The 230,686-nt window shown below is 45.4% G+C and carries 192 protein-coding genes, 1 tRNA gene, 1 rRNA gene, 1 other RNA gene and 2 other annotated features (1 of these 197 cut by a window edge); of the genes, 119 read left to right on the top strand and 76 right to left on the bottom strand.

Features of this window, described 5'->3' with window-relative positions; all coding sequences use genetic code 11:
• The 4 genes from cgtA to folA all read left to right on the top strand — a co-directional run.
• Positions 1–493, top strand: the end of a protein-coding gene (cgtA, locus tag ATB76_RS08345; RefSeq protein WP_038866120.1) for an Obg family GTPase CgtA. 683 nt of this gene lie to the left of the window's left edge; only the last 493 of its 1,176 coding nucleotides appear in the window; its start codon lies off the left edge, out of view; the stop codon is at positions 491–493.
• Between the two features lie 193 nt (positions 494–686).
• The gene (locus ATB76_RS08340; protein WP_061035040.1) at positions 687–1,490 is read left to right on the top strand and encodes a threonine/serine exporter ThrE family protein; all 804 of its coding nucleotides are present in this window, start codon (positions 687–689) and stop codon (positions 1,488–1,490) included.
• Positions 1,490–1,963, top strand: coding sequence for a threonine/serine exporter family protein (locus tag ATB76_RS08335; protein ID WP_038866121.1), 474 nt, complete (start codon positions 1,490–1,492; stop codon positions 1,961–1,963). Before ATB76_RS08340 ends, ATB76_RS08335 begins: the two co-directional genes overlap by 1 nt.
• Before the next feature lie 9 nt (positions 1,964–1,972).
• Positions 1,973–2,452: a type 3 dihydrofolate reductase gene (folA, locus tag ATB76_RS08330; RefSeq protein WP_061035039.1), complete on the top strand. Its 480-nt coding sequence runs from the start codon at positions 1,973–1,975 to the stop codon at positions 2,450–2,452.
• A 67-nt stretch (positions 2,453–2,519) separates the two neighbouring features.
• Here folA and apaH read toward each other — a convergent pair whose 3' ends face one another.
• The 6 genes from apaH to lptD form a co-directional block, all read right to left on the bottom strand.
• Entirely contained in the window at positions 2,520–3,326 is an 807-nt protein-coding gene (apaH, locus tag ATB76_RS08325; protein WP_061035038.1) for a bis(5'-nucleosyl)-tetraphosphatase (symmetrical) ApaH, read from the bottom strand.
• Between the two features lie 12 nt (positions 3,327–3,338).
• A complete protein-coding gene (apaG, locus tag ATB76_RS08320; protein WP_038866126.1) occupies positions 3,339–3,719 on the bottom strand; it encodes a Co2+/Mg2+ efflux protein ApaG in 381 nt (126 codons plus the stop codon).
• A 73-nt stretch (positions 3,720–3,792) separates the two neighbouring features.
• Positions 3,793–4,605, bottom strand: a complete 813-nt coding sequence (gene rsmA, locus ATB76_RS08315; protein WP_038866127.1) for a 16S rRNA (adenine(1518)-N(6)/adenine(1519)-N(6))-dimethyltransferase RsmA — start codon at positions 4,603–4,605, stop codon at positions 3,793–3,795.
• Positions 4,602–5,600 carry a 4-hydroxythreonine-4-phosphate dehydrogenase PdxA gene (gene pdxA / locus ATB76_RS08310; protein ID WP_061035037.1) on the bottom strand — a complete coding sequence of 333 codons (999 nt, stop codon included), beginning with the start codon at positions 5,598–5,600 and terminating at the stop codon, positions 4,602–4,604. Before pdxA ends, rsmA begins: the two co-directional genes overlap by 4 nt.
• Complete coding sequence (gene surA / locus ATB76_RS08305) at positions 5,590–6,873, bottom strand: peptidylprolyl isomerase SurA (protein ID WP_038866129.1); 1,284 nt, start codon at positions 6,871–6,873, stop codon at positions 5,590–5,592. The genes pdxA and surA overlap by 11 nt, the downstream gene beginning before the upstream one ends.
• Before the next feature lie 62 nt (positions 6,874–6,935).
• Entirely contained in the window at positions 6,936–9,281 is a 2,346-nt protein-coding gene (gene lptD / locus ATB76_RS08300) for an LPS assembly protein LptD (protein WP_061035036.1), read from the bottom strand.
• 269 nt (positions 9,282–9,550) lie between these two features.
• On the opposite strand from lptD, the gene djlA reads away from it, so the two are divergent.
• On the top strand, positions 9,551–10,405 hold the full coding sequence (gene djlA / locus ATB76_RS08295) for a co-chaperone DjlA (RefSeq protein WP_038866131.1): 855 nt from the start codon (positions 9,551–9,553) through the stop codon (positions 10,403–10,405).
• A gap of 144 nt (positions 10,406–10,549) precedes the next feature.
• On the opposite strand, the gene ATB76_RS08290 is transcribed toward djlA, so the two are convergent.
• The 5 genes from ATB76_RS08290 to leuA form a co-directional block, all read right to left on the bottom strand.
• Positions 10,550–11,332, bottom strand: coding sequence for a DUF547 domain-containing protein (locus ATB76_RS08290; protein ID WP_038878310.1), 783 nt, complete (start codon positions 11,330–11,332; stop codon positions 10,550–10,552).
• A 135-nt stretch (positions 11,333–11,467) separates the two neighbouring features.
• Entirely contained in the window at positions 11,468–12,070 is a 603-nt protein-coding gene (gene leuD / locus ATB76_RS08285; protein WP_042599780.1) for a 3-isopropylmalate dehydratase small subunit, read from the bottom strand.
• 16 nt (positions 12,071–12,086) lie between these two features.
• Entirely contained in the window at positions 12,087–13,487 is a 1,401-nt protein-coding gene (leuC, locus tag ATB76_RS08280; protein WP_061035035.1) for a 3-isopropylmalate dehydratase large subunit, read from the bottom strand.
• A 185-nt stretch (positions 13,488–13,672) separates the two neighbouring features.
• On the bottom strand, positions 13,673–14,764 hold the full coding sequence (leuB, locus tag ATB76_RS08275; protein WP_005430431.1) for a 3-isopropylmalate dehydrogenase: 1,092 nt from the start codon (positions 14,762–14,764) through the stop codon (positions 13,673–13,675).
• A 94-nt stretch (positions 14,765–14,858) separates the two neighbouring features.
• The gene (gene leuA / locus ATB76_RS08270) at positions 14,859–16,406 is read right to left on the bottom strand and encodes a 2-isopropylmalate synthase (RefSeq protein ID WP_010445640.1); all 1,548 of its coding nucleotides are present in this window, start codon (positions 16,404–16,406) and stop codon (positions 14,859–14,861) included.
• A 580-nt stretch (positions 16,407–16,986) separates the two neighbouring features.
• Here leuA and ATB76_RS08265 point away from each other — a divergent pair.
• The 9 genes from ATB76_RS08265 to ATB76_RS08225 all read left to right on the top strand — a co-directional run bounded on the left by ATB76_RS08265 (position 16,987) and on the right by ATB76_RS08225 (position 31,152).
• Complete coding sequence (locus tag ATB76_RS08265; protein WP_061035034.1) at positions 16,987–20,055, top strand: thrombospondin type 3 repeat-containing protein; 3,069 nt, start codon at positions 16,987–16,989, stop codon at positions 20,053–20,055.
• Positions 20,056–20,291: 236 nt separating this feature from the next.
• Positions 20,292–21,083, top strand: a complete 792-nt coding sequence (locus tag ATB76_RS08260; protein WP_061035033.1) for an SH3 domain-containing protein — start codon at positions 20,292–20,294, stop codon at positions 21,081–21,083.
• Between the two features lie 191 nt (positions 21,084–21,274).
• On the top strand, positions 21,275–21,823 hold the full coding sequence (locus ATB76_RS08255; RefSeq protein WP_038866139.1) for a phosphatase PAP2 family protein: 549 nt from the start codon (positions 21,275–21,277) through the stop codon (positions 21,821–21,823).
• Between the two features lie 3 nt (positions 21,824–21,826).
• Entirely contained in the window at positions 21,827–22,873 is a 1,047-nt protein-coding gene (locus ATB76_RS08250; protein ID WP_061035032.1) for an MJ1255/VC2487 family glycosyltransferase, read from the top strand.
• A 530-nt stretch (positions 22,874–23,403) separates the two neighbouring features.
• Positions 23,404–24,369, top strand: a complete 966-nt coding sequence (gene calR / locus ATB76_RS08245; RefSeq protein ID WP_038866143.1) for a LysR family transcriptional regulator CalR — start codon at positions 23,404–23,406, stop codon at positions 24,367–24,369.
• A 293-nt stretch (positions 24,370–24,662) separates the two neighbouring features.
• The gene (locus ATB76_RS08240; RefSeq protein ID WP_061035031.1) at positions 24,663–26,471 is read left to right on the top strand and encodes a long-chain fatty acid--CoA ligase; all 1,809 of its coding nucleotides are present in this window, start codon (positions 24,663–24,665) and stop codon (positions 26,469–26,471) included.
• Between the two features lie 448 nt (positions 26,472–26,919).
• Positions 26,920–28,644, top strand: coding sequence for an acetolactate synthase 3 large subunit (locus ATB76_RS08235; RefSeq protein WP_038866146.1), 1,725 nt, complete (start codon positions 26,920–26,922; stop codon positions 28,642–28,644).
• Position 28,645: 1 nt separating this feature from the next.
• Complete coding sequence (gene ilvN / locus ATB76_RS08230) at positions 28,646–29,140, top strand: acetolactate synthase small subunit (protein ID WP_009843336.1); 495 nt, start codon at positions 28,646–28,648, stop codon at positions 29,138–29,140.
• A gap of 131 nt (positions 29,141–29,271) precedes the next feature.
• Complete coding sequence (locus tag ATB76_RS08225; RefSeq protein WP_038866148.1) at positions 29,272–31,152, top strand: diguanylate cyclase; 1,881 nt, start codon at positions 29,272–29,274, stop codon at positions 31,150–31,152.
• A 74-nt stretch (positions 31,153–31,226) separates the two neighbouring features.
• Here the strand turns inward: ATB76_RS08225 and ATB76_RS08220 are convergent, their stop codons facing one another.
• Together ATB76_RS08220 and pykF are read right to left on the bottom strand one after the other, a co-directional pair.
• Positions 31,227–31,898: a GntR family transcriptional regulator gene (locus ATB76_RS08220; protein ID WP_081094899.1), complete on the bottom strand. Its 672-nt coding sequence runs from the start codon at positions 31,896–31,898 to the stop codon at positions 31,227–31,229.
• A 152-nt stretch (positions 31,899–32,050) separates the two neighbouring features.
• On the bottom strand, positions 32,051–33,463 hold the full coding sequence (gene pykF, locus ATB76_RS08215) for a pyruvate kinase PykF (protein WP_038866152.1): 1,413 nt from the start codon (positions 33,461–33,463) through the stop codon (positions 32,051–32,053).
• A gap of 432 nt (positions 33,464–33,895) precedes the next feature.
• Between pykF and ATB76_RS08210 the strand changes: the two genes are divergently transcribed.
• From ATB76_RS08210 to ATB76_RS08185, 6 genes are all read left to right on the top strand, one after another.
• On the top strand, positions 33,896–34,657 hold the full coding sequence (locus ATB76_RS08210; RefSeq protein ID WP_038866154.1) for a DeoR family transcriptional regulator: 762 nt from the start codon (positions 33,896–33,898) through the stop codon (positions 34,655–34,657).
• A gap of 115 nt (positions 34,658–34,772) precedes the next feature.
• The gene (glmS, locus tag ATB76_RS08205; protein ID WP_038866157.1) at positions 34,773–36,605 is read left to right on the top strand and encodes a glutamine--fructose-6-phosphate transaminase (isomerizing); all 1,833 of its coding nucleotides are present in this window, start codon (positions 34,773–34,775) and stop codon (positions 36,603–36,605) included.
• A 221-nt stretch (positions 36,606–36,826) separates the two neighbouring features.
• Positions 36,827–37,942, top strand: a complete 1,116-nt coding sequence (locus ATB76_RS08200; protein ID WP_061035030.1) for a DUF481 domain-containing protein — start codon at positions 36,827–36,829, stop codon at positions 37,940–37,942.
• Positions 37,943–38,073: 131 nt separating this feature from the next.
• Positions 38,074–38,451 carry a DUF3316 domain-containing protein gene (locus tag ATB76_RS08195; RefSeq protein ID WP_038866161.1) on the top strand — a complete coding sequence of 126 codons (378 nt, stop codon included), beginning with the start codon at positions 38,074–38,076 and terminating at the stop codon, positions 38,449–38,451.
• A 94-nt stretch (positions 38,452–38,545) separates the two neighbouring features.
• Positions 38,546–39,235, top strand: coding sequence for a heavy metal response regulator transcription factor (locus tag ATB76_RS08190; protein WP_038866163.1), 690 nt, complete (start codon positions 38,546–38,548; stop codon positions 39,233–39,235).
• Positions 39,228–40,622, top strand: a complete 1,395-nt coding sequence (locus ATB76_RS08185) for a heavy metal sensor histidine kinase (RefSeq protein WP_038866165.1) — start codon at positions 39,228–39,230, stop codon at positions 40,620–40,622. The genes ATB76_RS08190 and ATB76_RS08185 overlap by 8 nt, the downstream gene beginning before the upstream one ends.
• On the opposite strand, the gene ATB76_RS08180 is transcribed toward ATB76_RS08185, so the two are convergent.
• The 6 genes from ATB76_RS08180 to ATB76_RS08155 all read right to left on the bottom strand — a co-directional run bounded on the left by ATB76_RS08180 (position 40,576) and on the right by ATB76_RS08155 (position 47,950).
• Positions 40,576–41,220: an HAD family phosphatase gene (locus ATB76_RS08180; protein ID WP_038866167.1), complete on the bottom strand. Its 645-nt coding sequence runs from the start codon at positions 41,218–41,220 to the stop codon at positions 40,576–40,578. The two genes, ATB76_RS08185 and ATB76_RS08180, sit on opposite strands and share 47 nt — an antisense overlap.
• A gap of 108 nt (positions 41,221–41,328) precedes the next feature.
• Positions 41,329–41,859, bottom strand: a complete 531-nt coding sequence (locus ATB76_RS08175) for an MltR family transcriptional regulator (RefSeq protein ID WP_005437418.1) — start codon at positions 41,857–41,859, stop codon at positions 41,329–41,331.
• Between the two features lie 85 nt (positions 41,860–41,944).
• On the bottom strand, positions 41,945–43,093 hold the full coding sequence (locus tag ATB76_RS08170; RefSeq protein WP_038866168.1) for a mannitol-1-phosphate 5-dehydrogenase: 1,149 nt from the start codon (positions 43,091–43,093) through the stop codon (positions 41,945–41,947).
• 114 nt (positions 43,094–43,207) lie between these two features.
• Positions 43,208–45,160 (bottom strand): PTS mannitol transporter subunit IICBA, encoded by a 1,953-nt coding sequence (locus ATB76_RS08165; RefSeq protein WP_038866170.1) that lies wholly within the window; start codon positions 45,158–45,160, stop codon positions 43,208–43,210.
• A gap of 593 nt (positions 45,161–45,753) precedes the next feature.
• A complete protein-coding gene (locus ATB76_RS08160; RefSeq protein ID WP_061035029.1) occupies positions 45,754–47,517 on the bottom strand; it encodes a GNAT family N-acyltransferase in 1,764 nt (587 codons plus the stop codon).
• Positions 47,518–47,659: 142 nt separating this feature from the next.
• The gene (locus tag ATB76_RS08155; RefSeq protein WP_038866171.1) at positions 47,660–47,950 is read right to left on the bottom strand and encodes a hypothetical protein; all 291 of its coding nucleotides are present in this window, start codon (positions 47,948–47,950) and stop codon (positions 47,660–47,662) included.
• 163 nt (positions 47,951–48,113) lie between these two features.
• Between ATB76_RS08155 and ATB76_RS08150 the strand changes: the two genes are divergently transcribed.
• Positions 48,114–48,833 (top strand): SIMPL domain-containing protein, encoded by a 720-nt coding sequence (locus ATB76_RS08150; RefSeq protein ID WP_038866172.1) that lies wholly within the window; start codon positions 48,114–48,116, stop codon positions 48,831–48,833.
• A 232-nt stretch (positions 48,834–49,065) separates the two neighbouring features.
• On the top strand, positions 49,066–49,338 hold the full coding sequence (locus ATB76_RS08145) for a hypothetical protein (protein WP_038866173.1): 273 nt from the start codon (positions 49,066–49,068) through the stop codon (positions 49,336–49,338).
• 84 nt (positions 49,339–49,422) lie between these two features.
• Here the strand turns inward: ATB76_RS08145 and ATB76_RS08140 are convergent.
• The 5 genes from ATB76_RS08140 to rpsU form a co-directional block, all read right to left on the bottom strand.
• Positions 49,423–49,498 (bottom strand) — tRNA-Ile (locus ATB76_RS08140).
• A gap of 144 nt (positions 49,499–49,642) precedes the next feature.
• Positions 49,643–51,505, bottom strand: coding sequence for an RNA polymerase sigma factor RpoD (rpoD, locus tag ATB76_RS08135; protein WP_038866174.1), 1,863 nt, complete (start codon positions 51,503–51,505; stop codon positions 49,643–49,645).
• Positions 51,506–51,604: 99 nt separating this feature from the next.
• Entirely contained in the window at positions 51,605–53,365 is a 1,761-nt protein-coding gene (gene dnaG, locus ATB76_RS08130; RefSeq protein WP_038866175.1) for a DNA primase, read from the bottom strand.
• Positions 53,366–53,513: 148 nt separating this feature from the next.
• A complete protein-coding gene (locus tag ATB76_RS08125; RefSeq protein WP_038866176.1) occupies positions 53,514–53,957 on the bottom strand; it encodes a GatB/YqeY domain-containing protein in 444 nt (147 codons plus the stop codon).
• A 28-nt stretch (positions 53,958–53,985) separates the two neighbouring features.
• Positions 53,986–54,201 (bottom strand): 30S ribosomal protein S21, encoded by a 216-nt coding sequence (gene rpsU, locus ATB76_RS08120; protein WP_001145625.1) that lies wholly within the window; start codon positions 54,199–54,201, stop codon positions 53,986–53,988.
• Positions 54,202–54,431: 230 nt separating this feature from the next.
• On the opposite strand from rpsU, the gene tsaD reads away from it, so the two are divergent.
• A complete protein-coding gene (tsaD, locus tag ATB76_RS08115; RefSeq protein WP_038866177.1) occupies positions 54,432–55,448 on the top strand; it encodes a tRNA (adenosine(37)-N6)-threonylcarbamoyltransferase complex transferase subunit TsaD in 1,017 nt (338 codons plus the stop codon).
• A 186-nt stretch (positions 55,449–55,634) separates the two neighbouring features.
• Positions 55,635–56,450, top strand: coding sequence for an alpha/beta fold hydrolase (locus tag ATB76_RS08110; protein WP_038866179.1), 816 nt, complete (start codon positions 55,635–55,637; stop codon positions 56,448–56,450).
• A 36-nt stretch (positions 56,451–56,486) separates the two neighbouring features.
• Here the strand turns inward: ATB76_RS08110 and plsY are convergent, their stop codons facing one another.
• On the bottom strand, positions 56,487–57,098 hold the full coding sequence (plsY, locus tag ATB76_RS08105) for a glycerol-3-phosphate 1-O-acyltransferase PlsY (protein WP_038866181.1): 612 nt from the start codon (positions 57,096–57,098) through the stop codon (positions 56,487–56,489).
• A gap of 265 nt (positions 57,099–57,363) precedes the next feature.
• Between plsY and folB the strand changes: the two genes are divergently transcribed.
• From folB to ATB76_RS08090, 3 genes are read left to right on the top strand one after another with little or no spacing between them, the layout of a single operon-like run.
• The gene (folB, locus tag ATB76_RS08100) at positions 57,364–57,723 is read left to right on the top strand and encodes a bifunctional dihydroneopterin aldolase/7,8-dihydroneopterin epimerase (protein ID WP_038866183.1); all 360 of its coding nucleotides are present in this window, start codon (positions 57,364–57,366) and stop codon (positions 57,721–57,723) included.
• Positions 57,720–58,202 carry a 2-amino-4-hydroxy-6-hydroxymethyldihydropteridine diphosphokinase gene (folK, locus tag ATB76_RS08095; protein WP_038866185.1) on the top strand — a complete coding sequence of 161 codons (483 nt, stop codon included), beginning with the start codon at positions 57,720–57,722 and terminating at the stop codon, positions 58,200–58,202. The genes folB and folK overlap by 4 nt, the downstream gene beginning before the upstream one ends.
• Before the next feature lie 15 nt (positions 58,203–58,217).
• Positions 58,218–59,021: an undecaprenyl-diphosphate phosphatase gene (locus tag ATB76_RS08090; RefSeq protein ID WP_038866187.1), complete on the top strand. Its 804-nt coding sequence runs from the start codon at positions 58,218–58,220 to the stop codon at positions 59,019–59,021.
• A 70-nt stretch (positions 59,022–59,091) separates the two neighbouring features.
• Here the strand turns inward: ATB76_RS08090 and ATB76_RS08085 are convergent, their stop codons facing one another.
• On the bottom strand, positions 59,092–60,312 hold the full coding sequence (locus tag ATB76_RS08085; RefSeq protein WP_061035028.1) for a multifunctional CCA addition/repair protein: 1,221 nt from the start codon (positions 60,310–60,312) through the stop codon (positions 59,092–59,094).
• A 148-nt stretch (positions 60,313–60,460) separates the two neighbouring features.
• Here ATB76_RS08085 and ATB76_RS08080 point away from each other — a divergent pair, with 148 nt between their 5' ends.
• The 3 genes from ATB76_RS08080 to ggt all read left to right on the top strand — a co-directional run bounded on the left by ATB76_RS08080 (position 60,461) and on the right by ggt (position 64,830).
• Positions 60,461–62,089 (top strand): ExeA family protein, encoded by a 1,629-nt coding sequence (locus ATB76_RS08080; protein WP_061035027.1) that lies wholly within the window; start codon positions 60,461–60,463, stop codon positions 62,087–62,089.
• Positions 62,089–62,820, top strand: a complete 732-nt coding sequence (locus tag ATB76_RS08075) for a general secretion pathway protein GspB (RefSeq protein ID WP_061035026.1) — start codon at positions 62,089–62,091, stop codon at positions 62,818–62,820. Before ATB76_RS08080 ends, ATB76_RS08075 begins: the two co-directional genes overlap by 1 nt.
• A 279-nt stretch (positions 62,821–63,099) precedes the next feature.
• On the top strand, positions 63,100–64,830 hold the full coding sequence (ggt, locus tag ATB76_RS08070; protein ID WP_061035025.1) for a gamma-glutamyltransferase: 1,731 nt from the start codon (positions 63,100–63,102) through the stop codon (positions 64,828–64,830).
• 81 nt (positions 64,831–64,911) lie between these two features.
• On the opposite strand, the gene ATB76_RS08065 is transcribed toward ggt, so the two are convergent.
• The 3 genes from ATB76_RS08065 to ATB76_RS08055 form a co-directional block, all read right to left on the bottom strand.
• Positions 64,912–65,523, bottom strand: coding sequence for a TIGR04211 family SH3 domain-containing protein (locus ATB76_RS08065; protein ID WP_038866196.1), 612 nt, complete (start codon positions 65,521–65,523; stop codon positions 64,912–64,914).
• A gap of 178 nt (positions 65,524–65,701) precedes the next feature.
• Entirely contained in the window at positions 65,702–66,961 is a 1,260-nt protein-coding gene (locus ATB76_RS08060) for an inorganic phosphate transporter (RefSeq protein WP_038866198.1), read from the bottom strand.
• Between the two features lie 130 nt (positions 66,962–67,091).
• Positions 67,092–67,772: a TIGR00153 family protein gene (locus ATB76_RS08055; protein ID WP_038866436.1), complete on the bottom strand. Its 681-nt coding sequence runs from the start codon at positions 67,770–67,772 to the stop codon at positions 67,092–67,094.
• A 205-nt stretch (positions 67,773–67,977) separates the two neighbouring features.
• On the opposite strand from ATB76_RS08055, the gene ATB76_RS08050 reads away from it, so the two are divergent.
• Positions 67,978–69,510, top strand: a complete 1,533-nt coding sequence (locus ATB76_RS08050; RefSeq protein ID WP_045422070.1) for an inorganic triphosphatase — start codon at positions 67,978–67,980, stop codon at positions 69,508–69,510.
• A 32-nt stretch (positions 69,511–69,542) separates the two neighbouring features.
• Here the strand turns inward: ATB76_RS08050 and ATB76_RS08045 are convergent, their stop codons facing one another.
• Positions 69,543–70,361, bottom strand: coding sequence for a potassium channel family protein (locus ATB76_RS08045; RefSeq protein ID WP_039974721.1), 819 nt, complete (start codon positions 70,359–70,361; stop codon positions 69,543–69,545).
• A 42-nt stretch (positions 70,362–70,403) separates the two neighbouring features.
• Here ATB76_RS08045 and ATB76_RS08040 point away from each other — a divergent pair, with 42 nt between their 5' ends.
• From ATB76_RS08040 to hldE, 3 genes are all read left to right on the top strand, one after another.
• Entirely contained in the window at positions 70,404–71,660 is a 1,257-nt protein-coding gene (locus ATB76_RS08040; RefSeq protein WP_038866204.1) for a methyl-accepting chemotaxis protein, read from the top strand.
• Positions 71,661–71,778: 118 nt separating this feature from the next.
• Positions 71,779–74,622, top strand: a complete 2,844-nt coding sequence (glnE, locus tag ATB76_RS08035) for a bifunctional [glutamate--ammonia ligase]-adenylyl-L-tyrosine phosphorylase/[glutamate--ammonia-ligase] adenylyltransferase (RefSeq protein ID WP_061035024.1) — start codon at positions 71,779–71,781, stop codon at positions 74,620–74,622.
• 77 nt (positions 74,623–74,699) lie between these two features.
• Positions 74,700–76,130, top strand: a complete 1,431-nt coding sequence (hldE, locus tag ATB76_RS08030; RefSeq protein WP_061035023.1) for a bifunctional D-glycero-beta-D-manno-heptose-7-phosphate kinase/D-glycero-beta-D-manno-heptose 1-phosphate adenylyltransferase HldE — start codon at positions 74,700–74,702, stop codon at positions 76,128–76,130.
• A 310-nt stretch (positions 76,131–76,440) separates the two neighbouring features.
• Here hldE and tolC read toward each other — a convergent pair whose 3' ends face one another.
• The gene (gene tolC / locus ATB76_RS08025; RefSeq protein ID WP_038866209.1) at positions 76,441–77,763 is read right to left on the bottom strand and encodes an outer membrane channel protein TolC; all 1,323 of its coding nucleotides are present in this window, start codon (positions 77,761–77,763) and stop codon (positions 76,441–76,443) included.
• A 229-nt stretch (positions 77,764–77,992) separates the two neighbouring features.
• Here tolC and nudF point away from each other — a divergent pair, with 229 nt between their 5' ends.
• From nudF to parC, 6 genes are all read left to right on the top strand, one after another.
• Positions 77,993–78,640 carry an ADP-ribose diphosphatase gene (nudF, locus tag ATB76_RS08020; protein WP_038866210.1) on the top strand — a complete coding sequence of 216 codons (648 nt, stop codon included), beginning with the start codon at positions 77,993–77,995 and terminating at the stop codon, positions 78,638–78,640.
• A 3-nt stretch (positions 78,641–78,643) separates the two neighbouring features.
• Positions 78,644–79,087, top strand: a complete 444-nt coding sequence (locus tag ATB76_RS08015) for a DUF1249 family protein (protein WP_038866212.1) — start codon at positions 78,644–78,646, stop codon at positions 79,085–79,087.
• A 61-nt stretch (positions 79,088–79,148) separates the two neighbouring features.
• A complete protein-coding gene (gene cpdA / locus ATB76_RS08010) occupies positions 79,149–79,955 on the top strand; it encodes a 3',5'-cyclic-AMP phosphodiesterase (RefSeq protein WP_038866216.1) in 807 nt (268 codons plus the stop codon).
• A gap of 57 nt (positions 79,956–80,012) precedes the next feature.
• On the top strand, positions 80,013–80,597 hold the full coding sequence (gene yqiA, locus ATB76_RS08005; RefSeq protein ID WP_038866218.1) for an esterase YqiA: 585 nt from the start codon (positions 80,013–80,015) through the stop codon (positions 80,595–80,597).
• 247 nt (positions 80,598–80,844) lie between these two features.
• A complete protein-coding gene (parE, locus tag ATB76_RS08000; RefSeq protein ID WP_038866219.1) occupies positions 80,845–82,725 on the top strand; it encodes a DNA topoisomerase IV subunit B in 1,881 nt (626 codons plus the stop codon).
• Between the two features lie 3 nt (positions 82,726–82,728).
• Entirely contained in the window at positions 82,729–85,017 is a 2,289-nt protein-coding gene (gene parC / locus ATB76_RS07995; RefSeq protein ID WP_038866220.1) for a DNA topoisomerase IV subunit A, read from the top strand.
• Between the two features lie 38 nt (positions 85,018–85,055).
• Here the strand turns inward: parC and degS are convergent, their stop codons facing one another.
• From degS to zapG, 3 genes are all read right to left on the bottom strand, one after another.
• A complete protein-coding gene (gene degS, locus ATB76_RS07990; RefSeq protein ID WP_038866223.1) occupies positions 85,056–86,123 on the bottom strand; it encodes an outer membrane-stress sensor serine endopeptidase DegS in 1,068 nt (355 codons plus the stop codon).
• Between the two features lie 180 nt (positions 86,124–86,303).
• Positions 86,304–87,671, bottom strand: coding sequence for a Do family serine endopeptidase (locus ATB76_RS07985; RefSeq protein ID WP_038866225.1), 1,368 nt, complete (start codon positions 87,669–87,671; stop codon positions 86,304–86,306).
• Positions 87,672–87,870: 199 nt separating this feature from the next.
• Positions 87,871–88,314: a Z-ring associated protein ZapG gene (gene zapG / locus ATB76_RS07980; RefSeq protein ID WP_038866227.1), complete on the bottom strand. Its 444-nt coding sequence runs from the start codon at positions 88,312–88,314 to the stop codon at positions 87,871–87,873.
• Positions 88,315–88,511: 197 nt separating this feature from the next.
• Here zapG and zapE point away from each other — a divergent pair, with 197 nt between their 5' ends.
• The 8 genes from zapE to sspB all read left to right on the top strand — a co-directional run bounded on the left by zapE (position 88,512) and on the right by sspB (position 95,098).
• Complete coding sequence (gene zapE / locus ATB76_RS07975; RefSeq protein WP_038866229.1) at positions 88,512–89,615, top strand: cell division protein ZapE; 1,104 nt, start codon at positions 88,512–88,514, stop codon at positions 89,613–89,615.
• A gap of 254 nt (positions 89,616–89,869) precedes the next feature.
• Entirely contained in the window at positions 89,870–90,298 is a 429-nt protein-coding gene (gene rplM, locus ATB76_RS07970; protein WP_005436093.1) for a 50S ribosomal protein L13, read from the top strand.
• Positions 90,299–90,313: 15 nt separating this feature from the next.
• Entirely contained in the window at positions 90,314–90,706 is a 393-nt protein-coding gene (gene rpsI, locus ATB76_RS07965; protein WP_038866232.1) for a 30S ribosomal protein S9, read from the top strand.
• Between the two features lie 564 nt (positions 90,707–91,270).
• Positions 91,271–91,861, top strand: a complete 591-nt coding sequence (gene petA / locus ATB76_RS07960) for a ubiquinol-cytochrome c reductase iron-sulfur subunit (protein ID WP_038866234.1) — start codon at positions 91,271–91,273, stop codon at positions 91,859–91,861.
• Positions 91,861–93,126 carry a cytochrome bc complex cytochrome b subunit gene (locus tag ATB76_RS07955; protein WP_061035022.1) on the top strand — a complete coding sequence of 422 codons (1,266 nt, stop codon included), beginning with the start codon at positions 91,861–91,863 and terminating at the stop codon, positions 93,124–93,126. The genes petA and ATB76_RS07955 overlap by 1 nt, the downstream gene beginning before the upstream one ends.
• On the top strand, positions 93,123–93,860 hold the full coding sequence (locus ATB76_RS07950; protein WP_042599749.1) for a cytochrome c1: 738 nt from the start codon (positions 93,123–93,125) through the stop codon (positions 93,858–93,860). The genes ATB76_RS07955 and ATB76_RS07950 overlap by 4 nt, the downstream gene beginning before the upstream one ends.
• Before the next feature lie 97 nt (positions 93,861–93,957).
• The gene (sspA, locus tag ATB76_RS07945) at positions 93,958–94,593 is read left to right on the top strand and encodes a stringent starvation protein SspA (RefSeq protein ID WP_005436105.1); all 636 of its coding nucleotides are present in this window, start codon (positions 93,958–93,960) and stop codon (positions 94,591–94,593) included.
• A 22-nt stretch (positions 94,594–94,615) separates the two neighbouring features.
• Positions 94,616–95,098 (top strand): ClpXP protease specificity-enhancing factor, encoded by a 483-nt coding sequence (gene sspB / locus ATB76_RS07940; protein ID WP_061035021.1) that lies wholly within the window; start codon positions 94,616–94,618, stop codon positions 95,096–95,098.
• A 52-nt stretch (positions 95,099–95,150) separates the two neighbouring features.
• Here the strand turns inward: sspB and ATB76_RS07935 are convergent, their stop codons facing one another.
• The 4 genes from ATB76_RS07935 to ATB76_RS07920 are packed head-to-tail and all read right to left on the bottom strand — an operon-like array spanning position 95,151 to position 98,608.
• A complete protein-coding gene (locus tag ATB76_RS07935; RefSeq protein WP_038866243.1) occupies positions 95,151–95,825 on the bottom strand; it encodes a BON domain-containing protein in 675 nt (224 codons plus the stop codon).
• Between the two features lie 22 nt (positions 95,826–95,847).
• The gene (locus ATB76_RS07930; RefSeq protein ID WP_038866245.1) at positions 95,848–96,438 is read right to left on the bottom strand and encodes a phosphoheptose isomerase; all 591 of its coding nucleotides are present in this window, start codon (positions 96,436–96,438) and stop codon (positions 95,848–95,850) included.
• 3 nt (positions 96,439–96,441) lie between these two features.
• Positions 96,442–96,810: a YraN family protein gene (locus ATB76_RS07925; protein WP_038878239.1), complete on the bottom strand. Its 369-nt coding sequence runs from the start codon at positions 96,808–96,810 to the stop codon at positions 96,442–96,444.
• The gene (locus ATB76_RS07920) at positions 96,797–98,608 is read right to left on the bottom strand and encodes a penicillin-binding protein activator (protein WP_039974726.1); all 1,812 of its coding nucleotides are present in this window, start codon (positions 98,606–98,608) and stop codon (positions 96,797–96,799) included. The genes ATB76_RS07925 and ATB76_RS07920 overlap by 14 nt, the downstream gene beginning before the upstream one ends.
• A 68-nt stretch (positions 98,609–98,676) precedes the next feature.
• Between ATB76_RS07920 and rsmI the strand changes: the two genes are divergently transcribed.
• From rsmI to lpxC, 16 genes are all read left to right on the top strand, one after another.
• On the top strand, positions 98,677–99,540 hold the full coding sequence (rsmI, locus tag ATB76_RS07915; RefSeq protein ID WP_038866251.1) for a 16S rRNA (cytidine(1402)-2'-O)-methyltransferase: 864 nt from the start codon (positions 98,677–98,679) through the stop codon (positions 99,538–99,540).
• Between the two features lie 382 nt (positions 99,541–99,922).
• Positions 99,923–100,351, top strand: an RNA gene (gene rnpB / locus ATB76_RS07910) — RNase P RNA component class A.
• Between the two features lie 176 nt (positions 100,352–100,527).
• Positions 100,528–101,478 (top strand): 16S rRNA (cytosine(1402)-N(4))-methyltransferase RsmH, encoded by a 951-nt coding sequence (gene rsmH, locus ATB76_RS07905; protein WP_061035020.1) that lies wholly within the window; start codon positions 100,528–100,530, stop codon positions 101,476–101,478.
• A 5-nt stretch (positions 101,479–101,483) separates the two neighbouring features.
• Positions 101,484–101,801, top strand: a complete 318-nt coding sequence (gene ftsL, locus ATB76_RS07900) for a cell division protein FtsL (protein ID WP_038866253.1) — start codon at positions 101,484–101,486, stop codon at positions 101,799–101,801.
• Positions 101,798–103,609 (top strand): penicillin-binding transpeptidase domain-containing protein, encoded by a 1,812-nt coding sequence (locus tag ATB76_RS07895; protein WP_096030829.1) that lies wholly within the window; start codon positions 101,798–101,800, stop codon positions 103,607–103,609. Before ftsL ends, ATB76_RS07895 begins: the two co-directional genes overlap by 4 nt.
• Positions 103,610–103,669: 60 nt before the next feature.
• Complete coding sequence (murE, locus tag ATB76_RS07890) at positions 103,670–105,151, top strand: UDP-N-acetylmuramoyl-L-alanyl-D-glutamate--2,6-diaminopimelate ligase (protein ID WP_061035019.1); 1,482 nt, start codon at positions 103,670–103,672, stop codon at positions 105,149–105,151.
• Positions 105,148–106,512, top strand: coding sequence for a UDP-N-acetylmuramoyl-tripeptide--D-alanyl-D-alanine ligase (gene murF, locus ATB76_RS07885; protein ID WP_042605359.1), 1,365 nt, complete (start codon positions 105,148–105,150; stop codon positions 106,510–106,512). Before murE ends, murF begins: the two co-directional genes overlap by 4 nt.
• On the top strand, positions 106,512–107,594 hold the full coding sequence (gene mraY, locus ATB76_RS07880; RefSeq protein ID WP_038866256.1) for a phospho-N-acetylmuramoyl-pentapeptide-transferase: 1,083 nt from the start codon (positions 106,512–106,514) through the stop codon (positions 107,592–107,594). Before murF ends, mraY begins: the two co-directional genes overlap by 1 nt.
• Positions 107,595–107,633: 39 nt before the next feature.
• Positions 107,634–108,947, top strand: coding sequence for a UDP-N-acetylmuramoyl-L-alanine--D-glutamate ligase (murD, locus tag ATB76_RS07875; RefSeq protein WP_061035018.1), 1,314 nt, complete (start codon positions 107,634–107,636; stop codon positions 108,945–108,947).
• An 18-nt stretch (positions 108,948–108,965) separates the two neighbouring features.
• Positions 108,966–110,162 (top strand): cell division protein FtsW, encoded by a 1,197-nt coding sequence (ftsW, locus tag ATB76_RS07870; protein ID WP_038866261.1) that lies wholly within the window; start codon positions 108,966–108,968, stop codon positions 110,160–110,162.
• Entirely contained in the window at positions 110,149–111,216 is a 1,068-nt protein-coding gene (gene murG / locus ATB76_RS07865) for an undecaprenyldiphospho-muramoylpentapeptide beta-N-acetylglucosaminyltransferase (protein ID WP_061035017.1), read from the top strand. Before ftsW ends, murG begins: the two co-directional genes overlap by 14 nt.
• 22 nt (positions 111,217–111,238) lie before the next feature.
• A complete protein-coding gene (murC, locus tag ATB76_RS07860; protein WP_038866265.1) occupies positions 111,239–112,696 on the top strand; it encodes a UDP-N-acetylmuramate--L-alanine ligase in 1,458 nt (485 codons plus the stop codon).
• Between the two features lie 191 nt (positions 112,697–112,887).
• Positions 112,888–113,673 carry a cell division protein FtsQ/DivIB gene (locus ATB76_RS07855; protein ID WP_038866267.1) on the top strand — a complete coding sequence of 262 codons (786 nt, stop codon included), beginning with the start codon at positions 112,888–112,890 and terminating at the stop codon, positions 113,671–113,673.
• Positions 113,666–114,928: a cell division protein FtsA gene (gene ftsA / locus ATB76_RS07850; RefSeq protein ID WP_038866269.1), complete on the top strand. Its 1,263-nt coding sequence runs from the start codon at positions 113,666–113,668 to the stop codon at positions 114,926–114,928. The genes ATB76_RS07855 and ftsA overlap by 8 nt, the downstream gene beginning before the upstream one ends.
• Positions 114,929–114,958: 30 nt before the next feature.
• Positions 114,959–116,206, top strand: coding sequence for a cell division protein FtsZ (gene ftsZ, locus ATB76_RS07845; RefSeq protein ID WP_038866270.1), 1,248 nt, complete (start codon positions 114,959–114,961; stop codon positions 116,204–116,206).
• Between the two features lie 101 nt (positions 116,207–116,307).
• Entirely contained in the window at positions 116,308–117,225 is a 918-nt protein-coding gene (lpxC, locus tag ATB76_RS07840; RefSeq protein ID WP_061035016.1) for a UDP-3-O-acyl-N-acetylglucosamine deacetylase, read from the top strand.
• A gap of 102 nt (positions 117,226–117,327) precedes the next feature.
• Here the strand turns inward: lpxC and ATB76_RS07835 are convergent, their stop codons facing one another.
• The gene (locus ATB76_RS07835; RefSeq protein ID WP_038866275.1) at positions 117,328–117,786 is read right to left on the bottom strand and encodes a DciA family protein; all 459 of its coding nucleotides are present in this window, start codon (positions 117,784–117,786) and stop codon (positions 117,328–117,330) included.
• Positions 117,787–118,206: 420 nt separating this feature from the next.
• Between ATB76_RS07835 and secA the strand changes: the two genes are divergently transcribed.
• The 5 genes from secA (at position 118,207) to carB (ending at position 127,202) form a co-directional block, all read left to right on the top strand.
• Positions 118,207–120,936 (top strand): preprotein translocase subunit SecA, encoded by a 2,730-nt coding sequence (secA, locus tag ATB76_RS07830; protein ID WP_038866278.1) that lies wholly within the window; start codon positions 118,207–118,209, stop codon positions 120,934–120,936.
• Positions 120,937–121,009: 73 nt separating this feature from the next.
• Positions 121,010–121,408, top strand: a complete 399-nt coding sequence (gene mutT / locus ATB76_RS07825; protein WP_038878221.1) for an 8-oxo-dGTP diphosphatase MutT — start codon at positions 121,010–121,012, stop codon at positions 121,406–121,408.
• 113 nt (positions 121,409–121,521) lie between these two features.
• Positions 121,522–122,331 (top strand): 4-hydroxy-tetrahydrodipicolinate reductase, encoded by an 810-nt coding sequence (gene dapB / locus ATB76_RS07820; protein ID WP_061035015.1) that lies wholly within the window; start codon positions 121,522–121,524, stop codon positions 122,329–122,331.
• 481 nt (positions 122,332–122,812) lie between these two features.
• Positions 122,813–123,952 (top strand): glutamine-hydrolyzing carbamoyl-phosphate synthase small subunit, encoded by a 1,140-nt coding sequence (gene carA, locus ATB76_RS07815; protein ID WP_038866284.1) that lies wholly within the window; start codon positions 122,813–122,815, stop codon positions 123,950–123,952.
• A gap of 16 nt (positions 123,953–123,968) precedes the next feature.
• Entirely contained in the window at positions 123,969–127,202 is a 3,234-nt protein-coding gene (gene carB / locus ATB76_RS07810) for a carbamoyl-phosphate synthase large subunit (RefSeq protein WP_061035014.1), read from the top strand.
• Positions 127,203–127,299: 97 nt separating this feature from the next.
• Here the strand turns inward: carB and ATB76_RS07805 are convergent, their stop codons facing one another.
• The 3 genes from ATB76_RS07805 to ATB76_RS07795 form a co-directional block, all read right to left on the bottom strand.
• Complete coding sequence (locus ATB76_RS07805) at positions 127,300–127,764, bottom strand: hypothetical protein (RefSeq protein WP_061035013.1); 465 nt, start codon at positions 127,762–127,764, stop codon at positions 127,300–127,302.
• A gap of 123 nt (positions 127,765–127,887) precedes the next feature.
• Entirely contained in the window at positions 127,888–128,322 is a 435-nt protein-coding gene (locus tag ATB76_RS07800; protein WP_061035012.1) for a hypothetical protein, read from the bottom strand.
• The gene (locus ATB76_RS07795; RefSeq protein ID WP_061035011.1) at positions 128,315–129,226 is read right to left on the bottom strand and encodes a hypothetical protein; all 912 of its coding nucleotides are present in this window, start codon (positions 129,224–129,226) and stop codon (positions 128,315–128,317) included. The genes ATB76_RS07800 and ATB76_RS07795 overlap by 8 nt, the downstream gene beginning before the upstream one ends.
• Positions 129,227–129,475: 249 nt before the next feature.
• Between ATB76_RS07795 and ATB76_RS07790 the strand changes: the two genes are divergently transcribed.
• Positions 129,476–130,255: a TSUP family transporter gene (locus tag ATB76_RS07790; RefSeq protein WP_038878208.1), complete on the top strand. Its 780-nt coding sequence runs from the start codon at positions 129,476–129,478 to the stop codon at positions 130,253–130,255.
• On the opposite strand, the gene ATB76_RS07785 is transcribed toward ATB76_RS07790, so the two are convergent.
• The 10 genes from ATB76_RS07785 to gltB (ATB76_RS07740) form a co-directional block, all read right to left on the bottom strand.
• A complete protein-coding gene (locus tag ATB76_RS07785; RefSeq protein ID WP_061035010.1) occupies positions 130,191–131,051 on the bottom strand; it encodes a LysR family transcriptional regulator in 861 nt (286 codons plus the stop codon). The genes ATB76_RS07790 and ATB76_RS07785 overlap by 65 nt on opposite strands.
• 130 nt (positions 131,052–131,181) lie before the next feature.
• Positions 131,182–131,802: a TRIC cation channel family protein gene (locus tag ATB76_RS07780; protein ID WP_038866298.1), complete on the bottom strand. Its 621-nt coding sequence runs from the start codon at positions 131,800–131,802 to the stop codon at positions 131,182–131,184.
• Between the two features lie 77 nt (positions 131,803–131,879).
• Positions 131,880–132,704 (bottom strand): vitamin B12 ABC transporter substrate-binding protein BtuF, encoded by an 825-nt coding sequence (gene btuF / locus ATB76_RS07775; protein ID WP_038866300.1) that lies wholly within the window; start codon positions 132,702–132,704, stop codon positions 131,880–131,882.
• On the bottom strand, positions 132,704–133,657 hold the full coding sequence (locus ATB76_RS07770) for a cobalamin biosynthesis family protein (RefSeq protein WP_061035009.1): 954 nt from the start codon (positions 133,655–133,657) through the stop codon (positions 132,704–132,706). Before ATB76_RS07770 ends, btuF begins: the two co-directional genes overlap by 1 nt.
• A gap of 14 nt (positions 133,658–133,671) precedes the next feature.
• The gene (gene mtnN / locus ATB76_RS07765) at positions 133,672–134,367 is read right to left on the bottom strand and encodes a 5'-methylthioadenosine/S-adenosylhomocysteine nucleosidase (RefSeq protein ID WP_038866304.1); all 696 of its coding nucleotides are present in this window, start codon (positions 134,365–134,367) and stop codon (positions 133,672–133,674) included.
• Positions 134,368–134,432: 65 nt separating this feature from the next.
• Positions 134,433–134,861 (bottom strand): DUF1499 domain-containing protein, encoded by a 429-nt coding sequence (locus ATB76_RS07760; protein WP_038866307.1) that lies wholly within the window; start codon positions 134,859–134,861, stop codon positions 134,433–134,435.
• Positions 134,862–134,952: 91 nt separating this feature from the next.
• Positions 134,953–136,365, bottom strand: coding sequence for an FAD-dependent oxidoreductase (locus ATB76_RS07755; RefSeq protein WP_061035008.1), 1,413 nt, complete (start codon positions 136,363–136,365; stop codon positions 134,953–134,955).
• Between the two features lie 20 nt (positions 136,366–136,385).
• Positions 136,386–140,849, bottom strand: coding sequence for a glutamate synthase large subunit (gltB, locus tag ATB76_RS07750; protein ID WP_045422051.1), 4,464 nt, complete (start codon positions 140,847–140,849; stop codon positions 136,386–136,388).
• A gap of 451 nt (positions 140,850–141,300) precedes the next feature.
• On the bottom strand, positions 141,301–142,770 hold the full coding sequence (locus tag ATB76_RS07745) for a glutamate synthase subunit beta (protein WP_061035007.1): 1,470 nt from the start codon (positions 142,768–142,770) through the stop codon (positions 141,301–141,303).
• Positions 142,770–147,320: a glutamate synthase large subunit gene (gene gltB / locus ATB76_RS07740; RefSeq protein WP_005425388.1), complete on the bottom strand. Its 4,551-nt coding sequence runs from the start codon at positions 147,318–147,320 to the stop codon at positions 142,770–142,772. The genes ATB76_RS07745 and gltB (ATB76_RS07740) overlap by 1 nt, the downstream gene beginning before the upstream one ends.
• 554 nt (positions 147,321–147,874) lie before the next feature.
• Here gltB (ATB76_RS07740) and ATB76_RS07735 point away from each other — a divergent pair.
• The 4 genes from ATB76_RS07735 to ATB76_RS07720 all read left to right on the top strand — a co-directional run bounded on the left by ATB76_RS07735 (position 147,875) and on the right by ATB76_RS07720 (position 153,647).
• A complete protein-coding gene (locus ATB76_RS07735; RefSeq protein ID WP_038878188.1) occupies positions 147,875–148,819 on the top strand; it encodes a TIGR01212 family radical SAM protein in 945 nt (314 codons plus the stop codon).
• 50 nt (positions 148,820–148,869) lie between these two features.
• Entirely contained in the window at positions 148,870–150,615 is a 1,746-nt protein-coding gene (locus ATB76_RS07730; protein WP_061035006.1) for a diguanylate cyclase, read from the top strand.
• Between the two features lie 220 nt (positions 150,616–150,835).
• On the top strand, positions 150,836–153,196 hold the full coding sequence (arcB, locus tag ATB76_RS07725; protein ID WP_042605375.1) for an aerobic respiration two-component sensor histidine kinase ArcB: 2,361 nt from the start codon (positions 150,836–150,838) through the stop codon (positions 153,194–153,196).
• Between the two features lies 1 nt (position 153,197).
• Positions 153,198–153,647 (top strand): hypothetical protein, encoded by a 450-nt coding sequence (locus tag ATB76_RS07720; protein WP_038866326.1) that lies wholly within the window; start codon positions 153,198–153,200, stop codon positions 153,645–153,647.
• A 69-nt stretch (positions 153,648–153,716) separates the two neighbouring features.
• Here ATB76_RS07720 and arcA read toward each other — a convergent pair whose 3' ends face one another.
• A complete protein-coding gene (gene arcA / locus ATB76_RS07715; protein WP_038866329.1) occupies positions 153,717–154,433 on the bottom strand; it encodes a two-component system response regulator ArcA in 717 nt (238 codons plus the stop codon).
• A gap of 361 nt (positions 154,434–154,794) precedes the next feature.
• Between arcA and ATB76_RS07710 the strand changes: the two genes are divergently transcribed.
• Together ATB76_RS07710 and ATB76_RS07705 are read left to right on the top strand one after the other, a co-directional pair.
• Positions 154,795–155,202 (top strand): DUF3293 domain-containing protein, encoded by a 408-nt coding sequence (locus ATB76_RS07710; RefSeq protein ID WP_038866331.1) that lies wholly within the window; start codon positions 154,795–154,797, stop codon positions 155,200–155,202.
• A 53-nt stretch (positions 155,203–155,255) separates the two neighbouring features.
• Positions 155,256–155,738, top strand: a complete 483-nt coding sequence (locus tag ATB76_RS07705) for a putative 4-hydroxy-4-methyl-2-oxoglutarate aldolase (RefSeq protein ID WP_038866333.1) — start codon at positions 155,256–155,258, stop codon at positions 155,736–155,738.
• On the opposite strand, the gene ATB76_RS07700 is transcribed toward ATB76_RS07705, so the two are convergent.
• On the bottom strand, positions 155,735–156,205 hold the full coding sequence (locus tag ATB76_RS07700) for a hypothetical protein (protein ID WP_038866336.1): 471 nt from the start codon (positions 156,203–156,205) through the stop codon (positions 155,735–155,737). The genes ATB76_RS07705 and ATB76_RS07700 overlap by 4 nt on opposite strands.
• A gap of 440 nt (positions 156,206–156,645) precedes the next feature.
• Positions 156,646–156,765 (top strand) — a sequence feature (Thr leader region).
• A gap of 53 nt (positions 156,766–156,818) precedes the next feature.
• Between ATB76_RS07700 and thrA the strand changes: the two genes are divergently transcribed.
• The 4 genes from thrA to ATB76_RS07680 all read left to right on the top strand — a co-directional run bounded on the left by thrA (position 156,819) and on the right by ATB76_RS07680 (position 162,331).
• On the top strand, positions 156,819–159,278 hold the full coding sequence (gene thrA / locus ATB76_RS07695) for a bifunctional aspartate kinase/homoserine dehydrogenase I (protein WP_061035005.1): 2,460 nt from the start codon (positions 156,819–156,821) through the stop codon (positions 159,276–159,278).
• 20 nt (positions 159,279–159,298) lie between these two features.
• Complete coding sequence (thrB, locus tag ATB76_RS07690) at positions 159,299–160,255, top strand: homoserine kinase (RefSeq protein ID WP_061035004.1); 957 nt, start codon at positions 159,299–159,301, stop codon at positions 160,253–160,255.
• Positions 160,252–161,532 carry a threonine synthase gene (gene thrC, locus ATB76_RS07685; protein WP_061035003.1) on the top strand — a complete coding sequence of 427 codons (1,281 nt, stop codon included), beginning with the start codon at positions 160,252–160,254 and terminating at the stop codon, positions 161,530–161,532. The genes thrB and thrC overlap by 4 nt, the downstream gene beginning before the upstream one ends.
• Before the next feature lie 139 nt (positions 161,533–161,671).
• A complete protein-coding gene (locus ATB76_RS07680; RefSeq protein WP_061035002.1) occupies positions 161,672–162,331 on the top strand; it encodes an NAD(P)H-dependent oxidoreductase in 660 nt (219 codons plus the stop codon).
• A 111-nt stretch (positions 162,332–162,442) separates the two neighbouring features.
• On the opposite strand, the gene grcA is transcribed toward ATB76_RS07680, so the two are convergent.
• Complete coding sequence (gene grcA / locus ATB76_RS07675) at positions 162,443–162,820, bottom strand: autonomous glycyl radical cofactor GrcA (RefSeq protein ID WP_005434930.1); 378 nt, start codon at positions 162,818–162,820, stop codon at positions 162,443–162,445.
• 326 nt (positions 162,821–163,146) lie between these two features.
• Here grcA and nfo point away from each other — a divergent pair, with 326 nt between their 5' ends.
• The 3 genes from nfo to ATB76_RS07660 all read left to right on the top strand — a co-directional run bounded on the left by nfo (position 163,147) and on the right by ATB76_RS07660 (position 165,764).
• The gene (gene nfo / locus ATB76_RS07670) at positions 163,147–164,034 is read left to right on the top strand and encodes a deoxyribonuclease IV (RefSeq protein WP_038866346.1); all 888 of its coding nucleotides are present in this window, start codon (positions 163,147–163,149) and stop codon (positions 164,032–164,034) included.
• A gap of 354 nt (positions 164,035–164,388) precedes the next feature.
• Positions 164,389–165,069 (top strand): uracil-DNA glycosylase, encoded by a 681-nt coding sequence (gene ung / locus ATB76_RS07665; protein ID WP_038866348.1) that lies wholly within the window; start codon positions 164,389–164,391, stop codon positions 165,067–165,069.
• A 143-nt stretch (positions 165,070–165,212) separates the two neighbouring features.
• The gene (locus ATB76_RS07660; protein WP_042599726.1) at positions 165,213–165,764 is read left to right on the top strand and encodes a hemerythrin domain-containing protein; all 552 of its coding nucleotides are present in this window, start codon (positions 165,213–165,215) and stop codon (positions 165,762–165,764) included.
• 228 nt (positions 165,765–165,992) lie between these two features.
• Here the strand turns inward: ATB76_RS07660 and ATB76_RS07655 are convergent, their stop codons facing one another.
• Positions 165,993–166,178 carry a DUF3545 family protein gene (locus ATB76_RS07655; RefSeq protein WP_039977404.1) on the bottom strand — a complete coding sequence of 62 codons (186 nt, stop codon included), beginning with the start codon at positions 166,176–166,178 and terminating at the stop codon, positions 165,993–165,995.
• A 722-nt stretch (positions 166,179–166,900) separates the two neighbouring features.
• On the opposite strand from ATB76_RS07655, the gene ATB76_RS07650 reads away from it, so the two are divergent.
• From ATB76_RS07650 to ATB76_RS07640, 3 genes are all read left to right on the top strand, one after another.
• Positions 166,901–168,337 carry a sodium:alanine symporter family protein gene (locus ATB76_RS07650; protein WP_038876224.1) on the top strand — a complete coding sequence of 479 codons (1,437 nt, stop codon included), beginning with the start codon at positions 166,901–166,903 and terminating at the stop codon, positions 168,335–168,337.
• A 108-nt stretch (positions 168,338–168,445) separates the two neighbouring features.
• Positions 168,446–169,222 (top strand): peroxide stress protein YaaA, encoded by a 777-nt coding sequence (yaaA, locus tag ATB76_RS07645; RefSeq protein ID WP_061035001.1) that lies wholly within the window; start codon positions 168,446–168,448, stop codon positions 169,220–169,222.
• Positions 169,223–169,425: 203 nt separating this feature from the next.
• A complete protein-coding gene (locus tag ATB76_RS07640; protein ID WP_005434918.1) occupies positions 169,426–170,061 on the top strand; it encodes an alternative oxidase in 636 nt (211 codons plus the stop codon).
• Positions 170,062–170,121: 60 nt separating this feature from the next.
• On the opposite strand, the gene srmB is transcribed toward ATB76_RS07640, so the two are convergent.
• On the bottom strand, positions 170,122–171,345 hold the full coding sequence (gene srmB / locus ATB76_RS07635) for an ATP-dependent RNA helicase SrmB (RefSeq protein WP_039977403.1): 1,224 nt from the start codon (positions 171,343–171,345) through the stop codon (positions 170,122–170,124).
• 107 nt (positions 171,346–171,452) lie between these two features.
• Complete coding sequence (locus tag ATB76_RS07630; protein WP_042599723.1) at positions 171,453–172,172, bottom strand: tRNA1(Val) (adenine(37)-N6)-methyltransferase; 720 nt, start codon at positions 172,170–172,172, stop codon at positions 171,453–171,455.
• A 329-nt stretch (positions 172,173–172,501) separates the two neighbouring features.
• Between ATB76_RS07630 and brnQ the strand changes: the two genes are divergently transcribed.
• Positions 172,502–173,815: a branched-chain amino acid transport system II carrier protein gene (gene brnQ / locus ATB76_RS07625; protein WP_038866441.1), complete on the top strand. Its 1,314-nt coding sequence runs from the start codon at positions 172,502–172,504 to the stop codon at positions 173,813–173,815.
• Positions 173,816–173,902: 87 nt separating this feature from the next.
• On the opposite strand, the gene fldB is transcribed toward brnQ, so the two are convergent.
• Entirely contained in the window at positions 173,903–174,421 is a 519-nt protein-coding gene (gene fldB, locus ATB76_RS07620) for a flavodoxin FldB (protein WP_061035000.1), read from the bottom strand.
• Positions 174,422–174,579: 158 nt separating this feature from the next.
• On the opposite strand from fldB, the gene xerD reads away from it, so the two are divergent.
• The 7 genes from xerD (at position 174,580) to ATB76_RS07585 (ending at position 183,313) form a co-directional block, all read left to right on the top strand.
• A complete protein-coding gene (gene xerD, locus ATB76_RS07615; protein ID WP_038876233.1) occupies positions 174,580–175,497 on the top strand; it encodes a site-specific tyrosine recombinase XerD in 918 nt (305 codons plus the stop codon).
• A 61-nt stretch (positions 175,498–175,558) separates the two neighbouring features.
• A complete protein-coding gene (dsbC, locus tag ATB76_RS07610; protein ID WP_038876235.1) occupies positions 175,559–176,347 on the top strand; it encodes a bifunctional protein-disulfide isomerase/oxidoreductase DsbC in 789 nt (262 codons plus the stop codon).
• Positions 176,348–176,393: 46 nt separating this feature from the next.
• Positions 176,394–178,133 (top strand): single-stranded-DNA-specific exonuclease RecJ, encoded by a 1,740-nt coding sequence (gene recJ, locus ATB76_RS07605; protein WP_038876237.1) that lies wholly within the window; start codon positions 176,394–176,396, stop codon positions 178,131–178,133.
• A gap of 173 nt (positions 178,134–178,306) precedes the next feature.
• Positions 178,307–179,405 (top strand): peptide chain release factor 2 gene (prfB, locus tag ATB76_RS07600; protein WP_096030938.1). Its coding sequence is split into 2 segments (ribosomal slippage): positions 178,307–178,381 and positions 178,383–179,405, totalling 1,098 coding nucleotides; the frame shifts between segments, so codons are not numbered across the junction.
• A gap of 35 nt (positions 179,406–179,440) precedes the next feature.
• A complete protein-coding gene (gene lysS, locus ATB76_RS07595; protein ID WP_038866372.1) occupies positions 179,441–180,973 on the top strand; it encodes a lysine--tRNA ligase in 1,533 nt (510 codons plus the stop codon).
• 245 nt (positions 180,974–181,218) lie between these two features.
• Complete coding sequence (gene vpsR / locus ATB76_RS07590) at positions 181,219–182,553, top strand: cyclic-di-GMP-binding transcriptional regulator VpsR (RefSeq protein WP_038866373.1); 1,335 nt, start codon at positions 181,219–181,221, stop codon at positions 182,551–182,553.
• Positions 182,554–183,061: 508 nt separating this feature from the next.
• Complete coding sequence (locus ATB76_RS07585; RefSeq protein WP_038866374.1) at positions 183,062–183,313, top strand: hypothetical protein; 252 nt, start codon at positions 183,062–183,064, stop codon at positions 183,311–183,313.
• A 124-nt stretch (positions 183,314–183,437) separates the two neighbouring features.
• Here the strand turns inward: ATB76_RS07585 and ATB76_RS07580 are convergent, their stop codons facing one another.
• Positions 183,438–184,472 (bottom strand): NADP(H)-dependent aldo-keto reductase, encoded by a 1,035-nt coding sequence (locus tag ATB76_RS07580; RefSeq protein WP_061034999.1) that lies wholly within the window; start codon positions 184,470–184,472, stop codon positions 183,438–183,440.
• Between the two features lie 154 nt (positions 184,473–184,626).
• Between ATB76_RS07580 and ATB76_RS07575 the strand changes: the two genes are divergently transcribed.
• The gene (locus ATB76_RS07575) at positions 184,627–184,938 is read left to right on the top strand and encodes a DUF6482 family protein (protein WP_038866376.1); all 312 of its coding nucleotides are present in this window, start codon (positions 184,627–184,629) and stop codon (positions 184,936–184,938) included.
• On the opposite strand, the gene mutH is transcribed toward ATB76_RS07575, so the two are convergent.
• Positions 184,939–185,619: a DNA mismatch repair endonuclease MutH gene (gene mutH / locus ATB76_RS07570; protein WP_038876241.1), complete on the bottom strand. Its 681-nt coding sequence runs from the start codon at positions 185,617–185,619 to the stop codon at positions 184,939–184,941.
• Between the two features lie 617 nt (positions 185,620–186,236).
• On the opposite strand from mutH, the gene rppH reads away from it, so the two are divergent.
• Genes rppH through ATB76_RS07545 form a run of 5 tightly spaced genes read left to right on the top strand, consistent with a single transcriptional unit; the run spans position 186,237 to position 191,531 of the window.
• Complete coding sequence (gene rppH, locus ATB76_RS07565) at positions 186,237–186,755, top strand: RNA pyrophosphohydrolase (RefSeq protein ID WP_005434895.1); 519 nt, start codon at positions 186,237–186,239, stop codon at positions 186,753–186,755.
• 9 nt (positions 186,756–186,764) lie between these two features.
• Positions 186,765–189,011 (top strand): phosphoenolpyruvate--protein phosphotransferase, encoded by a 2,247-nt coding sequence (ptsP, locus tag ATB76_RS07560; protein ID WP_038866380.1) that lies wholly within the window; start codon positions 186,765–186,767, stop codon positions 189,009–189,011.
• Between the two features lie 6 nt (positions 189,012–189,017).
• Entirely contained in the window at positions 189,018–189,809 is a 792-nt protein-coding gene (locus ATB76_RS07555; protein ID WP_038866383.1) for a sulfite exporter TauE/SafE family protein, read from the top strand.
• A 39-nt stretch (positions 189,810–189,848) separates the two neighbouring features.
• Complete coding sequence (lgt, locus tag ATB76_RS07550; protein WP_038866385.1) at positions 189,849–190,670, top strand: prolipoprotein diacylglyceryl transferase; 822 nt, start codon at positions 189,849–189,851, stop codon at positions 190,668–190,670.
• Between the two features lie 9 nt (positions 190,671–190,679).
• Entirely contained in the window at positions 190,680–191,531 is an 852-nt protein-coding gene (locus ATB76_RS07545) for a thymidylate synthase (RefSeq protein WP_061034998.1), read from the top strand.
• Between the two features lie 420 nt (positions 191,532–191,951).
• On the opposite strand, the gene ATB76_RS07540 is transcribed toward ATB76_RS07545, so the two are convergent.
• Positions 191,952–193,100, bottom strand: coding sequence for a Na/Pi symporter (locus tag ATB76_RS07540; protein ID WP_005440565.1), 1,149 nt, complete (start codon positions 193,098–193,100; stop codon positions 191,952–191,954).
• Between the two features lie 383 nt (positions 193,101–193,483).
• On the opposite strand from ATB76_RS07540, the gene nhaR reads away from it, so the two are divergent.
• Entirely contained in the window at positions 193,484–194,374 is an 891-nt protein-coding gene (gene nhaR, locus ATB76_RS07535; RefSeq protein ID WP_038866387.1) for a transcriptional activator NhaR, read from the top strand.
• A gap of 126 nt (positions 194,375–194,500) precedes the next feature.
• A complete protein-coding gene (locus ATB76_RS07530; RefSeq protein WP_038866389.1) occupies positions 194,501–194,803 on the top strand; it encodes a metalloregulator ArsR/SmtB family transcription factor in 303 nt (100 codons plus the stop codon).
• Positions 194,804–194,936: 133 nt separating this feature from the next.
• On the opposite strand, the gene rpsT is transcribed toward ATB76_RS07530, so the two are convergent.
• Complete coding sequence (rpsT, locus tag ATB76_RS07525) at positions 194,937–195,197, bottom strand: 30S ribosomal protein S20 (protein ID WP_005440571.1); 261 nt, start codon at positions 195,195–195,197, stop codon at positions 194,937–194,939.
• A gap of 294 nt (positions 195,198–195,491) precedes the next feature.
• Here rpsT and murJ point away from each other — a divergent pair, with 294 nt between their 5' ends.
• The 6 genes from murJ to ispH all read left to right on the top strand — a co-directional run bounded on the left by murJ (position 195,492) and on the right by ispH (position 203,115).
• Complete coding sequence (gene murJ / locus ATB76_RS07520; RefSeq protein WP_045498982.1) at positions 195,492–197,054, top strand: murein biosynthesis integral membrane protein MurJ; 1,563 nt, start codon at positions 195,492–195,494, stop codon at positions 197,052–197,054.
• A 70-nt stretch (positions 197,055–197,124) separates the two neighbouring features.
• Positions 197,125–198,060, top strand: coding sequence for a bifunctional riboflavin kinase/FAD synthetase (gene ribF / locus ATB76_RS07515; protein WP_038866392.1), 936 nt, complete (start codon positions 197,125–197,127; stop codon positions 198,058–198,060).
• A gap of 64 nt (positions 198,061–198,124) precedes the next feature.
• Positions 198,125–200,953 carry an isoleucine--tRNA ligase gene (gene ileS / locus ATB76_RS07510; RefSeq protein WP_061034997.1) on the top strand — a complete coding sequence of 943 codons (2,829 nt, stop codon included), beginning with the start codon at positions 198,125–198,127 and terminating at the stop codon, positions 200,951–200,953.
• Between the two features lie 73 nt (positions 200,954–201,026).
• Positions 201,027–201,533, top strand: a complete 507-nt coding sequence (gene lspA, locus ATB76_RS07505) for a signal peptidase II (protein WP_005440576.1) — start codon at positions 201,027–201,029, stop codon at positions 201,531–201,533.
• Between the two features lie 160 nt (positions 201,534–201,693).
• Positions 201,694–202,125 carry an FKBP-type peptidyl-prolyl cis-trans isomerase gene (gene fkpB, locus ATB76_RS07500; protein WP_038876251.1) on the top strand — a complete coding sequence of 144 codons (432 nt, stop codon included), beginning with the start codon at positions 201,694–201,696 and terminating at the stop codon, positions 202,123–202,125.
• Between the two features lie 24 nt (positions 202,126–202,149).
• On the top strand, positions 202,150–203,115 hold the full coding sequence (gene ispH, locus ATB76_RS07495; RefSeq protein ID WP_005440578.1) for a 4-hydroxy-3-methylbut-2-enyl diphosphate reductase: 966 nt from the start codon (positions 202,150–202,152) through the stop codon (positions 203,113–203,115).
• An 82-nt stretch (positions 203,116–203,197) separates the two neighbouring features.
• Here ispH and btsR read toward each other — a convergent pair whose 3' ends face one another.
• The 3 genes from btsR to ATB76_RS07480 all read right to left on the bottom strand — a co-directional run bounded on the left by btsR (position 203,198) and on the right by ATB76_RS07480 (position 207,254).
• Positions 203,198–203,926 carry a two-component system response regulator BtsR gene (gene btsR / locus ATB76_RS07490; protein ID WP_042599715.1) on the bottom strand — a complete coding sequence of 243 codons (729 nt, stop codon included), beginning with the start codon at positions 203,924–203,926 and terminating at the stop codon, positions 203,198–203,200.
• A 33-nt stretch (positions 203,927–203,959) separates the two neighbouring features.
• On the bottom strand, positions 203,960–205,630 hold the full coding sequence (locus ATB76_RS07485; protein ID WP_038866399.1) for a sensor histidine kinase: 1,671 nt from the start codon (positions 205,628–205,630) through the stop codon (positions 203,960–203,962).
• A gap of 139 nt (positions 205,631–205,769) precedes the next feature.
• Positions 205,770–207,254 (bottom strand): carbon starvation protein A, encoded by a 1,485-nt coding sequence (locus tag ATB76_RS07480; protein ID WP_061034996.1) that lies wholly within the window; start codon positions 207,252–207,254, stop codon positions 205,770–205,772.
• Positions 207,255–207,570: 316 nt separating this feature from the next.
• Between ATB76_RS07480 and ATB76_RS07475 the strand changes: the two genes are divergently transcribed.
• Together ATB76_RS07475 and ATB76_RS07470 are read left to right on the top strand one after the other, a co-directional pair.
• Entirely contained in the window at positions 207,571–207,912 is a 342-nt protein-coding gene (locus tag ATB76_RS07475) for a DUF2799 domain-containing protein (RefSeq protein WP_009707688.1), read from the top strand.
• Positions 207,913–208,022: 110 nt separating this feature from the next.
• Entirely contained in the window at positions 208,023–208,352 is a 330-nt protein-coding gene (locus ATB76_RS07470) for a hypothetical protein (protein ID WP_005440588.1), read from the top strand.
• An 88-nt stretch (positions 208,353–208,440) separates the two neighbouring features.
• On the opposite strand, the gene murQ is transcribed toward ATB76_RS07470, so the two are convergent.
• Positions 208,441–209,367 carry an N-acetylmuramic acid 6-phosphate etherase gene (gene murQ / locus ATB76_RS07465; protein WP_005440589.1) on the bottom strand — a complete coding sequence of 309 codons (927 nt, stop codon included), beginning with the start codon at positions 209,365–209,367 and terminating at the stop codon, positions 208,441–208,443.
• Positions 209,368–209,431: 64 nt separating this feature from the next.
• The gene (locus ATB76_RS07460; RefSeq protein WP_038866407.1) at positions 209,432–210,544 is read right to left on the bottom strand and encodes an anhydro-N-acetylmuramic acid kinase; all 1,113 of its coding nucleotides are present in this window, start codon (positions 210,542–210,544) and stop codon (positions 209,432–209,434) included.
• A gap of 100 nt (positions 210,545–210,644) precedes the next feature.
• Between ATB76_RS07460 and nagZ the strand changes: the two genes are divergently transcribed.
• From nagZ to tyrA, 3 genes are all read left to right on the top strand, one after another.
• Positions 210,645–211,628 (top strand): beta-N-acetylhexosaminidase, encoded by a 984-nt coding sequence (nagZ, locus tag ATB76_RS07455; protein WP_061034995.1) that lies wholly within the window; start codon positions 210,645–210,647, stop codon positions 211,626–211,628.
• Between the two features lie 239 nt (positions 211,629–211,867).
• A complete protein-coding gene (locus ATB76_RS07450) occupies positions 211,868–212,941 on the top strand; it encodes a 3-deoxy-7-phosphoheptulonate synthase (protein ID WP_038866412.1) in 1,074 nt (357 codons plus the stop codon).
• A 25-nt stretch (positions 212,942–212,966) separates the two neighbouring features.
• Positions 212,967–214,094 carry a bifunctional chorismate mutase/prephenate dehydrogenase gene (gene tyrA / locus ATB76_RS07445; RefSeq protein WP_038866413.1) on the top strand — a complete coding sequence of 376 codons (1,128 nt, stop codon included), beginning with the start codon at positions 212,967–212,969 and terminating at the stop codon, positions 214,092–214,094.
• Between the two features lie 60 nt (positions 214,095–214,154).
• Here the strand turns inward: tyrA and ATB76_RS07440 are convergent, their stop codons facing one another.
• The 3 genes from ATB76_RS07440 to ettA form a co-directional block, all read right to left on the bottom strand.
• Positions 214,155–215,156: a M23 family metallopeptidase gene (locus tag ATB76_RS07440; protein ID WP_038876270.1), complete on the bottom strand. Its 1,002-nt coding sequence runs from the start codon at positions 215,154–215,156 to the stop codon at positions 214,155–214,157.
• 29 nt (positions 215,157–215,185) lie between these two features.
• Positions 215,186–215,554, bottom strand: coding sequence for a PilZ domain-containing protein (locus ATB76_RS07435; protein ID WP_061034994.1), 369 nt, complete (start codon positions 215,552–215,554; stop codon positions 215,186–215,188).
• 257 nt (positions 215,555–215,811) lie between these two features.
• Positions 215,812–217,479 carry an energy-dependent translational throttle protein EttA gene (gene ettA / locus ATB76_RS07430; protein ID WP_038866420.1) on the bottom strand — a complete coding sequence of 556 codons (1,668 nt, stop codon included), beginning with the start codon at positions 217,477–217,479 and terminating at the stop codon, positions 215,812–215,814.
• Positions 217,480–217,852: 373 nt separating this feature from the next.
• On the opposite strand from ettA, the gene ATB76_RS07425 reads away from it, so the two are divergent.
• Positions 217,853–219,799: a transglycosylase SLT domain-containing protein gene (locus ATB76_RS07425; protein WP_061034993.1), complete on the top strand. Its 1,947-nt coding sequence runs from the start codon at positions 217,853–217,855 to the stop codon at positions 219,797–219,799.
• A gap of 13 nt (positions 219,800–219,812) precedes the next feature.
• Positions 219,813–220,115 (top strand): trp operon repressor, encoded by a 303-nt coding sequence (gene trpR / locus ATB76_RS07420; protein WP_038866424.1) that lies wholly within the window; start codon positions 219,813–219,815, stop codon positions 220,113–220,115.
• A 99-nt stretch (positions 220,116–220,214) separates the two neighbouring features.
• On the opposite strand, the gene yjjX is transcribed toward trpR, so the two are convergent.
• The 5 genes from yjjX to ATB76_RS07395 all read right to left on the bottom strand — a co-directional run bounded on the left by yjjX (position 220,215) and on the right by ATB76_RS07395 (position 225,231).
• Positions 220,215–220,748 (bottom strand): inosine/xanthosine triphosphatase, encoded by a 534-nt coding sequence (gene yjjX / locus ATB76_RS07415; RefSeq protein WP_039973770.1) that lies wholly within the window; start codon positions 220,746–220,748, stop codon positions 220,215–220,217.
• Between the two features lie 24 nt (positions 220,749–220,772).
• Positions 220,773–221,951, bottom strand: a complete 1,179-nt coding sequence (gene pheA / locus ATB76_RS07410; protein ID WP_061034992.1) for a prephenate dehydratase — start codon at positions 221,949–221,951, stop codon at positions 220,773–220,775.
• Positions 221,952–221,964: 13 nt separating this feature from the next.
• Positions 221,965–222,086 (bottom strand) — a sequence feature (Phe leader region).
• Between the two features lie 108 nt (positions 222,087–222,194).
• Positions 222,195–222,521, bottom strand: a complete 327-nt coding sequence (gene raiA / locus ATB76_RS07405) for a ribosome-associated translation inhibitor RaiA (RefSeq protein ID WP_038868798.1) — start codon at positions 222,519–222,521, stop codon at positions 222,195–222,197.
• Positions 222,522–222,890: 369 nt separating this feature from the next.
• A complete protein-coding gene (locus ATB76_RS07400; protein WP_038868800.1) occupies positions 222,891–224,348 on the bottom strand; it encodes a lytic transglycosylase F in 1,458 nt (485 codons plus the stop codon).
• 154 nt (positions 224,349–224,502) lie between these two features.
• Entirely contained in the window at positions 224,503–225,231 is a 729-nt protein-coding gene (locus ATB76_RS07395) for an outer membrane protein assembly factor BamD (RefSeq protein WP_038874006.1), read from the bottom strand.
• Between the two features lie 136 nt (positions 225,232–225,367).
• Here ATB76_RS07395 and rluD point away from each other — a divergent pair, with 136 nt between their 5' ends.
• The 4 genes from rluD to ATB76_RS07375 all read left to right on the top strand — a co-directional run.
• On the top strand, positions 225,368–226,345 hold the full coding sequence (gene rluD, locus ATB76_RS07390) for a 23S rRNA pseudouridine(1911/1915/1917) synthase RluD (protein ID WP_038874005.1): 978 nt from the start codon (positions 225,368–225,370) through the stop codon (positions 226,343–226,345).
• Position 226,346: 1 nt separating this feature from the next.
• Positions 226,347–227,075, top strand: coding sequence for a peptidoglycan editing factor PgeF (gene pgeF / locus ATB76_RS07385; protein WP_038882442.1), 729 nt, complete (start codon positions 226,347–226,349; stop codon positions 227,073–227,075).
• 148 nt (positions 227,076–227,223) lie between these two features.
• The gene (gene clpB, locus ATB76_RS07380; protein ID WP_061034991.1) at positions 227,224–229,797 is read left to right on the top strand and encodes an ATP-dependent chaperone ClpB; all 2,574 of its coding nucleotides are present in this window, start codon (positions 227,224–227,226) and stop codon (positions 229,795–229,797) included.
• 571 nt (positions 229,798–230,368) lie between these two features.
• Positions 230,369–230,686: ribosomal RNA gene (locus tag ATB76_RS07375) — 16S ribosomal RNA — on the top strand; the annotation flags it as partial.

Raw genomic sequence — 230,686 nt, 5'->3', positions numbered from 1 at the left:
TATTCGCTTCCTTAAGCACCTAGAGCGTTGTCGCGTATTACTGCACATGATTGATATCATGCCGATTGATCAGTCAGACCCAATTCAAAATGCCCTAACCATCATTGATGAGCTAGAGCAGTACAGTGAAAAACTTGCTGGTAAACCTCGTTGGTTAGTCTTCAACAAGACTGATCTTATGCCGGAAGAAGAAGCGAATGAAAAGATCCAAGAGATCTTAGATGCGCTTGGTTGGGAAGATGAGTTCTTTAAGATCTCTGCAATCAACCGTAACGGCACTAAAGAGCTTTGCTACAAGCTAGCTGACTTTATGGAAAACCTACCTCGTGAAGAGGAAGAAGTTGCTGAAGAAGATAAAGTGAACTTCATGTGGGATGATTACCATAAAGATGCCATCGCTGGTAAAGACGTGATCACTGAAGAAGATGACGACGATTGGGATGACTGGGACGATGAAGAAGACGACGGTCACGTTGTTTACGTCCGTGACTAATCGCTAGTTATTTCATTAAGCCGCAATGTATATTGCGGCTTTTTTTGTATCTAAATCATGTTTAGACGATGTGTTTTACGGCACAATAATAAAATATACCCAAGTGACTTCAAGATGTAGGATTCAGAGCGGGGTCAATGACACCCTCCCAAGGGGGAGGTTACTTGGGTATAAATGGACTTAGGAAGTATTTATGACATCGGAAGCTATGCCGCCTGAAGAAGCTATGGCGGCGTCCAATCAAAGAGCCATTTCTCGGCTCGTGGCTCAAGCCGGGCAAATGTTATTAGCACACGGTGCAGAAAGTACGCTGGTGAGCGATATTATGCAGCGCATTGGGTTGGCGAGTGGCGTTAGCGATGTTGCTGTTGCACTGTCTGCCAATGCCTTGGTGGTCACAACGGTGATGGACGATCATTGCATTACTACCACAAGAAGCTGTGCCGATCGTGGAATTAACATGCGTGTCATTACGCAAATTCAGCGTATCTGTATCATGATGGAGCGCGGTTTACTCGATGTGAAAATGGCTCAGAAGAAACTCAATACCATCAGCCCAGAGCGCTATAACCGCTGGTTAGTCGTGTTTATGATTGGTCTTTCTTGTGCTGCCTTTAGTCATCTAGCTGGAGGAGATTGGGGAGTCTTCGGCATGACGTTCCTCGCTTCTGCTGGTGGTATGATCGTCAGACAAGAGATTGGGCATCGACATTTTAATCCTCTACTTAATTTCGCCGCCACAGCATTCGTCACAACGCTGATTTCCGCTCAAGCCGTGATCTTTGAAATTGGTAATTTACCTACGGTAGCAATGGCATCTTCGGTCCTGATGTTAGTACCGGGCTTCCCTCTGATTAACTCCGTTGCAGACATGCTTAAAGGCCACATCAATATGGGCATCGCGAGATTTACCATGGCAAGTCTACTGACATTAGCAACTTCACTTGGCATCGTAGCAGCGATGGAAGTCACCGGTATTTGGGGGTGGATGAGCTAATGAGTGTATTTGAACTCGCACTTGGCCTGCTGAATGATATGTTTTTTGCGGCGATTCCTGCAGTGGGTTTTGCCATGGTGTTTAACGTGCCACAGCGCGCTTTAGTTTATTGTGCCGTAGGTGGGGCAATTGGTCATGGCAGTCGCTATTTGATGATGCACTTTGGCTTGCCGATTGAGTGGGCGAGCTTTTTTGCTGCGACCCTTGTTGGCTTAATCGGCGTACATTGGTCGCATCGTTTTCTTGCTCATCCCAAAGTTTTTACTGTTGCAGCTTTGATCCCAATGGTGCCCGGTGTATTTGCCTTTAAAGCCATGATTGCCATGGTGGAGATAAACCACTTGGGTTATTCGCCAGAGTTAATTGCGACATGTATGGAGAACTTTCTTAAGGCGATGTTTATTATTGCAGGCTTAGCGGTTGGCTTGGCGGTTCCGGGGCTGTTATTCTATCGCCGCAGACCCATAGTATAAGGACCCAATATGATCATCAGCATGATTGCCGCGATGGCAGACAACCGTATCATCGGTAAAGACAACCAGATGCCTTGGCATCTTCCGGCAGACTTTGCATGGTTTAAGCGTTGTACAATGGGTAAGCCTGTTGTGATGGGACGTAAAACTTATGAATCAATCGGACGTCCTTTACCTGGCCGTTTGAATATTGTCATCAGCCGTGATACTTCACTTTCCATTGAAGGTGTCACGACCGTTACGTCGATTGAGCAGGCGCTTGAGGTTGCTGGTGACAGTGAAGAAGTGATGATCATTGGTGGTGGCGCGATTTACGCTGCATGCTTGGCAATAGCAAATAAGCTATATGTCACTCGTATTGAAGCTGAAATCGAGGGTGATACTCAGTTCCCAGATTGGGGGAATGAGTTTAAAGAAACATACTCTGAAGCGTATCAAGCGGATGAAAAAAATGCGTATAACATGCGTTTCACCGTTCTAGAAAAATAACCAGCTAGAATAAGAGAAGCACCGTCAATACGGTGCTTTTTGTTTTCTAGTCCGCTAATTCTAATTGTTAACTGAGTGCTTCTTGGGTGAAAACTTGCTTATCTTCCCAGCGAATCATAGTTAATGAGCCACCCCAAACGCAGCCCGTATCAAGGCCAATAACGCTCTCTTCAATGTAGCCTTGCAGTGCTGCCCAGTGACCAAATAAGACCGCTTTTTCTAAAGGCACACGTTGTGGCAGTTTAAACCAAGGAACAAGCTCATCTTCTGAAACTTCTTGTGGTGGAAGTTTACAATCCATATCCAAGCGGCCATCGGGAAAGCAAAAGCGCATACGGGTAAATGCATTGATGGTATAGCGATAGCGATCTAAGCCTGATAGAGATTCCTCCCAAAGATCAGGTTGGTTGCTGTACATATTTTCCAGTAACCAATGCAGTTGCTCACTCTGAATTATCGCCTCGACCTCACGTGCACATGCTCGAGCCGTCTGTAGATCCCATAAAGGTGAGATGCCCGCATGACACATAACGAACTCATCGTGTTCCGTCATGAGTGGTTGCTGTGCTAACCAAGTGAGTAGAGCATCTTTATCTGGTGCGGAAAAGATAGGTGCGGTTTTATCTTTGTCCTTCACCCTCTTTAAGCCTTTAGAAACCGCCATTAGGTGCAGATCGTGATTGCCGAGGACAACTTTAGCGCTGTCGCCAAGGGATTTAACAAAGCGCAGTGTTTCTAATGACTTCGGCCCTCTTGCCACCAGATCACCAGCAAGCCAAAGTTGATCGTGTTGAGTTGAGAAATTAACGTGTTCTAGTAGCTGTTGCAGTTCATCGAAACAGCCTTGAATGTCACCAACGATGTAGGTAGCCACTGACTCTCCTGATTAATTTAGGACATTGGGAACAGCAAGTCGGAAAGGGTCTATTTCGGTGAGAAACTCTTGTCCCTTCTCATCCAACATCATGTAGTGTCCTTGCATGACACCTACTGGAGTTTCTAATGCAGTACCGCTACTGTAGGTGTATTCATCATTGCTAGGAATAAAGGGCTGTTGTCCGACAACACCTTCGCCTTCTACCGTCATTTGTTTGCCATTTGAATCCGTAATTAACCAGCGACGACTGAGTAATTGTACGGTTTGTTGGCTGAGGTTTTTGATGGTGATGACGTAGGCGAAAATAAAACGTTGCAGTTCTGGGTTGGACTGTTCTTCAATGTATTTGGTGTGAACTTGAATCTTGATGCAAGGTTGAATGACGTCCATGTGCACTCCTCGAAAAACGGATTATCTCAATAATAATAAGCCAAACCGCGAAGGGTTTGGCTCATCGTTTGAGTTATTGGTGCTGCGGGTTATCCGCAAGCCAGTTCGCCATGGCGACAAACTGTTGTAGCGTTAGGTTTTCTGGACGCATACTTGGGTTTACGCCCAACTCTTCCAATACTTCTGTACTCAATAGCGACTTGTAGCAGTTACGAACGGTCTTACGACGCTGGTTAAAGCCTTCGCGACATACGCGCTCCAACAAACGCAAATCTTTCGCAGGGTGCGGAAGGACTTCGTAAGGCACTAAGCGTACGACTGCTGAATCAACTTTCGGTGGCGGTACAAACGCTGTTGGTGGTACTTCTAGAACAGGTACAACTTTACAGTAGTACTGAGCCATTACCGTTAGGCGGCCGTAAGCCTTGCTGCCTGGGCCTGCGGCTAAACGGTTTACCACTTCTTTTTGAAGCATAAAGTGCATGTCTTGAATGTCTTTATGGAATTCAAATAGGTGGAACATCAATGGTGTCGAGATGTTGTATGGCAAGTTACCGAAGATACGTAGCTTGTTGTTTGGCTTCACTAACTGCGTGAAGTCAAAGCGCATAGCATCGCCTTCATGAATAGTCAGTTTGTCAGCTAATTCTGGATGGTTGCGTAGACGTTCTGCTAGATCTCGGTCGAGTTCAATAACCGTGAACTTGTCGACTTCGCGACCCACAGGTTCTGTAATTGCACCAAGGCCTGGACCGATCTCAACAAGGTTTTGGCCAGGTCTTGGGTTAATTGATGATACGATACCGTCAATAATGTATGGATCGTTCAGGAAGTTTTGACCAAAACGTTTACGCGCTTTGTGTCCTAAATGGACATCATTTCTCATTGTTTCTTCTCTACCAATTCTATCGCATGCGTGAGCGCTGTTCGGAAGCTCCCTGTATCCGCTTGACCTGTCCCTGCCAGTTCTAATGCAGTACCGTGATCCACCGAGGTTCTTATAAATGGTAGACCAAGTGTAATGTTTACTGAACGACCAAAGCCTTTGTATTTTAATACAGGCAACACTTGATCGTGGTACATACCTAAAACAGCATCAGCATCGTTTAAATACTTTTCATTGAAAATGGTATCTGCCGGCAAAGGGCCAATCAGATTGATTCCTTTTTCTTGTCGAATCTTTTCCAATGTCGGAGTGATGGTTTCGATCTCTTCGCGACCTAAACAGCCATCTTCTCCCGCATGTGGATTTAGCCCGCAAACATAGATGTTTGGTTGCGAGATGGCAAATTTTTCTACAAGATCTTTATGAAGAATATCGATGATTTTTTCTAATCGCTCTTCCGTAACGGCTTTTGATACGTAAGCCAGAGGAATATGCGTGGTGACGAGTGCCACTCGCAGTCCTTCAGTCGCTAACATCATCACGACCAATGGTGTATTGGACTTTTCAGCAAAGAATTCAGTGTGACCACTGAATGCAACACCTGAGCGATTTATCACCCCCTTATGTACAGGGCCGGTGACAATAGCATCAAATTCATCATTCATACAGCCAAAAGCGGCTCTTTCTAACGTTTTTAATACGTAGTGGCCGTTGGCTTCATTAAGTTGACCTGCAACCGCGGTTTCAGCGATTTCAATGTGGTCTACGATTAATGTGCCAGCTTGTTGCGCTTTTGGTGCTTCTTCTGGATTGTAATCAAACAGTTGAACGTCTATGCCGAGCTGTTTAGCTCTTTCTGCTAAGACATTCTTGTCTGCACAAACGACGATTTGGTGCGCCCAGTCTTCCTTTGATAAGGCCAGCACCAAATCAGGGCCGATCCCCGCAGGTTCCCCTGCGGTTACGACGATTCTTCGAATCGAATTAGTTGCCATCATTGTTATCCACGATTTCAACAAACGCGCTTGCTCGTAGTTCTTGCATCCATGCGCCTGCTTCTTCGTTAAACTTACGGTTGAAAAGAATGCGGTAGGCTTTGTTTTTCATTGCTGAGTCAGTGCGGTCAACTTGACGACGGTCTAAAACTTCAACAATGTGCCAGCCGTGTACAGTTTTGAATGGTTCACTGATTGAACCTACAGGCAATGTTTCAACTTGGTGTTTAAATTCTGGTACGTATAGGTCTGGTGTTTGGTAGCCCAGTTCACCGTCTTGTGCTGCAGAACCTGGATCTTGGCTGTATTGTGTTGCCAATTGAGCAAAGGTTGCTTCACCCGCTTTAATGCGACGAATGAATTCATTTAGCTGCTTCTTCGCACCATCATCGCTTAGGATAACGGTCGGTTTGATCAGAATATGTCGAGCATTGACTTCTGTGACCGCGACTGTTTCTAGGCCTTTTACATCTTCTACTTTTAGGATGTGGAAGCCAATACCGCTGCGGAATGGACCAATGATGCTGCCTTTGTTTTGCATTTTGATTTGGTCTGCGAAGATAGTTGGCATTTCTTCTTTACGCATCCAACCCCAGTCACCACCTTGCAAGGCTTTTGGACCTTTTGAGTAGGTGTAGGCCATTTGCGAGAAATCCGCACCATCTTTCAATTTTTTCACTAATGCATTCGCTTCTGCTTCGACTTCTGACTTGTCTTTATCGTCAGAGAAACGCAATTGGATATGACCGATTTTGTATTGAACGGTTGCGTTGGTTTCTGTTGCAAGTTGTTCTGCTAGGCTATCGACTTCCGCTGGGAGAATGTTGATACGACGACGTACAAGCGCATTACGAGCTTCAGACGCGGCGATCTCTTTACGAATTTGTTCGCGGAATTCAGAGTAGCTTAACCCTTCAGCTTGGACAGAGGCGGCAAGTTGCTCAACGCTTTGGTTGTTGTTACGAGCGATTTCTGCAATCGCTTGATTCAAGCGGTTGTCATCAATTCGTACGCCGATACGTTCAGCCTCTTGACCTTGAAGCGTATCAATGATCAGTTTCTCAACCACTTGGTCTTTCAACACGCTTGCTGAAGGTAAGCTCTTACCGCTCTGACGAGCATTAGCTTGAAGTGTTTTCATTGCAGTGTTGATGTCGCTTTGTAAAATCACACCGTCGTTGACGATAACAGCAACCTGATCAAGCTCTACAGGTGCAGCATTAACACCTAAAGAGAATAGGGTTGTGAAGATGATTGATTTCCAAATTTTCATTTAAAATTCCGTCAGTATTATAGAGTTGAGCGTCTTACTAGTAGTTAAGACGCTCAATTCGATTAATTGTTCAAATAGAATGGACGACCGTATTTGATCGCGTTGTCCGAACCATCAAGTTCTTTTTCTGCGGTAATCGCACGTTGATTGGTGGCAAAGCCTTGAATACCGAAGTTAACGCTGATGTTGTTTTCGTATTCTGGAGAAGCACCGTCGCTTCCGATTGCTTTGTCATCCCAGCCCAATAATTGGTTTGAGTAAGTTAGACCGAAGTACCAACAATCTGATTGGTAGCGGAGGCTGGCAAGCCATTCCATATCGATGTTTTCGTTTAAGTCGTAGTAGTACTGGCCGCTTGCCGACCAACTCGGGTTGAATTCATACGCGGCTACGATACCTGCTTGTGAAATACCTTTACGAGTGATTGTGTCGAGGTTTTCGAGAATGATCGTATCTTCAATGTATTCACGAGTAACGTAACGGTAGTTACCTTGAATGAAGCCACCGTTAAATTGGTATTCCAGAGTGCTGTTCGCCAACTGCATCGAGCTCAGGTCGATGTCATACTGGATACCACCGTGATAGAACAAGTAATCGTTGTAGTTGAAATCAGTTTCAACCGCCCATGATGAGTAGTTTGAGGTCTCATCCGGTAGGCTCGGATTATTGCTGATCTTGGTTTTCTTATCGAAGTAGTAGATCTGACCAAACGAAACGTTAAGACGTTCTTTGTAATCATCATCAAAGAAACGCGTACTTGCACCGTAGCTTAACTGGTTTGCTGACGCGATTTTATCGATACCACTGTATTTACGACTGCGGAATAGACCGTAGTAGTCAGTTTGCAGTAACGTCGTATCGTAGTTGTAGATGTTAGTTTGGTCTTCATCTGGTACATACAAATACTGAAGCTGTGGTTCCAATGTTTGTGTGTAGCCTTCTATCCAGCTGGTATCACGCTCCAAGTACATCTGAGCATGTGTGCGGAATTCTGGAATAACACGCGATACGGTCTCATCGAGTTGATTTCTTAGATCGGTGTCTGTTAAGCCACTCAGATCTTGGGAGTAGTAGGTCGATAATACGCGAGCTTCTGTGGTCCATGTCGCCCAAGAGTTTGATAGAGGAATCGTGAGGCCTGGCTCTACGTGCACACGAGTCGCGTCAGGCTTCGCTGTATCGTCAGTGTCAAAACGGCTGATCTGGCTCTTCACGTCAAAGTTGACGTAGTTACCCAAAAGTGGGGTGTAGTAGTTCAAGTCCAGCTGCGGCAATAGACGGTACGGTTGGTTTTCTTCTTTCAAAAGTATCTGGAAATCTCGGACAGACAAAGAGGCGTCCCAGAAGTCTGAACGGTACTGTACTTCGCCTTCTTGAAGCAATTGGCCGTCTTCTCGGTTACCAATGTCAGAATCCAGGTCACGGAAGTAGTCGATGTCACTCACTTTTGAGTAATCAACACTGACTACCCACTGTTTGTTGATGATGCCATCGTGTTTGAATTGGTAACCCCAACGAGATTCGTCCTCGTAGCGTTTGTCGCTGCTCATGTACTCGCCTTTGATTTCACCGTCACCCCAACCTTCGGTTAGGTAACGGAAATCAGAGTCAAGCTTGGTGCCACGTTTCTGCATGTAGAGCGGAGTAAGTGTCATGTCGTATTGCGGCGCGATATTCCAGTAGAAAGGAAGTTCAACTTCCATACCGTCGCTAGAGCCGTATGACATGGATGGGAATAGGAAGCCCGTTTTACGCGTGTCACCAATTGGCATCGTCATGTACGGCACGTAGAAAACAGGGACGTCCATGATCTCAAAACGTGGGTGATGTAACGTTGCCGTCTCTTCATCTTGATCAACATCGATGCCCGAAGCCACTAAGCGCCAAGAGTTGTCACCTTGAGGACAAGAGGTAATCGAACCATCTTCAAGTTCATACACTGACTGACCAGTACGGGCGATGTACGCAGCGGTACCGCGACCTTGTTGGCACAAGAACTGGTAGTTGGTGTTTTCAAGCGAAAACGTATCTTGATTGATGTCGTTGGTAACACGATCTGAACGTGCTTTAACCTGACCGTCATTGAAGGTTACATTGCCTTCTGCCACGACCACGTTATCTTGTTGATGAAGCGTTACGCTATCGGCGGTGATTTTCTTTGGACCTTGCGTAACTTCTACGTTGCCAGAGTACTGAGCCTTATCGCCATTGATGGCTTGTAGACTATCAGCTTGAACAACCACTGGGGAATTAAGCGCGTCCTCCTCACCACTTGTCTCGACCAAACATTGATCTGTGGTGGGCATTTCCTGCACACTATCATGGATATTCGCTTCAGCTTGAGTGGTGGGTACAAACAAGGCGGTGCTGATAGAGGCCGCTAAACATGTGCGGGAGAAATGTTGCATTGAATTGAACTTTCCTGTGTCACTACTACTCGATGGCTATAGGGCTTGTTGTACCCTCGCTATATAGCCAAATGAATCAACTATAGTTTGCAATTATCCCAGAGCATGGATTCGCTGTGGCATAATGCCAATATAAAATAGCTGCAAAGATAAGCAGGCGAAATAGCCTGACCGTAATAAAACTAATTCCATTATCATAAAGGAAATCGTTGCGTCCGGCACTATAAGACCGCCGTCGTCGATAAAAATTCATTGATAGAGAACACATAATGCATATTTTTGGCAAAATCTTGGGTGCCTTTTTTGGCTTGTTACTCGGTGGCCCATTCGGTTTATTGTTTGGTCTATTTATCGGTCATCAATTCGATAAAGCACGTCGTTTAAGCCAAGCGGGTTTTTCGACGGGGGGCTTTGGTAAAGGTCCTAGCCAGGCACAACGTCAGGAAGAATTTTTTAAAGCTGCATTCGCAGTTATGGGACATGTGGCTAAAGCCAAAGGTCAAGTCACCAAAGAAGAGATTCAACTAGCGTCTGCGATGATGGACCGTATGAGTTTACATGGCGAGCAACGTCGTGCGGCACAAGAAGCGTTCCGTGATGGTAAAGAGAGTGATTTTCCGCTTGAAGATGTATTGGTTCGCGTGAAAATCTCTTCAGCAGGGCGTTTTGATTTATTGCAATTTTTCTTGGAGCTTCAGATCTCTGCTGCGTTTGCTGATGGCTCGATTCATCCGAGTGAACGTAATGTCCTGCATAAAATTGCCCGCGGTTTAGGTTTCTCTTCAGAGCAATTAGAGCGTCGCCTGCACATGCAAGAAGCCGCGTTTCGTTTTCAAAGCCAAGGTGGTTTCCATGGCCAGCAGCAGGGACAATACCAATCAGCTGGTTGGCAACAAGCTTCACAAGCGGATCAGTTGGCTGATGCCTACAAGATTTTGGATGTTAACTCAGATGCGGACAGTAAAACGGTGAAGCGTGCTTACCGTAAGTTGATGAATGAGCATCACCCAGATAAGTTGATGGCGAAGGGCTTACCACCTGAGATGATGAACGTCGCAAAAGAAAAATCGCAAGAAATTCAAAATGCTTACGATCTGATAAAGAAAGTGAAAGGTTTTAAGTAGTCGGACGTTTTCTATCAAGCTTCAAAAACAAAAAGGGCACTCAGTGCCCTTTTCTCGTTCTTATACTCAGCGTTTGGTTTACTGGTGTCCTTTTGCTTTTCGGTTATGGGAAGCCCAAAGCGTATTAGCCTATCAGTAACTTCTTTAGTTAGCTTGATTTAAGGTCCAATCGTATTCGTATTTCACTTTGCCAGAGAAGTTTTTGTATTGCGGTGCGTACTTTGCAATGTGTTTGAAGATTTGTTTTTCTCCACCAAAGTCCGTTGCAAACCAATCATAAATAGAAGACAGCTGTGCCGTGTTACCTTGGATAGATACGCCTTTGCTGCTGTTGATAAATGTTTTAGCGGCACTATCCAGTAGAGCTTGTGTGTTTTCAGCGGTGAATGCATGAGGCTGCAGGTTAGGGCATCCTAAGCTGGCACAGTTAACCGCGTAATGGGTTCTTGGGTCATTCCAAATCGGGCGTAAAATACGATGCTCAATATCGTTTAAAGTCAGATCCTTCCCATTGACCACGACCACATCATCCCCCCAAGGGCCAAAGCTAAATAGCCCACCAAGTTTGGTAATCGACTCGACAGGATAGTTATCTAGGATTAAGTCGACAGTGATGGCGTTGTAAAGGTTTACCCAGTAGGCGTATTGCTCCGCTTGGTTGTACTGTAGAGGGTCGAGTTTTGCGAGCCTTTGGATGTACTGCTTTAACTTCGCTTTGTCGAAGGTCGTGACTTTGCTATAGCGAAACAAAGTATTCTCACCTTGCTTAACTAAATAACTATCAAGCAGTTGTTGCCACTCTTGATGAGAAATCTTGGTTTGGCTAGCTTGATTCGATTGTTTCCAATACGGCCACAAATCCGATTTAGGTGCGGAAAATGTTGAGAAAGAAACGAGAGCACACAAGAGCAATAACAGACGCTTCATAGAGATACCTTTGGGTTAAAACCTTATTGATATTGTAGACCTGCATAAGGCGAACTTTCTTTCTTGAGGCAATGAAAATAAAAGAAAAAAGGCTGGCATAAGCCAACCTTTTATTTGTTTAAATTGCGATTTTAATTAGCTTAAGAAGCTCGGGATCTTCGCTTCGTACTCGGCAATCTTATCTTCGTGTTGAAGGGTTAAACCAATGTTGTCCAAACCGTTTAGTAAGCAGTGACGACGGAACGAATCGATTTCAAAACCATATTCTTTGCCGTTGGCACGAACCACATTCGCTTCTAGGTCCACTTCCACTTCTGCGCCTTCGTTAGCCTCAACAAACTGGAAGATTTCATCCACTTCTTGCTCAGTCAAACGAACTGGCACCATTTGGTTGTTGATCGAGTTACCGTAAAAAATATCGGCAAAGCTTGGTGCGATCATCGCTTTGATGCCGTAATCCGCTAGTGCCCACGGTGCGTGTTCACGAGATGAACCACAGCCGAAGTTTTCACGCGCTAGCAGGATAGAAGCGCCTTTGTAGCGAGGAGCGTTCATCACGAACTCTGGGTTCGGTTGTTCGCCAGCATCATCTAGGAATCGCCAGTCATGGAATAGGTGCTTACCAAACCCTAGGCGAGAGACCTTTTGTAGGAACTGTTTTGGAATGATGGCATCAGTATCTACGTTCGCTGCATCTAGAGGAACAACTAAGCCTGTGTGTTGTTTAAAACCTGACATCTGTTCTCTCCTTAACCTAATCCAACTCACGAATATCAACAAAGTGACCAGCAATTGCCGCTGCCGCTGCCATCGCAGGGCTAACCAAGTGGGTACGGCCATCACGGCCTTGGCGACCTTCAAAGTTACGGTTTGAAGTAGACGCACAGCGCTCATGAGGCCCCAAACGGTCGTTGTTCATTGCTAGACACATCGAACAACCCGGTAGGCGCCACTCAAAGCCCGCTTCTTTAAAGATAACGTCCAAGCCTTCCGCTTCTGCTTGCGCTTTTACTTGCTCAGAGCCAGGAACGATTAGCGCTTGAACGTGAGACGCGACTTTGCGACCTTTCGCCACTTCTGCGGCTGCGCGCATGTCTTCAATGCGAGAGTTGGTGCAAGAGCCAACGAAGACTTTATCGACGTTGTAATCAGAAAGAGCTTTGCCTGCTTCTAGGCCCATGTATGCCAATGCTTTTTCAGCAGAAGCTTTCTCTACTGGGTCGGTAAAGCTTTCTGGTGCTGGGATCGGTTGATCTACCGCGATCACTTGGCCTGGGTTAGTTCCCCAAGTGACTTGTGGCTTAATGTCTGCTGCGTTTAGCGTCACAACTGCATCAAACTGGGCATCATCGTCCGTTTTCAATGTCTTCCAGTATTCTACTGCTGCATCAAAATCGGCACCTTGAGGTGAGAATTTGCGGCCTTTGATGTACTTGAATGTGGTTTCATCTGGCGCAATTAGACCGGCTTTAGCACCTAGCTCAATCGCCATGTTACACACGGTCATACGGCCTTCCATTGAAAGGTCTGTGATCGCTTCACCGCAGAATTCAACCACGTAGCCTGTTCCGCCAGCAGCTGTGGTTTCACCGATGATCGCAAGTACGATGTCTTTAGCGGTGATACCAGGAGTTACTTTGCCTCTCACTTCAATCTTCATCGTTTTAGCGCGGGCTTGTTTTAGCGTTTGAGTTGCTAATACGTGCTCAACTTCAGATGTACCAATACCAAAAGCGAGAGAGCCGAATGCACCGTGTGTAGCAGTGTGCGAGTCGCCACAAACAATGGTCATGCCCGGCAGGGTAATACCAAGCTCTGGGCCCATGACGTGCACAATGCCTTGGTATTTGTGGTTGATGTCGTAAAGCGTAACACCAAACTCTTCACAGTTTTTCGATAGCGTTTCCATCTGGATACGAGCCATCTCACCGGATGCGTTGATGTCTTTGGTGGTTGTCGAAACGTTGTGGTCCATGGTGGCAAAAGTTTTGCTGACCTGACGCACTTTTCGACCTTTTTCACGCAAGCCGTCAAATGCTTGCGGAGACGTCACTTCATGTACCAAGTGACGGTCGATGTACAAGATTGGGTTTTCCCCTTCTGCTGCGACGGCAACGTGTGCGTCGTAGACTTTTTCGTATAATGTTTTGCCCATTGTTTGCTTCCTTTCCTCGTTGCCTTTGCCGTAATAACTGCGTTGGCGACACCCATTTATCCAGTTATTTAGCGAACTAAACGCCTTAAGATAAATGGGCTTGCTGCCTTGCTATTGCACCAATGACTTAGAGGAAAGCCATTGGTTGACCGAGGATTTAGTATTTATTATGAATCTGTTTTGTATTAAGAGTTTAAGATGTACTCAGCGATTTTATCGCCCATCTCAGACGTCGAAAGTGCTGGGTTGTCACCAGCAAGGTCACCCGTTAGCTCACCCGCTGATAGTGCTTTTGAAACGGCCGTTTCGATGTCTTGTGCCGCCGTTTCTTCACCTAGGCTGTAACGCAGCATCAGTGCAGCAGATAGGATTTGTGCCACTGGGTTAGCGATGTTCTTACCTGCGATATCTGGTGCACTGCCGCCTGCTGGCTCGTACAGACCGAATTTGCTTTCGTTTAGGCTCGCTGAAGGCAACATACCCATAGAGCCAGTGATCATCGCGCACTCATCAGAAATGATGTCGCCGAAGATGTTTGAACATAGCATTACGTCGAACTGAGCAGGGTCTTTGATAAGCTGCATAGTCGCGTTATCAATGTACATGTGTGACAGCTCGACATCTGGGTAGTCTTTTGCGATTTCTTCGACCACTTCACGCCATAAGATAGAACTTTGTAGAACGTTCGCTTTGTCGATAGAGCACACTTTCTTGCGACGTAGACGAGCAGACTCAAAGGCAATTTTTGCAATACGTTCGATTTCGTAGCGGTGGTACACCTCAGTGTCGAACGCTTTCTCTGTTGGACCTTCACCTTCACGACCTTTCGGTTGGCCGAAGTAGATGCCGCCCGTCAGTTCACGAACAACAACGATATCAAAACCACGACCGGAGATGTCTGCACGCAGTGGTGAGAAAGCTTCAAGACCTGAGTGAATTTGCGCTGGGCGTAGGTTACAGAACAGTTGGAAGTGCTTGCGTAGTGGTAGTAGGGCACCGCGTTCAGGTTGGTCATTTGGTGGCAAGTGTTCCCACTTAGGACCGCCAACTGAGCCGAATAGGACTGCATCAGACTCTTCACACGCTTTTACTGTGCTTTCTGGAAGTGGGCAACCGTGATTATCGATCGCGATACCACCTACATCGTGCTCGTCACGCTCAAACGCAATGCCGTGCTTCTTTTCGATTGCATCCAACACTTTATGTGCTTGCGCCATTACTTCTGGGCCGATGCCGTCGCCTGGTAAAACGGCAATTTTGTATGATTTGTCTGTCATGCTAATCCTTTAAATTTTCTAAATTTTTTGAGCTTGTCTAAAACGAATTTGGTTGGAGCCTGCGTTGCGGGACTCAAGCTCCTTGAATTAATGATTAAACCGTCGCAATTCTCTTTTGCTTCATCTCTTCAATCTTATCGGCACGATGAATGCTGTTGATAACGTGTAATAGCGCTTGGCCAGATGCTTCTACAATGTCGGTAGAAACGCCAGTACCGTGGTACTTACGGCCTTTGTAGTTAGCGATAATGTCTGCTTGACCAAGACCGTCTTCACCTTCGCCTTTTGCCGTTAGGTCGAACTTGTCTAGGACGATCTCGTAACCTGTCACGCGGTAGATACATTGGTATAGCGCATCAACTGGGCCATTACCGACAGCAGCTTCACACATTTCTTCATCGCCACATTGCATTTTGACGCTGGTGGTTGCCATTACGCTGCCAGATTGCACGCTTAGGTAGTTCAACTTGTAGAAGTCGTCTTCTTCACGCAAGTTCGAGAAGTGCATTAGTGCTTCTAGATCGTAGTCGAACACCTGACCTTTGCGGTCAGCAAGCTTCAAGAAGTCTTCGTACAACGCATCTAGGTTGTACTCTTCTTCTTTGTAGCCCATTGCGTCCATGTGACTCTTAACCGCAGCACGGCCACTGCGACTGGTTAGGTTCAATGCTTGGTTCTTAAGACCAATCGACTCAGGCGTCATGATCTCGTAAGTGTTCTTGTTCTTCAGCATGCCATCTTGGTGAATACCTGAAGAGTGGCTAAATGCGTTGGCACCAACGATCGCCTTGTTGCTCTGGATTGGCATGTTACAAAGCTGGCTGACCAACTTGCTGGTGCGATGGATTTCGTCGTGTTTTAGGCCCGTGTGCACGCCCATGAATTCTTGGCGCGTTTTTAGGATCATCGCGATTTCTTCAAGAGAACAGTTACCCGCACGCTCACCGATGCCGTTGATAGTCCCTTCTACCTGACGAGCACCCGCTTGCACGGCAGCGATAGAGTTGGCAACAGACATGCCCAAGTCATCGTGGCAGTGAACAGAGATGATCGCTTTGTCGATGTTTGGTACGCGGTTGAATAGCGTCTCAATGATGCCGCCAAATTCACTTGGAACTGTGTAGCCAACGGTATCTGGGATATTGATGGTGCTTGCGCCAGCATCGATAGCCGCTTCAACCATGCGGCACAGGTTGTCGATTGGCGTACGACCTGCGTCTTCGCAAGAAAACTCAACGTCATCGGTGTAGTTACGCGCATGTTTTACGGCTTTTACGCCCATTTCTACAACATCGTCGTAGCTACGGCGTAGTTTGTCTTGAACGTGAACAGTCGAAGTTGAGATGAAAGTGTGGATTCGAAATGCGTCCGCGACTTTTAGCGCTTCAGCAGCAGCATCGATATCTTTCGCAACGGCACGCGAAAGGGCACAAACTCGGCTGTTTTTGATGTGTTTTGCAATGGTTTGTACGGATTCGAAATCACCTGGAGAAGAAACAGGAAAGCCCGCTTCGATAACATCAACGCCTAGCCTTTCCAGCGCATAGGCAATCTGCAGTTTTTCTTTAACCGTCAAGCTTGCTGACAACGCTTGTTCGCCATCACGCAATGTGGTGTCGAATATAATGACCTGATCGTTCATGTTTGCTTCCTTCATGATTTCTGCACTTTTCGTGCAATTTAATCGTTTACTTCCGGTATTTAGATATAAAAAAACCCGCATTTGCATGCGGGTTTCTTAGAAATTGGTGTGGTTATTTTTCTTCCACAGCCTACCCGCGCGAATTGGTCACGATCAGGAGGAGGCTAAGCAGGATAGAAAAACGTGCTGACATAGTTGTTAAGCATTCCACAAAATTAAGTTAACAAATTAGTACCGCACTCAATGGAACACGTCAACCCTAAAGTCGATTTTTTATTCATATCGGATGAGTGGATTTCTGTTAATGGCTTTTAGGAGGACTCAAGCGTTGGCGGCTATTCGCAGCGTGAATCGTTTTTATGTTGCTCAGAGGGTGCGACTTTTCAGTCTCATAATAGCTTTAAATGCAGGTGTTTATTGCGCTTTGATACTAAATGTAACCGTTTGTTTTACTGAGTTTTAGTTACGTAATATTTCTTAGTTCTTTTCGATCGAGTTCTTGTTATTAGTTTAGTGAATGTGTTACGACTGGCGGAGAGATATTTAAAATGGAGGGCAAATTAATCAAGGATGGTGAGTTATGTTTTATAAATCCCGAGTTGCGTTGGCGATCAGTAGTGCTTTGGTTCTCTCTGCTTGTGGTGGTGACGATTCCAATCAGCCAACGGTTACCGACAATGTGTTAACCGTTAAGGTGATAGATGGCTACATTCAAAATGCAAAAGTATGGTTAGAAAGAAAAGACAGCGTTAACTACATTTTGGAAGACGGAGAGGTAAGTGGTACCACTGATGAAACTGGTGCGGTTTCTCTGGATCTGACTCAAATCGATGACATTAACGACTACCAACTCATCACCTTTGCTGAAGCAGGTATCGCGATCGACGTAGATCATGGTAAACCCATTGCTGAAGATCTGTTGATGGTCGCTTATCAGGGCAAGGTTGTTACGCCATTAACGACATTGGTTGAAGCTAAAATGCGCATGGGCGTTACCAATGCTAGTGAAGCGGATGCTTATCAGCAGGCAGTAAGCGAGGTTGCACAAGCTCTTGGGGTAAGTGAAGCATCGGTGGTTTCTGACTATATTGCATCTCAAACAGAAGAGGCGAAGAAAGTACAAAAAAGTGCGGTCTCTTTAGTTGCTTCTGGTGCTATGCCTGCCTCCGTTCAAGAGCTTGAACAAGCCCAAAACATTATCGCAGATTCTGAGCAAGTGAACCTTTTGGTCGAGAATGCTGGTGATGATCATATCGTGATTAAAGATCCTGAAACGAATGAGCTGATGCTCGTTTCCACTCATGACAGCGATGGCGATCTTATTATTGATGCGCTTGATGCCTTTCCTAATGATGATACTGAATGGTACGACACCGACGGTGATAAGGTTGGGGATAATCAAGACGTTTTCCCTCTCGACCCAAGTGAGAGCAAAGATACAGACAAAGACGCTGTGGGCGATAATGCAGATGCTTTCCCTAACGATCCCTCAGAAACGAAAGACAGCGATAAAGATGGTGTCGGTGATAACAGCGATGCCTTCCCAAATGATGCCTCAGAGTCTAAAGACAGTGATACGGATGGTGTTGGTGACAATAACGATGCCTTTCCAAATGATCCATTAGAGTCTAAAGACAGTGACAAAGATGGCGTTGGTGACAATAGCGATGTTTTCCCAACTGATGCATCAGAATCTAAAGATAGCGATAAAGACGGTGTCGGCAACAATAGTGATGCTTTCCCAACTGACGCATCAGAATCTAAAGACAGCGATAAAGATGGCGTTGGTGACAATAGCGATGTGTTCCCAACTGATGCGACAGAATCTAAAGACAGTGACAAAGACGGAGTTGGCGACAACAGCGACGCTTTCCCAAATGATGCATCAGAATCTAAAGACAGCGATAAGGACGGTGTTGGTGACAACAATGATGCCTTCCCAAGTGATGCCTCAGAATCGAAAGACAGTGATAAAGATGGTGTAGGCGATAATGCTGATGCTTTGCCAAACGACCCGACGGAAACACTCGATACCGATGGGGATGGAATTGGTAACAATGCTGACAACGATGATGATGGTGATGGTTACTTAGATGCTGAAGATAACCAACCACTTGAAGCCCTCAACATACCGAATACGTTAGCGCAATGTGTTGCTTCTTTACCTGAGAATCAGTTCTCTACAGTGGGGATTGATGAAAGGCGAGACAGTAAGCTTTATTCCATTAAGCGAGAAATGAACAATGGTGACACCCAACAGTTTTCTCAAACCGAAATCTTACTTGGCCAGCAATCAGGCTTATCTAATGGATTACTGTCGGATCGAACTTTCCATGTTACCCAAGTGACACCGGATTTTGGTGGTGCTGTCAGTGAATGGGATCCGATTGCAGAGTTAGAGTATACCGACGCGGTAAGCGGTATGTATTACGGTTTACATGACACCTACTATCGTTGGTGGGGTTTTGTCCCTACGATTCAGCAAGAGCACGACGTGGTACTCAATACTCCACTAGTTGTTGATTACACTCGTATTCATAAATGGAACACCGATGTCGAGTCTCCAACTTTTAATCAAGACGCCACCACTTTGTTCTACAAAGGAAAAGACATTTTAAATGTGGATGGCACTCTCGTTGAAGTGTGTATTTCAGGGAATGAGGGCAACTATGCCTTTGTAGACAACGATGGCAGCAACGAGCCTGTGCCAGTATATATTTCAGAGACAACGACAAATTACACCGCTAGCCAAAATCTGGTGGTGAAAAGTGAACGTTCATACATGGAGTATGCTGACGAGGCAAAAGTGACGCCTGTTTGGGGATGGAGTAACTACGTCAAGCAATTGGAAGGCTTTACCATCAATCATCAAGCTTATGGTAAAGACCCGATACTCTCTAGAGTCCCAGAAGGTGAGTTCGCCACATTCGAGCAATGTTTGGCTTCTCTAGAAGAGGGTGAATATGTCGCTGAGGTTGGCGATATCAACACCTACCGAATGCAGCGCTCTCGCTTCAATGAGTTTGATGAGTATGTTGAGCAGGAGGCGAATTACGAGTGGCACCTGTTAGTGAATGAAAACTATCAGTGGAATGACATGAATGTTCGTCTGGAGCAACTGTTTGCGATTTTACTCGATAGTACCGCCTGGTTTAAAGAGCACTACCATCGTGGTCAAAACGGAGATTGGTTGGGCGTTGAAGGGTATGAGCCGAATAGTGATGTTGATATTAAATGGGGTTCTCGAACGACTAAGCAACTAGCGTGGAGCGAAAATGCTTATTATCGAATTCCTAATGTTACGTACAGTCAATTCTCAATCCATGATCCTTCAACCCAGTATGGCAGCGATAGTGATGACGACCAGCTCGTTGATTGGCGCACTGGTAACGTGATGTACAGCCAAACCTACGCGGGCAAGAAAACGATTAATTACGATGTGGACGGCCAGCAATATCAAGCCGAAGTATGTCAGCAGTTTAGCTACAGCACATCAGAGTATTTTGATGAAGCAGGGACAAAACTGGGTGAGATGACGGAATGGCAACGACAGGTTGATAGCTACGATAGCAAGGGAATCGTACAGCGAGAGCGAAGCAATAACACCTGGTCAACAGAAGTGTGGAACCGAACTTCAACCAACCATTAACGAGTCGAAAAGCGGTTACTTTGGTAGCCGCTTTTTTTTGCACACTTATTAGTGCGTGGAAAATTGTATTCGAGCAAGTCTTAATCATGAGAAGAGTAATAGAGAGAGAAGTTTTATACCGCACGCTTTGCGAGCTATCACACAAAGGGGTTAATTGATTAGCCTAATTCCATTAGAGCGTTTTATAGTAGAGCGGTTGCATGGATGGATTTTACAAGCAAATAGGTTGAGGATTGATGGATTTCGCGAAACAACTCGGACGTTCGACACTGGCGATAGCGGTACTTTCTCTGTCTGGCTGTCAGCTGCTTCAGTTTGGATTGGCTGAAGCAACGGCTTCTTCTGTGATGAGAAATGATCATGCCCAAAGTGTCATGGTGATTAATCATCAAATGGATCAGTATTTAAGTGAAGATGGACGCGAGTCCTTTTTAAATCAAATGCTGGTGGCATTGGAATCAGATAACCGCGATAAGTTTAAAGGTAAAGACCCGGACACTTACACATGGTGGAAGATTCGTGTTCAGCCAAATCAATGGAAAGAGGCTGAAGTCAGCCGTCCCGTCGTTGAGGGTGTGGACACATCAAAAACGTTAGAGTTTATGGATGTCTCTTATCGTTCGAAAACCACACTTAACTTGCGATCTAATCCTAGCTTAGATGGAGAGAAGTTGGGGGAGCTAACAAAAGGTGAAGTGTTTAACGCGATTGCCAAAGTGGAAGGAGAACCTTGGTTGTTGGTTGAACAAAAAGGCCTGATCAGAGGTTATGTCCATAAAGACTATGCTCGCAGCAATGTCGTGAATCGCGATATTCTTTCTATCAAACCTAACCCTCTGTTAAGTGACGAAACTTCATCGGTAGATAAGCCAAAAGATAATGAGTTGTTCGGTAGTTACACCTGTCGTGATCTCAGTTACGAACTGACCAAAAATGGCAATATCACCACAGGCTCGCTTCGAGCCTGTCGCAAGCAGAGAAAAATCTGGTATATCGATGCGCCAGCTGAGAGCTCGGATCGATCGTAATTCGCAACGCCTACCATTTTGAATCTTCAGTGATACCAATATTGTGTCACTGAAACCTATGCCTCTTCAGGCTTTTCCCCTCTCTCTCTGAAACATCATTTGTCATCAATTGTCCAAATTCTCGTCATGTAGCTGTCACTTTCAGCACCTACTTTTCATACAAAGGTATTGTCAAAGTAAAGGGAAGTAACATGCGAGCTTTAGAGACAATTTCACAGCCAATCGCCACTATCGCTAAGTTCGATTTGGCGTTTTCTAGTGTGTGCTTACAGCACCGTTTTAATCAACAGGTCGCCAACATCAGTAAAGGGGTCTCACACAGCGGAGATGGGCACCTTTATGTTGTGCTTGGCTTATTAGCCTGGTTTTTAGATCAACAGCAAGGGCAGTGGTTTTTACTCGCTGGTCTGATTGCATTTGCTATCGAGCTCCCGATTTATTGGACGTTAAAGAACAGCTTTAAACGACGTCGGCCCGAAGAACTGAGCGCAATGCTTCCTGCTTTTATTACCCCTTCAGATCGCTACAGCTTACCTTCTGGACACACGGCTGCTGGTTTTGTGATGGCGACCATCATCAATCATTTTTACCCAGAGCTTGGAACTTTCGCCTTTGTGTGGGCGAGCTTAATTGGCACGTCGCGCGTTTTGCTCGGGGTGCATTTTTTCACTGACATCATCATTGGCGCTTTGTTAGGCGGCCTTTGTGGTTCTATTGCTTTGGCCATAGTAGGAGGCTAATGAATGAAAATCCTGTACGGTGTTCAAGGAACGGGAAATGGTCACATTGCTCGAGCGAGAGCGATGAGTGAGGCATTTAAAGCGCATGAAGTTCAGGTTGATTTTCTATTTTCAGGTCGTGAGCCTGAGAAATATTTCTCGATGGAAGCGTTCGGTGATTATCAGACGTGTCGAGGTTTTACTTTTATCACAGAGAAAGGCTCGGTAAATTACGCCAAAACGGCATTGAGCAACAATCTGATTCAGTTTTTCAAAGAAGTTCAGCAACTGGATTTGTCTCGCTATGACTTGGTTATCAATGATTTTGAGCCCGTTTCAGCTTGGGCGGCTCGTAAGCAAAACAAACCATGCATTGGCATCAGTCACCAAAATGCGTTTCGTTATCCAGTACCACTGAAAGGCGCGAGTTGGTTCGATAAGTCTGTCATTGAGCATTTCGCTCCTTCGCAGCATCATTTAGGGTTGCATTGGTATCATTTCGACCAACCGATATTACCTCCGATTGTGCATACGTTAGAAAACACCATGGATAACGACGACTTTGTTTTAGTGTATTTGCCATTCGAATCGATAGAAGACATCAGTGATTTGCTGTTTCATTTTAACCAACAGACGTTTGTTTGCTATCACCCTAACGTGATTGAGTGTGAGCGGATTGAGAATATCGAGCTGAGACCGCTGTGCCACACCAACTTCCAGCATCACCTTCAACGTTGCAGTGGTGTGATTGCCAATGGTGGGTTTGAATTGCCATCGGAGGCGTTGTCATTGGGCAAAAAACTTTTGCTCAAGCCACTCGCTGGACAATTTGAACAGCAGAGCAATGTTGCAACGTTAGAAGATCTTGGGCTAGCTACATCGATGGAGAGTCTGGATATTTCAATTGTTCGTCAGTGGTTGAAAGAGCAGCAAGCTGAAAGCGTCAAATACCCAGATGTAGCGAAATCCATCGCATCATGGGTCTTGCAAGGTGCGTGGGACACACCAGAGAAGCTCTCTGAAGAGCTGTGGGAGCAAGTTGATTTTCCTAGCTACGTCTCCAATATATAACCCATTCATTTGTCTTTTCAATAACAGCAGTTTCTTTGCGAAGCTGCTGAATTTTTATGCCCTCAATATCATTTCTATTCACTGTGATTTTGCTGCCTCTTTAACTGATTTGTGCACTTTGTGAACCAAAGTATTGACGCTGGTTTTTGAAGTGAACTGCAAAGAATAAGCTGGGCAAATGAGTTGTGTGAGCCTTGTAGAATGTCATTAACGTGCTAAATAGGTTGTCAGAAATCTCTGATTTAGTCGTTTTATACTTTTTTATGTTTTTCTTAAGGTTATGATAATTAAAGGTTAAATACCTAATTGGCTAAAATTTAATGATTAAATATCAATCTAGTTGCGAAACCTTGATTGATTAGTTGATAGTACAGTTCAAGCCGGAAATATCCGGACGATAAATATAATACAAATTCGGTGTTCTATTCCTGAAAATGATCTGAATCCAGCCACGGTTGTTTGTGCGCACAGAGATTCTATTCGTTAAGAATTCATTGAACCAAATTGACGATTACAAAGAGGCGCACTCAATGTTAGATAAAAAAGACGCGATGAGCGCAATTGCTAGCTACCGTATGGAAAGCACATTGCGTGGTGTAGATTTAAACCTATTGACCGTATTTGATGCTGTGATGCAAGAGCAAAACATTACTCGTGCAGCGCACAACCTAGGCATGTCACAACCAGCAGTAAGTAATGCGGTTGCACGTCTAAAAGTGATGTTCAACGATGAGCTATTTATGCGTCAGGGTCGCGGTATTCAGCCGACTCAACGTGCTCGTCAACTGTTTGGTCCAATCCGCCAAGCACTACAACTTATCCGTAATGAACTACCAAGCTCAGTATTCCAGCCAGAGTCTTCAACTCGTCTATTTAAGCTAGCGATTTGTAGCCCATGTGACATGCGTTTTGCACCTCGCATTATGGCGAACGTCAACGAGCAAGCGCCAAGCGTACAGCTTCACCTAGATGCGGAATTTGATCGTCTTCTATCTGAACGCATGCGCTACCAAGAAATCGACTTCGTAATTGACTACGCACGTTTCGATGACCAAGGTTTCTCAAGCACTGAAATCTTCAAAGATGAGTTAGTTGTGATTGCATCTAAGACGCACCCTCGTATTCAAGGTGGCGTATCTGCTGAGCAACTGATCAACGAAAAACACGCGAAACTTTCACGTGTACATGGTCAACGTAGTTTCTCTGAGCAAGCGTACCGTGAGCTTGACTGCCAAGCTGCGTACGAAGGTTCAAGCCTAAGCAACCTGCTATACGTAGTAAGCCAATCTGAACTTGTTACGATTGCACCACGTTGGATGGCTGAAAACGCAGTAAACAGCGATCAACTACAAATCCTAGATTTCCCGTTTGAAAACAAAGAAATCAGCGGTTACCTAAGCTGGCATGAATCAAGCGAGAAAGACAAAGGCCACATCTGGCTACGCGACCAGCTAATGATCACTTGTGGTGAAGTGGTTGCGCTTAAACAAGCTTAATTTATCGTCTGACTAACTGGTCAGACTGGATTTGTAATCATCAATTTTTACAATTCCTTGGCCCCGAGAGTATTCTGTCTCTCGGGGTCTTTTTATTTCTGCTAATTAATAACCGAAACAGCGACTTAAGTTGATTAAACCTTCAACAGTTAAAGACCTGCTATGCTCTCATTAGTGATAGTGCTCTCTTAATAATGATAAGTTTGATAATGGTCAGTTGCGTTTTTAGGCGTCGAGGTTACACTTGTGCGCTCAAATAGCTTACGCCTGTAAGCCAAAAGGTAATGTAGAGAATGGCCAAGTTAGATTTTCATATCGTTAAACGTATTCGTGAACAAATTGCGAAAGGTGGTACTCGTGTTGCACTCAAACATAAAGTGGGTGATGCATGGCAGGGTATTACTTGGGAGCAGTTTGGGCAGCAAGTAGATGCTTTGTCACTTGCACTTTTGGCTCAAGGATTGGGCGTTCAAGATAAGATCGGTATCTTCTCGAACAATATGCCGCAATGGACCATCGCTGATTTTGCAGCGCTGCAATTGCGTGGCGTAACCGTACCTATCTACCCAACCAACACAGCTGCGCAGTCTGCTTACATCATCGACAATGCAGACGTAAAAGTACTGTTTGTCGGTGAGCAGCCTCAATTTGACGCAGCCGTCAGCATCTTTGGCGAATGTCAGCAGCTAGAACTGATTGTTGCGATGTCGAATGACATTGAACTTGGCGAACATACGTTTGCAATGACGTGGGATGATTTCATCGCTAAAGGTGACGATAGTCATCAGAGCGAATTAACTTCTCGTTTAGAGCAGGCGCAAGAAGAAGATCTTCTTACATTGATTTATACCTCTGGTACCACGGGACAGCCAAAAGGCGTAATGTTGGATTACGCTAACATTTCGGCTCAGCTTGAAGGCCACGATGAGCGTTTAAGTTTGACGGAAGATGATGTGTCTTTGTGTTTCCTTCCGCTATCACATGTATTTGAGCGAGCTTGGACGTTCTATGTGCTCTACAAAGGCGCGACTAACTGCTACCTACAAGACACCATGCAAGTGCGTGATGCACTAAGCGAAGTGCGCCCTACCGTTATGAGTGCGGTACCTCGTTTCTATGAGAAAATTTTCTCTGCTATCCATGAGAAAGTATCCCGTGCTCCAATCCACCGTAAAGTGATGTTCACGTGGGCAGTTAACATGGGCGCGAAGATGGCGGCATGTCATCAAGAAAATCGCAAGCCATCGTTGATGCTGCGTAAGTCCTACGCTCTGGCGGATAAACTGGTTCTGAGTAAGCTACGTGCATTGCTGGGTGGCCGCATCAACTTCATGCCATGTGGCGGTGCGAAGTTGGATGAGACGATTGGTCGCTTCTTTCACGCAATCGGTATCAACGTAAAGCTTGGCTACGGCATGACAGAAACAACAGCAACAGTTTCTTGTTGGGATGACCAATGCTTTAGTCCTGACTCTATCGGTATGGCAATGCCTGGCGCACAAGTTAAGATCGGTGAAAACAACGAGATCTTAGTGCGTGGTCCAATGGTGATGCGTGGTTACTACAAAATGCCAGAAGAAACCGAGAAGACTTTCGACGAACATGGTTTCTTGAAAACGGGCGATGCAGGTTACATTGATGAAAATGGCAACTTGTTCATTACTGACCGTATTAAAGAGCTGATGAAGACCTCAAATGGTAAGTACATTGCGCCTCAGGTTGTTGAAGGTGCGATCGGTAAAGACCACTTTATTGAGCAGATTGCTGTGATTGCCGATACACGTAAGTTTGTATCTGCGCTGATCGTACCGTGTTACGACTCGCTAGAAGAGTACGCAAAAGAACTGAACATCAAATATCACGACCGCGTTGAGTTGGTCAAACACCACCAAGTGGTAGAAATGTTAGAGAAGCGCGTAAACGACCTACAAAAAGAGCTAGCGAAGTTTGAGCAAGTTAAGAAATTCAAACTGTTACCAAAAGCTTTCTCGATGGATGAAGGTGAATTAACACCGACTCAGAAATTGCGTCGTAAAGTGATTAACGATAAATACCAAGATGAAATTGAAGAAATGTACAACGAAAAGTCAGATAAAAAGTAACTTAAGCTGACTTAGATTTCAGATTGATGAAAAAATCCCCAGCTGGCTTGATTATGCCGTTGGGGATTTTTTTGTGCCCGTATTTCACACTTATTAATCCCCTTCTTGAAGGAGAAATTGTTCTTTTTGGTGATTTTTGGTGAAATTATTCACTTTATTTCCGCCTTGAGCATGGTCTTGATTCCAATTTGTGTTTATTGGTTAGTGCCTAATCCTAGTTTTGTTCTGATTTATAGCATCTTGTTTAAATTTTGACTCAACTCTCATTAGACCCGTTGATAATAAAACGTTACATTTGTTGTGTTACCTTGCGTTTTGTTATGACAAGCGCAGGACATAGCTGAAAAAGTGGAAGTATTTCTATTAGGCTACGAATAAGACCTAGACTATGTAAAACCAGCCCAATCCGTTGGCCTTACGGAGAGGAAAACTGGTAAGGAGAGCAATTATGACAGCAATGTTGTCAGGCGCAGAGATGGTAGTGCAATCTCTGATCGAAGAGAGCGTAGAGCAAATCTTTGGTTACCCTGGTGGATCCGTTCTGGATATCTACGATGCACTGCACGCAAAAACCGACCAAATTAAACACGTATTAGTACGACACGAGCAAGCTGCGACTCACATGGCCGATGGTTATGCTCGCGCAACCGGTAAACCGGGCGTAGTGCTAGTATGTTCGGGGCCTGGTGCAACCAATACCATCACGGGTATTGCTACAGCGTACATGGACTCGATCCCAATGATCGTTATTTCAGGTAACGTGCCGAATAATCTTATCGGTAATGACGCCTTCCAAGAGTGTGACATTGTGGGTGTATCTCGCCCTGTCGTAAAACACAGCTTCTTGGTTAAAAAGGCAGAAGACATTCCTGAGACGATCAAAAAAGCGTTTTATATCTCGACAACTGGCCGACCTGGTCCGGTTGTGATTGATTTGCCGAAGGATATTTTGAATCCGCAAATCAAGCTTCCTTACGAGTATCCTGAAAACATCTCGATGCGTTCGTACAAACCAACGACCTCAGGCCATAAGGGCCAGATCAAAAAAGCGCTTAAAGCTCTAGTAGAGGCGAAGAAACCGGTTCTTTATATTGGTGGCGGTGCGGTGATTTCCGGTGCGCATGAGCACATTCAAACCTTATCCGATGAATTGAATCTGCCCGTTGTTAGCACCCTGATGGGTTTAGGTGCCTTCCCAGGGACGCATAAGAACTCGTTGGGAATGTTAGGTATGCACGGTACTTATGAAGCCAATATGGCGATGCATGAAGCCGACTTAATCTTTGGTATTGGTGTGCGCTTCGATGATCGTACGACGAATAACTTAGAAAAGTACTGTCCTAACGCGAAGATCATGCACATCGATATTGACCCGTCTTCGATTTCGAAAAACGTCAAAGTGGATCTGCCTATCGTAGGTTCTGCCGATAAGGTGCTCGCGACCATGGTTGGCTTGCTGAATGAGCAAAACAGCAGTAATGATACGCAAGCCATCGCTAAGTGGTGGGAAGACATCCAAGTATGGCGTGAGCGTGATTGCCTAGCATATGAGACCTCTCCGGAACGCATTAAACCGCAACAAGTGATTGAAACGCTGCACAAGCTCACCAATGGTGATGCTTACGTGGCATCGGATGTAGGTCAGCACCAAATGTTTGCCGCGTTGTACTACCCATTTAATAAGCCGCGTCGTTGGATAAACTCTGGCGGCCTTGGCACTATGGGCTTCGGCTTGCCTGCTGGTATGGGTGTGAAATTCGCGATGCCAGAAGAAGAAGTGGTGGTTGTCACTGGTGATGGCAGTATCCAGATGAACATTCAAGAATTGTCGACGGCAATGCAATACGACATTCCAGTGAAGATCATCAACCTAAATAACCGATTCTTAGGCATGGTAAAACAATGGCAAGACATTATTTACCAAGGTCGTCACTCTAACTCGTACATGAGTTCTGTTCCTGATTTTGCTGCAATTGCAGAAGCTTATGGCCACGTCGGTATCCGTATTGAAACGCCAGATCAGCTCGAAGCGGGTCTACAAAAAGCGTTGGATATGAAAGATCGTTTGGTGTTTGTCGACATCAACGTAGATGAAACCGAGCACGTATACCCAATGCAGATTAAAGGCGAGGGTATGGACAAAATGTGGCTAAGCAAAACGGAGAGAACGTAATATGAGACACATTATTTCTTTGTTAATGGAAAACCAACCTGGTGCATTGTCTCGCGTTGTCGGTCTGTTTTCTCAGCGTGGTTACAACATTGAATCGTTGAACGTATCTCCAACCGATGATGAAACCTTGTCGCGTTTGAACATCACGACCAACTCTGATGAGATGCAATTAGAGCAGATTCAGAAACAACTGCATAAGCTTATTGATGTGCTTAAAGTTCAAGAGGTGACAGAGTTTGAACACATTGAGCGTGAGCTGATGATGGTGAAAGTGAAAGCGAGCGGCTTTGCGAGAGCAGAAGTGAAACGCACGGCTGACATCTTCCGTGGGCAGATTGTTGATGTGACCGCTTCTCAATACACCGTTCAGTTGGCGGGAACCAGTGAGAAGTTGGATGCGTTCATTCAAGCTATTTCAGAAGTGACTGAAGTGGTAGAGGTAGCACGAAGTGGTGTGGTTGGGGTTGCTCGCGGAGAGCGCTGTCTTAAGCCGTAATAACTGAAACCTTCTATCCAAGTCATTGGGTATTTGTGATAAGCCATCGTGAAATCGATGGCTTTTTGTTTAGAAAATAACAACTGATGATATAATTGATGGTTTCGTAAACAAAATGGGTAGTAATACGCGTGAAAGTCAGAAGGTTAGTCGGCTCTTTGTTGGCGACAACGCTATTTTTTAGCGCGTTAATCTCTACCTATTATTATCAAAAATATCAAAGCTTGTTGGCTAATAATGTAGAAAATACGGCCAAGGAAGCACTTCACCAATTGGCCTATTCTGAACGTGAATACAATAACGTTCAGGACCAAATATCCTCCATTAGCGACCTGCTCGGTCACAGTCAAAGTCTTTATGACTATTTACGACACCCTAATCCCAAAAATTTAGCGATTCTAGAAGAGGTGTGGAGTTCAGTTGCGGTGAACCAAAAGTGGTACACGCAGATCCGCTTTTTAAACCTTGCTGGTCGAGAGAATGTTCGTATTAATTACGACTTCAAAACTCGTATTGCGGCTCCTGCTCGTAAGCTTCAAGACAAGTCCGAACGAGAATATTTTCTTTATGCGCAAAACCTTAAAGACGATCAAATTGGGTCTTGGGGTATTGAATTAGAAAAAGAAAATGGTGACTTGATTCATCCATATCGACCATCAGTTCGAATCATGATGCCTGTCGCGATGAATGGGGTACGAGAAGGGTACTTGGTATTAAATATCGACGTTCAATACCTCTCCTCCCGATTGAACTATTCACCGGTTCGAGATTTCAACATCGAACTGATTAACCAGCCCGGTTTTTATGTCGCGAGCTTACACAGTGATAAATTGTATGGCGACATCATTCCAGATCGTGAACGCTTTAATTTTGGCCTAATGCACCCAGACATTTGGCAAAATATGGGCTCAGAAAAAATGGGTTTTGGGTATGACGGTAAACACCTCATTGCGTTCAACACCATTGAGTTTGTCCCTGGTGAGCCATTGCATCTGATCATCGATCTTTCTCAAGAACAACTGCTTGAACGAGCAGAAAGAGATATTGATGACTTAGCCCAAGAAGCCTTATTTGTCCTCAGTTTGATGCTGGTGTTCGCTTTGCCGATTACCACGTTGGCACTCCATTACCGCCGGCATAGTATCGAATCCAAGTTGGCACGTGCCGCGTTGGATGGCATGACCGCTGTGATGATTTCAGACACCTCACATCGCATCATGATGGTGAACCAAGAGTTTGAGAACATGATGGGCTACTCATCAAATCGATTGCGAGGTTGGAACGCTCATAATCTGATTTTCTTGCCGGAAGACATTGAAAACATCCTTTCGATTTGGAGTAAGTTGGGTGTGGAACATGTTTGGGAGGGGGAAGTTCGTTGTCGAACGAAGCTCAACCATGTATTTACTGCCATCATGCGTATCCAAGCTATCATGGCCAAATCAGGAAAAGTCAGTTACTACATTACGTCGTTGGTGGATATTTCTGAACGAAAATTGTTGGAAGAAAAATTACGTAACTTGAGTGAAAAAGACGGTTTAACCAGTCTTTGGAACCGTAGGAAGTTTGAAGAACAATTGACGCAGCATGCCAATATGTTTGAGCGTTATCCTGATACCCCCACAACTTGTTTGGCGTTGTTTGATATCGACCACTTTAAGCGCATCAATGATGAACTCGGTCATGATGAGGGTGACAAAGTGATTCTTAGTGTCGCGGAGACGTTACAAGAAGGCGTTAGAAATACCGATTTTGTCGCCCGTGTTGGTGGTGAAGAGTTTGCGGTGATCATGCCTCATACTTCGACACAAGAGGCGGAAGTGGTATTGAACCGATTGCGAGTTGCGGTAGAACAGAATTCAGAACAGTCGGTGACGGTGAGTGTCGGCTACAGTGATTTAACCGCGGATCGCACTCGCACTTATAAGTGTGCTGATATTGCGTTGTATGAATCGAAAAGTGCAGGGCGTAATCGAGTCTCGATTTGCCACAGCTTTGATGACATAGCGTAACCTACGTCGCTTTGAAGGCGAATACAAAAAAATCGGGTACTTCCCGATTTTTTTATGGCTAGACTTTGTGCGATTTAAGCGGTTTCAATCGCCAATTCAATACGCTCCATTGAGCTTAGCAAGTGCTTATCAAGTAAGTCCATAGCTTCTTCGCTGTTCTTCGCCAGTACCAACTTCATGATCATCTCATGCTCATCAATGTTGAACAGTACATCCTTTTCTGAGCTTAATGTTTGCATTGCGAAGTAACGGTAACGCTTGATCTGATTGATCAGGTCACTGAAGAAGTCAAACATGTTCTTAGAGTCTGCTCCTTCCAATAGAGAAATATGGAATTGATGGTGGCGTTCTTCCCACTCTTTCCAGCAGAAAGTTTCATCGAAGTTCAGGCGAGACAATTTGTGGTATGACGTCAATACATCCAGTTCCCAGCTCTCATCACCCGCTAAAATCGCCTTCTTAAGCAGAACAGAAGAAACAACACGAAGGCTTTCGTAAAGGTCATTCAGCTCCTTTTTACAGACTGGGGCAACCCAACAGCCTTTTTGCGGTTCAAGCTTTACATACTTGCTCCAAGACAGTTGTACAAGTGCTTCGCGAATAGGTGATGCACCTACGTTGTACTTCACTTTCAGATCAGCAACTACAAGCTTTTGACTTGGTTTGAGTTCACCAGTCAGGATGTCCTGACAGATCATTTTTGCAACTTTATCGGTAAGGGTAGGACTGGACACAAGCAACCTCATGAAATTTTTATTATCGTAACGACAACTAAACAGTACGTAGTTCGGTTGTGATTGATAATACAGCGTACTGATTATGAGGGCAAGATTAAATATATAAAAAAAGAGGGCCGAAGCCCTCTTTTTTATTTAACTGATGATTGAATTCTTCAGTCTTATAGAACGTGTACAGAAGCTGTGTTCGTTGTGCCTGAAGCTACTAGAGCACCAGAAACCATAACAACGATGTCGCCTTTGCTGCCGAATTCAGCTTCAAGAGCGTATTCTTTACCCATTTTGTAGAAAGCATCTGTGCTGTCGATAGACTCAACAAGAACTGGACGAACACCTTTAGTAAGAACAAGCTGAGCAGCTGTCTTTTGGTTAGTTGTCAGTGCAATGATGTTTGCAGTTGGGAAGTATTTACGTACTGAACGTGCAGATTTACCGCCTTCAGTTGCAACGATGATTAGAGGAGCTGCTAGTTTTTCTGCTGTGTCTACTGCGCCTTTACATACTGCTTCAGTAATGCGAAGACGTGGGCTGTCTAGACGAGAACCTAGTTCAGCTTTAAGAGCAGAATCAGTACGGTTCGCGATTTGAGCCATGATAGTAACAGCTTCAACTGGGTACTTACCTTTAGCAGTTTCACCAGAAAGCATTACTGCGTCAGTACCGTCCATGATTGCGTTCGCAACGTCACCCGCTTCTGCACGAGTTGGACGTGGGTTGTTGATCATAGAATCAAGCATTTGAGTTGCAGTGATAACCATCTTACGTGCACGGTTACACTTCTCGATCATCATTTTCTGAGCGAAGATTACTTCTTCAGCTGGGATTTCAACACCTAGGTCACCACGAGCAACCATGATACCGTCAGAAAGCTCTAGGATTTCGTCGAAGTTATCTACACCTTCTTGGTTCTCGATCTTAGAGATGATGTGGATATCGTTGCCGCCGTTTGCGTCTAGGATCTCACGGATTTCTTTAACGTCAGATGCTTTACGGATGAAAGAAGCAGCTACGAAATCAACGCCTTGCTCACAACCAAATTTAAGGTCAGCTTTGTCTTTCTCAGAAAGAGCTGGAAGTTGAACAGAAACGCCAGGAAGGTTAACACCTTTGTTTTCGCCTAGTGCGCCGTTGTTAAGAACTTTACACTTAACTTCTGTTTCAGTCGTAGAGATAACTTCCATTTCAATTAGGCCGTCATCTACTAGGATTGTGTTACCAGCGTTTAGGTCTGCTGCGAAACCAGCGTAAGTTACCGCTACAGTCTCTTTGTTACCAACAACTGAAGTATCAGTTGTGAAAGTGAATTCTTGACCAGCTACTAGATCTACGTCGTTACCGCCTTCTAGCTTGATAGTGCGGATTTCTGGGCCTTTAGTATCAAGAAGGATAGCAAGTTGCTTACCTACTTTGTCCATTACTTCGCGGAAGTTCGCAATACGAGTGCCGTGCTCTGCGAAATCACCGTGAGAGAAGTTAAGACGCATAACGTTCATGCCTGCGTTTACTAGTTCAGTTAGCTTCTCTACAGATTCAGTTTTAGGGCCAATCGTACATACGATTTTGGTCTTTTTCATGGAAGATACTCTCCGGTAAGTATAGTTACAATTTGAAAGTCGGTTATTTAGTCTGAAGTTAGGCGCTTTTGATGGCATTTAGTGCCTGCCATTCACCGATTTTCCGCCTCATTATTAGAACTTCAGATTCTGAAAGTCTTTCACCAAGTTTAGTCATTTTATGACTAAAAGATCGGCGATTTTGGTTACCTTTTTGTGACTAATCCCACTTTATATGCAGAAAGTTGCAAAAAAATAACCGTCAATTCTGTAATTTTTTTTCTTTTCGGTGGCGAATTCTACCACCGAATGAATCCAATATCACTGTTTAAGAATTGTCTTAGGACAAGGTTTTAACGAGAAATATTAATTTTTTGGATCGAAATAAATGGACTTAAAAGTTTCGATTTGACTATAATAAGTTTCAAGTCGAAACTTAAAATCAAAGCTTAAATGTCGAAACGAAACACTCAATTAAGAAGACACGCCATTTCTAACCTAGTAAATGAGCTTGGGGAAGTCAGCGTTGATGAGCTGGCACAAAAATTTGAAACCTCAGAGGTCACGATTAGAAAGGACTTAGCTTCTTTAGAGAAAAACGGACAACTTTTGCGCCGTTACGGTGGCGCCATTGCGATTCCAACGGAAGTTATCCATGAAGAAATGAGTCCAAATGTTTCGAGTCGAAAGTTAAGTCTGGCAAAAGCAGCGGCATCACTGATCCGAGAACATAACCGAATTGTGATCGACAGTGGCAGTACAACGGCTGCGCTGATTCAGCAATTAAATGATAAACGAGGCTTGGTTGTTATGACCAACTCGTTGCATGTCGCCAATGCACTTAACGAATTAGAGAGCGAACCAACCTTGTTAATGACAGGCGGAACTTGGGATACGCACTCAGAATCCTTCCAAGGCAAAGTAGCCGAATCTGTATTACGTGCTTACGACTTCGACCAGTTATTTATTGGTGCTGATGGTATCGATTTAGAGCGCGGAACTACCACGTTTAATGAGTTAATTGGCTTAAGTAAAGTCATGGCAGAAGTGTCTCGTGAAGTCATTGTCATGATTGAGTCTGAGAAAGTGGGACGTAAGATCCCGAACTTAGAACTCGCTTGGGACCAAATTAATGTGTTGGTTACCGATGCAGAGTTACAACCAGAACACAAAGTACAGATTGAACAACATGGCGTTAAGGTTATTTGCGCCTAATCTTATAATGTAATCAGTTTCATATTTCACTTCCCTCTGGATAAAGGCCTTTGCTTGCTGCCTCTATTTGAAATCATGGCCAGGGAAGAACAAAACTACAAACGGAGATAAACACATGTGTGGAATCGTAGGTGCAGTAGCACAACGAGATGTTGCAGAAATTTTAGTTGAAGGCCTACGCCGCTTGGAATACCGCGGTTACGACTCTGCGGGCGTTGCGATTGTTGATGGTGAGACAAATTTAACGCGTATTCGTCGTCTAGGTAAGGTACAAGAGTTGGCCGACGCAGTAGACGAAGCGAAAGTGATCGGTGGTACTGGTATTGCGCACACTCGTTGGGCAACACACGGTGAACCTTCAGAAGTGAACGCACACCCACACATGTCTGGTGACATCGCAGTGGTACACAATGGCATCATCGAAAACCATGAAGAGCTACGTGAACTGCTTCAATCTCGTGGTTACGTATTTGAATCTCAAACGGATACTGAAGTTATCGCTCACATGGTTGAGTGGGAGCTTCGCACTTCAGAAACGCTACTAGAAGCGGTACAGAAGACAGCAAAACAATTGGATGGCGCATACGGAACGGTAGCGTTGGATCGTAAAGACCCTTCACGCATCGTAGTGGCACGTTCAGGCAGTCCAATCGTCATTGGTTTTGGTGTGGGTGAAAACTTCCTTGCTTCTGACCAACTTGCGCTCCTTAACGTAACACGCCGTTTCATGTACCTAGAAGAAGGTGACGTAGCTGAGATCACTCGTCGTGACGTGACTGTATTTGATGCAACAGGTGAGCGTGTAGAACGCGAAATCACAGAATCAAACGCGGAACACGATGCGGGTGATAAAGGTCAATACCGTCACTTCATGCAGAAAGAAATTTACGAGCAACCAACTGCGCTGATCAACACAATGGAAGGTCGTATCACGGCTGATTCTGTTGTTACTGAGGCAATTGGTGTAAACGCGGCAGAAATCCTAAGCAAAGTGGAACACGTACAAATCGTGGCATGTGGTACGTCTTACAACGCAGGTATGACCGCGCGTTACTGGTTCGAAGACATTGCAGGTGTAAGCTGTGACGTAGAAATCGCTTCTGAATTCCGTTACCGCAAGTTTGTAACGCGTCCAAACAGCCTATTGATCACGCTTTCTCAATCTGGTGAAACCGCTGATACGCTAGCAGCTCTTCGCCTAGCAAAAGAGAAAGGTTACATGGCGGCAATGACCATCTGTAACGTAGCGGGTTCTTCTTTGGTTCGTGAATCTGACTTTGCATTTATGACCCGTGCAGGCGTGGAAATTGGTGTGGCATCAACTAAAGCGTTTACAACTCAGCTTTCAGCGCTACTGATGCTGGTAACTGCTCTTGGTAAGCAACAAAACCGCATCAGCAAAGAGAAAGAAAAGGAGATCGTAGAAGCACTTCATGCCCTTCCAAAGCAAATCAATGCAGCGCTGTCTTTCGAAAAAGAAATCGAAGCACTAGCACCTGATTTCGCAGATAAACACCACACACTGTTCCTAGGTCGTGGTGAGTTCTACCCAATCGCGATGGAAGCGTCTCTAAAACTGAAAGAGATCTCTTACATTCACGCAGAAGCGTACGCAGCAGGTGAACTGAAACACGGCCCTCTAGCGCTAATTGATGCTGACATGCCAGTTGTGGTTGTTGCACCAAGTAACGATCTTCTAGAGAAACTGAAATCAAACGTTGAAGAAGTGCGTGCTCGCGGTGGTTTGCTTTACGTATTTGCAGATGAAGACGCTGGCTTTGAAGGCGATGAGACGATGAAAATTATCAAGATGCCACACGTAAGCGAAATCACAGCAGCAATCTACTACACGATTCCAATGCAGTTGCTTTCTTACTACGTTGCACTGATCAAAGGCACGGACGTAGACCAACCTCGTAACTTAGCGAAGGCGGTAACGGTAGAGTAACTACTACAAGGTGTGATTAAGATTACACTTGCTTATGTTGTGCTATGTAAGTAGCCAGAACCTAAAGCGAAGTCACATGACTTCGCTTTTTTTATGTCTGTAGACACGGTTATGATGCGCAATACGTTGACATTCACTTGTTTACTTTCTGACACGTTGAGCGGTCTGCATCACTATCGTAATCCCACTGATGCGGTTTCAATTGAACTGAAAAGGTCATTATGAAAATCAAACTCTTGGCTTTATGTATCGCGTCCTCGCTTTACCATCCATCAGTGATGGCAGAGGAAGAAACACAAACAGAAGAGCGCAAAAGCCAAACCGTATTCATCGATGAAAGCGATGACTGGTTACAACTCAAATCTGGCGAAGTGATCAAAGGGGAACTGACTGGCACGATCAAGGAAGAAACCAATTCGTTCGATCAAGAGGTTGAATTCGATAGTGATGATCTTGGCGATCAAGAGATCGAACTGGAAGACATTGCGGTATTAGAGACGGCAAGTTTCTTTACCATCCGGACTTCTAGTGGCGACATCTACGATGGCTATTTGTCGATTCGTGAAGATGAATTATATTTGATTAATGATGGAGAAGAATTGTCGTTCCCTGTTTCCGACGTGGTTTCGATCTATCGAGGAGCTGAGAAAGATTCTGATCATTGGACTACCGAGATCTTTTTAGGGTTGGACATCAGCAAAGGCAACACGGATGAGTTCTCACTCCTTGGTGAAGTAGAAGCGGAAAGGAATACTGTCGGTTCGCGGACTAAACTGAAAGCCAAACACGAAAACTCCAAGACGAATGATGAGACCACAGCCAATAACAGTTCGTTTGATGGTTCCTACGACATTTACCTAAGCAACCGTCTATTTTTTAGGCCGCTTAAGCTCTCGCTGCTTAGTGATGAGTTCCAAAATATTGATTACCAAGTCAACGCCTCGATGCAGATGGGTTATTTCATCATTGCCAATTCGCAGACAGAATGGGATGTCTCTATCGGTCCGGGTTACCAGTACACCGACTTTAAAACGGTAGAAGAAGGGGAGTCAGGCGATGCGACCAGTAACACTTTAACCTTCGAATCCAATTTTGAGTATGAACTGACAGACGACATCGATTTCAATCATACCTACAACCTCAATTGGGCGAGCAATGATGCGGGTGGTGCTCGTCATACCAACGAGCTTGGTTTTGATATCGATCTGGTTGATGATCTTGAACTCAGCATTAAAGCCATTTGGGACCATATCTCCGATACCAAAGCCGATGCTGAAGGCGTAGTGCCAGAGAAAGACGACTATAAGTTCCATTTCGGTCTGACTTACGAGATCTGAGTAAGCTGATTATCAGTAATCAATCACTATTTTGGTTTATGACAAAAATGTCATCTTCACGATAGATTGATGTCAGGTGCGTTGTTGAATAATGAAGCCATTGAAAACAAACACACTCAAAGGTCATCAACATGAAAGCACTGAAAACCGCTCTCCTTGTAACAACAATGGCAATCACTAGCGCATCAGCATTTGCTCAACCGACTTTCACTGGTGGAAAATACATTAGCCGTGAAGAAATGAAGACCATTTCTGTTGATCCAACGGCAACCTCGGATGCGGCTTATCAACAAGCGTTAGCTGAACTAAACTCCTTAAAAGACATGTCGTCTCATGAGCTCAATAAAGAGTTGAACATCGTGACTTTCGATGTCGCAAGAAACAGCACGCACCTTCAAGACGGTGGTTTTGTTACGGTACAAGAGCGCATGAATGAGCAGGGACAATTGGAATATCAAGGTACTGTGAACGTAAAAGTGAACTACGCGCAGCGCGACAGTAATCGATAAAAATATGGAATGAAAAGAGTATGATGCAATTTGTGTCGTACTCTTTTTGTGATCGCGAATGCCGAGCGCACCCCGTTGAGATAGAGGGCTGAAATTGAAACTACTGATTGTCGAAGATGAAGTAAAAGCAGGGGAATACTTACAAAAAGGGCTGGTGGAATCGGGCTACGTTGTTGATTGGGTTCGCGACGGTGTCGATGGTTTGTATCACGCAACCAGTGAACCTTATGATCTTATTCTTCTCGACATCATGCTGCCCAAGCTCGATGGTTGGCAAGTGCTCAACACGCTGCGCAGTAGCGACATTCATACCCCAGTTATTATGCTTACTGCCAAAGAGCAGATAGAAGATCGCGTGCGTGGCTTTGAGTTAGGAGCAAACGACTACGTGGTAAAACCTTATGCGTTTGCTGAGCTGCTGGCACGTATTCAGAATGTCTTTCGTCATCATACTTCCTCTCGTGTACAGACCTCTTCTCAGACACTGCAAATTGCCGATTTAAAGCTCGATATGATGAAGCGAGTGGCAACGCGAGGCGGGCAAAGTATTACTTTAACGGCAAAGGAGTACGCGCTGCTTGAGCTTTTGATGCGTAAAGAAGGTCAGGTGTTATCACGAACCACCATTGCGTCATTGGTGTGGGACATGAACTTTGATAGTGATACAAACGTGATTGATGTCGCCATCAAACGACTGCGCAATAAAGTCGACAAGCCATTTGAAACGCCTCTGATTCATACCATCAGAGGGATGGGGTATAAGCTGGAAGCGCCAGATGTTTAAACGCCCTGCCAACCTGTCTATGCAAAACAAACTCGTGCTGATGTTTGTCGGCACGACGCTGGTGGTGTACCTCGCTTTAGCCTTTATTCTCTATTACACCATTGAGCGCCATTTCTTTACTCAAGACTATAACGAAATGGTCAGCAAATATAATGCGATAGAGAAGACCATGATGGTTTCTCCTGAGTCGGCTTATCTGCTTATCGACAACAGCTCTGCTTACATGTGGGCGTTTGAGGAGGGAGAGCAGACCTACAAAAACTCAACGCTTTCTATTCCTAACAAACTGTCTATCACCTTGAGTTCACCGCAGATTTTGAATCAAAACAATGCGATTGAATGGCATGAAGACTCTTTGGATATTCGAGCCTTCGCCTTTAAAGCTAAAGATGTCACTGTGGTGATAGGCACCAGCATTAACCACCATATACTGTTCCTCAATAAACTGGGGTGGATTCTATTCTGGTCGTTGGGCTTCGCGTTTTTAGCTTCTGCTCTGTATAGCCGAACCATTGTAAATCGAGGTTTGAGGCCGATTCTTACCTTAAACAAACACATCCAGCATATTACCCCTGAACAGTTAGATATTCGTATTGACCCTGAGGCGTTGCCGATCGAGTTAAGAGAGTTAGCGATAAAGCACAATGCGATGTTGGATCGATTACAAACCGGTTTTCATCGTTTGAGTGAGTTCTCCTCTGATATTGCTCATGAGCTTAAAACGCCGCTAACTAACATCACTACTCAAAACCAAGTCATACTGGGTGCTGCCCGCAGTTCTGAAGAGTATCAAGAAGCGATTGCTTCTACTTTGGAAGAGCTTGAACGGATAACTAAAACCATCAATGACTTACTGTATATCGCCAAAGCAGAAAACAAACTGATCCATCGACACAACGAGCACTTCGCGGCTCATGAACAAGTGGCTCATTTGATCGAGTATTTCGAAATACTGGCGGAAGATTCAGCGTTGGCCATTACCGCTTCAGGAGAGGCGATGTTGTATATGGACCGAAACATGTTTGAACGCGCTATCAGTAACTTATTATCCAACGCGATTCGTCATGCGTATGACGAGACGACGATTTCGGTTGATATTGAGCAGGTTGATGAACTTGTGAAGATAACCGTCAGCAACGTTGGTGAGGCAATTCCCAAGCAAAACCTACCGTATCTGTTTGACCGTTTTTATCGGGTCGACAAGTCTCGCCAACATTCAGGTAGCGTGGGAGCCGGGCTGGGTTTGTCGATCACTCAATCGATTGTTCACGCCTACGATGGAAGCCTCAGCGTCACTTCAGAAGATGGCCAAACCCAGTTTTGCTTGATACTGCCAGCAGCTAAAACTGACTCAGAAGGGGAGTCACTTCCTCAAGAGAGGCTTTAATGATGACTCTGTCTTTGAGCTCTGGCAGAGGTGGAAGTAAATCCGGAATCATTACAGCTTGGCATTCTGCAGCGAGTGCGGCTTTGATGCCGTTGTTCGAATCTTCCAATACTAAGCACTGCTTGGCGTCCACCCCCAAGTGGCGATAAGCCATTTGATAGCAATCAGGGTTTGGTTTACCGCGCTCCACATCTTCGGCGGTAATCACCAAATCGAACTGCGCAAGGTACTCGCTGCCCGCGAAATTGTGTTTTACCTCTGGAAGGTGAGAAGAGGTGACAATCGCGGTTAATAAGCCATGTTGTTTGATGGCAGAAAACAGTGCGTCGAATCCGGGTTTGAGCGCAATGCCTTGATTTCTTAGATTATGGAAGTGTTCATCTCGCACGGCTTTATAGCGCGGCATATCGATGGCGTCTTGAAAATGCTCAGAGAGTATTCTTTCACATTCAGGGTCTTGGACACCGATAAACTGTTGGTAGAAATCATCGGTGATGGTTAAGCCTTGCTTGGTAGCGGCGTATTGCCAACTTTGCTTGTAGATGGATTCGGTATCGAAAATCAGTCCATCCATATCAAAAAGTACAGCTTTTAACATTGGGTAGGGCTCCTACGTTTTTGGGTGTAGAGCGGCTGACATTGTTATCTTGTTATACCTAAGCAATCTCGAATCCTTTTGAAGGTAGCTTGGGTATAAAATGTACCCTTAGAATGGGCTCTCTTTGCCGAGTTCATTGCAGATCTCGACAATCGCAAGCGAGAGCCCTGACTTAATGATTTGTTGCTGACGTTGCAGTTGTAGCTGATAAAACTCAAGGTCGATGTCGTCATCTGGTTCGTTGACTTCCAGTTGCACCATGCCCATCTTCTTCACCAAATGCAGCTTTTTGATTGGATCTAGAATATTAGGGTCCGTGAACTCGTAGTCAGAAGCGTCGCTATTGAGATGGTTTTTGAGCTTAATGATGTCTTCGATGTCGTGGTAAATATCATCGGGAAGCACACCCAAGCCAAACAATAACTTCAAACGAACAGACAGATCGCCCAGCGGTCCCGAGTCTTGTAACAGCGGACCGACAACCGATTGAACAGCGAAGTTATCTTTACGAAAAATTCTTTGCACTAACCCGTCGATCGAATCGTTAAAAACGTCGACTGCTGCAATGAAAAAGCCTCGTACCGATGGTGCGCTGTTTAATCGCTCAATGATCTCGGTTTCGTTGATGTTATCTGCCATATACTGAATACATTTCTAATTATTAGCTATTCCAACTCTTCAATGGAGATGGATATAGAAGGGGAGCCAAGCTCCCCTAGGTAAATCAAAGTTGGTTGTAAAGTGTCTCGATTTGAGTCACTTCAGCACTGTTTTCTGCAAGACCTGTGTATGTCGCTAGCGTCTTCTTCACGCCCACTTCTTTTAATGAGTTTTGTAGCTCTACGGCTTGTGGGTCAGTGTCGTTAGTGTACTTCAACGCAGCGGCAATGCCTTTCAAAAGTGTTTTATTTTCAGTGCCATACTCAATTGTACCGAGTAAAGGCTTCACTAATCTATCGTTTGCACCTAATTTACGAATTGGTTGACGACCTACGCGATCAACCTCATCCACTAGGTATGGGTTGGCAAAGCGTCCTAGAATCTTCTCGATGTAAGCATTGTGCATGTCACGGTCGAAGCCGTAACGTTTGATCAGCACCTCACCACTCTCTTGCATCGCCTGTTTTACTTCAGCATGAATGCTTGGGTCTTCAATCGCTTCACGAATGGTGCGATGGCCTTTCAAGCAACCTAGGTAAGCGGTAATGCAGTGACCTGTATTGAGAGTGAACAGCTTGCGTTCTACGAATGCCATTAGGTTATTGGTTCTTTCCATGCCCGCGATGTCAGGGATTTCGCCCTTGAATTGCTGCTCATCCACAATCCATTCGCTAAAGCTTTCTACCGTCACTTCTAGTGGGTCATCGTTTGCCGCTTCTGCTGGTGGCACGATACGGTCTACTGCGGAATCGACAAAGCCAACCAACTCGTCTGCTTTTGCGTGCAATGATTCATCCAAGTGTTTGTACACTTCACCTTTTAGATGTGTGGTGCCACGAACCATGTTTTCACATGCGATGATGTTCAATGGTTTATCGTTACCTGCTGTAAAGCGTTTAGCAATGCCGGTAGCGATGGTTTTTGCAATGATGTCCAGTACGTTAGGGCCCACTGCTGTTGTTACCAAATCGGTTTTTACAATGCGGTCGATGACATCTTCACTGGCTGAGTTAACCGCGGTGACGTGAGTTACTGTGTCGATTTGGCACTCAGTACCGACCACTTTTACTTTGTATTCTTGCTTGTGACTCAGTTGGTCGACGAGTGGAGCGTCAACGTCTGCGAACGTCACCTCGACTTCTGCGTCTGCTAATAGTTTACCGATGAAGCCACGACCAATGTTACCTGCGCCAAAATGAACTGCGTTTTTCATAATTCTTACCTACCAATGTCTAAAATGTTGACTAAAACGAATCTAGGGTGAGGCCAACCGCATAGGGGGTGACAGCTGACCTCGGTTTGCTCAGGAGCAAATTAAAGGGAGTGATTAAGCCGCTTGCTGGCCGCCAAGGATGTTCAGAATCTCTTCCACATCGTTGGTGCTAGTTAGCTTCTCAATTGCTTCCGGCTCATCGAGCGCGTTCGTAATGGTGGTGATTACTTGGATGTGTTCATCGTTCTTAGCGGCAATACCGATAACCAGTTTCGCTACATCGTCGTCATCTTCAGTAAATTGGATACCCGATGGGTATTGGCAGATTACAATGCCGGTTTTCTTCACGCGGTCTTTCGCTTCAACGGTGCCGTGAGGTACTGCGATAGATTCGCCTAAGTAGGTTGAAACCAGTGCTTCACGTTCAAACATTGCGTCTACGTACTCTGGTTCTGCGTAGCCTAGTTCAACCAGCTTGTTACCTGCAAAGCGAATCGCTTCTTCTTTGTTGGTTGCTTTCAAACCTAGGTGAATGTTTTCGCGCTGAATTTGGAATACCGATGGTTGCTGTTGTTCAAAGCTGTCATCGTTCGCAGCCATGACCGATACTTTTACCATTTGTTCGTCGTTTGCTGCGGATTGTTTTTGAGCGGCTAGCAATTTAGTTACTAGCTGGTTGTACATTTCGCTGTCTAGGAAGTTCGTCAATGAAATGTGGTGTGCGTTTGGAGCATGCTTACGTGCACGATCCGTTAAGTCTTTATGAGTAATCACGATATCTGCACTCTCTGGTAAGCTATTGATAGCAAGGTTGGTTACGTGGACGTTCAGACCCGCGTCTTGAACTTTTTTGCGTAGCATGCTCGCGCCCATTGCACTCGAGCCCATGCCCGCATCACAAGCGACAATGATGCTTTGTACTGTCGCTAGGTCTACGTCACCTTTGCTTTGGCTGTTTACCACCGCATCGTTTTTAGATGCAGATTTCATGTCTTTCATTTGTGATGTCGCTTTTTCTAGGGCTGCTTCATCACCGTCTTCTTCTGTTGACGTTTGAGTCTTCATTAGCAGTGCCGCTACGGCGAATGACACGCCTGTTGCTGCTGCGATAGAAGCTAGTACACCAACGATTGAGCCTTTCTGAGTCATCAACAAGATTGCAAAGATTGAACCTGGTGATGCTGGAGAAACAATACCTGCGTTAAAGATAGTGAGAACGAATACGCCAGTCATACCACCTGCGATAGCCGCAAGGATTAGGCGAGGGTTCATTAGGATGTATGGGAAGTAAATCTCGTGGATACCGCCGAAGAAGTGGATGATTGATGCACCACCTGCCGTTTGACGAGCCGTACCTTTACCAAACACCATGTAAGCTAGCAGGATACCTAGACCAGGACCTGGGTTTGCTTCGATTAGGAAGAAGATCGATTGACCTGTCTCAGACGCTTGTTGGATACCTAGTGGAGAGAAGATACCGTGGTTGATCGCGTTGTTTAGGAACAGGATCTTCGCAGGTTCAACGAAGATTGAAGTCAGTGGTAGTAGGTGAGCAGAAACTAGGAAGTTAACGCCTGCCGCCAAGCCACCAGAAAGAATTTTTACGAATGGACCGATAAAGATGAAAGCAAGGATCGCACATAGCATGCCGATGATGCCCGCAGAGAAGTTGTTAACCAACATCTCGAAGCCACTTTTTACTTTACCATCGATGTAGTTATCGAATTTCTTGATAGCCCAGCCGCCCATTGGGCCGACCATCATTGCACCCATAAACATTGGGATGTCTGTGCCGACAATCACACCCATTGTTGTGATTGCACCGACTACCGCACCACGATCGCCACCAACTAATTTACCACCGGTGTAACCGATAAGTAGTGGCAGCAAGTAGGTAATCATTGGGCCAACCATAGAGGCTAACGTTTCGTTTGGTAGCCATCCAGTTGGGATAAATAGAGCAGTGATAAAGCCCCACGCGATAAACGCGCCGATGTTTGGCATTACCATGTTTGACAGAAAACGACCAAAATTTTGTATCTTGATCTTGGCATCTGGTGATATCATAACAATTCCCCGTTCGATGTTCTGATGAATCTTGTTGTAGTAAACGGTTCGCCAAAACCGTTTGTTTGATTGCTTAGTACCCAATCAATTTACCACACATTTTCCAATTGGAACTGACAACGGGTTTTTCGTGATCTACGCCCGCATTTCTTAGGCTGAGAAACGGTTTTTAAGTGACCAAGTTCAACTTATTAACTTGTAACTTAATAACAAAAAGCCACTTTCAAATCTGTCAATAAAAATCTTAGTGATCAATTCGATCTTCTGACAAATTTAAAATCAAAATACTTTGTGACTTTGATCACTTTTGATTTCTTTTGGAATTCAAATTAAATACCAGTAACGATCAATATCACATTTTGTGTTGATTTGTTCTAGGCATGAAATGTGATCTGAGTCACTTTTGGTATTTTGTGAAAGTTTGCGACGGGATTGGTGTGATCAATGTCATTGCGACTCTTCGATAGAATGTATTTATAAGAGTCTTTTCGGCATACTTCACGAAGTGTTCTTATCTAATTGATAGAAAAGTAAAAAAAAGAGTCGCTACACTGCTTTTTATTGACTCACAACTCTCTTCTTACTCACTGCTCTTACTTATGGTTGCTATTAGCATGGTAGGTGAGGTACTCATGAGTTTGCTCGCGTCCCATATACCTTGCCAACGTCTTTTCTTGAACATCGCGCAAATCTACCGTAATCAAACCATCTAGCGCATTATTGAACGCAGGGTCGACATTGAAGCACACCAGTTTGCCATTGAGGCTTAAGTACTGACGCAGTAACACGGGGACACCTTTTCCTTCATCGATTCTGGCAATAACGCGTGATAATAGCTGTAAGTCCCCCAGAGCGGTAAGCATGCTGGTGTTCCAGTCACGGTGGTGCTCAGGAAGTGGGTTAGAAGGTGTGACGTACTCTGCGCAATTGTTGTCGTAGTGGTGCAGTGTCATTGATTGAGCCAGCAATTGGCGTGCAGTATCGCTATAGTCGTTGCTAATGCTTACCGGACCAAATAGGTGAGTGTAATCAGGGTTTTGATGCACGAAGGTTGCGATGCCTTTCCAGAGCAGCAGTAGTGCGCTCATGCTCTTTTGATATTGCTGCGCAATCACTGAGCGCCCCATCTCGATGGATTTACCCATTTGGTCGATAAAGCGTTGGTCATAGTTAAACAACGTTCGTGAATACAGGCCTGCTACGCCGTGCTTTTCAATCAGTTGATCAACTAGACCTAAACGATACGCGCCCACCAAGCATTGGTTTTCTCTGTCCCACACAAACAGATGCAGGTAATCATGATCGAAATGGTCAATGTCTATTGCTAGTCCCGTCCCTTCACCAACCTGTCGAAAATTGAGCTCACGTAGGCGACCAATTTCATGCAGTAGGGAAGGGATATTCTGCGACTCCGTGCAGTAGACATCGAACTCACCACTTGTTAGCAGCTTGGACTCTTTTGGTAAGCTGTTCAGCTCTTCAAGCAATTCGCCTATGGGTAACCCTGCCGCTATTGGAGAGAGCTGTTCTGATGAAGACGAGGGCTTTACTGATAGGGTTTCACGATTGAGCAAGTAAGTGTTGAGTCGTAAATAACTCACGACTTGATCATCGCTAAGTGTGTTGAGTTCTTTGAATTTGATTGCTTGGCCAAAGGATAAGTCGATGGTTTGCGCATGTTTGTTTAGCAGCTCTCTACCAAGCATTAGGGTGCGCAAAAGAGGATGGATTTTTCCCGCCATATAGAAATGTTTCGAGTTCTGACCGCTGATGAATACTGGAACTGTCGTTGCTTTGTTTTTACGGATCAGGCTGCTTACGCTTCGGCTCCACGCTTTGTCTTCCAAGCGTTGTTGTTTGGCATCGACTAACTGGGACACTTCTCCGGCAGGAAAGACAAGCAATAAGCCGCCACTGGCGAGGTGTTTATTGGCAGCTCTCAGGGCTTTCATATTCGATTTAACGGCGTCTTTGCCTTCAAACACATCAACACCAATAAAGAGCTGATCTAACTCCGGCACGGTTTTAAGGTATTGATTGGCTAGGATTTGGATATCTGCTCTGACCATCAAGAGCAGTTCAGCCAAGATCACGCCTTCCACACAACCAAGCGGGTGGTTCGCCACAATGACGGTAGCTCCTTGTTTAGGAACTGAATCGAGTGAACCATGAGCAATGCGATAGTCGATACCTAAGATATCCAGCGTGAAGCGAAGAAAAGTTTTGGTATCGGCATTAACAGGCCGTTGAGCGTAGAACTTATCCAGCTGGTTTAAACCGGTTGCCCATTCAGCAACGTTTTCACCAATACCAAAAGGCGTTTTACGGGGGAGACGAAAAGGGGTTGAACTATCCATATTTACCTCAGCGTATAAGTTGCTGATTGGATAGTAGAAATTACAGATGACAGTTCAGAGGCAAAAACATGAGCCTTTGGTGACAAAGTGGTGACGCTTTGTTGACCAAAGGCGAAGCATAATGAAGGTGGTATTGGGAAATTTAAGCTTTATCACCAGCAAACATGAGGATACTAAGAGAGTTGAGTGTTTCACCCAGGCTTTCTAGCGAGCTCAGCACCTGCTTAGTGGGTTCGTTTTCTAGCAGTATGCGTCCATCAAAACCTTTGCCCGTGCACGATTCTTCTGAACAAGCCTGTGCATTTTCTTCAATCGTGTTTTCATTAGTAACCTGCTCTTCAGCTAATGATTCTTCAGCTGCAAACTCGTTGGCACTGACACAAAAGCTGGAGATCAGCAGTCCACAGAGCAATATTAATTTTGTTTTCAACATACTGATAAACTCAAAAATAAAACACTGTTCGATTTTATGTTATCGAGCTCATCATTTCGAGCGATATGACACAAATTTAGCTTTCGGTCGCTATTTTATTGCCATAACTAGACTATCTTATCGACATAACAAATTGATTGATTGAGCGAAATTAGGAGTATGAATGGAGCGAATTACCAATAAGTCGTCAGTATGGCTGGGGTTAAGCCTGATCATTGGTCTTGGTGTCCTGGGCTTTTTTATCCAACAGACGGCGATTAAGTACAAAGCTTACGAACGTGTGGTTACCGTGAAAGGGCTATCTGAACGTGAGTACCCCGCGGATACGGTGATTTGGCCGATTCAGTTTACCGTAGCGAGTAATGACATGCCGACGATGTTTGATGAGATTGATCAACAGACGAAGCTAGTACTCGATTTTCTCGCAGCAAAGGGACTGGATGAATCCAACTTCTCGTTATCCTCTCCAGCCGTAACAGACCGCAAAGCACAGCAATATGGCAACGAACAGGACATTGAGTATCGTTACTTAGCCAATCGAACGGTGACGGTCTACAGCCAGAACATTGATGTCGTTAGAGCGGCTATCAATGAAATCGGTGAGCTAGGCAAACAGGGTGTGTTGCTTAACCAAGATCCTTATGCAAATCGCATTGAATACAGTTTTACTAAGCTTAATGACATCAAGCCAGACATGATTGAAGAAGCGACTAAGAACGCTCGTGAAGTGGCAGAGAAGTTCGCGAAAGATTCACAAAGCTCGCTTGGTAAAATCAAGCGTGCAACGCAAGGTCAGTTTTCCATTTACGATCGTGATAGCAACACGCCTTATATTAAAAAAGTACGCGTTGTTTCAACCGTTCAATATTACTTGTCCGATTAACTCTACGTCTTACTATCCACTGAATAAAAAAGTAAAAGCCAGTCATTTGATTGGCTTTTTTAATGCTCAATCAATTGCATTCTAGTTGCCGCTATTTTTCTTATTTGTGCAAGTGATCTTTTATAAAACTAAGTTCTTATTTGTTCGGCCGTGAAGTTGATAAAAGTCAATTCAGATAGGGGTTTAGAGGCGTAATTTTGACCGCACTTATTCGCTAGAAGGAATTGCTAGAATGGCTTACAAACATTACCTCAGAGAATTGCTTGGTTTAGCAATTGTGGTTTCTGTGGTGTTCGGTGCATTGAGTGTGTTGTTGGATTTATGTGCCTTGGTGGCGTTTTGTGAACATCAAGAAGATACGGCTCAATTGTTTTTCCATGAATCGTTTTATTTTGTCGCGTTCTTGATCCCCCCTTATTTTCTGTGGAGAGCGATCAATCGCCCAGACTTAGTCTCTGCAACACAAGAGTATCAAGCCTCAAGGTGCGAGCTAGAACGTTCGTAAAACTAATAAGCTTAGTGGCTTAAATGAAGCGCGTTTCCAAAAACAAAAAAAGCTCGTAGATTTCTCTACGAGCTTTTCGAAATTTGGTGGCCCCTCCCAGACTTGAACTGGGGACCAATCGATTATGAGTCGACTGCTCTAACCACTGAGCTAAGGGGCCTTAATAGGTCAACGATTATAGGGGAAGCGTTGCAAGGTGTCTAGCCACTAGGTAGGGCAATTGCGCTTAGTTTTTATTCACTTAGCTTCACCGATAATAAAAAAGGTGACACTCGGTCACCTTTTTTGCATTTAATCGCTTCGATTACTCGTCTAGGAAGCTGCGCAGAGTTTCTGAGCGGCTTGGGTGACGCAGTTTACGTAGTGCTTTCGCTTCGATCTGACGGATACGTTCACGAGTAACGTCGAACTGCTTACCAACCTCTTCTAGAGTGTGGTCAGTGTTCATGTCGATACCAAAGCGCATACGAAGAACTTTTGCTTCACGTGGCGTTAGGCCTGCAAGTACGTCTTTTGTTGCCATTTTCAGGCTTGTCGCAGTTGCTGAATCTAACGGCAGTTCTAGCGTTGTATCTTCGATGAAATCACCTAGATGCGAATCTTCGTCGTCACCGATTGGTGTCTCCATAGAGATTGGCTCTTTAGCGATTTTCAGTACTTTACGAATCTTGTCTTCTGGCATTTGCATGCGCTCTGCCAGTTCTTCCGGTAGCGGTTCACGACCCATCTCTTGCAGCATTTGGCGAGAGATACGGTTTAGCTTGTTGATCGTTTCGATCATGTGTACCGGAATACGAATCGTACGTGCTTGGTCCGCGATTGAACGAGTGATTGCCTGACGGATCCACCACGTTGCGTAAGTCGAGAACTTGTAACCACGACGGTATTCAAACTTATCTACCGCTTTCATCAGACCGATGTTACCTTCTTGGATTAGATCCAAGAACTGTAGACCACGGTTGGTGTATTTCTTCGCGATAGAAATTACCAGACGTAAGTTCGCTTCAACCATCTCTTTCTTCGCACGGCGAGCTTTTGCTTCACCGATAGACATACGACGGCTGATGTCTTTAATGTTTTGAACGTTTAGAGAAGTCTCTTCTTCAATCATTTTTAGCTTCATGATTGAACGACGGATTTCTTCTTCGCTACGTTTGATTTTTTCAGCGTAAGGCTTATCAGATGAAAGAATCTCATCTAGCCAAGCTTCGCTTGATTCATTGCCTGTAAATAGCGCGATGAACGATTTCTTCGGCATTTTGCCGTATTCAACCGCTGACTTCATGATCAAACGTTCTTGAGTACGAACGCGATCCATCGCAGTACGAAGCTCGTTCACGAGGTGATCGAACTGTTTTGGTGTTAGACGGAATTCTCTGAATACGTCTAGCATCAATTCGTTTGCAACGGTTGCTTTCGGGCTTTCGTAGCCGTGTTCGTTGATCGCAAGCTGAAGGTTTTGGTACGTGCTGCGTAGCTGGTTGAATTTCTCAAGCGCTAGCTCTGGGTCAATACCTACATCTTCTTCAGAATCATCTGAATCGTCATCACTTTCTTCATCTTCTTCTGCGTCTTCTTCGTCTTCTTCTTCTAGTTGAGATTCAGACAATTCAGAACCGATGTGCGTTGCTGTTGGAGCAGCAGTGTCATCTGCGTCAGGGTCAACAAATCCAGAGATAAGGTCAGTTAGACGAAGTTCTTCTGCTTGAACTTTGTCAAACTGCTCAAGAATGTATGGGATAGTGCCAGGGTATTCAGCAACAGACGATTGAACTTGGTTAATACCTTCTTCAATACGTTTTGCGATGTCGATTTCGCCTTCGCGAGTCAGTAGCTCTACAGTACCCATTTCACGCATGTACATGCGCACTGGGTCTGTTGTACGACCAATTTCACTTTCTACGCTAGAAAGTGCAGCGGCTGCGGCTTCGGCAGCATCTTCATCGGTAATGTTTGTGTCATCGTTCAGTGCTAGATCATCGGCATCAGGAGCAGTTTCAACTACTTTGATACCCATATCGTTGATCATCTGAATGATGTCTTCTACCTGTTCTGAATCTACGATTTCAGCAGGTAGGTGGTCATTTACTTCGGCGTAGGTCAGATAGCCTTGTTCCTTGCCTTTAATAACAAGTAACTTTAGCTGTGACTGCGGATTTTGATCCATAGACGGTATCCAACTTCGTAATCTGGTGAAGGAATCAGTATGCGAAATGCAAACCACTTACTATAGCAAATTTAATTGTTGCTGACTAATTAATCAGGGTTACGCTTTTAAATCTAGCATTAAAGCTAGCAGCTCCCTTTTCTCTTCGGCTGATAAACCGACACTTCTTGCTTTGGCCTGCAGGTTTTCAATTTGCTTTTCTACGCACTGGGCAATTATTTTGTCCAGTGAGTCTAAAAATATTTCTTCAAGGTTGTCTTCTACGAGCGGAATATCCCAGCTCGCCAGACGAGACAGAAGGGTCTCATTTTGGCTATTTCGCCAATGCTCTAATAATTGGCCTGTGTTGATATGGGGATGTACCTGACATTTATCAAGTACATCAACAAATAAACTTAGGCCTGGTATGGATAAATCTCTCACTGAGGAAAGATCCGGTACCATTTGAGCATAGCTCGGATTTTGAATAAGTAGAGCGATAACCTCGCGCATCGGAGTTCGTTTGATCTCTTTGTGCGGCTGAGGTCGAGTTTCATTGCTCTTCTTACGTGGTTGACGTAAGCGGTTATCAAAACCAGTGCGTTCATCAAGCAGCTTTTCGAGTAATTCCTGAAAGTAGGGATCAGGTATCTTGTCGATAAGTGCACTTGCGTAGGCACGCAGCGCCGACTTACCTTCATTATTGCCCAAGTTGATTTGGTGCAATTCAATCAGGTTATCAAACAGATAGCTCGAAAGCGGTGTCGCTTGTTCGATTTGTTGTTCGAAGGCTTGTTTGCCGTATTTACGAACGTAGCTGTCCGGGTCTTCGCCATCAGGTAAGAACAAGAACTTCAATGTGTTACCTGTTTTCAGGTATTGAAGTGCGTTTTCCAGCGCGCGCCAAGCGGCCTCTTTACCTGCGCGGTCGCCATCGTAACAACACACAACGGTGTTGGTCTGACGGAACAGCATTTGAATGTGGTCGCCAGTCGTTGACGTGCCCAATGAAGCGACAGAGTAATCTACGCCATATTGCGCTAACGCGACAACATCCATATACCCTTCAACCACCAAAATTCGTGGTGGTTCACGATATGCCTGTAAGACTTCATAAAGGCCGTATAGCTCTTTACCTTTATGGAAGATTGGCGTTTCCGGTGAGTTGAGGTATTTCGGGGTGCCGTCGCCCAATACACGACCACCAAAACCAATCACTCGGCCTCGTCGATCTCGAATTGGGAACATAATACGGCCACGGAAGCGGTCGTAACGGTTACCTTTTTCGTTTTCAATCAACATGCCGCCTGTAACTAGCATGTCTTGGTTATCTTTGTTCTGGCCGAAGTTCTTACGGACTAAGTCCCATTCATCGGCCACATAGCCGATGCCAAACTTCTGGACGATTTCGCCAGATAATCCACGATCTTTTAGGTATTCAATGGCAACTTTGCTTGCTGGTAGCTTGAGTTGATTACGATAAAACTGAGAAATACTGCCCATTAAATCGTAAAGGCTACGTTTTTCGCTGCTGCTGGCTTGTGGTCCTGATTGAAACTGACCGCCACCACCGCTGCGTTGTTCGCGAGGAACATCTAACCCGAGGTAAGACGCCAGTTCTTCAATAGCTTCGACAAACTCTAAGCGCTCGAACTCCATAATGAAGTCGATGGCATTGCCATGCACGCCACAACCAAAACAGTGATAGAACTGCTTTTCTTGGCTGACACTGAATGAAGGGGTCTTTTCGTTATGGAAAGGGCAGCAAGCGCCGTAATTTTTACCTTTTTTCTTAAGTTTCACGCGCGCGTCAATGATGTCGACAATATCAAGTCGAGCTAGGAGGTCATCAATAAAACTGCGTGGGATGTGTCCAGCCATAAAACCTAACAAAAAAGAAAAATCATGATTGGTGTGAATGAGTTATGGAGAAAAGCATGCATACGACCGTGCGTTATTCCATTCATTCAGATACAAACAAGCCGTGCGTTCCAAAGGATAGCACGGCTTGCTGCAATTGGGTGGGGTGTTAAGCCAATTTAGCGCGAACTAAACCGCTCACTTTACCCATATCTGCACGCCCTTGAATTTGCGGCTTCAGAACGCCCATTACTTTGCCCATGTCTTGCATGCCAGCTGCACCAGATTCAGTAATCGCGTTCTCGATAAGAGCTGCTACTTCTTCATCTGTCAGTGGTTGAGGCATAAAATCCTCAAGAACCGTAATTTCTGCTCGTTCAGCATCAGCAAGATCTTGACGATTTGCTGCTTCAAACTGCGTGACAGAGTCGCGACGTTGTTTAACCATTTTGGTCAACACAGCAAGAATGTCGTCGTCGTTCAGAGTGATCTGCTCGTCAACTTCACGTTGCTTGATTGCTGCTAAGGCTAAACGAATAGTACCAAGGCGCAATTTGTCCTTGGCTTTCATCGCTAATTTTTGCTCTTCTTTGAGTTGTTCAATCAGAGCCATAACTAAATTCCTTTCCGGATCTCAGTTATTAGTACAGGCGAACGCGACGAGCGTTTTCGCGAGCTAGCTTCTTAGCGTGACGCTTTTGAGCTGCTGCTTTAGCGCGTTTGCGAACTGTAGTTGGTTTTTCGTAGTGCTCACGACGACGCACTTCAGAAAGGATACCTGCTTTTTCGCAAGAGCGCTTGAAACGACGTAGAGCAACGTCGAACGGTTCGTTTTCACGTACTTTAACTACTGGCATATGCCTTTCACCTCAGGGGTTATTCGTTAACGCTGGATTTCAGTAAACCAAATCACAATTATTTGGTCTATTACCAGCTTGATCAAAAATGGTGCGGAATTTTAATCCGATCACATAAGCTTTGTAAAGCCTTTTATCGCTTATTGTCTGTACAAAATTTGTTTGAAGCACCAAGGCAAGGTAATATGACGCCCAAATTTCCTCTATACAGAAAGCCCACTGAGAAAACCATGCGCATTATCGGTATTGAAACCTCATGTGACGAGACTGGCATCGCGATTTATGACGATGAAAAAGGTCTGTTATCACACCAGCTTTACAGCCAAGTAAAACTTCACGCGGATTACGGTGGCGTGGTGCCTGAGTTGGCTTCACGTGACCATGTTAAGAAAACTATTCCTCTTATTAAAGAGGCGCTAAAGGAAGCAAACCTGACACCTAAAGACATTGATGGCGTTGCGTACACCGCTGGGCCAGGTCTTGTTGGTGCCTTGCTCGTTGGTGCAACGATTGGTCGTAGTATTGCTTACGCTTGGGGTGTTCCTGCGGTGCCTGTTCACCATATGGAAGGTCACCTACTGGCACCTATGCTAGAAGACAATCCACCACCATTTCCGTTTGTTGCGGTATTGGTATCGGGCGGTCACTCAATGATGGTGGAAGTGAAAGGCATCGGCGAGTACAAAATCCTAGGCGAGTCGATTGATGATGCAGCGGGTGAAGCGTTTGATAAAACCGCGAAGTTAATGGGCTTGGATTACCCTGGTGGTCCACTACTGTCTAAACTGGCAGAGAAAGGCACTCCGGGTCGCTTTAAATTCCCACGCCCAATGACCAACGTGCCAGGTTTGGACATGAGCTTTTCTGGTCTCAAGACTTTTACTGCTAATACCATTGCGGCAAACGGTGATGACGAGCAAACACGTGCAGATATCGCTTTAGCATTTGAAGAAGCTGTGTGTGCGACACTGGTAATCAAATGTAAGCGTGCTCTAGAACAAACTGGCATGAAGCGTATTGTGATTGCGGGTGGTGTAAGTGCTAACCGTCGTCTGCGTGCTGAACTTGAGAAGCTGGCGAAGAAAGTCGGTGGTGAAGTTTACTACCCACGTACGGAATTCTGTACCGACAACGGTGCGATGATCGCCTACGCTGGTATGCAGCGCCTGAAGAATGGCGAAGTGTCGGACATGGCTGTGGAAGCGCGCCCACGTTGGCCAATCGACCAACTGACGCCAATCGCGTAAGCAAACTTCTACTGAAGGTTTGAAATAGATTCACCACAATAAAGGTCTCTGCTCATAAGAGGCCTTTATTTTTACCTATTGGATTGAAAGGCTTTACGTAATTAATGTTAAAGCCTGACTGATGCGAGCAGTTCCATATCGTTTCAGTGATAGGATGATGTGCAAGAATAATAAATGGATATAACAATGAATAATTTTGAAATTGAAGGTCAGAAACTTGCTTACTTAGATAAAGGGGAAGGCCCTGTGTTGCTATTTGGACACAGTTATTTGTGGGATTGCCAAATGTGGGCTCCGCAGATTGAGGTGCTAAGCCAGTCATACCGTTGTATTGTGCCAGATCTTTGGGCACACGGTGAGTCAGATGCTGCACCAGCTTCAACCCGTTCTTTGGTGGATTACGCTCAGCACATGCTGGCATTGATGGATCATTTGGAGATCGAACAGTTCTCTATTGTTGGTTTGTCTGTTGGTGGCATGTGGGGTGCAGAGCTGACAGCTCAAGCTCCGCAGCGTGTGAAGTCATTGGTGTTGATGGATACCTTCATTGGGCTTGAACCTGAAGTGACGCACAAGAAGTACTTTGCGATGTTAGATACGATTAGCCAAGTGCAAGCTGTACCTGCGCCAATTATTGAGGCTGTCACTCCGCTGTTTTTTGCCAATAATGCCGAGCAAGTAAACCCTGAGCTAGTCGCTTCATTCAAACAAAGTCTTGAAGATCTACAAGGTGAGCGTGCAGTCGAAGTCGCTCGTATTGGGCGTATGGTGTTTGGCCGCCGTGATGTGATTGAAGATTCAGAAATGTTCGCTTTGCCAACTTTGATTGCCGTCGGCCGTGAAGATAAGCCTCGCCCGGTGTTTGAATCTTACTTGATGAACGACTGTATTACGGGTAGCCAATTGATTGAGATCCCAGAAGCAGGGCACATTAGCTCATTGGAGCAACCTGAGTTCGTTAACCAGATGCTGTTAGACTTCTTAAATAAAGTGCACGCTTAGATTTTCAAGCCATATTTAGATAAAGAAAACTCGGTTTTAGGCCGAGTTTTTTTCTATCAGTTTCTTCTCACCAATCTTTGGTTCTTCGCCAGAGAGTAATCGGCGGATGTTTTGATGGTGTTTAAAGACGATTAAACAGCACAACATTGCTACAGGTAAGGTGTATTGAGGTTTGAACATCCAAGTGTAAAACGGTGTCACTAAAACGGTGACTAAGGCAGCTAAAGAAGAGTAGCGGAACAAGACGGCGATCCCCAGCCATGTCAGCATAACAAGACCGGTTAAATCCAGACCGATAGGGGCGATTGCACCAAGTGCTGTTGCGACGCCTTTCCCCCCTTTAAAGTGGAAGAATATTGGGTACATATGGCCGAGACAGGCTGCAATCGCGATGACACCAAGAATGATCGGATCGATACCGAGGAAGTACCCTCCCCAAACTGGTATGGTGCCTTTGAGCATGTCACAGAGTAAAACGGCTACGGCAGCTCCTTTGCCGCCAATGCGTAACACATTGGTTGCACCAGGGTTATTAGAGCCAACTTTACGAGGGTCTGGCAGCCTTAACAAACGACAAATGAGTACCGCACTGGAGATCGATCCCAGCAAATAGGCGGCCATTGTCATTATCAGTGCCAGTGCGTCCATAGAAGTCCTTGATGGATTGGAATTTAATGCTCAGTTCCTGAGTAATTGCTATCATACCGCGATTCGGCTTTGAGCAAAAATACTCTCTGCGATAGAGCTTGCATTATGGGATTTCTTGTATATAAAGAGTCTTCGCAGTTTATACCCAAGTGACTTTTGCCACCAATTGACGTGGTTAAAGACCGCAGTAGGTTGCTTGGGTATAGAATAGTACGATCAAATTGCCCGTATCGGGTATCCGACCTCTGTAAAAGAAGGACATAAGATGGCTCTGGATAAAGTTTTTATTGAACAACTAGAAGTAATCACCACCATCGGCGTTTACGATTGGGAACAGCAAATTAAGCAAAAGCTGGTTCTGGATATCGAAATGGCGCACGACAATAAACCGGCGGGTAAAAGTGATGATGTTCAAGACGCATTGGACTACTCGCAGGTAAGTGAAGCGGTGCTTAATCACATCGAAAATGGTCGTTTCCTTCTAGTTGAACGAGTGGCAGAAGAAGTGGCTGACATCATCATGCAGCGCTTCTCTGTGCCTTGGGTAAAAATTCGTTTGGCAAAACCTGGTGCCGTTCCTCAAGCACGCGCGGTAGGCGTTGTGATTGAGCGAGGCCAGGCATGATAAAAGCTTATATCGGTGTCGGTACCAACATAGATAGGGAGCGGCATTCGTTGGCGGCTTTTCAAGAGTTGCAGCAACTTGGAACGGATCTCCACGTATCACCGATATATGAATGCGAGCCAATTGGCTTTAGCAGTCAGAACTTCTACAACTTCGTGATTAGTTTTTTTACGGAGTTGTCACTCGAAGAGTTGAGTCAGCATCTACGCGAGATTGAGTTTAAGTGGGGTCGTGAGGAAAATGCGCAAAAGTATCAGGATCGAACCTTAGATCTCGATATAGTCTTGTTCGGTGAGTGCATTTCGCAACAAAAACCTGAGTTACCTCGCAGTGATATCTACAAATATCCTTTTGTAACAAAGCCCCTGTATGATCTCGAACCTCATCTAGTGATCCCCGGCGATGGGCGTACTGTCGCTGATATTTGGCAGGCGATGCAGCCCGTTGATTCACTCAAACCCGTTTCTTTTTCACTTTAATTTTGAGTTGTTTACATGAGTTACTTTGAAGCCTTTATTTTGGCTCTGATTCAGGGTCTGACAGAGTTTTTACCAATTTCCAGCTCTGCTCATTTGATTTTACCTTCCGCTATATTTGGTTGGGAAGACCAAGGTTTAGCATTTGATGTTGCCGTTCACGTTGGTACGTTGATGGCTGTGGTGATTTATTTCCGCCAAGAAGTGATCACGCTATTCCAAGCGTTGTTTGCCTCGATCTTTAAAGGCGACCGCAGCAAAGAAGCCAAATTAGCTTGGATGATTGTACTGGCTACGATCCCGGCATGTGTCTTCGGTCTATTGATGAAAGACATCATTGAGATTTACCTACGCAGTGCTTATGTGATCGCGACGACGACGATCATCTTTGGTTTGTTGCTGTGGTGGGTGGATAAGAACGCAGAGCAAATCGCGGATGAATACCAAACGGGTTGGAAGAAAGCACTGTTTATTGGTATTGCTCAAGCACTTGCGATGATCCCTGGTACTTCACGCTCTGGTGCAACCATCACCGCGGCGCTTTACTTAGGCTTTACTCGTGAAGCGGCGGCTCGTTTCTCATTCTTAATGTCGATACCAATCATCACTTTGGCTGGTGGCTACTTAGGGATGAAGTTAGTAACCAGCGGCGAACCTGTGCATGTTGGCTTCTTACTTACGGGTATCGTGACTTCATTTATCAGTGCGTATATTTGTATCCACTTCTTCTTGAAGATGATTTCACGCATGGGCATGACACCATTCGTTATCTACCGTCTGATTCTAGGTTTTGGCTTGTTTGCTTTCTTGCTGACGGCTTAAACCCAATCCGAATGAAAACGCCCGCTTTCTATAGCGGGCGTTTTTGTTTGTTCGTTATGTACCTATCGGCTTATTTTCCTAGCGTAACTCTTACTGCTTCAACGCGACGCTTCTCTTGTTCATCGCGAATAGTTGGACCTTTGAAGCCGTCTTTAATGATAGCTTGTACATCGACAGATGCCGCAGCTTGGTAAGCTTGTATAAACAGCTCTGCTTGCGGGTAAGGTTGGCCTTCTAAGCCTTTTCGACCTGCATGATCGGCTTGGCAACAGATTAAAATATCTTGCAAACGTTCTGACTTACGCCACACATCAAACTTGTTGAGGATTTTTATGATGGTTTGTGGTTTAAGCTCGGCGGCTCGGTGGATGTTAGAGTGTTGCTCACAGACCATTAATGCCAAGTCACGAAATTCATTAGGAACGCGCACGCGAGCACACAGCTTTTTAATCAACTTTAAACCCGTGTGACAATGCATTTTGTGACTCGGCCATTCGCTTTCTGGTGTGACGCCTTTGCCTAAATCATGTACTTGTGCGGCAAATCGAACCGGCAATGAATCACTCAGCTTTGCTGCTTGCTCGGCCACCATAAGAGTGTGAATACCTGTATCGATTTCTGGATGCCACTTTTCTGGCTGAGGTACGCCAAACAGGACATCAATTTCTGGCAGGACGATGGCTAACGCACCGCACTCTCTTAAAACAGATAAGAATACGTCTGGGCGGGAAGTAGAAAGCGACTTATGCCATTCTTGCCAAACACGTTCTGGGGTAAGGGTGCTCAACTCGCCAGATTCTGCGATCTCGCGCATTAGTTGGATGGTTTCCTCTGCCACGCTAAAGTCCAAATGCGCCAACTTCGCCGCGAAACGAGCCACACGCAGAACACGTAGAGGGTCTTCAACAAAAGCTTCCGATACATGACGTAGCACTTTCGCCTGCAAATCTTGTTGACCACCATAAGGATCATATAGGTTGCCGTCATTATCCATCGCCATGGCGTTGATGGTGAGATCTCGTCGGATAAGGTCTTCTTCTAGCGTGACGCTTTGATCAAAGAAACATTCAAAGCCAGTGTAACCCGCGCCAGATTTTCTTTCGGTTCGTGCAAGGGCGTGCTCTTCTTTAGTCTTGGGATGAAGAAACACAGGAAAGTCTTTCCCGACAGCCGTGTAGCCTTGGCTTTGCATCATTTCTGGTGTCGAGCCGACAACCACCCAATCTTTGTCATAACTGTCGATTCCGAGCAAATGATCTCGAACTGCACCACCAACTAAATAAACTTGCACGGATTACCTCTTAATTTATGGATATGACGTTGGACATTGTAGCAAGCAATGGTACTTTTCTTCACATCTAAAAGAACTTAGCGCTTTGTTTAAGTCTAATAAGGAATATCCCGATTTGATTGCGGGAGGGTTTTAGCTGGAGATCCTAATGTATAAGGACTTTTTCGGGTTTGTTGAACTGCCATTTTCGATTGTTCCAAACTCGCGTTATCTGTATCTGAGCCAACGTCATAAAGAGGCGATCACGCATCTTCAGGCGGGGTTAGGCGATGGTGGTGGTTTTGCCATGCTGACAGGCGAAGTAGGGACAGGCAAAACCACCGTCGCGAAAGCCATGTTGGCGAATTTGGATGAGAACACCAAAGCAGGCTTGATTCTTAATCCAACCTTTTCTAGCCGAGACTTGCTTGAGGCTATTTGTGATGAGTTCAAAGTGACTTATCCGCAAGATGCGACGCTCAAGCAGCTTAACCAAGCGATTCATGAGTACTTGCTGCGTAACCATAAATTAGGTTGGACGACGTTATTAGTGATTGATGAGGCGCAGCACCTCGCCGCTGATGTTCTTGAGCAGTTGCGTCTACTTACCAACTTAGAAACGGACACCAGAAAGCTGCTTAAAGTGCTCTTGGTTGGCCAGCCAGAGCTACAACGCTTGCTGCAAACGACGCAGCTACGTCAGCTTGCACAGCGTATTACTGGTCGTTATCACTTATTGCCGTTGGATGAAAAGGAAACCGCTGACTACATTGCGTTTCGTTTGCATACCGCAGGTGGTGACCAGCAGTTGTTCGATCGCAGTTCGACTAAGCTGATTGCCAAGTATAGCCACGGCATTCCACGCCTTATCAACCTTGTGTGTGATAAGTCACTGAACATGAGTTACTACAAGGGCAATGTAGTCGTTGATCGACAGACAGTACATCAAGCGTGTGAAGAGGTGATGCAGTTCCAAGCCGAGATTTATCAGCAGGATAAGCCAATTCGCCGTAGCTTTGAATGGCCTGCGTGGGGCTCGGTTGCCATTGGTGTGTTTGCGGCATTAGGTGTTGGTTGGGCAGTGACGCACAATATGCCTATGGAGGTGCCAACAAATACTGCACCTACGGTTGCTGCTCAAACGCCAATACAACCAGCGGTTGTTGCCCCAATTGTGAATGAGCAATTGACCAATGAACAGCGTGAACAACTGTTAGCACAAACCCAATCAAATTTAGCCGTTAACGATCTTTACAAACTATGGGGCTACCGCGCTTCAGTTCGCGACAATCTTTGTTTATCTGAGCCACAATCAACAATGCGTTGTGAGCGAAAGATGGCAACATGGCCGTTATTGGTCCAGCAGAATCGTCCAGTGATATTAGAACTGAATTATCAAGGGGAAGTGGGTTACGTCATTTTGTATGCGATTGGTGACGGTAAAGTGGAAGTGCTCAATGGTAAGGAGCGCCTACGCCTACCTATATCGTGGCTAAAACCACTGTGGCAGGGCAATATCATCGAGTTATGGCAAGCGCCTCTAAAAGATACTCTGCGTCTTGATATGGAAGGGCCTGCAATTGAAGTGTTGGACAAGTTGCTGGCAGAAGCGGTAAATGAACAACCACTAGATACAGACATTTATGATGGTGCAATGAAAGAGCGTGTGGAACTCTTCCAGCGCTGGCAAGGCATTGGTGTGGATGGCATTGCAGGTCAACGTACATTAGAGCGCTTACAACAAAGCGCGCAACCTGATGCTCCAGCCTTAGCGCAAATCAATGAGGAGGAAGCATAATGCCGATGATGAAACACATTGGGCTTTTTCTACTGCCTGTAAGCCTAACCGCTGTTGGCGTCGCTTGGTATATGGACCTTTTGACGCCAGAAATGCAAGCCCCCAGGGTTGCCCAAGAGCCGATGACGGTTCAAGTGCCAGCTCAAGCTCCTGAGCCTGTTAAGTTAAGACCAAACTTTGAAACGCTTGACTACCCTGAGGTGACTCAGCTTGCTCAGTTGCAACGTGAGTGGCCAAGCGCAGAGTTATCGAGAAGTATGGGCACCTTTGTCGGGCAAGATTATGTGAGTAATGAATCAGTGCCGGGTGAGCAATCATTACTTTCTGTGCCAGAGAAAACAAAGCAGACTTCGCAAACGAAAGTTGGGCAGGATGATCTCGGACTGTCGTTAGATGATCTCGACTTGTCTTCGTTGTCCCCTGATTTAGCGATGAAAGTTGAAAATGCGATGGCGAACAATGATCTGCCTACGCGCTCAGAGGCTCAGATGAACGATCTTGAGCATGATGCACACCAATGGCATGGCCGCTTGCCGGCATTGAATTTACAAACGCACATGTATTCAAGCGATACTAAGCGACGTTGGGTGAAGATCAATAACGTTGAATACCACCAAGGTGATGTGGTGGATGGTCAAATCACGTTAAAAGAGATCCAACCACAAGCGGTGATCGTCGAGTTCCAAGGGGAACAGATCCGAATTCCTGCATTATATGAATGGAAAGGGTAACGATCTAACCCGAATCTAACAGAAGCCAGTGAAGTTATTCGCTGGCTTTTTTGTCTCTTCTACAAGCTTCTCCCTATTGGTTTGGTTAATGATTTCCAAACCGTCAAAGAAACAAAATATACCTTACACCAGTGCTTAAAAGGGCTTCGATATTGCTGATGGATTGATCATGCCTATCGGGTCAGGGTTGTGTAAAAAAACACCATATTGACGAACTTGGCAATAAGCATTTGGTCAACGTTAGACCTCTATAAAATTACAGGAGTCTATACGGAACGTATGCGTATTCTTACTTTTTCTTTGAGCTTGGTTGCCGCGGTGAGCTATGCCGCAAAGCCTGAACCTTTTCCGATTACGCCAGATAATACTGGTGAGCATTTTATGGTAAGCGCAACTAATCCTTATGTGAGCAGTGCTGGTTACACGATATTGAAGCAAGGCGGTAACGCGGTTGATGCCATGGTGGCGATGCAGATGGTGATGTCGGTCGTTGAACCGGATATGACAGGTATCGGTGGCGGTACATTTGCTTTGTTTTACCAGCACGATAAGCAACAGTTTCTTGCGCTTGATGGTCGAGATGAAGCGCCTTCTAGTGCGAACCCGAATATGTTTGTAGAAAACGGAGAAGTACTTAGCCGCAATGACATTCTTGGCCCTCGTTCTATTGCTGTTCCGGGAACCTTACGATTGCTCTATTCCACACATGAGCAATACGGCAAGCTTGCGTGGTCTGAATTGATGAAGCCTGCAATTGAATTGGCAAGCGAAGGTTATGCTATGAACAGCTACACCTACGATATTGTCGTACGCGAGCAAGCGCGGTTGAAACAAGACCCAGAGATAAAAGCACTGTATTGGCAAGGCGATGAGATTAAGCCGACAGGCACGTTGATGAAGAACCCTAAGATGGCCGAAACGCTAAAACAGATCGCTCGACAAGGTGATGAATACCTCTATGGCGGTGAGTTTGGTAAGCACATCGTTGAGACAGTCAACAGCCGTATTGGAGACCAACATGAGAAGCTGTCTTTGTCGGACTTCAAAAACTACCAAGTTAAGCAACGTGACATCATTGAGACCGAGTATCGAGGCAATAAGGTTATGTCATTTGGTTATCCGGCTTCTGGTGGAGTGATGGTCGCACAAAGCCTTAAGTTGCTTGAACCTTATGGTCTCTCTCAAATGGCGAAAACAGATGTTGAACCTTGGCGTTTGATGACGGAGGCAATGCGTGTTGCAAAAGCCGATCGCATCGCTTACGCCGGTGACCCTGATTATATAGAGACTCCGATTGAGCAACTGTTGGATAACGATTACCTCGATGAAAGACGAGAATTGATTCCAGATTATGGTGTGGCAAAAGATAGCCCGAAAGCTGGGCAGGTAACGCCAATGCAGTATGCGCAATACCAAGGCTTTGAGAGCAAAGATACCGGGCATATTTCCATCATTGATAAAGAGGGCAATGCCATTGCGATGACCAGTACCGTTGGGACTGGAATGGGAGCGGGTGTGATGGTCGATGGCGTGATTTTGAATGCGCAAATGGCAAACTTCTCTCCCATGCCAACAGTCGATGGTAAACCGACGCAAAATGCCATTGAGGCAGGTAAACGTCCGCGATCAGCCATCACGCCTTTAATGGTCATGGACAGCAGCAATGACTTACGTTTGGTTGTGGGCTCTCCTGGCAGTTCGCAAATCCCAGGTTATGTTTTAAAGACCCTTGTAGGGGTTCTCGACTGGAACTTGTCTGCGCAGGAGGCGATTGATCTACCGAATATTCAATACGGCACCAAGATTGACCGAACTAAGCCCTACGATCCGACTGGCTTGTTGGTGGAGAAGAAGACCTTTGCAGAAATGCTCGTTCCGGAGTTCATGGAATTAGGTTACCCAGTCCACGTAATACCTGTGGTGAGTGGGTTGAACGCGATTGAAGTTAAGGATGGCAAGATTTACGGTGCAACGGACAGACGACGAGCATCCAGTTCAATGGGTGAGTAACAAGGTATCTCGTTAAACGAAGCCAACAAAAAAGCCAGTCGAGTACGACTGGCTTTTCTTTATCCGTTTAGCTGAAAGCGATTATGCCCAGCCTGCTGGTGATTTCTTTCTGCGTGGCATGATATGCGGAAGAATCAAACCAAACAGCAAACCAAGACCTGCAACACCACCACCGTAAGTGAAGTACTTAAGTAGCATGTCGTCTTTTTGGGTGTCTAGCTTAGCGCGAAGCTCACGGTTCTCTGTTTCTACAGAAGTCAGTTGGTCACTGATCTCTGAGTATTTCTTCTCAAGGTCAGAGATTTGCTGGTTACGCGTTTCTAGTGACGTCACTAGGCCCGCTTTCTCTGTGTCTGAGTTTTGACGAGCGTTCGCAAGTTGAGACTTCACTTCTTTCAGTTCTTTCTCAATGCGAGGCATACGAATTGCCATGCTCTCTTGGTTTGTGACGAACTTGCTTTGCACCCAACCAGTGCGGCCGCGGTCGTCTCGAATCTGTGTGTAACCTGTGTCTTTATTTGCTTGCAGCAGTTGTACTTTAGAGCCTGCGTTAACACTACCCATAATGCGGTAAGTGTTGTTTGGACCAGAGTGCATAAAAGTGAATAGGTCATCAGAAATATAACGGTCTGCCGCTAGTGCCGCTGGCGCTGCTAGCAAAGTAAACAAAACCGTGATGAATAGTTTTTTCACAATAAATCCCTTAACGATTTTCTTGGATACAGCTTTGGCACCGAATGATTGGAGCCGGAAATAGACGAATATTATGCAGTTTCAAACTTCGGTGCAACAAAGAAGGGAGGCAAAGCCTCCCTTTCTGTGCGTTTGAGTCAATAATGACAAAGCGCTTACAATCTATTGACGGTCTGTCTTACGAGAACATCGCTTGGATGCCGTAGAAGAATACGACTGCCAATAGTGCGCCTGCTGGTAGGGTAACAATCCATGAAGCTACGATGTTACGTACTACGCCTAGGTTTAGTGCTGCGATACCGCGAGCGAAACCAACACCTAGAACCGCACCAACCAGTGTCTGAGTCGTTGAAATAGGTAAACCAGTACCTGACGCTAGAACAACCGTACATGCTGTAGCAAGCTGCGCTGCAAAACCACGGCTTGGTGTTAGTTCAGTGATGCCTGTACCAACGGTTGCCATTACTTTGTGACCAAGTGTCGCAAGACCAACGACGATACCAAAACCACCTAGAGGAAGAATCCACCATGCGATGGTGCTCTTACCTGTGATTTCACCCATGTGCTCAACCGTTGAAACAACCGCAGACAGTGGACCGATCGCGTTCGCTACGTCGTTAGAACCGTGTGCAAATGCCATCGCACACGCAGTGATAACCATCAGTACAGAGAAGATACCTTCAACACCTGCGAAGCCGTGGTCTTCTTCACGGTTAGCGAATTTCTTCTGAATGTAGAAGTAACCGCCAGCCATTACTGCTGCTGAGATTACCGCTGCCCACATCCATGCTTCACCGTTACTTAGGTGAAGGCCAACGTGTTTCAGGCCTTTTTTGATGGTTACAAGTGCAATCACCATTGTCGTGATGAACATGTAAACTGGAACGAAACGTTTTGCGTTGAATAGTGGGTTCTCAGTATCAAAAATCAGGCGTTGGGCACTGACAAAGATAACGTAAGCAAAGAAACCTGAGATAACCGGCGTAATAATCCAGCTGCCAACAATGCCTTGAACACTTGCCCAGTCAACCGCTTCAGTACCTACAGACACACATGCGAAACCGATGATTGCACCGATGATCGAGTGGGTCGTAGAAACAGGCCAGCCCATGTATGACGCAAGTAGTAGCCATGTACCAGCCGCTAGAAGCGCAGACATCATGCCAAATACAAGAACATCAGGTTGATGTGCGAATAGAGAGGTTTCGATAACACCTTTACGGATCGTATCGGTAACTTCACCACCTGCAAGGTATGCACCCGCAAATTCAAAGATCATTGCGATAATGATCGCTTGTTTAACGGTTAGTGCTTTCGAGCCGACTGAGGTGCCCATTGCGTTCGCAACGTCATTCGCACCAATACCAATAGCCATCAAGAAACCGAAAGCTGCTGCAACAATAATCAGGACAGTGCCGTAGTTAGCGAGGATATCCATCGTAATACCTAGTTGTTTTATAACAAGCGGAGCAAAATTTAGCGCGCATCAGCCCATAAGACGGTGAATCTCGTCATCGTCCATCTGACTTGCATTCGTAATGCTCTTCGTTATGTCGTTAACTTATGATTTAAGATCGAGATAGCATGACTTCCAAACGAGCACCTACGCGCTGCGCTTGGTCGGCAATACCACCTACCCATTCAAGAATCTTGTACAAGAACATGACGTCGATAGGGTTCATGTCAGGTTCAATCGCCATCAATTGTTGGCGTAATTCAATCTGCATGGCATCGGTGTCATCTTCGATAACATCTAGTTGATTAATCATTTCAGCAACTAGCGTTACTTCACGGCCTTTAAAGCCAGTTTCAAGAAGTTCATCAAGTTCATTGATCACTTTTTGCGCCTGGTCAGCCGCATCAAGACATCGTTGAACGTAAGCGAGGAAATTTGATTGGAGAGCCTCTGGAATGACAAGTTGACGGCCATATACACGGCCAGCAATGTCTTTTGCCAGGTTAGCAAGTTTGTCCTGTTGAGTCAGAAGCTCAAGCATGTCAGTACGATCGACTGGCATGAACAAACCGCGAGGCAGTTTTAGACGGATTTCACGTTTCAGAACGTCTGCTTCTTTCTCTAGGTGAGAAATTTGAGCGCGAATTTCTGCTGCTTTTTCCCAGTCACCCTTTGAAGACACTTCAAAGAACTTAACCAAGTGTGAACAACATTCGTTGACACAGACAACGTGGCGTTGCAAAGGCTTAATTGGGGACTTTGCAAATAACCCCATAATTGTATTTACTGGCATGGTCATTCAACCTAATAGCTATAACCTTAAAAAAACATACACCATTTCTTGGCGAAATGTTGAACGATGGCTATAAAGGCGCGCATGGTAACGCATTAAATCACTCTTTAAAACTGTTTTAGATCATCATTCCGGTGATATTTCTTTCTTGCCGTGTGAGAAATTAGGCAATATCCTGTTTCTATCTGCTTTGAAAGGTATAGCTATGGAAACCGAGATAGAACTGAAGTTTTTTGTTTCTCCTGAATTTTCAGAAACTTTAAGAGCAAAAATTTCTGAAACAAAAGTACTTCAGCACAGTTGTCGTGACTTGGGTAACACCTATTTTGATACCGCTGATAAATGGTTAAGACAGCACGACATTGGTTTAAGAATTCGCCGTTTTGATGACGTTTTTGTCCAAACTGTAAAAACAGCAGGACGCGTTGTAGCGGGCCTTCATCAAAGACCAGAATACAATGCTGAGCACACCAGTAATGAGCCAGAACTCACGCTTCACCCTTCTGACATTTGGCCAGTAGGTAAAGACGTTGCGACGCTGCAATCAGAATTGACCCCTCTATTCTCTACCAACTTCACTCGTGAGCAGTGGCTGATTGGTATGCCTGATGGCAGTCAAATCGAAGTGGCTTTTGACCAAGGTGCTGTAATTGCTGTTGATGCCGAAGGGGAAGAGAAACAAGATCCTATTTGCGAAGTTGAACTGGAACTGAAATCAGGTCAAACCGATGCACTGTTTACTCTTGCTCGTAGTCTATGTGAAGCCGGCGGTATGCGCTTGGGTAACCTGAGCAAAGCCGCAAAAGGTTACCGCTTGGCGAGTGGCTATGCAGGGGATGAAGTGAAGCCTTTGTCTTTAGTCGATAGTAGTAAGACAGATACCGTAGAGTACTGCTTTATTAACTCGTTAGAGCATGCGCTTTCTCATTGGCATTACCATGAGCAAATTTTTACTGAAAGAGACAGTGTTGAGGCTCTGCGCGAAATTGGTAATTCAATTCGTTTTATTCGTCAGACTCTGACTATCTTTGGTGGTATGGTGCCGCGTCGAGCCAGTGCGATTTTACGCCAAGAACTAAAATGGTTGGAAGAAGAGCTAGAGTGGCTAGACGAGCACGCGCATTTAGAAGAGCTTTTAGATGATAAAGGTAATGTGTTACGTAAACTGGATGCTCGTAAGTTCTTAGTTTCTGAGTTGACGCAGCAACTAGAAGAGCTACCTGGTCGTGAAGAGACCCTTCAACTCCTCAGTTCGGCACGTTACACCGGTCTGCTATTGGATTTGAGCCGTTGGATTCTCACTCGTGGTTGGCAACCTTTCTTAGACGACAAAGCTCGTGAAAAAATGTCTGCGAATATCCAGCCGTTTTCTGTCACGCAATTGGATCGCACTTGGGCGGAGCTGATGGAAGCGTTCCCAGCGGAGCGTCAGCTGTCAGGACAAGAATACGTTGATCAACGTTACCGCCTATTGCGAAATCTCTATACGGGTATTGGCTTTGCGAGTTTGTACGATTCGGAAGAACGTAATAGTTTCCGACTGCCATGGGCTGATTTAGTGCATGGTATTGATGACTTGTTGATGTTGAACCATCTACTGCCATTGGTTGGTATGTTGGAAGGGGAAGAGCAAGAGCAACTGGAACGTTGGTTACATCGTCAAGAGCGTTCTATTTTGCACGCGATGGATCAGACGCGAGCCATCAGCGTGGAAGTTGAGCCCTACTGGCAAGAGTAAGATCAAACAAGAAAAAATAGGACCTTAGGGTCCTATTTTTTTGTCTGCTGCTTTTGTTCTTGAAGCTCTTCTTCAATCACTTGTAGCCGGTTCAAAATCTGTTCTTGTCTGTCTAGCACCTGCTCTAACAGCTTTTCTTTATTTTTGGAGCGATGATCTTGCTGTCTGGTTGGCGCAGTCAGAATCGATGTAATCAAGCCAGAAATCATACCGAAGATACCGACACCACAGATGATGACCAGTACAGCCAGGAGTTTACCGCCTGTCGTCACCGGATAATGGTCACCATAACCAACTGTTGAGATGGTCACAAATGCCCACCACAATGCATCTGTTCCCGTTTGGATGTTTGCTTCAGGACTTTGTCCTTCAATAAACAACATGGCACTGGAACCAAGAGTTATCAGAACCACCATTAGCAATAAGATAGAGGCTAGAGTGGTTTCTCGGCGGTTTTGCTTGAGCTGTAAAAGAATGAACTTTGAAGAGCGTAAGACCAAAATGACACGCAAGATGTGAAACAGTCGAGCGAAGCGTAAAGGCTCAACCATTGGGATACTCGCCACAAAATCGATCCAGTGATGCTTAAGAAATGACCTGCGATCTGTGGCCCGGATCAAATCTATGGTGAGCTGTAATAGAAAAATACTACAGATTATAAAATCCAGACCGATAAGAACTTGACGGGTTTCGTTATCAAGCGGGAAAAACAACAGGCCAGAGATCACAAATAGTGCCATAAAGGACAATATTAGTGATAGCAGCCCCATCGGTTTGGTGCTGTCTTTGATATCATGGTTTTTCATACGAAGCTCGAAATAAATCGCGCAGGCAATGTTAAGTGCGCGCATAAGTATAAGTAAGACTATATAAGACTCGGTGGAGAACTGACAATGGAAAAGCTGGCATTTAAGCCGTGGGAAAGGGTGATATCCGACATCAAGCTCGTTCCGAAAATGGTCATGTTGATGGTATTTAGCACCATCCTAATTGTGGCGAAGCAACTGTGGGATGCGAGCACATTCTACGATTCATTACTAGCGGCAACTCAGAACGAACAAGTTGCCCAGCAGCATTATGAAGCGTATCTCACTCAAGTTGCTTGGCAAACAGCGATCTTAATTGTGGTGTTTGTGGTACTACTGCTGGCCGCTGCGCGCGTGATGTTGCGTCAGACGCAATACCTTAATGAAGCCATCAAATTAATGGCAAGTAAGAACCTTTCTGTTCCTTTTGGAATGGATTGTAAAGACGAATACGGCGATGTGGCTCGTGAACTTGAGACCACTCGTCGCCAACTGCATGATGTCATTCAAATGCAAATCAACTCTTCGGAAGAGCTTTCTACTCTCACAGAGGTGATGACATTGAGCATGTCCGAGACGAAAGAGTCAGCACAAGAAGAGTTTAATGAAATCGACCAGCTTGCGACGGCCATGAGCGAGATGTCTTCAACCGTACAAACTGTAGCTGAACATGCGCAAACAGCGTCAACTTTAACCGAGCAAGCTTCAACTCAAGCGGTGACTGGCCAGCAGTTCTTGCAAAAAACCGTGTCTAAAATGAGTGAACTCTCTTCTGATATCGCGTCTTCGGCAAGTGCCGTTAACCAAGTAGAAGAACGCGTAGAAGCGATTGGTAGTGTAGTAGGGACCATTCAAGGTATCTCAGAGCAAACTAACCTACTTGCGTTGAACGCAGCGATTGAAGCGGCACGTGCAGGTGAAGCAGGTCGAGGTTTTGCCGTGGTTGCGGATGAGGTTCGTAACCTTGCCCAGCGTACACAACAAGCGACCGTTGAAATTCAAGAAATGATCACACAGCTTCAATCGAGTGCTGAATCTGCCGTCGAATTGATGGAAAAGAGCGTGGTTGAAGCAGCTGAAGGAGTTGAGTTGGTGTCCAATGCAGGCTCTGAACTGGATGGCATCGTTGGTCAAGTGACACAAATCAACGACATGAACTTCCAGATTGCGACGGCTTCAGGTCAACAAAGTAGCGTCGCAGAAGAAATGAGCCAAAACCTCACTAACGTTCGTGAGTTGGTGGAAGCATCTGTTGTTGTTGTGACGGAGTTGCTTGAAACGTCTGAAATGATGCAAAGTAATGCCGAAGAGTTAGATGAGAAGATTAAATCCTTCCAAGTCTAAGTCTAACAAGCTTTGATAAAACGCCCACAAACCTTTTGTGGGCGTTTTTATTTGTGCTAACTCTGGTATAAATAAGTGATAACACCTAATCACAGTGCTTTTCACACAAGGAAGAAAAATGCAGCTGCCTTCGTCACTGATTTCTGTCGCGGATTCTGCGGTTCAAAACGCCGAGCAAGCGGGATACGTTCAACAATGGCCAACCGAGATTGCTGAGCAGTTTCGTTTTGTGTCTGGGTTAAGTAAGTTCATAACCGAAGCGATTCATCGTGATGAGACACTCGCACAAAACTTGCCAAGCATGCTGGCAGAAAGCAGTCGACAACAAGCTTATCGTACACGCCTCGCAGAGCTTCTGGTGGAATGCCAAGATGAAATGGCTGGACACCGTGTGCTGCGCCAATTTCGCAACCGTGAAATGGTCTACATTGCGTGGAAAGACTTCACCCACACTTGGACGCTAGAAGAGTCACTTAGTCACTTATCACAATTGGCAGAAGCGATGATCTTCGAGACCTACCAATGGCAATATAAGATTTGTTGCAATGAGTGGGGAACCCCAACCAATGCCGAAGGCGAAGCGCAACCTATGCTGATCATCGGTATGGGTAAGTTGGGTGGTGGCGAGCTGAACTTTTCTTCCGATATAGACTTGATCTTCACCTATCCAGAAAATGGTGAGACGCAAGGTGCGCGTCGTAGTATTGCCAATGCACAGTTCTTTACCCGTTTGGGTCAACGCATCATTAAAGCGCTCGACCAACAAACCTTTGATGGTTTCTGTTACCGCGTTGACATGCGTCTACGTCCGTTTGGTGAAAGTGGCCCCTTGGTCATGAGCTACGCAGCTCTCGAAGATTATTATCAAGAGCAAGGGCGCGATTGGGAACGTTACGCGATGATCAAAGCACGCGTCATGGGCAGCGAAATGTATCCGCAATACCAAGAATTGCGCCAGATGCTGCGCCCATTTGTGTTCCGCCGTTATATCGACTTCAGTGCGATTCAATCTCTGCGTCGAATGAAATCGATGATCAGCAGTGAAGTACGTCGCCGTGGTTTGAGTAACAACATTAAATTAGGCGCTGGTGGCATTCGTGAAATTGAGTTTATTGCTCAAGTATTCCAGTTAATTCGTGGTGGTCGAGAGCCTTCTTTGCGAGGTCGTGGTTTACTAGAAACCTTGAATGCCATTGGTGAATTAGGCCAGTTAACCCCATCAGAAGTCGAGAATTTAGAAACGGCCTATAAATACTTACGTAAGCTGGAAAACTTGCTGCAAGCGATGGCCGATAAACAAACCCAAACCTTGCCTGATTGCGATGATGAACGCCTAAAACTGGCCATTGCGATGCGATTTGATGCTTGGGATGATTTAATGGCTCAAACTCAACAGCATATGGCTAACGTACATAAGGTGTTTGAGAACTTAATTGGTGATGACGAAGAGGACGAGACGGAAACCATCGCACGTCATTTCCATGAACTTTGGGACATGGCGACCAAGCAAGATGTGCTTGAACACGTGTTGCAAGAAGACATCAAAACGGAGAACTCGGAAGCGCTTGCTAAAACCATCATGCAATTTAAGGCAGACTTAGCGAAAAAAACGCTTGGCCCACGTGGGCGTGAAGTCTTAACTAAGTTAATGCCGAAAGTCTTCGATGCGGTGTTCGCCCATCCTGATGCACAGTTTGGTCTGCCACGAGTTCTGCATTTGCTGCATAACATTTGCACGCGCACTACGTATTTAGAATTGCTGGATGAGCACCCAGCCGCATTGGTGCAATTGGTGCGTCTGTGTACTGCAAGTCCGATGATTTCCGAGCAGCTATCGCGTTACCCAATACTGCTTGATGAGCTGATCGACCCTCAGCACCTTTATAACCCAATCCCACTCGACAGCTACCGAACGGAGCTGCGCGACTTCCTTGCTCGTATTCCAGAGGATGATATGGAACAGCAAATGGAGGCGTTGCGTCAGTTCAAGCAGATTTGCATCCTCCGCATTGCTGCAGCAGACATTGCTGGAGTGTTACCAGTGATGAAAGTAAGTGACCACTTAACTTACTTAGCTGAAGCCATCGTAGAAGCCGTAGTGAACCAAGCTTGGCTACAAGTGTCGGAAAAGTATGGTGAACCAACACACGTAAAAGATCGTGAAGGTAAAGGTTTTGCTGTGATTGGTTATGGGAAAGTTGGTGGTTGGGAATTGGGCTACAACTCAGATCTCGACATTGTGTTTATGCACGATTGTCCGGTGAATGTGTATACCGATGGTAAGAAAGAAATCGACGGTCGTCAGTTTTACCTTCGTTTGGCACAGCGCATCATTCATATTTTCTCGACCCGCACTGCATCAGGCATTCTGTACGAAGTGGATACTCGCTTACGTCCTTCTGGTGCATCAGGATTACTGGTAAGCCCGACCGATGCATTTGACGATTATCAACATCAAGATGCGTGGACTTGGGAACATCAGGCGTTAGTACGTGCTCGCATGATTTATGGTGACGAACCATTAGCGATAGCTTTCCATAACACGCGCCATGATGTGCTGTGTAAATCGCGTGACCAAGATACGCTGAAGAAGCAGGTGGTCGATATGCGGGAAAAAATGCGTGATCACCTTGGCGGGAAAAAGTCTGAGCGCTTTATGCTTAAGCAGGATAAGGGCGGTATTACCGACGTTGAATTTCTCGCTCAATACCTTGTGCTCAACTACAGTCACAGTAAGCCTAAACTAATACGTTGGTGCGATAACGTAAGAATTTTTGAAACCTTGATTGCTCAGGGTGTTATGGAAGAAAATCAAGCGATGCAGTTAACTCGCGCATACACATCGATGCGTGATGAGATTCATCGCCGTAACTTACTTAATTTGGATGCTGATGTGGCGGAAGATAAGTTTGTTGCGGAGCGCGAGTGGGTGAAGCAAGCATGGAATCAATGGTTTGCCTAAGCAGAAGTCATGTGCAAGGTTCAGCCTAGAAAAAGGCTGTGTTAAACTCACCACGATTTAATTTTTGGAGACCAATAATGAAACCAATTCTACCTGATTACAACAGCGCTGGTGTGCTTATCATCGGCGATGTCATGCTAGATCGTTACTGGTATGGCCCGACTGGACGTATTTCTCCTGAAGCGCCAGTACCTGTTGTGAAAGTAGAAAACAATGAAGAGCGTCCAGGTGGTGCTGCGAACGTCGCAATGAATATTGCTTCACTTGGCGGTCACGCTCACATTGTTGGTCTAACGGGTATGGATGAGCCAGCGAAAGTGCTGACTGAAACCCTGAACTCGCTAAAAGTAAAATGCGACTTTGTGGCGCTTCCTGAATACCCAACGATTACCAAACTGCGAGTCATGAGCCGTGGTCAACAGTTGATTCGTTTGGATTTTGAAGACAAGTTCGAGAACACAGATGCAGAGCCTGTATTGTCTCGCATGGAAGCCGCGCTACCAAGCGTGAAAGCGGTCATCATGTCTGACTACGCAAAAGGTTCGCTTGAGCATGTACAGGCGTACATCCAAAAAGCACGCGCAGTAAACATTCCTGTATTTATTGACCCTAAAGGGGCGGATTTCGAACGCTACCGTGGCGCAACCCTTCTGACTCCAAACATGAAAGAGTTTGAAGACGTTGTAGGCAAAGTGAAATCTGACCAAGAGTTAGTAGAAAAAGCGCTAGCTTTAGTTGAAGAGTTCGAATTTGAAGCTCTGTTGGTGACACGCAGCGAAAACGGCATGACATTGATTCGCCGTGGTGCAGAGCCATTCCACCTACCGACACAAGCGAAAGAAGTGTATGACGTAACAGGTGCGGGTGATACGGTTATTTCTGTATTAGCAGCATCGGTAGCCGCTGGTAAATCGTTTGAAGAAGCTTGTGCACTAGCAAACGCAGCCGCAGGTGTTGTGGTTGGTAAATTAGGTACATCAACACTATCTGAGATTGAATTGGCTGAAGCTATTCACGGCAGTCAAGATACAGACTACGGCGTGATTTCAGAGCAAGCGCTGATTGAAGCCGTGAAGAAAGCACGTGCAAAAGGCGAGAAGGTGGTGATGACCAATGGTTGTTTCGATATTCTACACGCAGGTCATGTTTCTTACCTAAATCATGCTGCTGAGTTAGGTGACCGCCTAATCGTTGCAGTGAATACTGATGACTCAGTGAAACGCTTGAAAGGCCCAGGTCGTCCAGTGAACCCAACAGATCGTCGTATGGCAGTCTTGGCGGGTCTTGGCGCGGTTGATTGGGTTGTACCGTTCAGTGAAGACACACCACAGCGTTTGATCTCAGAAGTGCTGCCTAGCTTATTGGTGAAAGGTGGTGATTACAAACCAGAAGAGATCGCGGGTGGTAAAGAAGTGATCGCTGCAGGCGGTGAAGTTCGTGTACTGAACTTTGAAGATGGTTGTTCAACCAGCGAGATCATCAACGCTATCAAAGGTGGTAAGGGTTAATACCTTGCTCGCCAAACTGATTACTACAAATTGATTGTTAAAGGTCGCTTTCGAGCGGCCTTTGTTGTTTTTGGAGGAGTGCATCTAACCACAAACGTATTCCAGACCTCCCTCTTTTCAAGGGGGAGTTAGAGGGGGGGGGAATACTCGGTCTGATTGAAAACCAGTGTCGTCAATTAGATCGAGAAGCAATCCCTTCCTAATCCTCCCCTTAGAAGGGGAAGGGGCCTAGAGCGCACTTGGCTTGGTTACTTAGCCCAAAAAAAACGCCAGTTGAAATCAACTGGCGTTTTTTGTGTTACTTAGACGTTTATTTTGCTGGCTTAAGGCCCGCGTCTACATCTAGGATGTCTTGCTCACTTAGCGTACCAACTGCTTGGCGTAGCTGAAGACCTGCAAGAATGTAGTTGTAACGTGCATCTGAAAGGTTTTTGTTTGCATCGTAAAGACGACGAGTTGCGTCTAGCACGTCAACGATAGTACGAGTACCAACATCGAAACCAGCTTCTGTTGCTTCAAGTGCAGACTGTGCAGAAACCACAGATTGTTCGTACGCTTTTAGTGCGCCAATAGAGGCGTTAATGTTGTTGTTTTGTGCTCGCACTTCTTTCACAACACTACGGTATTCAGCTTCTAGGTTTTCACTAGCAGCAACGTAGCTGTATTCCGCTTGTTTCACTTCAGATGTTGTACGACCACCTGTGTAAAGTGGCACGGCTAGGTTTACACCAACATTGAAGCCATCAGCTGTATTATCGTTAATGCTTTCCGCAGTATCAGCGTAGTTGTAACCACCGTCCAGAGATAGCGTTGGTAGGTGACCAGAACTTGCTAGCGAAATATTGTCACGCGCAATGTCTTGTGAAATACGTGCTGATAAAAGGCTTAGGTTGGTTGTTTTTGCTTCTTCTACTAGTGTTTCAGCTGGTGTGCTTGGACGACTTGCAGAGAAACGAGCAGTATCAAGAACATTTAGGTTTTTGTGTTCTTGGCCTGTAATTTCGCGTAGTGACTCGTAGCTGTTGATAAGATCGTTTTCTGCTAGAACTTCATCAGCCAATACTGCATCAAATTGTGCTTGTGCATCATGTACGTCAGTAATTGCCGATAGGCCAACTTCAAAACGTTGTTTAGTTTGCTCTAGTTGGCGACCAACCGCGGCTTTCTCTGCACGGACAAACACTAGGTTGTCTTGTGCACGCAGTACTTCAAAGTAAGCTTGAGAAACGCGAAGGATCAAACCTTGTTGCGTTGCTGCATAAGTTGCATCTGATTGACGTGCCGTTTTCTCTGCAGTGTCTAGGGTAATCCAAGACGCGCGGTTGTACAGCTCTTGTGTAAAGCCAACGCCAGCAGATAAGACGTTTTGGTCCGTCGATACTTTACTACCTAAGTCTTGATCTCTGTCGCCACGTGTAATGTCATAACCCGCGGTTAAGTTGATTTGTGGTAGTAGGGCACTGCGGCTAGAGTTGATTGCTTCAAAAGCTTGATCACGCTGCGCTGCTACGCTGAGCAATTGTGGGTCATTTTGTTTTGCTAAGTCATAAATTTCAGCAAGGGAGTCTGCCCATGCTGCTGTGCTCATACTGCCTAGCGCTGCACTGATAAATAGTGGAAGCAGTTTTTTCATTTTCCATTCCCGCGGTCAATAGATTGGTTAATTCTCAGTAGTTTAACTCAATTTGGACGATATTTACTCTAAACTTTGCACTTTTTTACACGTAATTATCCACCTGTGCAATAAATTTTTGAGAAAGGCTTAAAATAATTTATAACTATTGTACAAAAAGTTGAGCCAAGTCCTTTGAGCAAGCGAATAACAATGAGTAAACTACAAGATTCACTCAGAGAGGTGTTGAATGCAACAGTGTGACAAGCAACAAAATGATTTTACTCCCCAAGATGTGGAAATAATCTCAAAGGAAACCGTGTTTAAAGGTTTCTTTAAAATGGTGAAATACCGTTTTAAGCATAGGTTATTTGCTGGTGGTTGGAGTGGGATTGTCGAACGAGAAATGTTCGAACGTGGTCATGCTGCGGCCATGCTCCCGTATGATCCTGTGACTGATCAAGTTGTGATCATTGAACAGATCCGAGTTGGGGCATTGGAACATTCATCTCCTTGGCAATTCGAAATTGTTGCAGGAATGATAGACCGTGATGAGTCCGCTGAAGAAGTGATTCGTCGAGAAGCAGAAGAGGAAGCAGGGATCCAAGTGGGACGCGTCACCTCGGTTACTTCTTATTACCCTTCTTCTGGTGGTTGCTCGGAAAAATTAGATGTGTTCATTGGAGAAGTGGATGCAACTAAAGCGCATGGCATTCATGGTTTAGACTATGAGAATGAAGATATTCGTGTTCATGTACTGAGCCGCGAAACGGCGTATCAATGGGTGAAGGATGGAAAATTCGAAAATGGTGCTTCTATCATTGCATTGCAATGGTTACAACTTAACCATCAAGAATTGAAATCACAATGGGGAGTTTCCCCAATCGGTGGAGAATAAGTAATGGCACAAGTAGCGGTAAAACAGCGATACCATGTTGACTTAGCGGGTCTGATGAGAACTTATGAGACCAACTACGCTAAGCTCAATGCTTTGCTGCCTGCTTCTGCCGAAGTTGGTGATATTCGTTGTTATCAAGCAGCGAGCATGGTTTACCAACTGACCGTGAATGAAATCACAAAATACACCACAGTTGTTGAGATATGTCAGAGTGATGAGATGCCGGTGTTTCCTTTACCGACGATGTCTGTCAGGCTTTATCACGATGCAAGAGTTGCTGAAGTATGCTCAAGCGGAGAGTTCTCTCGCATCAAAGCTAAATATGATTATCCCAACGACCAGTTGATGCAGAAAGATGAAAAACATCAACTTAATACGTTCCTTGGTGAATGGCTGACGTTCTGTTTACGAAGTGGCATTAGTCGATCGCCACTTGCCTTCAATTGATTGTCACGTCACTAAGGGAAAATAACAAAAAATTAAATAGTGGACGAATCAGGTTTTCATTTTGCAATCATCTAGTGACAGCATAAAGCTTATACAAATCACGGATACTCATCTGTTTGCCGCAGATGAGGGCAGTTTGCTGAGCGTAAGAACCGCCGACAGCTTTGAAGCCGTGGTGAAAGAAGTTCTTCATCGTCAAGTGCAGTTTGAATACATCTTGGCGACGGGTGATATTTCACAAGATCACAGTGCCGAGTCTTACCAGCGTTTTGCCGAGGGTATTGCGCCGCTGGAGAAAGCGTGTTTTTGGTTGCCTGGCAATCACGACTTCAAACCAAACATGGGGACGGTTCTACCATCACCTCAAATTCAATCTGTTGAGCACCTTTTGCTAGGTGAACATTGGCAGTTGATCTTGCTAGATTCACAAGTTGTGGGCGTGCCTCATGGGCGTTTAAGTGATCAGCAACTTTCCCTATTAGAAGAAAAGTTGTCTGACTACCCAGACCGACACACACTTGTGTTATTGCACCATCACCCGTTGTTAGTTGGTAGTGCTTGGCTTGACCAGCATACACTGAAGGATGCTGAGGCATTTTGGCAAGTTGTAGACCGTTTTGAGAACGTAAAGGGCATTTTATGTGGTCATGTGCACCAAGACATGAATGTTCTTTATAATGGTATTCGAGTGATGGCAACGCCTTCAACCTGTGTGCAGTTTAAGCCGAACTCCGATGACTTTGCGTTAGACACAGAGTGCCCAGGGTGGCGAGAATTAGAACTTCACCCAAGTGGTGACATTTCTACTGAGGTTAATCGCCTGACGGATGGGCAGTTTCAGCCAGACTTTACCTCAAACGGCTACTAACCAAATATCACGCCCGAACTTTATGTTCGGGCTTACTTTTTCTTCTGTGAGGCTTTTATGAGCAAACCGGCGCTACTACTGTATATCCATGGTTTTAACAGTTCGCCACTTTCAATGAAGGCGAATTTGATGAAAGAGTACTGTGAACAGCAGCGCCCAGACATTAAAGTTGTTGTGCCTCAATTGCCATGCTTTCCACAACTTGCCGCTCAATGTCTATTAGACATTGTTGAGCAATATAAAGGTGACTATAACATTGGTTTAGTGGGCAGCTCTCTGGGTGGCTACATGTCTACGTGGTTGAACGCGCAATTTGGTTTTCGTGCGGTCGTGGTTAACCCCGCGGTGAAGCCTTATGAGCTGTTGGTTGACTATTTGGGGGAGCAAACTAACCCATACACGCACGAAACCTATACACTTGAAGCTTGTCATATTGACGAGCTGAAAGCTCTTGATGTAAAAAGCATCGCGTCGCCTCAATCCTTCTGGCTGTTACAGCAAACAGAAGATGAGGTTCTGGATTATCGCCAAGCGGTAGAGAAATTTACCGATGCTAAGAAAACCGTAGAAGAAGGCGGTGATCACAGTTTTATTGGCTTTGAGCGTTATCCTGCTCAAATCATTAAATTCTTAAATTTGTGATTTCTAGAGCGATTGGAATAGGCTCATAGTTTTTATTGATATATCCAACCGTTTCTTGACATAGCGGGTATGCTTTCCGACTATGTTTTGCCGAAAAGATCTTAGGGGTGTAAAGCCCTGACTACTTTGTTATGCATGACCGATCAATGAGAAGGGTGCTGACGGGGTAGCTTTTTCGTTTCTCGAGTATCGCTCACCCATCGGTGAGGCTCGGGTTACAAGTAAACTTTGAGAACAATTCCGTATTATGACTGAACAATATAATGCTGGTGCCATTGAAGTACTGAATGGCTTAGAGCCAGTACGTCGCCGACCAGGGATGTATACGGATACAGCGCGCCCAAACCACTTGGGCCAAGAAGTTATCGATAACAGTGTCGATGAAGCGCTAGCCGGACATGCCTCAAAAGTACAAGTCATCCTACATGCTGACCAATCACTAGAAGTGATCGATGATGGTCGAGGCATGCCTGTTGATATCCACCCAGAAGAGAAGGTTTCAGGTGTTGAACTGATCCTATGTAAGCTTCACGCAGGTGGTAAATTCTCTAACAAGAACTATCAATTCTCTGGTGGTTTGCACGGTGTAGGTATCTCTGTTGTAAACGCGCTGTCTAAGCGTGTGGAAGTGACCGTACGTCGTGACGGTCAAGTGTATGAGATTGCTTTTGAACACGGTGATAAAGTTTCTGACCTGACGGTTGTCGGCACATGTGGTCGTCGTAACCGTGGTACCAGTGTGCACTTCTGGCCAGATGCTAAGTACTTTGATTCTGCAAACTTCTCAGTAACTCGTCTGGTGAATAACCTGCGTGCGAAAGCAGTACTTTGTCCTGGCCTAGAAATTACTTTCACAGATAAAGTAAACAACAAAGACTACAAATGGTTCTACGAAGATGGTTTGAAAGACTATCTAGCGGAAGGTGTGAAAGGTTATACCGTTCTGCCAGAAGAACCATTTACTGGTGAATTCTCAGCCGAAACAGAAGCAGCAAATTGGGCCGTGATCTGGCAGCCAGAAGGCGGCGAGATGATCACCGAGAGTTACGTGAACCTTATCCCGACGGCACAAGGTGGTACACACGTAAACGGCCTTCGCCAAGGTTTGCTTGATGCAATGCGTGAGTTCTGTGAATTCCGTAACTTGTTGCCTCGTGGCGTAAAACTAACTGGCGATGATGTCTTCGACCGTTGTTCATACGTCCTGTCGGTTAAGATTCAAGATCCACAGTTTGCCGGTCAGACTAAAGAGCGTTTGTCTTCTCGTCAAACCGCTGCGTTTGTATCCGGTGTAGTGAAAGATTCATTCAGCCTTTGGTTGAACGAAAAACCACAACTTGCAGAGCAACTTGCTGAAGTTTGTATCGCGAACGCGCATCGTCGTATGCGTGCGAGCAAAAAGGTTGTACGTAAGAAGGTAGCATCTGGTCCTGCACTGCCTGGTAAGCTAACGGATTGTTCAGTACAAGACTTAAACCGCACAGAAATCTTCTTTGTAGAGGGTGACTCGGCGGGCGGTTCTGCCAAACAAGCTCGTGATCGTGAGTTCCAAGCGGTGATGCCACTGCGTGGTAAGATCCTAAACACTTGGGAAGTCTCTGCAGACCAAGTTTTGGCTTCTCAAGAAGTTCATGACATCTCGGTAGCTTTGGGTATCGACCCAGACAGCGACAACCTAGACAGCCTTCGCTACGGTAAGATCTGTATCCTTGCCGATGCGGACTCGGATGGTCTTCACATTGCAACCCTTCTATGTGCTCTGTTTACTCGTCACTTCCGTGCTCTGGTTGAAGCTGGTCACATCTACGTTGCGATGCCGCCTCTGTATCGTATCGACTGCGGCAAAGAAGTTTTCTATGCCCTCGATGATGACGAAAAAGATGGCGTATTAGAGCGCTTGTCGAAGAAGAAAGCCAAAATCAACGTGCAACGATTCAAAGGTCTGGGTGAGATGAACCCACTTCAGTTGCGCGAAACAACCATGGATCCAAATACGCGACGTCTGGTTCAGTTAACCATCGATGATTCTGCGGCGACCATGGAAATGATGGACATGTTGCTTGGTAAAAAACGAGCAGATGACCGTCGCACTTGGCTACAAAGCAATGGCGATATGGCAGAGGTTTAACGGATGTCTACAGAAATTACTTATGATGGCGTTGAACAGTTGCCAATGCGCAAGTTCACTGAAGACGCTTATCTGAACTACTCGATGTACGTAATCATGGATCGCGCATTGCCATACATTGGCGATGGTCTAAAACCGGTTCAACGACGCATCATTTACGCAATGTCAGAGCTTGGTCTTTCGGCATCAGCGAAATACAAAAAATCAGCACGTACCGTTGGTGACGTACTGGGTAAATACCATCCGCACGGTGACTCTGCATGTTACGAAGCGATGGTACTCATGGCACAGCCGTTCTCTTACCGTTACCCATTGGTAGATGGTCAGGGTAACTGGGGTGCGCCAGATGACCCGAAATCATTCGCTGCAATGCGTTATACCGAAGCAAAACTGTCCAAGTTTGCTGAAGTTCTACTAGGCGAGTTAGGTCAAGGCACGGTTGAATGGCAACCAAACTTTGATGGCACGATGAAAGAGCCACAAATGTTGCCTGCGCGTCTGCCTCATATCCTGCTAAACGGTGTAACTGGTATCGCGGTTGGTATGGCGACGGATATTCCGCCTCACAATGTTCGTGAAGTAGCAGATGCAACCATCCACTTAATCGACAACCCGAAAGCTGAACTGCCTGATGTGATGCAGTTTGTGAAAGGTCCAGATTACCCAACGGAAGCAGAAATTACTTCACCACAAGCAGATATCGAGAAGATTTACCGTAACGGCCGCGGTAGTATCAAGATGCGTGCGGTATGGCACAAAGAAGGTTCTGATATCGTCATTACTTCTCTGCCACACCAAGTATCGGGTGCGAAGTTACTAGAACAAATCGCGAACCAAATGCGTGCGAAGAAGCTACCAATGGTAGATGACCTTCGTGACGAATCGGATCACGAGAACCCAACGCGAATCGTCGTTGTGCCTAAGTCAAACCGCGTTGACTGTGATTTGTTGATGAATCACTTATTCGCTTCAACGGATCTTGAGCGCAGCTTCCGCGTTAACTTGAACATGATCGGTCTCGATAACCGTCCTCAAGTGAAAGGTCTGGTACAAATTCTGTCTGAGTGGATTGAGTTCCGTCGTACTACTGTTCGTCGTCGTCTACAATATCGCCTAGACAAAGTGATGGCTCGTTTACACATCTTGGAAGGTTTGTTGGTTGCTTACCTAAATCTAGATGAAGTGATTGAGATCATTCGTACTGAAGACGACCCAAAAGCGGTCTTGATGGAACGCTTTGGTATTACTGATATCCAAGCGGATGCGATTCTAGATACTAAACTTCGTCATCTAGCAAAACTAGAAGAGATGAAGATTCGTGGTGAACAAGACGAGCTAGAAAAAGAACGCGAGAAGCTAGAACAGCTGCTTGGTTCTGAGCGTCGTCTGAACACACTACTGAAGAAAGAGATTAAAGCGGACGCAGAGAAATACGGTGATGACCGTCGCTCTCCATTGGTTGAGCGTGCAGAAGCAAAAGCGTTGACTGAGCGTGACCTAGTACCAAGTGAGCCAATCACAGTGGTGCTTTCAGAGAAAGGCTGGATTCGCCATGCGAAAGGCCACGATGTTGATGCAGAAGGCTTAAGCTATAAATCTGGTGATAACTACCTTGCGCATGCTCGCGGTAAGAGCAACCAACAAGCGGTGTTCTTCGGTAGCGATGGCCGAAGCTACTCATTAGAGTCACACTCACTACCATCAGCGCGAAGCCAAGGTGAGCCGATTACTGGCCGCCTGAACATCACGGCTGGTAGCAGTATTCGCCAAGTGATCATGGGTGAAGATGAGCAGCTATGGCTGGTGGGCTCTGACGCGGGTTACGGCTTTGTATGTAAAGGCTCTGAGCTACTGTCTAAGAACCGCAGTGGTAAGGCACTCGTGACACTTCCTGCTAACTCTGAAGTGATGACACCGAAGACGATTGCGGATCTGGATTCGGATGAGATCTTAGCAATCACCAACCAAGGTCGTATGCTGTTGTTCCCGATTAAAGACCTGCCGCAACTGGCGAAAGGTAAAGGCAACAAGATCATCAATATTCCAGCGGCGAAAGCTAAAGAGCGCGAAGAGGTTCTGTCTCACTTGATGGCATTGCCACAAGGTGCTTCTCTGACGTTGTATGCCGGTAAGCGCAAGTTGGGATTGAAACCAGCGGACTTAGAAAACTTCCGTGGTGAACGTGGCCGCCGAGGTAGCTTATTGCCGAGAGGCTTGCAGCGCGTAACGCGTATTGAAGTGGATATGGGGGGAGCCTCAGACACTTCAGAAGAGCCAAGTGATAGCGAGTAACACACAAACAAAAATCCCAGCCAATGGCTGGGATTTTTTTATGCTTCTTGTTTGTCTTCGGCGATGGTGACTTTTACGTTCATCTCTTTACCCTTGCGGATAATCCCAACGTCGACTGACGTTCCTGGTCGCAAGTCAGTGACAATGTCCATAACGCTTTGTCGCCCTTGAACTTTGGTGCCATTGATACTGATGATGATGTCTTGTTTCTCAAAGCCAGCAGCACTTGCAGGGCCATTTGGATCAATGCCAAGTACGACAATGCCACCAATGTGTTCATTGCCCAATAGACGAGCGGTCACGGCGTTAATATCTTGGCCATCAATACCGATATAGCCACGGATTACTCGGCCATCTGCGATGATCTTCTGCATGATCTTGTTGGCGAGCGGTGCCGGAATGGCAAACGAGATACCGTAGGTTTCAAGGTCTGTCGCTTGTTGGAATGACGCGGTATTGATACCGACCAGTTCACCTTGGGTGTTCACCAATGCACCTCCGGAGTTACCCTCGTTGATTGCTGCATCGGTCTGAATAAAGGCTTGTCGACCATCACTGATTGATGAACGACCTGTCGCAGAGATAATGCCGAATGTTGTGGTTTGTCCCAAGTTGTAAGGGTTACCAATAGCCAGTACAACATCGCCCACCTGAGGCTTATATTCAGAGTTCAGAGGGATAACCGGTAGGTTAGAGCCTTCGACACGCAAAATCGCGATATCTGTGCGTTTGTCAGTCCCCACCAACTGTGCGGCTGCCACTCGGCCATCTTGAAGTGCGACAACAATTTGGTCTGCTTGCGCCACTACATGATAGTTCGTGATGATGTAGCCTTTCTCACTTACGATCACGCCGGAACCCAAGCCTTGTGTAGAAAGCTTGCTGCGGTCATTTTCAACGTATTTGCGGCTGTAGATATTTACTACGGCAGGTGCGGCTTTTCTCACGGCTTGATTAAAAGACACTTCAAGTGAGGCGATATTACTCGGTTGTGTATCAACGAGGGCGTCAGGAATGACATTGCTACGCAAAGAAGGGACTGCGAGCAACACTATGACGGCAGTTGCTAAGCCTAAAAAGACAGAACGTAACAAAAAGCTAAGCATAACCTCTCCATGATTGGGCGCCCGATTGGGATAGAAAAGAGAAGGATAGCACTACATTGAAAAATAACAAAAGGGCAAGACGTGATCGCCTTGCCCTTTTAAAAAACCATGACATACAAGGTAAAGTATAGGAGTGTTCCCGAATAAAACGGAGAAGCACTCATCGCTCTTGTTGATGGATTATCGAATAACTAAGTAAACCGTGCGGTCTCCACGTTGAACATTGATTGCTAACACGCCTTTGTGCTTCTCAACGATGGCGCGTAGCTCCGCTAAGTTCTTCACGCGTTTGCGATTCACACCAATGATGATATCGTCTTGCTCAAGTTGGTACTGTGCTGCAGGTGAGTTCTCGACCACGCTGGTCACCTTGACCCCTTGAATCTTATCGTTTGGTGTCGTGTTACTTAACTCGGCACCTTTTAAGCCCTCATGCAACGTTTCAGCCTTCGCTTTGATATTGGTAGACTCGCCTAAAGTGACATCAAAACTCTTGCTCTTACCGTCACGAATCACACCAAGTTCAATTTTTTTGCCAGCACCTAGTGTTGCAACTTTGGCGCGAAGTTCAGAGAAGGTATCAATCGATTTACCATTGACGGAAACAATCACGTCTCCGGCTTTCAAGCCTGCTTTATCAGCGGCACTGTCTGGGACCACTTGACTAACAAAAGCGCCTTTGCTTGACTCGTAACCTAGTGCTTCTGCCAATTCTGAAGTGACTTCACCACCCTGAACGCCCAACATACCGCGTTTCACTTCACCAAACTCTAGAATTTGATCCGTTAGGTTTTGCATCATGTTGGATGGAATGGCAAAGCCGATACCAACATTACCGCCATTTGGGCCTAAGATTGCGGTATTAATACCAATCAGTTCGCCATTGAGGTTCACTAATGCGCCGCCAGAGTTACCGCTATTGATAGCCGCATCGGTTTGAATGAAGTTCTCAAAGTTCTCCACGTTTAAGCCGCTTCGGCCAAGTGCAGAAACAATACCAGAAGTGACCGTTTGTCCTAGACCAAATGGGTTACCAATTGCCACGGTAAAATCACCCACACGCAATGCGTCTGAATCTGCCACTTTAATTTGAGTTAGGTCTTTCGCCTTTTCTAATTTAAGCAAGGCAATGTCCGACATTTCGTCACCGCCAACCAATTCTGCGTCGTACTCTCTACCATCGTAAAGGCGAACTCTAATATCATCTGCGCCTTTGATTACGTGGTAGTTTGTTACTATCTGACCTTTCTTCGCGTCAATGATCACGCCTGAGCCCAACCCTCGGAATGGACGTTCTCGAGTTTGTTCTGTTGGAAATTCAGGGCCAAAGAAAAACTGAAACTGTTCTGGAATACGGCTGGTTTGCACCTGTTTGCCCTCTACCGCAATGCTGACGACCGCAGGGGTCACTTTTTCTAGCATAGGTGCAAGGCTTGGTAATTGCTCACCATCAACACTTAAAGGAAGTGCTGCCGTAGCTGAGATTGGGGTGATGATTGAACTTAAGCTTAAAGATAGAACGGTTAACGCAAGCAACGGTTTTTTCATCCAATAACTCCTCTTGAAACCAGTCTGCCAAAAAGAAATATCCTAACCATTATGTGTTTAAGTATTGGTCTGGATAATCGAAACGGGGTGGCAGGTCACTGCAAGTTAGAGATGAGTTGCTTAAGAAAAGTTCAAAAAGGGTCAACACAAATTGATAAGAAATGAATATGTATTGACCCAATAGGAAGAAGAGAGAAGGTTAAGAGGCTTTCGCTGTGACGGCTTCAGGTGCGTCGATGATCTCTTTTTCTTTATCTTTCAAAAGGCCGGTTGCGCCGTTGGCATAGTCTTTTGGTTGTTCATTGACTTCAGATGGTTGCTCTTCAATTTGCTCTGAAGACATCGCCGTTTTCTTGTCGAATGGGTTGTCTTGCTCAGGCAAGTTTGGCAAGAGTTCTGATGAAGTCTTTGCCATATGTTGGTACAGCTTAGTGTAATCTTTACCTAGCGTATCCAACATTTCTGCGGTTTGTGCAAAGTGATCGACCAGCTCTTGACGTTGTTGCTCTAGTTCAAATTTGGCTGCTTCTAGCTCTTTTTGCACAGACTTTTGTTTTTTGTATTCGGGGGTGGTTAGTCTACTAATGACTACGCCTACGATTGTACCGACCAGCAAACCCACAATGGCATAAATCCAAGGCATAACTGCTCCTTATAGTTGTTTTAACAAGTCTTTTACTACTTAGTTACACGCGGTGCTTGTCCATGTTACTATGGCTTGAACAGCCGATAAAGAAAAATAGCGGTATGTCTTCGGGGACTGATATCCACATCTCTCTATTCCTAATACTGACCCCGAGGTGACAAAATTTCTCTGTACCTCTGATACGACCCAGTGCCATGACACCATTAAAACGATACCAACAAGACATAGCCAAGCATGGATTCCAACGTGATGAAGCGCAATATAGCGCGGTCGTCGCTTTAGATGAACTTTACCATGCCATCGCCGACTTTCAGTCAGCACCTATTCCTCAGCTTAGCACTTGGCAAAAGTTACTAGGTAAAAAAGTCGAAATGCCAGAACCTCCTAAAGGACTGTACTTTTGGGGAGGTGTAGGGCGCGGTAAAACTTACCTTATGGATGCCTTTTTTGACGCCTTACCAACAGAAAGGAAAATGAGGGTGCATTTTCATCGCTTTATGTACCGAGTACATGATGAATTAAGGCGTTTAGGTGATGTAGAAAATCCGCTTTCTAAAGTGGCAGACTTGTTTAAGAAAGAATCAGATATTGTTTGTTTTGATGAGTTTTTCGTTTCAGACATTACCGATGCAATGATCTTAGCGACGTTGCTTCAAGAGATGTTTAAACGTCAAATGATTTTGGTCGCGACCTCGAATATTGAACCTCAAAATCTATATCGCAATGGTTTGCAACGCGCACGTTTCATGCCTGCAATTGCCATGATCTTAGAGCGTTGTGATGTGCTCAATGTCGATAGTGGTGTGGACTACCGTTTAAGAACCCTAGAGCAAGCTGAGATTTACCATTACCCACTTGATGAGCAAGCGTCCGTTAACCTTAATCAATACTACCAACAGCTGATTGGGGAAAGAAAAGCCGCAACGAATACGATTGAAGTGAATCATCGCGAGGTTGCAGTGATTGAGGCCAGTGATGGTGTGTTGCATGCTTCTTTTGCTCAGTTGTGCCAAACTCCGCGTAGCCAAAATGATTACATTGAGCTGTCTCGAATCTACCACACCGTATTGCTTGCGGACGTGATGCAGATGGACCGTAAAGTCGATGATGCAGCAAGGCGCTTTATTGCGTTAGTCGATGAGTTTTACGAGAGAAACGTGAAATTAATCATTTCCGCCGAAGTGGCGATGGAGGCGCTTTATAGCGATGGGCTACTGGAATTTGAGTTTAAGCGTTGTTTGTCTCGATTAACTGAGATGCAGAGTCGCGAATACCTAGCGAGAGAGCATCTGGCGTAAAAAACAGCAACTCATCTTAAAAAAGTGAAGAAAAAATTAGTGATTTGGCGCAAAAAAAGGTGATTTTTTCTTCGCTCTTCTCTATAATCCTGCGACCCACCGTTACTGCAGACCTGAATATCGAAGTTATTTCGGCATAGAAGGTCGAGAGAACCAACGACTCGAAGGGGTGATGACTGGGCTCTTAGACAGTGTGGGAACACAATACTGTGTTCCTTTAAAGTTTAAAATTTAATTAACGGGTTATTATTAGCATGAAAACTTTCGTTGCTAAACCAGAAACTGTAAAACGCGACTGGTATGTTGTAGACGCAGAGGGTAAAACTCTTGGCCGTCTAGCAAGTGAAATTGCATCTCGCCTACGTGGCAAACATAAAGCTGAGTACACTCCTCACGTTGACACTGGTGATTACATCATCGTTATCAACGCTGAGAAAGTTGCTGTAACTGGCAACAAAGCTAAAGGCAAAGTGTACTACCGTCACTCTGAATTCCCAGGTGGTCTAAAATCTATCACTTTTGAAAAGTTGATCGATCGTAAACCTGAGATGGTTCTTGAGCTAGCAGTTAAAGGCATGCTTCCACGTGGTCCTCTAGGCCGTGCTATGTACCGTAAGCTTAAAGTTTACGCGGGCGCTGAGCACAACCATGTTGCTCAACAACCACAAGTACTAGACATCTAATTGGGGATTTCGAAAATGGCAGAGAATCAATACTACGGCACTGGCCGTCGCAAAAGCTCAGCTGCGCGTGTTTTCATCAAACCAGGCAGCGGCAACATCGTAATCAACAAGCGTAGCCTTGATGAGTACTTCGGTCGTCCAACTTCTCGCATGGTTGTTAAACAACCTCTTGAGCTAGTTGAACTAACTGAGAAGCTAGACCTATACGTTACTGTTAAAGGTGGCGGTATTTCTGGTCAAGCTGGTGCTATCCGTCACGGTATCACTCGCGCTCTTATGGAGTACGATGAGTCTTTCCGTCCTGCTCTACGTGCAGCTGGTTACGTTACTCGTGACGCTCGTTGCGTTGAACGTAAGAAAGTTGGTCTACGTAAAGCACGTCGTCGTCCACAGTTCTCTAAGCGTTAATTTCCTCTTACTGGAAATTATGCTTTTCCAGAGTTTCTCTGGATACTGTGTACCAAAGCTCGGCTATATGCCGAGCTTTTTGTTTTTATAACCTTCTGTTTTTATAACCTCAGTTAAACGTCTGTTTTTTGTTTCCCGTCGCTTCAGCATCTCTCCTTAATATCCTGGCAACATTTGTTTGTCTTATGTACTGCTTTATGTAATTTATTCGTGCTACAAATCGCACATGATAAAAGTGGAGAGTACCTTCACATTCTTGAAATATCTTTCTGCTTAATCCGCTGAAAACAACCGAAATAAAAGGCGTTAGCTCTTGTTTTTAGTCGTTATTCGTTTCGCTTTCTTGTTACAAATCACATCTATTTTTTATAATTTTGCCGCTTTTGTGACGGCGTGGGCGATTTGCCTCACAAATGTTACAAAAAGGTAGCTTTATCTTGTCAAAAAGTAGGGTTTTCTTTATCATTTCCCCCCAATAAATAGAACTAAATTCATAATTTGTTAGCCATGCTCTTATAAGCGGAATAATAACGATCCAAAGGGAGCAAATGGGAGAATGTTTGGATGAGCAACGCGCCTTTAAATAACGGTCGCAGGCGTTTTCTAACCGCTACAACGGCAGTTGTTGGTGGCTTAGGGGCAGCTGCCGTCGCCGTTCCTTTTATCAAATCATGGAACCCGAGTGCCAAAGCGAAAGCTGCTGGCGCGCCGGTGGAAGTGGATATCAGTAAAATTGAACCAGGCCAAATGGTCCGTGTTGAGTGGCAGGGTAAGCCTGTATGGGTAGTACGCCGAACTCAAGAAGTGGTCGATAATCTTAAGAGTATTGATGGTCAGCTTCGTGACCCGCAATCAGAAATGGAACAACAACCAGTTTATGCTCAGAACGAGTACCGCTCGATCAAACCTGAGTATTTTGTGGCGGTTGGTTTCTGTACTCACTTGGGCTGTTCACCTACTTACCTACCAGATACGTTCTCAGAACAAGTACAAGGCGTTAAGTCGGGCTTCTTCTGTCCTTGTCATGGTTCTAAGTTTGATATGGCTGGTCGAGTGTTCCAGGGTGTTCCAGCGCCACTGAACTTAGTCGTTCCTAAGCACATGTACTTGAGCGACACCAAGCTCATGATCGGTGTTGATGAGGGAGATGCATAATGCAAGCGATATTAGACTGGGTAGAAAAACGTATTCCAGCGATGAATGCTTATAAAAAGCACTTGTCTGAATACCCAATGCCAAAGAACTTCAACTTTTGGTACCTTTTCGGTTCCTTGGCAATGTTGGTACTTGTTAACCAGATTCTTACCGGTATTTGGCTAACGATGAACTACGTTCCGTCTGGCGATGGCGCGTTTGCTTCTATTGAATACATCATGCGTGATGTTGAGTACGGTTGGCTATTGCGTTACATGCACTCAACTGGCGCTTCGGCGTTCTTTGTCGTTGTGTACCTACACATGTTCCGTGGTCTGATCTACGGTTCTTACCAAAAGCCTCGTGAGCTACTGTGGATCTTCGGTATGTTGATCTTCTTGGTTCTAATGGCAGAAGCGTTCATGGGTTATCTACTACCATGGGGTCAGATGTCATATTGGGGTGCCCAGGTAATCATTTCTCTATTTGGTGCGATTCCTGTTATTGGCGACGACCTAACGCTTTGGATCCGTGGTGACTACATCATCTCAGGTGCAACACTAAACCGTTTCTTCGCACTACACGTAATTGCACTGCCTATCGTTCTGCTTCTTCTTGTTGTGCTACACGTACTGGCCCTGCACGAAGTCGGCTCTAACAACCCTGATGGTATCGAAACGAAGCTACCAAAAGGCTCTATGGGTGACGATTACAATACGCAATTTAAGTTCCACGACTACTACACGAAGAAATACGACATCATCGACTCAATTCCTTTCCATCCATACGGTACGGTTAAGGATCTTGTTGGTGTTGCTGGCTTCTTGTTCTTCTTCTGTTATGTATTGTTCTTCAACCCAGAAATGGGTGGGTACTTCCTTGAGCCGCCTAACTTTGAGGCAGCAAACCCATTGAAGACACCTGAGCACATCGCTCCGGTATGGTACTTCACACCGTTTTACGCAATCTTGCGTGCGGTTCCAGACAAACTATTGGGTGTAATCCTAATGGGCGCGTCTATTGTGGTGCTGTTTGTTCTTCCTTGGCTGGATCGCTGTAAAGTACGTTCGTACCGTTACCGTAGTAAGATCCATCTATTTAATATTATTCAATTCACTATCGCCTTTATTGCTCTGGGTATTTTGGGTGCATTGCCGGCAACGCCGTTGTACACGATTCTGTCTCAGATCTTTAGCTTGTGTTACTTCATGTTCTTTGTATTGCTGTTCTTCTACAGCAAAAATGAAGCAACCAAACCATTACCAGAGAGGGTGACATTCAAATGAAGAAGTGGATTGTAATTCTATTTGCTATGCTGCCGTCTCTTGCTATGGCAGCAGGTGCCAACGTTCCGTTAGATAAGGCGAACGTGGACTTAACGGATAAGGCTTCGCTGCAAAATGGCGCGAAACTATTCATGAACTACTGTTTTGCTTGTCACTCAACGCAATACCAGCGTTACGAGCGTGTTGCGACAGACTTGGATATTCCGATTGATCTAATGAAAGAAAACCTGATCTTCGATCCAGAAGCAAAGGTTGGTGATCTAATGGTAAATGCAATGCCTGCGAAGCAAGCGGCTGACTGGTTTGGTGCTCCGCCACCAGACTTAACTTTGGTTGCTCGAGTTCGTGGTGCAGATTGGCTATACACTTACCTGCGTTCTTTCTATGTTGACCCATCTCGTCCATTTGGGGTGAACAACATTGTATTCCCAAGTGTTGGTATGCCGCATGTGCTTGAAGAGCTTCAAGGTATTCCTATGCCAGTTTACGGCACTAAAATCGTAGATGGTGAAGAAGTACAAGTCGTTGTTGGCACACAAACCAGCGGTACGGGTGAGCTAAGTTCTGGCGAATACGACAAAGCAGTCGGCGACCTCGTGAACTTCTTGGTGTACTCCGGTGACCCTGTTCAACTCGAACGTCATGCAATTGGCTGGTGGGTAATGGGCTTCCTAGTTCTATTAACTATCGTTGTCGTGTTGCTCAAGAAAGAGTATTGGCGTGATGTGCATTAATTGTGCTATCATACCGTGCTAATTCCCAATTTTAATTGACGAATAATGGAGGCTAGCGCCTCCATTATTTTTATTTGTAAGTGTACTGGAGGGCTCCATGGCTGTAGCTGCCAATAAACGTTCTGTGATGACTCTTTTCTCGAGTGCATCAGATTTGTATAGCCATCAGGTTCGCATCGTACTAGCTGAAAAAGGCGTAAGCGTTGAAGTTGAGCTTGTCGATGAAGCAAACCTTCCTGCTGAGCTTGTAGAGTTAAACCCATACAAATCAGTGCCAACTCTTGTTGACCGTGAGCTAGCTCTTTACGATTCAAAAATCATCATGGAGTACCTGGACGAGCGTTTCCCTCATCCACCTCTAATGCCTGTTTACCCAGTAGCTCGTGGTAACAGCCGCTTGATGATGTACCGTATCGAACGTAACTGGTACTCACTCGCTGAAAAAGTGGTTAAGGGTAACGCGGAAGAATCAGAAAAAGCGCGTACTAAACTACGTAATGATCTTCTGACTCTAGCGCCTATCTTTGCTGAGTACGAATACTTCATGAGTGAAGAGTTCAGCCTAATCGATTGTTACCTAGCACCACTATTGTGGCGTCTACCTCAACTAGGTATTGATCTTGTTGGCCCTGGCTCAAAAGAAATCAAGGTTTACATGAACCGCGTGTTTGAACGTGATTCATTCCTAGCTTCTCTAACAGAAGCTGAACGTGAAATGCGCCTAGTTCGCTAATTAACGGTTCAGTTTACTTGTTATGGATATTGCTAAAATGACTGCTCGCCGTCCGTATATGCTTCGTGCATTTTACGATTGGCTAGTAGACAACGACTTAACTCCGCACTTGGTTGTAGATGCAACTATGCCAGGTGTGCGTGTACCAGTTGAGTTTATTCAAGATGGTCAAATCATCTTGAATATTGCTCCACGTGCTGTTGGTCATCTAGAGTTGGGTAATGATGCGATTACCTTTCAAGCCCGCTTTAGTGGTCGCCCGCATTCCGTTATCGTGCCAGTGTATGCTGTTCAAGCTATCTATGCTCGCGAGAATGGCGCTGGGACTATGTTTGAGCCTGAAGAAGCTTACACTCACATCGAAGAAGAGGGGATTGTTGAGGAAGATGTATCTCCAACGTTCTCTACCGTAAGCGATGAGCCTTCTGAGGCTGCGGAAACCGAATCGGAAGAGGAAGAAACGCATCGCCCGAAAGGCAGACCAAGCTTAAGAGTTATCAAATAAAAAAAGCAGCGTTTACGCTGCTTTTTTCTTTTCATTTATCTACGCTGCAACACTAATTCACGTCAGTTTCTTCTATCGGCGTTGCTTTTGTTGTGGTATTCAAGTCACTGACTTCAGCTTCTTGGCTTTTTACCACTTCGGACTCTTCTACTTCGAGTGGTTTTTCATCGCCGTATTGGAACCCTTTAATGACTTGTTTTACTCCAGAAATGTTTCGTGCGATATCAGTTGCTTTCTGACTTTGCTCAGGTGTCACGTAACCAAATAAGAATACGTCGCTGTCTTCGGTAATGACTTTTACTTTCACACCGTTTAGATCGCTGTCAGTCAACAAGGCGGATTTTACTTTTGTGGTAATCCAACTGTCGTTGCTGATTTGAGTTACGCTCAGTGGCTCTTTCTGTTTAATTTGATTATGGATGTTCTCAACGCCATCAACTTCACGTGCTCGATTTTCAAACTCATTGATGAGCTCTTGAGTCGGTGCTTGTCCCATTAGAACAACCGTTCCGTTGTATGCGCTAGCGACGATACGAGCCTTGCCTTTGAAGGGGGCTTTGTTACCGATGGCCGCAACTTCGAATTCGATGTTGTTGTCTTGCCAAATCTCTTTGGTGGTTCGCGTATCAGTGACGATATTGGCAGTTGTCGCTGCCCCGGCAATAAATAAACCTGCACAACCACTCATACTGAGTGCTGCACATAAAATGACAAGACTACGTATCATAATTCTAAACTCTCAATCTGGATTATTCTTCGTGAGCTGGGAAAAGCACTTGGTCGATTAGATCGCACAGGCAGTGAAGTGTCACCATATGAACTTCATGAATGCGCGCTGTACGGTGGGATGGAATACGAATTTCAACGTCGTGCTCACCCAGTAGACCAGCCATCTCACCACCATCTTTACCCGTAAAAGCAATGATCGTCATGTCGCGAGTTACTGCGGCTTCCATTGCTTTAATGACGTTTTTGCTGTTGCCACTGGTTGAGATCGCCAACAAGATATCGCCCGGTTGACCAAATGCGCGTACTTGCTTAGAGAAGATCTCTTGGTAGTGGTAATCGTTCGCTACAGCAGTCAATGTTGTGTTGTCTGCTGTTAAAGCCATTGCTGGAAGGCTAGGGCGTTCAGTTTCGAATCGGTTCAAAAGGCAAGAGACAAACTGTTGCGAGTTCGAAGCACTGCCACCGTTGCCACAGCATAGGATTTTGTTGCCATTGAGCAGGCTCGACACCATTGCTTGAGCGGCGTGAGTGATGGCATCTGGCAGCGCTTCTGCTGCCGCAATTTGAATTTGAATACTTTCTGTAAAACTGTCTTTAATGCTGTCTAGCATCGTTTATCCTTCAGAGATTGCATTTTGTATCCAGTTAATGTCTCTACCACTGTCGTGAATGGCGACCACATCAAACCGATAATCTATATTTTGTGCCATACGTTTTTGCTGGCTTAGCCAAATTTGGGCTGTTTTGACTAGTTTACGCATTTTTGCGCGAGTGACCATCTCTGCTGCTGAGCCAAAGCGATCATTATTACGATATTTGACCTCAACAAAGACGATAGTTTCACCTTGTTGGAAGATTAAATCAATTTCGCCGACTTTGGTCAGAAAGTTTTGAGCTATAAAGCGTAAACCCTGACGCTGCAAATATTGCTTCGCCAGGGTTTCGTATTGATCACCGATTTGTCGCTTGCTAAAGAGCCCCACGCTCGGCCCAGTCTAGCTCGCGTTGCACAACACAGTTGTTGTCAATGCTAAGTACACCTGTTTGGCCGCTTACTGAGTAACCCGGCAGAAGCTTCATCTGTGGTAACTCACCAATGAGCTTATAGGCGTCCATACCAAGTGCTTCTAAACGTTTTTCCATGTTGGATTGATCTGACCATAACTCGTTCATTTCTGCCATAACGGTAGGGTCAGGGTTGATCAACATTGGAATGTCACTGTAAGCCACACCAGATAGATCTTCATACGTTGCACCACCACTGTTACTGCGTGAATTTGAGAACAGTTTTGGTGGCTTCGCATCTGGGTTAATCGCTACTTCAATAAAGGGCTTAATCAGTGTTAGCTCAGAGCTTCGTGCGACAATGTAAACCGCATCGACATCACGACGACTGCGTGGTGGGCTCTCTAAAGAAATACGCATGAGTGACTGCATTTGGGCTATACGCTGCTGGCTCTCTTGTAGACCGAATACATTGTTAATGTTCTTCTGTAACTGACGTTTATCGCCAAAGTAGCTCGAAGCCACTTTATTTGAGCTGTACTTGCGCCACTCTTCATTGAAGGCTTCAACCACACGCTGACCGTAGGCGCCATTCGGAGCCAAGATCATTGGGAATTGGTAGCCCTGATTGAAAAGGTACTTCGCCGCTTGTGCGACTTCTTGCTCTGGAGACAGTGCTAGGTAACACATGTCTGTTCCTGGTTGAACTTCCTCTGGGATGTTCAATGCCAGTGCTGGGATCTTCACACCAGTTTCTGAGCCATCTAGTGTTGCTTGCAGTTTCTCAACGTTTTCTTTCTGTAGTGGTCCCACAACAAAGTCGATATTCTCATTGATTAAGCGCTGTTTGATTTGGTCTGCACTGTACGCGTGAGTATCAATTACGGTTAACGTTGCACTTGGGTCGCGTACATCATCATTCATCATTGCGAAGATGAAACCATCACGGATCAACTGAGCTTGCGGTGCAAATTTACCGGTTAGTGGTAACAATAGCGCCGTATTGTTTGGTTTCACAATATCCAGCGACAAGATATTTTGGATTTCTGCTGGCGTATAAACCGCAGCTGGGTGTGATGGATTTTCGTCTAACCAGCGCTCTAAGGTGTTTTGTAATTGAGGTAAGTTACTTGAAAGTGTTTTGGCGTAGATAGCTAATTGCAGCCACCCGTCCAGCACATCTTCATTTGGCGCTGTTTGCAATGACGTTAATTCGTTTTCAGAATAGCTGCCAAAATTCATCCAAATTCGGCTAGAGATCTCACGTTGTTCTGCGGATGAAGCATATTGACCTTGAGCTACGAGCTGACGGTTTGCTTCGAACGGTTGGTTCAGACTTTGATAAGCGTCAGCACGCAATTGGTAGTAGTCTTTCCACTGCTCACTTGGCAGCTTCCACCATGATTGGAAGTTCAACGTTTGCAGCAATTGAGAGTAATTGCCTTGCTTTTGTTGTATGGTCGCTCGAGCCAGTTGCCATTCAGCTTGTTGAACTTCGGTCAATTGCTGGCGGCCAAGTCGCTTGATAAGCAACTCTGCTTGATCCAATTCGTTGGCTTGAATCGCCGCTTTTGCAGCCATGATCAACCAGTCGTTTTGTAGGCTACCTTCCGTGCTATCAGCTTGAATCATGTAGTTCTGAGCAGACTGTGTAGGCTCTAGTGTAATGTCTACGCTATCTGGTTGGCGCGGGCCTGAAGAACAGGCGGCGAGCGTAATTGCCAGTGCAACAGGAGTGAGTAAGCGTGGTACACTGAGTCTCTTATGGTTCATCATTGCCGTGAGTTCTCTATAATTTTGTACAAAATTGTCTCTATATTAATCGTTGAAGTGATCGTAAACAAATGACAGATAAAAATAAGTTGCCGAATGAGGGGCCAACTCTCTACATCGTACCGACTCCAATCGGAAATTTAGCGGATATCACTCAACGTGCTATCGAAGTTCTGTCGAATGTGGACATCATTGCCGCTGAGGATACTCGACATACGGGCAAATTACTGTCTCACTTCAATATCCAAACCAAAACTTTCGCGCTACACGATCATAACGAGCAGCAAAAAGCGCAAGTTTTGGTTGAAAAGCTACTATCAGGTCAGTCAATCGCTTTGGTGTCTGATGCTGGTACGCCGCTAATAAGCGATCCAGGATACCACTTGGTAACAAAATGTCGTCAAGCGGGCGTTAGAGTTGTGCCTCTTCCTGGTGCGTGTGCGGTCATCACTGCGTTAAGTGCGTCGGGCTTGCCATCGGATCGTTTTAGCTTTGAAGGCTTTCTACCACCGAAAAGCAAAGGCCGTAAAGACAAGTTCTTAGAAATTGCGTCAGTGGAACGCACTTGTATCTTTTATGAATCACCGCATCGCATTTTAGACTCTCTACAAGACATGTTAGACGTTCTTGGCCCAGAACGAGAAGTCGTGTTAGCTCGTGAGTTAACGAAAACCTTTGAAACTATTCAGGGAATGCCACTTGGCGAACTGATTGAATGGGTGAAAAGTGACGGAAACCAACAACGTGGTGAGATGGTACTCCTTATTCACGGTCACCGTGATTCAAGCGAAGAATCGCTACCAGACGAAGCGACCCGCACTTTGGCTATTCTGACAAAAGAACTGCCGTTAAAGAAAGCTGCAGCATTAGCCGCAGAAATCTACAGCCTGAAAAAGAACGCACTTTATAAGTGGGGCTTAGAGAATCTGAACTAGAAGTCCGTAGAGCGTTGGCGCTTCGGTAGTTTCCTTTAAGCGCCGTTAGTTTTCAGAGTTATCTAGATAAGATTAAGAAGGGGAGTCGTTAACGCGACTCTCCTTTTGTTGTTTATGAGTGGAGGAGTTTTTAATCTTACATAGACAGGGGTAAGAAGTGCGTTGTTAATGTAACTGTGCATTTATTTTCCCACTTTAACTTTCAAGGCCATCTTTCGGAGCATCATGATCTCGAGTTCCAAACCTTAGTGCTCCATTTTTCTTTCTCTCGGAGCGAAGCGTTTCCATTCGCTGCTGTCTTTTTGAGCACTTAACCCGCCGTTTTCAGCAATTCTGTTATCTCACTAGACTCTGAGTAGATAACTCTATACAATCCGCCCTCGGAGCTGACTGGGTAGTCGCTGCTTTGTTGATGTCCTTCGGGAGACTGACGTTGAGGTCCCTTTGGGAGACTGACGTTGACGTCCTTCGGGAGACTGACAAAGGGGAGGAAAGTCCGGGCTTCATAGAGCAAGGTGCCAGGTAACGCCTGGGGGGCGCAAGCCTACGACAAGTGCAGCAGAGAGAAGACCGCCGATGGCCTTAGGGCACAGGTAAGGGTGAAAGGGTGCGGTAAGAGCGCACCGGACGACTAGTAATAGTTCGTAGCAGGGTAAACTCCACCTGAAGCAAGACCAAATAGGCCTCCACATTGCGTTGCTCGCGTAAGGAGGCGGGTAGGTTGCTCGAGCCAGTGAGTGATTGCTGGCCTAGACGAATGGCTACCGCCGCGCAAGCGGAACAGAACCCGGCTTATGTGTCGGCTCCACCTATTCGAGACCCATCACTACTTCGGTAGTGATGGGTTTTTTGCATTTTATTGACGCAAACTATGTCATTACCAATAAACTTGGCGCTGAATCACGTCTAACTTTAGACTTGAGGTGGCGATGATGTGGGAAATCAGTACACTAAAGAATCGCTTCAAGATCATTCAACGAGAAAGCTATGACCGAAACATTTCAACATATCTCAGTGTTATTAAATGAATCCATTGATGGCTTGGCTATCAAACCCGATGGTATCTATATCGATGGAACATTTGGCCGTGGCGGTCACAGCCGAACTATCTTGTCGAAATTAGGCGAAAACGGCCGCTTGTACAGCATCGATCGCGACCCTCAAGCAATTGCTGAAGCAGGCAAAATTGACGATCCTCGTTTTACTATCATCCATGGCCCATTTTCAGGCATGGCACAGTATGCAGAAGAGTACGATCTTGTGAGTAAAGTCGATGGTGTATTACTAGACCTTGGCGTTTCTTCTCCACAGCTTGATGATGCTGAACGTGGCTTTAGCTTTATGAAAGATGGCCCGTTAGATATGCGTATGGACCCGACTTCTGGCGTTCCAGTTTCACAATGGTTGATGGAAGCTGATCTTGATGATATCACTTGGGTGATTCGTGAGTTTGGTGAAGACAAACATGCACGTCGCATTGCCAAAGCTATCGTGGCATACCGCGAAGACGAAGAAAACGAGCCGATGGTTCGCACTGGTCAGCTAGCGAAGTTGATTTCGGACGCCGCACCAAAGAGCTTCAAAGAGAAAAAACACCCAGCAACCCGTGCTTTTCAGGCTTTTCGCATTTACATCAATAGTGAATTAGAAGAAATTGATACTGCACTAAAAGGCGCGGCAAGCATTTTGGCTCCAGAAGGTCGCCTATCGGTCATCAGCTTCCATTCGTTGGAAGACCGCATGGTGAAACGCTTTATCCGTAAAGAGAGCAAAGGCCCAGAAGTGCCACATGGCATCCCAATGACGGAAGAACAAATCCGAGCATTGGGCAGTGCAAACATGAAAGCGGTGAGCAAGGCGATTAAGCCAACGAAGCAAGAAATCGAACTCAACCCTCGCTCTCGTAGTTCAGTACTAAGAATTGCAGAAAAGCTTTAATTATTATGACGAAAACCACTCCTAATCTTGCTAAGTTGATTGCGACGGATTTGATTTCCGTTGGTCGCTGGTCGTTATTGTTGATGATTTTAATATTCTCATCGGCAATGGGAGTGGTCTTTGCCACCCATCATGCGCGTCAAGCGATCACTGAAAAAGATCATACATTGGTTGAGCGAGAGCGATTGGATAGCGAATGGCGCAACCTAATGTTGGAAGAAACAGCCCTCGCGGAACACAGTCGCGTTCAAGACTTGGCAAAGAAGGATCTTGAAATGAAACGACCAGATGGCGATAAAGAAGTGGTTATCACGCTAAAATGATTGGAAAGAAAGCCAAATCGAAACAAGGAAATTCGCGCAAGCCAGCAGCCAAAGAAAAGAAAGTGGTTGCTGCAAAGTCGCAACCCACCAAAGAAGCAAAAGAACCTCAAGAAACAGACGTTGTTGAACCCGAATCCTTTTTGATTCGCTGGCGCTTTCAGTTACTGCTGTTTTTCGTCTTTTGTGCATTTGCCCTACTCGTTGGGCGCGTTGCCTACATTCAAATCATCGAGCCTGATAACCTTATCAAGCAAGGTGACCTTCGTTCAGTCCGTGTTAAAGCCATTCCTTCTGCGCGCGGTATAATTTCTGATCGTAATGGCGAACCTCTTGCCGTTAGTGTTCCTGTTGAGGCTGTATGGGCCGATCCAAAAACCATCTTCAAAGAGGGCGCGCTACAGCAAACCAAAAGTTGGTATGCATTAGCTGACGTTCTTGGTTTGGACCGACAAGGCCTGATCAATAAGATCAAGAAAAATGAAAAGCGTCGCTTTATCTACCTTCAGCGTCAGGTAAGCCCTGCGATGGCTAACTACATTCGTGAACTCAAACTACCCGGTGTAGGCTTGAAATCTGAATCTCGTCGTTACTATCCTGCTGGTGAGGTTAGTGCTCACTTAGTCGGTGTTACGGGGATTGATGGTCATGGTCTAGAAGGTGTAGAGCGAAGCTATGATGAATGGTTAACTGGTGCTGCAGGCAAGAAAACCATTCGTAAAGACCGCTATGGCCGTGTTGTTGAGAATATTGCTCTTGAAGAGAAACAAGAAGGTAAACCGCTACAACTGACTATTGATCAGCGAATTCAAGCTGTTGCTTATCGCGCAATTAAACAAGCGGTTGCTGACCATCGCGCAACATCTGGTTCTGTAGTGGTGCTTGATGTAAAAACGGGCGCTGTGTTGGCGATGGTGAACGCGCCATCTTATAACCCAAATAATCGTAGCGATTGGCAAAGTTACAAAATGCGTAACCGAGTAATCACCGACTCTTTAGAGCCGGGCTCTACAATTAAGCCATTCGTTGTTTTAGCCGCCTTAGAAAATGAGGTCGCAGATAAAGACACCATCGTAGATACTGGAAACGGTATTCTTCAATTGGGTGGCAGCCGTGTTCGTGATGCACCAAAGGTAGGAAAAGCGAGCTTAACGACCATCTTGAAGAAATCGAGTAATATCGGTGTGACCAAGTTAGCTATGCGTATGCCAGTAGAAGCATTGCTTGGTTTATACAGTTCTGTTGGTTTGGGAGAACTTTCTGGCTTGAACTTAGTCGGTGAAGTTGTGGGTATTTTTCCGAGTCGCTCGCGTTGGTCGCCAATTGAACGCGCCACCATCGCCTTTGGTTACGGTTTATCGGTGACCCCAATTCAGTTAGCGCATGCTTACGCAACCTTGGGTAACTTAGGTAAATATGAGCCGATTCATATTATCGAAAGTAACGACAACGATATGGCTCGCCAAGTTGTTAGCCAAAAAAATGCACGCCTTGTACTCGATATGCTGGAAACGGTAACGCAAAAAGGCGGTTCAGCCCGTCGTGCTGCGGTTCCGGGCTATCGAGTTGGTGCCAAAACGGGTACGGCTCGAAAAGCAACCGCTGGTGGCTATAGTGATGAGTACATCAACTACACGGCCGGTGTTGCTCCTGTGAGCGATCCAAGACTTGCATTGGTTGTTGTAGTTAATGAACCGCAAGGTGATGACTACTATGGCGGTTCAGTTGCTTCGCCAGTCTTTTCTGAAATCATGAAAGGCGCGCTGCAAATTCTGAATGTTGCCCCTGACGAAAACAAATTCCAACAGTAGGCTTCGATGTTTACTGAGAAACAAAATCTAGAAAGCTGAGCTAAAGCTCGGAGAACAAATATGACCAAAGCCATCAGTATGGACGCGCTGCTTTCCAATTGGGTTGATTGCCCAAGTTTGTCGTCCGTTCTTGTCTCTGAACTGGAACTCGATAGTAGACGAGTTCAGTCCGGCACTACTTTTGTTGCCATCATTGGCCATGCTGTCGATGGACGTGATTTTATCGCGAAGGCCATCCAGCAAGGTGCTAACGCGGCGATCGCTCAAGCCTGTGAGCGAAAAGCACACGGTACGATTGAGATTATTGATAATGTTCCAGTGATTTACCTCGATGCACTGGATAAGTGCCTTTCTCAAATCGCAGGTCAGTTCTACCATTATCCCAATATGGAGCTGATTGGTGTCACTGGCACCAACGGCAAAACTACCATCACTCAGCTTATCGCCCAATGGATTGATTTGGTCGGTTCCAAAGCGGCGGTAATGGGGACAACAGGGAATGGCTTTCTAGATGATCTGCAAGAAGCCGCAAACACCACAGGCAACGCAGTTGAAATCCAAAAGACCCTATCCTCGCTCGCCGAGCAAAAAGCATATTACACTGCGCTTGAAGTTTCCTCTCATGGTCTGATTCAAGGTCGTGTTAAAGCATTGTCTTTTACCGCTGGTGTGTTCACCAATCTGAGCCGTGATCACTTGGATTATCATGGCACGATGGAAGAGTATGCAAAGGCGAAGCTGATGCTGTTTACCACTCACCAATGCGAGCATGCGATCATCAATGTCGATGATACAGTGGGAGCTGCGTGGGCGAAGCAATTATCGAATGCCATAGCTGTTTCACTCAAGCCGAATTCAGAATTCCTACAATCCGTATTTGCTACTGACATTGTTTACGCAGAGTCAGGCATTACGATTGAGTTTGATGGCAAGTTTGGTGAAGGAATTCTTCATGCGCCGCTGATTGGCGAGTTCAATGCAGCAAACCTGATGTTGGCATTCACAACGTTACTTAGTCTCGGTTTTAGCAAGCAAGATTTGCTGGCAACGGCAGGTCAATTACAGCCTGTTCTTGGTCGTATGGAACTCTTCCAAGCTGACGACAAGGCAAAAGTCGTGGTGGATTACGCCCACACGCCTGACGCGCTAGAAAAAGCGCTGCAAGCATTGCGTGTGCATTGCCAGGGTGAGCTTTGGGCTATTTTCGGCTGTGGTGGTGACCGTGATGCTGGTAAGCGCCCAATGATGGCGGAAATCGCTGAGCGTTTGGGTGACAAGATAGTGCTTACCGATGATAACCCTCGCAGTGAAGACCCTGTGCTGATCATGAAAGACATGCTGGCCGGCCTAACAAAACCTGCTGAGGCGATTGTGCAGCATGACCGTTTTAAAGCGCTGTCTTACGCACTGGAACATGCTTCTCCGCAAGACATTATCCTTCTGGCAGGTAAAGGTCATGAGGACTACCAAATTCTAAACTCTGGAACCATCCATTACTCTGACCGCGAGTCAGCCATGACGCTATTGGGGCTTTCATCATGATCACAGTAACGCTTTCTCAAGTCGCGGATATGACTGGCGGTGAACTGGTTGGCAATGACCTATCTATTGAATCTGTTTCTACCGACACTCGAGCGATCGAACAGGGTGCTCTTTTTGTTGCTTTGGTTGGAGAGCGTTTTGATGCTCACGATTTCTGCCAACAAGCGGTGGAGTCAGGGGCGGGTGCACTGTTAGTGCAAAAGCAACTTAATGTGAATGTCCCTCAAGTTGTTGTTACCGATACTAAGATAGCGTTAGGTGAAGTCGCATCTTGGGTACACAATTCGTGTCAAACACCGACAGTGGCGATTACGGGCAGTTGTGGCAAAACTACAGTAAAAGAGATGGTTGCAAGTATCCTGCAGTTGAAAGGCAAAGTGCTGTTTACCGCGGGCAACTTCAACAATGACATTGGTGTTCCGCTTACGTTATTGAGATCGCAACAAGACGATGATTACGCTGTGATTGAGCTTGGGGCCAACCATATTGGTGAGATCGAATACACGACTCAACTGGTTCATCCTAACATTGCGTTAGTCAACAACGTAGCCGCCGCTCACTTAGAGGGATTCGGTTCGATTGATGGCGTAAAACAGGCTAAAGGCGAGATTTATCAGGGATTGCCTGCGGGCGGTGTTGCGATTGTGAACCTCGATAGCAATGGTGGTGAGAAGTGGAACCATGTTCTTGCCGATAAGCAAGTCATCACATTTTCTCAAACGAACACAGATGCTGACTTTTATGCAACAAATGTTGTAATGAACGCCGCCGGCGAAGCAAGCTTTAACCTACATCTCGCAATAGACTCACAAGAAATTGAACTGTCTCTGGGTATTATAGGTCAACACAACGTTGCGAATGCGATTGCGGCTTCTATCATTGCGTTACAAATGGGCGCGACGTTAGAAGAAGTTCGTGATGGCCTTAAACATTTAAATAAAGTGAAAGGTCGAGTCGAAGTTGAGGAACTCAGCGATAAAATCAAGCTAATTGATGACAGCTATAACGCGAGTGTTCCAGCGATGAAGGCCGCGGTGGACTTGCTTAGTGCATTCCAAGGTGAGCGTTGGTTGATTTTAGGCAATATGGCGGAGTTGGGTGAGGAAAGTCTTGCACTTCATCGTCAAGTCGGGGAACATGCTGCCCCACAAAAATTTGAACACGTTCTCACGTATGGTGCAGACACGAAGGTCATTAGTGAACTTTGTGATGGCATCCATTTCGAGACACATCCAGAGATGATTGACTACATCAAGCAGCATCTAGACCAAACCGCACCTCAACACCATACAATGTTGGTGAAAGGAGCGAACGGTGCTCGTATGTTTGAAGTCGCTGCTGCTTTGAAGGAGTATTATTAATGATTATTTGGCTTGCCGAGCTGCTACAGCCATACCTGTCTTTTTTCCGATTGTTTGAATACCTGTCGTTTCGAGCAATCCTTAGTGTACTTACTGCTTTAGGTCTGTCTTTATGGATGGGGCCTATCATGATCAAGCGTCTACAGATGCTACAAATTGGTCAGGTTGTTCGTAACGAAGGTCCAGAGTCTCACTTTAGCAAGCGTGGTACCCCTACAATGGGGGGGATCATGATTTTGGCTGCTATTTCAATCACTATTCTTTTATGGACTGATTTATCGAACCCATACGTGTGGGCGGTGCTGACGGTACTGCTTGGTTATGGGGCGATTGGTTTTGTTGATGATTATCGTAAAGTCGTTCGTAAGAATACCGACGGCCTGATTGCTCGTTGGAAGTACTTTTGGCAGTCGCTGATTGCATTTGTCGTGGCGTTTGCGTTGTACGCTTACGGCAAAGATACCGCAGCTACTCAACTTGTTGTGCCATTCTTTAAAGACATCATGCCGCAACTTGGCTTGATGTACATTATCCTCACTTACTTCGTTATTGTGGGTACTAGTAATGCGGTAAACCTAACCGATGGCCTAGACGGCTTGGCTATCATGCCAACGGTTCTGGTTGCGGCTGGCTTTGCTGTGATTGCTTGGGCAACAGGTAACATTAACTTCTCTGAATACCTTCATATTCCATACCTCCCACACGCTTCTGAGCTGGTTGTCGTTTGTACTGCAATCGTTGGTGCGGGCCTTGGTTTCTTGTGGTTCAACACTTACCCAGCACAAGTATTCATGGGCGATGTTGGTTCACTTGCTCTAGGTGGCGCGCTTGGTACTATCGCTGTACTGGTTCGTCAAGAGTTGGTACTGGTGATCATGGGTGGTGTGTTTGTAATGGAAACGCTATCGGTAATTCTACAGGTAGGTTCTTATAAACTACGTGGTCAGCGTATTTTCCGTATGGCACCGATTCACCATCACTACGAATTAAAAGGTTGGCCAGAGCCTCGCGTAATCGTGCGCTTCTGGATTATTTCTATGGTTCTTGTTCTGATTGGTCTAGCGACTCTGAAAGTGCGTTAATCGCACTTTCCAAGAACAAGACAAATTGCGTGATCAAATATGGAACGTTGGCAAAACATACATAAGGTCGTCGTCGTAGGGCTCGGTATTACCGGGCTCTCTGTCGTTAAACACCTCACAAAAACTCAACCGCAACTGACGATCAAAGTCATTGATACGCGCACTAACCCTCCGGGGGCTGAGCGTTTGTCAGAGCGGGTAGAACTCCACAGCGGTGGTTGGAATACCGAATGGCTTGCAGAAGCTGACTTAGTCGTGACTAACCCAGGCATCGCCTTAGCGACACCAGAAATACAATCGGTTCTTGCGAAAGGAAAGCCAGTTGTTGGTGATATCGAGCTCTTCGCGTGGGCAGTCGATAAACCTGTTATTGCGATTACCGGTTCTAATGGTAAAAGCACGGTAACAGACCTAACAGGCGTGTTAGCAAAAGCTGCCGGGTTAACGGTCGGTGTTGGTGGCAATATCGGGGTTCCTGCTCTCGATTTGCTAGAGCAAGACGCAGATTTGTATGTACTTGAACTATCTAGCTTCCAACTAGAAACCACATCAAGCTTGAAGCTTAAAGCGGCTGCGTTTCTAAACCTTTCGGAAGATCACATGGATCGTTATGACGGCATGGCGGACTACCGACAAGCTAAACTGCGCATTTTTGATAACGCGGAGCTGGCAGTAGTTAACCGTGATGACCAAGAAACTTTTCCTGATACTGATACGCCGTTGGTGACGTTTGGTAGTGATGAGCAGGCTTACGGACTTGAAGTCGACGGTAACCGTACTTGGTTACTTGATCATGGTCAGCGCGTGATTGCCAGTGATGAATTGAAGTTAGTTGGTAAGCACAATCTGGCTAACGCTCTCGTCGTACTTGCTCTGCTTAAAGCGGCGGATGTGGATTATCACAAATCCTTGAATGCACTGAAAACTTACACTGGTTTGACACATCGATGCCAAGTGGTTGCGGATAATCATGGTGTAAAATGGGTGAATGACTCCAAAGCAACTAATATTGCGAGCACTATGGCTGCGCTTTCTGGCTTAGAATCAATGGGTAAATTGTATTTGTTGGTTGGTGGTGTTGGTAAAGGCGCAGATTTCACACCATTAAAGCCGATCTTAGCGACGCTTAACTTGCAGCTTTGCTGCTTTGGCAAAGATGGCGATGATTTTATGCCACTGCATGAATCCGCAACTCGTTTCGACACCATGGAAGATGTGATTCAGCAGATATCTTCGCAGTTAAATACGGGCGATATGGTGATGCTATCTCCGGCATGTGCTAGCTTTGATCAATTCGACAACTTTATGGCAAGGGGTGACGCATTTGCGGCTCTTGCTGAGAAATATGCATAATTAAAGGTCACACACTTCGTGGGTTTAGGTAACGTTAAACGCAGCATTGGCACTTGGCTTAAGCATCCTGCTCCAGAGGCGCTCTTTGACCGTCAACTCGTATGGATTGCACTGGGTTTGATGTTAACCGGTTTGGTGATGGTGACATCAGCATCATTTCCAATCAGCTCACGTCTGACGGATCAGCCATTTCACTTTATGTTCCGTCATGCCACTTTCTTGGTGCTGGCGATTGGTGTGTCTGCCGTCATTCTTCAAATCCCACTAGAACAATGGTTTAAGCGAAGCCATTACTTATTGTGGATCTCGTTTGGTTTACTCATCATCGTATTATTGGCTGGTAAGTCGGTAAACGGTGCATCGCGTTGGATCCCGCTGGGACTGTTTAACTTGCAACCGGCCGAAGTCGCGAAGCTCTCGCTATTTGTCTTCATGTCCGGTTATCTGGTGCGTAAGCAAGACGAAGTTCGCCAAACCTTCTTTGGCGGTTTCATGAAGCCCATCATGGTGTTTGCCTTCTTCGCCGTGTTGCTTCTAGGGCAGCCCGATCTAGGTACCGTGGTTGTAATGCTGGTGACACTGTTTGGCATGCTGTTCATTGCTGGAGCCAAGCTGACTCAGTTTTTAGCGCTCATGATTGCTGGTATTGCTGCCGTGGTTGGCTTGATTTTGGTCGAGCCATACCGTATTCGTCGTGTTACCTCGTTTCTCGACCCTTGGGAAGACCCATTTGGTAGCGGCTATCAGTTGACTCAATCTCTCATGGCGTTTGGTCGTGGTGAATGGTTTGGGCAAGGCTTAGGCAACTCGATTCAAAAACTGGAATATCTTCCAGAAGCGCACACCGACTTCGTGTTTGCGGTACTGGCTGAAGAGCTGGGTTTTGTTGGCGTCGTGTTAGTGCTAATGCTGATTTTCAGTTTGGTGCTAAAAGCAGTTTATATCGGCAAACGTGCTTTTGAAGAAGGCGAAATGTTTGGCGGTTACCTCGCATTTGGTATTGGTATTTGGTTTGCTTTCCAAACGCTGGTTAATGTTGGCGCAGCGGCCGGTATCGTTCCAACCAAAGGTCTTACTCTGCCGCTGATCAGTTATGGTGGTTCGAGTTTAATCATTATGTCTGTAGCGGTGTCTATATTGCTGCGTATCGATCATGAATGCCGTTTGAAGCACGGCCAGAAAGAACTAGAAAAACAAATTGATGAAGAAAAATAAACGTTTGATGGTGATGGCTGGTGGTACTGGCGGTCACGTGTTCCCAGGTTTAGCGGTTGCAAAACAACTGCAGGAGCAAGGCTGGGAGATCCGCTGGTTAGGTACTGCGGATAGAATGGAGGCGGATTTAGTGCCGAAACATGGCATTGAAATCGACTTTATCAAAGTAAAAGGTCTACGAGGTCAAGGCGTTAAGCGTCTTCTTGTGGCACCATTTCAGATTATTAATGCCATCAAGCAGGCTCGTGCTCACATGAAACGCTGGCAGCCAGATGCCGTGCTTGGTATGGGTGGTTACGTGAGTGGTCCTGGTGGTATTGCTGCTTGGATGAGTGGTATTCCTGTTGTCCTGCATGAACAAAATGCTGTCGCGGGTTTAACTAACCAATGGCTGTCGAAAATTGCCAAAAAGGTATATCAAGCCTTTCCTGGTGCTTTTCCAAAAGCAGAAGTCGTTGGCAACCCAGTTCGTGAAGACGTGACTCAATTAGAAGCGCCAACTGAGCGGATGCAAGAGCGACAAGGTCCGATTCGGATTTTGGTGATGGGAGGAAGCCAAGGCGCACGAATTCTTAACCAAACTCTGCCAGAAGTGATGGCTAAATTGGGCGAAGATTACTGTATTCGTCATCAAGCGGGTAAAGGTGCTGCTGAAGAAGTGAATACAGCGTACCAAGCCAATGGTGTTGTGAATGCAGAAGTAACCGAATTCATCGACGATGTAGCAAATGCTTATGCATGGGCTGACCTTTTGGTTTGTCGTTCAGGTGCACTCACTGTTTCTGAAGTTTCAGCTGCCGGTGTTGGTGCCATTTTTGTGCCGTTTATGCATAAAGACCGCCAGCAAGCATTGAATGCAGACCACTTGGTGGATTGCGGTGCGGCTAAGATGATTGAACAACCAGATTTAACCGTTGAGTCATTGACTCAACAGATCCAACAATTGGATCGACAAGCTTTACTTACAATGGCTGAGCAAGCACGCAGTGCAGCAAAGTTAGATGCGGATAAAACAGTCGCACAAGCCATTGTCGCTTTGACCGAAAAGCGTTAACGAATTATTGAGAATAGAATTGATGACAATCCAACATACACAAGACTTAGCTCAGATTCGCGCAATGGTGCCAGAGATGCGCCGCGTGAAATCCATCCACTTCATCGGTATTGGTGGTGCGGGCATGAGCGGCATTGCAGAAGTGCTGTTGAACGAAGGCTACCAAATCACGGGTTCTGATTTATCAGAGAACCCAGTGACGGAGCGTTTAGTATCAAAAGGTGCAACCGTGTTTATCGGTCACCAAGCCAGCAATGTGGAAAAAGCCAGTGTGGTTGTGGTTTCAACAGCAATCAACGAAGAAAACCCAGAAGTCATCGCGGCTCGCGAATTACGTATTCCAATTGTACGCCGTGCAGAGATGCTTGCTGAGCTAATGCGATTCCGTCATGGTATTGCCGTTGCTGGCACGCACGGTAAAACGACGACGACTGCGTTAGTGACACAAATCTATTCTGAAGCAGGTTTAGATCCAACGTTTGTTAACGGTGGTCTAGTTAAGAGTGCTGGCACTAACGCGCGTCTAGGTTCTAGCCGAATTTTGATTGCAGAAGCGGACGAGAGTGATGCGTCATTTCTGCATCTACAACCTATGGTGAGCATCGTCACGAACATCGAAGCAGACCATATGGATACGTACGGCGGCGATTTTGAAACTTTGAAGCAAACCTTCATCGACTTCCTTCATAATTTACCGTTTTACGGTCAAGCGATCGTGTGTATAGATGATCCTGTGATTCGCGAGCTGATTCCACGTATTAGCCGCCAAGTGATCACTTACGGTTTTTCTGAAGATGCCGATGTACGTATCGAGAACTACCACCAAGAAGGCCAGCAAGGCAAGTTCACCGTGGTTCGTGAAGGGCGTGCGAATCTGGATATCACACTAAATATCCCAGGTCGCCACAATGCACTCAATGCGTCAGCCGCGATTGCCGTAGCGACAGAAGACGACATCACTGATGAAGCTATCTTAAAAGCAATGGCGGGAACCCAAGGTACAGGTCGTCGTTTTGATCATTTGGGCGAGTTTGATACTGGAAACGGCCATGCAATGCTTGTTGATGACTACGGTCACCACCCAACAGAAGTGGATGTGACGATCAATGCAGCGCGCGCCGGTTGGCAAGACAAGCGTCTTGTTATGATCTTCCAGCCACATCGTTACAGTCGAACTCGTGACCTTTACGATGATTTTGCTAACGTGCTGGAGCAAGTTGATGTACTGATCATGCTCGATGTCTATGCGGCGGGTGAAAAACCGATCGCTGGCGCTGATGGTCGTGCTTTATGCCGAACGATTCGTAGTCGTGGGAAGGTAGATCCAATTTTTGTGCCTGAAATAGAGCAATTACCGTCAGTTTTAGCTAACGTTATACAAGATGGCGACCTGATCTTAACTCAAGGTGCCGGTGATGTTGGTAAAGTCGCTAAGCAATTGGCAACGCTTGAGTTGAACATAAATAATATGCTCGGGTAATCACGAAAATTGACGCAAAGCACAGAGAAAGACATAGATCTCGATTTTGCGTCAAGATCGTTGTGATTTATCGCTATCAGTGTTTGATAGTTTACAAGAGCTCAGTATAATCCCAAGGTTAAAGTCAATACTTTTGCCGATGTGTACTCACACGGTGAAAAGTACAAGACAAAAGTCAGGAAACAAAGACGTTGTTGAATATTGCACTGAATGAAGAGCGACTTAACACGGAGACTAACCGTGGTCGCCAAGAGAAAATCTTGGGTGTGCTATTTTTCGTTGTCGTCGTGACCTTAATCAGTTCTGTTTTGTACTCAGCGATCAGTTGGATGTGGGATGACCAAAGGTTACCTCTCTCCAAAATCGTGCTTCAAGGAAAACTGGAGTACGTCACCGCAGACGATGTTCAAGCAGCGTTTAGCAAAATTGATCATATCGGCACGTTTATGTCGCAAGACATCGATGTGTTGCAGCAAAGTGTTGAAGCCTTACCTTGGGTCGCGCATGCCGCGATCCGTAAGCAATGGCCAGACACGGTAAAAGTATTTTTGACAGAACATCGCCCTGTCGCCATCTGGAATGGCATCGAGCTGTTAGATAACAACGGTTTGGTATTTGAAGGCGATGTCGGCCTGCTAAAGGAAGAGAAAGTTAAGTTATATGGACCCAATGCAACTGGGCCGGAAGTCTTGCAAACCTACCGCGAACTCCGACCTAAGTTCCAACAATTGGGTTTGGCTATATCGTCTCTGGTTTTAAATGAGCGACGAGCTTGGCAAATCATCCTTGATAACGGTATTCGACTAGAGCTTGGTAAAGAGTCTCTGGATGAGCGAATAGAGCGCTTTTTCTCGCTTTATAACAAGCTTGGCAGTGACACTCAAAGAATCAGTTATATCGATCTTCGATACGATACGGGAGCCGCGGTTGGTTGGTTTCCTGAACATGAGTTAGAACAAGAGAGTACAGATGACTAAGGCCGCTGATGACAACATTATTGTTGGTCTGGATATAGGCACTGCAACCGTATCAGCTCTAGTGGGCGAGATTCTACCTGATGGCCAAATAAATATTATTGGTGCTGGTAGCAGCCCCTCACGTGGCATGGATAAAGGCGGCGTGAATGATTTGGAGTCGGTTGTAAAATCAGTACAACGCGCAATTGATCAAGCTGAACTAATGGCGGAATGCCAAATCAGCCGAGTATTCATTTCGTTGTCTGGTAAACATATCGCAAGCCGAATTGAAAAAGGCATGGGCACAATTTCTGATGAAGAAGTGTCTCAAGAAGATATGGATCGTGCTATCCATACAGCCAAATCGATTAAAATCGGTGATGAACAACGAATCCTTCATGTGATTCCACAAGAGTTCACCATCGACTACCAAGAGGGCATCAAAAACCCACTTGGTTTATCTGGAGTGAGAATGGAAGTAAGCGTTCATTTGATCTCATGCCATAATGATATGGCACGCAATATTATTAAGGCCGTAGAACGTTGTGGTCTTAAAGTAGAGCAACTTGTGTTTTCTGGGCTTGCTGCGAGTAATGCAGTAATTACCGAGGACGAAAGAGAGCTTGGGGTTTGTGTGGTGGATATCGGTGCCGGCACGATGGATGTTTCTATCTGGACCGGTGGTGCGTTGCGTCACACAGAAGTATTTTCTTACGCAGGAAATGCGGTAACTAGCGATATTGCTTTTGCTTTTGGTACGCCAGTGAGCGATGCTGAAGAAATCAAAGTCAAATATGGCTGCGCCTTGAGTGAACTGGTCAGTAAGGATGACACGGTTAACGTCCCAAGCGTAGGTGGTCGACCTTCACGTAGTCTGCAACGTCAGACTTTGTCAGAAGTCATTGAACCACGCTACTCTGAGCTGATGGGATTAGTTAACCAAACTATCGACTCTGTACAAGCGAAATTGCGCGAAGAAGGCATTAAACACCATCTTGCTGCGGGTGTAGTTCTCACCGGCGGTGCTGCGCAAATCGAAGGAGTGGTAGAATGTGCGGAACGCGTATTCCGCAACCAAGTAAGGGTCGGCAAACCGCTCGAAGTCAGCGGATTAACTGACTATGTAAAAGAGCCGTACCATTCTACGGCAGTTGGATTACTTCATTACGCGAGAGACATGCAGTCTAGCGACGATAGCGATTATAATGAACCTAAGCGCTCATCTGTTACTGGCTTCTTCGGTAAATTGCGTAATTGGATACAAAAAGAGTTTTAACCTGAGTTGCAGGATAAACGGAGACAACACATGTTTGAACCGATGATGGAAATGTCTGACGATGCAGTAATCAAGGTCGTTGGAGTTGGTGGCGGCGGTGGTAACGCTGTTGAACACATGGTGCGTGAATCCATCGAAGGTGTGGAATTCATCAGCGTCAACACTGATGCGCAAGCACTTCGTAAGACAAGCGTTGGCAATGTTATTCAGATCGGTGGTGATATCACTAAAGGTCTGGGGGCAGGTGCGAATCCACAGGTTGGCCGTGAGGCAGCTCTCGAAGACAGAGATAGACTTAAAGATTCCCTAACTGGTGCCGATATGGTGTTTATCGCAGCAGGTATGGGTGGTGGTACAGGTACTGGTGCAGCACCTGTTATCGCAGAAGTCGCTAAAGAGCTTGGCATTCTGACTGTTGCGGTAGTAACAAAACCGTTCAGCTTTGAAGGCAAAAAGCGTTTGGCATTTGCAGAGCAAGGTATCGATGAGCTTTCTAAGCACGTTGATTCTTTGATTACGATTCCAAATGAAAAGCTACTTAAAGTACTTGGTCGTGGTGTTACGCTACTTGAAGCATTTGCGAGTGCGAACGACGTTCTTAAAAACGCTGTTCAAGGTATCGCAGAGCTAATCACTCGTCCTGGCATGATCAACGTCGACTTTGCAGACGTACGCACTGTGATGTCAGAAATGGGTCACGCAATGATGGGTAGCGGCATCGCGAAAGGCGAAGACCGTGCTGAAGAAGCGGCAGAGATGGCAATTTCTAGCCCACTTCTAGAAGATATCGATCTAGCGGGTGCTCGTGGTGTTCTTGTTAACATTACGGCTGGTTTGGACATGCGTCTTGACGAGTTTGAGACCGTAGGTAACACAGTGAAAGCATTTGCTTCTGACAATGCAACAGTGGTTATCGGTACATCTCTAGACCCTGATATGACGGATGAAATCCGCGTAACTGTTGTTGCAACAGGTATTGGTAATGAGAAGAAACCAGATATCACGCTAGTTGCGGGTGGCAAAGCGAAAGTGGCTCCGACTCAGGCAGCTCCTCAAGCTCAACCACAGCAGCAAACTGCGGCACCGCAAGCTGAAGAGAAACCGGCACAAACTTTGCAGACTTCACCAGTGCAAGAGAAGCCACAGGTAACTCCTCAGCCGACAAATACCGTTTCTTCTCCAGCTTCTTCTGCAAGCCAAAGTTCGGCGGCACCGAAGCAAGAGAAAGAAAGTGGTTACTTAGATATTCCGGCATTTTTGCGTCGTCAGGCTGATTAATCTTTAACCCGTAAATTTGACATAGCTCAAAATTATGGTAGCATTCACGGTCGACGTTACAGACGGCCGTGTTTTGTAGCATATTTTAGAGAGGCAAGCAGATGATCAGACAACGTACTCTGAAAGAAATAGTGAAAACAACTGGTGTGGGTCTCCACTCTGGTCGTAAAGTCACACTTACTCTGCGCCCAGCTGCTGCAAACACAGGTATCATTTACCGTCGTACCGATGTAAATCCACCTGTAGATTTTCCAGCTGATCCGGCATCTGTACGTGACACTATGCTTTGTACGGCATTAGTGAACGACGAAGGTATTCGTATTTCAACTGTTGAACACTTGAATGCGGCACTCGCTGGTATGGGTATTGACAACATCGTAGTTGAAGTTGACGCACCTGAAATCCCTATTATGGATGGCAGTGCAAGCCCATTCGTATACTTGCTACAACAAGCAGGTATCGAGATGCAAAATGTACCTAAGCGCTTTATTCGTATTAAAAAACCAGTTCGTTTTGAAGATGGCGATAAGTGGGCAGAATTTGTGTCATTTAACGGCTTCCGCATGGACTTCGAGATTGACTTCAACCACCCTGCGATTGAATCAGACGAGCAGCGCCTTATGTTTGACTTCTCTTCTCAAGGTTTCGTTCGCGAAATTTCTCGTGCACGTACGTTTGGTTTTATGCGTGACATCGAATACCTGCAATCTCAGAACCTTGTTCTAGGTGGTAGCTTTGATAATGCGATTGTTTTGGATGACTACCGTATTCTTAATGAAGAAGGTCTTCGTTTTGAAAACGAGTTTGTGACTCACAAAGTGTTGGATGCCATTGGTGACCTTTACATGTGTGGTCATGCCATTATTGGTGAATTCCGCGCTTATAAATCAGGTCACGGTCTGAATAACCAACTTCTGCGTGCTGTTCTTGCTGATCAAGAAGCATGGGAATGGACAACATTCGAAGAAGAAGTCGGTTCACCAGTTGCATTTGCAGAACCAAACATGGTGCTTGCGTAATCAACGCTGACGCAAATAGATTAAAAAAACCAGGCCGCCGCCTGGTTTTTTACTATCTGAGCTTTGAACAGTGAGGTCACTGCTCTTTCTTCGCTCTACCTATCACTTGTCTTTCTTCTTTTCTGCCATTTCCGCAAGACGTTTCAAACGCTCTTGAATCTTTGGTGGCGCCATATCTGCGATGATCATTAATGAATTTGCTGCAGCTTCAGTAAGAGGCGGACGCTTTGGTCTATCATCGTGCTCGAAACGATTGCGGTATAGTGATGGGTTGATTCGAACTTCCACACTCATCAGCTTTGCATAGCCTTGAGTTCGAAGCTTATTTAGGATCATTAAACGATCGTAATCGATCTTCATCTTTAGTGAAGCGCTGGCCACATCAATGAGCAAATGACCGTTACGGACGTTAGCCACTCGGCAATGATCTGCCGTACCCTTAGGTAGGATCTCTTGCAGCGCCTGATTAAGTTGCAGGATGTCTCCCGCATGTTCTTGTATCTTTTTGAACTGGGATTCGGCAATAAGATCGTCTGTTGAGGTAGGGCGATGATCACGCATAGGTAAAATCTAATTTTGTTGAGATATGGGTATTCTAGAGCAGCTTTCTGCTTAGGTATAGTTTACATTATGGCCTTTATCTTCAGCTCGCCCATAAATATTTGATATAGCATGGCGAGACGGATTGTTTTGATAATGCCGATTGAGCAGCGATATGTATGTGTAATACTGGCGAATCCGTCATCAGTTTGGTTAAAAACTTACGAGTGCTTCAAACAAATACGTCTATTTATGGTTGTATCGATGAAAAATCCTTACACTAAGCCACATTGATTCAAAATTAAGCCTTGAAATATGGACGTTTGAACTCAATATCTTTGATAAATGATTTATCTCAGTATTCTTAGTTCTAAACTGGCAGAGACTGAAGGCATTACGAGTAGATCGGGAACGGTCTGATAAAAGAGAGATTCACGAAAAATGATAGCTAAGCTACTGACAAAAGTTATTGGCAGTCGCAACGACCGAACACTGCGCCGCCTTAGAAAAATTGTAAAAGAGATCAATAACTACGAACCAACGTTCGAAGCACTGTCTGATGAAGAGCTAAAAGCAAAGACTGTTGAGTTCCGTGAGCGCCTAGAGCAAGGCGAAACTCTTGATAAGCTACTTCCAGAAGCATTTGCTACGGTTCGTGAAGCATCTAAGCGTGTTTACGGTATGCGCCACTTCGACGTGCAGCTTATTGGTGGTATGGTCCTTAACGGTGGCCAAATTGCTGAAATGCGTACTGGTGAAGGTAAAACTTTAACGGCGACTCTTCCTGCTTACCTAAACGCACTTCCTGGTAAAGGTGTCCATGTTGTAACGGTGAACGATTACCTAGCAACACGTGACGCGGAAACAAACCGTCCACTATTCGAGTTCCTTGGTATGACTGTTGGCATCAACGTGCCAAACATGCCTCCTCAAGCTAAGAAAGAAGCTTACGAAGCCGATATCCTTTACGGCACAAACAACGAGTTTGGTTTTGACTACCTTCGTGACAACATGGCTTTCCGCAATGAAGACCGTGTTCAACGTGAACGCTTCTTCGCTGTTGTCGATGAGGTGGATTCAATCCTAATCGATGAAGCTCGTACTCCTTTGATCATTTCTGGTCCAGCAGAAGACAGCTCGGATCTATACACTCGCATCAACTTGCTTATCCCACAGCTTCAGAAACAAGATAAAGAAGATTCTGAAGAGTACCGCGGTGACGGCCACTACACTGTGGATGAGAAGTCTAAACAAGTTCACTTAACCGAAACGGGCCAAGAGTTCGTTGAAGAGCTGATGGTTAAGAACGGTTTGATGGAAGAGGGTGACACGCTTTACTCTCCAACCAACATTAGTTTATTGCACCATGTAAATGCGGCACTTCGTGCGCACGTATTGTTTGAACTGAACGTAGACTACATTGTAAACGATGACGGTGAAGTGGTTATCGTTGATGAACACACTGGCCGTACAATGCCAGGTCGTCGTTGGTCTGAAGGTCTTCACCAAGCGGTTGAAGCGAAAGAAGGCGTTAAGATTCAAAACGAAAACCAAACGCTGGCTTCTATTACTTTCCAGAACTACTTCCGTTTATACGAAAAACTGTCGGGTATGACAGGTACAGCAGATACAGAAGCGTTCGAATTCCAATCTATTTACGGTCTTGAAACGGTGGTTATTCCAACCAACAAACCAATGATCCGTAATGATATGCCAGATGTGGTCTACCGTACTGAAGCAGAAAAATTTGCTGCAATCATCGAAGACATCAAAGAGCGTGTAGAAAAAGGTCAACCATCTCTTGTAGGTACGGTTTCTATCGAGAAATCAGAACTTCTTTCTAATGCACTTAAGAAAGCGAAGATCAAACACAACGTATTGAACGCAAAATTCCACGAACGCGAAGCTGAGATTGTTGCGGAAGCGGGTACGCCAGGTGCGGTAACAATCGCAACCAACATGGCAGGTCGTGGTACCGATATCGTATTGGGTGGTAGCTGGCAGGCAAAAGTTGAAACGCTGCAAGATCCAACCAAAGAACAAATTGATGCGATTAAAGCAGAGTGGAAACAGGTTCACGATCAAGTACTAGATGCGGGTGGTCTGCACATCATTGGTACGGAACGTCACGAATCTCGTCGTATCGATAACCAGCTACGTGGGCGTTCTGGTCGTCAAGGTGATGCGGGTTCTTCTCGTTTCTACCTATCAATGGAAGACTCACTACTTCGTATCTTTACTTCAGACCGTATGGCGAGCCTTATCCAAAGTGGTATGGAAGAAGGCGAAGCGATCGAATCGAAGATGCTGTCTCGTTCAATCGAAAAAGCACAGCGTAAAGTAGAAGGTCGTAACTTCGATATCCGTAAACAGCTTCTTGAATACGATGACGTTGCGAACGATCAACGTAAAGTGGTTTACGAATTGCGTGACGAGCTAATGAGTGTTGACGACATTAGCGATATGATCGAACAAAACCGTGAAGACGTAATCACAGCGATCATCGACGAATACATTCCGCCACAATCTCTAGAAGACATGTGGGATGTTGAAGGCCTGCAAGAGCGTTTGAAAGCGGACTTCGATCTAGATGCTCCTATCAAAGAGTGGCTTGAGCAAGATGACAAGCTTTACGAAGAAGCATTACGTGAGAAGATCGTTAACCTAGCAGTAGAAGTTTACAAGCAAAAAGAAGAAGTGGTTGGTGCACAAGTACTACGCAACTTCGAAAAGTCGGTCATGCTTCAAACGCTAGATACGCTATGGAAAGAACACCTAGCGGCGATGGATCACTTACGCCAAGGTATTCACCTTCGCGGTTACGCACAGAAGAACCCGAAACAAGAATACAAGCGTGAGTCGTTTGAATTGTTTGAAGGTCTACTAGAAGCGCTGAAAACAGACGTAATTACAGTATTGTCACGCGTGCGTGTTCAACAGCAAGAAGAAGTAGAACGCATGGAAGAGCAACGTCGTGCTCAAGCTGAGGAAGCGGCTCGTCGTGCTCAAGCTCAACACGCGGCAGCTCAAAACCCACTGACAGAAGGTGAAGAAGCAGAGGAAGGCTCTAGCCAACCAATGGTTCGTGACGAACGTAAAGTGGGCCGTAATGAGCCTTGTCCATGTGGCAGCGGTAAAAAATACAAACAGTGCCACGGTAAAATTGACTAATACAGTCAGAAGATATTAAGAAAGAGTCGCTTAGGCGGCTCTTTTTGTATCGACAGATCTAGGAATGAATCTAATGAAAAGAATTCACATTGTTGCGGCGATTATCTTCAATCAAGACAGGTCGCAAATCTTCATCACTAAACGTCCGGACGATAAACACAAAGGTGGATTTTGGGAGTTTCCTGGTGGCAAAGTTGAACAAAATGAAACAGTCGAGCAAGCGATGATTCGTGAACTTGAAGAAGAGATTGGTATCACAGTCACAGAACAAGCCTTATTTGAGCATTTGGAATACGACTACCCAGATAAATCTTTAAAGTTTGATTTCATGACCGTTTCTCAATTCAACAATCAGCCTTATGGACGTGAAGGGCAAGAAGGGCGTTGGGTCGATATTATTGCGTTACCTAACTACGCTTTCCCAGAAGCTAATGTGCCCATTCTAGAGCGTGTAGTGAAAGAGTTTTCCTAACCTGCATCTAACTGTCTTGTGGTTAACACGGGATATTGTTAGTTTAAAAAGATACCGCGAAACGAAAGAGAACGAGTGCAAACCTCGTTATCCAGAGAAGGAGAGAAAGCGCAATGGTTCGTATTGCAATCGCAGGAGCGGCTGGCCGTATGGGTCGCAACTTAGTAAAAGCTTCACACTTCAACTCAGAAGCCGCTGTAACGGCTGGTTCAGAGCGTCCAGAGTCTTCACTTGTTGGCGTTGATGTGGGTGAACTGTGTGGTGAAGGTAAGTTTGATGTCTTTTTGACGGATGATTTAGCAAAAGAAGTCGACAACTTTGATGTTGTTATCGATTTTACTGCTCCAGTGAGCACGCTGGCGAATCTAGAGCTATGTAAGCAACATGGTAAGTGCATTGTTATTGGAACAACGGGCTTTAGCGAAGAAGAACGTGAACTGATTGACGAGGCAGCTAAGCAGGTGCCAGTTGTCATGGCTCCAAACTACTCTGTTGGCGTGAATCTTGTCTTCAAGCTTCTTGAGAAAGCAGCGAAAGTTATGGGTGACTACTGTGATGTTGAAATCGTAGAAGCGCATCACCGCCATAAAGTGGATGCGCCATCTGGCACCGCGATTGGCATGGGGGAAGCGATAGCTGGAGCGATGGGTAACAACCTGAGTGATGTTGCTGTGTACGCACGCGAAGGCATTACCGGTGAACGTACTAAAGATGAAATTGGCTTTGCCACTATCCGTGCCGGTGACATTGTCGGCGAGCATACTGCTATGTTTGCTGATATCGGCGAGCGTGTTGAGATTACTCATAAGGCAACAGATCGTATGACCTTTGCTAATGGCGCGGTAAAAGCCGCCGTTTGGCTGCATTCGAAGCCATCAGGCTTCTATACCATGACCGATGTGCTCGGCTTGAACGAGCTTTAAATACATAATTATTCGCCGGCGTAAGCCGGCTTTTTTGTATTTAGAGGAAAGTATGTAAAGAAATTGAGTCGTATCATCTGCGATTTCATCTTGAGTTATGGTGTGTTTTTGGGCGTCTTGTTGTGAAAAGTGCTTGAGTTGCTCAAAAGCATGGGTTGTTTTTGTGTGATGAACGTTTGCGCAAAAAACTCACAAAATTTTGTGATCTGCAATAAGTTCAAATTTGTAAAATTTACAAAAAAGGCCAACTGTCGGGAATGAATAACGATAAAACTTACAATTTTAGGGCTTTTTCTGTTTAAATGCCCTTACTCGCTAGAAAATGATAATTTATTTTTCAATGTGTGTTGACAGTTTTGAAGTCCGTCATTAGAATACCGCCAATTTGTCAAAAATACCTGTTTATGTAAGTTTTCAAGGTAAAGGAAGGCAAATTTGCAGCTTAATTTATTTTTTATGCATTTTTATTCTGGAGGTTGTCTTGGGTAAATTAGCACTGTTAGTCCTAGAAGATGGGACAGTGTTCCGCGGTGTTTCCATTGGAGCAGATGGTATTTCCGTTGGTGAAGTTGTTTTTAATACCTCGATGACGGGGTACCAAGAAATTCTCACTGATCCTTCCTATTCTCAACAAATCGTTACTCTCACTTATCCTCACATTGGCAATACCGGAACCAATTCCGAAGACGAAGAATCTTCTTCAATCCACGCACAAGGCCTTGTGATTCGCGATCTTCCTCTTATCGCTTCTAACTTCCGTAATGAACAATCCCTTTCTGATTACCTCAAGTCGCAAAATATCGTCGGCATTGCAGACATCGATACTCGTAAGCTAACTCGTATCCTACGTGAGAAAGGTGCGCAAAACGGTTGTATCGTTGCAGGTAACAACCTAGATGAAGCTTTGGCATTAGCAAAAGCAAAAGAATTCCCTGGCTTGAAAGGTATGGATCTTGCGAAAGAGGTTACAACAAAAGAAGCGTATCAATGGAAACAAGGTTCGTGGACGCTTGAAGGTGGACTTCCTGAAGCGAAAGACGACAGCGAATTGCCATATCACGTTGTTGCCTACGACTTCGGCGCAAAACGCAACATCTTGCGCATGTTGGTTGACCGAGGCTGCCGCCTAACGGTTGTTCCTGCTGAAACGTCAGCAGAAGAAGTTCTGGCTCTAAACCCAGATGGTGTCTTCCTATCAAACGGCCCTGGTGACCCAGAACCATGTACTTACGCGATTGAAGCAACAAAAACTTTCCTAGAGAAAGGTCTGCCAATCTTTGGTATCTGTCTAGGCCACCAAATCCTTGCGTTAGCATCGGGTGCACAAACAGTGAAAATGAAGTTTGGTCACCACGGCGCAAACCACCCAGTAAAAGATTTGGAACGTAATGTTGTGATGATCACTTCTCAAAACCACGGTTTTGCAGCAGATGAAGCAACGTTGCCAGAAAATCTACGTGCTACTCACGTATCGCTATTTGATGGTTCTCTACAAGGTATTCACCGTACAGACAAGCCAGCATTTAGCTTCCAAGGTCACCCAGAAGCGAGCCCAGGTCCACACGACGCGGCACCGCTATTTGACCACTTTATCGAACTAATCAAAAAACACAGCGCTTAATTCGGAGTAGTAGATAATGCCAAAACGTACTGACATTCAAAGTATTCTTATTCTTGGTGCTGGTCCGATTGTTATCGGTCAGGCATGTGAGTTTGACTACTCTGGCGCACAAGCGTGTAAAGCACTGCGTGAAGAGGGTTACCGAGTTATCCTAGTGAACTCTAACCCTGCAACCATCATGACTGATCCAGACATGGCGGATGCAACTTATATCGAGCCAATCCAGTGGGAAGTGGTTCGCAATATCATCGCGAAAGAAAAGCCAGATGCAGTTCTACCTACAATGGGCGGTCAAACAGCATTGAACTGTGCTCTAGACCTAGAGAAGCATGGCGTTCTTGAAGAATTCGGCGTTGAGATGATTGGTGCAACGGCTGACGCTATTGATAAAGCAGAAGACCGTTCTCGTTTCGATAAAGCGATGAAGTCTATCGGCCTTGAGTGTCCACGTGCGGATACGGCTAAAACCATGGAAGAAGCTTACGGCGTTCTAGATATGGTTGGCTTCCCATGTATCATCCGTCCATCATTCACTATGGGTGGTACAGGCGGTGGTATCGCTTACAACAAAGAAGAATTTGAAGAAATCTGTCGTCGTGGTTTGGACCTTTCTCCAACCAACGAGCTTCTAATCGATGAATCTCTTATCGGTTGGAAAGAGTACGAGATGGAAGTGGTTCGTGACAAAGCGGACAACTGTATCATCGTATGTGCGATTGAAAACTTCGACCCAATGGGCATCCACACGGGTGACTCAATCACGGTTGCACCAGCGCAAACACTAACAGATAAAGAATACCAGCTAATGCGTAACGCATCTCTAGCAGTACTGCGTGAGATTGGTGTTGAAACTGGTGGTTCTAACGTACAGTTTGGTATCAACCCGAAAGATGGCCGTATGGTTATCATCGAGATGAACCCACGTGTATCTCGCTCTTCTGCTCTAGCTTCTAAAGCAACAGGTTTCCCAATCGCTAAGATTGCAGCGAAACTGGCAGTTGGCTTCACGCTAGACGAGCTAATGAATGACATCACTGGCGGCGCAACGCCAGCATCATTCGAACCAACAATCGACTACGTAGTAACTAAGATTCCTCGTTTTAACTTCGAGAAATTTGCAGGTGCTAACGACCGTCTAACGACGCAAATGAAGTCTGTTGGTGAAGTTATGGCTATCGGCCGTAACCAGCAAGAATCTCTACAAAAAGCGCTTCGCGGCCTAGAAGTTGGCGCGACTGGCTTTGACGAAATGGTTGACCTAGATGCACCAGACGCACTGACGAAAATCCGTCATGAGCTGAAAGAAGCTGGCGCAGAGCGTATTTGGTACATCGCAGATGCATTCCGTGCGGGTATGTCAGTAGATGGCGTATTCAACCTTACGCAAATCGACCGTTGGTTCCTAGTTCAAATCGAAGACATCGTTAAACTTGAGCAAGAACTTAAAGCGAAAGGCTTTGCTGGCTTGAACAAAGACGAGCTTAACAAGCTGAAGCGTAAAGGTTTTGCTGATGCACGCCTATCTAAGATTCTAGGTGTAGCAGAAAGCGAAATCCGTCGTCTACGTGACCAATACGATATCCACCCAGTGTACAAGCGCGTTGATACGTGTGCGGCTGAGTTCTCTTCAGACACGGCTTACATGTACTCATCTTACGATGACGAATGTGAAGCAAACCCAACAGAAAAAGACAAGATCATGATTCTTGGTGGCGGTCCAAACCGTATCGGCCAAGGTATTGAATTTGACTACTGTTGTGTACACGCATCACTAGCTCTACGTGAAGATGGCTTTGAGACTATCATGGTTAACTGTAACCCTGAGACTGTTTCAACGGACTACGACACGTCTGACCGTCTGTACTTCGAACCAGTAACACTGGAAGACGTACTAGCAATCGCTCGTGTTGAGAAGCCAAAAGGCGTTATCGTTCAGTACGGCGGCCAAACGCCACTGAAACTGGCTCGCGCACTTGAAGCAGCTGGCGTGCCAATCATCGGTACTAGCCCTGACGCAATCGACCGCGCAGAAGACCGTGAGCGTTTCCAAGTTGCTGTTGACCGTCTAGGTCTTCTACAGCCAGAGAACGCGACAGTAACAACAATGGAGCAAGCGGTAGAGAAATCTCGTGAAATCGGCTTCCCATTAGTTGTACGTCCTTCTTACGTACTTGGTGGTCGTGCGATGGAAATCGTATACGATGAGCAAGACCTACGTCGCTACTTCAACGAAGCAGTAAGCGTATCGAACGAATCTCCAGTTCTTCTTGATAGCTTCTTAGATGATGCTGTTGAAGTGGATATCGATGCTATCTGTGACGGTGAGCGCGTAGTTATCGGCGGTATCATGGAGCACATCGAACAAGCAGGTGTTCACTCAGGTGACTCAGCATGTTCTCTTCCTGCATACACGCTAAGCCAAGAAATCCAAGACGTAATGCGTGAGCAAGTTGAAAAGCTGGCGTTCGAGTTGGGTGTTCGTGGTCTGATGAACACGCAGTTTGCTGTTAAGAACAACCAAGTGTACCTAATCGAGGTTAACCCTCGTGCAGCACGTACGGTACCGTTCGTATCGAAAGCGACTGGTGCGCCAATCGCTAAGATCGCAGCACGTGTAATGGCGGGTCAATCGCTAGAGTCTCAAGGCTTTACGAAAGAAATCATCCCACCTTACTACTCAGTGAAAGAAGTTGTACTGCCATTTAACAAGTTCCCAGGTGTTGACCCACTATTAGGCCCAGAAATGCGCTCTACTGGTGAAGTTATGGGTGTCGGTGCAACGTTTGCAGAAGCTTACTCTAAAGCTGAATTGGGTTGTGGCAACATCTACCCAGAAGGCGGTCGTGCACTTCTTTCTGTTCGCGAAGGCGACAAAGAGCGCGTTGTAGACCTAGCATCTAAGCTATCTAAGCTTGGTTACCAGCTAGACGCAACACACGGTACAGCAGTTATCCTTGGTGAAGCGGGCATCAACCCTCGTCTAGTTAACAAGGTACACGAAGGTCGTCCTCACATTCTTGACCGTATTAAGAATAACGAGTACACCTACATCGTGAACACTGCAGCAGGCCGTCAAGCGATTGAAGACTCTAAAGTTCTTCGTCGCGGTGCACTGGCTGAGAAAGTGAACTACACGACTACGCTAAATGCGGCATTCGCAACTTGTATGGCACACACGGCAGATGCGAAGAGCACAGTAACTTCGGTTCAAGAGCTGCACGCAAAAGTGAAAGCTAGCCTAGAAGCGTAATAGATAAAAATCAGTAAGCCCGTTTATTAGGGTTTATATGACAACCTCATTGCCCGCTCATTTGAGCGGGCTTTTTTGTTTAATTGAGTGACTGATTCTATTTCTTGATATTTTTTATTTGTCTTCGATAAGCTCTACGACTCTGAGCTAGTTCATAGTAAAAGGTTATGAAGCATTTGTAGGAGGGTGTGTTCATCAAATAAAGAGCAAGAATAGGGAGTGCTAGAGCTACCACCCAGAATAGGTCTCCTATTTTTGCTTCTGAAACACCAAAATATATCGCAATGAAAATCTGTATCGTGGCATTAAAAATATTGATTGGATTTAAGAACTTTAAACCATGAATAATGATCATCCCAAATGGAATCGTTACTAAAAGAGCGCCAAGACCCATCATTACCACCCATAAGTAGAATGGACCATAACTAGTTGAAATATAGGTTATTTGATCCAGAAAGAATATATTTAGTCCTCCCCCTATTGTTAAAAACATTATTGCACTTAAAGCTGTAACGATGCTTTTAGCGGACAGAACGAATACATCTTTTTCTTTACTATTCATAGGCACCTTTTAGTTGAAATTAGGTTATGCATATGACCGATAAAAATGTGTTGAACTTGTCTTCTTAAAGATAAGAGCGGCTTTCCTGAAAAAGCCGCGATGAACCTCTGCATGTGGATACTCTTAGAGCCTTCGTGCTTTTTGTAACTCGTAGTAAAACTCTACAAAATTTAAGTAAGCGTTTGTTTTCAAGAGAATGAAAGCTACTAATGGTAGTGTAAGTGCTATCAATGCAAGTGGCTCGTTAAAAGCTGTATTTATAATGCAGTAGCAAAGTGCTATTGATACTTGAAGCAATGCATTATAAGTATTTACTTTAGATAGGGACTTTGAGCCACGTATTGCGATCATTGTAAAGGGAAGCCAAGTCAGAAATGTTGCGATGCCAATCATCACAATCCAAAAGTAAAAGCTTCCATATCGGCCAGATATATCGATCATTTGATCTAAGAAAAAAGAATTTAACCCGCCCCCTGCGATTAATGCCATTACTATAAAAAGGGCTGTAGCGATACTTCTTATGCCTAGAACTATTACTTCGTTTTGATGCTTATTCAAACTGCATCTCCTCATATATGCCGATAGCAATAGATCTAACATTCCCGGATATAGCACTTCCTGTAAAACTCAATGTAGCGCCAATTGCATCTTTTAATTGAATCCTAATCGCATGATTGATTTCCGTTGGTGAATAACGTCTTTTTGCTTGCCCACTCTTAATTAGTTTTTTGTAGGCTTTTGAGGAGAGGTTTGGAATGTTTTGACGTGATATTTCTTTAGTTAGCCTTGCTCTTTCTTGACGATTCAGCGTTTTTAATGCATCCATCGTGCTTTTGCCTGAAGTTTTTTTTAAGTTTGAAAGTGCCTTTATAGTTGTCGAACCTGCCGCCCCAACGCCAGCTAAAGATATGTAATCCAGCGCTTTAGAGGTTGTTTGGTACCATTCATTTGAATCGAGTTCATCTAGTTTTTCTGGCGCGTATATTTCTGTGCCTACTCGTGCTAAACCTATACCACATTGAGCTGAAGACGCGAGTGCTGCGGAGGTTCCGAGGTATGTTACAGCTGCACTTGTTCCCCCGGAGAGAGGTATTGCAGCTGCGCCTCCAAATACAACTAGCCAGCCGAGTACGGCGGATGTACAGCTTAGAGTCATCCCGATAATCTCGCCAACTACCTTAGACTCTCTATTCGAAGACTTAAGTTCTTTGGCGTAACTATCGGCAGACATAGGAGATGTCGGTTCTTTTAAAACAATTCTGATAGGATTGACGCGACAACTGGAATTGAATTTTCGCAAAGATATGATAGTTGAATCACTTGCGATATAAGTAACCCCAGCTCCCGAGGTTTCGGGCCTAGAGTCTATGACTTTGAAAAGCTGTTTTAGATTTACGGTTTGTTCGATGCGAGAGCGTAGCTGTTGCTCTTTTATTGAAGGGCGAGTCCTTAAAACATCCATTGTTTTCACTTTCGATAAGGTTGAATTGATAAGATTAAGCCAGTGTTTTCTTTTTCCATCAAAAAATTGAAATGCTCTTGAGAGTGAATTCTATCGGAAATGTAATTGATACATTTAACGTATCATTTGTTAGATTTTTAGATTGATGAAAATCTGGAATAGGTTGGTGTCTTGAGTTTCCTTTTGTGCGTTTGTAAGGCAATGCTATCGTTGCCTCATCTGGTTACAAATATTTACAAGGACGCACGAGTGGAAATCACTTTCGAGATGTTAATTGCATTGTTTTTTGTCGCATCAGCAGCAGGATTTATTGATGCCATGGCTGGTGGTGGTGGTCTATTAACATTGCCAGCTCTACTAGCAGCGGGGCTTAGCCCAACTCAGGCATTGGCGACGAACAAACTCCAAAGCTCATTCGGAAGCTTCTCTGCTAGTTGGTACTTTGTGCGTAATGGTATTGTTAGCCTTAAAGAGATGCGCCTAGCGATTCTATGTACCTTTATTGGCTCTGCTATTGGGGCAGAGGCTGTGCAGTTTATCGATGCAGGTATACTCACTAGCCTTATCCCTGTATTGCTGATTGCGATTTCTCTCTACTTTTTGCTCTCCTCAACCTCTAAAACAGCGGAAGGGGAGCCGAAGCTCTCTGAAGCGATGTTCGCTTTGTGCGTTGGTGGCGGCGTGGGCTTTTACGATGGCTTTTTTGGTCCAGGTACTGGCTCTATCTTTGCGCTTTGCTTTGTCGCACTTGGTCACTTCTCTTTGGTTGATGCGACCGCTCGTACTAAGATTCTCAACTTCACTTCAAATATCGCGGCTCTGCTGTTCTTTATTCTTGCTGGTTTGCCTGTGTGGGAAATCGGTCTGACCATGGCGGTAGGTGGCTTTATTGGTGCTCAACTTGGTGCCAAAGTTGTCGTCACCAAAGGTCAAAAATGGATTCGACCTTTAGTGATTACCATGTCTATGTTGATGGCGACAAAACTTCTTTGGCAACAACATCACCAATGGTTTCTATCACTGTTTTAACTCTTGGTGACTGGTACACGTTTTGTCTAACGCAGATATGAATTGGTCGAATTAAAGATTTCAGTTGTTCGAACATAAAGCAGTTATGGCCAGGAATCTTTAACGCCCTAACGATTGATAATGGGATTAATGCAGGTGCTGCTCCTCCCAGTGCGAGTTGGGCTGCTGCAGTATAGGCATCCATTTCCATCAACGGCATAATGCCGATTTTCTCTAATGCTGGCAGTTGGTAGCTATTGGACGGGTTAGTTAAATCATTTGTGATGACTTTTTTCGGAAGTTCATTCAGTTGTTGATCACTAACGAGGAAAAAAGGTTCATCACATAAGTGGAAAGCCATCAAGCCATGATGTGGTGGAAGCAAACCAGCGCAAAGTCCAATGGTCGCTTTACCAGATTGAACTCGCTCAACGATTCTAGGGCTGTGGTTGGTGGTTATGGTTAAGTACTGATCTTGCTTGAGGTAATCACCAATAGTTTTTCCAAGATAACCCGCAATAAGAGACTTTGAACTATCGAGGGTGATTAATGATGTGTCCTCTAGCTCTTGTTGTTCATAGATAAGGCCACGTAACTCGTTAAAAGATGGACCAATATTCTCGATCAAAGCCATGCCATCAGGTGTGAGTTTAATGGTTCTCCCCGAGGGTTCTACTAGCTTCTTTCCCAGTTTCTTCTCTAGGTTTGCGATACGTTTACTCACCGCAGATTGGCTGATATACAACAAACTCCCAGTGCGACTCATCGTTTTCGCTTTGCTTAAAACTAATAGTGTTTCGATACCTTCCAGTAACATGTCTATCCATGAATGTTGGGAATAATAGGCCTAATATAGCCAAGCTTGAGATGAGAAGCGACAGGTGATTTTACAAACAAAAAGAGCCGACGTATCAGTCGGCTCTTTTGCGTAAATTCATTCGTATCGATCAACGATTGATAGCAAAGGTTGGCAGTGACAAGTGCCAGCGAATCGCACCAAGGCGAATAATCAACGTTGAGATGACACCTGCGAGTAAAGCGACAGAGTGATCATACCCCATGCTTAGAGCCATGGTGTGGAAGATGCCGCCAATAATACAGGCCGTCGCGTAGACTTCACTTCGTAATACCATGGGTACTTCTCGTGCAAGCACATCACGGATAATACCGCCGCCGCAGCCAGTGATGACACCCATGATCACCGCCACCATACCAGATGCATTGTAGGCTAGCGCTTTTTCGACACCGATGCCGACGAATACCGCCAAACCAATTGCGTCACAGACAGGTAAGACCCACCAAGGCAAGCGCTTAGGGCGACGAATGAGAATCATCGTGAGCAAACAAGTGATGAAAATTACCCAAAGATAAGTGGTGTCAGTGATCCAGAAGACCGGGGTTGCGCCAAGCGCCATATCACGAATAGTACCGCCGCCAATAGCTGTCACACTACCGAGTACGATCACACCGAAAGGATCCATCTTTAATCGGCCTGCGAGTAAAACGCCAGAAACCGCAAAGACAGCAGTACCGAATAAATCGATCATATAAAGCAGCATGGAGTCCATGTTACTTGGTACCTTTTAAACAAATTGTGGGGGAACAGAAATGGGACGGAAATTGTACGGGATTTCCAACGAAAACGTTAGCGTTTTTGCCGAACGGTTTCAAAGTGTTCACACACCTCTGTGATCGCGTTTAAGGTTCTTGGGGTTGGGCGGTTGATCCAGTCGGAATTGAGTGACCAAACGTGGTTGTTCTTTAATGCTGGGATGTCGTTTTTCCATTCAGCCCACATGCCATCATTACTCATGGCATGGCGAGAGGTAAACAGGACTTCGGGTTGGCGAGTAATCACTTGCTCGATGCTGACTTGTGGGTAAGGGGCTCCGCCTTTGGCAAAGATATTTTCACCACCGCAGAAGGTGAAAACTTCACTTGGCCAGTTCTTGCCCGCAACGGTGATGATCGGCTTCTCACTTAATTGATAGAAGTAACTGACTTTATCCTCGGTATTGTATTTTTCTTTTAATGCTTCTAGCTGCGCGCGGAATTCTGCGGCGGCTTTTTGCCCAACTTCCGGCTTCTCGCTGTACTGGCTAAGTTGTTCAATGTTCGTAGCGATGTCTTCTAACGTTCCAGTGGTTGAGTAGTAGATGGGAATGTCAAACTGCTTGAGCTTTTCAAGTTCTTTGGCTGGATTACCTGCTGGCCAAGCGATAACTAAATCGGGTTGAAGAGCAATGATGCGCTCTAACTTGATGCCTTGATAGTTTGATACTTTCTCTAAATCTTTAGCTTGCTCTGGGTAGTCACTCATTTCACTGACGGCAATCAGTTTGTCACCAAGACCTGCAGCATAGGCGATTTCTGTTGAGTGTGGTGCCAGGCTGATGACGCGTTGAACTGGTTCATTGGCAAAAGAAGCGGCAGAGAAGATAAGAGGAAGAGCAAAGCAAAGTTTGTTCATCATAGTCCTTGATAAATGAGTCCGAGAATCAGGCTTTGGATAACGATCCAAGCAAAAATACGCCATACAATGAGGGTTTGGATTTGTGCTAAATGAATAGCAGATGGCGCTATACGACCACCAATTTTCGCTCGTTCAGCTCGTTGACCTTGGTACAGCGCTGGGCCGCCAAGTGACAATTGAAGTTTGTTACCAATTGAGCACAACAACCAAGCTGGCCCCGGAAGTGGCCAAGACTTCGCTTGTTGAAGCATGGCAGTCGAAACACTTGATAGGTTTTTACCCATGCTAATGAACACGGCAAACAAGCGTAAAGGAATAATCTCCAATACAGCAGTTAGCTGAATAGCAGGCTTACCAAAAGGTGAATACTGACGGCGACTTGGGGACCAAGCGCGAGCGAGCTCTGCCGTTAGGCGATACATTAACGCGGCAATTCCACCAGTCAATCCATACCAAAACAACACACACACAACGTTACGTCCGTAACCCATGATGATGGTCTCTGCACCTGCTTTACCAATACCAAGCAGTGATAAGCTCTCGGTATCTCGATTAAGGTAAGGCTTGAGTAACGCTCGGCACTGCACTTTGTTCTCATTCGACATTGCGGTGACGAGTTGTTTAGCAAGTGACTCGTTGTTTCGCCAGTCGAGAGCAATAAGCAGTAATGCCAGCTCAAATAAGGGCGCTTGCCAAACTAAGGGCTTCATCGCGAGCAGTAATATCAAGCAGGGTACAAGCATAAGAAACAATGCGAGTCCGCCAGAGAGAATGCTTTGTGGGTAGTTGTGGTTGTTATTAACTTTGTTCGCCAGTTGTTCTGCGAATTTATGCCACAAAGTCACAGGATGAGCTGCGTGAGGAATGGGGATTAATAAGTGGAATAGTAATGCGCCCCACATGACGAGGAGCGCACCATTGGCATAGAGCTGCTGAAATATTTCTTCCATGAAATTCTGGGGACTTACTTAGTCAGTTCCAACATTTTGCATACCATTTCTGAAGAGCTTTTCGCTGCTAGCGGTAGGAACTCTTCGAAGCTCATTGGTGATTCTTTGTCTGCTACGTCAGAGATAGCACGAACAACAACAAACGGTGTGTTGAATTGGTGACAAGTTTGAGCGATAGCAGATGCTTCCATTTCTACAGCGATAACAGAAGGGAAGTGTTTACGGATAAACTCTTGGCGTTCTGCCGTGCAAACAAACGCATCACCAGTACAGATCAGGCCTCGAACGGCGTGAGTGTTTTCCATCTGAGTCAGTGCTTTTTCAGCAAGGTCCATTAGCTTCTCATCCGCTTTGAATGCTGCTGGTTGGCCTGCCATTTGCCCCATTTCGTAGCCAAACGCTGTTACGTCTGCATCGTGGTGACGAACTTCTGTTGAGATAACAACGTCGCCTAGGTTTAGGCTTGAATCGAAGCCACCTGCAGAGCCAGTATTGATAACCACATCTGGTTGGTACTCGTCTAGCAGAATAGTTGTGCCTACTGCAGCCGCTACTTTACCGATGCCAGATTGAAGCAGTACCACATCAACGTCGTTAATCTGACCAGAGAAAAACGTACAACCTGCTTTGCTCACTGTTTGGCAGTTTGTCATTGCTTCTTTCAGGATGGTGACTTCTTGTTCCATCGCACCGATGATACCAACTTTCATAACACTCTCTTTCGATAAAAATTTAAGTTGGCGAGAGTATATCACTCTGCACCAATATGTGGTCGTTATTTGATTAACTCAGCATTCGCCAACAGTGAACGTAATTGTTCGGCACGCTTACGGTTCACGCCAAAGTCTGAATAGCCAACGCGAGATTCCGAACGAACAATAAGCTGGTCGCCTTCGATCTTAAGCTCTAAATCGTCCACAAAGCGCATGATTTTAGATGTGCATTCGATACGTAGGTAATTGCCTTCTTTAACGGCTGTCTTCGCGCCTGGCAGTTCAAGCGCCACTTGCTCAATTGCATCGATGTTCGTGGATTCGGTTAGGGTGAATTGTGTTAGGTTGTATTCTTCACGCGTGTCTTGGGTGGAGACGCAGTTGGGTTTGTCACCACAAGGTGATTGAGAACGATCCGTCATGGTTGTAACTCCTTGGCTACAAGCGGTTAAGCCGAGCAAAGTAATGGAAAGGAGAGCGGCTTTTTTCATTGGTTCTATCCCTTATCTTAGGAATTTAATTATATGTAATAAAAGAAAAAAGGATCCAATAGTAGGATCCTTTTTGAGACGTTAACAGTGATTAAACTTCAAGGTAATCGAGAATACCTTCTGCGGCTTTTCGACCTTCATCAATCGCGGTCACGACCAGATCTGAGCCTCGTACCGCATCGCCACCAGCGAAGATCTTTTTGTTGCTGGTCTGGAATTGGAACTCTTGTTTCGCAGGAGCTTTGATACGGCCCCATTGGTCCAACTCGACATCAAACGGAGCTAGCCAGTCCATTTTGTGTGGCTGGAAACCAAACGCCATGATAACGACGTCTGCTGGTAGAACGTGTTCGCTGCCTTCTACTGGTTCTGGGCGTCGGCGACCTGCGTCATCAGGCTCACCAAGGGCGGTTTTCACCACTTTGACCCCTGAGACCTTACCTGACGCATCGACTTCAATTCCTAAAGGCTGAAGGTTGAACATGAACTTCACACCTTCTTCCTTGGCGTTTTTCACCTCGCGGCGAGAACCAGGCATATTGGCTTCATCACGACGGTAAGCACATACAACGTTTGACGCGCCTTGGCGGATAGAGGTACGAACACAGTCCATCGCGGTATCACCACCACCGAGTACCACTACGCGTTGCTTTGTCATGTCGATAAATGGTTTGTCGTGCTCCAAGCCCATGACCTTGTACGTATTTGAAATCAAGAATGGCAGAGCATCGTAAACGCCCGGTGCACCCTCATTTTCTAGTCCTGCTCGCATGTACTTGTAAGTACCAACACCCAAAAAGACAGCATCGTACTCATTAAGCAGCTCTTGCATTTGTACATCTTTGCCTACTTCCACATTCATCTGGAACTCAACGCCCATCTCGGTGAAGACGCGACGACGATTTTCCATCACGCCTTTTTCAAGCTTGAATGAAGGGATACCGAAGGTCAGTAGACCTCCAATTTCAGGATAGCGGTCAAATACGACAGGTTTCACGCCATTGCGGACTAGGATATCAGCGGCAGCCAAGCCTGCTGGTCCTGCACCAATGATGGCAACCCTTTTATCGGTCCACTCCACCTTGGACATATCAGGCTTCCAGCCCATTTCGAAGGCTTTGTCGGTAATGTATTTTTCAACGTTACCTATGGTGACAGCACCAAAGTCCTCATTGAGAGTACAAGAGCCCTCACACAGACGATCTTGCGGACACACTCGACCACAAACTTCAGGTAGGCTGTTGGTTTGGTGCGACAGTTCAACGGCTTCAAGGATACGGCCTTCATTGGCTAACTTTAGCCATTGCGGGATGTAGTTGTGGACAGGGCACTTCCATTCACAATATGGGTTACCACAATCCAAGCAGCGATCCGCCTGTGCAGTCGCTTGTTGTTTGGTAAATGGTTCATAGATTTCAACGAACTCGATCTTACGAACTTTTATAGGCTTCTTCGCAGGATCTACGCGTTGAACATCGATAAATTGATAAACGTTCTGACTCATGATTCAAACATCCTCCATGATTACTGGGCTTGAACGCGCAGTTCTGCGGCACTGCGACTCTGGTGACCAAGTAGCGTGCGTAAGTCCGCCGCTTGTGGTTTCACCAAGTAGAACTTTGGAATCCATTCATCAAAGTTCGCCAAGATATCTTCTGCGTGGCTAGAGCCGGTTTCTTCAAGATGTTCGGCAATCAGACCACGTAAGTGCTCTTGATGGATGTAGAGATCCGACAGAGAAATCGCTTCAACCGATTCGTTGTTCACGCGACCTTGGAAGTCTTGGTTCTCATCTAATACGTAAGCAAAACCGCCAGTCATGCCTGCGCCAAAGTTCACGCCTGTCGCGCCAAGAATGGCGACAATACCGCCAGTCATGTACTCACAAGCGTTATCGCCAGCACCTTCAATGACGGCAATCGTACCTGAGTTACGTACGCCGAAACGCTCACCTGCTTTACCTGCCGCAAACAGTTTACCGCCGGTTGCACCGTACAGACAGGTGTTACCAATGATGGTCGCCTCATTACACTTAAATGCAGTGCCAAGGTGAGGTTTGATAACCACCTTACCGCCAGCCATGCCTTTACCTACGTAGTCGTTTGCATCGCCAGTGAGGTAAAGCTCTACGCCACCTGCGTTCCAAACGCCAAATGACTGACCAGCGGTGCCATCCAAGTGCAGTTTGATTGGCGTTGCCGCCATGCCTTGGTTGCCGTAACGCTGAGCGATTTCACCAGATAGGCGAGCACCCACAGAACGGTCGGTGTTGATCACGTTGTAGAAGAAGCTGGCAGATTGACGTTTCTCAACCGCTTGCAGCGCGTCTTCAATGATCTTGTTGTTTAGCTCTGCTTTATCAAATGGTGTATTTGGCTGTGTCCAGTAAAGAGGGTGTCCTTCTGGAGAGACTGGCGCCTCAAGGATATTCGACAGATCTAGCTTGGTTTGTTTCGCTGTCAGACCTTCAACGGTTTCCAACAAATCCGTGCGACCAATCAAGTCAGTCAGTTTTTCAACACCAAGTTCAGCGAGCAATCCACGCACTTCGTCCGCCAGACCGATGAAGTAGTTCATCACCATTTCCGGTAGACCTTTGAAGTACTCTTTACGCAGCGTTTCGTCTTGAGTCGCGACTCCAGTAGCACAGTTGTTGAGGTGACAAATACGTAGGAACTTACAACCCATGGCCACCATTGGCGCAGTACCAAAACCGAAGCTTTCTGCACCGAGAATCGCCGCTTTCACCACGTCTAGACCAGTTTTTAGACCACCATCTACTTGTAGTCGGATCTTGTGGCGCAGACCATTAGCAACCAGTGCTTGTTGTGTCTCTGCTAATCCTAACTCCCAAGGGCTACCAGCGTATTTCACTGAAGTTAATGGGCTTGCTGCGGTACCGCCGTCGTAACCCGAAATGGTAATGAGATCTGCGTAAGCTTTCGCTACACCTGTTGCGATGGTGCCGACGCCTGGTTCTGATACTAATTTCACCGAAACTAGTGCATTTGGATTGACCTGCTTTAGGTCGAAGATCAGCTGGGCCAAATCTTCAATCGAATAAATATCGTGGTGCGGAGGAGGGGAGATCAGAGTCACCCCTTGTACCGAATAACGCAGTTTTGCGATTTCTGCGGTGACTTTGTGTCCCGGTAACTGGCCACCTTCACCCGGCTTCGCACCTTGTGCCACCTTGATTTGCAGTACGTCTGCATTGGTGAGGTAGTGAGGCGTGACACCAAATCGTCCCGATGCGATTTGCTTGATGCGTGAGTTACGCTCTGTGCCGAAGCGGCGTGGATCTTCACCACCTTCACCCGAGTTTGAGTGGCCGCCGAGACGGTTCATCGCCATCGCTAGTGCTTCGTGTGCTTCGGGGCTGAGTGCGCCAATGGACATCGCTGCAGAATCAAAGCGTTTGAAGAGTTCTGTATTAGGCTCAATTTGCTCTAAAGGTAGCGGTGAATCTGATTTCTTCAGTGACATAAGGTCACGAAGCATAGCAACAGGGCGTTGGTTCACCTGCTTAGCAAAGCTCTGGTAATCGTTACTTTCTCCCGATTTCACAGCGGTTTGCAGTGTGCTTACCACGTCAGGGTTGTAGGCATGATATTCACCATCATGGACATATTTTAATAGTCCACCATGGTCGATGGCTTTGCGCTTCGCCCATGCTCTGCGAGACAGGTTATACAAGTCTTGTTGGAAGTCTTCGAAGCTTGCCCCTTCAATACGAGTCGTCACGCCTTTAAAACACAAATCGACTAATTCTTGGCTTAAACCAACCGCTTCAAACAGTTGTGAACAACGGTACGATGCAATGGTGGAAATCCCCATCTTCGACATGATCTTGTACAGACCTTTATTGATGCCGTATTGGTAGTTTTGCATCACATCGCGATAGTCTTTATCAAGCGCACCATCGTCAATCAGTTTACCCAACGCCTCATAGGCGAGATATGGATAAACGGCCGTTGCACCAAAGCCAAGCAAGACAGCAAATTGATGCGGGTCGCGCGCTGTGGCAGTTTCAACCACAATATTGGCGTCACAACGCAAATTTGCATCAATCAAGCGAGTTTGTATCGCACCGACGGCCATAGCCGCAGGGATAGGCAGTTTGCCTTTGACTAAAGCTCGATCGGAAAGCACAACCAAAACGGTGCCTTCACGGACAACGTGTTCGGCTTGATCACACAATTCATTGATGGCTTGCTTTAGATCTTTCTGCTGTGGATCGTAGTTGATATCGAGAATGGTATTACGGTAATGATCGTCACCAAGCTCGAGTAATTGTTGCATGTCTGAGTAAAGTAATACTGGCGAATCGAAGGTGACTCGGTACGCGTGGCCATCGGTTTCACAGAAGACGTTCATCTCCTGACCAATACTGGTTGCCAGTGACATCACGTGCTTTTCACGCAGTGGATCGATTGGCGGGTTAGTTACCTGAGCAAACTTCTGACGGAAATAATCCGTTACCAAACGCTCTTTGGAAGAAAGGACGGCCATCGGGGTGTCATCACCCATAGAGCCAACAGCTTCTTGGCCCATATCGCCGAGCACTCGAAGTACTTGATCGACTTCTTCATTGCTCATGGCGAATTGCTTTTGATAGGTCCTAAGTACGTCTTCATCAAAGCTGCGTTCACCGACTTGATCTTCAGGTAGCTGAGAAAATGGCGTCAGTTTGCGAACGTTATTTTCCATCCATTCACGATAAGGATGGCGAGATTTCAGGTCATTATCGATTTCACTTGATTGCCACAACTTGCCTTTGCGTGTGTCGACAACTAATAGCTCACCCGGACCAACTCGGCCTTTTTCGGCGACTTCATCTGGTGCGTAATTCCAAATCCCCACTTCAGAAGCCAAGGTAATGAATTTGTCTTTAGTAATCACGTAGCGCGCAGGACGTAGACCGTTGCGGTCTAGGTTACATGCTGCGTAACGACCATCTGATAGTACGATCCCTGCTGGGCCATCCCATGGCTCCATATGCTTGGAGTTGAAGTCGTAAAACGCTCGCAGATCCGGGTCCATGTCTGGGTGGTTTTGCCATGCTGGTGGAACAAGCATGCGCATGGCACGGAAGATATCCATACCGCCAGAAAGGAATAGATCCAACATATTATCTAAGCTGGAAGAATCTGAACCTGTCTCGTTCACAAACGGTGCTGCGGTTTGTAGGTCTGGCAGTAGTGGGGAAGAGAACTTGTAAGCTCGCGCTCGCGCCCATTGGCGGTTACCTTCAATGGTGTTGATCTCACCGTTATGTGCAAGATAGCGGAATGGCTGAGCCAGTGGCCAACGCGGTTGAGTATTAGTAGAAAAACGCTGGTGGAACAGGCAGATAGCGGATTCCATGCGTAGATCAGCAAGATCAAGATAGAAGCGCGGTAAGTCCGCAGGCATGCACAAGCCTTTGTACACCAGAACTTGTGTCGACAAGCTACAGATGTAGAAATCTGGATCTTCAGTGATTTGTTTCTCGATACGACGGCGTGCTATGTAAAGGCGGCGTTCAATATCACGCTCGCGCCAGCCTGCCGGTGCAGAAATAAAGACTTGCTGAATATTCGGAAGTGAGTCGGCAGCAATTGGGCCGAGAACCTCTGAATTGGTTGGGACGTCGCGCCAGCCTGCAATCGTTAAAGTTTCTTGGGCGAGTTCTTTGTTTACGATGTCTTTTGCTTGTTGAGCTTTAACAGGGTCTTGATTGAAAAAAATCATGCCCACGGCATATTGTTTGCCTAGATTAAAGCCGTTTTCTTCAGCGATCAGGCGTAAGTAGGAATCGGGTTTTTGTAGTAGAAGACCACAACCATCACCAGTTTTGCCGTCAGCGGCGATACCACCACGGTGGGTCATGCGATCAAGTGCAGAAATTGCTGTTCGAACCAGCTTGTGACTTTGCTCCCCTTCCATGTGAGCGATTAAGCCAAATCCACAGTTGTCTTTCTCAAGACTTGGATCATAAAGAGCCATTGCAATTCTCCCTTTGCTTATCTGTCGTCCGACAGATATATCAACACTGCTCAAGTTGATAATAATGACTAACTATGCGTCACTTTTATGGTTTTACGTATATTTATTCAATAAAAATCGTCAATTATCTTAACAAAAAATGGTTGTTTTATTTTCATCGACTTCACAACCTATAGCTTATTGTAAAAAAGGTCAAGTTATTAGTGAATCATCACGTGAATATGCGATTTACCATTTAATTGGCTAAAATATTTCAATAAATTCAGCTAGATAGGAATTTGATTGTTACAAAAAAGTAACATTTGATTCTGTGAGGCATAAAAAAGACCAGCACAAAATGCTGGTCAAAATAAAAAGATTGGAAGGAACTGTTTTCTTTTCTTATCACCAGCCATCGATACTACTGATGGCTGGATTTATGACTTAAAAAGAGGAAGCGAGAGCACTCCCTTTAAGCTGAAAGCATTAATGAATCTGCTTTCGCTTCTAGGTTTGTGCCACCCATCAAATAATCATCGATGGCACGAGCTGATTCACGGCCTTCATTGATACAACGAACAACCAGAGATTGGCCTGTACGCATATCACCAGCAGCAAATACGCCTTCTTGGTTAGTAGCAAAACCTTGGGTTGCTACGTTACCGCGATCATCTAGTGCGATGTCCAGTTGAGCAAGAACACCAGTTGGTTCCGGATGCAGGAAGCCCATAGCAAGAAATGCCATATCGCATGGGATCACACGCTCACTGCCTTCGGCCTCTTTAAAGTTTGGACGCTCGCCTGGCTTCGCTTCTTCCCAAACAATATCGGCAATACGCAGACCAGTCACTTCACCTTGCTCATTGCCGATGAACTCTTTGGTTAGGATATTCCAGTGACGATCAACGCCTTCTTCATGGGAAGTCGATGTGCGCATGATCATTGGATACTGTGGCCACGGCATGTTTGCTGGGCGTTTTTCTGGCGGAATCGGCATGATCTCAACCTGAGTAATGCTTGCTGCACCGTGACGGTTTGATGTACCTACACAGTCAGAACCCGTATCACCACCACCGATGACAACCACATGTTTACCTTTTGCGTGAATCTCTTCCGTTTTTAGGTCCATGTTATTTGCACGACGATTGTTTTGACCAAGGAACTGCATGGCAAAGTAAACACCATTTAGCTCGCGCCCAGGAACTGGAAGATCACGTGGAACGGTTGAGCCACCAGTAAGAAGCACAACATCGTATTCTTGACGAAGTTGTTGAGCGTTTACGTCGACACCGATATGTTGGTTTACTTTGAATTCAATGCCAGCTTCTGCCATCAGGTTGATCTTGCGATCAATGACATCCATGCCCAGTTTGAAATCAGGGATACCAAAACGTAGTAGGCCACCCACTTTCTCGTCTCGTTCGAATACCGTCACAGTATGACCAGCGCTGTTTAGCTGCTCAGCAGCCGCAAGGCCAGCAGGACCCGAACCGATGATCGCGACTGTTTTACCAGTGCGAGAACGCGGTATTTTTGGTTTGGCGTATCCTTCACGATACGCTGTTTCTACGATGGTTTTCTCGATATTACAGATAGTAATTGGGTCTTGGTTGATGCCAAGAACACAAGCACTTTCACATGGAGCAGGACAAACACGACCAGTAAATTCTGGGAAGTTATTGGTTGAGCTTAGAATGTTCCATGCTTCTTCCCAGCTATCACGATAAACCGCATCGTTAAACTCTGGGATGATGTTACCGATAGGGCAGCCGTTATGACAAAACGGCACACCACAATCCATACAACGAGAAGCTTGAGTATTGATCTTGTCACCAAACTCCTCGTTCAGAACGAACTCTTTGTTGTTCTTGATGCGTTCAGCTGGATCGATCTTTTGTGGTAGTTCACGACCATGCTCTAAAAATCCAGTAGGCTTACCCATTATACGGCCTCCACTTGAGTTTCGTTTCCTTGAGACTGTGCTTCAGCTTTACGCTTTTGAAGAACCGCTTTGTAGTCACGCGGCATTACCTTAACCATAGAGGCTAGGCTTGCTTCAAAGTTGTCTAGGAAAGACTGAGCGACTTCACTTCCTGTGAATTGAACATGCTTAGTTAGCATGTCGAGTAATAGATCTCTGTCTTCTTGCTCGATTGGATCTAGGTCTACGAGTTCTGGGTTCAGTTTTGACTCAAAGTCACCTGATTTATCCCATACGTAAGCCACGCCGCCACTCATACCTGCGGCAAAGTTACGACCTGTTGAACCAAGGATAATTGCTGCACCGCCAGTCATGTATTCACAACCGTGGTCACCGACGCCTTCTACTACTACTTTCGCGCCTGAGTTACGAACACAGAAACGTTCGCCAGCCATACCGCGAATGAAAGACTCACCCGAAGTTGCACCGTAGAAACACACGTTACCAACCACGATGTTGTCTTCCGCGACAATGCTTGATTTCGCGTCTGGGTAAAGTACTAAGGTACCGCCAGATAAGCCTTTACCCCAGTAGTCGTTCGCATCGCCTTCTACTTCGAACTTCACGCCCTTAGCGAGGAATGCGCCGAATGACTGACCCGCAGAACCTTTGAACTTCACGTTCATTGGCTGAGGTAGACCGGCATCTTTGTACACTTTCGAGATTTCGTTCGACAACATGGTACCTGCAGAGCGGTCCGTGTTAACGATAGGGAACTCGGCATTCACCGCTTCGCCTTTCTCGAGTGCAGGAATCGCTGCTTGAATCAGCTTGCGGTCTAGCACTTCTTCTAAGTTGTGGTTCTGCTGAGCTTGGTTGAATACGCCATCGGCTTCGCGTGGCTGCTCAACGTGGAGAACAGGAGACAGATCTAGGTTCTTGTATTTCCAGTGAGAAACGTCTTGGCGAATCTTCAGCTTCTGACCTTGACCGACCATCTCATCGATAGTGCGGAAGCCAAGTTCAGCCATGATTTCACGCAGACCTTGTGCCATGTATTGGAAGAAGGTTACGACGTCTTCTACGCGACCATCAAAGCGCTCACGAAGCGTCTTGTTCTGAGTTGCGATACCAACAGGACAGGTATTCTTATGACACTTACGCATCATTATACAACCTTCAACCACCAAGGCTGCGGTTGCCACGCCCCATTCTTCTGCACCAAGTAGTGTTGCCACTGCAAGGTCACGAGGTGTCTTCATCTGACCATCTGCTTGAACCACGATACGGTTACGTAGGCCGTTCTTCAGTAGCGTTTGGTGCGTTTCTGCCAAACCAAGTTCCCAAGGAAGACCGGTATGACGGATTGAAGACATTGGTGAGGCACCAGTACCGCCGTCAAAACCTGCGATTAGTACAACGTCCGCTTTCGCTTTTGCTACACCAGAAGCGATCGTACCTACGCCAGCTTCCGATACCAGCTTCACGTTTACACGGCCCGCGCGGTTCGCGTTCTTCAAGTCGTAGATAAGCTGAGCCAAATCTTCGATTGAATAGATATCGTGGTGTGGTGGTGGCGAGATAAGGCCAACGCCCGGAGTCGAGTGACGTGTTGCACCGATCCAGTCATCTACTTTATCGCCTGGTAGCTGACCACCTTCACCTGGCTTCGCACCTTGAGCCATTTTGATTTGCAGCTCTTCAGCGTTAGTTAGGTAGTAAGAGGTTACGCCGAAACGACCAGAAGCCACCTGCTTGATTGCCGAGCGTTCCCAATCGCCGTTTTCTTTACGCTCGAAACGCATTGGGTCTTCACCACCTTCACCAGAGTTCGATTTCGCGCCAAGACGGTTCATCGCAACAGCTAGTGTGGAGTGTGCTTCGTAAGAAATAGAACCGAATGACATTGCACCGGTCGCGAAGCGTTTCACGATGCTCTCAATTGGCTCGACTTCGTCGATAGAGATAGAACCTGCTGGATTCTTAATAAACTCAAGTTGACTACGCAGAGTTACCGCGTTGTCGCCTTGCTTATCTACGGCTGTCGCGTACTGCTTGAACTGATCGTAGTTCTTGTTGCGCGTAGACTCTTGCAGTAGAGAAATGGTTTCTGGGTTGAATAGGTGCTTCTCACCACGTTGTTTCCATTGGTAAACACCACCAACATCCAGCATTTGAATTGGGATTTCGCGTTGTGGGTAACCGATGCGATGACGGATCAGCACTTCTTTGGCGATATCATCAAGGGTGAGACCTTGGATACGAGAAACTGTACCTGTGAAGTATTTGTCGACCACTGATTTGTGGATGCCCAACGCTTCGAAGATTTGTGCACCGTGGTACGACTGTAGCGTCGAGATACCCATCTTCGAGAAGATCTTCAGAAGACCGCCATTGATCGCTTTACGGTAGTTGTTGAACAGATCGCGAGGGTTCGCTTCTGGATCCAACTTCTTCGTACGTTGAAGCTCAATAATGGTTTCAATCACTAGGTATGGGTTAACCGCATTTGCACCGTAACCAAGTAGTGTTGCAAAGTGGTGCGTTTCACGCGCGTCACCGGTTTCAACCACGATGTCACACTTCGCACGTAGACCTTTACGGATCAAGTGGTGGTGCACGGCGCCAACTGCCAGCATTGCTGGAATCGCCGCGTGGTTTGAGTTCACTGCACGGTCAGTGAGCAGGATGATTGAGTAGCCATCGATAACTGCGTCTTCTGCGTATTGGCAGATACGTTTTAGTGCGCGCTCAAGCTTGCCTTGATCTTCATTGGCTTGGAACACGATATCCAGCGTCTTCGCTTGTAGGTGCTCGTTATCGATCGCACGCAGTTTTTCAAGCTCAGAGTTCGCCAGAACAGGCGATTCCAATTCTACTTTCTGACAGTGAAGTGGTGTTTCAGTCAGAAGGTTTTGGTCTTTACCCAAGTAAGTGTTCAGCGACATAACCATACGCTCACGGATCGGGTCGATCGGTGGGTTGGTTACCTGTGCAAACAGCTGCTTGAAGTAGTTTGAAAGATGTTGAGACTGATGAGATAGAACCGCAAGCGGCCAGTCGGCACCCATTGCTGACAATGGCTCTTTCGCGTCATTCGCCATTGGAACGATGATTTCGTTCACTTCTTCAGTGCTCACACCGAAAGCTTGCTGACGATGCAACAAACGCTCTGGAGAAGGTTGGCTGAACTGGTTGCTCGCATCTGGCAGCTTCTTCAAGCTCAGCAGGTTTTCTTCTACCCACTTCTCGTAAGGCTGCGCTGTTGCGATGGTGTCTTTCACTTCTTCATCAGAGATGATGCGACCTTGCTCTAGATCTGCAACGAAGATACGACCTGGTTGTAGACGACCGCGGAACTCTACGTTCTCTGGTTCAATATCCACAACACCAGATTCAGATGCCATCACTAGGAAGTTATCTTTGGTCACTGTGTAGCGAGAAGGGCGCAAACCGTTACGGTCTAGTGTCGCACCAACTTGAACACCATCAGTAAAACATACTGAAGCAGGACCATCCCATGGTTCCATGATGTTCGCGTGGTACTGATAGAACGCGCGACGTTTAGGATCCATGTTTTTGTTTTCTTGCCATGCTTCCGGGATCATCATCATCAATGCGTGTGGCAGGCTGCGACCAGAAAGAACTAGGAGCTCAAGTGCCATGTCAAAGTTAGATGAATCCGAGCTGCCTTCCTGACAGATTGGAAGAAGCATGTCGATTTCAGCCTGAGTAAACAGGTCTGATTCTAGGATTGCTTCACGGGCTTTCATCCAGTTCAAGTTACCGCGAACTGTATTGATTTCACCGTTGTGGGCAATGTAACGGAAAGGCTGTGCAAGACGCCATTTCGGGAAGGTGTTGGTAGAGAAACGAGAGTGTACCAGTGCCAGTGCGGTCACCATGGTCGGGTTTTGCAGATCAAGGAAGTACTGAGGTACTTGCTCGGTTGTTAACTGACCTTTGTACACCAATGTCTTGTAAGACATTGAGTTAATGTAGAAGTCGTCACCAATGTTCGAAACGCTTTCTAGGCAAACACGTACAGTGTAGTTACGAAGTACGTACAGTTTGCGTTCTAGCTCTTCAGGTGTGATGCCAGGACCGCCAGAGATAAACACATGCTCAAACTGAGGCTCTGTGCTTAGTGGGTCTGCACCGATCATTGAATTGTCGGTTGGCAGTACTCGGTAGCCGATAACTTCAAGATCTAGACGTTGTGCGTTACGTTCTAGAATGTCACGGCATTGTTCGCGTTTGTATTCGTCTTTCGGGAAAAGAACGACACCAACACCATACTTTTCAAACGAAGGCAGTTTAATGCCTAGCTTAACGGCTTCTTCTAATAGGAATTCATGAGGTTTCTGTAGCAAGATACCTGCGCCATCACCGCTACATGGGTCACAGCCTTGACCACCACGGTGTTCCATGCGAGCCAGCATATCTAGTGCTTGAGTCACTACTTCATGAGATTTACGGTTTTTAAGGTGAGCAACAAAACCGATACCACAAGCGTCATGCTCCAGCTCCGGAGTGTACAGACCCTGTGAATTTTGCTCTCTATCTACCATAGATACATCCTTCCAGTTCAATGTCGACGCAAGAATCCCAGACAGATCTTGGCTGTCTTAGGTACACTCTGTGCGTCTTGTCCTTTATATTTATGATTCGAAACCGACCTAGGTTGGTCAGTTTTGATTCCTTTCCGTATCTCGCAGGAAAAATTTTGCGAGAAAAACAATCCTTGGTGATATCCCTTTATTTATTATCACTATCTAGTGATTTATATCGGTGGGAGCGGGGTATCGCCGACAATTCCCGCAGTTGTCATTGTAATAAAAGTCACAAAAACAGCGGGGTTGTGTAAGTATCCTACAATTTTGTGACTTCGTAATGCAATGAAAAGTCGCTTTTGTGACCCAATTTTTTCGTTTAAATATGCACTTTTTGTTTAACAATTGCGCAACATGGCTGCTTTTAGGTTGGTTTTATGCAGTTTTATTGATTTCAAACCATTATGCTCTTGTTTGAATTGACTAGAATTATTTGTTTTTTCTTGCAGGGATGTAATTTATTTACATAGATCGTAGTGAGATTTATTACGGTTTACGATTGGTGAGAATCTATGCAGTTACATGAGTTGGTCAACACACTAGGTCAAGACCTTCAGCGTCGTTACGGCGAAAAAGTCCATAAGCTGACTTTACATGGTGGCTTTAGCTGCCCAAACCGCGACGGCACCATTGGTCGAGGTGGTTGCACGTTTTGTAATGTCGCGTCCTTTGCGGATGAAGAAGTCCAGATCAAAAGCATTCATGATCAATTGAAAGATCGTGCGGGAGAGATCCACCGTGCGAAAAAGTACCTTGCTTACTTCCAAGCCTATACCAGCACATACGCGGAAGTGCAGGTATTGAAAAATATGTATGAAGAAGCTCTCAAGGCCGCTGACATCGTGGGGTTGTGTGTAGGCACTCGTCCAGATTGTGTTCCTGATGCCGTATTGGATCTGTTGTCGGATTATGTCAATCAAGGTTATGAGATCTGGTTGGAATTGGGCCTTCAAACTGCCAAGAACGACACACTTAAGCGAATCAACCGAGGTCACGATTTTGAATGCTATGCTGATATCACCAAACGCGCTCGTGCGCTAGGTATCAAAGTATGTACTCATCTTATTGTTGGCTTACCAAAAGAAACACGCAGCGATAACATTGAAACACTGCGTAAAGTCCTTGAAGTAGGCACTGATGGCATCAAGTTGCATGGCTTGCATATTGTTGATGGTAGCACGATGGCAAAGGCATGGCGTGCTGGAAAACTAGAAGCTCCAGAATTGGAAGAGTATGTAGCGATTGCCAGTGAAATGATCCGTATGACCCCTAAAGAGGTGATTTATCATCGTGTCTCTTCGGCTGCACGTCGCCCAACATTGCTCTCCCCGTTGTGGTGTGAAAACCGTTGGCTAGCGATGACAGAGATAGGAAGAGCTTTGGATCGCGAGGGGGCTCAGGGCAGTTTGAATGGTGACCCTTTCATCTATAGTAAGCCAGAATTAAAGGCAGATTGATCGATTAATAACTGGTATATTTTTCCCGATTTGCATTAAAGGTCGGAAAAATGGATCAGTTACTCGATTGGTTATGGGATGGGTGGGGCAACTACGAATTTGTAGTCCTGCTCTTTTTCGTGTTTGCCGTTGCCGTTACATTAATTTATTTACGTTTTCAAACCGCTTTAAAGTACGTTGTTACTGATTCTCCTTATCCTGTGCTTGTGGTTGATGCTAACCATGGGCAGCTTCTGTTATCTAACCATCCCGCGATGCAACTATTGGCTATTCGTCCTTTAGGTTCTGGTTTTCTTTATCCGGCTTCATTTAATTTAGATGAACTTGTCGTATTGCTTGATAGCTTTTCAAGCCGACAATTTCGCCAGCAAATTTTTGACTGGCGTTTATCCGATGGTGAAAGCATCAAAGTTGAGTTATCTGGTCGAAAGAGCTTACTGCGTAGGCAAAGAGTATGGATTCTGTATGCTCAAAGTCATCAAATGACCCAGAAAGATCAGCAACAAGAACTGGCCCAACTAAACATTGCTCGTTCTGCCTTGGACTCGTTGTCTGAATTGATTTGTTTGCAAGATCAACAAGGTAAAGTACTGACCACTAACCGCGCGTTTGATCAATTTTGGCAAGGTCGAGAAAACGAAGCATGCACTTCAAAATCCAGTTCGATGTCTGCTAGAAAAAGTGACCGTCGTTGGACAACGGATCCTCAAGGACGCAGTTGTTTGCTAGAAGTGAATCAGAATTCACTAGTGTCTCAAACTGGGGAAATGATAGGGACGCTGTCAATTAGCCATGATGTAACTGAATGGCATAAGATACAGCAAAACTTACGTGATGAAATGGAGCGTCGTAAAGATACGGAAGTGGCTCTGGCTCAACGTGACACCATTCTTCAGACCATTTTGGACGCCAGTCCAGATTCGATCGGTATCTTCAATGAAAACATGGTGTATCAAGCGTGTAATAAGCCGTTTGTGAATGCTCTAGGGATTCCAGATGTTTCAGACCTAATTGGAAAGCGTCTACAAGATGTGATCCCTGAAGATATTTACATCCGCCTAGAAGCCAGTGATCTTCAGGCTTTACAGCAAACTCACCCCGTGCGTTATATCGACAAAGTGACCAGTACCGACGGTTATTACACATGGTTTGATGTGGTGAAGTCACCCTTTAAAGATAAAGCTTCTGGTACCAATGGTGTGCTGATCATGGCTCGCGATATTTCTGAACGTTATCTTGCGGAGCAGAAACTGGAAGAAGCCAACTTGGAGTTGGAGAAACTCAGTTTCTTAGACAGCCTAACTCAAGTCGCAAACCGACGCCGATTTGACGAGCAACTCGATACACTTTGGTACCATCATGTTCGAGAGAAGCTACCTCTGTGTATCATGCTATGTGATATCGACTTCTTTAAGCGCTATAACGACTGCTACGGCCATCAACAAGGTGATGAGGCGCTAATTAAAGTGGCATCGGTATTCCAGCAGGTGGTTAGTCGTTCTTCTGATTGTGTTGCTCGTTATGGTGGTGAGGAGTTCGCTTTCATCTTGCCAAATACCACGACGGAAGGGGCTCAAAAAGTCGCTCTGCGGATACATGAACGCATTCATGACCTCGGCATCGAACATTGCTGTTCAGAAGCTTTTGCTCAATTGACAGTCAGTATCGGCTTTGTCTCTTACATTCCTCAGCACGGCGATGAACCTGAAATGGGGGTCGCGATGGCAGACAGTGCACTCTACCAAGCGAAGGCCGATGGTCGTGATCGAACCAGTGTTCATCCAAGTTCTTGCTAACGCTTTGTGACCGCTTGCTCTAAGTTGAGAGTAGGCGGTTTTAATCACCGTATTAAACACGTTAAACTGCCCATACATGGTGTGAGGTGTCTGCTAGCCCTGAAGCTTCGCTGGTTCGCCAATGTGTATTGCCAAACTTAAAACAGCTCGAAATATCTTCACTGTTTTAACTTCTCTAACTGTCAGGGTTCGATATCTAGCTTGTTCCATGGAGTAGTGAATGAAGCCCATGAAAAACCTCGCCCAGTACTATGTTGACCTATTGGTTAAGCTGGGGATTGTCCGTTTCTCTATATTGCTGGCCTTAGCGCTGGTGGCACTGGCTGTTGTGGTGCAAGTTGGTATTACGCTCGCCTTGAAAGGGAACGTCGACGATATTGATATTGTTCGTTCTGTTTTCTTTGGTCTGCTTATTACCCCTTGGGCGGTGTATTTTCTTTCCGTTGTTGTTGATCAGCTAGAAGAATCTCGTCAACGATTGACCAAACTAGTCTCTAAGCTGAAAGACATGCGCTCGCGTGACCAAGAACTGAACTTCCAATTGCAGCAGAACATTGAAAAGCTCAATCAAGAAATTGAAGAGCGCATTAAAGCGGAAGAAGCGCGCGAAGAAGCCATGCAAGATTTGGAGAACGAAGTATTCCAACGTGAACGCACTCAGTTAGAGCTTGCCGAGCGTACCGCACTTTTACGCTCTTTTATTGATGCATCTCCAGACTTGATTTACTACCGTAACGCCGATGGTGTCTTCTCTGGTTGTAACCGAGCAATGGAAGAACTCACTGGTAAGAAAGAGCATCAATTGGTGGGCCTAAGCCCATGGGATGTTTACAGCAAAGAAGTGGCCGAGCACATCGTTGATACCGACCAAAAGGTCTTTGCAGACAATCAGGCCATCACTTACGAGCAATGGCTTGAATATCCAGATGGTCGCAAGCACTACTTCGAATTGCGCAAAGTACCTTTCTACAGTAAAGATGGCCGTCACCTTGGTCTGGTTGGCTTTGGACGAGATATTACCGAACGTAAACGCCATGAAGAATCGCTAGAAAAAGCCAGCCGTGACAAGACCACCTTTATTTCCACCATCAGTCATGAACTGCGCACGCCATTGAATGGCATCGTTGGTTTGAGCCGAATGTTGCTCGATAGTCAGTTAACGCAAGAGCAGCGTAAGCACATGCAAACCATTAACGTCAGTGCCATTACCTTGGGCAACATCTTCAACGACATTATCGATATGGATAAATTCGACCGTCGTAAATTGGAACTGCTGCCTGCACCATTGAACTTTGAGGATTTTGTAGCAGAGATTGAAAGTATCTCTGCTCTGATGGCGGAGCAGAAAGGGTTGCGTTTCGACCTTGAACGCTTGAGCGCATTACCAAAAGCGATTGAAGTGGATGCGACCCGCCTGCGTCAGGTTATCTGGAACTTGGTTAGCAACGCAATGAAGTTCACCAAAGAAGGTGGCGTCGTCATGACAGTCAGCGCAGATGTCGAAGACGACTACGCGACCATCATCATGGAAGTAGAAGACACTGGCATTGGTATTCCTGAAGAAGAGCTGGATAAGATTTTTGCGATGTACTACCAAGTGAAGTCAGGCAAAGACAACCTTCATGCGGTTGGTACTGGCATTGGTTTGGCGGTTTCTAAGCAGCTTATCAACATGATGGATGGCGATATTACTGTTGCGAGTGAAGAGGGCTTCGGTAGTACCTTTACCGTTTCGATTCACGTTCCGATTGTTGAATTGGAAGAGCCTGTTATCGATGCTCAGCGAGATAAAGTGCATCTAAATATCTTTATGGTAGAAGATATCGAACTGAACATTACTGTTGCCAAGTCACTGCTTGAAAGCTTGGGACATACCGTCACTGTTGCCATGACAGGTGAAGAAGCGCTGGTGAACTTTGTACCAGACGAATATGACTTAGCGTTGCTGGATATACAACTACCAGACATGACAGGTTTTGATGTGGCTAAGTACTACCGTGAGCATTACGACAACTTGCCGCCATTAGTAGCACTAACAGCGAATGTGATGAAAGATCGTCGTGAATACTTAGACAATGGTATGGACGATGCAATCAGCAAACCACTTGCGGTACAAGCGATGCAATCAGTGATTGATAAGTTCTTCGTTAATCGTATTGATAACCAAGAGGAAGAGGTTGTTGAGCCTGAGCTCGTTGAGGATGTTACACCGACCCCATCGCCCGTCATCAATACCCATTTACTTGATTTGGATATGCTAGAGTCATACGTGGATATCGTGGGTGTGAAACCTGTTTATGACAGTATCAAGATGTTCGAAGACATGATGCCAGACTACATTCAGATTTTAGACTCGAACATGATGGCGAAAGACCAAGATGGTATTGTTTCAGAGGCGCATAAGATCAAAGGCGCCGCGGGTTCTATTGGTCTTAAACACATCCAAAGTGTTGCACAGAAGGCACAATCTCCAGATATGCCTGCTTGGTGGGAAAATATCTCGGACTGGGTCGAAGAAATAAAAAATGAATATCAAAATGACATTCAAGTCTTAAAAAGTTGGTTGGAACAGAGGAAATAACATGAAGAAGTTTGCATCGGCAGCACTGGCAATCGCATTACTTGCTGGTTGTAGTTCTGCTCCTCAAGTGGGATGGCAAGAAGACAGCCAAATCACCATGAATAAAGTGAATGTTGAGCTGAAAAGCAACTTGTGGGTAAACCTAATGCCAACCATTGGTGAGGTTCAAGAGCAAAACGTACATGGTGCGTTGTACTTGAAATCAGACAAGGAACTACCAGCCAACTTGACCGTGGATTCATTGATCATCAAACAAGGCGATTCTGAATGGCAAATTGATGGTGACTTGCTTGAGTTACGTACTCATAGTGAGAACCAGTGGGAAGTCGCCTTTGTTTGGCAAATTGAAGCGGATATGGAAAAGTCAGTCGACTTAGCTTTGTTATTAGATGATGCTGGTAAGAAAGGCTGGTTGGTTGAGAAACACATTAAGATCGATAAAGTATATTGATATTGCGTTTTCTCAGATAAAAAAAGGGCTTGCTCATGGAGCAAGCCCTTTTTGTTTGTGTTGAAGCGATTAGTCTTCTAGATCGCCACAGAAGCGGTAACCTTCACCGTGAATCGTCGCGATGATTTCAGGAGTACCTGATACAGATTCAAAGTGCTTACGAATGCGACGGATAGTCACGTCAACAGTACGGTCGTGTGGCTTAAGCTCACGGCCCGTCATCTTCTTAAGAAGATCAGCACGAGTTTGAATCTTGCCTGGGTTCTCACAGAAATGCAGAAGTGCACGGAACTCAGAACGAGGCAGTTTGTAGCCATCGCCAGCTGGGCTCACAAGAGAGCGGCTGTTGATGTCTAGCACCCAACCGTTGAACTCATATTTTTCTACCGAGCGCTTCTCTTCTTGTACTGCGTTAGTGCTCATTGAGCGGCTTAGCAGGTTACGTGCGCGGATAGTCAGTTCACGTGGGTTGAATGGTTTAGTGATGTAGTCATCAGCACCGATTTCAAGACCTAGGATCTTGTCTACTTCATTGTCACGACCAGTTAGGAACATCAGTGCGATGTTCGCTTGCTCGCGAAGTTCACGTGCTAAAAGGAGACCATTCTTGCCTGGAAGATTAATGTCCATGATAACCAAGTTGATTGAATTTTCAGACAACACTTGGTGCATCTCTTCACCGTCACTGGCTTCAAAAACAGCGTATCCCTCTGCTTCAAAAATACTCTTAAGAGTGTTACGAGTTACTTGCTCATCTTCTACGATAAGAATCTGCGGGGTTTGCATTGGCGGTACCTAAATTTGTGACAAAATTGTGCTAATAGAATAAATTCTAGGCAAAAATATAACATACAGGTAATGTGATTTTGATAATAAATCAAGTTGATCAAAAAAACACTTCTTTCAGTTATCCGCCTTCCTTGGAATTTTGCCAACTCACCAGTATCCGATGGCGACGTTTATTCTATAGGGCTTGTTTACCTTTCATTTCCTAGCCTTCGCGGGGCCTGAAACGTAAACACCCTAAGATATGGAGCGGATTTTATATTGTTAACAGCATGCTAACAATGCTCAAATGTTAATTCCATTCAGTTTGTTGATTTACATCAATTGATGAAATGTAACCGTTATTAATCGTTTAAGAGTTATGATAGAAAAAAGTAATACGAACATAGACGCATCGTTATGGAATGCTTATTCAGAATCTTTCTTTCGTTTTCATACTGATTGGTGCTCTTCAAGCTACGCAGTGATAACCGCTTGGAACCCTTACAGTAATTTGCGGTCAAAAGAGATGAATTGCATAAGTAATCATGAACTCGAAAAGCAATTAAACCACGTTAAACACGTGCCTGTCACGGTTGGTGATCAGGCATTCGAATGGTTTGAAGAAAGTTACGCAGCAGAACTCACGCCAGAAGCGGCGATAGTGCTGGCAAAAGATTTCCAACAGAACGCGATTTACTACGTCATTGATGACGAGCTTTACCTGATAGCGTGTTCAGAACCAGAGATTTTGCACAAGCTTGGTTCGATGAAATCCAGACTGGTATAGAAGGATACTACTCACTGGAGTTTTGCTCGGGTGAGACATTTCACGGAGGAACTATGAGAGACATAACACCAGATATTTGTGACCAATTTGAAGAACAAGTTACGTTACTGAGTCTGCCATTGCAGAATTTTGGTCAACGTACCGCGTTTCATGGAGAGATAGTCACAGTGCGTTGCTACCATGATAATTCAAAAGTTCGCGAGGTACTGAGCGATAATGGTACTGGCAAAGTACTAATTGTTGACGGACACGGCTCTTGTCAAAAAGCCTTGCTAGGCGATCAATTAGCGATTCTTGGGATCGAAAATGGTTGGGAAGGCATCATAGTGTACGGAGCGATTCGCGATGTAGCTCAGATTTCTCAAATGGACATTGGTGTTCAAGCCCTAGGCACATGTCCGTTTAAAACAGAAAAGCGTGATGTCGGAGAAGTGAATGTTACGCTGACAATGCAGAACCAAATTGTTCAACCTAAGCATTACGTGTATGCGGATTGGAATGGCGTATTGATCTCTAAAGAGGCGTTGGATTTTTAAAAGCGGAAACCAAGTCCGACTTCAAAGCCTTGTTGCCAATCTTGATAATCTAAAGTGGCGTGAAGATCTAAGTTTTCGGTGATTTTTACGCGGCTTGAAACTTCGGCAGCGAGGCTACTGTCTTCTTCACGAATACCTTCGGTCGTTTCCGCTTTATAAGAGCGAACTGTACTTTTAACGGTGACGCGATCATTTAAGTGATAACTGATCCCACTCAAAAAGCCACTTTGGTTTTGCGTTGGTGAATTATTTACACGCGCACCTACGTAAAGATCAACCGAGTCAAACAGCTCATACGCGTAACCGCCATCAATATTCCAAACGTCAAAGCTCTCGGTATGGTAGTTTTCACTAGAAATGAAAAGCTTGTGTGGGGAAGCTGTGGTTTTTCCTGGGAGAGGTGGCAACTCATTTGCAGCACAAATGCTAGGCACAACAAACAGTAACAGAAAAATCCATTTTTTCATGTTGACCACTCCTTGTGTCGAACTTTGTTATTAGTATGTGCTTAAAGCTTCTCAATATTAAAGCATAGAATATGAAAGTCAGCTCACTTATTTTCTACTTAATTCAATCCTATGAACCTTGATCACAGTTAACTTGTTGTTAATTAGTATTCATGAGGATCGATGTTTTGATCATATGTAGATAGAAGAGGATCAGGTGTCATCACCGCTATTTGCTTCTATATCAAACAGACCGTTGTAGAGAGAGAAAAAGTTCAATTGACTATGATAATTCGCAACCCTTTGTAATTACATTGAAATATCAAAGACATTGCGTAGCGGAAATCACTACAAGACCGGAAAATAGACAATTTTTTGTTGACTCTGTACCGGAAACTCGGTAAACGTAGAGTTAAGCAAACACACAATTATCGTTGAATATTTATTTATGCCATCAAACAGCCTAGTAGTAATGACCACAACCATTATTATTACCAACACGACCAATGTTGGGGCAGGCTGCTGAGCGAAAGAAATTCACAAAAAAGGCCTGTATCCAACAAGATACAGGCCTTTTTTTATGCTTTTTTAAATGAAATTTAGACAGAATTAAGAAGATACATCGGAGGAAGGGATGCGAGTATTGAAGTTTGGCGGCTCATCATTAGCAGATGCAGATCGCTTTTTAAGAGCAGCGGATATCATTGCCAATAACGCTCAACAGGAAGACGTTGCCGTTGTGCTTTCTGCACCGGGTAAAACGACCAATAAGCTTGTTGCGGTGATCGAAGGCGCACTTCGAAACGGTGAAGCAGAGCTTCAAATCAATGAGCTAGAAGCGTCGTTTAAAACGCTATTTTCCGAAATCCAAGCGGTTGTTCCAAATGTGGATGGTACGGCTTTCGATAACCAAGTTAAAACCTCACTTTCTCAATTACGTCAATTTGTTCACGGCATTAATCTTCTTGGTATGTGTCCAAACAACGTCAACGCACGCATTATCAGCAAAGGCGAGCGTGTGTCGATTCAACTGATGAAAGCGGTACTAGAAGCAAAAGGCCAACCTGCGCATCTTATCGATCCGGTTGAGTACCTATACGCGAAAGGCGATCATCTAGAAGCGATGGTTGATGTTGAAGTCTCTACGCAGAACTTCCGCCAAAACCCGCTTCCAGAAGGCCATGTCAGCATCATGCCGGGCTTTACAGCTGGTAATGAAAAAGGTGAATTGGTAACTCTGGGTCGTAATGGTTCTGACTACTCCGCAGCGGTACTGGCCGCATGTTTGCGTGCAGATTGCTGTGAAATTTGGACTGATGTAGATGGCGTTTACAACTGTGACCCTCGCCTAGTTGAAGATGCACGCCTACTCAAGTCGCTCAGCTACCAAGAAGCGATGGAGCTTTCTTACTTCGGTGCTTCCGTTCTGCATCCAAAAACCATCGCACCAATTGCACAATTTCATATCCCATGCCTGATCAAAAACAGCTTTAATCCACAAGGTGCGGGTACATTGATTGGCCAAGATACTGGCGAAGATAATCTAGATATCAAAGGCATCACGACGCTAAATGATCTAACGATGGTTAACGTGTCTGGCCCAGGTATGAAGGGCATGGTAGGCATGGCAAGCCGTGTCTTTGGTGCGATGTCATCAGCGGGCGTGTCTATCGTACTTATCACACAATCTTCTTCTGAGTACAGCATCAGCTTCTGTATTGAAGCGCAAGATAAAGCCAAAGCACAGCAAGTGTTGGCTGACGCATTTGAGTTGGAACTAAAAGACGGTTTACTTGAACCAGTCGAGTTCATCGACGATGTGTCTATTGTGACGTTGGTTGGTGATGGTATGCGTACTTCTCGCGGTGTCGCTTCTCGCTTCTTCTCATCTCTTGCTGAAGTGAACGTAAACATCGTGGCAATCGCACAGGGCTCATCTGAGCGTGCTATCTCTGCCGTGATTCCTGAAGACAAAATCTCTGAAGCAATCAAAGCGTGTCACGAGAACCTATTCAACTCTAAGCACTTCCTAGACGTATTCGTTGTTGGTATTGGTGGCGTTGGTGGTGAGCTGGTGGATCAGATCGAACGTCAACAGGTGAAGCTTGCAGAGAAAGGCATCGTGATTCGCGTGTGTGGTTTGGCAAACAGCAAAGGTCTTCTGCTTGATAGTGAAGGTCTTCCTCTAGAGCATTGGCGTGACCGTATGTCTGCTTCAACTGAAGAATTCAGCCTAGCGCGTCTGATTTCATTGGTTCAACGTAATCACATCATCAACCCTGTGTTAGTTGACTGTACGTCCAGCGAAGCCATTGCGAATCAGTATGCAGACTTCTTAGCTGCAGGTTTTCATGTCGTAACACCAAACAAAAAAGCTAACACGGCAAGCATGGCGTACTACCATCAACTTCGCGATGTAGCGCGCAGCTCTCGTCGTAAATTGATGTACGAAACAACCGTAGGCGCAGGTCTACCGGTAATCGAAAACCTACAAAACCTAATCTCAGCGGGTGATGAGCTAGAGCGCTTCAGCGGTATTCTTTCTGGCTCTCTGTCATACATCTTCGGCAAGTTAGATGAAGGTATGAGCCTGAGTGAAGCGACAAACATCGCGAAACAAAACGGCTTTACGGAACCGGATCCGCGTGACGATCTATCGGGTATGGATGTGGCACGTAAGCTACTTATCCTTGCTCGTGAAGCTGGCATGTCTTTAGAACTGGAAGATGTCGTTGTTGACCAAGCGTTACCACCGGGCTTTGATGATTCAGGCAGTGTTGATGAATTCATGAAGCGTCTGCCAGAAGCGGATACGTACTTTAAAGAGCTGTCAGCTAAAGCGGCAGAAGAAGGCAAAGTACTGCGCTACGTGGGGGAAATCGTTGACGGTAAATGCACGGTAAGTATTGCTGCAGTCGATGAAAACGACCCGATGTTTAAGATTAAAGATGGTGAAAACGCACTGGCCTTCTATAGCCGCTACTACCAACCAATTCCACTGGTATTGCGTGGTTACGGTGCTGGTACTGAAGTGACCGCAGCGGGCGTATTCTCTGATGTGATGCGTACTTTAGGTTGGAAGTTAGGGGTATAACGGCAATGAGTTCAAGTGATATGGATGTTGTGGTTTATGCCCCAGCATCAATTGGTAATGTAAGCGTTGGTTTCGACGTTCTGGGGGCGGCGGTGTCGCCAGTTGATGGCACTCTTTTGGGCGACCGAGTATTGGTAAAGTCAGGAGCTGAGCCATTCAGCCTAAAAACCTCCGGTGACTTCGTTGAAAAGTTGCCTACCGAGCCAAAAGAGAACATTGTTTACGATTGTTGGGTGGTGTTTGCTCGTGAGCTAGACAAAAAAGGCGTCAAGCTAAAACCACTTGAGATGACGCTAGAAAAGAACATGCCAATTGGCTCTGGTTTAGGCTCAAGTGCATGCTCTATCGTTGCGGCATTAGATGCATTGAACCGATTCCATGGACAGCCACTTAACGAGACAGAGTTACTGGCACTGATGGGAGAAATGGAAGGCAAGATCTCTGGTGGTATTCACTACGACAACGTCGCACCATGTTACCTTGGTGGTGTGCAATTGATGCTTGAAGAGTTGGGTATCATCAGCCAAGAAGTGCCTTGCTTTGATGATTGGTTCTGGGTGATGGCGTATCCGGGTATCAAAGTATCAACAGCAGAAGCGCGTGAGATCCTACCATCTCAATACCGCCGACAAGATATCATTGCTCATGGTCGCCACCTTGCAGGCTTTATTCATGCGTGTCATTCTGGTCAGCCAGAACTTGCTGCAAAAATGATCAAAGACGTGATCGCAGAACCGTATCGTGAGAAACTGCTTCCGGGTTTTGCGAATGCACGTCAATACGCAGCGTCTGCGGGTGCATTGGCTACCGGTATTTCTGGCAGTGGGCCGACACTGTTCAGTATTTGCAAAGAGAAAGATGTCGCTGAGCGAGTTGCTCGCTGGTTAGAACAGAACTACGTACAAAACGAAGAAGGATTCGTCCACGTTTGTCGTCTAGATAAGCAGGGTTCGAAAGTAACAGGAAGTGAGCTATGAAGCTTTACAATATAAAAGAAAATGATGAACAAGTTTCCTTTGGCCAAGCCGTTCGCCAAGGGTTAGGTCGTAATCAAGGCCTATTTTTCCCATCGGAATTACCAAAATTTGAAGATATCGATGCGCTGCTTGCAGAAGACTTTGTCTCTCGTAGCACTAAGATTCTATCAGCGTTAATTGGCGATGAACTTGCAGAAGAGCAAGTGAATGCTCTTGTTGATGCTGCATTCCAATTCCCTGCGCCTATCAATCAAGTAAAAGACGGTGTTTATGCACTAGAGCTGTTCCATGGTCCAACGCTTGCGTTTAAAGACTTTGGTGGTCGCTTTATGGCGCAATCTCTTGCTGCGGTTTCGGACGGCGGCAAGATCACTATTCTGACTGCAACTTCTGGCGATACTGGCGCAGCCGTTGCGCATGCTTTCTACGGTATGGAAGACATCAACGTTGTGATTCTTTACCCGAAAGGCAAGATCAGCCCACTGCAAGAGAAGCTATTCTGTACGCTTGGTAAGAACATTCACACTGTTGCGATCGATGGTGACTTCGATGCCTGTCAGGCTCTGGTTAAGCAAGCTTTTGATGATTCTGCGCTGCGAGAAGAGATCGGTCTGAACTCTGCAAACTCAATCAACATCAGCCGTTTGATGGCGCAAATCTGTTACTACTTTGAAGCCGCTGCGCAAATGAGCAAGCGAGAACGTGAAAACCTAGTTGTGTCTGTACCAAGCGGTAACTTTGGTAACCTAACTGCTGGTCTATTGGCAAAAGCGCTGGGTCTGCCTATCAAACGCTTTATCGCTGCAACTAACGCTAATGACACTGTTCCTCGCTACCTAGAAACAGGTAAGTGGGATCCAAAACCAACAGTAGCAACAACATCGAACGCGATGGACGTGAGCCAACCAAACAACTGGCCTCGTATCGAAGAGCTATGCCGAGTGAAAGAGTGGGGCTTGGAGACGCTAGGTAAAGGTGCAGTAACGGATGAGCAAAGCGCGCAGTCAGTAAAAGATTTATACGCCATGGGTTACTTGTGTGAGCCGCACGGTGCGATTGCTTACCGCGTGCTTGAAGAACAACTGCAAGACGGTGAAACAGGTCTGTTCCTATGTACTGCACACCCTGCGAAGTTCAAAGAAGTGGTAGATGACATTCTGCAATCTGACATTGATCTTCCTGCGCCACTAGCGAAGCATGCGGTGATGGAGCTGCTATCGGAAGATCTCAACGCAGACTTTGACGCATTGAAACAAGTACTGCGCCGCGTGCAGTAAGCTTCAAAATACAGTCAGTATCAAAAACACAAATAACGAGAGGTGAATGAGCAATCATTCACCTTTTTTATTGCCGGTAAGTTTTAACTCTCTTTATTATTGAGAAACGAACTTAACTAAATGAGATGGAAAGAGAAGCATGCATTTTTTGATTTTTCTTGGCTCAGTGAGAGACAGCACGCCACCACGACCAGCCCGTTTAGGAATGCGAGTCAGTAGAGCGTGTGAAAAACTCATCGTGAGTCAGCATTCGCAACATACTGTCGAAATCATTGACCCATTGGGCTATGACTTTGGCGATGTGTTTAAGCCCGAGTTTGCTTATCACCGCTCTAAAGTGCCAGAACATCTGAGTGAGCTGGCAGATAAAATCAAACGTGCCGATGGGTATGTGATGGTCAGCCCGGAATACAACCATTCGATGAGTCCTGCCTTGGCAAACATGCTTAACCATTTTGGCAGTTCGCTGTTTTCCTATAAGCCAAGTGCTATCGTGACCTACTCTGCAGGGCAATGGGGTGGCGCTCGTGCTGCAGTGTCGATGCGCACTTTCTTATCCGAGTTGGGATGCTTACCCGTGTCGGCAATGATCCATATTCCAAAAGCACAAGAGGTGTTTGATGAGCACGGTGTTGTTGCGGACGAGTCGGAGCAGGCGCAGTGGGATAGCTATATGAATCGCACCCTGCATCAACTGATTTGGTGGGCAGAAGGGGCGTCATTGCAAAGAGAGAGGCTTGAACCAACCTCGTTGGCACAAGCGTTTCAGAAAGATCCTTCGCAAAGAAACGCACCTTAGAGGCGAGTTGCTTTCTGCTGTCGGAAGGGTTTAGAAGGATCCAGAAACAAAAAAAGCTTGGTCATTGCTGACCAAGCTTTTTAAATTCTAGCAAGCTAGTTTACTGAGAGATTATAGAGACTCAGTAAAAGTACGAGCGATTACGTCACGTTGCTGTTCTGGAGTTAGCGAGTTGAAACGTACTGCGTAACCAGAAACACGGATAGTTAGCTGTGGGTAGTTCTCTGGGTGTGCTACTGCATCTTCTAGAGTTTCACGCTTAAGAACGTTTACGTTTAGGTGCTGACCGCCTTCGATGCGAGGAGCTGTTTCGATTGCTACTTCACGGCTTTCGTATTCACCTAGGTCGCTAATTGCGATAACTTGGTCTGCTTCGTAAGTTGATGCTGCAGCAACACAACGCGCTTCGTTCTTCTCGCTATCTAGTAGCCAGATTGAGTTTAGTAGTTCGTCGTTAGCTGCTTTAGTAATTTGGATACCTTGGATCATCACTATCTCCTAGACCACTTACGTGGTGATTATTGGTGTTAATTTTCGAATTTTTGTCGAGCTAAGTATTATATAGCCAATATCCATTATTTTAATATTGATTTAAGTCAAAAAACAACCAAAAACCTTAATTTTCTGAAGGTGATTTTCTTGAGTTAAATCAATAAAACGTTTGAAAACATACTATTTACAATTTATTTGATAATATAAAAAATATTTAAAAGTTAATTTTGTTGTAAATTTACTACAAAACAAGCTCAAAACTTAACCTTGTTTACGCAACTGCCTGTATTTAGGTAGCCATACTGAAAGTCGAAAGTGATTAAATGACAAACATGAAAAACAAGTTTGGAAACAAATTTATTGGTGCTCACGTATCTGCGGCTGGAGGGGTTGATCAAGCGCCTCTTCGTGCTCGTGAAATTGGTGCGAATGCGTTTGCTCTGTTTACTAAGAACCAACGCCAATGGGTTGCAAAACCACTCGAAGAAAAAACCATTAGTGCGTTCAAAGCAAACTGCAAAATGCTTGGTTTCGGCGCGGAACACATTCTTCCCCATGACTCTTATCTGATTAACTTGGGTGCTCCAGAAGAAGAAAAGCGGAACAAATCCCGCGCGGCATTTATTGATGAGATGGAGCGTTGCAATCAATTAGGTTTAACGTTGCTAAACTTCCACCCTGGTAGCCACTTAAAGAAAGTGTCGGAACAGGTGTGTTTGGCGACGATCGCCGAGTCGATTAACCTGGCGCACAAAGCAGTGCCGAATGTGATCGCTGTGATTGAGAACACGGCAGGTCAGGGCACTAACTTAGGTTGGAAGTTTGAACATTTGGCTGAAATCATCGATCAAGTGGAAGACAAAGAACGTGTTGGCGTATGTCTCGATACTTGCCACACGTTTACCGCAGGTTACGATCTGCGTACTAAAGAGGATTGTGAGCATACCTTTGCTGAGTTCGACCGTATCGTTGGTATGCACTATTTAAGAGCAATGCATCTAAATGATTCAAAAGTCGAATTCGCTAGCAAGGTTGACCGTCACCACTCATTAGGCAAAGGAGAGATCGGCTGGAGCTGTTTTGAGTACATCGCTAAAGATCCACGTTTTGATGGTATCCCTCTGATTTTAGAAACAATTGACCCAGATATTTGGCAGCAAGAAATCAACACCTTACGCCAATTCCACATTGAAGAAATGGTTAATTCCTAACGGGATGGCAAAGTTGGCATCCTTCTTTCTTAGCTAAAACAATTGAGCGGTTATGCGCTTGTTTTAAACGCCTGAACTCAACGTTGTAGTTAGGCGAAGCTAGTTAGGAGGATGACAATATGTCTCGACCAGTTTCTTTTATCCCGGCGACACACTCTCGACGAGTGTTGCGTTTACCCACCCCAAATCGCCATATCACCGGACAGGGGCATTTTCGAACGCCGCAACGACATTAGCGAGGGCTCTCGTTAATGTCATGATTTTTTGAAAAGCCATCTCAAGCTGATAGTAAGTTTTTGTTTGTTTGGACTTCGCTCGGTAGAATAAAGGAAAACCCTAGGACAGGAACTTTCCATGAATCAGTTACCGACTTGGCACGATGTGATCGGCGAAGAGAAACAACAGAGCTACTTTGTAGATACCCTGAATTTTGTTGAAGCAGAGCGCGCCTCAGGCAAAGCGATTTATCCGCCAACCAAAGATGTGTTTAATGCGTTTCGCTTTACTGAATTCAATGATGTGAAAGTCGTGATTTTAGGGCAGGACCCCTATCATGGACCGAACCAAGCACACGGTTTGTGTTTCTCTGTGCTGCCAGGCATTAAAACTCCGCCATCTTTGGTGAACATGTACAAAGAGTTAGCGCAAGATATCGAAGGCTTCCAAATTCCGCAGCACGGTTTTTTACAAAGCTGGGCCGAACAAGGTGTGTTGTTACTCAATACAGTATTGACAGTAGAGCAGGGTAAAGCACATTCACACTCTAAAACCGGTTGGGAGAGCTTCACTGACCGTGTGATTGAATCGATCAACCAGCATCAGCAAGGTGTGGTGTTCTTACTGTGGGGAGCACATGCACAGAAGAAAGGTCGTTTCATTGACCGTAGCAAGCATCATGTGTTGGCCGCTCCACATCCATCGCCGTTATCTGCTCACCGCGGTTTCTTTGGCAGTAAACCATTTTCACAAGCGAACCAGATCCTGCTTCAGCAAGGTAAAGAAGCCATTAATTGGCATTTGCCTTTAACGGTGTAAATCTCACTTTTCCTCTTATATAAAGAGGTAATTCTCAGTACAGCGATCGTGACACAATGATCGCTGTTTTTTTGAACATCGTCGAATCAGATATTAGGTTTCTCATATACACTTATAGAAAGTAGGTGTTAAGGAGAGACGCTATGATGATCGAAAGAATTCGACGAGAACACGGCTATATGGTCCGTTTACTGGCGATATTGCGCCATAAATTAAATGAGATTAAACAAGAGAATGCCATCAATTATGCGTTGGTGAGCGAAATCGTAGATTACCTCTCTAACCATTCTGAAAAAATCCACCACCCTAAAGAAGACATTCTCTACCATTACTTCCTAAAACAGTACGGTCAGCAGAAGACAATTGAGAACTTAGAGCTTGAGCATCAAGTGTTGGCGAGCAAAACCAAAGACTTCTCAATGCTATTAGAAATGATCCTGCAAGATGCTGTCGTTCCACAAGAGTTATTCATAACACAGTTAGAGGACTTTATTGTTACTCAAAAACGTCATTTGGAGATGGAAGAGCGACAGGTACTGCCTCTTATTGAAGAACTGTTTACCTCGGACGATTGGCAATATGTAGAAAGCCTATGGCATCAGAGTGAAGATGATCCAGTATTTGGTAGTACTATTGCAGATCGCTATAAACAATTGGCTGAACGAGTGCGTCAGAACGATGTAGAGTTCGTTTAAAGCGAATTATGACAAGGTAAACGATTGTTTTAGCGCGGTTTATTTTGCGTTTTCTTATTTGATGAGAATTAAGGGTAAATTGAATTCTTACAAATAGGGCAGAATTTTGAGGTAAATTCTCAATCAATAAGAATGGGTGTTATAGGGCGAAATTCAACGCAAAAACACCCATCAAATTCATAGGTCTATAAATGACAAAAGGCACCCACGAGGTGCCTTTTGTCTAAATTATAGTTTGATATCTTCTAGAGAGATGTCGTGACAGACATCCAGTTCACGCAGTTCCTTTAGCAAATTACGTCGGTCGTTCATTTCTTCTATTTCTCGCCACTTACGCTTCAATGGTTTCGCACGAGATTTTGATGTTGAGGTAGTATCCAGACCAAATAGGTCATCGAGTTGAAAGCCTTCCATAAGCCACCTTTACCTTTCTATATCTAAACTGTTGTAACCAGTCCTTGTGGAGCTTTTTAAGTACCACAATAGACGTGAGGATAACCATGATATATTTCGCATTTGTGTCGGTAACATGACATTTTCGCGCAAAAATACTCACAGAATCACATTTTGCATGGGGACGGAGTGCGCAAAAAATAAGCGAACGAACTCACGAAAACGATTAAATGAAGAGATTTGGTATGTTAATTCGAGCGACAGATTTTACTTAAATTTTGAATACTAAGGTTGCATAGCATCGCTTTGATGAAAATGTATCCAATCGTAACAGAGTGAGGTCATTAAAATTTGTCAGATACCTTGTGGTTGCTAGCCTCGCTAAAAATAAATGGGATGGTGTTTTGTTAACGATTGCGGGGCTATTTATGTTGAGTTTTGATAAACGCAATGTTGCTGTTTGTGAGCAATAAGTTTTCGTTTTATGTTAATCAATAGTGACTTTATAGTGAAAAATAACAAGCTTATTTTACTGATTGCATATTGATTTTTGCTTGTCGAGGCTGCATTATCCGCCCGTCAAAAAATACGCTGGTACGTAAAATGGATGCATGAAGCGACGTTTACGATTCTAGATTGCGAAATAAACATTATTCAAAAAGCTAAGCAGACTTTGACACTTAGCATGCAATCTGGTGGATGGCTCGGAAGCAAAGACTGGCGCAACTCACTTTGAGGTACACATGACAGACTTAATCAATTTGATGAACGACCTCCTTTGGGGCTCGATTCTTGTTTATCTTCTTGTTGGTGTAGGAATCTACTTCACCGTTCGATTGGGATTCATTCAATTCCGCCATTTCGGCCACATGTTCTCTGTTCTAAAGAACAGTCGTAAAGCAGACAAAGCTGGTATCTCTTCTTTCCAAGCGCTTTGTACTAGTCTTGCTGCACGTGTTGGTACGGGTAACATGGCGGGTGTTGCAGTTGCACTGACTGCGGGTGGCCCTGGTGCAATCTTCTGGATGTGGTTGATTGCGATGCTTGGTATGGCGACGTCGTTTGCAGAAAGCACACTGGCGCAGCTATACAAAACCAAAGATGATGATGGCAACTACCGCGGTGGTCCTGCTTACTACATGGAAAAAGGCTTGGGCATGCGCTGGATGGGCGTGTTGTTCTCAATTTTCCTAATCATCGCTTTTGGTTTGGTATTTAACGCCGTTCAAGCAAACTCTATCGCGAATGCAATGAGCAATGCATTTGGTTGGGATGACCTTTACGTAGGTATCGCAGTTGTTGCTTTGTCCGCTATCGTTATTTTTGGTGGTATTAAGCGTATCGCGAAAGTTGCTGAGTTAGTTGTTCCTGTAATGGCTCTGGCTTACCTCGTTCTTGCGATGTTCGTGATGCTTTCTAACTTAGAGAAACTACCAGACGTTCTAATGCTTATCTTCAAGAGCGCATTCGGCCTGCAAGAAGCAGCTGCTGGTGGTCTTGGTTATGCCATCGCACAAGCGATGATCAACGGTATCAAACGTGGTCTATTCTCGAACGAAGCGGGTATGGGTTCTGCGCCAAACGCGGCAGCATCAGCAACGCCTTACCCACCACACCCAGCATCTCAAGGTTACGTACAGATGCTAGGCGTGTTCATGGATACGATCGTTATCTGTTCGGCGACAGTTGCTATTATCCTGATGTCAGGTGAGTACGTAGGCCAAGCAACAGAAGTGACCGGTATTGAGCTAACTCAGCGTGCATTGAGCTCGCAAGTGGGTGATTGGGGCGGCATTTTTGTTGCGGTTGCGATCTTCTTCTTCGCATTCACCTCAATCATTGCTAACTACTCATACGCTGAAACAAACCTTATCTTCCTAGAGCACAACCATAAAGCGGGTCTAGGCATCTTCCGTATCGTTGTACTAGGTATGGTTATGTTTGGTGCGTTAGCTTCTCTGCCTGTGGTTTGGTCGCTTGCTGACGTCTCTATGGGTCTGATGGCGATTGTGAACTTGGTTGCGATCATCTTGCTATCTGGCATCGTGATTAAACTGGCGAAAGACTACAACCGCCAGTTGAGTGAAGGTAAAGTGCCAACGTTTGATCCGAATGACTTCCCTGAGCTGAAATCTCAGCTAGAGGAAGGTATTTGGGACAACAACAAGAAGGCAGACTAAGTCGCTTAATCATTGTTGAAAGCTATCAACACGATTCAAAAAGCCATGCAGACAATGCATGGCTTTTTTTGTACCCTAATGGAAAACAAAATTAGGGAAGTTAAAGTCATGCTTATCGTCGTTTCTCCAGCTAAAACGCTTGATTACGAGTCTCCACTTGCAACCGAGACGTTTACTCAACCAGACTTGGTTAGCTATTCAAAAGAGCTGATCGAGGTATGCCGTAAATTAACACCTGCCGATGTTTCGTCACTGATGAAAGTGAGCGACAAAATCGCTGACTTGAACGTCGGCCGTTTCCAAGAGTGGAGTGAAACCTTCACGACAGATAACGCTCGCCAAGCGATTTTGGCGTTTAAGGGCGATGTGTATACAGGTCTTGAAGCGGAAACTCTTTCAGATACTGATTTCGATTACGCTCAAGGTCATCTACGTATGCTGTCTGGCCTTTACGGCCTGCTTAAGCCGCTTGATTTGATGCAGCCATACCGTCTTGAAATGGGCACTAAGCTAGCAAACGAAAAGGGCACTAACCTCTACCAGTTCTGGGGTAATGTCATTACCGATAAGCTGAATGAAGCGATTGCTGAGCAAGGCGACAACGTGCTGATCAATCTTGCATCGAACGAATACTTCAAAGCGGTGAAGCCAAAGAACTTGGATGCTCAAGTGATCACACCAATCTTCAAAGATTGTAAGAATGGTCAATACAAGGTGATCAGTTTCTACGCGAAGAAAGCGCGCGGTATGATGGCTCGCTACATCATCGAAAACCGTATCGAAAGCGTTGCTGACCTCACTAAGTTTGATGTTGCGGGTTACTACTTCGTTGAAGAAGAGTCGACGCCAACTGACTTGGTGTTTAAGCGCGAAGAGCAAAACTGATTGAAGTAAGTGAATCGCGAGTTGATGACTCAGCGAAATAAAGTACGCCAAAAAGCCGGATAGTTATCCGGCTTTTTTTATGTCTGTTAAACCTGATCTAAATCGGACTTTATTACATGAAAATTTTATTCATTAAAAAATAGTTGAGTGCGAAGGTTTAAAGTTGTATTTTAAATGCAACTTTAAAATAAAGGAGTTCTCCTATGTCAGACTTTAAGCTCACACACAAAAAAGCCTCTAAGTTATCGGAGTACATTGCACTGCGTATTACCAAGTTGCTGAAATTCACTCTGAACATCTTTTATGGCAAGAAATACGCGAAGCGCGCTGTGATTCTCGAAACAATCGCCGCTGTGCCAGGTATGGTGGCTGGGATGTTCAATCACTTGAAAGCGCTGCGTCGAATGAAAGACGATGAAGGCTGGATCCGAGAACTCCTTGATGAGGCCGAAAACGAGCGCATGCACCTAATGATTTTCCTCGACATTGCCAAACCAAGTTTGGTTGAGCGTTTATTGGTGTTGCTGGGACAAGGTGTTTTCATTGTTGTGTACAGTTTCATCTATCTGCTTTCTTCTAAAATTGCTCACCGTGTTGTGGGTTACTTCGAAGAAGAAGCGTGTAATAGCTACACTGAGTACCTAGAGAAAATTGATAGCGGGGAAGTGGAGAATGTACCAGCTCCGACTCTGGCGATTGACTACTACAAGCTGCCTGCTGATGCGATGCTAAGAGACGTGATTTTGCGTATTCGAGAAGATGAAGCGGGGCACCGTGATCGCAACCATGGCTTCGCTGATGCCTATGAAGATAAAACTCTTCCAGCTCATCAATTATAGTTGAAAAACAAAAAGAGCCGCGATTGCGGCTCTTTTAGATTTGGAATCAATCAGACGTGATTACTTCTTCTTAGCGGTTTTCTTTTTCGCTACTTTCTTCTTGTCGTCTTTTTTCTTTTTCTTCTTAAACACTGGTTTTTTGTGTTTAGGGCGCATCTCTTTGATGAAACGCTCTTTGATGTCTTCTTTTACGTAACGTGCAACACGATCCATCATTGGCTGGTCGTGCGCTTCTACGATAGAGATAGCGTTACCTTTTTTACCCGCACGCGCGGTACGGCCAATACGGTGAAGGTATACGTCAGCTGTGCGAGGCATGTCGTAGTTGACAACGTGTGATACGTCTGGAAGGTCGATACCACGGGCAGCAACGTCAGTGGCAAGTAGTACGTTCACAGCACCTTCACGAAAGCGTGCAATGGCATTGTTACGACGATCTTGCGGCATTTCACCTTGGATCCATGAACAAGGAATTTGCGCACTTTCTAATTGGCCACGTAACTCAGCTAGACGCTCACGAGTCTTCAAGAACACAATTGTGCGTTCTGCTTGCTCTGTGATGATGTGTTTTAACAGTTCTAGCTTATGTTCTGCTGTGTCGGCACGGTGATACCACTGAGCAATTTTTTTGCGCTCACGCAATGGTGATTTTGCATCGATCTCTGCTGGCTCGTTAAGTAGGTCTGCTGTGAAGCCTTCTACGCCTTTACCTTCTAGTGTTGCGGAGAACAGAAGGGTTTGCTTACGCCAGCGACATTCGTTTGATAGACGGTCTACCGTTGGTGCGAAGCCCATGTCTAGCATGCGGTCTGCTTCATCCAGCACTAACCATTCAATGGCACGACAGTCAAAGCGCTCTGCATCAATGTACTCACGTAGACGACCCGGTGTAGCTACGACGATGTCTTGCGTTGTTGCAAGAATATCGGCGTGCTCTTGGTACTGAACACCACCAGTGATGGTGAAGATATTCAATTTTGTGTTCTTTGCAAGCGCACGCGCTTGATCTGCAATTTGCATAGCAAGTTCACGTGTTGGCGTCAGGATCAGGATACGAGCAGGTCCAGGCTTGCGACGAGGGAAGTCTTGCAGGTATTGCAACGCAGGCAGTACGAATGCTGCCGTTTTACCTGTGCCAGTTGGTGCTGACGCTAGAATGTCACGACCATCCAACGCTTGTGGAATCGCCTCAGCCTGAATTTTAGTTGGGCGTTCGTAGCCCATCTCTTCGATGGCTTCAAGTAGGTTTGGGTCTAGATCAAGTTCAGCAAAGGTTCTGATCACAATGAGTTCTCCACAAGCAAAGCTTGGTTAATGGTTCGCCGCAGCAGCATAGAATATAAAAAGGTCGCACATTATAAAGTGATTGGTGACAAGGATCACATGTTATTTCACATCTTAAGATAAAACTCGTGAGTTAGACGGATAAATTCTTCGTCATAACCCTGATTTGAGTGGATGGTCAATTGTGATTCTTCGGTGTAGCAGACCTTTTTCGATAACTCAAATAGTACACGATGCACCGCTTTTTTCTGTGATGGTTGCACGTAGCATAGACGTGATACATACCAGTTTTGTGTTTTCGCCATGACAATAAACTGCTCACCTTCGGTGATTGGCAGAACAAAACTGGCTTTGCCGTCTTCTTCAAGTAAGTCATAGCAACACGCTAATAACGCACGATGTTGCAATGTGTCGGTATGTCGGGCGGTGGCGCGCTGAGCCTGCTTTGATTGCTCACCATTGTTGAAATAGGGCGGATTACAAATGATGTGCTGAAAACGTTGCGTTGGTTCAAACGTTAATACATCGGTGTGCAAAACGGTTAATCGGTCAGCCCAAGGTGAATGCGTAAAGTTGGTCTGGGCGGCTTCTACTGCGGTTGATTCGATGTCCACCGCGGTGATCATCGCGCCTGAAAAGCGTTGTGCGCACATTAGAGCCAACAGACCCGTACCAGTACCAATGTCCAGAATTTTACTCTGTGGTGAGCAATTTGCCCAAGCGCCCAGCATTACGCCATCGGTACTGACAGGCATGCCACTTTCACCACCATCGATGGAAAATTGCTTAAACTTGAAGCCTTTAGTCTTGAATGTATCGCTCTTCATGATTGTTTTATATTTACTCAATAATAGAGTTAAATGCTCTATTGTTTCTAAATTGTATGGTTTGTTATCTTGTTGGTTATTAATTTGTATTGCTTTTTGATCGAGATAAAGAACTGGTCATAAATATCAATGTAGTGATATCCACTGCTTTTGAGTTTGCAAACTAAATTAATATGGTGTTTTTTTCTTAAAGGTTGCCAAATGATGGGTCTTTCGTCATTATGCGGCGGAAAATTTATAGATTGAACCACAGATACTCATTTTATTTGGGTATACAAAAAGTGGTCGATGCATACACAACATTCATCAATTCAGAAAAAGGGTTATCTGTGAAGCAGACGTTAAAACTAACAGATATTATCGCAGTAGGCTTTATGCTATTTGCGTTCTTTTTGGGTGCTGGCAACATCATCTTTCCACCTCTAGCGGGTCAGCTAGCCGGTGATCATTTGATGCCAGCAATGTTTGGTTTCTTGCTAACAGCGGTAGGTCTACCTCTTATTACTATCGTTGCTATTGCTGTTGCAGGTGGTTCTTGGGATCATCTAACGCAAGACCTTCCTAAGAAAGCAGCAGTACTTATGGCTGCGCTTATCTTCATCATTATCGGTCCTGCATTTGCAGCGCCGCGTACTGGTCTCGTGGCTTACGAAATGGCAATCAAGCCTTTCTTCGTTGACGCGACACAAGCACACCTTACGTCATTCTCTATCCTGTTCTTTGCAGTAGCGATGCTATTTGCTTGGTTCCAAGGTCGTCTGATTGACTTGATCGGTAAAGTGTTAACGCCAGTTTTGTTCCTTGGCCTTATCGTACTTGCTATTGCGGTATTCGTTGATCCGCAAGGTGAGATGATGGGTGCGCATGGTGAGTACTTAACGCAGCCACTAACCAAAGGTTTCCTTGAAGGTTACAACACCATGGATACGTTCGCATCGCTGATGTTCGGTATGCTAATGGTGGATGCACTGCGCAGTAAAGGCATCACTGAGCGTGCTGCAACGACGAAATACCTAATTTGCGCAGGTTGTATTGCAGCAGCAGGTCTGGCGTTCGTATACATCTCATTGTTCTACCTAGGTGCGACGAGTGCAACTATCGCAGCTGGTGCAGACAACGGTGGTGCAGTACTAAGCCAATACGTTCAGGCACTATTTGGTCCTTACGGTCAGATTGTTCTTTCAATCATTGTATTATTGGCGTGTTTGACGACGGCGATCGGCCTTATCTCTGCATGTTCAGACTTCTTCAGCTCTAAGACGAAACTGACTTACAAGCAATGGGTTATCATTAACGGTGCCGCTTGTGCACTGATTGCGAACGTAGGTCTATCACAGCTGATTTCGTTGTCAGTTCCTGTATTGTTTGCGCTGTACCCAGTAGCAGTCGCATTGGTTGCGCTAACGTTTGTACGTAGCAAGCTACCAAACCCGCGAGTAGCATACCGCTCTGTGTTGCTAGTATCATTATTGTTTGCATTGATTGATGCTGCGAAAGTAGCAGGTCTAGACGTTTCCGCATTCAACATGCTACCACTGTTCGAAGTGGGCATGGGTTGGGTTCTACCAACGTTTGCAGCAATTGTCTGCATGTTCTTTGTTGCTAAATCTTCTCAACCTGAGTTGACTGAAGAAGCGGCATAACTGCTGACTCGCAAGATTAAAAAAGCCCGGTGAAGTGATTCACCGGGCTTTTTATTTGTCTGTCGTTTTATCAGGGTTTATGCGGACTTATAGCGTGTCGTGAAACTCAACCAACACTTGCTCACACCATTTCTCGATGCGTTCGTCACTCAATTCGTACTGGGAATCTTCATCTAATGCCAAGCCAACAAATTGACTACCATCTTCTGTTAAAGCTTTTGATACCTCGAACTCATAACCTTCATTTGGCCAGTAACCGATAAACTGCGCCCCCGTTGCTTTGAGCTCGTCATGAAGTAGGCCCATCGCATCAAGGTACCATTCGCCGTAGCCTTCTTGGTCACCCAAGCCAAACAGTGCAACTACTTTGTCTTTTAGAGGTGTGGTTGCAATGTCTTCCCAAATAGCACTCCAATCTTCTTGGATTTCACCGAAGTCCCAAGTAGAGATACCAATCAGCAATAAATCGTAGTCTGCCATCAGTGACAACGGTGTCTCTTTCACGTTGTGAATATCGACAAGGTCTGCGCCAATGATGTTGCGAATTTTCTCTGCTGCCATTTCGGTGTAGCAGGTTGTTGAGCCGTAAAAGAGTCCGATTTTCATTATATTCGTCGTTTTTTGTGTTGCTGTTGTGGCAGATTCTAACCATAAATTGAAGAAGATTGCAGCGAATATCCCGAGGGAGATGATTTTTTTATGGTATTGGCTTGGCTGTTGCCTTACTCTCAATACTGTAAATATAAACAGATAAGGACGCGTTCATGACGGCACAACAGCCTGTCAATCAACAAGATTTTGGTCTTGTTGAACAATTCTTAGATGCAATGTGGATGGAGCGTGGTTTATCAGAGAACACACTAGCTTCTTACCGAAATGACTTAATGAAGCTGCTCGTGTGGATGGAGCAACATCGCTACCGCCTCGATTTTATCAGCTTGTCAGGTTTGCAAGAGTACCAGAGTTACCTTGTTGATTTGGATTACAAGCAAACGTCCCGCGCGCGTATGTTGTCGGCGATTCGTCGTTTATTTCAATACATTCATCGTGAAAAAGTACGCGCGGATGATCCAAGTGCGTTACTGGTGAGTCCAAAGCTGCCTCAACGCCTACCAAAAGACATCAGTGAAGAGCAAGTGGATGCTTTGCTTGAAGCGCCAGACCCGAATGACCCAGTAGAACTGCGTGATAAAGCCATGCTAGAGCTGCTCTATGCGACGGGGTTGCGTGTGACAGAGTTGGTCAGTCTGACAATGGAAAACGTCAGTTTGCGCCAAGGAGTCGTGCGTGTGACGGGTAAAGGTGGTAAAGAACGTCTTGTACCTATGGGGGAGAACGCCGTCGATTGGATTGAAACTTTTATCCAGCAAGGTCGGTCTGCTCTATTGGGAGAGACTACGTCAGATGTGGTATTCCCAAGTAAACGTGCCAGACAAATGACCCGTCAAACCTTCTGGCATCGTATCAAGTACTATGCCGTGATTGCGGGTATTGATACTGACCAATTGTCGCCACACGTTTTACGTCATGCATTTGCAACGCATTTATTGAACTATGGCGCAGATCTCAGGGTCGTACAGATGCTGTTGGGGCATAGTGACTTATCGACCACGCAAATTTATACTCACGTGGCGACTGAGCGATTGAAACAGATCCACAGTCAACACCACCCAAGAGCATAATGATGGTTTGTTTCATCCATTGTCTCATTGGATGAAAGGATTTTATTTTAAGGTGAATTTAATGAGCGTATTACGCCGACTAACTCTGCTGACTTTACCGTTTTTCGTTACCGCTTGTGGTGCTGAAGAAAGTCAGGCAAAAACGGAAACTCCTGCACAACAAGTCGCACCAGCGGCAAAACAGAACTTTGATGAGGCAGCGCTAAAAGCGAAGTTCTCTAAATTGGGCGTATCTATTCTTGATATCAAACCATCAGACGTTGCTGGATTATTAGAAATTCAAACTAATGGTGGTGTGCTGTTCGCATCAAACGATGGTAATCACTTTATTGCCGGTACGCTTTACGCCATCGATGATAACGGTGGTTACAAAGACGTAATTGCTGAGCGTCAAGCACCTCTAAACGCAGAGAAAATTGCCAAGTTTTCAGATAGCGTGATCGAGTACAAAGCGGACAATGAAAAGTACGTAGTGACGGTCTTTACTGACATCACTTGTGGTTACTGCGTGCGTCTGCACAGTCAAATGCAAGGTTACAACGATCTGGGTATTACCGTGCGTTACATGGCTTACCCTCGCCAAGGTGCAACAGGTCCTGTCGCTGAGCAAATGGCAACCGTTTGGTGTGCTGAAGATCCTAAAGCAGCAATGCACAACGCAAAAGTTGATCGTTCATTTGGTAACCCAGCGAAAGATCTTAAGCAATGTAAAGAAACGATTAAAGCGCATTACGATCTAGGTCGTGAGCTTGGTATTTCTGGTACGCCAGCTATTTTCCTACCAAACGGTGAGCTAGTTGGTGGTTACTTACCACCAGCAGAACTGCTAAAACGTTTAGAGCAACAATAATCCTTTAAGGAGCAGAGTCAGCGGTATTCGCTGGCTCTTTTCAAACATGATAGAAATTCAACGACGTCCCGAACCGGACCTTTCTCTTCTTCCTGATTCTATTCCTGCGATTCTCAAACGTATCTACATTAACCGTGGTATCACGGATGTGGCGCAGTTAGAGACATCTGCTCGTGGTTTACATTCTTACCAACAACTTGGCGGTATCGATAAAGCGGTCGAGCTTTTATTCCAAGCGATCGAAGAGAAAAAACGCATTATTGTCGTAGGTGACTTTGACGCTGATGGCGCTACTAGCTCGGCTCTGTCGGTACTCGCATTGCGTATGCTTGGTAGCAACAACGTCGACTACTTAGTGCCGAACCGCTTTGAAGATGGTTATGGCCTGAGCCCTGAAGTCGTGGACCAAGCCTTAGAACTCGGCGCTGAAATGATAATGACGGTCGACAATGGTGTGTCGTCGATTGAAGGTGTTCGCTACGCCAAAGAAAATGGCATAACGGTACTGGTCACCGATCACCACTTACCGGGGCAAGTGCTACCGAATGTCGATGCAATGGTTAACCCGAACCTCGACAGCTGTGCTTTTCCATCGAAAGCGTTAGCAGGGGTTGGTGTTGCTTTCTATCTGATGATGGCACTTTGCGTGTACATGCGTAAACAGAATTGGTTTGCACTACAAGGTATGCAAGAACCAAAGCTTATGGAGCTGATTGACCTTGTTGCGCTTGGCACCGTCGCTGACGTTGTACCACTCGACGAGAACAACCGCATTCTTGTACACCAAGGCTTGCAGCGCATCCGTGCAGGTAAAGCACGTCCTGGTATTCAAGCGTTAATCGAAGTGGCGAAGCGCGATGCGCGTCGTTTGGTTGCGTCTGATTTTGGTTTCGCCTTGGGGCCACGTATTAACGCCGCCGGCCGTCTTGATGACATGTCATTCGGTGTTGAACTACTGATGAGCAATAACATCCACGCTGCGCGCCGCATGGCAAGTGAATTGGACGGGCTTAACCAAACTCGTAAAGAGATTGAAGAGGGCATGAAACAAGAAGCGATGGCTTTCTGTGAGCGTCTTCAGTTTGGTGAAAACAGTGAACTGCCATACGGCTTGGCACTTTTCCAACGTGATTGGCACCAAGGTGTGATTGGTATTCTGGCTTCACGTATTAAAGAGAAGTTCCACCGTCCTGTTATTGCTTTTGCTGATGGCGGAGAAGGGACGATCAAAGGTTCTTGTCGTTCGATTCCTGGCTTACACATGCGTGATGCGTTGGACTTTATCGATACGCAAAACCCAGGTTTGATCATCAAATTTGGTGGTCACGCGATGGCGGCAGGTTTAACCATCAAAGAGCAAGACTTTGAGCGTTTTTGTCGTCTATTCGATGATGTTGTGAAAAAAGAACTTGATGAAGCGGCGCTAAAAGGCGTGATCATGTCTGATGGTGAGCTCAAGCCAGAAGAATTTTCTATGCACATTGCGGAGCAACTGCGCTCAGGTGGTCCATTTGGTCAGGCTTTCCCAGAACCTATCTTTGATGGCGAGTTTAAAGTATTACATCAAAAGCTGGTGGGAGAAAAACACCTTAAGCTAATGTTAGAGCCACTGCATAAAGGTCACCCAACGAATGTGATGATCGATGGTATTGCTTTCAACGTTGATTTGCGTCGTTGGCCAGATGCCTCGGTCAAAACGGTACGTCTCGCGTATAAGTTGGATGTGAATGAGTTTCGTGGTAATCAATCGTTGCAATTGATGATTGACTACATCGAAGCCAAGTAAAGTCAGGTTTTACACTTTATATAGAGTACGGTCGCCTTTAAGTGGGGCAAAAATTTTATGACCGTGCTCTCTCTAATTGCAATCTGATTTCCCAGCCGAAATTTTCCTGTATCTCCGTCACATTTTTGAGTAGAATTTCTCGGTTAAATTCTATTCTAAAATGTTGAGCAAACATGTTTGAAATCAATCCAATTAAAAACCGTCTTCAGGACGTGTCTGAGCGCACGAATGTCCTGAGGGGGTATCTTTGACTATGACGCAAAGAAAGAGCGTCTAGAAGAAGTCAACGCAGAACTTGAACAACCAGATGTATGGAACGAGCCAGAGCGTGCGCAAGCACTAGGTAAAGAACGTGCATCTCTAGAAGCGGTTGTTGAAACTATCGTTCAACTAGAACAAGGTGTAGAAGACGTTGATGGTCTTCTAGAGCTTGCGGTTGAAGAAGAAGATCAAGAAACGTTTGACGAAATCGAACCAGAACTTGCTGAGTTGGAACAGAAGCTAGAACAGCTTGAATTCCGTCGTATGTTCTCTGGCGACCACGACAGCTCTGATTGCTACATTGACTTGCAAGCAGGCTCAGGTGGTACCGAGGCACAAGACTGGACCAACATGATGCTACGTATGTACCTGCGTTGGGCTGAAGCAAAAGGCTTCAAGGCAGAGGTTATCGAAGTATCTGAAGGTGAAGTCGCTGGCCTTAAAGGCGCGACAGTTAAGATTTCTGGTGAGTACGCTTACGGTTGGCTACGTACGGAAACAGGTGTTCACCGCCTAGTACGTAAATCGCCATTCGATTCAGGCGGCCGTCGTCATACGTCATTTGCTTCTGCGTTCATCTACCCTGAGATTGATGAAAACATTGCTATCGACATTAACCCTTCTGACCTACGTATCGATGTTTACCGAGCGTCAGGTGCAGGTGGTCAGCACGTCAACACGACTGAATCTGCGGTACGTATTACACACGTTCCAACGAACACCGTTGTGCAATGTCAGAATGACCGTTCTCAACATAAGAACAAAGATCAGGCAATGAAACAGCTTCGAGCGAAGCTATTTGAGCTTGAATTGCAAAAGCAAAACGCGGAAAAACAAGCTAATGAAGACGCTAAGTCTGACATTGGCTGGGGTAGCCAGATCCGTTCTTACGTATTGGATGACTCACGCATTAAAGACCTCCGTACGGGCGTTGAAAACCGTAATACACAAGCGGTTCTTGATGGCGATCTGGACAAATTTATTGAAGCTAGCCTGAAATCAGGTCTATAAAGCTTTTCACCGACAAAAAACAGGATACATCGAAAATGACTGATGCTGTTCAAAACGAAACTGTACAAGAAGCCTCTGCACAAGAAGAGAACAAGCTAATTGCTGAACGCCGCGCTAAACTGGATGCAATCCGAAAGAGCTGCAAAGCGAACGGCCATCCAAACGACTTCCGTCGTGACGCACTAGCGGGCGACCTTCAGAAAGAGTTCGGTGAAAAGACGAAGGAAGAGCTAGAAGAGCTTAACCACGTAGTAGCAATCGCTGGCCGTATCATGGCTAAACGTGGTCCATTCTTGGTAATCCAAGAGACTTCTGGCCGTATCCAAGCTTACGCTGACAAAGCGGTACAAAAAGTACTGAAAGACCAATACCAAGGCCTAGATATCGGTGACATCATCGGTGTGAAAGGTGCACTTCACAAGTCTGGTAAAGGTGACCTATACGTGAACATGGAAGAATACGAGTTGCTAACCAAAGCACTACGTCCACTTCCAGAGAAGTTCCACGGTCTAACTGACCAAGAGATGCGTTACCGTCAACGTTACGTTGACCTAATCGTTAACGAAGATTCTCGTCAAGCGTTCGTAGTACGTTCTAAAGTAATGTCTGCAATCCGTAACTTCATGATCTCTAAACAGTTCATGGAAGTTGAAACGCCAATGATGCACGTTATCCCTGGCGGTGCGAGTGCGCGTCCATTCATCACGCACCACAACGCACTAGATATGCCAATGTACTTACGTATTGCGCCAGAGCTATACCTGAAGCGTCTAGTCGTTGGTGGTTTCGATCGCGTATTTGAAATCAACCGTAACTTCCGTAACGAAGGTCTTTCTCCACGTCACAACCCAGAATTCACAATGATGGAATTCTACATGGCGTACGCAGACTACAAAGATCTGATGGACCTAACTGAAGAACTACTAAGCTCTATCGCACTAGAAGTTCTAGGTTCAACATCAATGCCTTACGGTGAAGATACAGTAGAGTTCGGTGGCACTTACACTCGCATGAGCATGTTCGAAGCAATCAAGCACTACAACCCAGACCACGCGCAAATCCAAGCGCTAACAGAAGAAGACATTCAAAACCGTGACCTAATGGTTTCTATCGCGAAATCTGTTCACGTTGAAGTGGAATCTTTCTGGACATGTGGTCAGCTTCTAGAAGAGATCTTCGGTGAAACAGCAGAACCTAAGCTAATGCAGCCAACGTTCATCACTGGTTACCCAGCGGATATCTCTCCACTGGCTCGTCGTAGCGATGACAACCCATTCTTCACAGACCGCTTTGAATTCTTCATCGGTGGCCGTGAAGTTGCGAACGGCTTCTCAGAGCTTAACGATGCAGAAGACCAAGATGCGCGCTTTAAAGCACAGGTTGAAGCGAAAGAATCTGGTGATGATGAAGCAATGTTCTACGATGCAGACTACATTACTGCTCTAGAGCACGGCCTACCACCAACAGCAGGTCAAGGTATCGGTATCGACCGTCTAGTTATGCTATTGACTAACACGCACACAATCCGTGACGTGATCCTATTCCCAGCGATGCGCCCACAAGCGTAATCTCCTCGCTGAGCCATAAAAAACCACCTTCGGGTGGTTTTTTTGTATCTTTAATTTGAACAAATTCAACTATTTGCATTTGAGGTCGGATAGGAGTAGTAAATAAGTATTCGCGAAATCTCAATCTGTTGCATAGTCTTAATATTGAGACAGACTTCGTCAGGCGTAGTCTCGATAATGTTACCCGTTCGCAAAGTTGGGTTTGTGGCGCGAAATTTCAATCAACAATCAATAAGGGTTAGAGAATGGCTGGGCAGTTTAAGATGGATTCCATTCCGGGATCGCTAGTCGTAGTTGGCGGTACTTATGAACCTTGGTTATCAGTACTAGAACAAGTGGGATGGAAGTGTCATCAAGTGGGTGACTTACGTAAAGCCAACACATTGTTAGAAGATATTGGACCATGCATCGGTATAGTTGACCTCAGCCATGATGAGTTCAGTCTTAATGGTTTAGCGAACTTAGTGAGTTCTCATAAACACGTTCGTTGGTTGGCGTTCATCCGCGAATCTCAACTTGGTACTGACACCATCTGCCAGTTCATCGTGAACTTCTGTATCGACTTCTTTACTGCACCAATCCCAGATGCGCAGCTATTGAGCACGATTGGTCACCAATTGGGTATGCTTAAGCTTGAAAAGAAAGTTTGGCCAAGTTTTGGTAACAGTTTAGATATGGGGTTGATTGGTGAGTCAATTCCAATGAAGCGCCTGCGTGACCAAGTTAAGCGTATCGGTCCAACAGACGTGAGTATTCTTATTTACGGTGAAAGCGGCACGGGTAAAGAGGCTGTCGCTCGTGCAATTCACAAAGTGTCGTCACGTTCACATAAGCCGTTCCTATCGATTAACTGTCGTGCACTTAACGAGCAACGTTTCCAAGCTGAAGTATTTGGGATTGAGGCGGAAGAAGAGATGGGACCAAGCCTGCTAGAGCAAGCTGATGGCGGCACCGTTTTATTCAATGACATTCTAACCATCTCAAAAGAGCAACAGATGAACCTGCTACGCTTCCTGCAAGAAGGGACGATTGAAACACGTGATGGCGCGAAGAACGTCAATGTACGGGTTCTTGCCGCTAACTCGTCTGATGTAGAGAAAGCACTCATTGACGGAGACTTCAATGAAGAGCTTTACCACTACATTAATGTACTGCGTATCAACGTGCCAAGCTTGAAAGAGCGCGCAAGTGACATCGCTTTGTTGGCGCGTTTCTACCTGCAGGAGTTCTCTAAAGAGTACAACTCACAGGCGAAGAGCTTTTCTGAAGATGCTTTGAAGGCTCTGACACGTTATTTCTGGCCAGGTAATGTCCGTGAGTTGATGAACCAAGTGAAACGCGCTGTACTGATGTCTGACAGCGTCATGATTGAAGAGCATCACCTAGACCTACCTCAACGCAATGACTCAAAGCGCAGCTTGAAATCGATTCGTGAGAAGAGTGAACGAGATGCGTTGCTGGTGGTATTAGAGTCGCATTCTGGTCAAGTATCGAATGCCGCAAAAGAGCTTGGTGTGTCACGTGCGACCATGTATCGATTATTGAACAAACACAACTTGATTACAGAGCAGACGGTATAAACCCTCTATCTGACAGCAAGATAAAAGGAGCGCAATGACGCTCCTTTTTTGTGCGCAAATTCTGGATATTTATAAAACTCGAGTTTTTATATATTCCTTAGTTGAATATGTTATTCAAAAAACCATATGCAACCTTATTTTAGGCTAATGGTTTGTTTTTAAGCAAAAACACAAAAATGGTTTGATAAATATCCTCTGTTGCTTACAATTCAACCGTAACTCAATGAGTTATACCACATCAATCACGGATTAATTTTTAGCTAGGAGGCGCAAGATGAAACATTACGTTGTTAACACCACTGCTTGCGCTGATCGTATGTCTGATGTTCGCTCAACCTTTGAAGCGATCAAACAAGATACTACTGGCTCATTAGATTAAATTAATCCGTAACCTACCTCTTATTACTAGGCTGCGGAAAAGTAGCGGCTTAGTCTCAACAGAGTCTTTCTGTTTAATTAGTCCACTATTTTTCCCTGTCGATTATTTATCGCTATTTGGAGAAAAATTATGCGTCACTCTATCTATTTGAAACTGGCCACTGTGCTTTTAAAAGCCGATCTCAAACGTGAAGAAAAGCAATGGCAACGTATGGTCCGCCGTAATGCTCATCAAATCCCTTGGACAAATGAGCACTTGTTAAAAGACATTGGCTTAGATAAAGAAGGTCGTTCAAACCATGTCAGTGTGCCTGATGCTGTCAAAGTTGAACGCCGAGTTCGTCATCTACGTCGTGTTTTAACTGCGCGAATACCAACGTAATCAATAACCCAAGTGGAGCTCTCAATCATATCTATTCGGTTCAACTTGGGTTTAATTCGCCAATGCAAAGAGGCTGACCATTGTGGTCAGCCTCTTTGTTTTTAGTCTATTGGGAAGTGAAATACTATGGGCATGGGTTCGAGTAAGTCGTACCAATCGCTTGGATATCATTTAGCAACGCTTCACTTAGTTGAACATCGATACTGTCGATATTGGATTTGAGCTGTTCTAGGTTAGTAGCGCCAATGATATTTGAACCCACAAACGGGCGCTGATTGACGAAGGCAAGCGCCATTTGCGCAGGATCTAATCCATGGTCTCTCGCTAGGTTGACGTATGCTTCTGTCGCTTTAACACCTTGTGGTGTGAAGTAGCGAGCGAAGCGTTCCCAAACCGTGCAACGCGCACCTTCTGGTTTTGCTCCGTTGAGGTATTTACCGCTCAAACAACCAAATGCTAGTGGTGAATAAGCCAGTAGCTGAACGCCTTCGTAGTGGCTGATTTCAGACAAACCAACTTCGAAACTGCGATTAAGTAAGTTATATGGATTTTGGATTGAAACGATTCTTGGTAAGTCATGCTTTTCTGCCAAACGCAGCATTGACATCACCCCCCACGGCGTTTCATTCGATACGCCGATATAACGCACTTTCCCAGCCTTAACTAGTTCAGTGAGCGCTTCCAACGTTTCAATCAGCGTGACTTCTTCTTGTTTGTCTGGGTAAGGATAGTTGAGTTGACCAAAGCAGTTGGTCTGACGCTGTGGCCAATGCAATTGGTATAGATCGACATAATCGGTTTGCAGGCGTTTTAAGCTATCGTCGATCGCAGTGTGAATATGGCGACGGTTAAGGCTCATGTTTTCACGAATGTATGGGACGTTGCGCGGACCAGCTACTTTAGTTGCTAAAACCACTTTCTCACGTTTACCACTTTTCGCTAACCAATTGCCAATGTACTGCTCGGTGAGTCCTTGTGTCTCTGCTTTCGGTGGTACGGGATACATCTCGGCAGTATCGATGAAGTTCACCCCATGATCGAGGGCAAAGTCGAGCTGTTGAAAAGCTTCTTGTTCGGTATTTTGCTCACCAAACGTCATAGTGCCAAGGCAGATCTTACTGATCTCGAGTGATGAGTGCGGTAGTTTTGTATATTGCATTTCACATCCTTGAAGAGTTACCGACTGAATAAGTTATTCCAATATAGGGGATTTTTAGTTGCTGTCGCAAATGATTTAAGTTTCGTTATGTAGTTAACTCGAAAGTTATCAATACGGTAACTAGACTTAAAGGATCTTGTAAAGGAGGTGCAATATGCAGAAGCATCAACTCGACATGTGGTTGCATGGCTATCACAAAGACTCCTATAAAACGCCTAAGGTCTTTGTGATTGGTTGTTCTGATGTCTCTGATTACCTATTAGCAGTGGAGTACAAACACCAACTTGAACCGATCAAAGACGGTGAAGATCCGATTCATTTCGGCTCATTGGATCTGGTGAAAGAAGAACTGCTGAGGTTGGGGATAGATAAAGCTTATTTGAGGCTGCACAATGCTTACGATGAGTTTGGCAGTGAAGGTACAGCCTCGTACTGTGATATTGAGTTGTCACTCGTGACGCACTGATCATTCTGATTGGGCGTTGATGTAGTGCTTCAATAATATCTGTTCGGTGAATTGTGTCCTAAGGTAGAAACCACGGGGCAGGGTTTTTATCGGTTTACCATTTGAGCTGTAAGCTTCAGTTAGTGCTTTTGCGTTTGCTGCTTTAGGTCGCAAGTGAAGCGCTTCTCCATGTCTGGCGGAAATTTGATCAAACTTACCCAACACGATCAATTCCATCAGTTCTTCCCAATCATTTTTTAGAATTAACTCTTCTTCTTGATCGGGTGACCATATCAATGGGCTACCAACTCTTCGCTCTGCCAAAGGAATCTCGCGCTCGCCCTCTACAGGTACCCACAGTACTCGTGACAGTTTGTTGCGAACGTGACTGGTTTCCCACGTGAGTCCCTGAACCCCAGTCAATGGAGCGACAGAGACAAACGTTGTCTCTAATGGTCGACCTGAATAACTGATCGGAATGCTTTTTAGTTCGATCCCAAGCTTGGCAAAGTCTTGTTGCGGTTTGCTTCCTGCTGGCGCACCTAAATGCCATTCCAGTAATTGCCCAACCCAGCCTTTATCGCGTTTTAAGTTTTCAGGAACAGCCATTCCTGCCTCTTCGGCAAGCTCTGTAAAGCTTAAGCCCGCAATATCATGTGCGCGCTCCATCAGTTCAGCTTCGGATTGTGGTTCTGGTTTCATAACGGCAATGTGATGAGGGAAAACGTTAGTCTACCAAATTTCATCAAAATCGACTGTCCAAGATTTCACCGAGCTGGATTAAGAATGATCAATTCATAACTTATCCACAGATTAGAAAGCCACCAATAGGATCTCCATGTAGGCTGGATGAATAAACAGGGGTTTAAAGGTGGATTGAGACTTGATTTTATTGAGATGTCATGAAGTCCTACCTGTTCAATGTGGATAAATAACCGATTGAGCGATCTTTGACCGATCTGTATTTGGTGAAAAGATCATCAGGAAAATAAAGATCGTTAAATCGCCATTTTTGGGTTTTATGTTTTTATAATCAATATCTTATGTTTATTTTGTTTGTGGTTGGAAAATATTGCTTGTAATGGTTTTGAACAAAAATCTTTATTGATAATGATTTCTTCACAAAGTTATTCACAGAAAAGGTGAATAAATGTGGGCTATGTCTCAATCTTGTGTTGATAAAATAATGTCTGTCTAAAAGATATCCAAAAAAGGCCAAAAGGTAATAAATCTTGCTCATATCACATCAGTAAGTTTGCTAGTAATGGGGATATGTGGAAAAATCACGGTAATAAAAAATTATTCATAGAGGTTAGCCGGTGATAGATGGCGATGGTTACCGACTTAATGTTGGTATTGTGATCTGTAATAACCATGGTCAGGTCTTCTGGGCTAAACGATACGGGCAACACTCATGGCAATTTCCACAAGGTGGGATTGACGAAGGTGAAACACCTGAACAAGCCATGTTCAGGGAGTTATATGAAGAAGTCGGTCTGACGAAAAAAGACGTTAAGATCATCGCAACAAGTCGTCATTGGTTAAGATATAAGCTACCAAAGCGATTGGTGCGTTGGGACTCCAAGCCTGTTTGTATCGGCCAAAAACAGAAATGGTTTCTGCTGCGATTAGAATGCGATGAATCCCGCATCAATATGCAGCGTGGGAAATCCCCTGAATTTGATGGTTGGCGCTGGGTAAGCTACTGGTATCCAGTTAGGCAAGTTGTTTCTTTTAAGCGAGACGTTTATCGTCGTGCGATGAAAGAGTTTGCATCTTTAGCCATGCCTTTTCGAGAGCGTAAGACGAAAGGGAAAAGAAAAAAGCAACGTAGATAGAGGATCAACATGCTCAGTCAGCTAAGGGAAATAGTTGAGAAAGTCTCCAGAGTCGATGATGTGCATCTGGCACTGGATATATTGGTTAAAGAGACTTGCGCAGCCCTATGCACTGAGTGTTGTACTATTTATCTAGCTAATGATGAAATGCAGCGCCTTGAGTTAATGGCAACTCAAGGCCTTATTTTTGAAGGCGATAGTATTCATATCAACTTCAACGAAGGCTTGGTCGGTTTAGTCAAACGCAGTGCGGAACCCCTAAACTTAGCTGAGGCTTCAACCCATCCTGATTTTAAATTCTTCCCTCAACTCGGTGAGCAGGTTTACCACTCCTTTCTAGGTACGCCGATCATTCATCGTAAACAAGTGCTCGGTGTTCTGGTTATCCAGCAGAAAACCCCACGCTTGTTTAGTGAAATGGAAGAGTCTTTCCTTGTGACCTTATCTGCGCAGCTTGCTGTGTTGATTGCGCATGCGCAAAACTTAGGTCACTGGCAACTCGCTTCCAAGCCGACTGTTATCAAGGGGCTTCCAGCTTCGACTGGTGTCGCTATCGGTGAGTTCTGGTTTGATAATACTCAACCTAATTTAAGTGATGTTTTCCCTGCCTCTGCCTTAGATAAAGAAAGGGAACATGAACTTTTGGCGGTTGCTGTGGAAAGAGCGTTGAATGATTTTCGCCGTATGCGTAAGAAGTTTGACAGCGAAATCAATAAAGACGCGTTAGCTATTTTTGACCTCTTTACCCACTTACTCAACGATCCAATGTTGCGTGGTGATCTTAAGAAGCAGATCGAAAAAGGCGACCGAGCGGATTGGGCATTGCGACAAGTCGTCGAAACCTACTCAAACCGCTTCGCGCGTATGTCAGACGTTTATCTACGTGAACGTGCTCAAGACATTCGCGAGCTTGGGCAACGCTTGCTTTACTTTTTACATAATAGTGAGCAAGAGCATGCCTCGATTGATCGCCCAGTGATTTTAGTTGCTAATGAACTCACGGCGACGCTACTTGCTTCAATACCAAAACAGCACTTACTTGCCGTTGTTTCGCTGGAAGGTGCGGCGAACTCCCATGCTGCGATTCTATCTCGTGCGCTGGGTGTACCTGCCATTATGGGCGCAAACATTAATACTCGCGCGGTAAACGGCAAGAAGGGCATTGTCGATGGCTACACTGGCGAGATCTATTTAGAACCGAACCGTCAATTGCTGCGTGAATATCGCAGCTTAGTGAGTGAAGAATCTGAATTGTTCGCGATGGTGAACAAAGATCTTGCACTGCCTGCGATCACACAAGATGACCATCCGATTGAAGTCATGCTCAACGCGGGCTTGAGTGCGGATAGCAATATCGCCATCAACTCTGGTGTGGATGGCGTGGGTTTGTACCGTACTGAAATCGCTTTTTTACTTAAGCATCACTTTCCATCGGAAGATGAGCAGTATCATCAGTATCAAGCAATCCTCAATAGCTATCCAAATCAACGAGTCGTAATGCGTACGCTGGATATCGGTGGTGATAAACCGTTACCGTATCTTCCGATTGAAGAAGATAATCCGTTTTTGGGTTGGCGAGGTATTCGTTTTACGTTGGATCACCCTGATATCTTTTTGATCCAGTTGCGTGCGATGCTTAGGGCGAGTGCGGAAAGTGGTAATCTAAGCATCTTACTACCGATGGTTTCTGGTATTAAAGAGCTGGATGATGCTATTACGCTGATTAACCAAGCTTACAGCGAAGTCGTGTTATTGGATGACCGCATTCAAGCGCCGAAGGTTGGGGTAATGATTGAAGTGCCATCAATGGTGTACTTATTGCCTGCGATAGCCCATCGTGTTGACTTCGTTTCTGTTGGTACTAACGATTTAACTCAATATTTGTTGGCGGTCGATCGGAACAATTCTCGTGTTGCGGATGTCTATGAATCCATGCATCCGGCAGTACTGCTGGCGTTGAAGCAAATTCATGATGTTTGCCATCAATATCAGGTTCCGGTCTGTATCTGTGGTGAGCTCGCAGGCGACCCATTTGGTGCCCTTTTACTGTTGGGCTTAGGTTACGACAGTTTGAGTATGAACACCTCTAACGTGGCTAAGGTGAAGTATTTGATTCGCCATAGCCAGCAAAAAGAATTAGAAAAACTCGTCGAAAAAGCCATGTCATGCTCTTATGGGCAAGAAATCCATCAAATGATGCATGATTTCTTTATTCAACAAGGTTTTGCCGGCTTTATTCGTGCAGGTAAGAAGTAGGTAATTGTGACCATCTCTTTATTTATATTATTGCTCGCGCTAGGCGCTTTCGTTGGCGTGATGGCAGGACTCTTAGGCATCGGAGGCGGGCTAATAGTTGTACCGGCATTACTGTATCTTCTTCCTTTAGCTGGCATTTCTCCTGAAATGAGTATGCATATGGCACTTGCTACTTCCTTGGCGAGTATCATCGTGACCTCCGGTTCGTCGGCGATGAATCACCTTAAACTGGGTAACGTCGATATGTTCGTCGTGAAATGGCTGATGCCTGGTGTGGTTATCGGTGGTTTTGTTGGTGCCAATATCGCCGAATGGATCCCTACACACTATTTACCGAAAGTCTTTGGTGTGATTGTGTTGTGTCTAGCGGTGCAGATGTTTCGTTCAATTAAAACGAAAAGCGAGAAGCCCATGCCGAGTAGTCCGGTCACTATGATGTACGGAACGGGAATTGGTGTGGTATCAAGTCTTGCAGGTATTGGCGGTGGTTCACTGTCGGTCCCTTTCTTGAACAAACATGGTATTGAAATGCGTAAAGCGGTTGGCTCCTCTTCGGTGTGCGGCTGCGTGATCGCCATCTCAGGCATGATTGGATTCATCTTACATGGCTACAAAGTAGAAGGATTACCTGACTACAGTGTAGGTTATGTGTACCTTCCAGCTTTGTTAGCAATCGCCATGACGTCGATGCTCACGACTAAAGTTGGCGCAAAACTGGCTTCTACCCTTCCAACTGCGGTATTGAAGAAAATATTTGCCGTATTCTTGATGTTTGTTGCAGCGACCATGCTGCTGTAAAGTCCACCTGTTTTATTAGTAATAAGAAGAGAATGAGTTATGTCTCAGGGATACTTTGAATTTCCCAATATTGATCCGGTTTTAGTCTCTATTGGTCCTGTTTCTGTTCGTTGGTACGGTTTGATGTACCTTGTCGGCTTCATGTTCGCACTTTGGCTGGCAAACCGCCGCGCAGATAAGCCGGGTAGTGGTTGGACACGTGAGCAAGTTTCTGACTTGTTGTTTGCGGGTTTCCTTGGGGTAGTGATTGGTGGTCGTGTTGGCTACGTGATTTTCTACAACTTCGATTTATTCTTAGCGGACCCTTTGTACCTATTTAAAGTTTGGACCGGCGGCATGTCGTTCCACGGTGGTTTAATGGGCGTGATTACTGCCATGTTCTGGTACGCGCACAAGAATGGTCGAACTTTCTTTGGCGTGGCAGACTTTGTGGCACCGCTTGTGCCATTTGGCCTTGGTATGGGCCGTATGGGTAACTTTATGAACAGTGAGCTTTGGGGCCGCGTGACAGACGTACCATGGGCGATTATCTTCCCGAATGGTGGACCACTCCCACGTCATCCATCTCAGCTTTATGAGATGTTCCTAGAGGGTATCGTACTGTTCTTAATCTTGAACTGGTTTATTAAAAAGCCTCGTCCTTTGGGGGCGGTATCAGGGCTATTTTTAGCTGGATATGGTACATTCCGTTTCCTAGTTGAGTTTGTCCGTGAACCGGATGCACAGCTTGGTTTATTTGGTGGCTATATTTCGATGGGGCAAATCCTATCTTCACCAATGATCATTCTAGGTGTGCTTATGATGGTTTGGGCGTACAAACGTGGTCTTTACCAAGACAAAGTCCAAGCAGAAACGAAGTAAGGAATTGGTGTGAAACAGTATTTAGATTTGTGTCAGCGTATCGTTGACCAAGGCACTTGGGTTGAAAACGAACGCACAGGCAAACGCTGCCTAACGGTGATCAACGCAGACTTGACCTACGATGTTGCCAACAACCAATTCCCATTAGTAACGACACGTAAGAGCTTTTGGAAAGCGGCAGTTGCTGAGCTACTTGGTTATATCCGTGGCTACGACAACGCTGAAGACTTCCGTAAGTTAGGTACGAAAACATGGGATGCGAACGCAAACCTAAATGAAGCATGGCTGAACAACCCATTCCGCAAGGGTGAAGATGACATGGGACGTGTATACGGCGTTCAAGGTCGTTCATGGGCGAAGCCAGATGGCGGTCATATCGACCAGCTGCGTAAGATTGTGGATGATTTAACGCGCGGTGTTGATGACCGTGGTGAAATCCTAAACTTCTACAACCCTGGTGAGTTCCATATGGGGTGTTTGCGCCCATGTATGTACAGCCACCACTTCTCACTGTTAGGTGACACACTGCACCTAAACAGCACGCAGCGCTCTTGTGATGTTCCGCTGGGTCTGAACTTCAATATGGTTCAAGTGTATGTGTTCTTGGCAATCATGGCGCAAATTGCAGGTAAGAAACCTGGTCAGGCTTATCATAAGATTGTTAATGCACACATCTACGAAGATCAGCTTGCGCCAATGCGTGACATCCAGTTGAAGCGTGAACCTCTGAAAGCTGCAACCTTCCACATCAATCCAGAAATCAAATCTCTAGAAGATTTAGAAACATGGGTAACTCTAGATGACTTCTGGGTAGAAGGTTACGAGCACCACGATCCAATTCAGTACCCGTTCTCAGTTTAACGAGTATATTGAGTTTCTAAGCCGCCTTTATGGGCGGCTTTTTTATATCCGAAGGGGGCGGACAGGCTTAGCCCTACAGAACGCTGCGCTTCGAAATGTGAGAGGGAATAAAAGATCCTCCAACTCACTCGAGCCTCGCTCTTGAAGATGATGTTCACTCACTCTGAAATCAAACGGTCGTCGGGAATCTCTTTTACCATAGTTTACTGCGTGATCAAGAAATGAGAGCGCTCCGCTGTAGGTATCGAGAGTGGGGGACTAGAAAAGAATTTTGGCAGGACTTGATGTCTTAGGTGGATATCATCGAGCCTTATCCCTCTCGAAGCTTAGCGTTCCTAGGGCGAGCCCATTTTTACTTCTCTAAAACGAAAAAAGGCCCCACCGAAGTGGAGCCTAACATAAGCGATGGTAATCTTATTATTATGCTGTCAGAGCAAGGATAGAGCCTGGTAGCACGATGAATACTGCTAGTAGGTAACCTGCTACAACCGCTTTGTTCTTAATAGCCATTTCTGAAATCACTTCTGCACATTTTACTGGAATCTCACGTAGGAACGGGATACCGAAGATGAACAGTGTCGCCAGAATGTTGAACGTTAGGTGTACTAATGCAATCTGTAGTGCGAATACCGCGAACTCACCAGATACTGCTGTTGCTGCTAGTAGAGCCGTGATACATGTACCGATATTAGCACCTAGAGTGAACGGGTAGATATCACGTACTTTTAGAACACCTGAGCCTACTAGTGGAACCATTAGACTTGTTGTCGTAGAAGAAGACTGAACAAGAACCGTTACTACAGAGCCCGATACGATACCGTGGATAGGACCACGACCGATTGCGTTCTTAAGGATGTCACGAGCACGACCAACCATCAGGCTCTTCATTAGCTTACCCATAACAGTGATAGCGACGAAGATAGTACCGATACCTAGAGCGATTAGTGCTACACCACCCATGGTGTCACCAAATGTAGATAGAGGCTCTTTAATCGCGCTTACTACAGGTTTAGTGATTGGTTTGATGAAGTCAAAACCACCCATGCTCATATCGCCAGTTTTTAGTAGAGGCGATACTAACCAGTGTGAAATCTTTTCTAGAATGCCGAACATCATTTCCAATGGTAGGAAGATCAGTACTGCAAGTAAGTTAAAGAAATCGTGGATTGTTGCACTTGCGAATGCACGTTTAAATTCTTCTTTACAACGTACGTGGCCAAGTGAAACAAGAGTATTCGTTACGGTAGTACCGATGTTAGCACCCATTACCATAGGAATAGCGGTTTCTACAGGTAAACCACCTGCAACCAAACCTACAATAATAGAAGTTACGGTACTTGAAGATTGGATTAGGGCCGTAGCCACCAAACCGATCATTAGACCTGCGACTGGGTGAGACGCAAATTCAAAGAGTACTTTAGCTTGATCGCCAGTCGCCCATTTGAAGCCGCTACCAACCATAGATACTGCTAGAAGAAGCAGATATAACATGAATGCCAAGTTAGCCCAGCGTAACCAGCGAGTCGTGCTCGAGATTGGTGCTGCTGTTGAAGTAGCTTGGTTCATCATAATTTTCTCCGTGGACCTTTCAGTTCGTTTATTTGGTCTGTTGTTGAAACTGAGGGCGATGTTAGAGATTAAATATTTCAGTAATATTACAGTTCGGTTTCTATGGAGAATTTTTATTATTCTTTTTAATAGTTGCCTGTGAAGAAAAATTCACAGTATTATAATTGATTGAAATTTATGTAATTTTCTGTGTTATTGGTTCGCTGCCACTTATCTTGATGAGATTAAAAAAGTGCGTTTTACTTCAAGTTTTATGACAGTGTGAATTCGTTATTTTCGGTAAAACTTATCTTTTTCTTATTTATTGTAGGTTTTGCCGAACTTCTTGTCTGTCCTTGTCACATTTGATATAAAAAGTGTCATCTTCTTTATAGGGATTGATGATGTCACATCTAAATTACAACCACCTTTATTACTTCTGGATGGTGTGCAAACAAGGTTCTGTAACTAAAGCTGCTGATGCTTTATTTCTAACACCACAAACTGTAACTGGGCAGATCAAAGCACTTGAAGACCGCATGAAGGGGAAGTTGACCAAGCGTAATGGGCGCACGGTAGAACCAACAGAACTAGGACAGTTGGTATTTAAGTACGCCGACCGTATGTTTGGTTTGAGCTACGAAATGCTCGATATCGTTAACTACAGCCAGCACTCTAATATTCTTTTCGAAGTTGGCGTTGCCGATGCACTATCTAAGCGACTCGTCAGCAAAGTATTAATGACGACGGTTCCTGAAGATAACAGCATTCACTTACGCTGCTACGAATCGACTCACGAACTGCTTTTGGAGCGTTTATCCCAGCATAAACTTGATATGATCCTTTCTGATTGTCCGGTGGACTCAACACAAAGTCCGGGCCTTTACAGCAAGAAGTTAGGTGAGAGTAGCATGAGCTTTTTTGCTTCGTCTGAAATACCAGATGTGAAATTTCCTGAAGTTTTAGAGAATAAAAAATTACTTATCCCGGCCAGTAGAACGGCAATGGGACGTAAAGTATTGCAGTGGTTTGATAGACAAGGATTACAGCCAGATGTGCTGGGCGAGTTTGATGATGTTGCCTTAATGAAGGCATTTGCTCGTTATCGTGATGATGTGATTTTTTTAGCTCCGACCGTTTATATGTCGGAGATTGAAGATGACCGCAATTTACAACTGATCGGCCACGTAGACGACCTTAAAGAAGAGTATTACGTTATTTTTGCTGAACGAATGATACAACATCCAGCAGTTAAGAACGTTTGTGATGCAGATTTTAGCCAAATGTTTGAATGAACACGTTTCGTTGCGCAAATAAATAGATTACTATCGACAAAACTATAACTCTAAATTATAAAATCTTTGTAACACAACAAACTGGCCAGGGTTGGGGAAAGTAAGTTGTAGCTAGAGGTCCAGCACATGAATCTACAAGAAATGGAGAAAAACTCCGCCAAAGCTGTCGTGTTGCTTAAAGCAATGGCAAACGAGAGACGCCTACAAATCCTTTGCATGCTGCATAATCAAGAACTATCGGTCGGGGAACTTTGCGCAAAACTAGAGTTGAGCCAATCGGCACTGTCTCAACATTTAGCTTGGCTTCGTCGCGACGAACTGGTGGCTACGAGAAAAGAAGCACAAACGGTATACTACACGTTAAAGAGTGATGAAGTGAAGGAATTAATCCAAACGCTTCATGGCCTTTACTGTGCAGAGGCCATGTGATGACAGGTCACATATAAGAAAAGCTGGCATCGCCAGCTTTTTTATTGTCTAAAATTCGATGAGTTACACGGAATTTAGATATAAAAAAACCGGCAGTAGCCGGTTTTTTCTTCACTGTAAAATCAAGTTTCTATTAAAGAGCTTTGATTTGCGCAGCGAAACGAGACTTATGACGTGCTGCTTTGTTCTTATGAACAAGGCCTTTAGTCGCCATACGGTCTAGGATAGGTGTAACTGCAGCAAATGCAGCAGTTGCAGCTTCTTTGTCGCCTGCTTCGATAGCAGCAACAGTTTTCTTCATGTAAGTACGCATCATTGAGCGACGGCTAGCATTGTGCTGACGACGTTTCTCAGCTTGGATAGCGCGCTTCTTAGCAGATTTACTATTTGCCAAGGGTCTAACTCCCAAAAACTTATTTCTGTGACAATTTAAGGGCGAGGACTATCCCTCATTTGCGCCTAAATGTCAAATGATTTGTGCAAAAACCAATCGAAGCCAAAACAAATTTTGGTAAGAAAGGTTATCGCGGTTAAGATGGCGGGGATTCTAACAGCATTTTTAGACCATTGCTAATAATTATCCGCCTAGATCTGACAATAAACGGATATATTTTTAACGCCCATTTGTAGCTTTCAAAGGCTTAGAGGAATAGGGTTGGCTATCTTTTGGTGATATTCCGAGGTTACAGTGAGTAAACGACTGCTCAAGTCTGGCATGATCGTCAGTGCCATGACATTAATTTCGCGCGTCCTAGGTTTAGTTCGTGATGTGGTAGTAGCAAACTTGATGGGGGCAGGCGCGAGTGCCGACGTCTTCTTCTTTGCCAATAAAATTCCTAATTTCTTACGCCGTTTGTTCGCAGAAGGCGCATTTTCTCAGGCCTTTGTGCCAGTATTAACCGAAAGTCACGCTCAAGGGGATATGGATAAAACTCGTGAGTTGATTGCTCGTGCGGCTGGTACGCTGGGCGTGATTGTCTCTATTGTTACCATTCTAGGGGTTTTAGGCTCTGGTGTAGTGACGGCGTTGTTTGGTTTTGGTTGGTTCCTAGACTGGATGCATGGCGGCCCGGCCGCTGAGAAGTTCGAACTTGCCAGTGTCATGCTCAAGATTACCTTTCCTTATTTATGGTTCATTACTTTTGTTGCGCTTTCTGGTGCGATCCTTAATACCTTAGGTAAGTTTGCCGTCTCTTCTTTTACGCCAGTCTTCCTCAATGTGATGATCATTTTGGCGGCGTGGTTTATTTCGCCTCAGATGTCGCAACCAGAAATCGGTCTTGCGATTGGCGTATTACTAGGTGGCCTTGTTCAGTTTCTATTCCAGATTCCCTTCCTTATTAAAGCGGGAGTAATGGTTAAGCCTAAATGGGGTTGGCGCGATCCGGGTGTGGTGAAGATCCGTACCTTGATGATTCCTGCCTTATTTGGTGTGTCGGTAAGCCAAATCAACTTATTGTTTGATACTTTTATTGCCAGTTTTCTGCAAACCGGTTCGATCAGTTGGTTGTACTATTCAGATCGCTTACTTGAATTCCCGTTAGGTTTGTTTGGTATCGCGATTGCGACGGTGATTCTCCCTGCATTGTCACGTAAACACGTAGATGCTCACAGTGAAGGTTTTGCTCATACCATGGATTGGGGCGTGCGCATGGTGACCTTACTGGGTATTCCTGCCATGCTTGGGTTGATGGCATTAGCGAAGCCTATGTTGATGGTGTTGTTTATGCGTGGAGAGTTTTCCCCGCAAGATGTACATCAAGCTTCTCTCTCTTTATTAGCATACGCCTCGGGCTTGCTTAACTTTATGTTAATTAAAGTGCTCGCTCCGGGCTACTACTCGCGTCAAGACACCAAAACGCCTGTAAAATACGGCATTATTGCGATGGTGACCAATATGGTCTTCAATGCAATTTTTGCTTATTTCTACGGTTATGTTGGCCTTGCGATTGCCACTGCACTCTCTGCGTTTGTAAACATGGCATTGTTGTATCGTGGTTTACATATTGCTGGGGTGTACCAAGTCACCAAGCGAACGGTCTTTTTTATTGTTCGCTTGATGGTGGCTGGTGGCGCAATGGTTGCGGCAATTCTATGGCAGCTCGAAGACATGTCGGTGTGGTTGGATTGGAGCTTTGCTCACCGTAGTGGTGTGCTAGCGATGTTGATTGGTTTAGGTGCCGCGGTTTACCTTGCTGTGGTGTTTTTACTCGGTGTTCGTTTAAAAGACCTAAAAGCTGGGACAGAATAAGGTTGATTGGTATATAATCCGTCAGTTTCACACAGTGCAAAGTAAAAACAGAGGCATAAAGCAGTATCCAATGGAACTGATTAGAGGCATTCACAATATCAAGTCGCGCCATCAAGGCTGCGTGCTGACTATTGGCAATTTCGATGGCGTACATAGAGGCCATCAACAAGTATTGCAACAAGTGTCTGAACAAGCGAAGAAACTTTTGTTACCTTCGGTTGTGATGACCTTTGAACCTCAGCCTATGGAGCTGTTCGCTCGAGATAAGGCACCAGCAAGGTTAACGCGACTGCGAGACAAATTTGTCCAGCTGAGTAAGCTGGATATTGATCGCTTACTTTGCGTTAACTTCAATCGTCATTTTTCCGACCTAACGGCGGAAGAGTTTATCCGTGACTTGTTGGTTACTCGATTGGGTGTTAAGTTTCTTGTCATTGGTGATGATTTCTGTTTTGGCAAAGGTCGAACAGGTAACTTTGCAATGCTACAAGAAGCGGGGGAAAAGTACGGCTTTAAAGTCGTAAGTACTCAAAGCTTTTGTTTACAGCAGTTACGAGTCAGCAGTACAGCAATTCGAGATGCATTGGCTCGTGATGATTTGCAGTCCGCACATGAGATGCTGGGAAGAGATTACAGCATCAGCGGTCGTGTTTCACATGGAAGAAAACTAGGTAGAACCATCGGGTTCCCTACGGCAAATATTCCTTTGAAGCGCTGTGTTTCTCCGGTTTCCGGAGTCTATGTTGTTCAAGCGCTTGGCTTAGGAGATAAGCCGATTGGTGGTGTCGCTAACATTGGTCAACGACCGACGGTTAATGGTGTTCGCCAACAGTTAGAAGTACACTTATTCGACTTTCATGCTGATTTATATGGTAAACAGCTAGAAGTGAAACTTTTGCATAAACTTAGAGATGAGCAAAAGTTTGAGTCGTTTGAAGCACTTAAACAACAAATCGTATTGGATGCTGAAGCAGCAAGGGTGTGGCTGCGTCAGCTTAAGCGTTGAGCGGTTTATTCCACCGTTCAACATAATGTCTAATTTTCGCCCAATATAACGGAATTAAGAATCGATGAGTGAGTATAAAGATACCCTGAACTTACCTGAAACAGGGTTTCCAATGCGCGGCAACCTGGCCAATCGTGAGCCAGAAATGCTTAAGCGTTGGTACAAAGAAGATCTTTACGGTGAAATCCGTAAAGCGAAGAAAGGCAAAAAGTCATTCGTATTGCACGATGGCCCTCCTTACGCGAACGGTGACATTCACATTGGTCACGCACTAAACAAGATTCTTAAAGACATTATTATTAAATCCAAAACACTTTCAGGTTTTGACGCACCTTACATCCCAGGCTGGGACTGCCACGGTCTACCAATTGAATTGATGGTAGAGAAGAAAGTCGGCAAACCAGGTCAAAAAGTGACAGCAGCTGAGTTCCGCGAGAAATGTCGTGAGTACGCTGCAGGTCAGGTTGAAGGTCAAAAAGAGAGCTTCAAGCGTCTTGGCATCATGGGTGAGTGGGACAAGCCATACCGCACTATGGATTTCGCAACTGAAGCGAACATCATCCGTGCTCTTGGTAAGATCGCAAGCAAAGGTCACCTACTGAAAGGTTTTAAACCAGTTCACTGGTGTACAGACTGTGGCTCAGCACTGGCTGAAGCTGAAGTTGAGTACAAAGATAAAGTATCGCCATCTATCGACGTTCGTTTTAAAGCGGCTGACGAAGCGGCACTATTGTCTAAGTTTGAACTGACAGAAGGTCATGAAGGTCACGGTGACGTATCTATCGTTATCTGGACAACAACACCTTGGACACTGCCAGCAAACCGCGCAGTATGTCTACGTGATGATCTAGAGTACGTGCTTATCCAAACAGAAGGCGACAACGCTGAGCGAATCATCGTTGCTGCTGAGCTGGCGAAAGACGTAATGGATCGTGCGGGTATCGAGCACTTCCACAACCTTGGCTTTGCTAAAGGTGCGGATCTTGAGCTTTCTCAATTCCAACACCCATTCTACGATTTCACTGTACCGGCGATCCTTGGTGATCACGTTACGACTGATTCAGGTACTGGTGTTGTTCACACTGCACCTGGTCACGGTCAAGAAGACTTCGCGGTTGGTAACAAGTACAACCTAGAAGTAGCAAACCCAGTTGGCTCAAACGGCGTTTACCTACCAGATACAGAGCTATTTGCTGGTCAGCACGTATTTAAAGCGAACGATGCAGTAGTAGAAGTACTGAAAGAAAAAGGTGCACTACTACACCACCACGCTTACGAGCACAGCTACCCACACTGTTGGCGTCATAAGACCCCAATCATCTTCCGTGCTACGCCTCAATGGTTCGTTTCTATGGACCAAGCTGGCCTACGAGCTAAAGCACTAGAGTCAATCAAGAACGTAGAGTGGATGCCTGAGTGGGGTCAAAGCCGTATCGAAGGTATGATCGAAGGTCGCCCTGAGTGGTGTATCTCTCGTCAACGTACTTGGGGTGTGCCAATTGCTCTGTTTGTTCACAAAGAAACAGCAGAACTTCATCCAAACACGCTAGAGCTGATCGAGAAAGTCGCTAAGCTGGTTGAAGAGAAAGGCATCCAAGCATGGTGGGATGTAGATGCAGCTGAACTACTAGGTGCTGACGCTGACCAATACGAAAAAGTACTAGATACGCTAGACGTATGGTTCGATTCAGGTGTGACTCACTTCTCTGTGGTTGATGCTCGTGAAGAGTACAACGGCAACAGTGCAGACCTATACCTAGAAGGTTCTGACCAACACCGTGGTTGGTTCCAGTCTTCTCTAATTTCATCTATCGCGATGAAAGACGAAGCGCCTTACAAACAAGTACTGACACACGGTTTCGTGGTTGACGGTCACGGTCGTAAGATGTCGAAATCTATCGGTAACGTAGTTGCACCAAAAGACGTAACTAACAAGCTAGGTGCTGACATTCTTCGTCTATGGGTTGCTTCAACAGACTATACGGGTGAAGTTGCGGTTTCTGATGAAATCCTAAAACGCAGCGCAGATGCTTACCGTCGTATCCGTAACACAGCGCGTTTCTTCCTTGCTAACCTAAGCGGCTTCAATCCTGAAACAGACATCGTTCCTGTTGAAGAAATGGTTGCGCTAGATCGCTGGGCGGTTGGTCGTGCACTAGCTGCACAAGAAGAGATTGTTAAAGCATACGAAGAGTACAACACACACGGTGTGACTCAGCGTCTAATGCAATTCTGTTCAATCGAAATGGGCTCTTTCTACCTAGACGTTATTAAAGACCGTCAGTACACAGCAAAACGTGGCGGCAACGCTCAACGTAGCTGTCAGACTGCACTTTACTACATCGTAGAAGCGCTAGTTCGTTGGATGGCGCCAATCATGTCGTTCACAGCAGATGAAATCTGGAACGAAATGCCAGGCGAGCGCGACAAGTTCGTATTCACTGGTGAGTGGTTCGACGGCCTATTCGGTCTTGCTGAAGGTGAAGAGCTGAACAACGAATTCTGGACTGAGATCCAAGCGGTTCGTGGTGCAGTAAACAAACTTCTAGAAGATGCGCGTAAAGAGAAAACCATCGGTGGTGCACTACAAGCTGAAGTGACTCTATTTGCTGATGACGCACTAGCGGCGAAGATCAACAAGCTTGAAGATGAACTGCGCTTTGTTCTACTAACATCTGCTGCGAAAGTTAAGCCTCTAGGTGAGAAGACGGATGCAGCACAAACGACGGATATCGAAGGCTTGTTTGTTGAAGTAGCAGCAGCTGAAGGCGAGAAGTGTGACCGTTGTTGGCACCACACGCCAGACGTAGGCACAATCGAAGGTCACGAGAAGATCTGTGGTCGTTGTGTGTCGAACGTAGACGGCGAAGGTGAAGTACGTAAATTCGCGTAATTGCCTAGAACGACTGAACTTTTTTTAAAATTAACAGCCCCAGTATTTACTGGGGCTGTTTGTAGGTAAAGTAATGAGTGAAAAAGCACTGACGTTAAAGCAATCTGGAGTTCGCTGGCTGTGGTTAGCAATTCTGGTATTTATTGCAGATATTGGCATCAAATTGGTGGTGATGGACAACATGGGCTACGGATGGGCAAACCGAATTGAGGTGCTGCCATTCTTCAACCTACTTTATGTTCATAACTACGGTGCAGCATTCAGCTTCTTGAGCGATCAAGCGGGTTGGCAGCGCTGGTTGTTCACAGGTATTGCGTTTGTTGTGACAGGTCTTTTGACCTACTGGATGAGCAAGCTTCCAGCAAAGGAAAAATGGAACAACATCGCTTACGCACTGATTATTGGTGGTGCAGTGGGCAACGTGTTTGACCGCGTCGTTCACGGCTTTGTTGTTGATTACCTAGACTTCTTCTGGGGTAACTACCACTGGCCAGCATTCAACCTTGCAGATACCACCATCTGTATTGGTGCGGCAATGATCATTCTTGATGGTTTCCGCAAAAAGGACGCTGATAAGTAATCTTTTGCGATATATCGAATAACCCTAAGCGTCGTCCGTTGATTCGGACGGCGCTTTTTATTATGTTGGAGCCCAATCCGCGTATCTTCGTACAATAAAAAGCAATCACAGCACGTGATCAGATAGAGCGCAGGAAACCCAAGAACAAGGAAGCAGTAACGTGACAACAATAAATCAAGATTCAGCAGTAACGCTGCACTTCACCATCAAAATGCAAGATGGCTCTGTAGCGGACAGTACACACAATATGGGCAAGCCTGCTAAGTTCGTTATGGGCGACGGTAGCTTGAGTGAGAACTTCGAGCAATGCCTACTAGGCTTACAAGTAGGCGAGCAAAAAGCCATTGAACTAAAAGCGGCTGACGCTTTTGGCATGCCGAATCCAGACCATATCCACTATATGGACCGCACTAAATTTGTTGGCGAAGCGGAAGTTGAAGTCGGCACAATCATGGCATTTAGCGGTCCTGATGGAATGGAAATCCCGGGCATCATCACTGAGATTGCTGGCGACTCAGTAACTGTGGACTTCAACCATCCACTCGCGGGACAAGACGTGACTTTCGAAGTCGAAATTTTGTCAGTAGAATAGCGAACCAAATAAAAGATAACTTCCATGAGCAATGAAATGAAAATCCTGTTAGCTAACCCACGTGGTTTCTGTGCTGGTGTTGACCGCGCAATTAGCATCGTAGAGCGTGCGCTAGAGATGTATCAGCCACCTATCTATGTTCGACATGAAGTGGTGCATAACCGTTTTGTGGTTGAAGGTCTAAAACAGCGTGGTGCTATCTTCGTTGAAGAACTGCATGAAGTACCAGACAACAACATTGTGATTTTCTCCGCTCATGGTGTATCTCAAGCTGTTCGTCAAGAAGCGAAGTCTCGTGACCTAACGGTATTCGATGCGACCTGTCCGTTGGTAACCAAAGTACATATGGAAGTGGCACGTGCAAGCCGTCGCAATATGGAAGTGGTACTGATCGGTCACGCTGGTCACCCAGAAGTGGAAGGCACGATGGGTCAGTATTCAAGTGATACAGGCGGTATGTACCTTGTGGAAACGCCAGCCGATGTTGAGAAGCTAAAAGCGATCGTGAAAGATCCATCGGATCTGCACTACGTGAGCCAAACGACACTGTCTGTTGATGAAACTGCTGACGTAATTGAAGAGCTACGCCGCGTGTTCCCAGACATCCAAGGTCCTCGTAAAGATGACATCTGCTACGCGACGCAAAACCGTCAAGATGCCGTGCGTGAGCTTTCTGCTGATGTAGATGTGATGGTTGTTGTAGGTTCCAAGAATTCATCAAACTCAACGCGCTTAAAAGAACTGGCTGAAAAGCTAGGTACGCCAGGATACCTAACAGACTGCCCAGAAGACATCATGCCTGAGTGGTTTGAGGGTAAGGTAAAAGTTGGCGTCACGGCGGGGGCATCTGCACCAGAAGAGCTGGTAAACCAAATCCTAGATCGCATCAAAGAGCTGGTTGGTGCAGAAGCGGTAGACGAAGTGCTTGGTCGTGAAGAGAACATGTTCTTCGAAGTGCCAAAAGAGCTACAAATTAAGCAAGTCGATTAAGACGAGTCAAACATCAAAAAGGCGACCACAAGGTCGCCTTTTTAATTGGGAATTTCTACACGAGTTATGCCAGAGTCTGAGCTTAGTGACTGATGCCTAGAAGTTCTTTGAGCACCTTTAAGTAACGGCGGCTCACTGGGATCTCAAAGCCTGTTTTGGTGATGATTTCAGCTAGGCCGTTTTCCAATAATCTAATCTCGCTGATGGCTTTGATACTCACCAGATACTGGCGATGACAACGCACCAGTGGCGTTTTTTCTTCCAAGGTTTTCAACGTTAACTGTGTACTGGCTGTTTGGCTGGTGGAACGCACATGCACACCGCTAATATCGCTGTAAGCAGACTCAACTGTCTCGGTTGCCATGATCACAATGCGGTTGTGGCCAATGCATGGGATTTGATCAAGGCTATCAGGAGCAATGCTGGAGATTTGTTGCGTCAAAGCTGATTGGCTAACGACTTTATTTAAGCGTTTCACCGTCTTTGTTAAGCGGCATGGATCAACCGGTTTTAATAGATAGTCGAACGCATTGTCCTCAAAAGCTTGAATCGCATATTGGTCGTAAGCGGTAACAAATACCACGTAGGGCATGGTCTCTGGATCTAACATACCCAGTAGCTCGATGCCCGTCACCTGAGGCATTTGGATATCTAGGAAAACCACATCCGGTTTCAGCTCATTGATTTTCTTAAGCCCCATAATGGCGTTTGACGCATCGCCAATCACTTCTATGTGACCCGTTTCAGCCAATAGTTCTGCCAGCTCTTCACGAGCAAACTGTTCATCATCAATGACGAGGGCGGTTAACATCCAGCATTACCTTTTTATGCGTTTTTATTGCGCTTATCGCGATGAGGGAATGATAAAACTCATTTTAGTAAATTGGTGTTGTTGATAGTTAATTTTTAGCGCTGAATCACGTCCAAATTGATTAGAGAGGCGCTTATCGACAATTTCCATCCCCAAACCAGAATGATTCTCTTTTGGTGATTCATAGCTGCCTGCATTGTCTTCCACGGTAATAAGGTACCCTTGTGCATGAGGTTGGCTATAGATTTTTACTTTACCGCCTTCCAACATAGTCGAGATACCGTGTTTGATTGCATTTTCGACCAAAGGTTGCAGCGTAAAGCTTGGTAACTTGATATCCAGCAGTTCAGGTTCAATATCAATCTCAACTTCTAGGCGATCAGTAAAGCGTGCTTTTTCGATCGATAAGTAGGAATTCACATGTGCTAATTCTTCTTTCAGCGTCACGGTATTGATGTTCTGTTTTAAGTTACTACGGAAGAAGTGCGACAAGTTTTGGATCAGTTCTCGTGCTTTGTCTGGATCACGACGCGTAATCGCACTGATGGTGTTTAGCGCGTTGAATAAGAAATGTGGGTTCACTTGGGCGTGCAGTAGTTTGATTTCTGCCTGAGCTAATAATGTTTGTTGCTGTTGGTAATCGCCATAAAGAATTTGACTCGAAAGAAGCTGAGCAATGCCTTCTGCCATTGACATATTTGCCGTCGAGAACAGCTTACGTTTTGGTTCGTAAAGCTTAATGGTGCCCACCACTTCTTTTCCTGCTCGTAGTGGGATTATCAGTGCGGAGCCCAGTTTACAGTCTTGTGCTAATGAACATTGGTAAGGGCGCTCACTGCCATCAAGGTAGATGATGTCGTTCTTCTCCATTGAGTCGAGCGTACTCTGCGATGAGATTGGAGTATTTGGCCTATGATGATCATCGCCGATGCCAACGAAAGCCAGAATCTTCTCTTGGTCAGTAATGGCGACTGCACCTACTTTGGTTTCTTCATAAATGATGCGGGCGATCTTATCGGCATTTTCGCTGTTAAATCCGGTGCTGAGAATACCAACTGAGCGGTCGGCAATGCTTAATGCTCGGCGGGAAAAGGTGGCCGAGTACTTTTCAAAAATGGTTTTACGATCTTGCAGAATACTCATAAACAGAGCGGCACCAACGGAGTTAGCGATGATCATTGGGGCAGCAATCGCTGAAACGAGTTCATAGGCTTGGTTGAATGGTTTGGCGACAGCAAGCAGCAGCACCATCTGAACGATTTCTGCAACAAAAGTAATGCTGAATACTACGCTCGGGTTAAACAGCATTGCCCCTTTGTTACGCTTAATGAGGTAAACGTGGAGTAGCCCCCCAATGAGCCCTTCTGCTGTTGTGGAAATCGCACAAGCTAAGTCGGTAAAACCGCCTAAAGTATAACGATGAATCCCCCCAGTTAAGCCCACCGCAAAACCGACAACAGGACCGCCAAACAGTCCTCCCATCACGGCACCAATTGCACGCGTGTTTGCTATCGCGTCGTTGATCTGTAAACCGAAGTAGGTGCCTAGGATACAAAAACCAGAGAAAAGCACATAACAAATGAGTCGGTGACTTAAGCGAGAAGAAATGCTCAGTAGGGGAAGAATGATTGGCGTTTTACTCAGCATATAAGCCAGCACTAAGTAAACACACATTTGTTGCAAAAGGGAGATGATCAGTTCCATAGCGAACCTAACCTAGACATGATGTTGTTATTGTAAGTGAATTCATTCTTTAAAGAGAAAGAAAAAGAGCCTGCGATAGGCAGGCTCTTAGCGTTATCCAGATATTGATAATGAATCGGTTAGCAAGCGAAGGATTTCATTACGCCGTTTCTGAGACAGTGTCTGGTTTATCTTCATCTGCAAGATCTGTTTCGCCTTTGCCTTTCGAGATTTTGATAACGTAAGCCGCTGTAGCAAGAGCGAACAAAATGCCAGAGATTGTCGAGATTTGCATTGGTAGACCGAAGCCTAGCGTGCTGTTGTTCAAAATGAAAGTGACACACACGGTTGTCATGAAGACTGCTGGGATAGTCGTAATCCAATGCAGTTTGTTGTGACGTAGTAGGTAAGCCGACGCAGTCCAAAGCATCATTACTGCTGTTGTTTGGTTTGCGAAACCGAAGTAGCGCCAGATAATACCGAAGTCTACTTGAGTCAGAATGCCACCGATAACGAACAGTGGTAGAGCCATTAGAAGACGGTTACGTAGTGTTTTCTGTTCCATACCGAAGTATTCAGCAAGAATCAGACGGCTTGAGCGGAATGCGGTGTCACCCGATGTGATTGGCAGAATAACAACACCAAGGAAGGCAATCACACCACCGAATACACCCAGTAGACCGAATGAAGCGCTGTATACCACGTTACCAGGGCCACCGTTTTTCACTGCTTCTGCAAGGCCATCAAGCGTGCCGAAGAAAGACAGAGCGATAGCACACCAGATTAGCGCGATAACGCCTTCACCAATCATTGCACCGTAGAATACGAAGCGACCGTTCTTCTCATTTTCCATACAACGCGCCATCAGTGGAGACTGAGTTGCGTGGAAGCCAGAGATAGCACCACATGCGATAGTGATGAATAGTGCAGGCCATAGAGGCATATCGTTCGGGTTCAAGTTAGTCAGCATGTCGCTTACTTGGAAGTCACCCATCACAGTGTGTTCGCTAGAGAAAGCAATAGCAGTCATTAGACCTACAGACATGAAGATCAGTAGCGCGCCAAACAATGGGTAGAAGCGACCGATGATTTTGTCTACAGGAACAATTGTCGCGATGATGTAGTAAGCGAAAATCAACACAACCATGGTTGTCATGCTTACGCTAAAGCTAGTTTGGTCGTTGATTAGGTTTGTGATCATACCTGCTGGCGCTGACACGAATACCACACCAACAAGAAGCAATAGGACAATGGCAAAGATGTTCATAAAGTGTTTTGCGCCATTACCTAGGTAGCGACCCGTAATTGTTGGTACTGATGCACCGCCGTTACGAACAGAAAGCATGCCTGAGAAGTAATCGTGTACCGCGCCTGCGAAGATACAGCCAACAACAATCCAAAGCATTGCAGCAGGACCGTATAGGGCACCCATGATTGGGCCAAAGATAGGACCAACACCTGCGATGTTCAGAAGCTGAACAAGGTAAACACGCTTGGTTGACATTGGAACGTAGTCAACGCCGTCCGTCTTAGTATGAGCTGGCGTTTGACGATTCTCATTGATGCCGAAAATCTTCTCAACGAAAGCACCGTAGATGAAGTATCCGCCGATGAGGGCTGCGACACAGGTTAGAAACCACATCATAGCAATTGTCCTTGGTTTGTTAGGTAGGGTAATTTTTTAAGCTCAGGATGTATGGTATTCATCTCTTTTGTTAAGCGCATTCGCTCTATGGATGAGTGGTCGAATAGAGAAGCGAGTGGTCGATATAACGGTTAAGTGGTTTTATCGTTTGCCTAGTGGTCGTGCGTAGGGCTGAGTGGTTCTATTAACCATTAAGCGGTGGTTATCAAGGGTGAGCGGCGAGCTCAAGAGTTAAGTGGTGAAATCAATAGATAAGCGGCAAAGCACAGGCTTTAGTGGTAAGCTTGTTTTGAAAACAATTAGTTAAGGAAGAATGATGAAAAAGGCAACGTTAGGCTTGGCGCTGGCTTTACTAGCAGGGTGTGCGGCAACAACGGAAGAACTGGCGCAGTCCGGAGATTGGTACCAGATCGGTTATCAAGATGGTGTCGCTGGGCATACCTCTCGTACCATGAAAGAACTTCGCTCGTTAGGAAATGTAAAGCAAGGCGATTATGACCAAGGTTACCTTGAAGGGGTGACTGAATATTGTAATCCTGATTTTGCTTACCAAATGGGCCTGTCTGGTCAGTATTATGAAGGTGTATGTGAGGGAACGCCTGGGGCACAAAAATTCCGTATGGAATGGCAACGTGGCTGGAACGAATACAGTAACTAGATCTGTTTCATAATCAAGACTGTGGTTTTGCTTGTTGATCTTCTGACATTTGCATTTTATTGCTTTGCTGTACTCATGGCTTGAGATTCAATCAGAAGTGAAATGAAAACATGAAGAAGTATTTTTTGGTCGCATTAGCATTGTTGCCCTTAACGGTCGGTGCGACCAACGTGTTGAAAGAGTCGATTAAGATGAAGCGTAAATACGATCACGATAAGCATCGTATTACCAATACCATCAACAATACCAAGCGTAATATTAAAGAAGTCACTGACGGTACTTATGTCGAGAACCAAGTGAAGCGAGAAGTAAACCAAACCACTCGCAAGTACACCAATAAAGTAGAGAACGTTAAGAACATAACGAATCCTGATCACATCAAGCGTAAAGCAAATGACAAGCTTAACCAAGAGTTTGATGAATGGTTGTATGAAGACTAAATCTTGATATCTAAAACAAAAAAGGAGACCACGAGGTCTCCTTTTTGTTTGTCTTCTATCGACAGATTTGAACTACGGGACTCGAGATTTATTTAGGCTGGTGGTTTTCCACTGCTTTGCGTAAGAAGCCGTCTTGGTGGTGCAGGTGAGCACGAGCAGATTCAATATCAAGATCGGTCAGGATCATTAAGATCGCCAGTTTCACCTCATAACCAGTTTGTTTAAGTACGTCGGTAGCTTGTTCTTTGCTGCAATCGGTCGCTTGCATCACAATACGTGCGGCGCGTGCAACGAGCTTATTGTTGGTTGCTTTCACATCGACCATTAAGTTTTGATAACTCTTACCCAAACGGATCATGCTGGCAGTAGTCAGCATGTTCAGGACCAGTTTCTGCGCCGTACCTGATTTTAAACGTGTTGAGCCAGTCAATGCTTCAGGGCCTACAACAGGGCTAATTGCGACGTCGGCAATGTCGGCGATTGGAGAATCTGGATTACAAGATAGTGCAATCGTGGTTGCACCGATCTCGTTGGCGTACTCCAAACCACCAATGACATAAGGCGTTCGGCCACTTGCAGCGATACCTACGACCACATCGAGATTTGTGAATTTGATATCTTTTAGGTCTTGCTCACCTAAAGCCGGCGAATCTTCCGCACCTTCTTTTGCTTTTAGAATCGCCTCTGGGCCACCTGCAATCAGACCGACCACCATCTTGTCAGATACGCCAAATGTTGGCGGACATTCCGATGCATCAAGCACACCTAAACGGCCACTGGTGCCAGCGCCCATATAAACCAGACGACCGCCGACTTTAAACGCGTCGGTGATCTTATCCACCGCGAGTGCGATTTCGGGTAAAACCTTCTCAACCGCAAGTGGTACGAGCTTATCTTGCTGATTAAGTCGCTGAACAATGTCCAGAGAGGGCAGTAAATCGATGTCCATCGTATCTGGGTTACGACCTTCTGATACTAGGTGGGCAAGAGCAGCAATAAGCGCGTCATTTGTCATAGTGGTTTAAGCCTTTTGAATACTGATTTCGATTTATTTTGTCGCTGTGTCTGGCACAACGCATTTAGTTTTTAGGATAGAGCACACCCAGCGAAGCAAGACGGCTCGCACCAGTCACTTCAGGTAAGTTGCTCGGCAGCCCGTCAATATGTCGCTGAGCAAGCCAAGCAAACGCCATGGCTTCCATGTAATCGCCATCGACACCTTTATCATCCGTTGTTGCGACTTGCCACTGCGGCAGAAGTTCCGCTAAACGTTGCATCAGTAGAGGGTTTCTCGCCCCTCCGCCACACACCAACAGCTGTGGCTGCTGACCATACGTGAATTTCTCCACTTCGTTTGCAATGGTCTTCGCCGAGTATTCACACAGCGTGCGTTGTACATCTTGTGCTGAGATATTGTGGTTGGCTAACTGATGATGCAGCCAATCGATATTGAACAGCTCTCGACCAGTGCTCTTAGGCGCCGACATGGCGAGGTAAGGCTCTGCTAAGAGTTGAGTTAGTAGTGTTGCATCGGTGTTGCCTTGCAGAGCAAATCGCGCGTCTTTGTCGAAGCCTTGTCCTGTGTGCTGTTCACACCATGCATCCATCAACATGTTGCCTGGGCCAGTATCGTAGCCGATCACTGCTTGGTCAGGATGCAGTACCGAGATATTGGCAATTCCACCGATGTTAAGCACCACGGTGGTGGAATCTTGCATGGCAAAAATACTTTTATGGAAGGCAGGGACGAGCGGTGCACCTTGGCCACCTAACGCCATGTCTTTACGACGAAAATCTGCCACGGTATCAATGCCAGTTTTGACTGCAATGATGTTGGCATCACCCAGTTGGGTGGTGAAGGGCTGTTCGCCAGTCGGCTGATGGAACACGGTTTGACCATGATTACCAATGGCTCGGATTTGCTCTGCGGAATAGCCGGATTTATCCAGTAGCTGTAAAACCGCATCGGCAAACAGATGGCCAAGTTGGTGGTCGAGCTTACCAATGGCTTTTAGATTCGTGTCTTGCCCAGTGCAAACCGACAAAAGCGTCTGCTTAATATGAGCAGGCATTGGGTAATCATCGTGTGCGAGCAAGCGAACACGGTTATCTTCAATTTCAACCAGTGCGGTATCTACACCGTCCATACTGGTTCCAGACATCACACCGATATACAGTTTGTTAAGATTCACAGCCAATTCCGTCAATTCTTCGATTCACTTATTGTAAAGCAATTCTGAAGCGAATAACCTCATCGAATACGAGATATTCAGCCGATTTTGAGGAGAAAAAATGGGACCGTTATGGGTTGATGTTGCAGGCTATGAACTGACTGCAGAAGACAGAGAAATTTTGGAGCATCCAACGGTTGGTGGTTTGATTTTATTTACGCGTAACTACCACGACAGCAAGCAGCTTCAAGCTCTTACCCAATCTATCCGAGAAGCGGCGAAACGTCCGATTTTGATTGGTGTTGACCAAGAGGGCGGACGCGTTCAGCGTTTCCGTGAAGGCTTTTCATTGATTCCTGCGGCGGACCAATACGCCAAACACCAAAACAGTGAAGCTCTGGCCCGCATGGGCGGTTGGTTGATGGCTGCTGAGCTGATTGCTCATGATATCGACCTAAGCTTCGCGCCAGTGTTGGATAAAGGTCATCAATGTAAAGCGATTGGCAGCCGTGCTTTTGGTGAGGATTTAGACACTATTTTGCGTCACAGCACTGCTTATATGCAGGGTATGAAGAGTGTCGGTATGGCGACGACGGGCAAACATTTCCCGGGTCATGGTGGTGTGATTGCTGATTCACACCTAGAGACACCGTATGACGAGCGTAGCGATATCTTTGAGCAAGACATAGCTATCTTCAAAGCGCAAATCGATGCAGGCATCTTAGATGCGATGATGCCTGCTCACGTCATTTTCCCAAATTATGATGACCAACCTGCTAGCGGCTCTGAGTATTGGCTTAAACAAATCCTGCGCCAGCAACTTGGTTTTAAAGGTTTGATCTTCTCTGATGATTTGACCATGGAAGGTGCCGCAATTATGGGTGGTCCTGCCGAACGTGGCGCACAAGCATTAAACGCTGGCTGTAATATGCTGCTGGTTTGCAACAAGCGCGATGCGCAAGTTGAGGTGCTTGATAATCTACCCATCACTTCTGTTCCTCTCGCTGATGCCTTGTTGAAGAAACAGAGCTTTTCTCTAAGCGAGCTAAAACGTTCGCAAGAGTGGAAAGATGCCTCTGAAGCTATGAAGCGATTGGTTGGCTAGCCATCTCACCCCTGAATAATGGTTTGTTCAGGGTGAGACGTAAACTTTCTAAAACATCCATTTAAAGCCGAAGTGCTCTGCATTTCGGCTTTTTCTTTTGATGTAAACTTAAATTTACACTTGATGTTTTTTATTGTGTACGGTTGTAATTCTTTTTTAGCCTGTTATCTTGTCCGTAAAGCTTAGTTGTCTCACCAAGGAATTGGTTGGGTGTAAAAAATAATATACAGGTCAAGGTTATGCAAAGAAGTGAATTGAGCAACATTAACATCTGCGAAGAACAAGTTCTTATCACGCCTGAGGAGCTAAAAGTTAAGCTTCCTCTAAGTGAAAAGGCCCGTCGTTTTATCCAAGATTCTCGTCAAACCATCGCTGATATCATTCACAAAAAAGATCATCGTCTACTCGTTGTATGTGGACCATGTTCTATCCATGACGTAGACGCTGCGAAGGATTACGCCAAGCGTTTAAAAGCACTTTCAGAACAACTAAGCGACCAACTGTATATTGTTATGCGTGTTTACTTTGAGAAGCCTCGAACCACGGTTGGTTGGAAAGGCTTGATCAATGACCCACACCTAGACGGCAGCTTCGACATTGAACATGGCCTGCATGTTGGTCGTGAACTGTTGGTTGAACTCGCTGAGATGGATATTCCGCTGGCAACAGAAGCTCTTGACCCAATTAGCCCACAATACTTGGCAGATACGTTTAGTTGGGCAGCGATCGGCGCTCGTACGACTGAGTCACAAACACACCGTGAGATGGCAAGTGGTCTCTCAATGCCTATCGGCTTTAAGAATGGTACGGACGGTAGCTTGGCAACGGCGATCAACGCAATGCAAGCGGCTTCTTCTAGCCACCGTTTCATGGGTATTAACCGTGAAGGTCAAGTAGCGCTTCTGACTACGCAAGGCAACCCGAATGGTCATGTGATTCTTCGTGGTGGTAAGCAGACCAATTACGACTCAGTATCCGTTACTGAGTGTGAGCAAGAGATGGCGAAGTCCAACCTTGATGCGTCCTTGATGGTGGATTGTAGCCATGCGAACTCACGTAAAGATTACCGCCGTCAGCCGTTAGTTGCAGAAGACGTGATTCACCAGATTCGAGAAGGCAACACGTCGATCATTGGCCTGATGATTGAAAGTCATATTAATGAAGGTAATCAATCTTCAGACCTTACTCTCGAAGAGATGAAATACGGTGTTTCAATTACCGACGCGTGTATCAATTGGGATTCAACTGAGGCACTATTACGTCATGCACACGAAGAGCTGGTGCCTTTCTTAGAGAATCGCCTTAAAGGCTAAAACGGAACTTATTTAAGGAACATCAATGGCAGTTGAACTTAACGCATTGCGCGATCAGATTGATGCAGTCGACAAGCAAATGCTAGAGCTACTCTCTCAGCGTTTAGCGCTAGTAGAGAAAGTGGGTGAAGTAAAAAGCGAACACGGTTTGCCAATTTACGCCCCAGATCGTGAGGCGGCAATGCTGGCATCACGACGAGCTGAAGCTGAAAAAATGGGGATCCCTCCACAGTTGATAGAAGACATTCTTCGTCGAACAATGCGTGAGTCTTATGCCAGCGAGAAAGATTCCGGTTTTAAGTGTTTGAACCCAGAATTGCGCTCAGTCGTTATTATTGGTGGTAATGGCCAGTTAGGTGGTTTGTTCGGACGTATGTTCAAACTGTCTGGATACCAAGTGAAAGTCTTGGGCAGTAAAGACTGGGAGCACGCTGACGAAATCTTAAAAGACGCTGGCCTGGTGGTCGTGACTGTGCCAATCCATTTAACTGAAGGTGTGATTGAAAAGCTCGGTAACCTGCCACAAGATTGCATTCTTTGTGATCTGACTTCTATCAAGTCCAAACCACTGCAAGCAATGTTAAATGTACACTCTGGCCCGGTTGTTGGTCTCCATCCAATGTTTGGTCCTGATGTGCCAAGCTTAGCGAAACAGGTGATTGTGTACTGCGATGGTCGTGAGAATGAGCAATACCAATGGCTACTGCAACAGTTTGGTATTTGGGGCGCAAGCTTGTGCCAGATCGATGCGCAAGAGCACGATCATGGTATGACTTTGATTCAGGCGCTACGTCACTTTACTTCCTTCGCTTACGGTATGCACCTAAGCAAAGAAAACCCTAATATTGAACAATTGTTAAAGCTGAGCTCGCCAATTTACCGCTTGGAGCTAGCGATGGTAGGGCGTCTGTTTGGTCAAGACCCAAATCTATACGGTGACATCATTCTTTCATCACAAGAAAACATCGATATGATTAAGCGTTTCCACCAACGCTTTGGTGAAGCTTTGTCTGTTTTAGACAGTAAAGACAAGGCTGAGTTTGTCGAAAGCTTCGAGCAAGTGAGCGATTGGTTTGGTGAGTACTCTCAGCAATTCATGAACGAGAGTCAGAACCTACTTAAGCAAGCGAACGATAATATCCATCGTGGCTAATTCCCTATTTTAGATGCAAAAAGAGCAGCACATTGGCTGCTCTTTTTTGTTTGAAAATAATCAGTTGGTCGATGTACCACTGTTGTCTTCACTTGATACCGTGCTAATACTCGTATCTCGGTATGGCGAATTGGTTAGATTGATTTGCAGACGAACCACGTTATCGATCAACTGAACCAGAGGACCCCATTTTACCATCTTTTCTTTCTCGAACACGGAGTTAAAGTTCTCTGGTGTCCAATCCATTAAGTAGCGCGGGTTTAGCGTACGCCCAAGAAAGCGTACTTCGTAATGAAGGTGTGGCCCAGTCGAGTTACCTGAATTACCACATTTCGCTATTACATCGCCTTTACTGACAAACTGGCCATTTTTCACGCTGAATTTGTTCAGATGAGCGAATGAACTTGAGAAACCAAATGAATGACGGAGCGTAAGGTAGTTACCGTATCCACGATTACTTGGTCGCACCGTTTCTACCACACCATCCGCTGGGGCTAAGATTTCTTCGCCGCGTTTGCATGTAAGGTCGATGCCTGTATGCACATGACGTTTGCCAGAAATAGGGTTAATCCGACTGCCATAAGGGGAGGAGATACGCTGGTAAGTCATCGGACTGTCGTTTGGAATTAAACGGAACATCGTTGCGCGCACTGCTGAATCAATGGCTGCGGCATCAATACGCTCTTCTAGGGCAACGTTGTACTCTTCGCTTTCAAGCTCTTCGTCAGCGAGACCCAGAACCGACTCCACATCATATACACGCTTACCTAGCAATTGAATCTGATTGTTTTTGTCAGTTAAAGATTGAGAAAGAGAGTGGTTCGTATCAAGTTGTTCTTCATACAGTGCCGTGATCTCCGCTTTTTCACCTTCCAGCTTTGCGATGGTTTGGTTTAGCGTCTCTTGATTGTATGTTTGTTGTTGATTCAAATACCAAGCGCTACCAACGACGGCAGGCAAAGCGATGACTGACACACATACTGCAAGGATCGAAAGGCGACCCACATAAAATTGCTGATTCCCATCTTTTGTTGGGATCTGCATGATGATTTTTTTAGACATAGTTATTGTTACTAAAGCAGGCGTTCAATTTATTCTTCCCCCAAATCAGAAAGGTATTCTAACTCTCGATTCAGCAGCTCGTTATTGCCTACGTTTAACTCTATAAATCGTTTTAATTGGCTAATACTGTCGATGTCTATGTTGATGATCTTCAGCCGGATCTCGTTACTTGCAACAGCGATGATATCAGCGGTTAACTGCATCACCTGTTCTGATTGAACGAACGAGAATGCGACTTCTACCGGTAGTGACGACTCAAGTGAGTTTGCATTTTCAGCTCTTAACAATAAACCATGTAATGAGAGATCTTGAATCGTGGCTTGTAGTGCCAAGTCACTTTGTTCCACTAAAGCAGAAACTTGGTAGATGATGCGTGAAAAGCGTCGTCTCTCCGTCATAGAGCTTTCTCATATAGTCGTCGAATCTGTCGATGACTATATCAAATAGAACAAAAATTGTTCAATTGTTGTTCTTAAAATGTCGAGGTAGCACAGAGTTACGATTGCTAAAGGTCAAGCTCTTAATTGAAAAAATGCCAATCTGAGCCATTTATGCAACACATACAACAAAGGCCGCTATGATAGCGACCTTTGTACGAATTACAAGCAAAGGTGAGTGTAAGGTGATATACCGCACACTCATCTTATAAACGAAATTACTTCGATACGCGCTTGTATTTGATACGGTGTGGTTCAGCGGCTTCAGGACCAAGCGTCTTCTTCAGCCATTCCATATACTCGTTGTAGTTACCTTCGTAGAAGTTAACTTGGCCTTCATCGCGGTAGTCGATGATGTGCGTTGCGATACGGTCTAGGAACCAACGGTCGTGCGAGATAACCATGGCACAACCAGGGAACTCAAGCAGCGCTTCTTCAAGTGCACGTAGTGTTTCAACGTCAAGGTCGTTGGTTGGCTCATCGAGTAGTAGTACGTTACCGCCGGCTTTAAGCAGCTTAGCAAGGTGCACACGGTTACGCTCACCACCAGAAAGCTCGCCGATAACTTTCTGTTGATCTGAGCCTTTGAAGTTAAAGCGAGAACAGTAAGCACGTGCAGGGATTTCGAAGTTGTTGATCTTGATGATGTCAGCGCCTTCTGAGATCTCTTGGAATACCGTGTTTTTATCGTTCATTGAATCACGGAACTGCTCAACAGAAGCCAGTTTCACAGTGTCACCCAGTTCAATCGTACCCGAATCAGGTTGTTCAGTACCGCTTAGCATCTTGAATAGGGTTGATTTACCCGCACCGTTGGCACCGATGATACCCACGATGGCACCCTTAGGCATGCTGAATGATAGATCATCGATAAGAACGCGACCGTCGAATGACTTAGTCAGGTTGTTCACTTCGATAACTTTATCACCTAGACGCTCACCTGGCGGGATGAACAGCTCGTTAGTTTCGTTACGTTTTTGGTGGTCAGTGTTTTGTAGCTCTTCAAAGCGCGCCATACGTGCTTTAGATTTCGCTTGGCGACCTTTAGGGTTTTGACGAACCCATTCAAGTTCTTTCTCGATGGTCTTTTGACGAGCTTTTTCTTGCGACGCTTCTTGTTGTAGGCGCGCATCTTTTTGCTCTAGCCAAGAGGTGTAGTTACCTTCCCATGGAATACCTTCACCACGGTCAAGTTCTAGGATCCAACCCGCTGCGTTATCTAGGAAGTAACGGTCGTGGGTAATCGCAACTACAGTACCAGTGTAATCAACTAGGAAGCGTTCTAGCCATGCAACAGACTCAGCATCCAAGTGGTTGGTTGGTTCGTCGAGCAGTAGCATGTCTGGTTTTTCTAAAAGAAGACGACAGATAGCCACACGGCGACGCTCACCACCGGATAGGTGTTGGATTTTTTGATCCCATTCAGGAAGACGAAGTGCATCAGCAGCACGTTCTAGCGCGTTGTCTAGATTGTGACCATCTTTCGCTTGAATTAGCGCTTCTAGTTCACCCTGTTCTTTTGCTAGAGCATCAAAATCGGCATCTGGTTCTGCATACGCTGCATATACCGCATCCAAGCGCTTAAGTGCGCCAGCAACATCTGCAACAGCCTCTTCAACGATTTCACGAACGGTTTTTGACTCGTCCAGAACGGGCTCCTGCGGTAGGTAACCTACGTTTAGGCCCGGTTGTGGGCGTGCTTCACCATCGATATCGGTATCGATACCCGCCATGATACGTAGCAGCGTAGATTTACCCGCACCGTTCAGACCTAGAACACCGATTTTTGCACCAGGGAAGAAGCTTAGAGAGATGTCTTTAAGAATTTGACGCTTAGGTGGCACAATTTTGCTCACCCGCGACATGGTATATACGTATTCAGCCATTGCCGATCGTTCCTAAATTAACTGTCATTCAAAGGCTCTATTTTATACCAACTCCTTCAGTTTTGTTACCGCATTGCAAGAAATTAGCATCTTGTGTGATTTCTTCTTCATCGCTGACCGGAAACTCTCAACTTTAGGGTATACACTTTTCTTGTTCGTCTTTAAATCAAAGCCAACAGTTCATTTAGTTGGATGAATTGATGGGAATCTATTTGTCTTAAAGGGTTCTAAAGTTTTACGAGTACAACATTTATTACATCAAGTCGCTTTACAATAAGCACTTATTACGGTGTAAATAGATGCATATGCTTTATTGCTTACTACGTTTGTATTCACCAGTGGTAAAGCATGAAGAGAGAAACGTCTGGGGAAAATGACGCACATGAAATTCAACGTAACTGAATTGGCTAAAAGAGTATGCTACGCAGCCGCTTTATGTGCGGTAAGCGTGTCGGCAAACGCGACGCTGAGCCTAGAAAAGCAGCGTCAAGTCTATGAGCAGGCACAAAATTTATTAGACAAGAATGACATTGATGGCTACTTGTCTATTCGTTCCAAAATCGCTGATTATCCACTCACTCCTTATGTGGACTATCGGGTATTTCTGAGGCAATTATCGAGCAAGTCACCACAACAGGTAGATGCGTTTATTAGTGAACATGAAGCTTTTCCATTCTCACGTCGTATTCGCGCCCCGTATCTAGATAACCTTTATCGCCAGAAAGATTGGAAAACCATTACCGAGTTCCAGAAAGTTGAGCCAAGTGGTGAGCGTTATCAGTGTATTTTTTATGTTGCTCAATTAGAACAGGGTAAACAAGTTGCTGCCTTTAAAGGCGCAGAGCACATGTGGCTGCGCGGCAAGAGTATTGCTGATGAATGTGACCCATTGTTCTCTGCATGGGACAAAGCGGGTGAACGTACCGATGACATGATTTTACAACGCATGTTATTAGCATTTGATGCGCGTAATGGCGGGCTAATGGCCTATCTGCAAAAGTTGCCTACATCGGCCAAAGCTCAGCAGCAAGCCAAAGCGATGAAGGCATTGTTCGATAAGCCTGAAAATGTGGCGGAGTTTGCCAAGAAGCAACAAGCGAATGACTTTAATCGAACTCAAGCAGAATTTGCATTAGAGAAACTGACTCGAAAAAACACCAAGCAAGCGCAAGATGCTTATGCGACCGTAGTGAAAGGGCAAAAGTTCTCTCCAGAAAAGGCTCAAGCACTGGCGGATTACATTGCGATTCGTTTGATTCGTACTGAATCAGATTCATTGGCGAAGTGGCGCGATGACAAAACAAAAACCAGTAAAAACCTACCTCTGATTGAAAGTCGTATTCGTTTATCGATTCAAAATGGCGACTGGCAAGGGGTAAAAAAATGGATCGCAGTGCTTAATGATGAAGAGCAAGCATCACTTCGGTGGCAATACTGGTTAGGGCGCAGTGAAATCGCATTGGGTGATGAAGTCGCAGGTAAGCAACGTTTAGCAAAACAGACTGGCCAGCGTAACTTTTACAGTGTGGCCGCAGCGAATGCGATTGGTCAATCGATCAAGTATCCATCAAGCTCTGTTAAGCTCGATAAGACAGCTATTCAGCCATATCAAAAATCGCTGCTTCGTATTGAAGAGCTGATAGCAACCGACAAGATCGCTGCGGCGAAGAGTGAATGGACACATTTGCTCCGTCGTGTTGGTAAAGAGGAGAAAACGCAACTTGCCGCTTTTGCAGCGTCTAAGCATTGGCATAACTTGACGGTTATTGCGAGTATTCAAGCTCAGATGTGGGATAACATTCCGTTGCGATTCCCTGTCGCGCATCGCTGGTGGTTTAACTTTTACGCTGAGAAACACAATATCGACCCAATCACAATGATGTCTTTGGCGAGACAAGAGAGTGCACTTGATTCTGAAGCGCGCTCTCCGGTTGGAGCTCGTGGTCTGATGCAGATTATGCCTGCGACGGCTAAGTACACGGCAAACAAGTACAAACTGAAATATCAAGGTACGCAAGATCTCTACAATGTAGGTAAGAACATTGAAATTGGTAGCCACTACTTACAAGGCTTAATGGAAGATTACGATAATAATCGTATTTTTTCGCTCGCTGCTTATAATGCAGGGCCTAACCGAGTAAAAATGTGGCGAGAGCGAACTCAAGGAAAAGTGGATGCTTATTCCTTTATAGAGGCGATTTCATTTAAAGAGACGCGTGGGTATGTACAGAACATTTTGATGTTCGAAACGTACTACCGCGACCTTTTAGGTGTCGACGGTTCGTTCTTGACCCAAGAAGAGATCAATACCAAGTATTGAGTGAGGTAACTTGATGTCACATGAACCTGAGTACAAAGACTGGCAACAGATTGTCGAGTTAATCCGTTCAAGTGTGGACAATCAGCAACACGAAATGTTGTTGACCATGCTAATGACACCGGATGAGCGAGAGTCACTGACCGCACGCGTTAATATTCTCAACGAGTTGCTAAAAGGTGAGCTCTCACAGCGTCAAATCAGTCAAATGCTTGGGGTTGGTATTGCGACAATTACCCGTGGCTCTAACGAGTTAAAGTCAAAGTCCGATGTCGACAAAGACAAACTTAAGACATTATTAGAGCAGGGCGCTCAATAATCTTTGAGTTACGGACAGCAAAAAGGGCGGAATATCCGCCCTTTTTAATACGTACTTTACTCGACTATCAGCTTCAGACTCTTAATAAGAGCCACACAGCTATAGGTTTGCAGGGAAATGTTCAGGGTTGGTAAAAGGAATCAACGCCAGAATCAAAGCTTGGTGGTAGACCGAACTGCGCGTCAGTTGGTTTTGAGTTAACAGGCCAATTGCGCCACCTTTTTGTTTGATGTTGTCAGTACCAAATACTTCATCCATTACATCACCCAGTTCATTGGCATGTTCAAGTTTTTCTAGCACTTCTGGTGGTAGCATTAAACTTGCTGAACGCGACTCTCCACGATGAGTCGCGGATTCAATCACCATCCAAGCAAAAGTAACTTTTCCTTCAATACCCGCTTCTAAACCAATATAGAAATCAGCATTCGGCATCTCAGTTTTAGCATTGCGAACACGATTTAAAGCACCTCGGCGTGTTTCATCATTGGTCATTGGCTGGTCTGAAACTTCACTCGGGACACTGACTCCGAAAAAGTTAAAACGTTGTTCAGGGAAAGCACTTTGAAAAGCACTCTCTACGGCTTTAATTTTTGCAGGGTTGAGTGAAGCGATAACGACTTTTTGGTCTACCATGATCTTTTTACCTATCGATGTCTATTAACCCAATTTTACTTGAGTGGGTTTTACGTTCTCACTTGGGTAACATCCTAATACTTTCAGGTGTTTAGTTATCTTGGTGAGCTCATCGAGCACATGCTGCATGGCGGTGGAACCAAGGTGTGATTCTAAATCAACATAGAACATTTCTTCCCATGGGTTACCCATGATCGGACGGGACTCTAACTTAGTCATGTTGATACCGAAACGTTGCAGTACTAACAGGGTCTCGACTAAAGAACCTGCCTCTTGAGAGGTAGACATAATCAATGTGGTTTTTGCCGGTATCTGTGTGGAGACCTCGACAGGTTTACGAGCAACCACAATAAAGCGGGTATGGTTTTCAGTTTGGTTCGCGATGTTGCCTTGGATCGCTTGTAAGCCATAAAGCTTACCACTGGAAGCATTACCGATAGCGGCGACATCATCACGGCCCAATTCTTGTACCTTCTGCATCGCATCGGCTGTGCTCGCACAAGATTCGAGTTGAACGCCTTTCATTCTACTAAGGAACTCACTGCATTGCTGATGGGGCTGCGGGTGAGAGTAAAGCGTTTTGATGTTCTCTAGACGAATGTCTTTGGTTGCAACAAGGCAATGCTCAATCGGTTGAGTCAGCTCTCCTACGATATAAAGTGTTGTGTGTTGTAGAAGGTCGTAGACTTCGTTAATTGAACCAGAACTGGTGTTTTCAATTGGTAGAACACCATAATCAGCATGGCCAGATTCAACGGTCTGAGTTACTTCTTTGAAGTGCTTGCAGTTGAGTTCAATTAGCTCTGTATTTTTACGACTGAAGTACTCACGACTAGCTAAGTGAGAGTAAGACCCTTTAGCTCCTAAGAAAGCCACTCGTGCTAATGGTTTACGACTTTGCTGAGGGTTGACTAGGTTCTGTAGATAGCTTTGTTGCAAAAGCACCGAATCTTCGATGATCGTATGGAAAAGTTTGGTGATGTACTGAGCGTCGAGTTCGTATTTATCACGGCCGTTGGTAATCAGTTTTACTAGTAGTTGTTGTTCACGGACAGCATCACGAACAGGTTTTGATGTTTGGACTTTGCTTTTTGCTACTTCAATGCTGAGCTTACGACGTTCAGACAGCAAGCTTAAAAGCTCGTCATCAAGCTCATTCAAACGTAAACGAATTTCATCCAGGGAAATAGGTTGGTCAGTCATCAATTCTTTCCTTATAAAAAAAGCCTCCCGATTTGGGAGGCTTTCTGTTTGTTTTTGACTTTTCTTTCACAAACGAGTTAGCCCCTCCAACTATGGAAGGAAAAAGAAGTCAAAAAGAAACAGGTGAGTCAAATGCATAAATAGTGCTTAATTTGTGAGTGTTTAAACACAATAAGCAAGCAGGCGGGGAGCGTCAAGCAAAAAAATAGCGCCTTACGGCGCTACTTCCTCGATCTGGTCGGTTTACTCTTCTTCTTCCACTAACTCTGGCTTGCTAGCACGTCGAGCTTCAGGTTTGTGGGTCAGCTTATTCAATTGTCGTTCTAGTTTTTGCTCCACTTCGTTGATAGCTGCGTAAAGATCTTCGTGAGTAGCTGAGGCGATTAGTTGCCCTTTAGGAACCGTAATAACGGCTTCGAATTTCTTCTGTTTGTTTGGTTCCTCACTGAAAGTTGCTTGGCATCCGATGATGTCTACTTGCCATTTCTCCAGCTTTTTAAATTTGCTCTCAATATGAGCTCGGATTGCAGAGGTGATTTCGATATTTTTACCAGTGATGTTCATTGTCATAAATGTTTTTCCTCTGTTTCATCCCTCATGGGTTGAATTCAGATTACCGTTCTGAGGATAAAATAATGTGATATAGATCACTATTTTGAGTGGTTTTTTATAGGTGGGAAGTGAATGTGATCTTTCTCAAGAACTGTTTAGATTTCTGTGAAAATTGCTTGTTATCGGATTCGAAATCATTAGATTGGATAGAGTACTGAGCTGAAAACTATCCCGTTTTTAGGGGAGTTATACGGCCTGTAATTCTAGTTAGTTAAAAATTAACCAGAACAAAGATGTGAATCAGATCACTCTTAAAGTGCATAGTAAGTTAGATTCAAAAACGCCGCTCATGAACTGAGCGGCGTTTTTGGTTTTTTGTTCTCGGTTTTATGGCGTTTGGCTTATTTTCTTCAATGGCGTCATGAACACAGGGTCTTCTGGCGCTAATAAGACGTTGTCCAATGTCTTGGCTAGGTCGAGGCTTTCGAGTTGCTTGTAAATAACGTAGTAGCGGTTCACGTTAGTGACGTATCTGACGGTCTCGCCTAAGCTACGTCGCGTCACCACTTCTACATTGTGAAACCAAACGTTTGGGTCATAACCTTGTTGCGCGGCGCGTTTGCGCATTCTCTCTATATTTCCAGGCCCTGCATTGTATGCGGCAAGCGTTAGGTACAGTTTGTTCTCTTTACTGATTGCTTCATCGCTGAAGTAGTATCGACGTAGAAAGGCCATGTACTTCACACCAGCATGGACATTGTTCTCCAAGTTTCGAACGTTTTTAATATTTACGTTTGGGTCGCTGGCAGTACTTGGCAGAATTTGCATGATGCCAACTGCACCTCGACTCGATACTAGATTATTGTTAAATCCAGATTCTTGATAGGCCACTGCGGCGATAAGCAGATAATCAAAATCGTATTTTTCTCCATATTTAGAGAATAAGGAAGAGAGCTTTTCTAATTGCGCGATTTTTTTCGGGTTGAGGGCTTTGTTGAGCCAATTAGTATTATCGATATATTTGCCGTAAATCACATTGCCCAATAAGGTGCCGGATCTTGATGTCTTGATGAATTTATTCACCACTTTCTTCAACTCTGGACTATCGTGCCTCATTGCCCATGCTATCTCACCGCCGGTGCGGAGGGGGATTTTGGTATGAGAGCGAATATCATCCATAAAGCTCATCCACAACTTGGCTTTGTGGCTATCAAGAACGATGGCTTTGACATAGCCATTGTTGAGCATTCCCACCAATTCGTAGTCTTGTAGTGTTTCTTCTATGAAATGCACAACAACAGGTGGTAAGCCTTTCTTATTAAGTTGTTTGTTTAATGCCTGAATGCTCTCGAAGTAACTTGAACTGGCACGTACCCATATTTCCTTGCCGCTTAACTGGTCAAGCTTGGTCATCACAGGTGTTTTCTTGTCGGTGATCACCCACTCTTCAATTCCCGTAATGGCAGGATCACTAAAATCAACCAATTTCTTACGTGCGTCGGTAATGGTGAGATTCGCAACAACCAGATCTCCCAGCCCTTGTTCTAGGGAAGGAAGCAGTTCATCACGAGATACAGGAATGATTTGAATATTGATCTTAGGTTTGAGTTTGCGTAAATCTCTCTCAAAATGCGCAAGCAACTCAGCGCCAATCCCTTTTGGTTCACCTCCCTCTATGTAATAGAAACCCAAATCGGCAGATACCAACACACGCAAGACGTTCTTCTCTTTAATGACATCGAGATCACCTGTGTAAGGGGGCTGTCTCAGAGGGGACAACTCTAAAGCAAATGCTGATGCTGAGAGTAACAGTAGAAGTCCTGTCCATAGCTTTGATAATGCCATGTTCACATCCATGTTGATGGTGAAGGAGAACCTTAAGCATATGTGTCGCTTAAAAAATCATCAAGGTGATGAATGTGGTAACGAGAAAGGATAAAGCAAAAATAAGGAAGGGGGGGGGACAAAACCGCCACAGGCAAAGCTGTGGCGGTTGGTGTTATTTTACTGGGTTAAGCTTTATCAGCTCTTCCGTTCTGGCAACGGCATCTTTTAGTTCCAGTTGCTTGTAAGCTTCTAACTGAATATCCAGTGACTTGCGTGCTGCTTCAGTATCTGGGAATGCTTTTTGAAGTTCTTGGGCACGGTTAATCGCAGCAATCCAAGCTTCACGGCGTAGATAGAAGTCCGCAGTAGCAAGGTCGTAGTTTGCTAAGCGGTTTTTCAGTGCCACCATGCGTTTTTGTGAATCTTCAGCATATGGGCTGTTTGGGTAACGCTCTAGCAGTTTTTTGAAATCATCAAATGCTTTCTTAACTGGCTCTGGATCTCGGTCACTACGGTCAACGTTGAACAAGTCATGCATAAAGTTACGGTCTTGCGCCATGTGGCTCAAACCACGCATGTACAATACCCAGTCCATTTTTTCATGAGTTGGGTTCAAACGCATAAAGCGAGAAATCGTTGCAAGACCTAATGCTAGGTCGTCGTTTTTGTAGTACGCGTAAATAAGGTCAAGTTGTACCTGCTCAGAGTAGGCACCAAACGGGTAACGCGAATCTAAAGCTTCCAATTTCTCAATAGCAGAAAGCCAGTTACCACTTTGAAGCGACGTTTGCGCGTCAGCATACAGTTCAGAAGGTGGCACATCAGGAACGATTTCTTCTTTGCTTGCACAGCCAAACAGAAGGGATACCGCTAAAAGGCCTGTTAAAGTCTGATGTTTCATATCAGGAGTCTGTTCCTTGAATCTAAATATTTCTTAAGCTGCCGTTACTTTCTTTCCAGTAACAGATACAATGACGTAATAGTCTATTTTTCCACAGTCGTGAGCATTAGTCTCACAGTTTTTAAAAAAGTTCGATATGGCTCAGCAGATTGTTTTAACCAACACCGTAAAAGATAGCCAATTAGGTCAACGTTTGGACCAAGCTATCGCCGAATTATTCGCAGACTTTTCTCGCTCTCGCCTGAAAGAATGGCTTCTTGACGGGAAAGTACAAGTGAATGGTGAAGTTGTCACTAAACCTCGCACCAAAGTTATGGGTGGCGAGGAAATTACCTTGCAAGCCGAGCTGGAAGATGAAGAACGCTGGGAAGCGCAAGATATCCCTCTAGATATCGTCTACGAAGATGATGACATCATCGTAATCAATAAGCCTCGTGATTTTGTTGTTCACCCTGGTGCGGGTACTCCAGATGGTACCGTGCTCAACGCGCTATTGCATCATTATCCTGATATTGCAGAAGTACCTCGTGCAGGTATTGTGCATCGTTTGGATAAAGATACGACTGGCCTAATGGTGGTCGCAAAAACCGTTCCGGCGCAAACTCGTCTAGTTCGTGCTCTGCAAAAACGTAACATTACACGTGAATACGAAGCGATTGCTATCGGCCGTATGACAGCAGGCGGTAAAGTGGATAAGCCAATTGGTCGTCACTCTACTAAGCGTACGCTGATGGCTGTAGCACCTCTGGGTAAGCCAGCAGTAACACACTACCGTGTTGCTGAGCACTTCCGCGAGCATACACGCATTCGTCTTCGTCTAGAAACCGGTCGTACACACCAAATCCGTGTGCACATGTCTTACCTGCAGCATCCGCTATTAGGTGATACTGCTTACGGTGGTCGTGCTCGTATCCCGACAGGTGCTTCAGAAGAAGTGACTGCGATGATTCGTGGCTTTGACCGTCAAGCACTGCACGCGGTAATGCTTCGCTTTGAACATCCTATCACTGGTGAAGAGCTTGAGTTCCATGCTCCAGTGCCTGCGGATATGGTTGTCATGACAGAAGCGTTGCGCAAAGATACAGAAGAATACGGTCTACCAGACGAGTTCTAATATGAAGACAGTTATTCCCAACTGGCCTGCGCCTAAGAATGTAAAAGCTTTTTCCTCTACGAGAGTAGGGGGCTTTTCTTCTGCTCCGTATCAAGGGCTTAACTTAGGTGCACACGTTGGGGATGAACTGTCATTAGTTGAAAAAAACCGCGAATGGTTAGCGCAACAGGCAAATATGCCGACCGCACCTATCTGGTTAAACCAAACTCATTCGACGGTTGTCACTCAAGTGAGTGCTCCGACTTTGCAAGTGCTCGATGCGGATGGCATATATACGTGTTCAAGCAATGTTATCTGTTCTGCTATGACGGCAGATTGTTTACCCGTTTTACTGACCAATATGCAAGGTACCCAAGTTGCTGCGGTGCATGCCGGTTGGCGTGGTTTAGCGAATGGTATCATTGAAAACGCATTAGAGTTGTTTTCTGGTGAGGTAATGGCGTGGCTTGGTCCTGCTATTGGACCAAAAGCATTTGAAGTGGGGGAGGATGTCCTCCAAGCCTTTATGGATTTCGACTCACAAGCTCATCAAGCCTTTACCCCTCGTGATGTTGAAGGAAAGTGGTTAGCGGATATGTCCAAGCTTGCAACTCAGCGTCTTAATAAACTTGGTGTCACTCAAGTATTTGATTCAGGTCTATGTACTTTTCAAGACAAAGATGACTTTTATTCCTATCGCCGTGATGGTGTGACTGGTCGACAAGCCACTTTTATTTGGATTGAAGATTAACTCTGACCAAGCGCAAATTCGCTATGATGCATAGCTCTATTTTTGCAAAGCTATCTTTATTGATTCACTCCCTTGAAATTCCCCCTTTGCGTATCCATCTTTCTAACTGTCAAAAGAATTCTCTTAAGTTGAGGTTAGGAAGGAAGATATGCGTCTTGATAGATTCACAAGTAAGTTTCAAATCGCTATCTCTGATGCTCAGTCACTGGCGTTAGGGCGCGATCATCAATACATCGAACCAGTCCATCTTATGGTGGCTTTGCTGGATCAAAACGGTAGCCCAATTCGTCCATTGCTAACAATGTTAGATGTCGACGTTACTCAGTTACGTTCAAAGTTGAGCGAGATGTTAGACCGATTGCCAAAAGTAAGCGGTATTGGTGGTGATGTTCAATTGTCTAGTTCAATGGGGACTTTGTTTAACCTGTGTGACAAGGTGGCTCAAAAGCGTCAGGACTCTTACATCTCATCAGAAGTCTTCTTACTGGCTGCAATGGAAGACCGCGGTCCTCTTGGTCAATTGCTTAAAGAGCTCGGCTTAACTGAGCAAAAAGTTAGCCAAGCAATCGAAAAGATCAGAGGTGGTCAAAAGGTCAATGACCCCAATGCAGAAGAGCTTCGCCAAGCCTTGGAAAAGTTCACGATTGACCTTACCGAACGTGCAGAGCAGGGTAAGCTGGATCCTGTGATCGGTCGCGATGATGAAATCCGTCGAACCATTCAAGTACTGCAACGTCGAACTAAAAACAATCCTGTCATTATCGGTGAGCCGGGCGTGGGTAAAACCGCTATTGTGGAAGGTTTGGCGCAGCGCATCATTAATAATGAAGTTCCGGAAGGTCTACGCGGGCGTCGTGTGCTTTCACTAGATATGGGATCGCTCGTAGCAGGAGCGAAATATCGTGGTGAATTCGAAGAACGTTTGAAATCGGTATTGAATGAATTAGCCAAAGAAGAAGGCAACGTTATTCTCTTTATCGATGAATTACATACTATGGTCGGCGCTGGCAAAGGCGAAGGCTCTATGGATGCAGGCAATATGCTTAAACCAGCGTTGGCACGTGGCGAGCTTCACTGTGTCGGTGCAACAACATTGGATGAATATCGTCAGTATATAGAGAAAGATGCCGCACTTGAGCGTCGTTTCCAAAAAGTGCTGGTGGACGAACCTAGTGTTGAAGATACCGTTGCGATTTTGCGTGGTCTAAAAGAGCGCTATGAACTTCATCATCATGTAGAGATTACCGACCCTGCGATTGTCGCAGCGGCCAGTTTGTCACACCGTTATGTGTCAGACCGTCAATTACCGGACAAAGCGATAGACTTAATTGATGAAGCGGCTTCTAGCATTCGTTTGCAGATTGACTCCAAGCCTGAGTCACTAGACAAGCTAGAGCGTAAGATCATTCAGCTTAAAATCGAACAACAAGCATTAAGTAATGAACATGATGAAGCGAGTGAAAAACGTTTAAATGCACTTAATGACGAGTTGGATGAAAAAGAACGCGAATACGCGGAGCTTGAAGAAGTGTGGAATGCTGAAAAAGCGGCCCTTTCTGGTACACAACATATTAAAGGTGAACTAGAGCAAGCGCGTATGGACATGGATTTTGCTCGCCGCGCAGGTGATTTAAACCGTATGTCTGAATTGCAATACGGTCGTATTCCTGAACTTGAAAAACAACTCGACCTTGCAACTCAAGCTGAGATGCAAGAGATGACGCTACTACGCAATAAGGTGACGGATAACGAGATTGCAGAAGTACTCTCTAAGCAAACGGGTATACCAGTCTCTAAAATGCTCGAAGCAGAAAAAGAGAAACTGCTCCGCATGGAAGAGGTATTGCACAAACGTGTGATTGGTCAGGCAGAAGCGGTAGAAGTGGTATCGAATGCAATCCGCCGTAGTCGAGCAGGATTATCAGATCCAAACAAACCAATTGGTTCCTTCTTATTCTTAGGCCCTACGGGGGTGGGTAAAACGGAATTGTGTAAGACACTCGCGAGCTTTATGTTCGATAGCGAAGACGCAATGGTACGTATCGACATGTCTGAATTCATGGAGAAACATTCTGTGGCAAGGTTAGTTGGTGCGCCTCCGGGTTACGTTGGTTATGAGGAGGGTGGTTATCTAACAGAAGCGGTTCGTCGCAAACCTTATTCTGTCATCCTATTAGATGAAGTAGAAAAGGCGCATCCCGATGTGTTCAATATTTTGCTGCAAGTATTGGATGATGGTCGATTAACTGATGGTCAGGGTAGAACGGTTGATTTCCGTAATACTGTAGTGATCATGACATCGAACTTAGGTTCAGCTCGCATCCAAGAGAACTTTGCTACTCTGGATTACCAAGGCATTAAGAATGAAGTTATGGATGTGGTTAGTAAGCACTTCCGTCCTGAGTTTTTAAACCGTGTTGATGAAAGTGTTGTATTCCATCCGCTTGGTCAAGAGCACATAAAGTCGATTGCTTCTATTCAACTGGAACGTCTAGCTAAACGCTTAGAAGAAAAAGGTTACCAATTAGAGGTATCCGCAAAAGCCCTCGATTTGATTGCTCAAGTTGGTTTTGATCCTGTGTATGGTGCGCGACCTCTAAAACGTGCCATTCAACAAAATGTCGAAAACCCACTAGCGAAATCAATCTTAGCCGGACAAATATTGCCAGATAAGAAAGTACAGCTGATTGTGAACAATGACCAAGTTATCGCTCACCAGTAATTTCACTAATGCAGTGAAAAGTGAGACGAAGTTCAAGGTTTAGGGGGCTGTAGCCCCCTTTTTGATGCACTTTTATCGGGTTTTGATTGTTTTCTATACGAACGAACCAAAAAGATAAGTTTTTTTGAAAAATAGGGTTGTGTTCCTAAACGAACTCCCTATAATGCGCCTCCGTTGTCACGGGAAAGCAAACAAAGCGAAGCCGAGATGACAAGGTCAGTGAGTTCGAAAGTAACTCACAGAGAAATAACTTAAAAAAGTGTTTGACACGATAAGTTATCTCGCTAAAATGGCCGTCCACTTTGGAGAGAACTTCAGAGTGTGCTCTTTAAAAATATAGACCTATCAATCTGTGTGGGCACTCGTTGATGATAATCCAATTAGAAATTTCTCTTAATAAAGAGCGGTTTCAAATTAGGTTTCAATGAACTGAGTGACCAATCAAGTCTTCGGACTTGGCACAGTCAATTCATTATCATTCTGTTGGAATGGTAATAGCTTTAAAATTACTTCTTACTTTCGAGTAAGGATGAGTTTTGAAGTCAGTATTCGTTGAGCCGAACAAAATCTTAAATTGAAGAGTTTGATCATGGCTCAGATTGAACGCTGGCGGCAGGCCTAACACATGCAAGTCGAGCGGAAACGACTTAACTGAACCTTCGGGGAACGTTAAGGGCGTCGAGCGGCGGACGGGTGAGTAATGCCTAGGAAATTGCCCTGATGTGGGGGATAACCATTGGAAACGATGGCTAATACCGCATGATGCCTACGGGCCAAAGAGGGGGACCTTCGGGCCTCTCGCGTCAGGATATGCCTAGGTGGGATTAGCTAGTTGGTGAGGTAATGGCTCACCAAGGCGACGATCCCTAGCTGGTCTGAGAGGATGATC

Origin of the sequence: Vibrio sp. MOR3, assembly GCF_001557775.1 — a bacterium.
GTDB classification, from domain to species: domain Bacteria; phylum Pseudomonadota; class Gammaproteobacteria; order Enterobacterales; family Vibrionaceae; genus Vibrio; species Vibrio jasicida.
Note: the sequence above shows the minus strand (reverse complement) of the source record. Positions and strands in the feature narration are given on the sequence as shown.

Excerpts from the sequence above, each read along its gene's own strand:
- ATB76_RS08340 (WP_061035040.1), top strand. The coding sequence starts at position 687 with ATGACATCGGAAGCTATGCCGCCTGAAGAAGCTATGGCGGCGTCCAAT.
- ATB76_RS08335 (WP_038866121.1), top strand. The coding sequence starts at position 1,490 with ATGAGTGTATTTGAACTCGCACTTGGCCTGCTGAATGATATGTTTTTT.
- folA (WP_061035039.1), top strand. The coding sequence starts at position 1,973 with ATGATCATCAGCATGATTGCCGCGATGGCAGACAACCGTATCATCGGT.
- apaG (WP_038866126.1), bottom strand. The coding sequence starts at position 3,719 with ATGGACGTCATTCAACCTTGCATCAAGATTCAAGTTCACACCAAATAC.
- rsmA (WP_038866127.1), bottom strand. The coding sequence starts at position 4,605 with ATGAGAAATGATGTCCATTTAGGACACAAAGCGCGTAAACGTTTTGGT.
- pdxA (WP_061035037.1), bottom strand. The coding sequence starts at position 5,600 with ATGGCAACTAATTCGATTCGAAGAATCGTCGTAACCGCAGGGGAACCT.
- surA (WP_038866129.1), bottom strand. The coding sequence starts at position 6,873 with ATGAAAATTTGGAAATCAATCATCTTCACAACCCTATTCTCTTTAGGT.
- lptD (WP_061035036.1), bottom strand. The coding sequence starts at position 9,281 with ATGCAACATTTCTCCCGCACATGTTTAGCGGCCTCTATCAGCACCGCC.
- djlA (WP_038866131.1), top strand. The coding sequence starts at position 9,551 with ATGCATATTTTTGGCAAAATCTTGGGTGCCTTTTTTGGCTTGTTACTC.
- ATB76_RS08290 (WP_038878310.1), bottom strand. The coding sequence starts at position 11,332 with ATGAAGCGTCTGTTATTGCTCTTGTGTGCTCTCGTTTCTTTCTCAACA.
- leuD (WP_042599780.1), bottom strand. The coding sequence starts at position 12,070 with ATGTCAGGTTTTAAACAACACACAGGCTTAGTTGTTCCTCTAGATGCA.
- leuC (WP_061035035.1), bottom strand. The coding sequence starts at position 13,487 with ATGGGCAAAACATTATACGAAAAAGTCTACGACGCACACGTTGCCGTC.
- leuB (WP_005430431.1), bottom strand. The coding sequence starts at position 14,764 with ATGACAGACAAATCATACAAAATTGCCGTTTTACCAGGCGACGGCATC.
- leuA (WP_010445640.1), bottom strand. The coding sequence starts at position 16,406 with ATGAACGATCAGGTCATTATATTCGACACCACATTGCGTGATGGCGAA.
- ATB76_RS08265 (WP_061035034.1), top strand. The coding sequence starts at position 16,987 with ATGTTTTATAAATCCCGAGTTGCGTTGGCGATCAGTAGTGCTTTGGTT.
- ATB76_RS08260 (WP_061035033.1), top strand. The coding sequence starts at position 20,292 with ATGGATTTCGCGAAACAACTCGGACGTTCGACACTGGCGATAGCGGTA.
- ATB76_RS08255 (WP_038866139.1), top strand. The coding sequence starts at position 21,275 with ATGCGAGCTTTAGAGACAATTTCACAGCCAATCGCCACTATCGCTAAG.
- ATB76_RS08250 (WP_061035032.1), top strand. The coding sequence starts at position 21,827 with ATGAAAATCCTGTACGGTGTTCAAGGAACGGGAAATGGTCACATTGCT.
- calR (WP_038866143.1), top strand. The coding sequence starts at position 23,404 with ATGTTAGATAAAAAAGACGCGATGAGCGCAATTGCTAGCTACCGTATG.
- ATB76_RS08240 (WP_061035031.1), top strand. The coding sequence starts at position 24,663 with ATGGCCAAGTTAGATTTTCATATCGTTAAACGTATTCGTGAACAAATT.
- ATB76_RS08235 (WP_038866146.1), top strand. The coding sequence starts at position 26,920 with ATGACAGCAATGTTGTCAGGCGCAGAGATGGTAGTGCAATCTCTGATC.
- ilvN (WP_009843336.1), top strand. The coding sequence starts at position 28,646 with ATGAGACACATTATTTCTTTGTTAATGGAAAACCAACCTGGTGCATTG.
- ATB76_RS08220 (WP_081094899.1), bottom strand. The coding sequence starts at position 31,898 with ATGAGGTTGCTTGTGTCCAGTCCTACCCTTACCGATAAAGTTGCAAAA.
- pykF (WP_038866152.1), bottom strand. The coding sequence starts at position 33,463 with ATGAAAAAGACCAAAATCGTATGTACGATTGGCCCTAAAACTGAATCT.
- ATB76_RS08210 (WP_038866154.1), top strand. The coding sequence starts at position 33,896 with ATGTCGAAACGAAACACTCAATTAAGAAGACACGCCATTTCTAACCTA.
- glmS (WP_038866157.1), top strand. The coding sequence starts at position 34,773 with ATGTGTGGAATCGTAGGTGCAGTAGCACAACGAGATGTTGCAGAAATT.
- ATB76_RS08200 (WP_061035030.1), top strand. The coding sequence starts at position 36,827 with ATGAAAATCAAACTCTTGGCTTTATGTATCGCGTCCTCGCTTTACCAT.
- ATB76_RS08195 (WP_038866161.1), top strand. The coding sequence starts at position 38,074 with ATGAAAGCACTGAAAACCGCTCTCCTTGTAACAACAATGGCAATCACT.
- ATB76_RS08185 (WP_038866165.1), top strand. The coding sequence starts at position 39,228 with ATGTTTAAACGCCCTGCCAACCTGTCTATGCAAAACAAACTCGTGCTG.
- ATB76_RS08180 (WP_038866167.1), bottom strand. The coding sequence starts at position 41,220 with ATGTTAAAAGCTGTACTTTTTGATATGGATGGACTGATTTTCGATACC.
- ATB76_RS08175 (WP_005437418.1), bottom strand. The coding sequence starts at position 41,859 with ATGGCAGATAACATCAACGAAACCGAGATCATTGAGCGATTAAACAGC.
- ATB76_RS08170 (WP_038866168.1), bottom strand. The coding sequence starts at position 43,093 with ATGAAAAACGCAGTTCATTTTGGCGCAGGTAACATTGGTCGTGGCTTC.
- ATB76_RS08165 (WP_038866170.1), bottom strand. The coding sequence starts at position 45,160 with ATGATATCACCAGATGCCAAGATCAAGATACAAAATTTTGGTCGTTTT.
- ATB76_RS08160 (WP_061035029.1), bottom strand. The coding sequence starts at position 47,517 with ATGGATAGTTCAACCCCTTTTCGTCTCCCCCGTAAAACGCCTTTTGGT.
- ATB76_RS08155 (WP_038866171.1), bottom strand. The coding sequence starts at position 47,950 with ATGTTGAAAACAAAATTAATATTGCTCTGTGGACTGCTGATCTCCAGC.
- ATB76_RS08150 (WP_038866172.1), top strand. The coding sequence starts at position 48,114 with ATGGAGCGAATTACCAATAAGTCGTCAGTATGGCTGGGGTTAAGCCTG.
- ATB76_RS08145 (WP_038866173.1), top strand. The coding sequence starts at position 49,066 with ATGGCTTACAAACATTACCTCAGAGAATTGCTTGGTTTAGCAATTGTG.
- rpoD (WP_038866174.1), bottom strand. The coding sequence starts at position 51,505 with ATGGATCAAAATCCGCAGTCACAGCTAAAGTTACTTGTTATTAAAGGC.
- dnaG (WP_038866175.1), bottom strand. The coding sequence starts at position 53,365 with ATGGCTGGACACATCCCACGCAGTTTTATTGATGACCTCCTAGCTCGA.
- ATB76_RS08125 (WP_038866176.1), bottom strand. The coding sequence starts at position 53,957 with ATGGCTCTGATTGAACAACTCAAAGAAGAGCAAAAATTAGCGATGAAA.
- rpsU (WP_001145625.1), bottom strand. The coding sequence starts at position 54,201 with ATGCCAGTAGTTAAAGTACGTGAAAACGAACCGTTCGACGTTGCTCTA.
- tsaD (WP_038866177.1), top strand. The coding sequence starts at position 54,432 with ATGCGCATTATCGGTATTGAAACCTCATGTGACGAGACTGGCATCGCG.
- ATB76_RS08110 (WP_038866179.1), top strand. The coding sequence starts at position 55,635 with ATGAATAATTTTGAAATTGAAGGTCAGAAACTTGCTTACTTAGATAAA.
- plsY (WP_038866181.1), bottom strand. The coding sequence starts at position 57,098 with ATGGACGCACTGGCACTGATAATGACAATGGCCGCCTATTTGCTGGGA.
- folB (WP_038866183.1), top strand. The coding sequence starts at position 57,364 with ATGGCTCTGGATAAAGTTTTTATTGAACAACTAGAAGTAATCACCACC.
- folK (WP_038866185.1), top strand. The coding sequence starts at position 57,720 with ATGATAAAAGCTTATATCGGTGTCGGTACCAACATAGATAGGGAGCGG.
- ATB76_RS08090 (WP_038866187.1), top strand. The coding sequence starts at position 58,218 with ATGAGTTACTTTGAAGCCTTTATTTTGGCTCTGATTCAGGGTCTGACA.
- ATB76_RS08080 (WP_061035027.1), top strand. The coding sequence starts at position 60,461 with ATGTATAAGGACTTTTTCGGGTTTGTTGAACTGCCATTTTCGATTGTT.
- ATB76_RS08075 (WP_061035026.1), top strand. The coding sequence starts at position 62,089 with ATGCCGATGATGAAACACATTGGGCTTTTTCTACTGCCTGTAAGCCTA.
- ggt (WP_061035025.1), top strand. The coding sequence starts at position 63,100 with ATGCGTATTCTTACTTTTTCTTTGAGCTTGGTTGCCGCGGTGAGCTAT.
- ATB76_RS08060 (WP_038866198.1), bottom strand. The coding sequence starts at position 66,961 with ATGGATATCCTCGCTAACTACGGCACTGTCCTGATTATTGTTGCAGCA.
- ATB76_RS08055 (WP_038866436.1), bottom strand. The coding sequence starts at position 67,772 with ATGCCAGTAAATACAATTATGGGGTTATTTGCAAAGTCCCCAATTAAG.
- ATB76_RS08050 (WP_045422070.1), top strand. The coding sequence starts at position 67,978 with ATGGAAACCGAGATAGAACTGAAGTTTTTTGTTTCTCCTGAATTTTCA.
- ATB76_RS08045 (WP_039974721.1), bottom strand. The coding sequence starts at position 70,361 with ATGCGCGCACTTAACATTGCCTGCGCGATTTATTTCGAGCTTCGTATG.
- ATB76_RS08040 (WP_038866204.1), top strand. The coding sequence starts at position 70,404 with ATGGAAAAGCTGGCATTTAAGCCGTGGGAAAGGGTGATATCCGACATC.
- glnE (WP_061035024.1), top strand. The coding sequence starts at position 71,779 with ATGCAGCTGCCTTCGTCACTGATTTCTGTCGCGGATTCTGCGGTTCAA.
- hldE (WP_061035023.1), top strand. The coding sequence starts at position 74,700 with ATGAAACCAATTCTACCTGATTACAACAGCGCTGGTGTGCTTATCATC.
- tolC (WP_038866209.1), bottom strand. The coding sequence starts at position 77,763 with ATGAAAAAACTGCTTCCACTATTTATCAGTGCAGCGCTAGGCAGTATG.
- nudF (WP_038866210.1), top strand. The coding sequence starts at position 77,993 with ATGCAACAGTGTGACAAGCAACAAAATGATTTTACTCCCCAAGATGTG.
- ATB76_RS08015 (WP_038866212.1), top strand. The coding sequence starts at position 78,644 with ATGGCACAAGTAGCGGTAAAACAGCGATACCATGTTGACTTAGCGGGT.
- yqiA (WP_038866218.1), top strand. The coding sequence starts at position 80,013 with ATGAGCAAACCGGCGCTACTACTGTATATCCATGGTTTTAACAGTTCG.
- parE (WP_038866219.1), top strand. The coding sequence starts at position 80,845 with ATGACTGAACAATATAATGCTGGTGCCATTGAAGTACTGAATGGCTTA.
- parC (WP_038866220.1), top strand. The coding sequence starts at position 82,729 with ATGTCTACAGAAATTACTTATGATGGCGTTGAACAGTTGCCAATGCGC.
- degS (WP_038866223.1), bottom strand. The coding sequence starts at position 86,123 with ATGCTTAGCTTTTTGTTACGTTCTGTCTTTTTAGGCTTAGCAACTGCC.
- ATB76_RS07985 (WP_038866225.1), bottom strand. The coding sequence starts at position 87,671 with ATGAAAAAACCGTTGCTTGCGTTAACCGTTCTATCTTTAAGCTTAAGT.
- zapG (WP_038866227.1), bottom strand. The coding sequence starts at position 88,314 with ATGCCTTGGATTTATGCCATTGTGGGTTTGCTGGTCGGTACAATCGTA.
- zapE (WP_038866229.1), top strand. The coding sequence starts at position 88,512 with ATGACACCATTAAAACGATACCAACAAGACATAGCCAAGCATGGATTC.
- rplM (WP_005436093.1), top strand. The coding sequence starts at position 89,870 with ATGAAAACTTTCGTTGCTAAACCAGAAACTGTAAAACGCGACTGGTAT.
- rpsI (WP_038866232.1), top strand. The coding sequence starts at position 90,314 with ATGGCAGAGAATCAATACTACGGCACTGGCCGTCGCAAAAGCTCAGCT.
- petA (WP_038866234.1), top strand. The coding sequence starts at position 91,271 with ATGAGCAACGCGCCTTTAAATAACGGTCGCAGGCGTTTTCTAACCGCT.
- ATB76_RS07955 (WP_061035022.1), top strand. The coding sequence starts at position 91,861 with ATGCAAGCGATATTAGACTGGGTAGAAAAACGTATTCCAGCGATGAAT.
- ATB76_RS07950 (WP_042599749.1), top strand. The coding sequence starts at position 93,123 with ATGAAGAAGTGGATTGTAATTCTATTTGCTATGCTGCCGTCTCTTGCT.
- sspA (WP_005436105.1), top strand. The coding sequence starts at position 93,958 with ATGGCTGTAGCTGCCAATAAACGTTCTGTGATGACTCTTTTCTCGAGT.
- sspB (WP_061035021.1), top strand. The coding sequence starts at position 94,616 with ATGGATATTGCTAAAATGACTGCTCGCCGTCCGTATATGCTTCGTGCA.
- ATB76_RS07935 (WP_038866243.1), bottom strand. The coding sequence starts at position 95,825 with ATGATACGTAGTCTTGTCATTTTATGTGCAGCACTCAGTATGAGTGGT.
- ATB76_RS07930 (WP_038866245.1), bottom strand. The coding sequence starts at position 96,438 with ATGCTAGACAGCATTAAAGACAGTTTTACAGAAAGTATTCAAATTCAA.
- ATB76_RS07920 (WP_039974726.1), bottom strand. The coding sequence starts at position 98,608 with ATGATGAACCATAAGAGACTCAGTGTACCACGCTTACTCACTCCTGTT.
- rsmI (WP_038866251.1), top strand. The coding sequence starts at position 98,677 with ATGACAGATAAAAATAAGTTGCCGAATGAGGGGCCAACTCTCTACATC.
- rsmH (WP_061035020.1), top strand. The coding sequence starts at position 100,528 with ATGACCGAAACATTTCAACATATCTCAGTGTTATTAAATGAATCCATT.
- ftsL (WP_038866253.1), top strand. The coding sequence starts at position 101,484 with ATGACGAAAACCACTCCTAATCTTGCTAAGTTGATTGCGACGGATTTG.
- ATB76_RS07895 (WP_096030829.1), top strand. The coding sequence starts at position 101,798 with ATGATTGGAAAGAAAGCCAAATCGAAACAAGGAAATTCGCGCAAGCCA.
- murE (WP_061035019.1), top strand. The coding sequence starts at position 103,670 with ATGACCAAAGCCATCAGTATGGACGCGCTGCTTTCCAATTGGGTTGAT.
- murF (WP_042605359.1), top strand. The coding sequence starts at position 105,148 with ATGATCACAGTAACGCTTTCTCAAGTCGCGGATATGACTGGCGGTGAA.
- mraY (WP_038866256.1), top strand. The coding sequence starts at position 106,512 with ATGATTATTTGGCTTGCCGAGCTGCTACAGCCATACCTGTCTTTTTTC.
- murD (WP_061035018.1), top strand. The coding sequence starts at position 107,634 with ATGGAACGTTGGCAAAACATACATAAGGTCGTCGTCGTAGGGCTCGGT.
- murG (WP_061035017.1), top strand. The coding sequence starts at position 110,149 with ATGAAGAAAAATAAACGTTTGATGGTGATGGCTGGTGGTACTGGCGGT.
- murC (WP_038866265.1), top strand. The coding sequence starts at position 111,239 with ATGACAATCCAACATACACAAGACTTAGCTCAGATTCGCGCAATGGTG.
- ftsA (WP_038866269.1), top strand. The coding sequence starts at position 113,666 with ATGACTAAGGCCGCTGATGACAACATTATTGTTGGTCTGGATATAGGC.
- ftsZ (WP_038866270.1), top strand. The coding sequence starts at position 114,959 with ATGTTTGAACCGATGATGGAAATGTCTGACGATGCAGTAATCAAGGTC.
- lpxC (WP_061035016.1), top strand. The coding sequence starts at position 116,308 with ATGATCAGACAACGTACTCTGAAAGAAATAGTGAAAACAACTGGTGTG.
- ATB76_RS07835 (WP_038866275.1), bottom strand. The coding sequence starts at position 117,786 with ATGCGTGATCATCGCCCTACCTCAACAGACGATCTTATTGCCGAATCC.
- secA (WP_038866278.1), top strand. The coding sequence starts at position 118,207 with ATGATAGCTAAGCTACTGACAAAAGTTATTGGCAGTCGCAACGACCGA.
- mutT (WP_038878221.1), top strand. The coding sequence starts at position 121,010 with ATGAAAAGAATTCACATTGTTGCGGCGATTATCTTCAATCAAGACAGG.
- dapB (WP_061035015.1), top strand. The coding sequence starts at position 121,522 with ATGGTTCGTATTGCAATCGCAGGAGCGGCTGGCCGTATGGGTCGCAAC.
- carB (WP_061035014.1), top strand. The coding sequence starts at position 123,969 with ATGCCAAAACGTACTGACATTCAAAGTATTCTTATTCTTGGTGCTGGT.
- ATB76_RS07805 (WP_061035013.1), bottom strand. The coding sequence starts at position 127,764 with ATGAATAGTAAAGAAAAAGATGTATTCGTTCTGTCCGCTAAAAGCATC.
- ATB76_RS07795 (WP_061035011.1), bottom strand. The coding sequence starts at position 129,226 with ATGGATGTTTTAAGGACTCGCCCTTCAATAAAAGAGCAACAGCTACGC.
- ATB76_RS07785 (WP_061035010.1), bottom strand. The coding sequence starts at position 131,051 with ATGTTACTGGAAGGTATCGAAACACTATTAGTTTTAAGCAAAGCGAAA.
- ATB76_RS07780 (WP_038866298.1), bottom strand. The coding sequence starts at position 131,802 with ATGGACTCCATGCTGCTTTATATGATCGATTTATTCGGTACTGCTGTC.
- btuF (WP_038866300.1), bottom strand. The coding sequence starts at position 132,704 with ATGAACAAACTTTGCTTTGCTCTTCCTCTTATCTTCTCTGCCGCTTCT.
- ATB76_RS07770 (WP_061035009.1), bottom strand. The coding sequence starts at position 133,657 with ATGGAAGAAATATTTCAGCAGCTCTATGCCAATGGTGCGCTCCTCGTC.
- mtnN (WP_038866304.1), bottom strand. The coding sequence starts at position 134,367 with ATGAAAGTTGGTATCATCGGTGCGATGGAACAAGAAGTCACCATCCTG.
- ATB76_RS07760 (WP_038866307.1), bottom strand. The coding sequence starts at position 134,861 with ATGAAAAAAGCCGCTCTCCTTTCCATTACTTTGCTCGGCTTAACCGCT.
- ATB76_RS07755 (WP_061035008.1), bottom strand. The coding sequence starts at position 136,365 with ATGAGTCAGAACGTTTATCAATTTATCGATGTTCAACGCGTAGATCCT.
- gltB (WP_045422051.1), bottom strand. The coding sequence starts at position 140,849 with ATGGCTCTTTATGATCCAAGTCTTGAGAAAGACAACTGTGGATTTGGC.
- ATB76_RS07745 (WP_061035007.1), bottom strand. The coding sequence starts at position 142,770 with ATGGGTAAGCCTACTGGATTTTTAGAGCATGGTCGTGAACTACCACAA.
- gltB (WP_005425388.1), bottom strand. The coding sequence starts at position 147,320 with ATGGTAGATAGAGAGCAAAATTCACAGGGTCTGTACACTCCGGAGCTG.
- ATB76_RS07735 (WP_038878188.1), top strand. The coding sequence starts at position 147,875 with ATGCAGTTACATGAGTTGGTCAACACACTAGGTCAAGACCTTCAGCGT.
- ATB76_RS07730 (WP_061035006.1), top strand. The coding sequence starts at position 148,870 with ATGGATCAGTTACTCGATTGGTTATGGGATGGGTGGGGCAACTACGAA.
- arcB (WP_042605375.1), top strand. The coding sequence starts at position 150,836 with ATGAAGCCCATGAAAAACCTCGCCCAGTACTATGTTGACCTATTGGTT.
- ATB76_RS07720 (WP_038866326.1), top strand. The coding sequence starts at position 153,198 with ATGAAGAAGTTTGCATCGGCAGCACTGGCAATCGCATTACTTGCTGGT.
- arcA (WP_038866329.1), bottom strand. The coding sequence starts at position 154,433 with ATGCAAACCCCGCAGATTCTTATCGTAGAAGATGAGCAAGTAACTCGT.
- ATB76_RS07710 (WP_038866331.1), top strand. The coding sequence starts at position 154,795 with ATGATAGAAAAAAGTAATACGAACATAGACGCATCGTTATGGAATGCT.
- ATB76_RS07705 (WP_038866333.1), top strand. The coding sequence starts at position 155,256 with ATGAGAGACATAACACCAGATATTTGTGACCAATTTGAAGAACAAGTT.
- ATB76_RS07700 (WP_038866336.1), bottom strand. The coding sequence starts at position 156,205 with ATGAAAAAATGGATTTTTCTGTTACTGTTTGTTGTGCCTAGCATTTGT.
- thrA (WP_061035005.1), top strand. The coding sequence starts at position 156,819 with ATGCGAGTATTGAAGTTTGGCGGCTCATCATTAGCAGATGCAGATCGC.
- thrB (WP_061035004.1), top strand. The coding sequence starts at position 159,299 with ATGGATGTTGTGGTTTATGCCCCAGCATCAATTGGTAATGTAAGCGTT.
- thrC (WP_061035003.1), top strand. The coding sequence starts at position 160,252 with ATGAAGCTTTACAATATAAAAGAAAATGATGAACAAGTTTCCTTTGGC.
- ATB76_RS07680 (WP_061035002.1), top strand. The coding sequence starts at position 161,672 with ATGCATTTTTTGATTTTTCTTGGCTCAGTGAGAGACAGCACGCCACCA.
- grcA (WP_005434930.1), bottom strand. The coding sequence starts at position 162,820 with ATGATCCAAGGTATCCAAATTACTAAAGCAGCTAACGACGAACTACTA.
- nfo (WP_038866346.1), top strand. The coding sequence starts at position 163,147 with ATGACAAACATGAAAAACAAGTTTGGAAACAAATTTATTGGTGCTCAC.
- ung (WP_038866348.1), top strand. The coding sequence starts at position 164,389 with ATGAATCAGTTACCGACTTGGCACGATGTGATCGGCGAAGAGAAACAA.
- ATB76_RS07660 (WP_042599726.1), top strand. The coding sequence starts at position 165,213 with ATGATGATCGAAAGAATTCGACGAGAACACGGCTATATGGTCCGTTTA.
- ATB76_RS07655 (WP_039977404.1), bottom strand. The coding sequence starts at position 166,178 with ATGGAAGGCTTTCAACTCGATGACCTATTTGGTCTGGATACTACCTCA.
- ATB76_RS07650 (WP_038876224.1), top strand. The coding sequence starts at position 166,901 with ATGACAGACTTAATCAATTTGATGAACGACCTCCTTTGGGGCTCGATT.
- yaaA (WP_061035001.1), top strand. The coding sequence starts at position 168,446 with ATGCTTATCGTCGTTTCTCCAGCTAAAACGCTTGATTACGAGTCTCCA.
- ATB76_RS07640 (WP_005434918.1), top strand. The coding sequence starts at position 169,426 with ATGTCAGACTTTAAGCTCACACACAAAAAAGCCTCTAAGTTATCGGAG.
- ATB76_RS07630 (WP_042599723.1), bottom strand. The coding sequence starts at position 172,172 with ATGAAGAGCGATACATTCAAGACTAAAGGCTTCAAGTTTAAGCAATTT.
- fldB (WP_061035000.1), bottom strand. The coding sequence starts at position 174,421 with ATGAAAATCGGACTCTTTTACGGCTCAACAACCTGCTACACCGAAATG.
- xerD (WP_038876233.1), top strand. The coding sequence starts at position 174,580 with ATGACGGCACAACAGCCTGTCAATCAACAAGATTTTGGTCTTGTTGAA.
- dsbC (WP_038876235.1), top strand. The coding sequence starts at position 175,559 with ATGAGCGTATTACGCCGACTAACTCTGCTGACTTTACCGTTTTTCGTT.
- recJ (WP_038876237.1), top strand. The coding sequence starts at position 176,394 with ATGATAGAAATTCAACGACGTCCCGAACCGGACCTTTCTCTTCTTCCT.
- lysS (WP_038866372.1), top strand. The coding sequence starts at position 179,441 with ATGACTGATGCTGTTCAAAACGAAACTGTACAAGAAGCCTCTGCACAA.
- vpsR (WP_038866373.1), top strand. The coding sequence starts at position 181,219 with ATGGCTGGGCAGTTTAAGATGGATTCCATTCCGGGATCGCTAGTCGTA.
- ATB76_RS07585 (WP_038866374.1), top strand. The coding sequence starts at position 183,062 with ATGCGTCACTCTATCTATTTGAAACTGGCCACTGTGCTTTTAAAAGCC.
- ATB76_RS07580 (WP_061034999.1), bottom strand. The coding sequence starts at position 184,472 with ATGCAATATACAAAACTACCGCACTCATCACTCGAGATCAGTAAGATC.
- ATB76_RS07575 (WP_038866376.1), top strand. The coding sequence starts at position 184,627 with ATGCAGAAGCATCAACTCGACATGTGGTTGCATGGCTATCACAAAGAC.
- mutH (WP_038876241.1), bottom strand. The coding sequence starts at position 185,619 with ATGAAACCAGAACCACAATCCGAAGCTGAACTGATGGAGCGCGCACAT.
- ptsP (WP_038866380.1), top strand. The coding sequence starts at position 186,765 with ATGCTCAGTCAGCTAAGGGAAATAGTTGAGAAAGTCTCCAGAGTCGAT.
- lgt (WP_038866385.1), top strand. The coding sequence starts at position 189,849 with ATGTCTCAGGGATACTTTGAATTTCCCAATATTGATCCGGTTTTAGTC.
- ATB76_RS07540 (WP_005440565.1), bottom strand. The coding sequence starts at position 193,100 with ATGATGAACCAAGCTACTTCAACAGCAGCACCAATCTCGAGCACGACT.
- nhaR (WP_038866387.1), top strand. The coding sequence starts at position 193,484 with ATGTCACATCTAAATTACAACCACCTTTATTACTTCTGGATGGTGTGC.
- ATB76_RS07530 (WP_038866389.1), top strand. The coding sequence starts at position 194,501 with ATGAATCTACAAGAAATGGAGAAAAACTCCGCCAAAGCTGTCGTGTTG.
- ribF (WP_038866392.1), top strand. The coding sequence starts at position 197,125 with ATGGAACTGATTAGAGGCATTCACAATATCAAGTCGCGCCATCAAGGC.
- ileS (WP_061034997.1), top strand. The coding sequence starts at position 198,125 with ATGAGTGAGTATAAAGATACCCTGAACTTACCTGAAACAGGGTTTCCA.
- lspA (WP_005440576.1), top strand. The coding sequence starts at position 201,027 with ATGAGTGAAAAAGCACTGACGTTAAAGCAATCTGGAGTTCGCTGGCTG.
- ispH (WP_005440578.1), top strand. The coding sequence starts at position 202,150 with ATGAGCAATGAAATGAAAATCCTGTTAGCTAACCCACGTGGTTTCTGT.
- btsR (WP_042599715.1), bottom strand. The coding sequence starts at position 203,926 with ATGTTAACCGCCCTCGTCATTGATGATGAACAGTTTGCTCGTGAAGAG.
- ATB76_RS07485 (WP_038866399.1), bottom strand. The coding sequence starts at position 205,630 with ATGGAACTGATCATCTCCCTTTTGCAACAAATGTGTGTTTACTTAGTG.
- ATB76_RS07480 (WP_061034996.1), bottom strand. The coding sequence starts at position 207,254 with ATGATGTGGTTTCTAACCTGTGTCGCAGCCCTCATCGGCGGATACTTC.
- ATB76_RS07475 (WP_009707688.1), top strand. The coding sequence starts at position 207,571 with ATGAAAAAGGCAACGTTAGGCTTGGCGCTGGCTTTACTAGCAGGGTGT.
- ATB76_RS07470 (WP_005440588.1), top strand. The coding sequence starts at position 208,023 with ATGAAGAAGTATTTTTTGGTCGCATTAGCATTGTTGCCCTTAACGGTC.
- murQ (WP_005440589.1), bottom strand. The coding sequence starts at position 209,367 with ATGACAAATGACGCGCTTATTGCTGCTCTTGCCCACCTAGTATCAGAA.
- nagZ (WP_061034995.1), top strand. The coding sequence starts at position 210,645 with ATGGGACCGTTATGGGTTGATGTTGCAGGCTATGAACTGACTGCAGAA.
- ATB76_RS07450 (WP_038866412.1), top strand. The coding sequence starts at position 211,868 with ATGCAAAGAAGTGAATTGAGCAACATTAACATCTGCGAAGAACAAGTT.
- tyrA (WP_038866413.1), top strand. The coding sequence starts at position 212,967 with ATGGCAGTTGAACTTAACGCATTGCGCGATCAGATTGATGCAGTCGAC.
- ATB76_RS07440 (WP_038876270.1), bottom strand. The coding sequence starts at position 215,156 with ATGTCTAAAAAAATCATCATGCAGATCCCAACAAAAGATGGGAATCAG.
- ATB76_RS07435 (WP_061034994.1), bottom strand. The coding sequence starts at position 215,554 with ATGACGGAGAGACGACGCTTTTCACGCATCATCTACCAAGTTTCTGCT.
- ettA (WP_038866420.1), bottom strand. The coding sequence starts at position 217,479 with ATGGCTGAATACGTATATACCATGTCGCGGGTGAGCAAAATTGTGCCA.
- ATB76_RS07425 (WP_061034993.1), top strand. The coding sequence starts at position 217,853 with ATGACGCACATGAAATTCAACGTAACTGAATTGGCTAAAAGAGTATGC.
- trpR (WP_038866424.1), top strand. The coding sequence starts at position 219,813 with ATGTCACATGAACCTGAGTACAAAGACTGGCAACAGATTGTCGAGTTA.
- yjjX (WP_039973770.1), bottom strand. The coding sequence starts at position 220,748 with ATGGTAGACCAAAAAGTCGTTATCGCTTCACTCAACCCTGCAAAAATT.
- pheA (WP_061034992.1), bottom strand. The coding sequence starts at position 221,951 with ATGACTGACCAACCTATTTCCCTGGATGAAATTCGTTTACGTTTGAAT.
- raiA (WP_038868798.1), bottom strand. The coding sequence starts at position 222,521 with ATGACAATGAACATCACTGGTAAAAATATCGAAATCACCTCTGCAATC.
- ATB76_RS07400 (WP_038868800.1), bottom strand. The coding sequence starts at position 224,348 with ATGGCATTATCAAAGCTATGGACAGGACTTCTACTGTTACTCTCAGCA.
- ATB76_RS07395 (WP_038874006.1), bottom strand. The coding sequence starts at position 225,231 with ATGAAACATCAGACTTTAACAGGCCTTTTAGCGGTATCCCTTCTGTTT.
- rluD (WP_038874005.1), top strand. The coding sequence starts at position 225,368 with ATGGCTCAGCAGATTGTTTTAACCAACACCGTAAAAGATAGCCAATTA.
- pgeF (WP_038882442.1), top strand. The coding sequence starts at position 226,347 with ATGAAGACAGTTATTCCCAACTGGCCTGCGCCTAAGAATGTAAAAGCT.
- clpB (WP_061034991.1), top strand. The coding sequence starts at position 227,224 with ATGCGTCTTGATAGATTCACAAGTAAGTTTCAAATCGCTATCTCTGAT.